This is a genomic window from Paraburkholderia sp. J94 (genome assembly GCF_905220285.1).
Taxonomy (GTDB): Bacteria; Pseudomonadota; Gammaproteobacteria; order Burkholderiales; family Burkholderiaceae; genus Paraburkholderia; species Paraburkholderia tropica_A.
On record NZ_CAJMZH010000006.1, the window covers coordinates 1 to 230686 of the forward strand.

General features: G+C 65.7%; 195 protein-coding genes and 3 tRNA genes (1 of these 198 cut by a window edge). 94 read left to right on the top strand and 104 right to left on the bottom strand.

What is annotated here, in order from left to right:
* The first annotated feature begins 199 nt into the window (after positions 1-199).
* The 5 genes from U4Y88_RS13645 to U4Y88_RS13665 all read left to right on the top strand — a co-directional run bounded on the left by U4Y88_RS13645 (position 200) and on the right by U4Y88_RS13665 (position 5110).
* Entirely contained in the window at positions 200-940 is a 741-nt protein-coding gene (locus U4Y88_RS13645; RefSeq protein WP_065065584.1) for a 3-ketoacyl-ACP reductase, read from the top strand.
* Between the two features lie 155 nt (positions 941-1095).
* Entirely contained in the window at positions 1096-1713 is a 618-nt protein-coding gene (gene phaR, locus U4Y88_RS13650; RefSeq protein WP_224007451.1) for a polyhydroxyalkanoate synthesis repressor PhaR, read from the top strand.
* Positions 1714-2205: 492 nt separating this feature from the next.
* Positions 2206-3543, top strand: a complete 1338-nt coding sequence (rimO, locus tag U4Y88_RS13655; protein WP_310633138.1) for a 30S ribosomal protein S12 methylthiotransferase RimO — start codon at positions 2206-2208, stop codon at positions 3541-3543.
* A gap of 5 nt (positions 3544-3548) precedes the next feature.
* The gene (locus tag U4Y88_RS13660) at positions 3549-4478 is read left to right on the top strand and encodes a sugar kinase (RefSeq protein WP_321784544.1); all 930 of its coding nucleotides are present in this window, start codon (positions 3549-3551) and stop codon (positions 4476-4478) included.
* 41 nt (positions 4479-4519) lie between these two features.
* Complete coding sequence (locus tag U4Y88_RS13665) at positions 4520-5110, top strand: hypothetical protein (protein ID WP_321784546.1); 591 nt, start codon at positions 4520-4522, stop codon at positions 5108-5110.
* Positions 5111-5147: 37 nt separating this feature from the next.
* Here the strand turns inward: U4Y88_RS13665 and U4Y88_RS13670 are convergent, their stop codons facing one another.
* Entirely contained in the window at positions 5148-6191 is a 1044-nt protein-coding gene (locus tag U4Y88_RS13670; protein ID WP_321784548.1) for a DNA-binding protein, read from the bottom strand.
* A 164-nt stretch (positions 6192-6355) separates the two neighbouring features.
* Between U4Y88_RS13670 and U4Y88_RS13675 the strand changes: the two genes are divergently transcribed.
* Both U4Y88_RS13675 and U4Y88_RS13680 read left to right on the top strand, forming a co-directional pair.
* The gene (locus U4Y88_RS13675; RefSeq protein ID WP_321784550.1) at positions 6356-7537 is read left to right on the top strand and encodes a tyrosine-type recombinase/integrase; all 1182 of its coding nucleotides are present in this window, start codon (positions 6356-6358) and stop codon (positions 7535-7537) included.
* Between the two features lie 106 nt (positions 7538-7643).
* Positions 7644-8828 (top strand): cystathionine beta-lyase, encoded by a 1185-nt coding sequence (locus U4Y88_RS13680; protein WP_321784552.1) that lies wholly within the window; start codon positions 7644-7646, stop codon positions 8826-8828.
* A 119-nt stretch (positions 8829-8947) separates the two neighbouring features.
* On the opposite strand, the gene serB is transcribed toward U4Y88_RS13680, so the two are convergent.
* Positions 8948-9787: a phosphoserine phosphatase SerB gene (serB, locus tag U4Y88_RS13685; protein WP_224007472.1), complete on the bottom strand. Its 840-nt coding sequence runs from the start codon at positions 9785-9787 to the stop codon at positions 8948-8950.
* Between the two features lie 393 nt (positions 9788-10180).
* Between serB and ligD the strand changes: the two genes are divergently transcribed.
* Entirely contained in the window at positions 10181-11275 is a 1095-nt protein-coding gene (gene ligD / locus U4Y88_RS13690) for a non-homologous end-joining DNA ligase (protein ID WP_321784554.1), read from the top strand.
* A gap of 161 nt (positions 11276-11436) precedes the next feature.
* Here ligD and U4Y88_RS13695 read toward each other — a convergent pair whose 3' ends face one another.
* Positions 11437-12408, bottom strand: a complete 972-nt coding sequence (locus U4Y88_RS13695; protein WP_321784555.1) for a LysR family transcriptional regulator — start codon at positions 12406-12408, stop codon at positions 11437-11439.
* 184 nt (positions 12409-12592) lie between these two features.
* Between U4Y88_RS13695 and U4Y88_RS13700 the strand changes: the two genes are divergently transcribed.
* Positions 12593-13609 carry a zinc-binding alcohol dehydrogenase family protein gene (locus tag U4Y88_RS13700; protein WP_321784557.1) on the top strand — a complete coding sequence of 339 codons (1017 nt, stop codon included), beginning with the start codon at positions 12593-12595 and terminating at the stop codon, positions 13607-13609.
* Positions 13610-13896: 287 nt separating this feature from the next.
* A complete protein-coding gene (locus U4Y88_RS13705; protein WP_224007498.1) occupies positions 13897-14457 on the top strand; it encodes a DUF6013 family protein in 561 nt (186 codons plus the stop codon).
* Positions 14458-14488: 31 nt separating this feature from the next.
* Here U4Y88_RS13705 and U4Y88_RS13710 read toward each other — a convergent pair whose 3' ends face one another.
* Both U4Y88_RS13710 and U4Y88_RS13715 read right to left on the bottom strand, forming a co-directional pair.
* A complete protein-coding gene (locus tag U4Y88_RS13710) occupies positions 14489-15298 on the bottom strand; it encodes an ABC transporter permease (RefSeq protein ID WP_224007501.1) in 810 nt (269 codons plus the stop codon).
* Positions 15295-16080, bottom strand: a complete 786-nt coding sequence (locus U4Y88_RS13715) for an ATP-binding cassette domain-containing protein (RefSeq protein ID WP_321784559.1) — start codon at positions 16078-16080, stop codon at positions 15295-15297. Before U4Y88_RS13715 ends, U4Y88_RS13710 begins: the two co-directional genes overlap by 4 nt.
* 122 nt (positions 16081-16202) lie before the next feature.
* Between U4Y88_RS13715 and U4Y88_RS13720 the strand changes: the two genes are divergently transcribed.
* Positions 16203-18704: an AsmA family protein gene (locus U4Y88_RS13720; RefSeq protein WP_321784561.1), complete on the top strand. Its 2502-nt coding sequence runs from the start codon at positions 16203-16205 to the stop codon at positions 18702-18704.
* 119 nt (positions 18705-18823) lie between these two features.
* Here the strand turns inward: U4Y88_RS13720 and U4Y88_RS13725 are convergent, their stop codons facing one another.
* On the bottom strand, positions 18824-19324 hold the full coding sequence (locus tag U4Y88_RS13725; RefSeq protein ID WP_224007510.1) for a hypothetical protein: 501 nt from the start codon (positions 19322-19324) through the stop codon (positions 18824-18826).
* Positions 19325-19653: 329 nt separating this feature from the next.
* Between U4Y88_RS13725 and U4Y88_RS13730 the strand changes: the two genes are divergently transcribed.
* From U4Y88_RS13730 to U4Y88_RS13740, 3 genes are all read left to right on the top strand, one after another.
* Positions 19654-21336 carry a sensor histidine kinase gene (locus U4Y88_RS13730; protein ID WP_321784563.1) on the top strand — a complete coding sequence of 561 codons (1683 nt, stop codon included), beginning with the start codon at positions 19654-19656 and terminating at the stop codon, positions 21334-21336.
* A gap of 280 nt (positions 21337-21616) precedes the next feature.
* Complete coding sequence (locus tag U4Y88_RS13735) at positions 21617-22162, top strand: response regulator (RefSeq protein WP_224007516.1); 546 nt, start codon at positions 21617-21619, stop codon at positions 22160-22162.
* Between the two features lie 52 nt (positions 22163-22214).
* Positions 22215-24206 (top strand): response regulator, encoded by a 1992-nt coding sequence (locus tag U4Y88_RS13740; RefSeq protein WP_224007519.1) that lies wholly within the window; start codon positions 22215-22217, stop codon positions 24204-24206.
* A gap of 72 nt (positions 24207-24278) precedes the next feature.
* On the opposite strand, the gene mscL is transcribed toward U4Y88_RS13740, so the two are convergent.
* The 4 genes from mscL to mfd form a co-directional block, all read right to left on the bottom strand.
* A complete protein-coding gene (mscL, locus tag U4Y88_RS13745; protein WP_224007522.1) occupies positions 24279-24728 on the bottom strand; it encodes a large conductance mechanosensitive channel protein MscL in 450 nt (149 codons plus the stop codon).
* A 190-nt stretch (positions 24729-24918) separates the two neighbouring features.
* On the bottom strand, positions 24919-25929 hold the full coding sequence (locus tag U4Y88_RS13750; RefSeq protein ID WP_224007524.1) for a threonine/serine dehydratase: 1011 nt from the start codon (positions 25927-25929) through the stop codon (positions 24919-24921).
* 30 nt (positions 25930-25959) lie between these two features.
* Positions 25960-27195 (bottom strand): acetylornithine deacetylase, encoded by a 1236-nt coding sequence (gene argE, locus U4Y88_RS13755; protein ID WP_310633906.1) that lies wholly within the window; start codon positions 27193-27195, stop codon positions 25960-25962.
* Between the two features lie 206 nt (positions 27196-27401).
* The gene (mfd, locus tag U4Y88_RS13760; protein ID WP_321784565.1) at positions 27402-30872 is read right to left on the bottom strand and encodes a transcription-repair coupling factor; all 3471 of its coding nucleotides are present in this window, start codon (positions 30870-30872) and stop codon (positions 27402-27404) included.
* Positions 30873-31192: 320 nt separating this feature from the next.
* Between mfd and ispD the strand changes: the two genes are divergently transcribed.
* From ispD to U4Y88_RS13775, 3 genes are all read left to right on the top strand, one after another.
* Positions 31193-31924 carry a 2-C-methyl-D-erythritol 4-phosphate cytidylyltransferase gene (gene ispD / locus U4Y88_RS13765; protein WP_321784567.1) on the top strand — a complete coding sequence of 244 codons (732 nt, stop codon included), beginning with the start codon at positions 31193-31195 and terminating at the stop codon, positions 31922-31924.
* A 33-nt stretch (positions 31925-31957) separates the two neighbouring features.
* Positions 31958-32437: a 2-C-methyl-D-erythritol 2,4-cyclodiphosphate synthase gene (gene ispF / locus U4Y88_RS13770; RefSeq protein ID WP_224007536.1), complete on the top strand. Its 480-nt coding sequence runs from the start codon at positions 31958-31960 to the stop codon at positions 32435-32437.
* A gap of 238 nt (positions 32438-32675) precedes the next feature.
* Positions 32676-33815, top strand: a complete 1140-nt coding sequence (locus U4Y88_RS13775; protein ID WP_321784569.1) for an acyltransferase — start codon at positions 32676-32678, stop codon at positions 33813-33815.
* A gap of 42 nt (positions 33816-33857) precedes the next feature.
* Here the strand turns inward: U4Y88_RS13775 and U4Y88_RS13780 are convergent, their stop codons facing one another.
* From U4Y88_RS13780 to ompR, 3 genes are all read right to left on the bottom strand, one after another.
* Positions 33858-34406, bottom strand: a complete 549-nt coding sequence (locus tag U4Y88_RS13780; protein WP_310629818.1) for a peroxiredoxin — start codon at positions 34404-34406, stop codon at positions 33858-33860.
* Between the two features lie 206 nt (positions 34407-34612).
* Positions 34613-35962 carry an ATP-binding protein gene (locus U4Y88_RS13785; RefSeq protein WP_224007559.1) on the bottom strand — a complete coding sequence of 450 codons (1350 nt, stop codon included), beginning with the start codon at positions 35960-35962 and terminating at the stop codon, positions 34613-34615.
* A gap of 55 nt (positions 35963-36017) precedes the next feature.
* On the bottom strand, positions 36018-36752 hold the full coding sequence (ompR, locus tag U4Y88_RS13790) for a two-component system response regulator OmpR (protein WP_027814652.1): 735 nt from the start codon (positions 36750-36752) through the stop codon (positions 36018-36020).
* 263 nt (positions 36753-37015) lie between these two features.
* Here ompR and U4Y88_RS13795 point away from each other — a divergent pair, with 263 nt between their 5' ends.
* The 3 genes from U4Y88_RS13795 (at position 37016) to U4Y88_RS13805 (ending at position 40685) form a co-directional block, all read left to right on the top strand.
* Entirely contained in the window at positions 37016-37300 is a 285-nt protein-coding gene (locus tag U4Y88_RS13795; RefSeq protein WP_224007562.1) for a hypothetical protein, read from the top strand.
* A gap of 351 nt (positions 37301-37651) precedes the next feature.
* Positions 37652-39346, top strand: a complete 1695-nt coding sequence (locus U4Y88_RS13800) for a DUF1800 domain-containing protein (protein WP_321784571.1) — start codon at positions 37652-37654, stop codon at positions 39344-39346.
* A gap of 109 nt (positions 39347-39455) precedes the next feature.
* On the top strand, positions 39456-40685 hold the full coding sequence (locus tag U4Y88_RS13805; RefSeq protein WP_321784573.1) for a DUF1501 domain-containing protein: 1230 nt from the start codon (positions 39456-39458) through the stop codon (positions 40683-40685).
* 42 nt (positions 40686-40727) lie between these two features.
* On the opposite strand, the gene U4Y88_RS13810 is transcribed toward U4Y88_RS13805, so the two are convergent.
* On the bottom strand, positions 40728-41570 hold the full coding sequence (locus U4Y88_RS13810; RefSeq protein ID WP_321784575.1) for a squalene/phytoene synthase family protein: 843 nt from the start codon (positions 41568-41570) through the stop codon (positions 40728-40730).
* A 353-nt stretch (positions 41571-41923) separates the two neighbouring features.
* On the opposite strand from U4Y88_RS13810, the gene U4Y88_RS13815 reads away from it, so the two are divergent.
* Positions 41924-42010: transfer RNA gene (locus U4Y88_RS13815), tRNA-Leu, on the top strand.
* Positions 42011-42142: 132 nt separating this feature from the next.
* Here U4Y88_RS13815 and U4Y88_RS13820 read toward each other — a convergent pair.
* Positions 42143-42589 carry a MarR family winged helix-turn-helix transcriptional regulator gene (locus U4Y88_RS13820; protein WP_224007573.1) on the bottom strand — a complete coding sequence of 149 codons (447 nt, stop codon included), beginning with the start codon at positions 42587-42589 and terminating at the stop codon, positions 42143-42145.
* Positions 42590-42901: 312 nt separating this feature from the next.
* On the bottom strand, positions 42902-44056 hold the full coding sequence (locus U4Y88_RS13825; protein ID WP_224007575.1) for a glycerate kinase: 1155 nt from the start codon (positions 44054-44056) through the stop codon (positions 42902-42904).
* A 686-nt stretch (positions 44057-44742) separates the two neighbouring features.
* On the opposite strand from U4Y88_RS13825, the gene tig reads away from it, so the two are divergent.
* The 8 genes from tig (at position 44743) to U4Y88_RS13865 (ending at position 54069) form a co-directional block, all read left to right on the top strand.
* Positions 44743-46089: a trigger factor gene (gene tig, locus U4Y88_RS13830; RefSeq protein WP_224007578.1), complete on the top strand. Its 1347-nt coding sequence runs from the start codon at positions 44743-44745 to the stop codon at positions 46087-46089.
* Positions 46090-46242: 153 nt separating this feature from the next.
* Positions 46243-46896 (top strand): ATP-dependent Clp endopeptidase proteolytic subunit ClpP, encoded by a 654-nt coding sequence (gene clpP / locus U4Y88_RS13835; protein WP_065065552.1) that lies wholly within the window; start codon positions 46243-46245, stop codon positions 46894-46896.
* Positions 46897-47125: 229 nt separating this feature from the next.
* Complete coding sequence (gene clpX, locus U4Y88_RS13840) at positions 47126-48397, top strand: ATP-dependent Clp protease ATP-binding subunit ClpX (RefSeq protein WP_224007581.1); 1272 nt, start codon at positions 47126-47128, stop codon at positions 48395-48397.
* Between the two features lie 191 nt (positions 48398-48588).
* Positions 48589-51015, top strand: a complete 2427-nt coding sequence (lon, locus tag U4Y88_RS13845; protein ID WP_224007584.1) for an endopeptidase La — start codon at positions 48589-48591, stop codon at positions 51013-51015.
* Positions 51016-51307: 292 nt separating this feature from the next.
* Positions 51308-51703, top strand: coding sequence for an HU family DNA-binding protein (locus U4Y88_RS13850; RefSeq protein ID WP_321784577.1), 396 nt, complete (start codon positions 51308-51310; stop codon positions 51701-51703).
* An 88-nt stretch (positions 51704-51791) separates the two neighbouring features.
* Positions 51792-51867: transfer RNA gene (locus U4Y88_RS13855), tRNA-Val, on the top strand.
* Positions 51868-51946: 79 nt separating this feature from the next.
* A tRNA-Asp gene (locus tag U4Y88_RS13860) sits at positions 51947-52023 on the top strand.
* A 102-nt stretch (positions 52024-52125) separates the two neighbouring features.
* Positions 52126-54069 carry a SurA N-terminal domain-containing protein gene (locus U4Y88_RS13865; RefSeq protein WP_321784579.1) on the top strand — a complete coding sequence of 648 codons (1944 nt, stop codon included), beginning with the start codon at positions 52126-52128 and terminating at the stop codon, positions 54067-54069.
* Between the two features lie 123 nt (positions 54070-54192).
* Here the strand turns inward: U4Y88_RS13865 and U4Y88_RS13870 are convergent, their stop codons facing one another.
* Entirely contained in the window at positions 54193-54540 is a 348-nt protein-coding gene (locus U4Y88_RS13870; RefSeq protein WP_224007590.1) for a hypothetical protein, read from the bottom strand.
* Between the two features lie 114 nt (positions 54541-54654).
* Positions 54655-55326 (bottom strand): arylesterase, encoded by a 672-nt coding sequence (locus U4Y88_RS13875; protein WP_321784581.1) that lies wholly within the window; start codon positions 55324-55326, stop codon positions 54655-54657.
* A gap of 129 nt (positions 55327-55455) precedes the next feature.
* Between U4Y88_RS13875 and U4Y88_RS13880 the strand changes: the two genes are divergently transcribed.
* Positions 55456-56187: an ABC transporter ATP-binding protein gene (locus U4Y88_RS13880; RefSeq protein ID WP_415774440.1), complete on the top strand. Its 732-nt coding sequence runs from the start codon at positions 55456-55458 to the stop codon at positions 56185-56187.
* A gap of 100 nt (positions 56188-56287) precedes the next feature.
* Here U4Y88_RS13880 and pgi read toward each other — a convergent pair whose 3' ends face one another.
* From pgi to U4Y88_RS13895, 3 genes are all read right to left on the bottom strand, one after another.
* Positions 56288-57907, bottom strand: coding sequence for a glucose-6-phosphate isomerase (gene pgi / locus U4Y88_RS13885; protein WP_321784585.1), 1620 nt, complete (start codon positions 57905-57907; stop codon positions 56288-56290).
* 327 nt (positions 57908-58234) lie between these two features.
* Entirely contained in the window at positions 58235-59881 is a 1647-nt protein-coding gene (locus U4Y88_RS13890) for an NAD(P)H-hydrate dehydratase (protein ID WP_321784940.1), read from the bottom strand.
* Between the two features lie 260 nt (positions 59882-60141).
* Positions 60142-61437 (bottom strand): FAD-dependent oxidoreductase, encoded by a 1296-nt coding sequence (locus tag U4Y88_RS13895; protein ID WP_321784587.1) that lies wholly within the window; start codon positions 61435-61437, stop codon positions 60142-60144.
* 551 nt (positions 61438-61988) lie between these two features.
* On the opposite strand from U4Y88_RS13895, the gene purL reads away from it, so the two are divergent.
* Positions 61989-66065, top strand: a complete 4077-nt coding sequence (purL, locus tag U4Y88_RS13900; protein WP_321784589.1) for a phosphoribosylformylglycinamidine synthase — start codon at positions 61989-61991, stop codon at positions 66063-66065.
* 192 nt (positions 66066-66257) lie between these two features.
* The gene (locus U4Y88_RS13905; protein WP_321784590.1) at positions 66258-67379 is read left to right on the top strand and encodes a Fic family protein; all 1122 of its coding nucleotides are present in this window, start codon (positions 66258-66260) and stop codon (positions 67377-67379) included.
* 60 nt (positions 67380-67439) lie between these two features.
* On the opposite strand, the gene U4Y88_RS13910 is transcribed toward U4Y88_RS13905, so the two are convergent.
* The 5 genes from U4Y88_RS13910 to U4Y88_RS13930 form a co-directional block, all read right to left on the bottom strand.
* Positions 67440-68219 carry a peptidylprolyl isomerase gene (locus U4Y88_RS13910; RefSeq protein ID WP_224008168.1) on the bottom strand — a complete coding sequence of 260 codons (780 nt, stop codon included), beginning with the start codon at positions 68217-68219 and terminating at the stop codon, positions 67440-67442.
* A 52-nt stretch (positions 68220-68271) separates the two neighbouring features.
* Complete coding sequence (locus U4Y88_RS13915; protein WP_224008165.1) at positions 68272-68583, bottom strand: BolA family protein; 312 nt, start codon at positions 68581-68583, stop codon at positions 68272-68274.
* A complete protein-coding gene (locus U4Y88_RS13920; protein ID WP_224008162.1) occupies positions 68580-69113 on the bottom strand; it encodes a septation protein A in 534 nt (177 codons plus the stop codon). Before U4Y88_RS13920 ends, U4Y88_RS13915 begins: the two co-directional genes overlap by 4 nt.
* Before the next feature lie 116 nt (positions 69114-69229).
* Entirely contained in the window at positions 69230-69649 is a 420-nt protein-coding gene (msrB, locus tag U4Y88_RS13925; protein WP_027814676.1) for a peptide-methionine (R)-S-oxide reductase MsrB, read from the bottom strand.
* Between the two features lie 64 nt (positions 69650-69713).
* On the bottom strand, positions 69714-71312 hold the full coding sequence (locus U4Y88_RS13930) for a protein adenylyltransferase SelO (RefSeq protein WP_321784593.1): 1599 nt from the start codon (positions 71310-71312) through the stop codon (positions 69714-69716).
* Between the two features lie 210 nt (positions 71313-71522).
* On the opposite strand from U4Y88_RS13930, the gene U4Y88_RS13935 reads away from it, so the two are divergent.
* From U4Y88_RS13935 to U4Y88_RS13950, 4 genes are all read left to right on the top strand, one after another.
* A complete protein-coding gene (locus U4Y88_RS13935; protein ID WP_321784595.1) occupies positions 71523-73247 on the top strand; it encodes a 3-(methylthio)propionyl-CoA ligase in 1725 nt (574 codons plus the stop codon).
* Positions 73248-73504: 257 nt separating this feature from the next.
* Positions 73505-75601: a 3-hydroxyacyl-CoA dehydrogenase NAD-binding domain-containing protein gene (locus U4Y88_RS13940; protein ID WP_321784597.1), complete on the top strand. Its 2097-nt coding sequence runs from the start codon at positions 73505-73507 to the stop codon at positions 75599-75601.
* 46 nt (positions 75602-75647) lie between these two features.
* Complete coding sequence (gene pncA, locus U4Y88_RS13945) at positions 75648-76283, top strand: bifunctional nicotinamidase/pyrazinamidase (RefSeq protein WP_321784942.1); 636 nt, start codon at positions 75648-75650, stop codon at positions 76281-76283.
* A 110-nt stretch (positions 76284-76393) separates the two neighbouring features.
* Positions 76394-77572 (top strand): acetyl-CoA C-acyltransferase, encoded by a 1179-nt coding sequence (locus U4Y88_RS13950; RefSeq protein WP_224008150.1) that lies wholly within the window; start codon positions 76394-76396, stop codon positions 77570-77572.
* 33 nt (positions 77573-77605) lie between these two features.
* Here the strand turns inward: U4Y88_RS13950 and U4Y88_RS13955 are convergent, their stop codons facing one another.
* Complete coding sequence (locus tag U4Y88_RS13955; RefSeq protein WP_321784599.1) at positions 77606-77992, bottom strand: hypothetical protein; 387 nt, start codon at positions 77990-77992, stop codon at positions 77606-77608.
* 183 nt (positions 77993-78175) lie between these two features.
* Here U4Y88_RS13955 and U4Y88_RS13960 point away from each other — a divergent pair, with 183 nt between their 5' ends.
* The 6 genes from U4Y88_RS13960 to U4Y88_RS13985 all read left to right on the top strand — a co-directional run bounded on the left by U4Y88_RS13960 (position 78176) and on the right by U4Y88_RS13985 (position 83873).
* Complete coding sequence (locus U4Y88_RS13960) at positions 78176-79663, top strand: PLP-dependent aminotransferase family protein (RefSeq protein ID WP_321784601.1); 1488 nt, start codon at positions 78176-78178, stop codon at positions 79661-79663.
* A gap of 129 nt (positions 79664-79792) precedes the next feature.
* Positions 79793-80095 carry a Dabb family protein gene (locus U4Y88_RS13965; RefSeq protein WP_224008141.1) on the top strand — a complete coding sequence of 101 codons (303 nt, stop codon included), beginning with the start codon at positions 79793-79795 and terminating at the stop codon, positions 80093-80095.
* 125 nt (positions 80096-80220) lie between these two features.
* Positions 80221-80670 (top strand): PaaI family thioesterase, encoded by a 450-nt coding sequence (locus U4Y88_RS13970; RefSeq protein WP_065065532.1) that lies wholly within the window; start codon positions 80221-80223, stop codon positions 80668-80670.
* Positions 80671-80818: 148 nt separating this feature from the next.
* The gene (locus tag U4Y88_RS13975) at positions 80819-81817 is read left to right on the top strand and encodes an NADP-dependent oxidoreductase (protein ID WP_321784603.1); all 999 of its coding nucleotides are present in this window, start codon (positions 80819-80821) and stop codon (positions 81815-81817) included.
* Positions 81818-81919: 102 nt separating this feature from the next.
* Positions 81920-82816, top strand: coding sequence for an SDR family oxidoreductase (locus U4Y88_RS13980; protein WP_321784605.1), 897 nt, complete (start codon positions 81920-81922; stop codon positions 82814-82816).
* A gap of 85 nt (positions 82817-82901) precedes the next feature.
* Complete coding sequence (locus U4Y88_RS13985; RefSeq protein WP_321784607.1) at positions 82902-83873, top strand: alpha/beta hydrolase; 972 nt, start codon at positions 82902-82904, stop codon at positions 83871-83873.
* A 9-nt stretch (positions 83874-83882) separates the two neighbouring features.
* On the opposite strand, the gene U4Y88_RS13990 is transcribed toward U4Y88_RS13985, so the two are convergent.
* Both U4Y88_RS13990 and U4Y88_RS13995 read right to left on the bottom strand, forming a co-directional pair.
* The gene (locus tag U4Y88_RS13990) at positions 83883-84731 is read right to left on the bottom strand and encodes an NRDE family protein (RefSeq protein WP_321784609.1); all 849 of its coding nucleotides are present in this window, start codon (positions 84729-84731) and stop codon (positions 83883-83885) included.
* 90 nt (positions 84732-84821) lie between these two features.
* Positions 84822-85880, bottom strand: coding sequence for a folate-binding protein (locus U4Y88_RS13995; protein WP_321784611.1), 1059 nt, complete (start codon positions 85878-85880; stop codon positions 84822-84824).
* A gap of 77 nt (positions 85881-85957) precedes the next feature.
* Here U4Y88_RS13995 and mltG point away from each other — a divergent pair, with 77 nt between their 5' ends.
* The 10 genes from mltG (at position 85958) to U4Y88_RS14045 (ending at position 96873) form a co-directional block, all read left to right on the top strand.
* Positions 85958-86968, top strand: coding sequence for an endolytic transglycosylase MltG (gene mltG, locus U4Y88_RS14000; RefSeq protein ID WP_224008124.1), 1011 nt, complete (start codon positions 85958-85960; stop codon positions 86966-86968).
* Complete coding sequence (gene tmk, locus U4Y88_RS14005) at positions 86969-87589, top strand: dTMP kinase (RefSeq protein WP_224008122.1); 621 nt, start codon at positions 86969-86971, stop codon at positions 87587-87589. It abuts the gene before it with no gap.
* A gap of 86 nt (positions 87590-87675) precedes the next feature.
* The gene (locus U4Y88_RS14010) at positions 87676-88722 is read left to right on the top strand and encodes a DNA polymerase III subunit delta' (RefSeq protein WP_224008119.1); all 1047 of its coding nucleotides are present in this window, start codon (positions 87676-87678) and stop codon (positions 88720-88722) included.
* A gap of 91 nt (positions 88723-88813) precedes the next feature.
* Positions 88814-89599, top strand: a complete 786-nt coding sequence (locus tag U4Y88_RS14015; protein ID WP_224008116.1) for a TatD family hydrolase — start codon at positions 88814-88816, stop codon at positions 89597-89599.
* 77 nt (positions 89600-89676) lie between these two features.
* The gene (locus U4Y88_RS14020; RefSeq protein ID WP_224008113.1) at positions 89677-90390 is read left to right on the top strand and encodes an ankyrin repeat domain-containing protein; all 714 of its coding nucleotides are present in this window, start codon (positions 89677-89679) and stop codon (positions 90388-90390) included.
* A 216-nt stretch (positions 90391-90606) separates the two neighbouring features.
* Positions 90607-90963: a Rap1a/Tai family immunity protein gene (locus tag U4Y88_RS14025; RefSeq protein ID WP_224008110.1), complete on the top strand. Its 357-nt coding sequence runs from the start codon at positions 90607-90609 to the stop codon at positions 90961-90963.
* Positions 90964-91399: 436 nt separating this feature from the next.
* Positions 91400-92671 (top strand): mechanosensitive ion channel family protein, encoded by a 1272-nt coding sequence (locus U4Y88_RS14030; protein ID WP_321784613.1) that lies wholly within the window; start codon positions 91400-91402, stop codon positions 92669-92671.
* A 119-nt stretch (positions 92672-92790) separates the two neighbouring features.
* Entirely contained in the window at positions 92791-94233 is a 1443-nt protein-coding gene (gene otsA / locus U4Y88_RS14035; protein ID WP_321784615.1) for an alpha,alpha-trehalose-phosphate synthase (UDP-forming), read from the top strand.
* 97 nt (positions 94234-94330) lie between these two features.
* Positions 94331-95500: an AAA family ATPase gene (locus U4Y88_RS14040; RefSeq protein WP_224008100.1), complete on the top strand. Its 1170-nt coding sequence runs from the start codon at positions 94331-94333 to the stop codon at positions 95498-95500.
* Between the two features lie 305 nt (positions 95501-95805).
* Complete coding sequence (locus tag U4Y88_RS14045; RefSeq protein ID WP_224008096.1) at positions 95806-96873, top strand: glycosyltransferase family 4 protein; 1068 nt, start codon at positions 95806-95808, stop codon at positions 96871-96873.
* An 87-nt stretch (positions 96874-96960) separates the two neighbouring features.
* Here U4Y88_RS14045 and U4Y88_RS14050 read toward each other — a convergent pair whose 3' ends face one another.
* From U4Y88_RS14050 to U4Y88_RS14060, 3 genes are all read right to left on the bottom strand, one after another.
* Complete coding sequence (locus U4Y88_RS14050) at positions 96961-97548, bottom strand: YSC84-related protein (protein ID WP_310634204.1); 588 nt, start codon at positions 97546-97548, stop codon at positions 96961-96963.
* A gap of 171 nt (positions 97549-97719) precedes the next feature.
* Positions 97720-98166: a hypothetical protein gene (locus U4Y88_RS14055; RefSeq protein WP_321784617.1), complete on the bottom strand. Its 447-nt coding sequence runs from the start codon at positions 98164-98166 to the stop codon at positions 97720-97722.
* A gap of 330 nt (positions 98167-98496) precedes the next feature.
* Entirely contained in the window at positions 98497-98829 is a 333-nt protein-coding gene (locus U4Y88_RS14060) for a PsiF family protein (protein ID WP_310634203.1), read from the bottom strand.
* A gap of 258 nt (positions 98830-99087) precedes the next feature.
* Here U4Y88_RS14060 and U4Y88_RS14065 point away from each other — a divergent pair, with 258 nt between their 5' ends.
* A complete protein-coding gene (locus tag U4Y88_RS14065; RefSeq protein WP_224008083.1) occupies positions 99088-99390 on the top strand; it encodes a YciI-like protein in 303 nt (100 codons plus the stop codon).
* Between the two features lie 67 nt (positions 99391-99457).
* On the opposite strand, the gene U4Y88_RS14070 is transcribed toward U4Y88_RS14065, so the two are convergent.
* On the bottom strand, positions 99458-100111 hold the full coding sequence (locus U4Y88_RS14070; RefSeq protein ID WP_321784619.1) for a phosphoribosyltransferase: 654 nt from the start codon (positions 100109-100111) through the stop codon (positions 99458-99460).
* A gap of 358 nt (positions 100112-100469) precedes the next feature.
* Between U4Y88_RS14070 and U4Y88_RS14075 the strand changes: the two genes are divergently transcribed.
* Complete coding sequence (locus U4Y88_RS14075; RefSeq protein ID WP_224008077.1) at positions 100470-100691, top strand: hypothetical protein; 222 nt, start codon at positions 100470-100472, stop codon at positions 100689-100691.
* Positions 100692-100710: 19 nt separating this feature from the next.
* Here U4Y88_RS14075 and U4Y88_RS14080 read toward each other — a convergent pair whose 3' ends face one another.
* Entirely contained in the window at positions 100711-101565 is an 855-nt protein-coding gene (locus U4Y88_RS14080) for a LysR substrate-binding domain-containing protein (RefSeq protein ID WP_224008074.1), read from the bottom strand.
* 169 nt (positions 101566-101734) lie between these two features.
* Between U4Y88_RS14080 and U4Y88_RS14085 the strand changes: the two genes are divergently transcribed.
* The 3 genes from U4Y88_RS14085 to U4Y88_RS14095 all read left to right on the top strand — a co-directional run bounded on the left by U4Y88_RS14085 (position 101735) and on the right by U4Y88_RS14095 (position 104253).
* Positions 101735-102895: a 2-aminoethylphosphonate--pyruvate transaminase gene (locus U4Y88_RS14085; RefSeq protein ID WP_321784621.1), complete on the top strand. Its 1161-nt coding sequence runs from the start codon at positions 101735-101737 to the stop codon at positions 102893-102895.
* Between the two features lie 71 nt (positions 102896-102966).
* Positions 102967-103770 (top strand): phosphonoacetaldehyde hydrolase, encoded by an 804-nt coding sequence (phnX, locus tag U4Y88_RS14090; protein ID WP_321784623.1) that lies wholly within the window; start codon positions 102967-102969, stop codon positions 103768-103770.
* Positions 103771-103935: 165 nt separating this feature from the next.
* On the top strand, positions 103936-104253 hold the full coding sequence (locus U4Y88_RS14095; RefSeq protein WP_027814707.1) for a YnfA family protein: 318 nt from the start codon (positions 103936-103938) through the stop codon (positions 104251-104253).
* 53 nt (positions 104254-104306) lie between these two features.
* On the opposite strand, the gene U4Y88_RS14100 is transcribed toward U4Y88_RS14095, so the two are convergent.
* Positions 104307-104750 carry a thioesterase family protein gene (locus U4Y88_RS14100; protein WP_224008064.1) on the bottom strand — a complete coding sequence of 148 codons (444 nt, stop codon included), beginning with the start codon at positions 104748-104750 and terminating at the stop codon, positions 104307-104309.
* A gap of 474 nt (positions 104751-105224) precedes the next feature.
* Here U4Y88_RS14100 and U4Y88_RS14105 point away from each other — a divergent pair, with 474 nt between their 5' ends.
* Complete coding sequence (locus U4Y88_RS14105; RefSeq protein ID WP_321784625.1) at positions 105225-109709, top strand: ATP-binding protein; 4485 nt, start codon at positions 105225-105227, stop codon at positions 109707-109709.
* Positions 109710-109742: 33 nt separating this feature from the next.
* On the opposite strand, the gene U4Y88_RS14110 is transcribed toward U4Y88_RS14105, so the two are convergent.
* Entirely contained in the window at positions 109743-109910 is a 168-nt protein-coding gene (locus U4Y88_RS14110) for a hypothetical protein (RefSeq protein WP_321784627.1), read from the bottom strand.
* Positions 109911-110121: 211 nt separating this feature from the next.
* Between U4Y88_RS14110 and U4Y88_RS14115 the strand changes: the two genes are divergently transcribed.
* From U4Y88_RS14115 to U4Y88_RS14125, 3 genes are all read left to right on the top strand, one after another.
* Entirely contained in the window at positions 110122-110472 is a 351-nt protein-coding gene (locus U4Y88_RS14115) for a hypothetical protein (protein WP_321784629.1), read from the top strand.
* Positions 110473-110576: 104 nt separating this feature from the next.
* Complete coding sequence (locus U4Y88_RS14120; RefSeq protein WP_224008184.1) at positions 110577-111065, top strand: cupin domain-containing protein; 489 nt, start codon at positions 110577-110579, stop codon at positions 111063-111065.
* A 108-nt stretch (positions 111066-111173) separates the two neighbouring features.
* The gene (locus U4Y88_RS14125; RefSeq protein ID WP_224008050.1) at positions 111174-111581 is read left to right on the top strand and encodes a PRC-barrel domain-containing protein; all 408 of its coding nucleotides are present in this window, start codon (positions 111174-111176) and stop codon (positions 111579-111581) included.
* Positions 111582-111761: 180 nt separating this feature from the next.
* Here the strand turns inward: U4Y88_RS14125 and U4Y88_RS14130 are convergent, their stop codons facing one another.
* The 3 genes from U4Y88_RS14130 to U4Y88_RS14140 form a co-directional block, all read right to left on the bottom strand.
* Positions 111762-112199 (bottom strand): Fur family transcriptional regulator, encoded by a 438-nt coding sequence (locus tag U4Y88_RS14130; protein ID WP_224008047.1) that lies wholly within the window; start codon positions 112197-112199, stop codon positions 111762-111764.
* A gap of 312 nt (positions 112200-112511) precedes the next feature.
* Positions 112512-113153, bottom strand: coding sequence for a DUF6515 family protein (locus tag U4Y88_RS14135; RefSeq protein WP_321784631.1), 642 nt, complete (start codon positions 113151-113153; stop codon positions 112512-112514).
* Positions 113153-114043: a DUF2092 domain-containing protein gene (locus U4Y88_RS14140; protein WP_310630769.1), complete on the bottom strand. Its 891-nt coding sequence runs from the start codon at positions 114041-114043 to the stop codon at positions 113153-113155. Before U4Y88_RS14140 ends, U4Y88_RS14135 begins: the two co-directional genes overlap by 1 nt.
* Positions 114044-114412: 369 nt before the next feature.
* Here U4Y88_RS14140 and U4Y88_RS14145 point away from each other — a divergent pair, with 369 nt between their 5' ends.
* The 3 genes from U4Y88_RS14145 to U4Y88_RS14155 are packed head-to-tail and all read left to right on the top strand — an operon-like array spanning position 114413 to position 117930.
* Positions 114413-115855, top strand: coding sequence for an MFS transporter (locus U4Y88_RS14145; RefSeq protein ID WP_321784633.1), 1443 nt, complete (start codon positions 114413-114415; stop codon positions 115853-115855).
* Positions 115856-115879: 24 nt separating this feature from the next.
* Complete coding sequence (locus U4Y88_RS14150) at positions 115880-117076, top strand: CoA transferase (RefSeq protein ID WP_321784635.1); 1197 nt, start codon at positions 115880-115882, stop codon at positions 117074-117076.
* 2 nt (positions 117077-117078) lie between these two features.
* Positions 117079-117930: a citryl-CoA lyase gene (locus U4Y88_RS14155; RefSeq protein WP_321784637.1), complete on the top strand. Its 852-nt coding sequence runs from the start codon at positions 117079-117081 to the stop codon at positions 117928-117930.
* A 10-nt stretch (positions 117931-117940) separates the two neighbouring features.
* Here U4Y88_RS14155 and U4Y88_RS14160 read toward each other — a convergent pair whose 3' ends face one another.
* The 20 genes from U4Y88_RS14160 to U4Y88_RS14255 form a co-directional block, all read right to left on the bottom strand.
* Positions 117941-118714, bottom strand: coding sequence for an IclR family transcriptional regulator (locus U4Y88_RS14160; protein WP_321784639.1), 774 nt, complete (start codon positions 118712-118714; stop codon positions 117941-117943).
* A gap of 215 nt (positions 118715-118929) precedes the next feature.
* The gene (locus U4Y88_RS14165; RefSeq protein WP_224008026.1) at positions 118930-119937 is read right to left on the bottom strand and encodes a substrate-binding domain-containing protein; all 1008 of its coding nucleotides are present in this window, start codon (positions 119935-119937) and stop codon (positions 118930-118932) included.
* A 156-nt stretch (positions 119938-120093) separates the two neighbouring features.
* Positions 120094-121194 carry an ABC transporter ATP-binding protein gene (locus U4Y88_RS14170; protein WP_321784641.1) on the bottom strand — a complete coding sequence of 367 codons (1101 nt, stop codon included), beginning with the start codon at positions 121192-121194 and terminating at the stop codon, positions 120094-120096.
* A gap of 25 nt (positions 121195-121219) precedes the next feature.
* Positions 121220-122158, bottom strand: a complete 939-nt coding sequence (locus U4Y88_RS14175; RefSeq protein WP_321784643.1) for a carbohydrate ABC transporter permease — start codon at positions 122156-122158, stop codon at positions 121220-121222.
* The gene (locus U4Y88_RS14180) at positions 122155-123090 is read right to left on the bottom strand and encodes a carbohydrate ABC transporter permease (RefSeq protein ID WP_224008019.1); all 936 of its coding nucleotides are present in this window, start codon (positions 123088-123090) and stop codon (positions 122155-122157) included. Before U4Y88_RS14180 ends, U4Y88_RS14175 begins: the two co-directional genes overlap by 4 nt.
* Before the next feature lie 7 nt (positions 123091-123097).
* Entirely contained in the window at positions 123098-124339 is a 1242-nt protein-coding gene (locus U4Y88_RS14185; protein WP_224008016.1) for an ABC transporter substrate-binding protein, read from the bottom strand.
* 219 nt (positions 124340-124558) lie between these two features.
* Positions 124559-125956 carry a GH1 family beta-glucosidase gene (locus tag U4Y88_RS14190; RefSeq protein ID WP_321784645.1) on the bottom strand — a complete coding sequence of 466 codons (1398 nt, stop codon included), beginning with the start codon at positions 125954-125956 and terminating at the stop codon, positions 124559-124561.
* A 305-nt stretch (positions 125957-126261) separates the two neighbouring features.
* The gene (locus U4Y88_RS14195) at positions 126262-127938 is read right to left on the bottom strand and encodes a SulP family inorganic anion transporter (protein ID WP_321784646.1); all 1677 of its coding nucleotides are present in this window, start codon (positions 127936-127938) and stop codon (positions 126262-126264) included.
* Between the two features lie 291 nt (positions 127939-128229).
* Positions 128230-129960 carry a SpoVR family protein gene (locus U4Y88_RS14200; protein ID WP_321784648.1) on the bottom strand — a complete coding sequence of 577 codons (1731 nt, stop codon included), beginning with the start codon at positions 129958-129960 and terminating at the stop codon, positions 128230-128232.
* Positions 129957-131225, bottom strand: coding sequence for a YeaH/YhbH family protein (locus tag U4Y88_RS14205; RefSeq protein ID WP_224008008.1), 1269 nt, complete (start codon positions 131223-131225; stop codon positions 129957-129959). The genes U4Y88_RS14200 and U4Y88_RS14205 overlap by 4 nt, the downstream gene beginning before the upstream one ends.
* A 164-nt stretch (positions 131226-131389) precedes the next feature.
* The gene (locus tag U4Y88_RS14210) at positions 131390-133312 is read right to left on the bottom strand and encodes a PrkA family serine protein kinase (protein ID WP_224008005.1); all 1923 of its coding nucleotides are present in this window, start codon (positions 133310-133312) and stop codon (positions 131390-131392) included.
* Between the two features lie 656 nt (positions 133313-133968).
* Complete coding sequence (locus tag U4Y88_RS14215) at positions 133969-134730, bottom strand: 2-keto-4-pentenoate hydratase (RefSeq protein ID WP_224008003.1); 762 nt, start codon at positions 134728-134730, stop codon at positions 133969-133971.
* 558 nt (positions 134731-135288) lie between these two features.
* On the bottom strand, positions 135289-137043 hold the full coding sequence (locus tag U4Y88_RS14220; RefSeq protein WP_321784650.1) for a methyl-accepting chemotaxis protein: 1755 nt from the start codon (positions 137041-137043) through the stop codon (positions 135289-135291).
* 187 nt (positions 137044-137230) lie between these two features.
* Positions 137231-138202, bottom strand: coding sequence for a ribokinase (gene rbsK, locus U4Y88_RS14225; protein WP_415774441.1), 972 nt, complete (start codon positions 138200-138202; stop codon positions 137231-137233).
* 60 nt (positions 138203-138262) lie between these two features.
* On the bottom strand, positions 138263-139303 hold the full coding sequence (locus U4Y88_RS14230) for a LacI family DNA-binding transcriptional regulator (protein WP_224007998.1): 1041 nt from the start codon (positions 139301-139303) through the stop codon (positions 138263-138265).
* Positions 139304-139597: 294 nt separating this feature from the next.
* The gene (locus U4Y88_RS14235) at positions 139598-140614 is read right to left on the bottom strand and encodes an ABC transporter permease (protein ID WP_224007996.1); all 1017 of its coding nucleotides are present in this window, start codon (positions 140612-140614) and stop codon (positions 139598-139600) included.
* The gene (locus tag U4Y88_RS14240; protein WP_321784652.1) at positions 140611-142341 is read right to left on the bottom strand and encodes a sugar ABC transporter ATP-binding protein; all 1731 of its coding nucleotides are present in this window, start codon (positions 142339-142341) and stop codon (positions 140611-140613) included. Before U4Y88_RS14240 ends, U4Y88_RS14235 begins: the two co-directional genes overlap by 4 nt.
* Positions 142342-142743: 402 nt before the next feature.
* Positions 142744-143700 carry a sugar ABC transporter substrate-binding protein gene (locus U4Y88_RS14245; protein WP_321784654.1) on the bottom strand — a complete coding sequence of 319 codons (957 nt, stop codon included), beginning with the start codon at positions 143698-143700 and terminating at the stop codon, positions 142744-142746.
* Positions 143701-143843: 143 nt separating this feature from the next.
* Complete coding sequence (gene corA, locus U4Y88_RS14250; RefSeq protein ID WP_224007987.1) at positions 143844-144821, bottom strand: magnesium/cobalt transporter CorA; 978 nt, start codon at positions 144819-144821, stop codon at positions 143844-143846.
* 243 nt (positions 144822-145064) lie between these two features.
* Positions 145065-145550, bottom strand: a complete 486-nt coding sequence (locus U4Y88_RS14255) for a hypothetical protein (protein ID WP_321784656.1) — start codon at positions 145548-145550, stop codon at positions 145065-145067.
* 231 nt (positions 145551-145781) lie between these two features.
* On the opposite strand from U4Y88_RS14255, the gene cydX reads away from it, so the two are divergent.
* Together cydX and U4Y88_RS14265 are read left to right on the top strand one after the other, a co-directional pair.
* Complete coding sequence (cydX, locus tag U4Y88_RS37755; protein WP_415774447.1) at positions 145782-145970, top strand: cytochrome bd-I oxidase subunit CydX; 189 nt, start codon at positions 145782-145784, stop codon at positions 145968-145970.
* On the top strand, positions 145967-146557 hold the full coding sequence (locus tag U4Y88_RS14265) for an ATP-binding protein (RefSeq protein WP_321784658.1): 591 nt from the start codon (positions 145967-145969) through the stop codon (positions 146555-146557). The genes cydX and U4Y88_RS14265 overlap by 4 nt, the downstream gene beginning before the upstream one ends.
* A gap of 50 nt (positions 146558-146607) precedes the next feature.
* Here the strand turns inward: U4Y88_RS14265 and U4Y88_RS14270 are convergent, their stop codons facing one another.
* A complete protein-coding gene (locus U4Y88_RS14270; protein WP_321784660.1) occupies positions 146608-147714 on the bottom strand; it encodes a saccharopine dehydrogenase family protein in 1107 nt (368 codons plus the stop codon).
* 242 nt (positions 147715-147956) lie between these two features.
* Positions 147957-148421: an Lrp/AsnC family transcriptional regulator gene (locus tag U4Y88_RS14275; RefSeq protein WP_224007976.1), complete on the bottom strand. Its 465-nt coding sequence runs from the start codon at positions 148419-148421 to the stop codon at positions 147957-147959.
* A gap of 301 nt (positions 148422-148722) precedes the next feature.
* On the opposite strand from U4Y88_RS14275, the gene U4Y88_RS14280 reads away from it, so the two are divergent.
* Together U4Y88_RS14280 and U4Y88_RS14285 are read left to right on the top strand one after the other, a co-directional pair.
* Positions 148723-149271 (top strand): Spy/CpxP family protein refolding chaperone, encoded by a 549-nt coding sequence (locus tag U4Y88_RS14280; protein ID WP_310634267.1) that lies wholly within the window; start codon positions 148723-148725, stop codon positions 149269-149271.
* Between the two features lie 186 nt (positions 149272-149457).
* Complete coding sequence (locus U4Y88_RS14285; protein WP_321784662.1) at positions 149458-149892, top strand: PGDYG domain-containing protein; 435 nt, start codon at positions 149458-149460, stop codon at positions 149890-149892.
* Positions 149893-149999: 107 nt separating this feature from the next.
* Here the strand turns inward: U4Y88_RS14285 and U4Y88_RS14290 are convergent, their stop codons facing one another.
* From U4Y88_RS14290 to U4Y88_RS14325, 8 genes are all read right to left on the bottom strand, one after another.
* Positions 150000-150365, bottom strand: a complete 366-nt coding sequence (locus U4Y88_RS14290) for a DUF3022 domain-containing protein (protein WP_065064718.1) — start codon at positions 150363-150365, stop codon at positions 150000-150002.
* Positions 150366-150420: 55 nt separating this feature from the next.
* Complete coding sequence (locus U4Y88_RS14295) at positions 150421-151227, bottom strand: YhfC family intramembrane metalloprotease (RefSeq protein WP_321784664.1); 807 nt, start codon at positions 151225-151227, stop codon at positions 150421-150423.
* A 158-nt stretch (positions 151228-151385) separates the two neighbouring features.
* Entirely contained in the window at positions 151386-152471 is a 1086-nt protein-coding gene (locus U4Y88_RS14300) for a substrate-binding domain-containing protein (protein ID WP_321784666.1), read from the bottom strand.
* Positions 152468-153433, bottom strand: a complete 966-nt coding sequence (locus tag U4Y88_RS14305; protein WP_224007961.1) for an NAD(P)-dependent oxidoreductase — start codon at positions 153431-153433, stop codon at positions 152468-152470. The genes U4Y88_RS14300 and U4Y88_RS14305 overlap by 4 nt, the downstream gene beginning before the upstream one ends.
* 102 nt (positions 153434-153535) lie before the next feature.
* On the bottom strand, positions 153536-154819 hold the full coding sequence (locus tag U4Y88_RS14310; protein WP_224007958.1) for an MFS transporter: 1284 nt from the start codon (positions 154817-154819) through the stop codon (positions 153536-153538).
* A 127-nt stretch (positions 154820-154946) separates the two neighbouring features.
* A complete protein-coding gene (locus U4Y88_RS14315) occupies positions 154947-155960 on the bottom strand; it encodes a sugar kinase (protein WP_321784668.1) in 1014 nt (337 codons plus the stop codon).
* Positions 155961-156018: 58 nt separating this feature from the next.
* Entirely contained in the window at positions 156019-156810 is a 792-nt protein-coding gene (locus U4Y88_RS14320) for a sugar phosphate isomerase/epimerase (protein ID WP_321784670.1), read from the bottom strand.
* Positions 156811-156987: 177 nt separating this feature from the next.
* Positions 156988-157953 (bottom strand): LysR substrate-binding domain-containing protein, encoded by a 966-nt coding sequence (locus U4Y88_RS14325; RefSeq protein ID WP_321784672.1) that lies wholly within the window; start codon positions 157951-157953, stop codon positions 156988-156990.
* Positions 157954-158066: 113 nt separating this feature from the next.
* Between U4Y88_RS14325 and U4Y88_RS14330 the strand changes: the two genes are divergently transcribed.
* From U4Y88_RS14330 to U4Y88_RS14350, 5 genes are all read left to right on the top strand, one after another.
* Positions 158067-159143, top strand: a complete 1077-nt coding sequence (locus U4Y88_RS14330) for a YeiH family protein (protein WP_321784674.1) — start codon at positions 158067-158069, stop codon at positions 159141-159143.
* Positions 159144-159345: 202 nt separating this feature from the next.
* On the top strand, positions 159346-160080 hold the full coding sequence (locus U4Y88_RS14335) for a glutathione S-transferase (RefSeq protein ID WP_321784675.1): 735 nt from the start codon (positions 159346-159348) through the stop codon (positions 160078-160080).
* A 184-nt stretch (positions 160081-160264) separates the two neighbouring features.
* Positions 160265-162022 (top strand): ClcB-like voltage-gated chloride channel protein, encoded by a 1758-nt coding sequence (locus U4Y88_RS14340; RefSeq protein WP_224007940.1) that lies wholly within the window; start codon positions 160265-160267, stop codon positions 162020-162022.
* Between the two features lie 330 nt (positions 162023-162352).
* Positions 162353-162619 (top strand): hypothetical protein, encoded by a 267-nt coding sequence (locus U4Y88_RS14345; RefSeq protein WP_224007937.1) that lies wholly within the window; start codon positions 162353-162355, stop codon positions 162617-162619.
* A gap of 210 nt (positions 162620-162829) precedes the next feature.
* On the top strand, positions 162830-163060 hold the full coding sequence (locus U4Y88_RS14350) for a DUF2795 domain-containing protein (protein WP_224007934.1): 231 nt from the start codon (positions 162830-162832) through the stop codon (positions 163058-163060).
* Between the two features lie 19 nt (positions 163061-163079).
* Here the strand turns inward: U4Y88_RS14350 and U4Y88_RS14355 are convergent, their stop codons facing one another.
* A complete protein-coding gene (locus U4Y88_RS14355; protein WP_224007931.1) occupies positions 163080-163712 on the bottom strand; it encodes a TetR/AcrR family transcriptional regulator in 633 nt (210 codons plus the stop codon).
* Between the two features lie 378 nt (positions 163713-164090).
* On the opposite strand from U4Y88_RS14355, the gene U4Y88_RS14360 reads away from it, so the two are divergent.
* The 4 genes from U4Y88_RS14360 to U4Y88_RS14375 all read left to right on the top strand — a co-directional run bounded on the left by U4Y88_RS14360 (position 164091) and on the right by U4Y88_RS14375 (position 170663).
* Positions 164091-165221 (top strand): efflux RND transporter periplasmic adaptor subunit, encoded by a 1131-nt coding sequence (locus U4Y88_RS14360; protein WP_405045008.1) that lies wholly within the window; start codon positions 164091-164093, stop codon positions 165219-165221.
* The gene (locus U4Y88_RS14365; protein WP_321784677.1) at positions 165218-168388 is read left to right on the top strand and encodes an efflux RND transporter permease subunit; all 3171 of its coding nucleotides are present in this window, start codon (positions 165218-165220) and stop codon (positions 168386-168388) included. Before U4Y88_RS14360 ends, U4Y88_RS14365 begins: the two co-directional genes overlap by 4 nt.
* A gap of 20 nt (positions 168389-168408) precedes the next feature.
* Entirely contained in the window at positions 168409-169980 is a 1572-nt protein-coding gene (locus U4Y88_RS14370; RefSeq protein WP_321784946.1) for an efflux transporter outer membrane subunit, read from the top strand.
* Between the two features lie 260 nt (positions 169981-170240).
* Entirely contained in the window at positions 170241-170663 is a 423-nt protein-coding gene (locus U4Y88_RS14375; protein WP_415774442.1) for a hypothetical protein, read from the top strand.
* A gap of 313 nt (positions 170664-170976) precedes the next feature.
* Here the strand turns inward: U4Y88_RS14375 and U4Y88_RS14380 are convergent, their stop codons facing one another.
* Entirely contained in the window at positions 170977-173478 is a 2502-nt protein-coding gene (locus U4Y88_RS14380) for a penicillin-binding protein 1A (protein WP_321784681.1), read from the bottom strand.
* Between U4Y88_RS14380 and U4Y88_RS14385 the strand changes: the two genes are divergently transcribed.
* The 5 genes from U4Y88_RS14385 (at position 173477) to U4Y88_RS14405 (ending at position 178694) form a co-directional block, all read left to right on the top strand.
* Positions 173477-173749, top strand: a complete 273-nt coding sequence (locus U4Y88_RS14385; protein WP_321784683.1) for a hypothetical protein — start codon at positions 173477-173479, stop codon at positions 173747-173749. The two genes, U4Y88_RS14380 and U4Y88_RS14385, sit on opposite strands and share 2 nt — an antisense overlap.
* A gap of 384 nt (positions 173750-174133) precedes the next feature.
* Entirely contained in the window at positions 174134-174763 is a 630-nt protein-coding gene (locus U4Y88_RS14390; protein ID WP_321784685.1) for a hypothetical protein, read from the top strand.
* Between the two features lie 347 nt (positions 174764-175110).
* A complete protein-coding gene (locus tag U4Y88_RS14395) occupies positions 175111-175791 on the top strand; it encodes a PspA/IM30 family protein (RefSeq protein ID WP_224007912.1) in 681 nt (226 codons plus the stop codon).
* Positions 175792-175887: 96 nt separating this feature from the next.
* On the top strand, positions 175888-177081 hold the full coding sequence (locus tag U4Y88_RS14400; RefSeq protein WP_321784687.1) for a tetratricopeptide repeat protein: 1194 nt from the start codon (positions 175888-175890) through the stop codon (positions 177079-177081).
* A 122-nt stretch (positions 177082-177203) separates the two neighbouring features.
* On the top strand, positions 177204-178694 hold the full coding sequence (locus U4Y88_RS14405) for an NAD(P)/FAD-dependent oxidoreductase (protein ID WP_321784689.1): 1491 nt from the start codon (positions 177204-177206) through the stop codon (positions 178692-178694).
* 34 nt (positions 178695-178728) lie between these two features.
* On the opposite strand, the gene U4Y88_RS14410 is transcribed toward U4Y88_RS14405, so the two are convergent.
* Positions 178729-179499 carry a class I SAM-dependent methyltransferase gene (locus U4Y88_RS14410; protein WP_310631758.1) on the bottom strand — a complete coding sequence of 257 codons (771 nt, stop codon included), beginning with the start codon at positions 179497-179499 and terminating at the stop codon, positions 178729-178731.
* A gap of 62 nt (positions 179500-179561) precedes the next feature.
* Positions 179562-179699, bottom strand: a complete 138-nt coding sequence (locus tag U4Y88_RS14415) for a hypothetical protein (RefSeq protein ID WP_224007900.1) — start codon at positions 179697-179699, stop codon at positions 179562-179564.
* Positions 179700-179941: 242 nt separating this feature from the next.
* On the opposite strand from U4Y88_RS14415, the gene U4Y88_RS14420 reads away from it, so the two are divergent.
* Positions 179942-181345: a methyl-accepting chemotaxis protein gene (locus U4Y88_RS14420; RefSeq protein WP_310631762.1), complete on the top strand. Its 1404-nt coding sequence runs from the start codon at positions 179942-179944 to the stop codon at positions 181343-181345.
* A gap of 144 nt (positions 181346-181489) precedes the next feature.
* Here the strand turns inward: U4Y88_RS14420 and U4Y88_RS14425 are convergent, their stop codons facing one another.
* The 4 genes from U4Y88_RS14425 to U4Y88_RS14440 form a co-directional block, all read right to left on the bottom strand.
* Complete coding sequence (locus U4Y88_RS14425; RefSeq protein ID WP_321784691.1) at positions 181490-182308, bottom strand: ABC transporter permease subunit; 819 nt, start codon at positions 182306-182308, stop codon at positions 181490-181492.
* A complete protein-coding gene (locus U4Y88_RS14430; RefSeq protein WP_065059397.1) occupies positions 182305-183240 on the bottom strand; it encodes an ABC transporter permease subunit in 936 nt (311 codons plus the stop codon). The genes U4Y88_RS14425 and U4Y88_RS14430 overlap by 4 nt, the downstream gene beginning before the upstream one ends.
* Positions 183237-184406, bottom strand: a complete 1170-nt coding sequence (locus U4Y88_RS14435; RefSeq protein ID WP_224007894.1) for an ABC transporter ATP-binding protein — start codon at positions 184404-184406, stop codon at positions 183237-183239. Before U4Y88_RS14435 ends, U4Y88_RS14430 begins: the two co-directional genes overlap by 4 nt.
* Positions 184407-184518: 112 nt before the next feature.
* Positions 184519-185619: a polyamine ABC transporter substrate-binding protein gene (locus tag U4Y88_RS14440; RefSeq protein WP_224007885.1), complete on the bottom strand. Its 1101-nt coding sequence runs from the start codon at positions 185617-185619 to the stop codon at positions 184519-184521.
* A 660-nt stretch (positions 185620-186279) separates the two neighbouring features.
* Between U4Y88_RS14440 and U4Y88_RS14445 the strand changes: the two genes are divergently transcribed.
* Both U4Y88_RS14445 and U4Y88_RS14450 read left to right on the top strand, forming a co-directional pair.
* Positions 186280-187518 carry a phospholipase A gene (locus U4Y88_RS14445; RefSeq protein ID WP_321784693.1) on the top strand — a complete coding sequence of 413 codons (1239 nt, stop codon included), beginning with the start codon at positions 186280-186282 and terminating at the stop codon, positions 187516-187518.
* 168 nt (positions 187519-187686) lie between these two features.
* The gene (locus U4Y88_RS14450) at positions 187687-187890 is read left to right on the top strand and encodes a DUF1289 domain-containing protein (protein WP_224007879.1); all 204 of its coding nucleotides are present in this window, start codon (positions 187687-187689) and stop codon (positions 187888-187890) included.
* Positions 187891-188040: 150 nt separating this feature from the next.
* On the opposite strand, the gene U4Y88_RS14455 is transcribed toward U4Y88_RS14450, so the two are convergent.
* Both U4Y88_RS14455 and U4Y88_RS14460 read right to left on the bottom strand, forming a co-directional pair.
* Positions 188041-189231: a nitronate monooxygenase family protein gene (locus U4Y88_RS14455; RefSeq protein WP_321784695.1), complete on the bottom strand. Its 1191-nt coding sequence runs from the start codon at positions 189229-189231 to the stop codon at positions 188041-188043.
* Between the two features lie 181 nt (positions 189232-189412).
* The gene (locus tag U4Y88_RS14460) at positions 189413-190846 is read right to left on the bottom strand and encodes an aldehyde dehydrogenase family protein (protein WP_321784697.1); all 1434 of its coding nucleotides are present in this window, start codon (positions 190844-190846) and stop codon (positions 189413-189415) included.
* 400 nt (positions 190847-191246) lie between these two features.
* On the opposite strand from U4Y88_RS14460, the gene U4Y88_RS14470 reads away from it, so the two are divergent.
* A complete protein-coding gene (locus tag U4Y88_RS14470) occupies positions 191247-192197 on the top strand; it encodes a site-specific integrase (protein ID WP_321784699.1) in 951 nt (316 codons plus the stop codon).
* 194 nt (positions 192198-192391) lie between these two features.
* Positions 192392-193378, top strand: a complete 987-nt coding sequence (locus tag U4Y88_RS14475; protein ID WP_321784701.1) for a site-specific integrase — start codon at positions 192392-192394, stop codon at positions 193376-193378.
* 41 nt (positions 193379-193419) lie between these two features.
* Here U4Y88_RS14475 and U4Y88_RS14480 read toward each other — a convergent pair whose 3' ends face one another.
* From U4Y88_RS14480 to U4Y88_RS14520, 9 genes are all read right to left on the bottom strand, one after another.
* Positions 193420-194214 (bottom strand): hypothetical protein, encoded by a 795-nt coding sequence (locus U4Y88_RS14480; RefSeq protein ID WP_321784703.1) that lies wholly within the window; start codon positions 194212-194214, stop codon positions 193420-193422.
* A 351-nt stretch (positions 194215-194565) separates the two neighbouring features.
* The gene (locus U4Y88_RS14485; RefSeq protein WP_321784705.1) at positions 194566-195825 is read right to left on the bottom strand and encodes a hypothetical protein; all 1260 of its coding nucleotides are present in this window, start codon (positions 195823-195825) and stop codon (positions 194566-194568) included.
* 759 nt (positions 195826-196584) lie between these two features.
* The gene (locus tag U4Y88_RS14490; RefSeq protein WP_321784707.1) at positions 196585-197088 is read right to left on the bottom strand and encodes a hypothetical protein; all 504 of its coding nucleotides are present in this window, start codon (positions 197086-197088) and stop codon (positions 196585-196587) included.
* A gap of 314 nt (positions 197089-197402) precedes the next feature.
* Positions 197403-197921, bottom strand: a complete 519-nt coding sequence (locus U4Y88_RS14495) for a hypothetical protein (protein WP_321784709.1) — start codon at positions 197919-197921, stop codon at positions 197403-197405.
* Between the two features lie 43 nt (positions 197922-197964).
* Positions 197965-198348, bottom strand: coding sequence for a hypothetical protein (locus U4Y88_RS14500; RefSeq protein WP_321784711.1), 384 nt, complete (start codon positions 198346-198348; stop codon positions 197965-197967).
* A gap of 74 nt (positions 198349-198422) precedes the next feature.
* Entirely contained in the window at positions 198423-201227 is a 2805-nt protein-coding gene (locus U4Y88_RS14505; RefSeq protein ID WP_415774448.1) for a glycoside hydrolase family protein, read from the bottom strand.
* Positions 201228-201637: 410 nt separating this feature from the next.
* Positions 201638-202162, bottom strand: a complete 525-nt coding sequence (locus U4Y88_RS14510; RefSeq protein ID WP_321784715.1) for a hypothetical protein — start codon at positions 202160-202162, stop codon at positions 201638-201640.
* Positions 202163-202261: 99 nt separating this feature from the next.
* On the bottom strand, positions 202262-202471 hold the full coding sequence (locus tag U4Y88_RS14515; RefSeq protein ID WP_321784717.1) for a hypothetical protein: 210 nt from the start codon (positions 202469-202471) through the stop codon (positions 202262-202264).
* Positions 202472-202547: 76 nt separating this feature from the next.
* Positions 202548-202772, bottom strand: a complete 225-nt coding sequence (locus tag U4Y88_RS14520) for a transcriptional regulator (protein ID WP_321784719.1) — start codon at positions 202770-202772, stop codon at positions 202548-202550.
* Positions 202773-202904: 132 nt separating this feature from the next.
* Between U4Y88_RS14520 and U4Y88_RS14525 the strand changes: the two genes are divergently transcribed.
* Positions 202905-203477: a hypothetical protein gene (locus tag U4Y88_RS14525; protein WP_321784721.1), complete on the top strand. Its 573-nt coding sequence runs from the start codon at positions 202905-202907 to the stop codon at positions 203475-203477.
* On the opposite strand, the gene U4Y88_RS14530 is transcribed toward U4Y88_RS14525, so the two are convergent.
* The 3 genes from U4Y88_RS14530 to U4Y88_RS14540 all read right to left on the bottom strand — a co-directional run bounded on the left by U4Y88_RS14530 (position 203471) and on the right by U4Y88_RS14540 (position 205353).
* The gene (locus U4Y88_RS14530) at positions 203471-204157 is read right to left on the bottom strand and encodes a hypothetical protein (protein ID WP_321784723.1); all 687 of its coding nucleotides are present in this window, start codon (positions 204155-204157) and stop codon (positions 203471-203473) included. The two genes, U4Y88_RS14525 and U4Y88_RS14530, sit on opposite strands and share 7 nt — an antisense overlap.
* A gap of 169 nt (positions 204158-204326) precedes the next feature.
* A complete protein-coding gene (locus U4Y88_RS14535; protein ID WP_321784725.1) occupies positions 204327-204911 on the bottom strand; it encodes a recombinase family protein in 585 nt (194 codons plus the stop codon).
* A 115-nt stretch (positions 204912-205026) separates the two neighbouring features.
* Entirely contained in the window at positions 205027-205353 is a 327-nt protein-coding gene (locus tag U4Y88_RS14540; protein WP_321784727.1) for a hypothetical protein, read from the bottom strand.
* A 431-nt stretch (positions 205354-205784) separates the two neighbouring features.
* On the opposite strand from U4Y88_RS14540, the gene U4Y88_RS14545 reads away from it, so the two are divergent.
* Positions 205785-206057: a hypothetical protein gene (locus U4Y88_RS14545; RefSeq protein WP_321784729.1), complete on the top strand. Its 273-nt coding sequence runs from the start codon at positions 205785-205787 to the stop codon at positions 206055-206057.
* Between the two features lie 85 nt (positions 206058-206142).
* On the opposite strand, the gene U4Y88_RS14550 is transcribed toward U4Y88_RS14545, so the two are convergent.
* From U4Y88_RS14550 to U4Y88_RS14560, 3 genes are all read right to left on the bottom strand, one after another.
* Positions 206143-207093: a toll/interleukin-1 receptor domain-containing protein gene (locus U4Y88_RS14550; RefSeq protein WP_321784731.1), complete on the bottom strand. Its 951-nt coding sequence runs from the start codon at positions 207091-207093 to the stop codon at positions 206143-206145.
* A gap of 445 nt (positions 207094-207538) precedes the next feature.
* On the bottom strand, positions 207539-209131 hold the full coding sequence (locus U4Y88_RS14555; RefSeq protein ID WP_224007864.1) for an ABC-F family ATPase: 1593 nt from the start codon (positions 209129-209131) through the stop codon (positions 207539-207541).
* A 238-nt stretch (positions 209132-209369) separates the two neighbouring features.
* On the bottom strand, positions 209370-210284 hold the full coding sequence (locus U4Y88_RS14560) for an NAD(P)-dependent oxidoreductase (RefSeq protein WP_321784733.1): 915 nt from the start codon (positions 210282-210284) through the stop codon (positions 209370-209372).
* A 235-nt stretch (positions 210285-210519) separates the two neighbouring features.
* Here U4Y88_RS14560 and U4Y88_RS14565 point away from each other — a divergent pair, with 235 nt between their 5' ends.
* Positions 210520-210738: a dodecin gene (locus U4Y88_RS14565; protein WP_224007858.1), complete on the top strand. Its 219-nt coding sequence runs from the start codon at positions 210520-210522 to the stop codon at positions 210736-210738.
* A 151-nt stretch (positions 210739-210889) separates the two neighbouring features.
* On the opposite strand, the gene U4Y88_RS14570 is transcribed toward U4Y88_RS14565, so the two are convergent.
* The 4 genes from U4Y88_RS14570 to U4Y88_RS14585 form a co-directional block, all read right to left on the bottom strand.
* Entirely contained in the window at positions 210890-211975 is a 1086-nt protein-coding gene (locus U4Y88_RS14570) for a BMP family ABC transporter substrate-binding protein (protein WP_321784735.1), read from the bottom strand.
* Between the two features lie 71 nt (positions 211976-212046).
* On the bottom strand, positions 212047-212976 hold the full coding sequence (locus tag U4Y88_RS14575; protein WP_321784737.1) for an ABC transporter permease: 930 nt from the start codon (positions 212974-212976) through the stop codon (positions 212047-212049).
* Between the two features lie 81 nt (positions 212977-213057).
* The gene (locus tag U4Y88_RS14580) at positions 213058-214164 is read right to left on the bottom strand and encodes an ABC transporter permease (protein WP_310634346.1); all 1107 of its coding nucleotides are present in this window, start codon (positions 214162-214164) and stop codon (positions 213058-213060) included.
* Between the two features lie 68 nt (positions 214165-214232).
* A complete protein-coding gene (locus tag U4Y88_RS14585; protein WP_321784738.1) occupies positions 214233-215867 on the bottom strand; it encodes an ABC transporter ATP-binding protein in 1635 nt (544 codons plus the stop codon).
* A 342-nt stretch (positions 215868-216209) separates the two neighbouring features.
* Between U4Y88_RS14585 and U4Y88_RS14590 the strand changes: the two genes are divergently transcribed.
* Positions 216210-217142, top strand: coding sequence for a LysR substrate-binding domain-containing protein (locus U4Y88_RS14590; protein WP_065060128.1), 933 nt, complete (start codon positions 216210-216212; stop codon positions 217140-217142).
* A gap of 64 nt (positions 217143-217206) precedes the next feature.
* On the opposite strand, the gene U4Y88_RS14595 is transcribed toward U4Y88_RS14590, so the two are convergent.
* Positions 217207-218616, bottom strand: a complete 1410-nt coding sequence (locus tag U4Y88_RS14595; protein ID WP_224007843.1) for an 8-oxoguanine deaminase — start codon at positions 218614-218616, stop codon at positions 217207-217209.
* 614 nt (positions 218617-219230) lie between these two features.
* Between U4Y88_RS14595 and uraH the strand changes: the two genes are divergently transcribed.
* Both uraH and U4Y88_RS14605 read left to right on the top strand, forming a co-directional pair.
* A complete protein-coding gene (gene uraH, locus U4Y88_RS14600; protein WP_224007840.1) occupies positions 219231-219584 on the top strand; it encodes a hydroxyisourate hydrolase in 354 nt (117 codons plus the stop codon).
* 225 nt (positions 219585-219809) lie between these two features.
* Positions 219810-221003 carry a urate hydroxylase PuuD gene (locus U4Y88_RS14605; protein WP_224007836.1) on the top strand — a complete coding sequence of 398 codons (1194 nt, stop codon included), beginning with the start codon at positions 219810-219812 and terminating at the stop codon, positions 221001-221003.
* Between the two features lie 78 nt (positions 221004-221081).
* Here the strand turns inward: U4Y88_RS14605 and U4Y88_RS14610 are convergent, their stop codons facing one another.
* From U4Y88_RS14610 to U4Y88_RS14630, 5 genes are all read right to left on the bottom strand, one after another.
* Entirely contained in the window at positions 221082-222638 is a 1557-nt protein-coding gene (locus U4Y88_RS14610; RefSeq protein ID WP_321784740.1) for a TolC family outer membrane protein, read from the bottom strand.
* 56 nt (positions 222639-222694) lie between these two features.
* Positions 222695-224806, bottom strand: a complete 2112-nt coding sequence (locus U4Y88_RS14615) for a peptidase domain-containing ABC transporter (protein WP_321784742.1) — start codon at positions 224804-224806, stop codon at positions 222695-222697.
* Positions 224807-224808: 2 nt separating this feature from the next.
* Positions 224809-226008 carry an HlyD family efflux transporter periplasmic adaptor subunit gene (locus U4Y88_RS14620; protein ID WP_321784744.1) on the bottom strand — a complete coding sequence of 400 codons (1200 nt, stop codon included), beginning with the start codon at positions 226006-226008 and terminating at the stop codon, positions 224809-224811.
* 91 nt (positions 226009-226099) lie between these two features.
* The gene (locus tag U4Y88_RS14625) at positions 226100-227059 is read right to left on the bottom strand and encodes a hypothetical protein (protein WP_321784746.1); all 960 of its coding nucleotides are present in this window, start codon (positions 227057-227059) and stop codon (positions 226100-226102) included.
* Between the two features lie 122 nt (positions 227060-227181).
* Positions 227182-227328 (bottom strand): hypothetical protein, encoded by a 147-nt coding sequence (locus U4Y88_RS14630; RefSeq protein WP_321784748.1) that lies wholly within the window; start codon positions 227326-227328, stop codon positions 227182-227184.
* A gap of 434 nt (positions 227329-227762) precedes the next feature.
* On the opposite strand from U4Y88_RS14630, the gene U4Y88_RS14635 reads away from it, so the two are divergent.
* Positions 227763-230686, top strand: partial view of an ESPR-type extended signal peptide-containing protein gene (locus tag U4Y88_RS14635; RefSeq protein ID WP_321784750.1) — the 5' portion only. Its footprint extends 796 nt past the window's final position; the window shows 2924 of its 3720 coding nt (coding positions 1-2924); it begins with the start codon at positions 227763-227765; the stop codon falls past the right edge of the window.

Here is a 230686-nt window from a genome sequence, read left to right on the forward strand (position 1 = left end):
CGTGGCGCTCGCGCTCGAGCGTCCGTAAGCGCGTGATGTTGCGCGAAGGCGGCCGCTTCGCGGTACGCTTTCGCGCTCGCTTGTATCGAGCGTCAAGCGAAATGAGATAGAAACAGCGATAAACAGCGAGCAACAGCGGGCAGAGGCGAGGCCGGGGCCGTCGATCGGCGCTCTGGATAACGATAATGGAGTGTGGTTTATGTCACAGCGTATTGCGTATGTAACGGGCGGTATGGGCGGCATCGGAACGGGCATCTGCCAGCGCCTCGAAAAGCAGGGCTTCAAGGTGGTGGCCGGGTGCGGCCCGAACTCGCCGCGTCGTGTGAAGTGGCTCGAGGACCAGAAGGCGCTCGGCTTCAACTTCATTGCCTCGGAAGGCAATGTGGGCGACTGGGATTCGACGGCGCAGGCCTTCGACAAGGTCAAGGCCGAAGTCGGCGAGGTCGACGTGCTCGTCAATAACGCGGGCATCACGCGCGACGTCGTGTTCCGCAAGATGACGCGCGAAGACTGGACCGCCGTGATCGACACGAATCTGACGAGTCTCTTCAACGTCACGAAGCAGGTGATCGACGGCATGGTCGAGCGCGGCTTCGGACGCATCATCAATATTTCGTCGGTGAACGGCCAGAAGGGCCAGTTCGGGCAGACCAACTACTCGACGGCCAAGGCCGGGATTCACGGCTTCACGATGGCGCTCGCGCAGGAAGTGGCCACCAAGGGCGTGACGGTCAACACCGTTTCGCCGGGCTACATCGGCACGGACATGGTGAAGTCGATCCGTCCCGACGTGCTGGAAAAGATCGTCGCGACCATTCCGGTGCGCCGCCTCGGCGCGCCCGAAGAAATCGCCTCGATCGTCGCGTGGCTCGCCTCGGAAGAGTCGGGCTTCGCAACCGGTGCTGACTTCTCGCTGAATGGCGGGTTGCACATGGGCTGATCCCGCGCGCCGCGCGCCTGGCAGGGGACGCGCGGCGGCAACAGGGGATCGATGGCGGCGGCGCGCCTGTTTGCACGCCGGGGCAGGCTCGCCGCCGGGCTAGACGACGCGCGATGGCATCGGCCGTCGCGCGTTGGCGCATACAAGGGCGACACATGACGACTACAAAGAAAACCGCCGAACGACTGATCAAAAAATATCCGAACCGTCGGCTGTACGACACGGAGACGAGCACCTACATCACGTTGACGGACGTGAAGCAACTCGTGCTCGAGCAAGAGGAATTCAAGGTCATCGACGCAAAGAGCAACGAGGATCTGACGCGCAGCATCCTGCTGCAGATCATTCTCGAAGAGGAAAGCGGTGGCCTGCCGATGTTCTCGTCGTCGATGCTGTCGCAGATCATCCGTTTCTACGGCCATGCGATGCAGGGCATGATGGGCACCTACCTGGAAAAGAACATCCAGGCGTTCATCGACATCCAGAACAAGCTCGCCGATCAGTCGAAGAACCTTTACGAAGGCAACGCGATGAATCCCGAGGTCTGGTCGCAGTTCATGAACATGCAGGCGCCGATGATGCAGGGCATGATGACCAGCTACATCGAGCAGTCGAAGAACATGTTCGTGCAGATGCAGGAGCAGATGCAGAACCAGGCGAAGAATATGTTCAGCAGCTTTCCGTTCAAGCCCGTGGCGCCCACGGGTGCGCCGTCCCCGGCTGCGCCCGCGCATGGCGCGACCGAAGGCGGCAGCGACGACGAGAAGAAGTAAGCGCATCGAACGTTTCATCGAGCGCCGCATGGGCGTGATGGGCCAGGCTTGCGCGTGACGACGCGCCGCCCGGCGTCACGCAGCGTTCGGATCGCGTCGCCGGGCAGCGAGGGCCGTGTGGCCGCGATCCAACCGCGATTCAGCCGCGATCCGGCGCGGGCGCGGTCGAGGCGAACTCGACACGCGCGTTGCGCCGCCGTTTTTGCTTGCCGGCTTTCCTTTTTCTTTCCTCAGCCCCGTTCTACGTTGGCGCGGCGATGCCACGCCCAGCGCGAATGCGCGGCTGCGCGCTGCCCCCGCAGCGTCATCTGACCCCGCACGTCTTGTCCGGCGCCTTCCCCAGCGCGCCGCTGCCTGTGCCAAACAGGTAAAATGGTGGATTGGCCAGAACATCGCGCGGCGCAACGAACGCCCTGCGCCCCACCTTCGGACGTACACGTGAAAAACCCTGTTGAATCAACGACCTCCCGCAATCCCGCGCCGCGCGTCGGGATGGTATCCCTTGGCTGTCCGAAGGCGCTTGTCGACTCCGAGCAGATCATTACCCAGCTGCGCGCCGAGGGTTACGAGATCTCGGGTTCGTACGACGGCGCCGACCTCGTCGTGGTCAACACCTGCGGCTTCATCGACGAAGCGGTGCAGGAAAGCCTCGACGCCATCGGCGAGGCGCTGAGCGAGAACGGCAAGGTGATCGTCACGGGCTGTCTCGGCAAGAAGGCGAGCGCAAGCGGCTCGAACCTGATCGAGGAAGTGCATCCGAAGGTGCTGGCCGTGACCGGCCCGCACGCCGTCGGCGAAGTGATGCAGGCGGTGCACAGCCATCTGCCGAAGCCGCACGATCCGTTCGTCGACCTCGTGCCGGCCGCGGGCATCAAGCTCACGCCGCGCCACTACGCGTACCTGAAAATCTCGGAAGGCTGCAATCACCGCTGCACGTTCTGCATCATCCCGTCGATGCGCGGCGATCTGGTCTCGCGTCCGGTCGCGGAAGTCATGCTCGAAGCGGAGAACCTCTTCAAGTCGGGCGTGAAGGAACTGCTCGTGATCTCGCAGGATACGAGCGCCTACGGCGTCGACGTGAAGTACCGCACGGGTTTCTGGAACGGCAAGCCGATCAAGACGCGCATGACCGATCTGGTCACGGCGCTCGGCGAACTCGCCGCGCAGTACGGCGCGTGGGTGCGCCTGCATTACGTGTATCCGTATCCGAGCGTGGACGAAGTGATTCCGCTGATGGCCGAAGGTCCGTTCAAGGGCCACGTGCTGCCGTATCTCGACGTGCCGTTCCAGCACGCGCACCCCGAAGTGCTCAAGCGCATGAAGCGTCCCGCGAACGCCGAAAAGGTGATGGAGCGCGTGAAGGCGTGGCGCGAAATGTGCCCGGATCTGACGATCCGCAGCACCTTCATCGCCGGTTTCCCGGGTGAGACGGAAGAACAGTTCGAGACGCTGCTCGACTTCATCCGCGAAGCCGAACTCGATCGCGTGGGCTGCTTCGCCTACTCGCCGGTCGAAGGCGCGACGGCCAACGAACTCGACGGCGCGCTGCCCGACGAAGTTCGCGAAGCCCGCCGCGCGCGCTTCATGGAAGTGGCCGAGGAAGTGTCGGCCAAGCGCATCCAGCGCAAGGTCGGCAAGACGCTCAAGGTGCTGATCGACGAAGTGAATGCCGACGGCGGCATTGGCCGCACGGCGGCGGACGCGCCCGAGATCGACGGCGTGGTGTACGTTGCGCCCGCAACCAAGGCGTCGAAGCGCTACAAGGTCGGCGACTTCGTCTCGGTGAAGATCACCGGCGCCGACGGCCACGACCTCTGGGGCGAGGTCTGATCGGTATGACGCAGGCGACGCCGCAGATCCTCGCTTACGGCGAGGCGATGGTCGAGTTCAACCAGGCGACGCCGGGGCAGCCGCAGTATCTGCAAGGCTTCGGCGGCGACACCTCGAATTTCGCGATCGCGGCGGCGCGCCAGGGCGCGCACACGGGCTTCGTCTCGGCGGTCGGCGACGATCAGTTTGGACGCTTGCTGCTCGATCTGTGGACGCGCGAGGGCGTCGATACGGCGCACGTGCGCGTGAACGCCGACGCGCCCACCGGCGTCTATTTCGTCTCGCACGGCCCGAGCGGCCACGCGTTCGACTATCTGCGCAAGGGTTCGGCGGCGAGCCGCTACGCGCCCGGCGATCTGCCGCGCGAGGCGCTGGCCGCCGCGCGCGTGCTGCATCTGTCGGGCATCAGCGTCGCGATTGGCGATGCCGCGTGCGACGCGGCCTTCGCGGCCATCGAGCACGCGCGCGCGAGTGGCGTGCAGGTGAGCTTCGACACCAATCTGCGGCTGAAGCTGTGGCCGCTCGCGCGCGCCCGCGCCGTGATGACCGAAGTGCTGCGCGCCACCGACATCTGTCTGCCGAGCTGGGACGATGTCGCCGTGCTGACGGGACTCGACGACCGCGACGCCATCGTCGACCGGCTGCTGTCGCTGGGCTCGCGTGTGGTCGCGCTCAAGCTCGGCAAGGACGGCGCGTATGTGGCGACGCCCAATGAGCGCCGTCTGGTGCCGGGCCGCACGGTCGCGGCCGTCGATGCAACCGGCGCGGGCGATTGCTTCGGCGGCGCCTTCATCGCGCGCATCGTGGCCGGCGACGATCCGTTCGCGGCGGCGCGCTATGCCAATGCGGCCGCCGCGCTGTCGACGCTCGGTTATGGCGCGGTCGCGCCGGTTCCGCGCCGCGAGGACGTCGAGCGCGCGCTGGCCGAGGCCTGAATGTGCGTGCTTCGCGTGCTCTTTTAGCACCAGGGAGTGTGATGGAAGTTTCGATTTCGAAAGACCGGAGCGGCGTGCGTCGTTCGTCGAAGACGCTGCGCGCTCGGAGCGTGTTGGCGGCCTGCGTGTTCGCGTTGCCGCTCGCGGCCTGCGCCGTGGGCGACGGCGGCGCGCAGAGTGCGTCCGCGGGTTCGACCGTCATTCAGGTGCATTCGACGCTCAAGCCGAATCCCGAATTCGCGCACTATCCGCAATACACCGGCACGCTCGGCAAGCGGGCGATCGTGATGCGGCTGGGCAAGAAGACCGACCCCGACGATCCGGGCGGCCTGCACGGCGAGTACCAGTTTATCGATACGGGCGAAGTGATCCTGATCGCGGGCGACCGCACGGGCCAGACGCTCGAAGCGGAGGAGTCGGACGACGGCACGCGCATCGTCGGCAACTGGGTCGGCACGTTTGCCGCCGACGGCTCGTTTTCCGGCGACCGCATGGAAGTCGACGATTCGAATCCGCAGCCGTTCGAGCTCAAGCCGGTGACGGCGGGCGCGGCAGCGCCGTCCGTCGCGAGTCCGGCCGCGAAGGGCGGGCAGGCGGTCAATGGTGTCGGGAACGTGGTGACGGGCGAGTGAATCTGGCGCTGAGCGGGCGCGCGTAAGCGCCGGCCGCTCAGTCGTTTGGTTCGCTCGATTCGCTCGCGACGGAGCGTGTGCGTGCCACGCGCGCGACACGCGGCGCGTCCAGCGCGATGCGCGGTTTTCTTCGCGCTTTTGTTGTTGCTTGGGCTTTCGTCGGTTTTCGCGACGACATCGACTGGCCGTGCAACGCGGCCAGTTCGGCCAGTTTGCTTTCCAGCGCCTCGCGCTCGCGCAGCCACTGCGCTTCTTGCGCGAGCAGAGCGTCGACGCGGCGTTGCGCATCACTCAGCGCATTCGCCTGCTGTTCCTCCTGCGCGCGCGCCGCGCCCAATTCGCTCACCAGTTGTTCGTTGCGCCGCTGGGCGCTCGCGGCCAGCGCATCCGCGCGCCGACGCTCGTCGCGCGCCTCGCTGATCTGCTGCATCATGTGCTTCTGCACGCCTTCCATGCGCTGCGTCGCCTTGTCGAGTTCGGACTGAAACGCGGCGTCGCGCGTTTCCTGCGCCGCCCGCATGGCCGCGATGGCCTGTTCGTGCGCCGCGCGTTGTTCTTGCAAACGCGTTTCCGCCATAGTGCGCTCGATATCGCGCTGAGCTTCGAGCGCCGCCGCGCGGGCGCTCGCTTCGTTCGCACGGGCGTTAGCGGCGTCGAGTTGCTCCTTGAGCGCCGCGATGTGCTCGTTGCGCGCAGCGAGTTCGACGTCGCGCAGCCGCAGACTCTCCTGGGCCTCATCACGGTCGCGGACGGCATCCGCCGCGCGCGCCTCGGCCTGCGCGCCAGCCTGTTCCAGTTCCCCGGCGCGCGCGTCGTACACCTTTTCCCCATGCTCGACGGCGATGGCCCAGGCGGCCAGCATCGCGTCCGCGACAGCGGGCGGCAACTGCGAGGCGAGGGCGTCGCCGCGCGTTTGCTCGTCCTTCCATTGCTTGAGTTCGTCGTTGATCGTCGTGCGGCTGCCTTGGCGGATTTCCGCGTAAATCAGATCGACGGTGAGTTCGTGCGGCCGTTTTCCGGCCGCGACGAGGCGAGACGCGGTTTCACGCGTGCGCAAACGGGTATCGCTGATACGGGACATGGTTTTTCCGGCACGAGAGCAGGGGATGGTGCCGAATTTTAGCGTATATCATCGTATAACGTTATACGTATAACGATATCAATCAGAAATTTACGATAACTCCTATAATCGCAAGTATCGATGCTGTACGCTCACGGAATCGCTCGAATCCGCTCTTTCTGTCGATGCCGGAAGAACACCCAGACTACGAATACGCCGACGAAGACCTCGCCGCCGCCGCTTTGCCAGCCTTGCCGCCCGCACTCGATGGCCGCGACGGCCTGAACCGGGCGCGCGGCGGCTTCGCGCAGACGTCGGCGCGTAACGACGTCGAAGCCGTGCGCCTCTGGCTCGCCGAATACGCGGGCTCGCCGCACACGCTGCGCAGCTACCGCAAGGAAGCGGTGCGCCTGATGCTCTGGAGCACGAACACGTTGCGCAAGCCGCTGTCGAGCCTCACGCGCGAAGACTTCGTGCTCTACGAGCAATTCCTCGCCGCGCCCAGCGCCGACTGGGCCGATCCCGCCCGACCGCGAAGAGGGCGCGAGCGCCGTCTGTTCGACGGACCGCTGGCGCCGCGCAGCCGCCGCCAGGCGCTCGGCATCCTCGGCGGGCTGTTCAATTACCTCGTCGCGGCGGGCTATCTCGCGGGCAATCCGCTCGCGCTGCGCCGCTCGCGCATGCCGCAGGCGGCGCGCAGCCGCCGCGTCGAGCGCTATCTCGATCAGGCGCTCTGGCAGCAGGTGCTCGACGGCATCGACGCCTTCCCGCAAGACACGCCGCGCGAGCGCCAGCACTACGAGCGCTGCCGCTGGCTGATCCGCTTCCTGTACCGCACGGCGCTGCGCGCGAGCGAAGCCGCGCAGGCGCGCGCGGGCGATTTCGAGCGGCGGCGCGGACGCTGGTGGCTGCGTGTGGTGGGCAAGGGCGGCGTGGAGGGCGACGTGCCCGCGAGCGACGAGCTGATGGCCGATTTCGCGCGCTACCGCGCGTTTCACGGCTTGCCGGGTACGCCCGCGCCGGGCGAGACGCGGCCCGCTGTACTGGGCGTCGCGGGCAACGACGAGCGGCCGCTCACGTCCACGGCGGTCTATCTGATCGTGAAGACGGTGTTCCGCCGCGTAGCGGAGCGTCTCGAAGCCGACGACCCCGCGGGCGCCGACACGCTGCGGCGCGCTTCGACGCACTGGCTGCGCCACACGGCCGCGACGCATCAGGCCGACGCCGGCACCGACCTGCGCTACATCCAGAAGAATCTGCGTCACGCGTCGATCGAAACCACAGGCCTCTACCTGCACGCCGACGACGATGCGCGCCACGAGCGCACGACCGCCTCAGCCCAACCCCCGAACGACCCTGCCCGATGAGACAGCCGCACGCCGGTGTTAATCTTCGGGATACGTCGCGCGCGCCGCCTGAAACGGCCGCCGCGCGCGTCTGCTTATTTCACGCACCAACCGCATCACTCCCGATATGACGAAATCCGACTCCAGCCGCACGGTCCAGACGCAGATCCTGCATCCGCAAGACGACCTCACGCCCGGCTTCGAATCGTTCGCGGCGCCCGTCACGCGCGCCTCGACCGTGGTCTTCCCGGACCTCGCGTCCGTGCGCGCGCTCGACTGGCGCAACGACGCGCAATGGCGCTACGGCCTGCACGCCACGCCCACGTCCACGATGCTCCAGCATCGGCTGGCCGCAATCGAAGGCGGCGAGCACACGCTGCTCCAGCCGTCCGGTCTGTCGGCGATCTCCAACGTCTATTTCGGCCTCCTGAAGAGTGGCGACGACGTCCTGATTCCCGATAACGTCTATTCGCCGAACCGCGATCACGGCGACTGGCTCGCGCGCGACTTCGGCCTCACGGCGCGCTATTACGATCCGATGATCGGCGCGGGCATCGCCGACCTGATCCAGCCGAACACGAAGCTGATCTGGGTCGAAGCGCCCGGTTCGGTGACGATGGAAGTGCCCGACGTGCAGGCGATCACGGCGGCGGCGCGCGCGCGCAACGTGATCACCGCGATCGACAATACGTGGTCGGCGGGCCTCGCGTTCAAGCCCTTCGATCACGGCATCGACATCTCGGTGCAGGCGCTCACGAAATATCAGTCGGGCGGCAGCGACGTGCTGATGGGCGCGACCATCACGCGCGACCGCGATCTGTATCTGAAGCTGAAGTCGGCGCGCATGCGTCTGGGCATCGGCGTGTCGTCGGACGATTGCTCGCTCGTGCTGCGCGGCCTGCCGAGCATGAAGGCGCGTTTCGAAGCGCACGACCGCAGCGCGTACGCGCTCGCAACGTGGCTCAAGTCGCGCGCCGAAATCGCGGCCATGCTGCATCCGGCGTTCGAGGATTGCCCGGGCCACGCGTTCTTCAAGCGCGATTTCACGGGCGCGGGCGGCCTGTTTTCGGTGGTGTTCGACGAGCGCTACAGTGCGGCGCAGATCGACACGTTCTGCGAATCGCTCGACCTGTTCGCGCTCGGCTGGAGCTGGGGCGGGGCGAACAGTCTCGTGATGCCGTACGACATCGCGTCGATGCGCAGCGCGGCGCAGTGGCCGCATCGCGGCACGCTGGTGCGCTTCTACATCGGTCTCGAAGACGAAGCCGATCTGCGCGCCGATCTCGAACGCGCGCTCGCGACGCTCGCCTGAGTCTGAATCGCGCGTTCAGTTAAAGCGCGCGCCGCAAAAGCAAAACGGCCGCTCGCCGTCCCGTGGGACGCGAGCGGCCGTTTCGTTTGGGACCGCGCCCGGCGAGGCTCAGTGCGACTTCAGTGCAGCTTCAACAAGCCGTCGAGCCCGACGAAGTTGAACGCGACGCTCGCCGCCTCGCGCACCACCGGCTTGGCGCGGAACGCCACCGACAAACCGGCTTCGGCCATCATCTTGAGGTCGTTCGAGCCGTCGCCCATCGCGATCGCGCGGCGCGGCTCGATGCCCAGTTGCGCGCAGGTTTCGACCAGCGTGCGCGCCTTCACATCGGCATTGACGATCTCGCCGGTCACGCGGCCCGTGAGCTTGCCATCGACGATTTCCAGCGTGTTCGCACGCGTGAAGTCGAGACCCAGACGCGCCTTGAGGCGCTCGGTGAAGAACGTGAAGCCGCCCGACACGAGCAGCGTCTTCAGGCCCGCCGCGCGTGCGCCCGCGAGCATGGTTTCCGCGCCCGGCGAGAGTTGCAGGCGTTCTTCGTAGACGCGTTCCAGCGCGCTCGCGTCGAGGCCCTTGAGCAGCGCCACGCGGCGCGTGAGGCTCTCGTTGAAATCCTTGATCTCGCCGCGCATCGACGCTTCGGTGATCGCCGCGACTTCGGCCTTCAGGCCGCAGAAGTCGGCGATTTCGTCGATGCATTCGATCGTGATGAGCGTCGAGTCCATATCCATCGCGACGAGGCCGAAATCGGCCAGCGTGCGGCCCGCTTCGACGAACGCGTAGTCGAGCTGGTGCGTGCCGCAGTAGACGTCGAGATCGGGACGCTGCGCGGGATCGGCGTTGTCGATGCGCAGTGCGCAGGCGTCGATCGGCGTAAGGCGACTGCCGCGCGCGAGCGCGAGCAGCGGCTTGTGGTGTTCGGCTTGCAGCGGGACGGGACTCTGGATGACGAGGTTCATGACGTGAGCGGCGCGGACCCTGCGAGGGCGCCGGATGCCCGAAAACGGCGGAAATCGAAAAAGGGCGCGAAGGCGGCCTGGCGGCTGCCGCGCGCGGCGAATGACGGCGAAAGGCGAATTGTACCGCCTTGGCGGGCGCGGGCGGCGCCGTCGAGTGTCGGCGTGGACGCCTGGCGCGCTATCGAAACTGCCGTTTCGGCCCGCCCCGTGCGCCCCGTGCGGCGGCGCAATGCGGCCTCGCGCACAGCTTTCAGCGACGAAAGCGAGCTTTCGAGGCACAATGACTGCACGTGCGGCGTCCGACGGGGGCGGCCGCCGCGTGCCGTCAACCGTACGTGTCGCGACTCGCGTCGCGCGATGCGTCGCATGCGCCACCGCGCAAGGGGAACCGGTATGCAGGACGCTCTCAAGGCCGAATCGGCTCAATCGTCGCAATCGACACCCACCCGAACGCCGACCGGCGTCCGGGCCCAGGCTCCGGACGCCAGTGCTCTGGCCTCGCATCCCGCGTCCACGCCCCGCGCACCGCGCGCCACCGCGCCGCGCAAGCGCTCCGGGCGAGCTTCCATCACCGGCGAAGTCGCCGGCATCCGCATCACCAGCGCGCGCCGCGTGATCGACGCGCAAACCGGCATCCGCAAGCTCGACCTCGTGCGTTATTACGCGCGCGCCGCGCCGCTGCTGCTGCCGCATCTGCGCGACCGTCCCGTTTCGCTGCTGCGCGCGCCGCAAGGGCTCGCCGGCGAGACGTTGTTCCAGCGTCACAGCGCCCGCGCGCCGATCGACGGCGTCACGCAGCACGAAGGGCTCGATCCGGGCCATCCGGCGATCCTCAGCATCGATACGCTCGACGCGCTCGTTCACGTCGCGCAGATGGACACGATCGAACTGCACACGTGGAACGCGCTCGCGAGCGACGTCGAGCAGACCGACCGCGTGGTGTTCGATCTCGATCCCGATCCGGCGCTCGGCTGGGACCGCATGATCGAGGCAGCCCAGCTCACGCGCGGAATTCTGGCCGATCTCGGGCTCGAAGCGTTCTGCAAGACGAGCGGCGGCAAGGGCCTGCACGTGGTCGTGCCGGTGGTGCCGGGCACGAGCTGGGACGAGTCGAAAGCGTTCGCGCGCGCGGTTGCGCAGCGTCTCGCCTCGGGCTGGCCCACGCAGTTCACAGCGACGTTGAGCACCGAGCATCGCAAGAAAAAGATCTTCGTCGACTACCTGCGCAACGCGCGCGGCGCCAGCACGGCGGTCGCGTGGGGCGTGCGCGCGCGGCCCGGCATGGGCGTGTCGGTGCCGATCAGTTGGGACGAACTGCCCGAGACGACGGGCGGCGCGCAATGGACGCTCGCCAATATCGACGCGCGCATTGCCCGGGTCACGCGGAGCGCGCACGGCAAGAGCGCGGACCCGTGGGCGCGTTACGCCAGCGTGCGCCAGACGGTGACGAGCGAACTCACGCTGCGGCTCGAAGAAGGCGGCGCGTAGCGCGCGTGGTCGTGTCCGGCCGCGTGCTGTCGAACGCGGTTGGGCGCGCGCCGCTCGTTCCAGTCCGATGCCGCTCGGGTTTCGCCGATGGGGTGCTCATGTTGCGCTCAGTTGCGCTCACGTTCCGCTCAGTTCCGCGCAGTTCCGTTCACGCGCCGTTTTCACGGCAACTTCGACCCTGCCTCCGCGCCGCCATCCCAATACGGCGGATCGCCGAAATGCTCGCCGAGAAACTCCACGAACGCGCGGGTTTTCGGCGGCACGAACGCGCGGCTCGGATAGACGGCCCAGATCGCCGTGGTCTCGGCGAGCGGATAGCTGTCGAGCACGCTCACGAGCGCGCCGCTGCGCAGATGCGGCGCGACATCCCACGTCGATTTGAGCGCGATGCCGAAACCGGCGAGCAGGGCGTCGCGGATCGCCTCGCCGTTGTCGGTGACGAGTCGCCCGTCCACGCGCACGGTCAGCGGTCCGGCGGGCGTGACGAAGGCCCAGTCGCGCTGATCCCCGAGTATCACGCACTCGTGCCGCGCCAGATCGGACGGATGATGCGGCGTGCCGCGCTCCGCGAGATAGGCGGGCGACGCACAGATCACGCGCCGGTTCACGGCGAGCCGCCGCGCGACCAGCGTCGAATCCTTGAGCGCGCCGATGCGGATCGCGACATCGATGCCCGCATCGACGAGATCGACGACCTGATCCGTCAGACGCAAATCGACGCTCACACCCGGATAGCGGCGCAAAAACGCGGCGATCACGGGCGAGACATGCTGACGTCCAAACGACGACGGCATCGACACGCGCAGGCGGCCTTGCGGCGCGGCGTGCGCGCGTCCGACGGCGGCGCGCGCGGCTTCGGCGGCGTCGAGCAGCGCGAGCGCGCGCGCCATGAACACCTCGCCGTCCTCGGTCGGGCTCACGCGGCGCGTGGTGCGATGGAGCAGACGCGCGCCGAGCGTGCGTTCGAGATTCGCGAGCCGTGCGCTCGCCACCGCCGCCGACAGCCCGTATTCGCGCCCAGCGGCGGACACGTTCGCGAGCTGCGCCGCGCGCACGAACAGTGCGACGTCGAGCAGATCGAGGCGCTCGCGCGGATCGGCGGCGAGCGGGGAAGCGGACGGCGGTGTGCTCATCGCGGTGCCAATTATCAAAAATAACCGAAGAATGTTTCAGTGATTATGAGGCTTTTCGGCGATGAATGTGCCGCTTAGGATACGACTCAACGGCGCGCGGCTGTCCACGCGTAGTCCAGCGACAGCGCCGCGCCCGAAGCGAAATCCGTCGTTCCCCTCGCCAGCCTTCCCGAAGGAGCCCGAAATGAAAGCCGTTGGCCTCTACCGCTATCTCCCCATCGACGCAGCCGAAGCCTTGCTCGATCTCGATCTGCCCACGCCTGCGCCCACGGGCCGCGACGTGCTCGTGAAGGTCGAAGCGGTGTCCGTGAATCCCGTCGATTACAAGGTGCGCGCGCCGAAGGACAAGGTCGAAACCGAAGCGAAGGTGCTCGGTTACGATGCCGCCGGCACGGTCGCGGCCGTCGGTCCCGAGGTCACGCTGTTCAAGGTCGGCGACCCGGTGTTCTACGCGGGCGACATCACGCGCAGCGGCTCGAACAGCGAGTTCCAGCTCGTCGACGAACGCATCGTCGGCCACAAGCCCGCGTCGCTCGATTTCGCGCACGCGGCGGCGCTGCCGCTGACCGCGATCACCGCGTGGGAGGCCTTGTTCGAGCGCCTGCACGTCTCGCCGCAGGGCGCCGACGCGGGCAAGCGCGTGCTGATCATCGGCGGCGCGGGCGGCGTCGGCTCGATCGGCATTCAACTGGCGAAGCAGCTCGCGAAGCTCACCGTGATCGCGACGGCGTCGCGGCCCGAATCGGCGGAATGGGCGCGCTCGCTCGGCGCGGATCACATCGTCAATCATCACGGCGACATGCCCACGCAGATCCGCGCGCTCGGTTTCCAGAACGTCGACTACGTGCTGATCTTCAACGACACCGACGCGAATTTTCCGGCCGCCGCCGAGATCATTGCGCCGCAGGGCGGCATCGCGACCATCGTCGAAAACGACAAGCCGATTCCCGTCGAACTGCTCAAGGCCAAGAGCGCCGCGCTGCACTGGGAATTCATGTTCACGCGCTCGATGTTCAACACGCCCGACATGATCGAGCAGCACAAGCTGCTGACCGAAGTGGCGCGGCTCGTCGATGCGGGCACGCTGCGCACGACCGTGGGCGAGGTGCTCGGGCCGATCAACGCGGCGAACGTGCGGCGCGCGCACAAGATGCTCGAAGAAGGGCGCGCGATCGGCAAGCTGGTGCTCAGCGGTTTCTGATGACGTGTTTCTGATTACGTGATGCGGTGATAGCCCGATGACGGCGACGCCCCGGCAACCATGCGCGACGCATGGTTGCCGGGGCGCATTGCACTTGCCGTTGCGTGTCGGCGCAATCCGCGCCCTGGCGAGAGGGAGAAAGCAAGCAGGATAAAACCTGGGGCGCGCGATGGCATCGCCGGGCGCACGCTCACGCGCGGCACGCTAGACTGACAGAAGAAGATTCGCCACACGCCGCAGTGGCCGCGTTTTTCGCGGCGACGTCGGCGCCAGCCAGGAGGTGACGCATGTCTTGCAGCAGCTCCAGCCACGCCCGCCGCAGCCGCGCGGCGCTCGTCCGTGCCGCCGTCGCTTTGTCTCTGTCGTGCGCGATCGCGTTGCCGGCGTTCGCCACCACGCCGATCACGGTGACGTCGAAGGCCGCGCCCGATGGCCCGATCCGCTACACGGTGAAGGTCACGTCGAAACTCTTCGGCAATTCGCAGGAAACGCGCACGCTGCGCTCCGGCGACACCGACGACTTCACCTGGCGCACCCAGCCGCCCGGCGGTCCGGTGCCGGCGGCGCAGAGTTGTCCCGACTACAGTTCGCTGCCGCTCGACGCGAATGGCGCGATGGTGCGCCAGACCCAGGTGCGGCTCGCGCCGATCGTGGCCGCCGACGGCACCGCGACCGTGCAGGTGAGCTTCCGCGCCCAGGCGCCGCGCGGCAAACCCGCGAGCGGTCAGACCTGCCCGGAAGTGGTGGCGCACAGCGAGGTGCGGCGTTTCTCGATGCCGACCAACGGCACCGTCAAGACGATCACGCTCAGCGACGGCACGCAGCTGGCGATTTCGGCGCAACGCTGATCGGCGCTGTTCTACGTGGGATGACGCGCGGCTAGCGCGTCTCGCGTGCGATCAGCTTCGCCGAGAGAAAGCAATGCTCGGGCGAGAACAGCCGCCGGTACGCGAGCAGCACCGCGCCCACGGTGCCGAGCGCCGACGAAGCCGCGATCAGGAACATGATCACGATCTGGTAGCGCACCGCCTGCAACGGCGACTGGCCCGCCAGCACCTGGCCCGTCATCATGCCGGGCAGGCTCACCACGCCCACGACCGCCATCTGGTTGAGCGTCGGGATCATGCCCGCGCGCACCGCCTCGCGCGCGCTCGCCTGGGCGGCTTCCCAACGCGTCGCGCCGAGCGCGAGCGCGCTTTCCACGCGGTCGCGCCGCGCCGTGAGTTCCTGCATCATCCGCTCGACACCGAGCGACACGCCCGTGAGCGTGTTGCCGAGAATCATGCCGAGAATCGGAATCGCGTATTGCGGCTCGTACCACGGCCGGATGCGGATCACCGCGAACAGGCCCACGGCGGCCACGAGCCACGCGCTCACCCAGATCGACACGATGCTGTCCGCGCGCTGCCCGCCATAGGTGCGCGCGCCGCGCTGCGAACCGGCGATGCCGGCGATCAGCGTCATCAGCGCCATGAGCGGCAGCACCGCATACCAGCGGTTGAACGCGAACACCCAGCCGAGCACGTAGCCGATCGCGAGCAGTTGCACGACCGTGCGCACGGCGGCCCACGCGAGCTTGCGTTCGAGATCGAGCTTGAGCAGCACCGAGACCGCGCCGTTCACGAACACGAGCAGGGCCGCGATGCCGACATCGACGAGGCTGAGGTCTTGCAGCACGCCTGCATTCATGGCGCGTCTCCCGGAATCAGTTGCGTATTGAGTGTCGTGCTGGACGATGCGCCGTCCGCGTCGAGCACGCCCGCGCGCATCGTGATGTGACGCGTGCCGACGCGCTGCGCCTGCGCCGGATCGTGCGAGACCCACACGGTCGCGCGCGCATCGCGCCGCTGCTCGAACCATTGCGCGACGAGCGCTTCGACCTCGCGCGCCGACTCGGGGTCGAGCGAGGCCGTGGGTTCGTCGAGCAACAGCGCTTCGGGATCGAGTTGCAGCACGCGCACCAGCGCGACGATCTGCGCTTCGCCGCCCGAGAGGTCGGCGGCGGCGCGCGCGAGAAAATCGGCGCCGCGTCCGGTGGCGTCGAGCAGCGCGCGCACGCGCGCGGCGTCGAACGCGGTGTCGCGATAGACCGCGAGCGAATACGGATAACGCAGGTTGTCCTCGACGCTGCCGTCGATCAGCGCGGGCCGCTGCCGCAGATAGGCGATATGACGCCGATACGACGGAATGCGCGCGCGCGTGACCGGCTCGCCGTGCCAGCGCAGCGCGCCGCCGTCGTGCGGTTTGGGCGAATCAAGCGGATCGAGCAGCGCGAGCGCGCGCAGAAACACGCTTTTTCCCGAGCCCGACGGCCCGGTGAGCACGACGCGCTCGCCGTTGTGCAGCGCGAAATCGGTGGGATGCAGCAGGACCTCGCCGCGCTGCGCGTCGCGCCGGGCGATGCCGTGCGCCTCGACGAGCGGCGCGCGCGCGTCAACGCGGGGACGATTCGAATCGTTTTGAGAGTTCATTGAAAGATTGCAAACAAGACGTGCGAGCGTGCGTGAGCTGGCGAACGCATTGCGAGGGAAACCAGGCACGTCTTCTGCTGTCGTATCGCTGGCGAAACAACAACGCATAACCCGGAGTGCGCATGACGTCACCGCAACCCAAGCCCCGCGGCCCCGGCCGCACACTCGCCAAGATCTTCGCATGGCTCGTCGCGATTGTGGTCGTGCTCATCGCCGCGCTCGCCGTCTTTATCTACACCTTCGACTGGAATCGCGCCAAGCCCTACGTCAACGAGAAAGTGACGGAGGCGATCGGGCGTCCGTTCGCGATCGTCGGCGATCTGAAGGTGGGCTGGCGCCGTCCGCCCGGCGAAACGGGCTGGCGCGCGTGGGTGCCCTGGCCGCGTTTTTCGGCGGCGCAGATCGAAGTCGCCAATCCCGACTGGGCGAAGTCGCCGCACTTCGCGACGCTCGACGAAATCGACTTCGAAGTGGCCGTGCTGCCGCTGCTCGCGCACGACATCGTGATTCCGGCCATCAATCTCGTGAATCCGACCGTCGATGTCGAACGGCTCGCCGATGGCCGCAACAACTGGACCTTCAAGCTGCCCGCATCGAGCGGGCCGTCGACGTGGAAACTCAATCTGCATGACATCACCTTCGGCAGCGGCAATATCGCGGTCAGCGACCAGCAGACCAAAACCGAGGTGAAGATGGTCGTGAGCCTGCTCGGCCAGGGCATTCCGATCGGCAAGGTGATGGAGGAGCAGGAAGCGGCGTCGCGGCAGGGTTCGGCGCAGGTGATCGGCAAGGCGGGCGCGAACCGGCTCGCGCAGCAGGCCGAGAAGCAGCAGGCGTCGGAGGCGGCGGCCGCGAGCGAAGCGGCGGCTAGTGCCACAAGCGCCACGAGCGCCACGAGCGCGGCTTCGGCGGCTAGCGCGGTTTCCACGGCATCGGCTGCCGCCGACGCCAGCGCCGCTTCCCAGGGCATCGGCTCGAAGCTCGCCGCGGTCGGCGCGAGCGCCGCGAGCAACGCGAACGCGGCCGCGGGCGGCACGAGCAGCGAGCCGTTGTACGCGATCGGCTGGACCATCAAAGGCTCGTACAACAAGACCGCGCTCTCGGGCGAAGGCAAGCTCGGCGGCGTGCTCGCGCTGCAAAACGCACGTCATCCGTTCCCGGTGCAGGCCGATGTGCGCGTCGGCGACATGCACATCGCGCTGGTCGGCACCGTGACCGATCCGGCGCATCTGGCCGCCGTCGATCTGCGCCTCTGGCTCCAGGGCCAAAGCATGGCGCATCTCTACAACCTGACCGGCGTGACGCTGCCCGAAACGCCGCCGTACGCGACCGAAGGGCGCTTCGTCGGCCAGTTCCGCAAGGGCGCGAGCGTATTCCGCTACGAGAAGTTCACGGGCCGCGTGGGCGGCAGCGACCTCAACGGCACGCTTGTCTATACGCAGCGCGATCCGCGTCCGCTGCTGTCGGGCGAACTCGTTTCGAATCTGCTGCAATTCTCCGATCTCGCGCCGATCATCGGCGCGGACAGCAAGGCGAGCAAGGCCAAGCGCGGCGACACCGTGCAGCAGCCCGCCGACCGCGTGCTTCCGGTCGAGCCCTTCAAGACCGACCGCTGGAACGCCATCGACGCCGACGTCAAATTCACGGGCCGTCACATCATCAAGCAAGGCAGCCTGCCGATTCAGGACCTCTACACGCACGTGACGATGACCAACGGCGTGCTCGACTTCGAGCCGCTGCAATTCGGCGTCGCGGGCGGCACCTTCGCCACGCGTCTGTCGCTCGACGGCAGCGGCGCGCCGCTCAAGGCGCGCGGCACCGTGGAGGCGCGTCATCTGAAGCTCAAGCAGCTGTTCCCGGGCGTCAAGTCGATGCAGCAGGCGCTCGGCGAGATCAACGGCGACGCCTCGCTGTCCGCGACCGGCAATTCGCCCGCGGCGCTCGCCTCGACCTCGAACGGCGAGATCAAGGCGCTCGTCACGCAAGGCACGATCAGCCGTCTGCTGATGGAGGCGGCGGGGCTGAACGTGGCGAACGTGGTCTACGAGAAGTTGTTCGGCAACCGCGACGTCAACATCAATTGCGCGGCCGCCGATTTCGTGGCGACCAACGGCGTGGTGAATCCGCGCGTGTTCGCGCTCGATACCGACGACGCGGTGATCGACATCGACGGCCCGATCGATCTGCGCGACGAATCGATGGATATGAAGGTGCATCCGCACACGAAGGGCTTCCGCATCTTTTCGCTGCGCTCGCCGCTGTACGTGAAGGGCACGTTCAAGAATCCGCACGTGGGCGTGGATGCGGCAGCGCTCGCACTGCGCGGCGGCGCGATGATCGGCCTCGGCTTGATCAACCCGTTCGCGGCGCTGATTCCGCTGATCGCGCCGAGCAACAACAAGCCGCTGCCGTGCGCGCAACTGTTCGCGCAGATCCGCGAGCATCCGGTGGCGCCGCCGCCGGGGCAGAAGATGCGCGCGCCGGCGCCCGCGAAGGGCACGGGCGGTTCGGGCAGCAAGGGCGGGGAGAAGGGCGCGGCTCAGCCCGCTAAGGCGCCTGACTCGCGGTCCGGCTCGCAGGCTGCCTCGCAGCCGGGCATGCAGGCGCTTTACAAGGGAAGCTGACAGGAACGCTGACAAGCAAGCTGACAAGACAGCCGAACACGCAAGCCGAACGCTCGTTCAGGCGAGCGCCCAAGCGAAAACGCCCGGCGGGAGTGCCGGGCGTTTTTTTCGGGTGGAACTCAGCGCAACTGACGCGGCGCCGGATCGCCGGGCGCGTCCTGGCGGCGCGTCGCGCGCCGCGAAGCCGCGCCGGGTTGCGTCCCGCCGAACTCGGGCAGGATGCGGGCGCGCGCACGGCTCGCGAAAATCAGGAACCCGAAACCGTCGGCCTCATACCAGTAGCCGCCGTTCTCCAGTCCCTCGATCGGCTGTTCGAGCGCATGCGCGATGGATTCGATGCAGCGCCTGCGCAATTCGCTCGTGGCGGGATAGGGCGGCTGCGCGCCGCGCACGCAGCAGAGCAGCACGTCGAGCCCCGGCAGCACGTGTGCATAGAGCACCGGCTCGTCCTGGGCGCGCGCACGCGCGATCTTGGTGTCGAGTTGACCGAACGGTTTGAAGTGGTTCAGTACGGCGAGAAACGACTCGTCGCCATCCAACTTGACGCGTTTTCGCTTTTTCGGGAAGGACATAAAAATTCGCCTGAAAAAGGTGGATTGCAAAACACGCAGCGTTCCCATGCGACCACTCCCGGATTGGTGCGCCGCACGTCGATCCTTCGTAGCATGCCGACCTGTCACAGGCAATCGCCATGCCGGACCTCACGTCGCGCTCATGTAGGTATCCCGGCGCTCCTTCGCTTACTTTTGCTCGTCTCCGGTCTCAATAATAGACCTGCATGCGCGCGCGGTGTGGCGATTTCTCGGGAAATCTCGGCCTTTTCTCATCGCGTCGTGCGTGCTGCCACATACGTTGTCATCTCTTAATTTCACGCCGATAATGTTCTGGCTCTGGCGCCCGCGGTTAATCAGAAGGCATCTCGCCCAGACCGCCACCGGACCAGACCGTCATGAAACTCTTCGCCAAGGGGCTTCTGCTGATCGCGATTCCCAGCGCCATCGAACTGGCGCTGCTCGGCGTCGTGTTCGATACGCAAGGCAAGACCGCGCAGGCCGCGCGCAGCGCCGACAACAGCAAGCAGATTCTCTGGCAAGCCACCAGTCTCCTCGATCCGCTGCTGCGCGAAGCCGCGCGCGTGCGCACCGCGATCGTGCTCGAAGATGCCTCGTTCATCGACCGCCGCGCCGTCTGGACCGAATTCTCCGATCGCGTCTCGCTGCTCGCGCACATGGTGAACGACAACCCGCAACAGCACGCGCGCGTCGAGCGCATCCGCGCCCACGCGCGGGCGTGGCGCGCGCGCTGCGCCGAGGTCGCCGACGCCTTGCGCGAAGGCCGCGCCGAGACGATGGTGCGCGCGGCCGGCGACGGCATGCCGCCCGAGATCGACGCGGTGCGCAGCGAGCTGGCCGCCTTTATCGCCGACGAAAGCCGCCTCGACGAAGCGCGCAGCGCATCGCTGCGCGAGACGCGCGAGCGCCAGCAGGATGCGCTGATCGTCGCCGTGGTCGGCTCGATGCTGATCTGGGGCGCGACGGCGTGGGCGTTCGCGCGCAACGTCGGCAAGCGGCTCGCCGCGCTCGGCGCGAACGTGGATCGGCTCAGCGTGGGCGCGCCGCTCGCGCAGCCGCTCGCGGGCGACGACGAAATCGCCGCGCTCGACACGGTGCTCAATCAGACCAGCCGCCGCCTGCGCGCGGCCGATCGCGAGCAGGCCGCGCTCAAGCTGCAATTGCAGGCGCGCGCCGCCGATCTCGCGACGGCCAACGACAATCTGCGCCAGGAGAGTCAGGACACCGAGATGTTCATCTACAGCGTCTCGCACGATCTGCGCTCGCCACTCGTCAACCTGCAGGGTTTTTCGAAGGAATTGCAGGTGTCGTGCGAGGAACTGCGCACGCGCATCGACGCGGCGGGGCTGCCCGAAAGCGAGCACGCGCGCATGGTCGAAGTGCTCGACGGCGACGTGGACGAATCGCTGCAATTCCTGCGCCAGGCGGTCGCGCGCGCGGCGGCGATCATCGACGCGCTGCTGCGCATGTCGCGCGCGGGGCGTCTCGAATACCGCTGGCAGCGCGTGAACGTGGCGCGCATCGTCGAGCGCGCGCTCGCGGGGCTCGCGGCCGGGCTCACGCAGCGCGCCCAGATCGACGTGCTCGACCTGCCGCCCGCGTGGGGCGATCCGGCCGCGCTCGAGGAAATCTTCGGCAACCTGATCGACAACGCTTTGCGCCATCTCGATCCGGCGCGGCCCGGGCAACTGGAAATCGGTGCGCTCGACGCGTTCGCGAGTGTCGACAGTGCAGCCGAAAAACCGCTGGAAAAATCGGCGGAAAACGCAGCAGAAAGCGCAGCGGAAAACGCGCGCGATGCGTCGCGCATGTCCGGCGGACATACGCGGACTTATTATGTGCGCGACAATGGCATCGGCATTCCGGCGGCGTATTTGCCGAAGCTGTTTCGCGCTTTTCAGCGTCTGCATGGTGGCGAATCGGCGGGTCAGGGCACCGGGCTCGCGCTCGCGCGCCGCATCGCCGAACGCCACGGCGGGCGCTTGTGGGTGGAGTCGACGGAAGGCGCGGGCTCGACCTTCTTCGTCGCGCTGCCCGATGCGCCAATGCGGCAGGCATGAACGGTCCGGCACGCAGTCACATCGGAGCCGAAAAAACAGCACGCGAACAGCGCGCAATCAATCGATAACGCATCAGAAAACGGTGGAGAGCGGGATGACACGCGGGGAGCAGGCGGGGGAAGGCGCGCAGGCGCAGGCGGGCGTCCGGCCGGACGTCGCGTCAACGGAGCCGGCGGTATCGGCAAATTCAACGGTCCATCCGGCGATGCATTCGGCTATCCATCCGCCGGCACATCCGCCGACACATCCGGCGGCGGATCCCGCGTCAAAGCCCGCATCGATGGAACCCGCCGCGCACGAACCGCGCCCGTCGCGCGCGCAGCGTGTGGCGCTGCCGGGCGAGCGCGTGAGCATCGTGCTGATCGAAGACGACGACGGCCACGCCACGCTGGTCGAGCGCAACCTGCGCCGCTCGGGGGTGTCGAACGACTTCCTGCGCTTTTGCGACGGCCAGGAAGCGCTCGATTATTTTTTCGGCGCGCCAGGCGGCGAGACGCCGGGCGGCACGTCGCTCGCGACGGCGCGCTATCCGTCACGCGAGGCGCTGGCGAATTTCGTCGTGCTGCTCGATCTGCGCATGCCGCGCGTCGACGGCTTCGAGGTGCTGCGGCGTCTGAAGGCCGATCCGTCCACGGCGACCGTGCCCGTGATCGTCCTCACGACCACCGACGATCCGCGCGAGATCGAGCGCTGCTACGAGCTGGGCTGCAACGTCTATATCACGAAGCCGGTCGAATACGACGCGTTCATCGAAGCGGTGCGCCGGCTCGGGTTTTTTCTGCAAGTCGTGAAGCTGCCGCCGGGGCATCGCTTTTCACGCGCCTGATGAGGGTTGGGGGAATGACAAGCTGGAGCCTGTTCCGAGGACCGCGACGCGCATGAACGAAGAAGCAACGCTGTTGGCAGGCGCGCATGTGCTCGTCGTCGACGACGACGAAGGCATTCTGCGCCTCGCGCGCAAATCGCTGGTGCGTGCGGGCGCGCGCGTCGATACCTGCACGAGCGTCGTCGATGCGCGCGACGTGCTCGCGGCCCGCACGCCCGACGTGCTCGTGCTCGACTATCAGCTCGACGGCGCGGAAACCGGCCTCGACTTTTTCCGCCGTCTGCGCGCCGACGACGTGCGCGTGCCGGCTATCCTCGTCACCGGATTCACCGACGAATCGCGTGTGATCGCGGCCTTGCGCGCGGGCGTCTCCGACGTGGTGCCGAAATCGGGCGACTATCTCGACTATCTGCCCGAAGCCGTCGCGCGCGTGCTCTCGCAAGTGACCCTGCAGCGCGATTCCGATCAGGCGCTGCTGCTGCGCGACCGCGAGGCGCATTATCGTTCGCTATCCGAAGCATTGCCGCACCTCGTGTTCACCTGCGACGCGAGGGGCGATTGCGATTTCCTCTCGAAGCAGTGGTGCGACTACACGGGCCTCGACGCCAATGCCTCGCATGCGCTCGCGTGGCTCGACGCCGTACATCCCGACGATCGCGAGGCCATCAGCGCGTCGTGGCTCAAGGCGATCCGCAGCGACAACAGCGAATTCCGTCACGAATTGCGCATACGCCGCCACGATGGCGCGTATCGCTGGTTCGACACGCGCATCGTGGCGATGCGCGATCCGCGCGGCGGCATCAACAAGTGGTTCGGCAGTTGCACGGACATCCACGCGCAGCGCGAGTACAACGAGGAGCGCGACCAGTTGCTCGCCTCCGAGCAGGCGGCGCGCCAGGCGGCCGAAGAAGCCAATCGCGCGAAAGACCGCTTTCTCGCGATGCTGTCGCACGAACTACGCACGCCGCTCACGCCGGTGCTCGCCGGCACGCGTCTGCTCGAACAGATTCCCGGCTTGCCCGAGGCCGCGCGCACGGGCGTGCTGATGATCCGCCGCAACATCGAACTCGAAGCGCGCCTGATCGACGATCTGCTCGATCTCACGCGCGTCGCGAACGGCAAGCTGAGTCTCGCGCTCGATGTCGTCGATGTGCACGAAGTGATCGATGCCGTGCTCGATCTCTTTCACAGCGAAATCCAGATCAAGCAGCAGGACGTGCACGTGGACTTGCGCGCGCAGCATCATTACGTGAGCGGCGACCGCGCGCGCATGCAGCAGATGCTCTGGAATCTGGTGCGCAATGCGGCGAAGTTCACGTCCGACGGCGGCCATATTTTCGTGCGTACGCGCGACGAGCGCATGCACGTGGTGATCGAAGTGGAGGACACCGGCATCGGTATCGCGCCCGAGCAGATCGGCAAACTCTTTCACGCGTTCGAGCAGGGCAGCCACAACATGACGCGGCAGTTCGGCGGCCTCGGGCTCGGGCTCGCGGTCACGAAGGCGCTGACCGAGGCGCATGGCGGTACCGTCAGCGCGAAGAGTCCCGGCACGCATTGCGGCGCGACCTTCACGATCGTGCTGCCCACGGCGGCGCCGGGCGAGGGCGCGGCGCGGCAGGCGGAGCGCGGCGGCGCGTATCATGCGGGCGCGCTGGACATCCTGCTGATCGAGGATCACGAGGACACGGCCGAGGTCATGTCGCAACTGATCCGCGCGCTCGGTCACGACGTGGCGGTGGCGGTCAGCGTGGCCGGCGCGCTCGCGCTCACGGCCGCGCGGCGCTTCGATCTGGTGGTCAGCGACATCGGTTTGCCGGACGGCTCGGGCATCGACTTCATCCGCGCGTTCCGCAAGGAATCGGCGGCGCCCGCCATCGCGCTCACGGGCTTCGGCACCGACGACGACGTGCGCCGCAGCCTCGACGCGGGCTTCACCGCGCATCTCACCAAGCCGGTCAACTTCGAGCAGCTCGAACGGCTGATCGAGGAGGCCGTCGCGCATCGTGCGACCAGCGCGGATCGGGCGGACAGCGGCGCCTAAAAGCAAAAAACCCGCGTGCCGTGACGGCGACGCGGGTTTTTGCTGCATGCCAGGGCATGCAGCGGCGCGCGTTCAGCGCGGCGTATTCTTCAGCGAATCGCGGATCTCGCGCAGCAGCAGCACGTCTTCCGGCGTGGGCGGCGGCTCGGCCGGCGCGGCGGCGGGGTCCGGCTGGCGCAGCTTGTTGATGAACTTCACCATCAGAAAGATGATGAACGCCAGAATGATGAAGTTGATCAGCACCGTGATGAACGAGCCGTAACCGAACACGGCCACGCCCGCGGTTTGCAGATCCTTGTACGAATCGGGATTGCCCTTGAAGGTCTCGGGAATATGCCCGAGGCGCACGAACATGTTCGAGAAATCGAGGCCGCCCGTGACGACGCCGATCACCGGCATGATGAGGTCTTTCACGACCGAATTAACGATGCTGGAAAACGCACCGCCGATGATCACGCCGACCGCGAGATCCATCACGTTGCCTTTGACGGCGAATTCCTTGAATTCCTGAATCATGCTCATGAGCGGGCTCTCCTCTGGACAGGGCGGCACAGCAGGCCTGGGGACATAACGACACAATGGCGCAATGATAGCGAACGGCCCCGCGATGCGGTAGCAATTTGACAGTTCCTGACGTTCGGCTGCTTGCGGGCGTCACGGGCCATGCGGTAATGCACGCAGCGTGCCCGGCTGCGTTTTTCAGCCGGTGCGTTCAGCGCGCGAGTGCGATCTGCTCGTGAAAGCGCTGCGGATCGGTGTTGGTCCCGCACAGCAGGACGCCCACGCGCTTGCCTTGCAGCGTCTCGCGCAACGGGCCGTAGAGGCCCGCGAGCGCGGTCGCGCAGGCCGGTTCGACGGCCAGCTTCAAGGTGTCGAAGATCTGGCGCATGGTGGCGCGCAACGCGTCGTCGGAGACGGTCACGATACGTTCGAGATGACGTCGGCACAGCGTGTAGCTGTATTCCTCCGTGTGCGGCGACATCAGCGAATCGGCGATCGAATGCATGTGCGTCAGGCGCACCGTGTGATTGGCGGCGAAGCTGCGGCTCATGACGTCGGCGCCTTCGGGCTCCACGCCGTACACGCGCACGCGCGGATTGGCGAGCCGCAGCGCCGTAGCGACGCCCGCCGCGAGTCCGCCGCCGCCGATCGGCACGATCACGGCGTCGAGGTCGGGCGCTTGCGTCGCCCATTCGTAGCCGAGCGTCGCGGTGCCGAGCACGGTGCGAAATCCGTTGAACGGATGCACGAAATAGCGGCCTTCCTCGGCTTCCACGCGGCGCACGATGTCGAACGCTTCGCTGCTGTCGTTCGCGCGCACGATTTCCGCGCCCAGATCGCGGCACTGCTCCACACGCGCCTCGCTCGCGGTGCGAAACAGCACGACCTTCGCGCTGATGCCCAGACGCTTCGCCGCGTAGGCCACGGCGATCGCATGATTGCCGCCCGACACGCAGGTCACGCCCGCGCTGCGTTGCGCGGCGTCGAGCGCGAGCAGATGCGTGAACGCGCCGCGCACCTTGAAGCTGCCGCTCGCTTGCAGCAGTTCGAACTTGAAGTTGACGAAGGTGCCGTCGAGCGCGGGCAGATCGTGACGGTCGAACACCGGCGTGCGCAGCACCCACGGCGTGAGCGCGAAGTGCTGCGAGGCGATGTCGTCGAGCGAGGGAATGGCTTCGCCGTCGATCGTTCGGTCGGTGCGCAGCGGCGTGCCGGTGGACATGGGGGCGTCTCTTGCGTCAGCGACGCGGCTTTACTGGACCTGGGCGTCGACGGAAAGGCCGCGCACGAGCTTGCGCAGGAAACCTTCGCACGCCGAAAGCTGCGCGAGCGAGACGTATTCGTTGGGCTTGTGCGCCTGCTCGATGTCGCCGGGGCCGCACACCACGCTCGGAATGCCCGCGCGCGCGAACAGGCCCGCTTCGGTGCCGTAGGCGACCTTGCGGCGCGACTGGTCGGCGGTGAGCGCGCGCACGAGCTGCGTGACGGCGGCCTGCTCGGTGTCGTCGAGACCGGGCGCTGCGGCGATTTTCATGAATTCGATCGCGCCCGCCGGATTTTCGCGCTGCATTTTCGGCACCAGCGTTTCGCGCGCGTATTGCTCGATGCGCGCGAAGATCGCGTCGGGGTCGAGTGTCGGCAGATTGCGGAACTCGAACGCGAAGCGGCATTCGGCGGGCACCGTGTTGATGGCGTTGCCGCCTTCGATCGTGCTGGTTTGCGCGGTCGTGAAGGGCACGTCGTAGAGTTCGTCGAACGGACCGTTGGCGCGGAACGCGTCGGCCATATCGCGGATATAGCAGATCAGGCGCGCCGCGTACTCGATCGCGTTGAGGCCGCGCGGCGTCAGCGACGAATGCGCCGCATGACCGCGCACGCAGCACTGATACGCGTTGATGCCCTTGTGCGCCACGATCGGCCGCATGCTGGTCGGTTCGCCGACGATGCAGCCTTCGGGCTTCACGCCGCGTTTCACGAGTTCCTCGATCATCAGCGGCGCGCCCACGCAGCCCACTTCCTCGTCGAACGAGAGCGCGAGGTGCAGCGGCCTGGCGAGCTTCGTCTGCTGGATTTCGGGCACGAGCGAAAGCGCCGCGCCGATAAAGCCTTTCATGTCACAGGTGCCGCGCCCGTAGAGCAGGCCGTCGCGAATCTCGGGCTTGAACGGATCGCTGTCCCACTTCTGGCCGTCGACGGGCACCACGTCGGTGTGGCCGGACAGCACGATGCCGCCGTTCGTCGAGCCGTCGTGCGCGGGCAGCGTGGCGAACAAGTTCGCCCATTTGCCGTCGCGGCCGTAGGTGAGCGTCGATTCGATGCCGCGCGCGCGCAGGTCGTCGCGCACGGTTTCGATCAGGCCGAGATTCGGATGGCGGCTGACCGTGTCCATCGACACGAGGCGGGTGACCCAGGGAAGCGAGGCGGGAAGATCGGCGGACGAGGCTGCGGACGACGGGGAAGACTGCGCTGATTCAGCGGCGATGGTCATGGTGGACTCCAGCTTGCTTGTGGATTCCATCTTACCCAAAAAGAATCCCGCAAGCTAAAGAGGCGGGCAGCGCGAGCCGGGCAGCGGACGCCCAGGATTGGCGCGACGCAACATGCGGCCCGGCGCCCGTGCCCGCGCGACGAATGCGCGGGCGCGGAGCCGGCCTCACGCACTCGGCGTGAGGCGTGACGCGTAGGGCGCGGCCCTCAAGCCCGCGCGGGCGCGCCGAGCGCGCGCAAGGTTTCCTTCACCGTGGCGACGCGCACCGCGAGGTCGGGGCTGCGCGTTTCGATGCGCAGCTTGTCCTGGCCCGCGAGCTTCACATGCTTGTGCTTCTGCACCATCTCGATGATGCGCATCGCGTCCACGGGCGGATTCGGCACGAATTGCAGGCCGATCACCGCTTCGCCCGCGTCGATCTTCGTGATGCCGAGCGGCTTGGCGGCGAGACGCAGGCGATGCGTCTCGATCAGCGCGTGCGCCTGCGCCGGCATCTTGCCGAAGCGGTCGATCAACTCCTCCTGAATGCCGTCGATCGAATCGTCGTGCTCGCAGTTCGCGAGGCGCTTGTAGAGCGACAGACGCTCCTGCACGTCGCCGCAATAATCGGCGGGCAGGATCGCGGGCGCGTGCAGATTGATCTCGGTGGTCGCCGCGAGCGGCGCGTTGAGATCGGGCTCGCGGCCGTCCTTGAGCGCCTTCACGGCGTCGTTGAGCATGTCGGTGTACAGCTGGAAACCGATCTCCTGAATCTCGCCCGATTGTTTATCGCCGAGCACTTCGCCCGTGCCGCGAATCTCCAGATCGTGCATGGCCAGATAGAAGCCCGAGCCGAGTTCCTCCATCTGCTGGATCGCTTCGAGGCGGCGCTGCGCCTGCTTCGTGAGGCCTTGCGGATCGTGCACGAGCAGATACGCGTAGGCCTGGTGATGCGAGCGCCCGACGCGGCCGCGCAACTGGTGCAGCTGCGCGAGGCCGAATTTGTCGGAGCGGTGGATCAGGATCGTGTTCGCGGTCGGCACGTCGATGCCGGTCTCGATGATGGTCGTACAGAGCAGCACGTTCGCGCGCTGCCCCACGAAATCGCGCATCACGGTTTCGAGTTCGCGCTCGTGCATCTGGCCGTGCGCCACGGCGATGCGCGCCTCGGGCACCAGCGCTTCGAGCATCGCGCGGCGGTTCTCGATGGTCTCGACCTCGTTGTGCAGGAAGTACACCTGGCCGCCGCGCTTGAGTTCGCGCAGCATCGCCTCGCGAATCACGCTGTCTTCCTCGCGGCGCACGAAGGTCTTGATCGCGAGGCGCTTTTGCGGCGCAGTCGCGATCACCGAGAAGTCGCGTAAGCCTTCCAGCGCCATGCCGAGCGTACGCGGGATCGGCGTGGCGGTGAGCGTGAGCACGTCCACTTCGGCGCGCAGCGCCTTGAGCGCTTCCTTCTGGCGCACGCCGAAACGGTGTTCCTCGTCGATGATGACGAGCCCGAGCCGCTTGAACTGCACGTCCGACGACAGCAGCTTGTGTGTGCCGATCACGATATCGACGCTGCCGTCGTTGATCTGCTGGATCGCGCCGGTCACTTCCTTCGCGCTCTTGAAGCGCGAGAGTTCGGCGATGCGCACGGGCCACTCGGAGAAGCGGTCGGTGAAGGTTTGCGTGTGTTGTTCCGCGAGCAGCGTCGTGGGCGAGAGGATCGCCACCTGCTTGCCGCCCATCACGGCGATGAAGGCCGCGCGCAGCGCGACTTCGGTCTTGCCGAAACCGACGTCGCCGCAGACGAGGCGGTCCATCGGCTTGCCGCTCGTCATGTCGCCGATCACGGCGGCGATGGCGGCGGCCTGGTCGGGCGTTTCCTCGAAGCCGAAGCTTTCGGCGAACTTCACGTAATCCTTCGGTTCGAGCGCGAACGCGTGGCCTTCGCGCGCGGCGCGGCGCGCGTAGAGGTTGAGCAATTCGGCGGCGGTGTCGCGGATCTGCTGCGCGGCCTTGCGGCGCGCCTTTTCCCACTGGCCCGAGCCGAGTGCGTGCAGCGGCGCGCTGTCCGGGTCGGCGCCGCTGTAGCGCGAGATCACGTGCAGTTGCGACACGGGCACATAGAGCTTGCTCGCGTTCGCGTATTCGAGGTGCAGGAACTCGGTGTCGCCTTCGCCGAGGTCCATCGTCACGAGACCGTGATAGCGGCCGATGCCGTGCTGCGCGTGCACGACCGGATCGCCCACTTTCAGCTCGGAGAGGTCGCGCACCATCGAATCGACGTTGCTCGCCTGCTCCTGGCGGCGGCGTCCCGCGCGGCGCGCGAGCGGGCCGTACAGTTCCGTTTCGGTGATGACGGCGAGTTCCTCGCCGGGCAGCGCGAAGCCGGTCGACAGCGGCGCGACGCCGAGCACGAAGCGCTCGTCGCTTTCGAGCCAGTCGGCGTAGCTGTCGGCGGAAGTGGGGCGCAGATGGTTGTCGGCCAGCAGTTGCGCGATGGTTTCGCGGCGGCCCGCCGATTCCACCGCGAACAGCACGCGGTTCTTCGTGGTGTCGAGATAGCTGCGCAGCGTCGCGAGCGGGTCGTCGGCGTGACGGTCGATCGCCAGCGTCGGCAGCGGCACGGCCCAGCCGCCCGCGCTCGCGGCGGGCAGCACGAGGCGGCCGAACGGCTTGGCGAGCGTGAAGAAGTCCTCGTCGCTCAGAAACAGGCGCTGCGGTTCGAGGATCGGCCGCTCGCGATCGTGCGAGAGGAAGTTGTGGCGCTGCTTCGTGTCAGCGGTGAAGCGGCGGATCGAGGCTTCCAGATCGCCGGAAAACACCAGTTGCGCGTTCGACGGCAGATAGTGGAACAGCGTCGCCGTCTCTTCGAAAAAGAGCGGCAGATAGTATTCGATGCCCGCCGAGGGCACGCCGTTGCCGATGTCCTTGTAGATCGTCGCGCGGCTCGGGTCGCCTTCGAACACCTCGCGCCAACGGCTGCGAAACGCGGTGCGCGCGGCCTCGTCGAACGGAAACTCGCGGCCCGGCAGCAGGCGCACCTCCTTCACCGGATAGAGGCTGCGCTGGCTGTCCGGGTCGAACGCGCGGATCGAATCCACCTGATCGTCGAACAGGTCGATGCGGTAAGGCAGCGGCGAGCCCATCGGGAACAGGTCGATCAGCGAGCCGCGCACGCAATATTCGCCGGGCCGCACGACCTGGCTCACGTGCTCGTAGCCCGCCAGCGTCAGTTGCGACTTGAACTTCGCTTCGTCGAGGCGCTCGCCCTGCGTGAACGAGAACGTGTAGGCCGCGAGGAACGAGGCGGGCGGCATGCGGTAGAGCGCCGTCGTGGCCGGCACGAGCAGGATGTCACAACGGCCCTCGCCGAGATCGTGCAGCGTCGCGAGGCGCTCGGAGACGAGATCCTGGTGCGGCGAGAACGTGTCGTAGGGCAGGGTTTCCCAGTCGGGCAGCAGGCGCACGCGCGCGTCGGGCGCGAAGAACGGGATTTCCTGCGCGAGCCGCTGGGCGTCGACGGCGCTCGCGCAGATCACGGCGAGGAGCGGCGCGCCGGCGCGCGAGGCTTCGCGGTAGCGGGCGATCAGCAGCGCGTCGGACGAACCGTGCGTGCCGTCGAACGAGAAGCGCTGCCCCGGCTTGACGACGGCAACCGGTGACGAGGACGTGGACGGTGACTGCGAGGATGCGGCGATATCGGACATAGAGGCAACAGGTTGGCTTCGCGATGCGGGCCGGGCTCAGGAAAAAAGCCGCGGGCGCGCGCGAGGCGGAGAGCATGCGATCCGGGGTTGACAGTTAATCGTAACTTTCGCGTAAGGTTCGCGCACGCGCCGAGGCCCGCTGCGGGCCGCTTGCGGGCGGCTTCGCATCGGGCGCCGGCGCGGCCCGCGCGTCGTCTGCGAAGGGCTGCCGGGCGCCCGCCAGAGCGTCGCGCGCGTGCAGATTGCGGGCGATGGGCGTGCGGGCAAAGGACCTATTATAAAATCCGTCCTTTACTTTGACTCATGCGGCTCGCGACACCGTGACCTCACGCCTTTTTGCCTTGATCCCCTGCGCCGGAACCGGCAGCCGTTCGGGATCGGCCATGCCCAAACAATATCGAACGGTCGCCGGACGCGAACTCCTGCACTATACGCTGGCCGCCTTCGATGCCTGCTCCGAATTCACCCAGACGCTGGTCGTGATTTCCCCCGACGATAGCCACTTCGACGCGCGCCGCTTCAGCGGCCTGCGCTTCGCCGTGCGCCGCAACGGCGGGGCCTCGCGCCAGGCGTCGGTCTTCAACGGCCTCGCCGCGCTCGAAGAGTTCGGCGCCACCGACGACGACTGGGTGCTCGTGCACGACGCCGCGCGCCCCGGCATCACGCCCGCGCTGATCCGCTCGCTCGTCGAGGCGCTCAAGGACGATCCGGTCGGCGGCATCATGGCGCTGCCGGTCGCCGACACGCTCAAGCGGGTCGCGCCCCATCACGTGCCGGGCGGCCCGCGCATCGAGCGCACCGAATCGCGCGACGGACTCTGGCAGGCGCAAACGCCGCAGATGTTCCGCATCGGCATGCTGCGTACCGCCATCGAGCGCGCGCAGCAGGACGGCCACGATCTCACCGACGAAGCCAGCGCGATCGAATGGCTCGGTCATTCGCCGCGTCTCGTGCAGGGCAGCCTGCGCAACTTCAAGGTGACGTACCCCGAAGACTTCGCGCTCGCCGAAGCCATCCTCAGTCACAGCAGCAACCGGCCCGCCGGCTCCTGACCGCGCGCCGCGCCTCACCACACGGAAATACACATGGATATCAGAATCGGACAAGGCTACGACGTGCACGCACTGGTCCCGGGACGCCCGCTCGTGATCGGCGGCGTGACGGTGCCTTACGACCGCGGCCTGCTCGGCCACTCGGACGCCGACGTGCTGCTGCACGCCATCACCGACGCGCTGTTCGGCGCCGCCGCGCTCGGCGACATCGGCCGCCATTTCCCCGACACCGACAAGCAGTTCTACGGTGCGAACAGCCGCGTGCTGCTGCGCGAATGCCTGCGCCGCGTGGAAGAGGCGGGCTTCACGCTCGTCAACGTCGACAGCACGGTGATCGCTCAGGCACCCAAGCTTTCGCCGCATATCGACGCCATGCGCGCGTGCATCGCCGAAGATCTCAAGCTGCCGCTCGACCGCGTCAACGTGAAGGCGAAGACCAACGAGAAGCTCGGCTATCTCGGCCGCAGCGAAGGCATCGAGGCGCAAGCGGCGGTGCTGCTCACGCGCGCGTGATTGCGCGCTTGCGTGCTTGCTTGCATTTTAGCCCTTGAAACAAGAGCTTTTCTGAACGACTCGCGCCGCTGCGCAAGCGCCGTGCCGCGCAAGCGTTCATCTGCGTGAGCAGGCTGCGTGCCTGCCCCGCATCCGAGGCGATGGTTGCACCTGCAATCATCGCCTCGTGCTTTTCTTGCCGATTACTTTTCGTTTTTGTCGCCTTATGCTGAAAGCGTAACCGGAAACGGAAAGGGCAATGACGGGACTCGAAAGACGCGTGAAAGGCCTCGACGGTCTCCGGGCACTGGCCGTGATGCTGGTGTTCCTCTCGCACAAGGCGCATCTCGATGCGATCGACGCGGGCAAGATCGGCGTGTGGCTGTTTTTTCTGATCAGCGGCTATCTGATCATCGGCGAGCTGCATCGCAACCGGCTGCGCGTCGAGGGACAGGGCGCGCGTCGCGACGCCGTGCTCTATGTGTTTTTCGTGAAGCGCGCGCTGCGGATTTTTCCGGTCTATTACTTGCTGCTGATCGCGCTGACCATCGCGCACGCTTTGTTCTATCAGCGCGATGTCGAACTGGGCCTCGCCTGGCACTTCGCATTCCTGTCTAATTTCTGGATCGGCGTGGTGCACGATGGATGGCCCGGCACGGTGTCGCATTTCTGGAGTCTCGCGGTCGAGCAGCAGTTCTATCTGATCGCGCCGTTCGCGCTGCTGTTCACGCGCGCGTCGCGGCATCTGGGCATCTGCATCGGCATGATCGCGGCGGCGGCGCTCGCGCATCTGGCGCTCTACGCGACGGGCGCGATCGAGCCGTTGGTCTATGCGTTCTCGCCGTGGAATTTCGCGCTGCTCGCACTGGGCGGCGCGCTCGCGATCGGCGGCCGGCGCGTGCACATCGACGGTCCGGTGCCGCGCGCCGCGTGGTTCGTGCTGGCGTTCGCGAGCCTCGCGGTGTTCGCGTTCGCGCGCGCCGATTGCGACACCTGCGAAGCGACCCAGCGCGCGCTGCTGCCGGGGCTGCTCGATATCGGGCTGTCGATGTCGCTGGGCGCGGTGTTCCTGTGGATCGTGCGCGCGCAGGACAGCGTGCTTGTGGCCGCGCTCGAAGTGAAGCCGCTCGCGTACCTCGGCACGATCAGCTACGGCTTCTATCTGTTTCACAATCTCGTGCCGTCGCGTCTGGGCGACGCGCCCGCGCTTTACACGCGGCTCGGCCTGCCGCCGTTCGCGCAGGACATGCTGGCGCTCGGCGCGCAGTTCGCGCTATCGGTGCTGCTCGCGCATCTGTCGTGGCGCCTGCTCGAAAAGCGCGTGCTCGAATGGAAAGAGCCGCTGGCCGGGGCGATCCGCGAACGCCTGCCGGCGCGCGCGGCTGCCGGCCCCACCTGATTCAGTGCAGGAGACCACCCAGGGCGAATCCGACGACGCCGCTCAGAGCGTCGCGCCGCCCACCTCGCGACCGCTCGGGCACAGCTCGCCGGTTTGCAGCGCGTCGAGCACGCGCAGCACTTCGGCGGCGCTGCGCCCGACGTTGAGCGTGTTCACGCTCACGTACTGGATCGTGTTGTCGGGATCGACGATAAAGGTCGCGCGCAGCGCCACGCCCGCTTCCTTGTCGCGGATGCCAAGCTGATCGATCAGCTCGCCTTTCACGTCGCCGAACGCATAGTGGTTCAGGCGGTTGAGATCCTTGTTCTCGCGCCGCCACGCGAGCTTCACGTATTCGTTGTCGCAACTGCCGCCGAGCAGCACGGTTTCGCGATCCTCGAATTCCTTCTGAAGTTTCGCGAACGCGACGATCTCCGTCGGGCAGACCACGGTGAAATCCTTCGGGTAGAAGTAGATGACCTTCCACTTGTCCGAGAAGCTTTGCTCGGTGATTTCCTGAAACGCGGATTCGCCGTTTTCTTCAGGGAAATTGAAGCCGGGCTTCGCGGCCGTGACGGTGAAGGCTTCGAGTTTGTCGCCGACGGTTTTCATGTCGCTGCTCCCCTGTGACGTATGCGTGAACGCGCGCACGGTGCGCGCGGCCCATCGACAGATTGTGGCAGGGGAAGGCGGCGCGTGCCGCGAGCGTGCGCCGCAGTTGCGGCGGACATTGATCCACGCGTTGATCCGCGTCCGTGCGGGCGCAAATCAACGTGCAAATCAACGGGCGAAAGCCGTGGAAGGTGAGGCGAGGGCGCTCAGGCGCCCTTGGCCAGCGGAAACTCGATGGTGACTTCGAGGCCCGGGCCGGGCGCGCGGTTGCGCAGACGCAGCGCGCCGCGATAGCGGCTCACGAGACGCTGGACGATGGCCATGCCGAGGCCGGTGCCGTTGGCCTGCGTACGGGCGCTGTCGACGCGATAGAACGGCCGCGTCACGAGCGCCAGTTGATCCTCGGGAATGCCGGGGCCTTCGTCGACCACGGACAGCTCCACGCGCGAGTGCGAGACGCGCGTCTCCAGCATGATGTGAGGAATGCCGTCGGTTTCGCTTGCGCCGTACTTGCGCGCATTCTCGATGAGATTGCCCACCACGCGGCGCATGTCGGTGTCGTCGGCTTCGACGACGGCCGTGGGCGCGAGGCGCGTGATCAGGCGCACGCCGTCCTCGGTCGCCATGCGCGCCGCCATCTCGCTCGCGATCACCGAAAGATCGACGCGCTCGGTCATGCGCTGCACGGGCCGCGCATAGTCGAGGAAGCGGCCGATGATCATGTCCATCTGCTCGATGTCGTCGATCATGGCGTCCTTCGTCGTCTGGTCGGACGGGCTCATCTCCGTCTCCAGCCGTAATCGCGCGAGCGGCGTGCGCAGGTCGTGCGAGATGCCCGCGAGCATCAGCGCGCGGTCGGCCTCCAGCTGTTCGAGGTCGCGCACCATCTGGTTGAACGAGCGGTTGGTTTCCGCCGCCACGCCCATGCCGCTTTCGGGCAAGGTCGAGGGCGACTGGCCGGAGCCGACCATGCGCGCGGACATCGCGAGCCGCGCGAACGGGCGGTTCACGAGACTCGTGATGAACGCCGCGCCGAACAGCGATAGCGCGAGCGCGGAAATGCCCCATCCGACCCACTGCAGTCCGGTGACGTTGTCGAGCTGGTCGCGGTCGAGCGCGACCCAGTAGTCGTCGTCGTCGATCTTGAAGCTGATCCACACGCCGGGGATGTCGTTGACCGACTGGGCGATCACCGTGTCGTCGCCGAGACGGCCGCGGATGTCGTGCTCGATCAGACGATTGAGCGACTCGTCGGGCTGGAGCTTGTATTTGTCCGTGGTCTCGCGCGGGTACACGCGCACGCCCTCGTTGCTCTCCAGATCCTGCAGCAGCGCGCGGCGCAGATCGGGATCGGAGTAGAGGAGCGCGGTACGCGTGAGCTTGACCACGGCGACGAGCGCAAGCGCCACGCGCTGGGCGCGTGGCTCTCGCTCAATCACGCGAAAGCTCTGGAACCATGCCGCAAGACTGACCGCGATGAGTAGCGCGATCAGCAGGAAGGTGCGCCAGAACAGGTCGCCGAACGCAAGCGTCAGCAGACGCCGGTCAATCCGCATGAACCCTTCCCGTCAACTGAAGTCGTGCAGGCAATGAGACGCCATCCATCCGGGATCAGGCGGCGCCGTCAGGAATGAACACGTAGCCGAGGCCCCAGACCGTCTGGATGAAGCGCGGGCTGCCCGGATCGGGCTCGATGAGCTTGCGCAGACGCGAGATCTGCACGTCGAGGCTGCGGTCGAACACTTCGTATTCGCGGCCGCGCGCGAGCTCCATGAGCTTTTCGCGCGAGAGCGGCTGGCGCGGATGGCGCGCGAACACCTTGAGCACCGAGAATTCGCCCGTGGTGAGCGGAATTTCCTGGCCGGCCTTGGTGAGCGTGCGGGTGGCGAGGTTCAGCGCGAATTCGCCGAACTCGAACACCTCGGTGGTTTCCGACGGCGCGCCCGGCAGTTCGGACGGTGCCTGGCGGCGCAGCACGGCGTGAATCCGGGCGACCAGTTCGCGCGGATTGAAGGGCTTCGGCAGATAGTCGTCGGCGCCCATTTCGAGGCCGACGATGCGGTCCACGTCTTCGCCCTTGGCCGTGAGCATGATGATGGGCGTGCGGTCGTTGCTGCCGCGCAGACGGCGGCAGATCGACAGACCGTCTTCGCCCGGCAGCATCAGGTCGAGCACGAGCAGGTCGAAGCGCTCGCGCACCCACAGCTTGTTCATGGCGGGGGCGTTTTCCGCGACGTAGACGTTGAAGCCCTGCTCGCCGAGGTAGCGGCGCAGCAGGTCACGCAGTCGGGGGTCGTCGTCGACCACGAGAATTTTGGACGGGTTCTTGGTTTCCATGCCTGGCATCTTAGCGCGATTGGGTTGCAGTGCGAGATTGCACCGATTATCGGGTTACAGTCAGTTACAAAATTTACCCGTGCTGTGCTACGGCATCAAGCACTGACAGATAGACTTCTTTACGTTGAGCGGCCATTCGGTAGATACTTCATTCGATTTTGAACCAGTGCCCGTGTTGAACTGGGTCCGAACAATGCAATCGAGGTAGCCGTTTGCCGCGTCAAGAAGGGAAAAAAACGATGGGAGGGGTCAGGCCGACAATGCGCCACACCATGATTGCTCTGGCGTTGGCCAGCGGCGTCGTGGCAGCATTGGACGCGGCGCCGGCTCATGCCCAGCCCTTCGGTGACGGTCCCGGCGCGCGCTACGGCGGCAGGCCGCCCGTTCGTCGGGTGCGCAACGACATGCCCCCGCGTCCCGCCTCGGACATCAATCAGCGCAACGCCGTTCCTCCCGACCTCGACCAGCGCCGCCGCGACGGCCACATGACGCCCGACGAGCGGCGTCTGCTGCGCCAGCACATCGAAGACGCCGTGCGCGAACTCTACAAGCGCTGAACGCAGCGACGCGCCATGCGGCGCGAGCCGTTGCGGCGTGCCTGGCGCAGTCTGCTGTTCCATCTCGCTGGTCCTGTCTGCTGTCATTCGCTGTATTCCCGCTGCTTTTGTCCGCTGGTCCATCTAGTCGGTTCCGCGCTGTTGCACGTCGCTGCTGTACGTCGCTGCTGCACGTCGCATTGCATGTTTCTCGCGGGCCTGAAAAATTCCGTTTCAAAATGGTTTGCGCCTGAACGCGCCGCGCGGTCAACAGCACGCCCGCGCCATCCGTTATGCCGGTACATTCACCCGATGCACGCGTGTGCGGTGGCGAGAGCCCGGCCGCCGCGCGCCACTCGAATCCAAGGCGCCATGAAAAGCTTCTTGCCGGTGTTCCCGCCGCGCCGCGCGGCCAGCGATGCGAGCGCGTCCGCGTCACCGCGCGCCGCGTTTTTCACGCTGTCATTAGCGTCGATGTTCGGCGCGTGGTCGCGTCGTGCAGCAGCGCAGTCAAACGCAGAAGCGACGCCCAATCCGGCGCATCGCGCGCATCGCCGCACGTCGGCGGGAACGTCGGCCGCTTCATCGGTTGCTTTATCCGCCACTTCGGCCACTTCGTCGTCCGACGAATCCGCACTGCTCGACGCCGACGACGCGCGGCACCTGCTGATCCGCACGGGCTTCGCGCCGGCCAGCGCCGACCTCGCGCCTTACGTGGGCCTCACGCGCGCGCAAGCCGTCGACCGTGTGCTTGCGAGCGCCCGCACCGAAGCCGTCACGCCGCTGCCCGCCTGGTGCGCCGAGCCATTGCCGACACGCGCCGAACGCCGCGCCTGGACGCCCGATCAGCGCCGCGACGCGCAACGGGCGCGAGGCCAGCACGACGACGAACTGCGCGCGTGGTGGATGCGCGAGATGCTCGTCACGCCGTCGCCGCTCACGGAGCGCATGACGCTGTTCTGGCACAACCATTTCACGTCGGGTCAGGACAAGGTGCCGGAGCCGCAGATGATGGCGCAGCAAAATTCGCTCCTGAGGCGCCACGCGCTCGGCAGTTTCGCGACGCTGCTGCACGAGGTCGCGAAAGATCCGGCAATGCTGCTGTATCTCGACGGCGCGAGCAATCGCAAGGGCAAGCCGAACGAGAATTTCGCGCGCGAGGTCATGGAGCTGTTCACACTCGGCGAAGGGCAGTACACGCAGCAGGACGTGGCCGAAGCGGCGCGCGCTTACACGGGCTGGGGCGTCGATCCCGACACCGGGCGCTTCGTCTCGCGGCCCGCGCAGCACGACGACGGCGTGAAGACCGCGCTCGGCCACAGCGGCACGTTCGACGGCGACGCGATGCTCGACATTCTGTTGGGCGAGCCGCAGACCGCGCAATTCGTCACGGCGAAACTGTGGCGCGAGTTCGTTTCCGACACGCCCGATGCCGCGCAGCTCGACAACGCGGCGGCGCGCTTTCGCGCCAGTCATTACGACATTTCCGCTGCCTTGCGCACGCTGCTGCTCGCACCCGCGTTCTGGGACGAGCGCAATCGCGGCGTGCTGGTCAGCTCGCCGGTGGAGTTTATTGTCGGCACCGTGCGGCGCTTCAATGTGAGCTACGGCGAGACCGCGCCGTTCGCACGCACGTCGGCGGCGCTCGGCGAGAGACTGTTTTATCCGCCTAACGTGAAGGGCTGGCCAGGCGGCGCGGCATGGATCAACAGTACGACGCTGCTCGCGCGCAAGCAGTTCGTCGAGCAGTTGTTTCGCGCGACCGAGTCGGCGCGCCCGCGCATGGCGAATTCGATGACGAAGGCCGCTGCGAGCTTGCCCGCAAGCGCGCCGATCGATGGCAGCGCGAAAGCGCCGCCGCGCGCGCAAGGCGGCATGCGTTTCGATCTCGACGGCTGGCTCGCGCGTTACGGTTTGACGGCGAGCGAGAAGCCCGATCTCTCGCAGCAATTGCAGATGCAGCATGCGGTGTTGCCGCTCGCGCCCGTCGACGCCATCGCGGCGGGCAGCAGTGCGCAGGCGTATCTCCAGGCACTCCTGATGGATCCCGTGTATCAGCTCAAATGAGCGCTCGCATGAGCGGCGCATCGAAACGAAGGCGGACGATGAATAACACGAACGACGCACAGACCGACGCACGTCAGGACGCATCACACAACAACGAGCGAGGCGCGGCATGAAGCGACGCGATTTCCTGGCGGCGGCCGCCGCGGCAACGGCGGCAGGCGCGGCGTCATGGCTGCCGGAGAACGCCCGCGCGCAGACGCCGGGCGCGGCCGCGCAACGGCGCGCGAGCGGCTACGACAATCTGCTGATCCTCGTCGAACTGAAGGGCGGCAACGATGGCTTGAACACCGTCGTGCCGTATGCCGATCCGCTCTATGCGCGTTATCGCGCGACCATCGGCGTGCGGCGCGGCGACGCGATCCAGCTCGACGAACGCACGGCGCTGCATCCGGCGCTCGCGCCGCTTTTGCCGATGTGGCGCGAGCACGAACTCGCGATCGTGCAGGGCGTGAGCTACGCGCAGCCGAATCTCTCGCATTTCCGCTCGATCGAGATCTGGGACACGGCTTCGCGCTCCGATCAATATCTGCGCGAAGGCTGGCTCACGCGCGCATTCGCGACGACGCCCGTGCCGAAGGGTTTCGCCGCCGACGGCCTGGTGCTGGGCAGCGCCGAAATGGGTCCGCTAGCGAACGGCGCGCGCGCCATCGCGCTCGTCAATCCGGCGCAGTTCGCGCGTGCCTCGCGGCTCGTCACGCCGGTCGCGCTCAAGGAGCGCAATCCGGCGCTCGCGCACATTCTCGACGTGGAAAACGACATCGTGCATGCCGCCGATCAGTTGCGGCCGCGGCCCGGCGATTACGCGTTGAAGACGGCGTTCCCGGCAGGGGCGTTCGGCGCATCGGTGAAGACCGCGATGCAGGCGCTCGCGTCCGGCGAGACGGCGCAGGGTGTGCCGGTGCAGGGCGACGGCGTCGCCGTCATTCGCCTCACGCTCAACGGTTTCGATACGCACGAAAATCAGCCCGAGCGCCACGCGGAGTTGTTGCGCCAGTTCGCGGCGGGCATGGTGGCGATGCGCTCGGCGCTGATCGAAATGGGACGCTGGGATCGCACCTTGATCGCCACGTATGCGGAGTTCGGGCGGCGCGTGCGCGAGAACCAGAGTCGTGGCACCGATCACGGCACGGCGTCGGCGCATTTCGTGGCGGGCGGGCGCGTGGCGGGCGGGCTCTATGGCGAAGCGCCCGCGCTCGCGCGGCTGGACGGCAACGGCAATCTGCCGGTGGCCGTCGATTTCCGGCAGATCTACGCGACGGTGCTGAACGACTGGTGGGGACTCGACGCCAGCGCAGTGCTCCAGCAGCGCTTCGAGCCGCTGCCGTTGTTGCGTGCTTGAGCCTTCGTCGATGCTTCGTCGATGCGCCGCGTGGCGTGTACTTCAGCCGCGCCGCGCCGCGCGCCAAGCGACCCAGAGCTTGCGGATCGGCGTGAGCGCGATGTGCTGATGCAGGACCTGAAAATCTTCGCGTTCCACTTCATCGAGTAGCGCGAGTTCCAGCGCGGCGAGCGAGCGCAGCGCGCGCTGCGGTTTGCGCTCGGCGGTGGGAATCGCGTCGAGCGCGGCGTTCAGCGCTTCGCGCGCACGCGCCGTCTGGAACTGCATCAGCTCGGTGAATTCGGCGCTGTAGCGGCGGTTGATCAGGTCGGCGGCGGTGACGTTGTAGCGCTGCAATTCGTCGATCGGCACGTAGATGCGGCCATGGCGTGCGTCGTTACCGATCTCGGGCACGAACTGCGCGAGCGTCAGCGCGTGGCCGAGCGGCGCGGCCCAGTTGGCCGCCGCGTCGCGCTCCTGCGGCGTGCGCGCGCAAGCCTGGGCGACGAGCGTCGCGAAGGTGCCGCCCACGCCGTCGATATAGCGGCGCAGATTCGGCATGTCGAGATAACGGGCCTGCTCGAAGTCCATCTCGAAGCCGGCCAGCAATTGTTGAAGCAGCGGATAGTGGCTCGCGGGATCGTCGAGATGCGCGGCGAGCGCCTTCGTGACCGGATGCGAGGGATTGCCCGCCGCCAGCGCGGCGAGTTCTTTCTGCCACCAGGCGAGTTTCGTGCGGCCCACGGTGGGGTCGCTCGTTTCCTTGGCGGTTTCTTCGAGTTCGCGGCGCAGCGCGAACAGGGCGGCAAGGAGCGGCTGGCGCGCGGCGCTCGCCTGGCGCAGCGCGTAGTACGTGCTCGATCCGGGTGGGGCCGCCTTTTGCAGGCAGTAATCGTCGAAATTCACGGCGTTCGGGGCGTGGGGAGGCGCGGCGCGGTCGCGGCCCGGCTGAAGCGATCAGCGGGGCCAGCGGTGGGGCAAAGAGCCGCGGAGCGGCGATTCTAGCACCGGCCTGTTTTTCGGGCCGCGCACGCATCCGGCACACGGCTCGACATGCGGATCGAGGGCGATGCAAGGGCGCGATCGGCGTCGTCTCTCAAGATGCAGACAAGCGCAATTCAATCGGTTAGAATCTCGCGCTTGCGCGTTCGCGGCGGGTTATCCGGCTGCGCGGCGCGCCCAGGCAGGTCCGTATAGCATACGATGCACGCGATGGTTCCGGTTCGTTCCCACTCGCGGCGGTCTCGCCAGCAGCATTCGCGTGAGTGGCGAAATTGGTAGACGCACCAGGTTTAGGTCCTGACGCCCGCAAGGGTGTGCCGGTTCGAGTCCGGCCTCACGCACCAAAGACAAAGGCCACGTACCTCAACGGTACGTGGCCTTTTTTCTTGCGCGGCGATTCTTGAATCGCGCGCCGCAAAAACCCGCCTCGACGGTCGACGCATCGACCATCTGATTCGTTTATCGCGTAGCCCGGATCAGAGATCTTCCTGGGCCGCCGCGATGACCTTCTCCAGCGCGCGGTTGAGCAGCTCGCGCTCCTTCTCTTCGAGGCAGGCGAACAGGTCCGTGTTCCACTTGCGCGCGATGGGCATGACCTTGCGGTAGAGCGCGCGGCCTTCGGTCGTGAGCGAGACGAGCACGAGGCGTCCGTCTTCCTCGCTGGCGTCGCGCTGCATGAGGCCGCGGCGCATCAGCGCTTCGGCGGCGCGGCTGGCCTGGCTCTTGTCGAGATTCGCGTGGCGCGCCAGCTCCATCACTGAAAACGGGCCGAATGCGCCGACGGCAGCGATGAGGCGCGCTTCGGGCAGGGTGATGCCGAGCTTCGCCTGGTAGCGCTCGCTTGCGCCGCGTTCGGAGAGCTTGTTCAGGACATGGAGCCGATAGGTCAAAAATTGTTCGAGTCCGGCTTTGCTTGCCTTCATGGTCGTCCTGGTCTGGTCGCGTGAGGTATGCGCGATCATGTCGCGTTGATCATGATTGTTGCCTCAACGAGCGCTCGGGTCAACGCGCACGAACCCTCGTAAGCCGATCTTCAACGGGCGTACGAATCTATTAATCGCTTACTGCGAAAACGCGGCGCGTTTGCGGACGAAAACGTCTGACTATTCAAGTGGGTTTGCCGGCCCGTTTGCGTCCGTTTGCGCACGTTTCACGCGCGACGAACCCGCACGCAACGAACCCACAAGCCGGGCACGATTCGTTGCGCGCGAAAGTTCATCTGCGCGTAAGGGCGATCAGGCGCGCGAGGCGCCGTACTTGAGGCGCGTGAGCTGTTCGGCTTCGTTCGCGAGCAGCGCGGCGGCGTCGCGAATCGCCGTTTCGAGCGTGATCGGGCCGGGCGCGGGCGAGAAGCAGCCGCTGAAGTGCTCGGCCAGACGCGGCAGCGCGGCCGGGTCGACGGCGCCCGACAGCAGCGACGCCGGCACGCCCGCAGCCTGGGCGTGGCGACAGGCGATGAAGGGCGCCTTGCCGTGCAGCGTCTGCACGTCCGAGCGGCCTTCGCCGGTGATGAGCCAGTGCGCGCCCGCGAGCGCCTGATCGAGGCCGATGGTGCGCGCGACGACTTCCGCGCCCGGCTCGAAGCTCGCGCCCAGCATGCGCAGCGCGAAACCGAGGCCGCCCGCGGCGCCCGCGCCCGCTTCATCGCGCGCGGTGCGGCCGAGCGCGGCTTCGAGCAGATCGGCGAAACGGCCGAGCGCGGCGTCGATCGGCGCGACTTCGGCGGGCGTCACGCCTTTTTGCGGGCCGAACACGGCGGTCGCGCCGTGCTCGCCGGTGAGCGGATTGTCGACATCGGACATCGCCACGAAGCTGGCTTCGGCGAGGCGCGCATCGAGCCCCGATACATCCACGCGCGCGACGCGCGTGAGCGCTTCGGGCGTGGGCGCGAGCGCGTTGTCGGCCGCATCGAAGAGTTGCAGGCCGAGGCCCGCGAGCAGCCCCGCGCCGCCGTCGTTGGTGCTGCTGCCGCCGAGCGCCACGTAGAAGCGCCGCACGCCTTCGTCGAGCAGCGCGCGGATCGCTTCGCCCATGCCGCGCGTGCTGCGCGCGGCGACCGGCACGCCCATGCCGACCGGATCGGTGATGCCGACGATTTCGGCGGTCTCGACGATCGCGCTGCCGTCGTGCAGCAGGCCGACCGTGGCGTCGCGGCGCGCGAGCGCGGCGCCTTCGACATTGAGGATGCGGCGCTCGCCGCCCACGCTGAGCATGGCGTCGAGCGTGCCTTCGCCGCCGTCGGCCATCGGGCATATGCGGATTTCGGCGTCCGCCCGGGCGCGGCGAATGCCTTCGGCGATGGCGGCGGCGACCCCGTCCGCGCTCAGCGAGCCTTTGAAGGAATCTGGAGCAATCACGACGACGGGTGCGTCAAACGACGGGTTGGACATGGTGTCTCGACTGGAAGAGTTGGGATGGCGGCTGCATCCGGCGGGGCGTCCGGCGCGAGCGTTAGCTTAACAGTGCGGGGCGGGGCGCTGGATACCCGCGCCGCGATAGCGTGGATCGCGCGTGCAACGCGCGGGCGTCGCGGGCGGACGCGCTTGCGTGTGCTCGCGCGAGCTTCGGGGCGCTTACAGGCCGAAAGCCTCGCTGCACGCCGCGCCCGATCGCGTCCCCGCAGGGCGATTCCGGCACGAAAACCCGCAAATTTCACACGGAAAGATGCCGTTTTGGCGTCCCGAACGGCAATTCCATTTGAGTGGGGAAATAGTTTGCTAAAATACTTGGCTCTTTTGACGGAACCGCACGGCAAACCGTCCGTTTCGGCCTTCACCGGCTGATCTGGCCGGGCCGGGTCTCGCGGCTCCAGGAAAGGGCGCCGCCCAGCCGGCAGCGTCCGCGAAGCGCCCGCTCCAACGCATCGATGCGTGATGCGCGGGCGGCGCGGCGGTCTGCGGCGAGAGGCGTCATGGAATGCGCCCGCCGGCCTTGGGCGCGACCGCACGGTCGCGATCGAAGCCGGCAGGCGGCGCCGACGAGGCACTAGCGAGACGCAGGCGATGCGGGCTTTCCCATCGAACTGCGGCAGCAAAGATTACTGATACGCTCGAACAATTTTAGGACGATTGAAGCCATGGCTAACGCTGTTGAAAACCTCGGCAAGCTCGAACGCCGCGTGACGATTTCCCTGCCGAAGGACGCCGTGCAGAAAGAAGTCGATTCGCGCATCCGCCAACTGGCAAAGAACGTGCGCATGCCGGGTTTCCGCCCGGGCAAGGTGCCGCTGAAGATGGTCACGCAGCAGTACTCGGGCCAGGTGGAAGCCGAAGTTCTGAGCGACAAGGTCGGCAAGGAATTCTTCGACATCAGCCGCGCGGAAAACCTGCGCGTCGCGGGCCAGCCGAGCTTCGCCCCGAAGGCGGAGGCCGCTGAAGGCGACTACGCATTCGACGCGACCTTCGAGGTCTACCCGGAAGTCAAGCTCGGCGACGTCGGCACGGCCGAAATCGAGCGCACGACCACGACCATCAGCGACGCTGAAATCGACCGCACGCTCGACATCCTGCGCAAGCAGCGCGTGCACTTCCACGCACGCGGCGAAGCGGGCGAGCATGGTGACGGCGGCGCCGACACCGCAGCCAAGGAAGGCGATCGCGTGACGGTCGACTTCGTCGGCAAGATCGACGACGTCGCATTCCCGGGCGGCACCGCGGAAGGTTTCGCGTTCGTGCTCGGCGAAGGCCGCATGCTGCCGGAATTCGAAAAGGCCGCCATCGGCCTGAAGAAGGGTGAGTCGCGCGAATTCGACCTCGCGTTCCCCGAGGACTATCACGGCAAGGAAGTCGCCGGCAAGACGGCCAAGTTCACGATCACGATGCAGCTGATCGAGTGGGCGCACCTGCCGGAAATCGACGGCGAATTCGCCAAGTCGCTCGGCATCGCCGACGGCGACCTCGTGAAGATGCGCGCCGAAATCAAGGACAACCTCGAGCGTGAAGCGAAGCGCCGCACGCAGTCGATCGTCAAGAACCAGGTGATGGACGCGCTGCTGAAGATCGCCGAACTCGACGTGCCGAACGCGCTGATCGAACAAGACCAGCAGCGTCTCGTCGAAATGGCGCGTGCCGACCTGGCGCAACGTGGCGTGCCGAACGCCAAGGACGCACCGATCCCGGCCGAAATGTTCAAGGAACAAGCCGAGCGCCGCGTCAAGCTGGGCCTCGTTCTGGCCGAGCTGGTCAAGGCCAACGGTCTCGAAGCGAAGCCGGAACAGATCCGCGCTGAAGTCGACGAATTCGCGAAAAGCTACGAAGACCCGAAGGAAGTCGTGCGCTGGTATTATTCGAACCAGCAACGTCTGGCCGAAATGGAAGCGTACGTCGTCGAATCGAACGTCGTCGACTTCGTGATCGGCAAGGCCAAGGTAACGGACAAGCAAGTCAGCTTCGAAGAACTGGCAAGCGCGACGGCGCAGGCTTAAGTCTGCCCGCACGGCGTGCCGGCTGTCGGAGCGACCGACGGCCAGCACGCCGTTTTTGTATCCGCTGAATTTAGCCATGCTGGCCGTGTGGTTGATTTATGCGGGGTCCGTCGCCATACCAGAACAACTCTCTTCCAGACAAGGATGCACCGCATGACTTTTCGCGCTCAATCGCTGGACACGCTGACCTCCCAGGCTTCGCGGGATTTCGATCCGCAGGCGCTCGGGCTCGTGCCGATCGTCGTGGAGACGAGCGGCCGCGGCGAGCGTTCGTACGACATCTACTCGCGTCTGCTGAAGGAGCGCGTGGTGTTCCTGGTCGGTGAAGTGAACGACCAGACGGCCAACCTCGTGGTCGCCCAGCTGCTGTTCCTCGAAAGCGAAAACCCGGACAAGGACATCAGCCTGTACATCAACAGCCCGGGCGGTTCGGTCTCGGCCGGCATGGCGATTTACGACACGATGCAGTTCATCAAGCCGAACGTTTCGACCCTTTGCATGGGCCTCGCGGCCTCGATGGGCGCGTTCCTGCTGGCAGCGGGCGAGAAGGGCAAGCGCTTCGCGCTGCCGAACTCGCGCGTGATGATTCACCAGCCGCTCGGCGGCGCACGCGGCCAGGCGTCGGACATCGAAATCCAGGCGCGCGAAATCCTGTACCTGAAGGAGCGCCTGAACCAGTTGCTCGCGCACCATACGGGTCAGCCGGTCGAGCGCATCGCGCGCGACACCGACCGCGACAACTTCATGTCCGGCGACGACGCGCAAGCCTATGGTCTGGTCGATCAGGTCCTGCACAAGCGTCCCTGATCCGGTACGCGTTCCAGGCGCCTGAATGGTGCAAATCGGGTGCCCGGGCGGCGTGCCACCCCCGTAAAAAAGGGGATAGGCACGACCGCCCGGAGCCTGTGAAATAATCGGCAAACGCGCTTCGCGGCCTGCGGCCCCAACGCCGTCACAGCAAGCGGTTCACGCGTCTCCCGGCAAGCCGGGGGAAACGGCGTATCATGTAACAGAGTGTCCGGAGGCTCATCTATCCATGGCGGACAAAAAAGGTTCTAACAGCGAGAAGCTGTTGTATTGCTCGTTTTGCGGCAAAAGCCAGCACGAGGTCAAGAAACTGATCGCTGGCCCGTCGGTGTTCATCTGCGATGAATGTATCGACCTGTGCAACGAGATCATTCGCGACGAGGCCGCCGGTGCGGGCGTCGACGCGGCGCTGTCGCGCTCGGACCTGCCGAGCCCGCAGGAAATCCGCGACATCCTCGACCAGTACGTGATCGGGCAGGAACGCGCGAAGAAGATCCTTGCGGTGGCGGTGTACAACCACTACAAGCGTCTCAAACATCTCGACAAGAAAGACGAAGTCGAACTCTCCAAGAGCAACATCCTGCTGATCGGCCCCACGGGTTCGGGCAAGACGCTGCTCGCGCAGACGCTCGCGCGCCTTCTGAACGTGCCGTTCGTGATCGCCGACGCCACCACGCTGACCGAAGCCGGTTACGTGGGCGAAGACGTCGAGAACATCATCCAGAAGCTGCTGCAGAACTGCAATTACGAGGTCGACAAGGCTCAGCGCGGCATCGTCTACATCGACGAAATCGACAAGATCAGCCGCAAGTCGGACAACCCGTCGATCACGCGCGACGTGTCGGGCGAGGGCGTGCAGCAGGCGCTGCTCAAGCTCGTCGAAGGCACGATGGCGTCGGTGCCCCCGCAGGGCGGCCGCAAGCACCCGAATCAGGACTTCATCCAGGTCGACACGACCAACATCCTGTTCATCTGCGGCGGCGCGTTCGACGGCCTCGAAAAAGTCATCACGGATCGCACCGAGAAAACCGGCATCGGTTTCGGCGCGAGCGTGAAGAGCAAGCAGGAACGCGACACGGGCGAAGTGCTGCGCGAGACGGAACCGGAAGACCTGATCAAGTTCGGTCTGATTCCCGAACTGATCGGCCGTCTGCCGGTGGTCGCCACGCTCGGCAAGCTCGATGAAGCGGCGCTCATGAAGATCCTCGTCGAGCCGAAAAACGCGCTCGTCAAGCAGTATCACAAGCTCTTCAACATGGAGCGCGTGGAACTGGAGATTCGCCCGGCTGCGCTGCAGGCTGTCGCCCGCAAGGCGATCCGCCGCAAGACCGGGGCGCGGGGCTTGCGATCCATTCTTGAACAGGCATTGCTCGACGTCATGTACGAGCTGCCGACCATGAAGGGCGTGAGCAAGGTGATCATCGACGACAACGTGATCGACGGCGACGGTAAGCCGCTTTTGATCTACGAAGACGCTCCGAAGGTTTCAGGGTCGAACTGATGGTGGTGATCGGCTAAAGAGTTCCTGGAAAAAGCCGTTCATACAATGGGATGAACGGCTTTTTCGTTTCACTTGTGGTCGATGGCGCACTTTTTTGGAGTCACTGAACTTTTCCCACACGCGAGAGGCTTGTAATCGTCTTATCAGGCCTCACTTACCGAACGAATTGATTCCACTCATGGGGAAATGAAATGTCAGGAACCCAACTCCTCCCGCCGGAACGCACCACGCTCCCGCTGCTCCCGCTGCGAGACGTCGTAGTCTTCCCGCATATGGTGATTCCCCTTTTCGTGGGCCGGCCGAAGTCGATCAAGGCCCTCGAAGCGGCGATGGAAGGCGGCAAGCACATCATGCTCGTCGCCCAGAAGACCGCTGCGAAGGATGAGCCGACCGAAAAAGACATGTACGAAGTGGGATGTATCGCGAACATCCTGCAAATGCTCAAGCTGCCCGACGGCACCGTGAAGGTGCTCGTGGAAGGCCTGCAGCGCGCGAAGACGCTCTCGATCGAAGAGCAGGAAACGCAGTTCTCGTGCGAAGTCATGCCGCTCGAGCCCGACCACGCGGACAGCGCCGAAACCGAAGCGCTGCGCCGTGCGATCGTCTCGCAGTTCGATCAGTACGTGAAGCTCAACAAGAAGATCCCGCCGGAGATCCTGACCTCGCTGTCGGGTATCGACGAGGCCGGTCGTCTTGCTGACACGATCGCCGCGCACCTGCCGCTCAAGCTCGACCAGAAGCAGCACATCCTCGAGATGTTCCCGGTCGTGGAGCGTCTTGAGCATCTGCTCGCCCAGCTCGAAGCGGAAATCGACATCCTCCAGGTCGAAAAGCGCATCCGTGGCCGCGTCAAGCGCCAGATGGAAAAGAGCCAGCGCGAGTACTACCTGAACGAGCAGGTCAAGGCCATCCAGAAGGAACTGGGCGAAGGCGAAGAAGGTGCCGATCTCGAAGAACTCGAGAAGCGCATCACCGCCGCGCGCATGCCGAAGGAAGCCAAGAAGAAGGCCGACGCCGAGCTGAAGAAGCTCAAGCTGATGTCGCCGATGTCGGCGGAAGCCACCGTCGTGCGCAACTACATCGACACGCTGATCGGCCTGCCGTGGCGCAAGAAGAGCAAGGTCAACAACGACCTCTCGAACGCCGAGTCGGTGCTCGACGAAGACCACTTCGGTCTCGAGAAAGTGAAGGAACGCATTCTCGAGTATCTCGCGGTCCAACAGCGCGTGGACAAGGTCAAGGCGCCGATCCTGTGCCTCGTCGGGCCTCCGGGCGTCGGCAAGACCTCGCTCGGGCAGTCGATTGCGCGCGCAACGAACCGCAAGTTCGTGCGTATGGCGCTGGGCGGCGTGCGTGACGAAGCCGAAATTCGCGGCCACCGTCGTACGTACATCGGCTCGATGCCCGGCAAGATTCTGCAAAGCCTGACCAAGGTCGGCGTGCGCAATCCGCTTTTCCTGCTCGACGAAGTCGACAAGATGGGCATGGATTTCCGCGGCGATCCGTCGTCGGCGCTGCTCGAAGTGCTGGACCCGGAACAGAACCACACGTTCGCCGACCACTACATCGAAGTCGATTTCGATCTCTCCGATGTGATGTTCGTCGCCACGTCGAACTCGCTGAACATCCCGCCGCCGCTGCTCGACCGGATGGAAGTCATCCGTCTCTCGGGTTACACGGAAGACGAGAAGGTCAGCATCGCCCAGCGTTATCTCCTGCCGAAGCAGAAGAAGAACAACGGGCTGAAGCCGACCGAGATCGAAGTGACCGAAGGCGCGATCCGCGACATCATTCGCTACTACACGCGTGAAGCGGGCGTGCGTTCGCTCGAGCGCGAAGTGTCGAAGATCTGCCGCAAGGTCGTGAAGATGCTGCTGCTGAAGAAGGCCGACAAGGCCGTCACGGTGGACAGCGCCAACCTCGACACTTTCCTTGGCGTGCGCAAGTACGACTTCGGTCTGGCTGCGAAGGAAAACCAGGTCGGTCAGGTCACGGGTCTCGCGTGGACGGAAGTCGGCGGCGATCTGCTGACGATCGAAGCGGCGGTCATGCCCGGCAAGGGCAACGTGATCCGTACGGGTTCGCTCGGCGACGTGATGAAGGAATCGGTCGAAGCGGCACGTTCGGTGGTGCGTTCGCGTTCGCGTCGTCTTGGCATCAAGGACGAAGCGTTCGAGAAGCAGGACATCCACATTCACGTGCCCGAAGGCGCGACGCCGAAGGACGGTCCGTCCGCGGGCGGCGCGATGACGACGGCGCTGGTGTCGGTGCTCACGGGCATTCCGGTGCGTGCTGACGTTGCGATGACGGGCGAGATCACGCTGCGCGGCGAAGTGCTGCCGATCGGCGGGCTGAAGGAGAAGCTGCTCGCGGCGCATCGCGGTGGCATCAAGCTCGTGCTGATCCCGGAAGAGAACGTCAAGGATCTCACCGAGATCCCGGACAACGTGAAGAACGCCATCGAAATCGTGCCGGTCCGCTGGATCGACAAGGTACTCGAACTCGCGCTCGAACGCGTGCCGCAGCCGCTGCCGGAAGACGAGGCCAAGCCCGCCGAAGACGCGAAGTCGCCCGTTGCCGAGTCGAAAGACGCGGCTAGCGAAGTCGTGAAGCATTAAGCGGCTTAACTACGCGACTTAATACGCGTCTTCATCAGCGTCATTTCGTAGCATCTACGTAGCACCCTTCAAAAAACCCGCGGCCTGGTCCGCGGGTTTTTTATTGCGCGCGCCGAAAGGATCGTTGAGCTTGCAACCGCTTGCGCGCGTGGCGCGCGAGCTTGCCGGCGTATCTTCGAATCGGTCTTTGAACAAGCCTGCACGCCAGCCTTTCATCGGCCTTCGAAAGCCGCGTGCAAGCGGGCGGTATCGGGCGGAACCCCGCTTGACACGGGTCTTTCGGCCTCGTTAAATGAGCGGGCTCCGGCGCAGACCGGAGTCGTTATCGAACAAAGTTGATGTCTTCCCGGCGCGGCGCCGGCGTGGTTCATGGCGCGCGCCATCACGATTGCCCAACACATTCTCGGGGGCTGGAATGAATAAAACGGAATTGATCGACCATATCGCGCAGCAAGCCGACATCTCGAAAGCGGCGGCGGGACGCGCGCTCGACGCTGTGATCGGCGGCGTCAAAGGCACGCTGAAGAAGGGTGGGTCGGTCACGCTGGTCGGTTTCGGCACGTTTGCGGTCAGCAAGCGCACGGCACGCACGGGCCGCAATCCGCGCACCGGCGACGCCATCAAGATCAAGGCTGCCAAAGTCCCGAAATTCAGGCCTGGTAAAGCGCTCAAAGATGCGCTAAACTAGCGGGCTCGCTGCTTGATGAAGCAGCGCAGCAAAAGTCGCAGTGCCGCCGCAGTTTTTAGCGGGTTTTCGGCAGTCGGCGTATGAAGCTGGGTGCTTAGCTCAGTTGGTAGAGCGGCGCCCTTACAAGGCGTAGGTCGGGAGTTCGAGCCTCTCAGCACCCACCACAGTTTCATACGAACCGCGCCGCAGCGCAAAAGCGCTCGAAACCACCGCAGGCGACACGGCGCACGCAGCAAACCGCATGGAGCGGTAGTTCAGTTGGTTAGAATACCGGCCTGTCACGCCGGGGGTCGCGGGTTCGAGTCCCGTCCGCTCCGCCAGACATCTCAGCAAGAAGGCGAACTCCGGTTCGCCTTTTTTGTTGGCCGCTGTTGTAATATCGGGCGTTCTGTTTTTTGGCGCTCTCCAACGCTTGGTCACGCATGCTCGACTTTTTCCGCAATCACAAACGGCTGATGATGTTCATGCTGCTCCTGGTGATCCTGCCAGGGCTCGGCTTCGTCGGCATTCAAGGTTTCCGCGGCTTTTTTGACGAAAGCGCGAATGTCGCGAGCGTCAACGGTCACAAGATCACGCGCGTCGAGTACGACAACGCGTCGCGTCAGCAACTCGACCAGGCGCGCCAGGTCATGGGCGCGCAATTCGACGCGAGCGTGTTCGACACGCCGCAGCATCGCAAGGACATTCTCGATGGTCTGATCCAGCAACGCGTGCTGCAGGACGAAGTCCAGCGTCTGCATCTCACCGCTTCCGACGACGCCGTGCGCCGCACGCTGCTCGCCGATCCGATCATCTCGTCGCTGAAGAATCCCGACGGCTCGATCGACCTCGACAAGTACAAGCAACTGCTCGCGATGCAGGGCATGACGCCCGAGCAATACGACGAGCGCGTGCGCTACAGCATGGCGATGCAACAGCTGCCCGCCGCGCTGATCAACAGCGCGTTCACGCCGAAGGCGCTCGCGCAGCAGCTCACCGAGCTGTCTGAGCAGCAGCGCGACGTGCAGGGTCTCGCGTTCCGCGCGAACGACTACATCGCGAAGGTCCAGCCGACCGACGCGCAGTTGCAGGCGTACTACGACGCGCACAAGACCGACTTCGCCACGCCGGCTACGGCGCAGATTCAGTATCTGGTGCTGTCGGCGGCGACGGTCGCGGCTTCGGTTCAGCCGACCGATGCCGACCTCAAGAAGTACTACGACGACAACATCGCTCGCTACAAGAGCCAGGAAGAAGTGCGCGCGAGCCACATCCTGATCACGGTGGCGAAGGATGCGAGCGCAGCTGACCGCGCTGCCGCGAAGCAGAAGGCCGAGCAGATTCTCGCCGAAGTGAAGGCGCATCCCGACCAGTTCGCGCAGCTTGCGCAGAAGGATTCGCAGGATCCGGGTTCGGCGTCGAAGGGTGGCGATCTCGGCTACTTCGGTCCGGGCATGATCGCGGGTGGCCAGGCGTTCGACGACGCGGTCTTCAAGCTCAAGAAGGACGAAATCAGCGATGTGATCCAGTCGGACTTCGGCTATCACATCGTCAAGGTCACGGACATCAAGCCGTCGGTCACGAAGCTGTTCGACGACGTGAAGGCGCAGATCGCCAACGACGTGAAGGCGCAGCAAGCCGCCAAGCTGCTCGCCGACGCGAACGACGGCTTCACCTCGCTGGTGTACGAGAAGTCCAAGAGCCTGCAACCGGCCGCCGACAAGTACAAGCTGACGATCCAGACCGCCACGGTCACGCCGCAGCCGAACGCCACGCTGCCGCCGGACAGCCCGCTGAACAACAAGAAGTTCCTCGACGCCGTGTTCGCGACCGATTCGGTTGAGCAGCACAACAACACGCAGGCAGTCGACGTCGGCAACAGCACGCTGATCTCGGCGCGCGTGACCGACTTCAAGGCAGCCGCGGTGCCCGCATTCGCGTCGATCAAGGATGCCGTGCGTCAGAAGGTGGTCGCGCAGCAGGCTGCCGACATGGCGCGCAAGGACGGCGAAGCGAAGCTCGCCGACCTGCAGAAGTCGAAGTCGACCGATGGTTTCTCGTCGGCGCTGAAGGTGTCGCGCAACGACGCGCAAGGCCTGCCGCCCACCGCACTGTCGGCCGTGTTCAAGGCCGATGCGCAGAAGCTGCCCGCCTACGTGGGCGTCGACCTCGGCGCGCAGGGCTACGCGATCTATCGCGTGAACAGCGTGACGAACGGCGCGGCCGCCGACGGCAACCGTCTCGCCGCCGCGCAGCAACAGCTCGCGCAGGTCGCGGGTCAGTCGCAGACGCAGGCTTACCTCGATGCGCTGCGCGACCGTTCGAAGGTCAAGCTCTACGGCTCGCTCAACGCGTCGAGCCAGCAGAGCGACGGCGACGGCCAGTAAGCTCGCCTCGCGCCTCGTGTTAGACCCCAGGCGCAGACGCACACAAAAAAGCCCCGCGAAGTTCGCGGGGCTTTTTCTTTGCTGCGTACGTGGCGCGAAGCGCCGCGCCGCGTGCGCCGCCCGTCAGAGACAGGCGCTGATGTCGCCCGTGGCGTCGCTGCCCGCGCCGCCGCCGGCACGGAAGCCCACCCAGGTCTTGGCGTTGGCGTTCCACGCCGGGCGCACCGTCGCCGCAGCACCGTTAGGCGGCTGCTGGCCCGGCACGTAGACGTCGATCGCCTGGTCGTTCGCGAGCACGCTCTGCGACACGACCTGCTGCTGCGACTTGTTGGCCCACTTTTGCGCGATGCACTGCGCGACGGCCTGAGGCGGTTGCTGGCTGGTGCCGACCGATTGCGAGCCGCTCGGCATCGGCTGATTGGCGCAGGCGGCAAGGGCTGCCGTTACGACAATAAGAGGTAAATATTTCACGTTTTATCCCTCCAGTCAGGGTCATTCGAAAGTTAGACGAAGCCGCTCGTCTGGCGCAAAGATGTGACCCGGCACGCGACGCGCATGCTCGTGAAAACGCGGGTGCCGCGCTTGTCAGCGCTGCGCGCCGCCGCCGAGTAGCGGCTTGAGCGTCGGCCACACGTTGTCGAGCAGCAAGGGCTGTGCCTGCTGGGTCGGATGCAGCTGGTCGGACTGGAACAGCTCGGGTTTGTCGGCGAGTCCGGCGAGCAGGAACGGCACCAGCGGCACGTTCAGCTCTTTCGACAACTTGCCGTACACGCCGTGGAATTGCTGAGTGTAGTCGGGTCCGTAATTCGGCGGCACGTACATGCCCACGAGCACGGGCCTGGCGTGGCTCTTGCGCACCGCGGCGACAATGGCGCGCAGATTGCTTTCCGTGGTGGCGAGCGGTACGCCGCGCAGCGCGTCGTTGGCGCCGAGCTCGATCACGACGACGGACGGTTTCATGCGCTGCAGCACGAGCGGCAGGCGCGCGAGCCCGCCGCTGGTCGTGTCGCCGCTGATGCTCGCATTCGCGACGCTATAATCGATTCGCTCACTCGCGAGGCGCTGACGCAGCAGCGCGACCCAGCCGGTGTCGCGCGGCAGGCCGTATTCGGCGGACAGGCTGTCGCCGAGCACGGCGATCACGGGTTTGGCCGCGGCGGGCTGCGTGGCGGTTGAAGTTGCGTTTGAAGTTGCGGCATGCGCGTCGCTCACGACGCCGGGCAGCGCGAGCGCGCCCAGCGAAACGCCGAACGACATGCCGAATGCAGCGCCGCACGACACCGCGAGCGCCACGGCGCGGGCGCGGAGCGCGGGAAGCAGGGTGCGGGCGGCGCGCGGTGCGCTGCGCCTTGTTCTGACAGCTAATCTTGGCTTCATCATGTGCGAATGAATAGCGATCCAGTCATCGAAGTACGGGGCCTGTGCAAACGCGTCACCGACGCGACCGGCGAACTCACAATCCTCGACGGCATCGACCTCACGGTGCACGCGGGCGGCAGCGTGGCGATCGTCGGCGCCTCGGGTTCGGGCAAGTCCACCTTGCTCGGCTTGCTGGCCGGGTTGGACAGCGCGAGCGCGGGCTCGGTTCGTCTGCTCGGACATGAGCTTACCGGTATGGCCGAAGATCAGCGCGCGGCGCTGCGCAACGGCTCGGTCGGTTTCGTGTTTCAGTCGTTTCAGCTGATGCCGCATCTCACCGCGCTCGAAAACGTCGCGCTGCCGCTCGAATTGCAGGGCGGCCTGAGCACACGCGAGGCGTTCGCCCGCGCGCGCGCCTTGCTCGAACGCGTGGGGCTCGGTCAGCGCACCTCGCATTATCCGAAGCTGCTGTCGGGCGGCGAGCAGCAGCGCGTGGCGCTGGCGCGCGCGTTCGTCACGCATCCGGCCGTGCTGTTCGCCGACGAACCCACCGGCAGCCTCGACGCCGCCACGGGCCACGCCGTCATCGACCTGATGTTCGAGCTGAACCGCGCGAACGGCGCGACGCTCGTACTCGTCACACACGATATCGATCTGGCAAAGCGCTGCGATTCGATCGTCACGATCGAGGCAGGTCATCGCGTGACCGATGGGGCGCATGCCGCGCACGAGGCGAGCCGCGTCGAAGCGGGGCGATAAAGCGGGGCGGCGATCAAACAAAAAGGCGTGCCGGTTTGCACCGCGCACGCCTTTTTTCATGGCATCGACGAATCAATGCGGATCCTTGCGGATCCGTGCATCAACGCTTGAGCGCGGCACGCGCTTTCGCGATCAGCGCCGCCGTCGACGAGTCGTGCGCCTTCACGTCGCCGGCCGCTGCGGTGAGGTCGGCCTCGACCACCTTGCCGAGAATCTTGCCGAGCTCCACGCCCCACTGGTCGAACGGATTGATGTCCCACACCGAGGCCTGCACCAGCACCTTGTGTTCGTAGAGCGCGATCAGCGCGCCGAGCGAGCGCGCCGTGAGCGCGTCGACGAGCAGCGTCGTGGTCGGACGGTTGCCGGGGAACATGATGTGCGGCACGAGTTCGGGCTTGTCCGGCCCGGCGATCTTGCGCGCCTCTTCCTCGGTGCGGCCGAGCATCAGCGCCTCGCTCTGCGCGAAGCAGTTCGCGAGCAGCTTCGGATGATGATCGGCAAGCGGATGCTCGGGCGTGAGCACGGCGATGAAGTCGATCGGCACGATCGTCGTGCCCTGATGCAGCATCTGGAAGAACGCGTGCTGGCCGTTCGTGCCCGGCTCGCCCCACGTGATGGCCGAGGTCGCGTAATCGACGAACTTGCTGTCCAGACGCGCCTGCTTGCCGTTGCTCTCCATTTCGAGCTGCTGCAGATACGAGGGCAGATAATGCAATGCTTCGGAGTACGGAGCGACGAGATAGCTCTGCGAACCGAAGAAGTTGCGATACCAGATGCCGATCATGCCGAGCAGCACCGGCAGGTTCTTCTCGATCGGCGCGGTGCGGAAGTGCTCGTCCATGTCGTGCGCGCCGGCGAGCAGTTCATCGAACTGCTGCGGCCCGATCGCGATCATGATCGACAGGCCGACCGCCGACCACAGCGAATAGCGGCCGCCGACCCAGTCCCACATCTCGAACACGTTTTCCTTGGCGATGCCGAACTTCACGACTTCGGTCGGGTTCGCCGAGACGCCGACGAAATGCTTCGCGAGCGCGTTTTCCGGGCAGCCGTGCTTCACGAACCAGTCGCGCATCGAGCGCGCGTTGGTCATGGTTTCGAGCGTCGTGAAGGTCTTCGAGACGATGATCGCGAGCGTTTCTTCCGGGTCGATGTGCTCGATCGCGCGCCACAGATCGGCGCCGTCGACGTTCGACACGAAGTGCGAGTCGATCTCGGGCGATTCCAGGTGCTGGAGCGCGTGCACGACCATCTTCGGCCCGAGATCCGAGCCGCCGATGCCGATGTTCACGATATGGCGGATGCGCTTGCCGGTGTAGCCGGTCCAGGCGCCGCTGCGCACGGCGTCGGCGAACTTCGCCATCTTCGCTTTCTCGGCGAGGATCTGCGCGTGGAACGGCGCGTTCGGCTCGGTGGCGCGCAGCGCGGTGTGCAGGGCGGCGCGGCCTTCGGTCGGGTTGACGATCTCGCCCGCGAACATCGCGTCGCGGCGCTGTTCGACTCCGGCCTCGTGCGCGAGCTGCACGAGCAGCTTCAGCGTGACGTCGGTGATGCGGTTTTTCGAGAAGTCGGCGGCGAGCCCGCCGCCCGAATACGTGAAGCGTTCGGCGCGAGTCGGCGCGGGATCGTTGGCGGGCGCGAACCAGTCGCGCAGCTTGTCGTTGCGGATCTGTTCGTAGTGCGTCTGTAGCGCGGACCAGGCGGGGAGCGGATTCGTCATGTTCGTCGAGCGAGGAAAAACGAATGGAAGGCGGCGGGCGGCATCGGCCGGTCGGGCCGACGCGCGCATCACGCGCTGCGGGGAGGCGCGCGGCTTCTGTGGAAGCGGCGCGCGCGGAGGATCAGTATAGCGGGGCTGAGCGAAGCTGCGTGGCGCTACGGCGATCGACCGGCGAGGTTAGCAAACGGCATGCCGCGGGCGTGCCGCGCCGTGGCGGCGCGCGAGCGTTCAGGTGTGCGCGAAATTTGCGGCCATCTTTCGGCGCGTGGGTCGGTGGTGAAGTTGGCGGCCAAGTTGGCGTTCAAATCGCCGTCTGTTCGCCGTCTGTTAAGTCGCCGTCTGGTTGCGCGAATAAAAACGCCGGTTCAGCAAGCGCCGCACCATCGGCGCGAGTTCACCCGCCGTGAGCCCGGCGGGACCGTCGCCTTGCGCGACGAGCGTATCGGCGGCGAGTCCGTGCAGATAGACGCCCGCGAGCGCCGCTTCGAACGGCGGCAGGTGCTGCGCGAGCAATGCGCCGATCAGGCCGCCGAGCACGTCGCCGGTGCCGCCGCTCGCGAGGCCCGCGTTGCCGGTCGGGTTGACGGCCACGCGGCCGTCGGGCGCGGCGATCACCGTGCCGCTGCCCTTGAGCACGGCCACGGCGGCGAAGCGTTGCGCGAGCGCGCGCGCCGACGCGAGACGGTCGCGCTGCACAGTTGCCGTATCGACGCCCAGCAGACGCGCCGCTTCGAGCGGATGCGGCGTGAGCACGCACGGCGCGCCGCCGGCCTGCGCGCGTTCGGTCACGCGCGCCGCGAGCGCTTCGTCGCGCGCGACGAGGTTGAGCGCATCGGCGTCGAGCAGCACGGGCACGTTCAGGCGCAGGATCTGGTCGACGAGTTGACGCGCCGACGCGCTGCCGCCCATGCCGCAGCCCGCCGCGACGGCGTCCATCGCGTCGAGCGCGAGCCTGGCCGCTGCGTGCAGCATCAGTTCGGGATGCGGCGCGTCGTAGGGCGGCGCGTCGCTGCCGAGAAAACCCGCGTGAACCTTGCCCGCGCCCGTGAGCAGCGCCGCGCGCGCGGCGAGGATCGGCGCGCCGCACATGCCGGTGTCGCCGCCGATCACCGCGAGCGTGCCGAAGGTGCCTTTGTGCGTGGCGTTGTCGCGCGCGGGCAGGGCGTCGGCGAACAGCGCGGGCGCGTTCAGGCGCGCAGGGGGCTGCGCTTGCGGCGGGGCGATGGTGGCGTCGAAGTCGACGCCATCGGCCAGAGCGATCGGCGCCACGCTGACCACGCCCGCATAGTCGCGGCCCGCGCCCGTGTAGAGCCCCGGCTTCGCCGCGATGAATGTGACGGTGTGCGTCGCGCGCACGGCCGGGCCGTCGCCGACCACGTTGCCGGTGTCGCTGTCGAGGCCGCTCGGCACGTCGAGCGCGAGCACGTGGCCGCGTTGCCGCGCGCGCGCCGCGAGGCGCACGGCGAGGTCCGCGAAGACGCCGTCGAGCGCGCGTCCGAGGCCGATGCCGAACAGGCCGTCTACGAGCCAGCCATAGGCGTCGAACGATGCGGGCGGCGAATCGGTGATCTTCACGCCCGCGGCGCGCGCGGTGTCGAGCGCCCAGCGCGCGTCGTCGGGTTTCACGTCGACGGGCATGCAGACTTCGACCTCGACGCCCGCGCGTTTGAGCTGCGCCGCGACCACGAGCGCATCGCCGCCGTTGTTGCCCGGACCCGCCGCGATCCAGACGGGCTGCGCGCCAAGCGGCGCGGGCGCGTGGGCGATCTGTTCGAGCAGGAAGTGGGCCGCGGCAGCGCCTGCGCGCGCCATCAGCGTGTGCGGGGGCACGATGGCTTGCGCGGCGGTCTCGCAGGCGCGCAGTTGCGCGACGGTGAGGAGCAGCGCGGCGCGGTCGTGCGGGTTGACGAGGGTGGCGACGGAAGCGGTGGAGGCGGTCGAAACGGTCGAAGCGGCGGGCGTGGCGTCGGTCATGGTGGCGGGCGTCGCCGGAAGGCCCGGCGGCGCGTGCGGTAAAGGCATCGATAACGCAACGATACCCGAGCCGTCAGCCATTGGCGCGCGCGCTCGCCGCCGTCGCGCTGAAGATCATGGCGCCAGACGCGAGAAGGGAAACGCGAAGCGGGAGAAACAGGACGGGGACCAGCGAGGCGCGTCCTGCGGCGGACGCGCCCGAAGCCTCGGCGCAAGGCCGAACCCGACGCGGCACGCCGCGCCGGTCGACAGGCTGAACCTTAGCTGCGGCCGGGCCAGAGCGCCTCGATGGTCTCGGCGGGCAGGTCGGGGCGGCTGTTGGAGATCTGCTGCGCGATCAGGCGCGCGGAGCCGAGCGCGAGCGCCCAGCCTGCCGGGCCGTGGGCCGCGTTCACGTAAAGGCGCGAGTCGCCCACGCTGCCGACCAGCGGCAGGCCGTCGGCCGACAGCAGCTTCATGCCTTCCCACGCGAGCGCGGCGGAAATGCGCGCGGCGCCCGGCGCCCAGTCGCGCGAGGCCTCGCCGAGCAGCGCGAGCGCTTCCTCGGTGAGCGACTCGGGCAGCGGCTCGTCGAGCTGCTTGGCGTGCTGGAGCACCGCGCCGCCCGAAATGCGCAGCCGATGGTTCATGCGCGTGATGGCGATGCGGCGCGCGGCGTCGATCAGCGTCGTGTGCGGCACGCATTCTTCGTGCGCGACCGGCGAATTCAGCGTGTGCATGCGCAGCGGATAAACCGGCAGCTTGATGCCGAGCGGCGCGAGCAGCTTCGCGGTCTGCGCGCCCGCCGCCACGACCACGGCATCGGCGGAAATCACTTCGACTTCGCGCGAGCGCGAGGCGTCGTCGGGGCGCTGCGCGAGTTCGACGGCTGCGCGCTGGCTTTCGATGCGCACGGCGCTCACTTCGCGTCCGGTCTGGAACTGCACGCCGCCGAGCGTATCGAGCACCTGCTTGAGCTGCTTGACGAACAGCGGGCAGTTCGCCACGCGGCCCTGATCGAAGCGCACGGCGCCCGCGAACGGCGGATCGGCGGGAATGGTGTGTTCGGTGGCCACGCACTCGTGCGGCGTGAGCACGTGATGCGGCGTCTCGAAACGGCGCAGCAGTTCGAGCGCGGGCTGCGTGAGCGACCATTCATCGCTGCCGCGCACGAGGTAGAGCAGGCCTTCGCGCTGTTCGTATTCGAGCTGGAAGCGGCCTTCGGCGTCTTCGAGCACGCTTTGCGCCGAGTCGATCAGCGGACGCAGCAGCGCATAGCGCGCCTCGAAGGCTTCGGAGCCGTGCAGCGTGGCGAGGCGTTTGACGAAGGCGCGCGCCTGACCGGTGAAGCCGGTCTTGCAGATCACGCCGCCCGACGACTGCCGGCCGTTGCGCAGGAAGGTGGGGCCGAACCAGACGTCGAGCGGGGTCGGCAGCACGATGCCGCTATGGCCGTAGGTCGCGCCTTGCGCAACGGTGGCGTGGCGCTCGACCACGCAGACGCGATGGCCCGCCGCGCGCAGCTGGTAGGCGGTGGCGACGCCGGCGATTCCGCCGCCAATGACGATGACATCCATGACGATTTGATCTGCTGGCAGGCGGCGTGCCGTCGGGCGAGGGCGCCGTGCCGAAGAGGGTGTGGCATGCGGCGCGCAAGCCGCGCGCCGATCGGTGAAACGCGCAATCATAGCAGCCAAATCGCCCAGCTCGCCATGCGAGTGCGCCGGTTGACGTGCCCGGCGCAAGGTGGCGTGCACGCGCGCGCCCCGGCGGCGCGGGTGGCCGCCGGCTGCGGCCGGGCGTGCCGGGGCGGGGTGTCGGGCAGTGTGCTGAGTGGCGCGGCGGCCCGTCCCGTCACCGCCTCCTGTCATAAAAAAAGCTGCCAGGCCGAATGCCGTGGCGGGATTAATGGCGTCGTCATCGCGAAAACGCGCACGGGCGTGCGCCGCGCGATGTGCGCGGATCGGCGTCGGGGGCGGTCGGAGGGGGTCTTCCGGGTTATAATCACGGCCTCCTTTCATCGCCCGACGTCGGCCCGACGTCGTCGCCTGCGCCCCCTGCGACGCCCCCCCGCGACGCACCCGTGCGAGGCCAGGCGCGACGTAACCTCGACGCAACGCCCCAGTCCATGGCCCACTTCTCGTGTTTCCCCGGTGCTTCGGCCCTCTCCGACTTCCGTCAGACCCGCCTGCTCGAGACGCTTCAGCGTATCGATGCCAACATCGTCGGCGTGCGCGGCCAGTTCCTGCATTTCGTCAACTCGGCCACGCCGCTTTCCGCTGACGACAGCGCGAAGATCGAAGCGCTGATGCACTACGGCGAGCCGTTCGCGGCCCCGCAGGAGCGCGGCAGCACGGTGACGTTCCTCGTCGTGCCGCGCTTCGGCACGGTGTCGCCGTGGGCGAGCAAGGCCACCGACATCGCGCATCACTGCGGCCTCGAACACGTGCGCCGCATCGAGCGCGCCGTCGAGTACACGGTGATCCTCAAGAGCGGCCTGCTCGGCGGCAAGAAAACGCTGTCGGACGAGGCGCACGCGGCGGTGGCTGCGGCGCTGCACGACCGCATGACCGAGAACGTCGCGGCCTCGCGCGACCAGGCGCTGCATCTGTTCGACGAACTGCCGGCCCGCCCGATGCAGACCGTCGACGTGCTCGGCCACGGCCGCAAGGCGCTGGAAACGGCCAACGGCGAACTGGGCCTCGCGCTCGCCGACGACGAAATCGACTACCTCGTCGAGAACTTCACGAAGCTGGGCCGCAATCCGACCGACGTCGAACTGATGATGTTCGCGCAGGCCAATAGCGAGCACTGCCGCCACAAGATCTTCAACGCGAGCTGGACGATCGACGGCCAGGATCAGGATCTGTCGCTGTTCGCGATGATCCGCAACACCGAGAAGATCAGCCCGCAAGGCACGATCGTCGCGTACTCGGACAACTCGTCGATCATGGAAGGCGCGGTCGCTGAGCGCTGGTTCCCGCGCAAGAACGGCGCGGACGGCGCGCCGGGCGAGCAGTACGGCCGCCACACCGAACTCACGCATACGCTGATGAAGGTGGAGACGCACAACCACCCGACCGCGATCTCGCCGTTCGCCGGCGCGGCCACGGGCTCGGGCGGCGAAATCCGCGACGAAGGCGCGACGGGCCGCGGCGCGCGTCCGAAGGCCGGTCTCACGGGCTTCACGGTCTCGAACCTCGATCTGCCGGAAGCGCGCGAAACGTGGGAAAACGCCCGCGACGCCGCCACGCCGCTCACGCACCGCAATCCGGCCGACGCGCACGGCGCCTACGGCCGCCCGGACCGCATCGCCTCGCCGCTGCAGATCATGATCGACGGCCCGCTCGGCGGCGCCGCGTTCAACAACGAATTCGGCCGTCCGAACCTCGGCGGCTACTTCCGCGTCTACGAACAGAACGTCGCGGGCACCGTGCGCGGCTATCACAAGCCGATCATGATCGCGGGCGGCATCGGCAACATCAGCGCGCAGCACACGCACAAGCACGATCTGCCCGAAGGTTCGCTGCTGATCCAGATCGGCGGCCCCGGCATGCGCATCGGCATGGGCGGCGGCGCGGCCAGCTCGATGGCGACCGGCACGAACACCGCCGAACTCGACTTCGACTCGGTCCAGCGCGGCAACCCGGAAATCGAGCGCCGCGCCCAGGAAGTCATCAACTCCTGCTGGCAGCTCGGCGAAGGCAATCCGATCCTGAGCATTCACGACGTGGGCGCGGGCGGTCTGTCGAACGCCTTCCCCGAACTCGTCGACGGCGCCGATAAGGGCGCGCGTTTCGAACTGCGCAAGGTGCAGCTCGAAGAATCGGGCCTCTCGCCGCGCGAAATCTGGTCGAACGAATCGCAGGAACGTTACGTTCTGGCGATCTCGCCCGCCGATCTGCCGAACTTCGAAGCGATCTGCGCGCGCGAGCGCTGCCCGTTCGCCGTCGTGGGCGTGGCAACCGCCGAACGCGAACTGAAGCTGATCGACAGCGACGAGCAGGCGCTCGCCGCGAACGGCGGCCACCAGCCCGTCGACATGCCGATGGACATCCTGCTCGGCAAGCCGCCGCGCATGCACCGCAACGTCGAGCACGCGAGCACGCCGCTCGTGCCGGTCGACGTCACGGGCATTTCGCTCGACGAAGTCGCGAAAAGCGTGCTGCGTCACCCGACGGTCGGCAGCAAGTCGTTCCTGATCACGATCGGCGACCGCTCGGTGGGCGGCACGAACGTGCGCGACCAGATGGTCGGCCCGTGGCAGGTGCCGGTCGCCGACTGCGCGATCACCGCGCTCGACTACGCCGGCTACAAGGGCGAAGCGATGACGATGGGCGAGCGTACGCCGCTCGCCGTGATCGACGCGCCTGCGTCGGGCCGCATGGCCATCGGCGAAGCCGTCACGAACATCGCCAGCGCGCCCATCGCGTCGCTCGACAAGCTCAAGCTGTCGGCGAACTGGATGGCCGCGTGCGGCGCGCCGGGCGAAGACGCCGCGCTCTACGACACGGTCAAGGCGATCGGCATGGAACTGTGCCCGGCGCTCGGCATCGGCATTCCGGTGGGCAAGGATTCGCTCTCGATGCGCACGAAGTGGAACGACGAAGGCGTGGCGAAGGAAGTGGTCGCGCCGGTTTCGCTGATCATTTCGGCGTTCGCGCCGGTCGAGGACGTACGCCGTCACCTCACGCCGCAACTGCGCCGTGTCGACGAAGCGGGCGAGTCGGTCCTGATCGCGATCGATCTGGGCCGCAGTAAGAACCGCATGGGCGGCTCGATCTTCGCGCAGGTCACGCAGCAGGTCGGCGACGCCGCGCCGGACGTCGACAGCGCCGAAGACCTCAAGCAGTTCTTCAACGCGATTCAAAAGCTCAACGCGAACGAACAGGTGCTCGCCTACCACGACCGCTCGGACGGCGGCCTGTGGGCGACGGTCTGCGAAATGGCGTTCGCGGGTCACACGGGTGTGTCGCTGAACGTCGACATGCTCACGCTCGACGGCGAGCACGGCACGGACTTCGGCGACGCCAAGGACTGGGCGAAGCAGACCAGCGGCCGTCGCGACGACCGCACGCTGCGCGCGCTGTTCTCGGAAGAACTCGGCGCCGTGATCCAGGTCCCGGCCGCCCAGCGCGACGCCGTGCTGGCCGTGCTGCGCGAGCACAATCTGTCGGTCTGCTCGCACGTGATCGGCACGCTGAACAACCGCGATTCGATCGAGATTTACCGCGACGCCAAGCGCATCTACGAAGCGCCGCGCGCCGAACTGCAACGCGTGTGGAGCGAAGTGAGCTGGCGCATCGCGCGTCTGCGCGACAACCCCGCCTGCGCCGACGCCGAATACGACGCGCTGCTCGACGCCGCCGATCCAGGCATGCAGCCGCAGCTCACGTTCGATCCGGCCGAAGACGTCGCCGCGCCGTTCATCGGCAAGGGCGCGCGTCCGCGCGTCGCGATCCTGCGCGAGCAGGGCGTGAACTCGCACCTCGAAACCGCCTACGCATTCGACCGCGCCGGTTTCGACGCGCACGACGTCCACATGAGCGACCTGCTTGCAGGCCGCGCCACGCTCGCCGACTTCGCGGGCGCGGTGGCCTGCGGCGGCTTCTCGTACGGCGACGTGCTGGGCGCGGGCGAAGGCTGGGCGAAGACGATCCGCTTCAACGCGCAGCTCTCGGACATGTTCGCAGCGTTCTTCGCGCGTCAGGACACCTTCGCGCTCGGCATCTGCAACGGCTGCCAGATGCTGTCGAGCCTCGCCTCGATGATTCCGGGCGCCGAAGCCTGGCCGAAGTTCACGCGCAACAAGTCGGAGCAGTTCGAAGCGCGCTTCTCGCTCGTCGAAGTGCAAAGCTCGCCGTCGATCTTCTTCAACGGCATGGAAGGCTCGCGCATTCCGGTCGCGGTCGCGCACGGCGAAGGTTTCGCGGACTTCTCGCAGCAGGGCGATATCTCGAAGGTCGCGGTGGCGATGCGCTACGTCGATCATCGCGGCCAGGCCACCGAGGGCTATCCGTTCAACCCGAACGGCTCGCCGCAAGGCATTACCTCGGTCACGACCGCCGACGGCCGCTTCACCGTGCTGATGCCGCACACGGAGCGCGTGCAGCGCACCGTGACGATGAGCTGGCACCCGGAAGGCTGGGGCGAGGCGAGCCCGTGGCTGCGCGCGTTCCAGAACGCACGCAAGTGGGTGGGCTAAGGCGCGCTCGCGAGGCCTGGCCGATGTCTGACTGACACGGCCGGCCGCGCATCCCGGAAACCCCGGTCAGGTCCGCTACGGCGGGCGTGACCGGGGTTTTTGTTTGGGCGTGCGGTGAATAGCGGGCTGATTCGCCGCAGATTGTGCGGTGAATAAATTGTCGATGCGGCGAATACGCGCCATAATCACCGCATGAATAGCGGCGAATACACCTACTTCTGGCAGGCCGGCGACTGGCCCGAGTGGCGCTTCGACATGGCGGCGCTTGCTCAGCCCATGGCCGAGGCGAGCCGCGCGCAAGGGCTGCTGATGGGGCGTCTCGCCGATGTCGGCATGCGTCTGCGCGACCAGGCGAGCCTCGCGGCGCTGACCGAGGACGTGCTGAAAACCAGCGAAATCGAGGGCGAGCGGCTGAGCGTGGTGTCGGTGCGTTCGTCGATCGCGCGGCGTCTGGGCGTGGATATCGGCGCGCTCGCGCCCGTCGATCGCCACGTGGAAGGCGTGGTGGAAATGGTGCTCGACGCCACGGGCAACTGCCGCCTGCCGGTCACGCGCGAGCGCCTGTTCGCCTGGCACGCGGCCTTGTTTCCGACCGGTTACGCGGGTCTCACGCGCATTCAGGTGGGTGCCTGGCGCGACGACGCCACGGGTCCGATGCAGGTCGTGTCCGGGCCGATCGGGCGTCAGCACGTGCATTTCGAGGCGCCGCCCGCGCCGCGCCTCGACGCGGAATTGCAGCGCTTTCTCACATGGCTCAACGCGCCTGCACAGGTGCCGCCGCTGATCAAGGCGGGGCTCGGCCACCTCTGGTTCGTCACCTTGCATCCGTTCGACGACGGCAACGGGCGCGTCGCGCGCGCGATCGGCGACTTGTTGCTCGCCCGCGCCGACGGCAGTTCGCAACGCTTCTACAGCCTGTCGGCGCAAATCCAGCGCGAGCGCAAGGCGTATTACGCGATGCTCGAACGGACGCAGCGGCAATCGATGGACGTGACCGAATGGCTGCGCTGGTTTCTCGACACCTTGCATCGCGCGGTCGATCACGCGCAGATCACGCTCGACTCGGTGCTCGTGAAGGCGCGCTTCTGGCGTCAGTGGGCCGACGCGCCGTTCAACGAACGCCAGGCCAAGGTCGTCAACCGGATGCTCGACGGCTTCGACGGCAAGCTCACCAGCAGCAAGTGGGCGGCGCTGGCGAAATGCTCGTCGGACACGGCGCTGCGCGATATCAACGACCTCGTCATGCGCGGCGTGTTGCGCAAGGGCGAAGGCGGCGGACGCAGCACGAGCTACGAACTGACGCCGCCAGCATGAAAAAACCCCGCGCCTTTGCAGGTCGCGGGGTTCTTCCCACAGCGAAACCGGAGTTCGGTTTTACTGGATCTTCGCTTGCGCGCGCAGTTGCTTCTCGAAGCCGAGCAGCTTTTCCTGCTGGAGCTGTTGCACGATCTGCGGGCGAACCTGCTCGAGCGGCGGCGGCGCGATCGCGCGGATGTCGTCCACGCGGATGATGTGCCAGCCGAATTGCGTGTGCACCGGCGTATCGGTGACCTGGCCTTTCTGCAGCGACGTGGCGGCCGCGGCGAACTCAGGCACGTAGGCCTTCGGGTCCGACCAGTCGAGATCGCCGCCGTTCTTCGCCGAGCCCGGGTCCTTCGAGTATTGCTTCGCGAGGTCTTCGAAGCTCGCGCCGCCCTTGATCTTCGCGATCAGGTCCTTTGCCTGCTGCTCGTTGTCCACGAGGATGTGGTGCAGGTGATATTCCTTGCCGCCCGCGCCTTGCGTGAGCTTGTCGTACATCGCCTTGACTTCGGCATCCGTCGGCTGGTTGTTCTTGAGGAAGTCCTGGATCCACGCGTGCAGGATGACCTGCTGCTGCGCCATCGCCAGTTGCGCCTTCACGTCGGGGCGATTCGGAATACCCAGACGCGCGGCTTCCTGCATCAGCACTTCGCGGTTGACCAGTTCTTCACGCACGGCCTTTTGCAGATCCGGCGTGTCTTGCTGGCCTTGGGCCACGACCTGGGCGACGAGCGCGTCGGCGCGCGACTTCGGAATCGGCGTGCCGTTCACGACGGCGATGTTCTGCGCAAAAGCGGGAGCCGCAGCGAACGCAGCCAGCAACACCCAGAGACGGGTTTTCTTCAAGGTCATCTGTAAGTCCTAACAGGGCGAACCAAAAGGGCGAACCAAAAAAGTGGGGCTTTTAGCGGGGCAGCGCTGCGGCTTCTTCGGGCGTGAGCGCCGTGATCGCGAGTGCATGGATGCCGCGCTGCATGGCCTCGGCCAGCGCATCATACACCATGCGGTGCCTTGCCACGCGGGCTTTCCCGGCGAATGCGGACGCAACGATCGTGACGTGATAATGCCCGCCCGCCGAGGCACCGGCGTGACCGGCGTGCTGCGCGCTGTCGTCGCGCACGACGATCGAATCGACCGGCGCGAGTGCCGCCGTGACGCGCGTTTCGATCAGCGCGAGGCGCTCCGCGGGACTGGCGTTGAGGAATACGTCGCTCATTCTTCTTCCTTCATGTGACGCGACAGCCAAAGGCTCTGGCCGACGATGAACACCACCAGAATGCCGGTCGCGCCGAACAGCTTGAAATCGACCCACGCGTCGGTGGAGAAGTGGAACGCGACGAACAGATTCAGAATGCCGAGCAGCGCGAAGAAGATCGACCAGACGAAGTTCAGTTGCGTCCAGATACGCGTGGGCAGCGTGATCTGCTTGCCCATCATCGCTTCGATGAGGTTCTTGCCGAACGCCACCTGCGAGACCAGCAGCACGATCGAGAATGCCCAGTAGAGCACCGTGGGTTTCCACTTGATGAAGGTTTCGTCGTGCAGCATCAGCGTGGCGCCGCCGAACACGACGACGATGCCCAGACTCAGCCACAGCATCGGGTCGACCTTGCGGTGACGGAACGCCACCCAGGCGATCTGCACGAGCGTCGCGGCGATGGCCACGGCAGTCGCCGTGAAGATGCCCCACACCTTGAAGGCGACGAAGAACAGGATGATCGGGAACAGATCAAACAGAAATTTCATTATCGGCCTGAAGTTGGCTCAATGGTTGGCCCAATGAGCTGCTAAAAGAGGGCGCGACGCCCGCGCGGCCCCAGGGCCGGCGGGCGGTCGCGCCCTCGCGCGAGGCGGCGCCTCGCTTACTTGGGCTCGAATTGTAGCGCAGCCGAATTGATGCAATACCGCAGGCCGGTCGGGGCCGGACCATCTTCGAACACGTGGCCCAGATGCGCGCCGCAGTTCTTGCAGCGGACCTCGATGCGCAGCATGCCGTGCGTGCGGTCCGTGCGTTCCTCGATCACCTCGCCGTCGATCGGACGGAAGTAGCTCGGCCAGCCGCAGCCGGCGTCGAATTTCGTGTCGGATTCGAACAGCGGCGTGCCGCAGCAGACGCAATCGTAGATGCCGCGTTCGTTGTGGTCCCAGTATTTGCCCGTGAAGGCGCGTTCGGTAGCCGCGTGGCGCGTGACCTGGTATTGCGTGGGGTCGAGCTTCGCGCGCCATTCGGCGTCGGACTTGTGGCCGGGGTAGGCGTCGGAGTTATGGTCGTCCTGGCTCATGTCGGGTTCCTGTCGGGTTGCGGTCGAGGGAAAGTGCGGAAGAGTCGCTTAGATGGGGACGCGCTCACGAAGAGCAACTGACTTCGAGCGAGCTGGCCCAGTCGGGCGGCAGCGCCGCATAGCTTTCGTATTCCGGCTGTTCGTCGAACGGGCGCTTGAGCACCGTCGCGAGCCGCTCGACTTCGCTGAAATCCTTCTGCGCCGCGCGCTCGATGGCCGTTTGCGCGAGGTGATTGCGCAGCACGAACTTCGGATTGACGCGATTCATCGCTTCGGCGCGCGCGGCGTCGTCACGGGTTTCGTGCGCAAGGCGCGCGCGGTACGTTTCGGCCCACGCATCGAACGCGGCGCGGTCGAGGAACAGGTCGCGCACGCTCGTGTCGCCGCTCGCGTCGTGTTTCGAAACACGCGACAGATGGCGGAACGTCAGCGTGAAGTCGGCGCGATTCGCATGCATGATTTCGAATAGCTGGTTCGCGAGCTGATCGTCGCCTTCGCGCGCGTGTTCGAGGCCCAGCTTTGCGCGCATGCGCGCTTCGAGCGCGGGCGCGAAATGTCCCTTGAAGCGTTCGAGCACGCCTTGCGCGTCGGCCACACAGCGCTCGCCGCGCGCCTTGTCATCGGCGATGTCGTACTGCGCGCCGAACAGCGGCAGCAGCGCCTGGGCGAGACAGAACAGATTCCAGTAGCCGATCTGCGGCTGATTGCGGTACGCGTAGCGGCCCTGCGAGTCCGAATGATTGCAGATGTGATTCGCGTCGAAGCCGTCGATGAAACCGAACGGGCCGTAGTCGATCGTGAGACCGAGAATCGACATGTTGTCGGTGTTCATCACGCCGTGGCAGAAACCCACGGCCTGCCACTCGACCATCAGCGCCGCCGTCGTGCGCACGGCCTGATCGAGCAGCGCGAGATACGGGTCGTCGGCTTCGCGCAGCTGTGGATAGAAACGGTCGATGACGTGGTCGGCGAGCGTGCGCAGCGCCTCGACGTTGTCCTGCGAATAGAAGTGCTCGAAGTGGCCGAAGCGCACGAAGCTCGGCGAGACGCGCGTGACGACCGCGGCCGTTTCGAGTTCCTCGCGGCGCACAGCCTGATCGGAGCCCGTCACCGTGAGCGCGCGCGTGGTCGGAATGCCGAGATGATGCATGGCCTCCGAGCACAGATATTCGCGGATCGACGAGCGCAGCACCGCGCGGCCGTCGCCCATGCGCGAATAGGGCGTGCGGCCCGCGCCCTTGAGCTGGACGTCGTAGCGCTGGCCCGCGTGCTCGACTTCGCCGAGCATCAGCGCGCGGCCGTCGCCGAGCTGACCCGCCCAGACGCCGAACTGATGCCCCGAATAGACGGCCGCATACGACATGGCCGAGGGCGGGCGTTCGCGTGTGAAATTGCCGCAGAAAAACGCCGCGAACGCCGGATCGTTCACGACGCTTGCGTCGAGCCCGAGCAGCGCCGCCGTTTCCGGCGAGAAGCCGACCACGTAGGGCGCGGGCAGCGGTGCACCGGGCAGGCGCGTGTGGAAGGTCGCGCCGAGCGCGGCGAACGCGTCGCTGCGCGATGCCGTGAGCGCGCGTTCGAAGTCGGCGAGGGCGCCGCTTTGCGGTGCCTGGGCGGCGGATGTGCCGCCTTGCGAGTCTGAAAGGCCTGGTGAAAACGACATATTGAGCGCCTATGGAATAGCCGATATTGTAAGTCCGCGCCCGCCGGCGTGCAGGACCGGCCATCGACGCCGCCGATACAGTGGTTGTCGTCGACATAATCAATCAGCGCCAATCGGCGTGCCGCCCGGGCACGCACGCGCCGGACCCGGCGAGCCCCGCTCCATCCCATAACGAGAATGACCGCATTCGAGTCGAGGAGACCGCCGAGCATGACTGCGCCGCTGCTGGGACACATGATGGACGTGCCGCTACTCGTATCGTCGCTGATCGCGCATGCCGCGCGTCATCACGGCCACACCGAGATCGTGTCGCGCCGCATCGAAGGCGACCTGCACCGCTACACCTACCGCGATTGCGAGGCGCGCGCGAAGCAGCTCGCGCAGGCGCTGATCGTGCTGGGCGTCGAGCCTGGCGAGCGCGTCGGCACGCTGGCCTGGAACGGCTATCGGCACATGGAGGCGTATTTCGGCGTGACCGGTTTCGGCGCCGTGTGCCACACGATCAATCCGCGTCTTTTTCCCGAGCAGATCGCGTGGATCGTCAATCACGCCGACGATCGCTACGTGCTGTTCGACATCACGTTCGCGCCGCTCGTCGACGCGCTCGCGCCGCAATGTCCGAACGTGCGCGGCTGGATCGCGCTGTGCGACGCGTCCCATCTTCCGGCGATGAAAACGCCGGTGCTCGCGTATGAAACGCTGCTCGCAGCGCAAGACGGCGCGTACGCGTGGCCCTTGCTCGACGAGCGCAGCGCGTCGAATCTCTGCTACACCTCGGGCACCACGGGCAATCCGAAGGGCGCGCTCTATACGCATCGTTCGTCGGTGCTGCATGCGTATGCGGCGTCCTTGCCCGATTCGATCGGGCTCTCGGCGCGCGACGCGATCCTGCCCGTCGTGCCGATGTTCCATGTGAACGCCTGGGGCATTCCGCACGCCGCGCCGCTCAACGGCGCGAAGCTCGTGCTGCCCGGCAAGGATCTCGACGGGAAGTCGCTCTACGAATTGATGGAATCCGAAGGCGTGACCTGTTCGGCGGGCGTGCCGACGGTCTGGCTCGGCCTGCTCACTTATATGCGCGACGCGGGCGTGAAGTTTTCGACCTTGCAGCGCACGGTGATCGGCGGCTCGGCGTGTCCGCCCGCGATGCTGCGCACCTACGAAGACACCTACGGCGTGCAGGTGATCCACGCATGGGGCATGACGGAGATGTCGCCGCTCGGCACGCTCGCGAAGCTCAACTGGGAGCAGGCGCAGCGGCCGCTCGATGCGCAACGCGCGCTGCTCGAAAAGCAGGGCCGCGTGCTTTTCGGCGTCGACATGAAGATCGTCGGCGACGATGGGCGCGATCTGCCGTGGGACGGCGTCGCGTTCGGCGATCTGCATGTGCGCGGGCCGTGGGTCATCGAGCGGTATTTTCGGCAGGAGGGCGGCACGCCGCTCGTCGACGGCTGGTTCCCGACCGGCGACGTCGCGACCATCGACGCCGACGGTTTCCTGCATATCACCGACCGCAGCAAGGACGTGATCAAGTCGGGCGGCGAGTGGATCAGTTCGATCGAGCTGGAAAACATCGCGGTTTCGCATCCGGCGATCGCGGAGGCCGCGTGCATCGCCTGCGCGCATCCGCGCTGGACCGAGCGGCCGCTGATCGTCGCGGTGAAAAAGCCCGGCGCTGCGGTCACGCGCGAGGAACTGCTCGCGTATTTCGACGGCAAGGTCGTGAAGTGGTGGCAGCCCGACGATGTCGCTTTCGTCGACGAACTGCCGCACACGGCCACCGGCAAGCTGCAAAAGCTCAAGCTGCGCGAGCAGTTCCGCGACCACGTGCTGCCCACGGCGGCGGCCGCGAGCGAGCTATGTCCGATGGAGCCGCCTGGCGTGAATGTGGATGTGAAGCTGGACGTGAACGCGGGCGCGCCTCGCAGTTCGTAATGAATTGAATTGAGTTGAGTTGAGTTGAATTGAGTTGCTTCGGCGCGGCCAACTGGCCGCATTTTTTTATGCGCTTTCCGCGTGCTTTTGACGGCTTGTTTCCAAACCTGCGCGAGCGTCGGTACAAACCCTGACGCCTTTGTTATCGAAAAAAATGGAACGAACGTTCTTTTTTCGGTATTCTGCCTGCTGACCGGGAATGTCGGACAATGAAGCCGGCGACGCACAACGCGGCCCGCAAGCATGGAGGCAGGCAAATGGTAGTGGACAACGCGGCAGTGAAATACACGACTCGCGACGGCGTCGCCGTCATCACGCTCAACAATCCGCCCGTCAACGGCCTGGGTCACGCGACCCGCACCGGCATCGTCGAGGGCATCGCGCGCGCCAACAGCGACGCGGCCGTGACGGCCATCGTCATCACGGGCGCGGGCAAGGCCTTCTCGGGCGGCGCCGACATCACCGAATTCAACACGCCGAAGGCCACCCAGGAGCCCACGCTCCACACCGTCATCAAGGAAGTGGAAAAGAGCGCGAAGCCCGTGGTCGCCGCGATCCACAGCGTGGCGATGGGCGGCGGCCTCGAACTGGCGCTCGGCGCGCACTACCGCATCGCCGCGCCCGGCGCGCAGATCGCGCTGCCCGAAGTGAAGCTCGGCATTCTGCCCGGCGCAGGCGGCACGCAGCGTCTGCCGCGCGCAATCGGCCTCGAAGCCGCAGTGAACATGATCGTCAGCGGTGCGCCGGTGCCGAGCGAAAAGCTCGCGAAATCGGGCCTGTTCGATGCGATGGCGCAAGGCGATCTGCTCGACGAAGCCATCGCGTTCGCGCGCAAGGCCGCCGACAAGCAAGGCCCGCATCCGCTCGTGCGCAACCGCAAGATCGAGCATCCGAACGCCGAAGGCTTCCTGCAGTTCTCGCGCAACACCGTGGGCGCGATGTCGAAGAACTATCCGGCGCCCGTGAAGTGTATCGATGCCATCGCAGCCGGCGTGAAGCAGGGCTTCGACAAAGGCCTCGCCTACGAGCGCGAATGCTTCGTCGAACTGGTGCAGACGCCGGAATCGCACGCGCTGCGTCACGCGTTCTTCGGCGAGCGCGCCGCGAGCAAGATCCCCGATGTGCCGTCGAGCACGCCCATGCGTGACATCCAGAAGATCGCGGTGATCGGCGCGGGCACGATGGGCGGCGGCATCACGATGAACTTCCTGAACGCGGGCGTGCCGGTCACGCTGCTTGAAACGAAGCAGGAAGCGCTCGATCGCGGCCTCGCCACCATCCGCAAGAACTACGAAGCGCAGGTCAAGAAGGGCAAGCTCACGCAGGAGAAGCTCGACGCGCGCATGGCGCTGATCAGCCCGACGCTCTCCTATGACGACCTCAAGCAGGCCGACCTCATCATCGAGGCGGTGTTCGAGGAACTCGGCGTGAAGGAGCAGGTGTTCAAGCGTCTGGACGAAGTCGCGAAGCCGGGTGCGATTCTCGCCTCGAACACCTCGACGCTCGACGTCGACAAGATCGCGGCCTTCACGAAGCGTCCGCAGGACGTGGTCGGTCTGCACTTCTTCAGCCCCGCCAACGTGATGAAGCTGCTCGAAGTGGTGCGCGGCAAGGACACGGCGAAGGACGTGCTCGCCACCGTCATGCAGGTCGCGAAGAAGATCCGCAAGACGGCCGTGGTCTCGGGCGTGTGCGACGGTTTCATCGGTAACCGCATGATCGAGCAGTACGTGCGCCAGGCGCTCTACATGCTCGAAGAAGGCGCGCTGCCGGCGCAGGTCGACCGCGCGATCGAGAAGTTCGGTTTCGCGATGGGTCCGTTCCGCATGAGCGATCTCGCGGGCAACGACATCGGCTGGGCGATCCGCAAGCGCCGCTACCAGGAACACCCGGACATGAAGTACTCGAAGATCGCCGACCGTCTGTGCGAGACGGGGCGCTTCGGCCAGAAGACCGGCGCGGGCTGGTACGACTACAAGGCGGGTGAGCGCGCTGCGCTGCCCTCGAAGCTCGTCGACGAGATGATCGTCGCGTACTCGAAGGAAGCGGGCGTCGAGCGCCGCAAGATCAGCGACGAGGAAATCGTCGAGCGTCTGGTGTACGCGCTCGCGAACGAAGGCGCGAAGATTCTCGAAGAGGGCATCGCGTCGAAGGCCTCGGACATCGATATGGTCTATCTCACGGGCTACGGCTTCCCGCTGTGGCGCGGCGGCCCGATGCTCTACGCCGACACGGTCGGTCTCTACAACGTGGCGCGCTCGATTCGCCGCTACGCGCAGCAGCCGAACGGCGACGCCTGGCAGATCGCGTCGTCGCTGGCCGAGCGCGCGGAGAACGGCGGCTCGTTCAACTGAGCCACGCTCACGCACGTATCAACGTAAGCAAGAACGGACGAACATGATGAGAAGCGCAGACGACGTGCTCCTGCTGATCGACCTGCAATACGACTTCATGCCGGGCGGGGCGCTGGCCGTCGCGCGCGGCGACGAAGTCGTGCCGGTCGCGAACCGGCTCGCGCAGGGCTTCGCGCACGTGGTGCTCACGCAGGACTGGCACCCGGCGGCGCACGTTTCGTTTGCCGCGAATCACGTGGGGCGCAAGCCTTTCGAGACCGTCGCGCTGCCCTACGGCGAGCAGGTGCTGTGGCCCACGCACTGCGTGCAGGGCACGCAAGGCGCGGCGCTGCATCGCGATCTCGACGTGCCGCATGCGCGCGCGGTCATCCGCAAAGGGCATCACGCGGAGGTCGACAGCTACTCGGCGTTTCTCGAAGCCGATCGCACGACGCCCACCGGACTCGCGGGCTATCTGCGCGAGATGGGCGCGAAGCGCGTGTACTGCTGCGGCCTCGCGACCGACTATTGCGTCGCGTGGTCCGCGCTCGATGCGCGCGCCGCCGGCTTCGAGACCGTGCTGATCGAAGACGCCTCGCGCGCCATCGACCTGAACGGCTCGCTGGCCGCCGCGTGGACGCAGTTGCAGGCGGCAGGTGTGACGCGCGCGCAGTCGGCCGACGTGCTGCGCGGCGCGGTCTGAGGCCACGCCTTCATCCGTTCGAAGCATACCGATTCACCGGATCAAACCATTGGGATGGGATCGGCGCACCGCGCAAAAGCGCAAGCGCCGATCGACAAGGAGACACACAGATGACTGACGCCGTAATCGTTTCGACCGCCCGCACGGGCCTCGCCAAATCGTGGAAGGGCTCGTTCAACATGACCCACGGCGCCACGCTCGGCGGCCACGTCACGCAGGCCGCCGTCGAGCGCGCGAAGATCGACCCCGCGCGCGTCGAGGACGTGATCATGGGCTGCGCAAATCCCGAAGGCGCGACCGGCGCCAACATCGCGCGCCAGATCGCGCTGCGCGCGGGCCTGCCGGTGTCGGTGGCGGGCATGACCGTGAACCGTTTCTGTTCGTCTGGACTCCAGACGATTGCGCTCGCGGCGCAACGCGTGATCGCCGGTGAAGGCGACGTGTTCGTGGCGGGCGGCGTGGAATCCATTTCGTGCGTGCAGAACGAAATGAACCGCCACATGATGGCCGAAGGCTGGCTCAATCAGCACAAGCCGGAAATCTACTGGAGCATGCTGCAAACGGCGGAAAACGTCGCGAAGCGCTACGAGATCTCGAAGGACCGCCAGGACGAGTACGGCGTGCAGTCGCAGCTGCGCGCGGCGGCGGCACAGGCGGCGGGCCTCTTCAACGACGAAATCGTGCCGATGACGGTGCTCGCGGGTATCGCCGACAAGGCCTCGGGCCAGCTCATCACGAAGGAAGTCACGATTTCCTCGGACGAAGGCATTCGCGGCGACACCACGCTCGAAGGCGTCTCGAAGATTCGCACGGCGATGCCGGGCGGCGTGATCACGGCGGGCAACGCGAGCCAGTTCTCGGACGGCGCGAGCGCCTGCGTTGTGATGAACGCGAAGGTCGCGGAGCGCGAAGGTCTGCAGCCGCTCGGCATCTTCCGCGGCTTTGCCGTGGCCGGTTGCGAGCCCGACGAAATGGGTATCGGTCCGGTGTTCGCGGTGCCGAAGCTGCTCAAGCAGGCGGGCCTCAAGGTCGAGGACATCGACCTGTGGGAACTGAACGAAGCGTTCGCGGTGCAGGTGCTCTATTGCCGCGACAAGCTCGGCATTCCCGCCGACCGTCTGAACGTGAACGGCGGCGCGATCGCGGTCGGCCACCCGTATGGTGTGTCGGGCGCGCGTCTCACCGGCCATGCGCTGATCGAAGGCAAGCGCCGCGGCGCGAAGCTCGTCGTCGTTACGATGTGTATCGGCGGCGGTCAGGGCGCGGCGGGGCTGTTCGAAGTCGTGTAACGCGTCCCGCGTGAGCGTGAGGGTGGCGCGCGTTCAGGCGCGGCCTTCACGCGTGGGACGCAGCGCCCAGGCGCTGGCGCGCGCGATCCAGCGGCGCGCCAACGCGATCAGCGGCGAGGTGGCCGCCGGCACGATCAGCACGCCGGCGGGCTCGCGTCCCGCGCCGCTCAAGCCATACCAGCCGCGATCCTCGATCGGGTAACGCTCGCCTTCGTCGATGCGCCGCGCCAGCAGCGGTGCGACGTGACCGGCCGAGACGAGGGCGGCATCGCGATACGTCAGGCACAGCGTGCCTTCGACCGCAACGAGCGACGCGCCGCGACGCAAGGCGATCCAGTGAACCTGATGGGGCGCGAGCCGCAGCAGCGTGCTGCCTGGCGCGCCTGGGGCGACAGACGAGAGGGTGGGCAAGTCGTGCATGATCGAGACCTGAACGTTGAAATGCGGACATGCCCCGACTTTATGGGCGCGCACGCGTGCGCAACAGGCACAACGGGGCGCGATCCGTTGCACTACAGCGGCATGAAACGCCGCGCTGTATCGGTGCAAAGCGGCAAGACGTGTATCTGTCGCGCTTGCCCGCCGCTCTGGCATCATCGACCGATGAACGTCCCCGATCAGCCTCTTTACCGGCAACTCGCCGGCCACTACCGGCGCTCCATCGAAAGCGGCGTGCTGCGTCCCGGCGACCGCATGCCGTCGATGCGCGCCTTCATGCGCCAGCACGACGTGAGTCTCGCCACCGCGACCGAAAGCTATCGCGTGCTCGAACGCGAGTCGCTGATCGAGGCGCGGCCGCGCGAGGGCTATTTCGTGCGCGCGGCGAGCGCGAACACGCTGCCCGCCGCGCGTGAACCCGACTGGCACAACGGTAGCGATGCGGCGCAGCGCGAGCCGCTCGTCGCCCAGTTCGTCGGCATGCATGCGGCCATTTCCGCGCTCGTGGCGCGTTTTCAGCAGGTGCCCGACGCGCTCAATCTCGGTGGCGTGACCGCCGCCGACGCGCTGTTTCCCGGCGAGGAATTGCAGAAGATCGCCGTGCGCATCCTGCGCCGCCGTCCAGATCTGCTCACGTCGCCGGGCCACGAACGCGGCGATCCGCAACTGCGCGCCGTGATCGCGCGCCGTGCGCTCGCGGCAGGCTTCGCCGTCCACGCCGACGACATCGTCATGACGAACGGCGGCACCGAAGCGGTCAATCTCGCTTTGCGCGCGGTGACGCAGCCCGGCGACACGGTCGCCGTCGAATCGCCGTGCTTTTACGGCTTGCTGCAGGTGCTCGAAAGTCTCGGCCTGCGCGCGCTCGAAATTCCCGCGAGCCCGACCACGGGACTGTCGGTCGAAGCGCTCGAATTCGCCTTGCAGCAGCATCCCGAACTGAAGGCCGTCGTGGTCGTGCCGCATCTGCAGAATCCGCTCGGCTGCGTGATGCCGGACGCGCACAAGCAGCGCGTCGTCGAGTTGTGCACGCAGGCGGGCGTGGCCGTGATCGAAGACGATCCGTACCGCGAACTCGTCGAAGGCGAGAGCGCGCCGCGCGCGCTGAAAGCGTGGGATAACGCGGGCACGGTGATTCACTGCACCTCGTTCAACAAGACGCTCGCGCCGGGCATGCGCGTGGGCTGGATGGCGGGCGGACGATGGCACGCGCGCATCGCCATGCTGAAGTTTTCGCAGTCGCGGCTCAACGAGCCGCTTTCGCAGGCCGTGCTCGCCGAATTCCTGCAAAGCCAGGCGCACGAACGCCATTTGCGCCGCCTGCGCGAGCGGCTGCGCACGCAGCGCGAACGCATGGCGCAGGGCATCGGCGCGGCGTTTCCCGAAGGCACGCGCTTCACGCCGCCGCCAGGCGGGCTGGCGTTCTGGATCGAACTGCCGCGGCATGTCTCGTCGATGGCGCTGTTCGACGCCGCGCTCGCCGAACGCATCCGCATCATGCCCGGCACCGTGTTCTCGAACTCGGGGCGTTTCGATCACTGCATCCGCGTGAGTTGTCCGGGGCCGCTGCCCCATAGCGCCGACGACGCGCTGCTGCGTATCGGTGCGATCGCGCATCGGCTGGCCCGCGAAAGCGCGGGGCGCGAAGCGTGAACAGCGACACGAGCGAAGCCCTGAGCGCGCCATACCCGCGCGCCTGCGCGGGTATCATGACGGCTGCCTTGCGCCCGTGCCCCGCACGGCGCGCGAGCCCCGTTCAAGCAACAGTGAAAAGGTGAAACCGTGATTCGTCATATCGTGATGTGGAAGCTCAAGGAATCGGCCGAAGGCGCGACGCGCGCCGAGAATGTCGCGAAGTTCAAGACGCTGCTCGAAGGCTGCCGCGATCTCGTGCCGGGCACGCTGCATCTGGAAGTCGGCGTGGCGGGCGAAGGGCTCGATTCGACCTACGACCTCGCGCTGCTCTCCGATTTTGCCGACAAGGCCGCGCTCGACGCTTACCAGGTTCACCCCGAACACCTCGTCGTGAAGGACTTCGCCAAGCGCGTGGTCGAGTCGCGTCAGGCTGTCGATTACGTCGTTTGAATCTAGCCATGATCGGAACCGCAGATACCACCCAGGGCAGCGCGCCGAGCGGCGGCGAAGCCCCGCAGCCGCCCCAGCAACAAGGCCAGCAACAAGCGCAGCAACAGGATTCCCAGAATGCCGGCATGGTGATCGAAAGCCCGTTCGTCGATCATCTGGGCGCGCAGCTCGTGAGCGCGCGCGACGGCGCGAGCGAAGTGATGCTGCCGCTCGCCGAGCGCCATCTGAACACGTGGGACGTCGCGCATGGCGGCGTGACCATGACGCTCGCCGACATCGCGCTCGCGATGGCCGCGCGTAGCGTGGCCGCCGACGGCGTGGGCGTCGTCACGGTCGAGATGAAAGTGAATTTCATGCAGCCGGGGCGCGGCGAACTGCGCGCCTATGGCCGCGTGCTGCATCGCTCGACCACGATGGCCTATTGCGAAGGCGAGATCCGCGACAGCGAGGGCCATTTCGTTGCCAAGGCGCTCGGCACCTTCAAATACATGCGCAAGCTCGCCGTGGGACGCGACGTCACGCGTCAGCGCCTGCGCAGCGATCCCAACGCGAAGCCCGGTCCGAGCGACGGCTGATCGCCGCTTTCGCCCGCTTTTGCCGAGCTTCGTGCCTGGCTTGCGCGTCCGTCCTGCATGCGAGCATTCACGTATTCATCGCGGGCGCGCATCCGTTTCCATCCCGCGCGGCTCGTGCCGCGCCTCTTCGAAGCCTGACCACGCCAACATGACCCAGACCAATCGCCAGATCCTGCTCGCCTCGCGTCCCGAAGGCGCTGCCAGCGTCGATAATTTCCGTCTCGTCGAAACGCCGCTCGCGCCGCTCGCCCAGGGTCAGGTGCGCGTGCGCAATCACTATCTGTCGCTCGATCCGTACATGCGCGGCCGCATGAACGACAGCAAGTCGTACGCCGCGCCGCAGCCGCTCGATTCGGTGATGATCGGCGGCACGGTGGGCGAGGTGGTCGAGTCGCTCAATCCGAAATTCAAGGTCGGCGACAAGGTGGTCGGCATGGCCGGCTGGCAGGAATTCGCGACCTCGGATGGCAACGACATGCACGTCGTCGATACCACGCATGTGCCGCTTTCCGCGTATCTCGGTCCGGTCGGCATGCCCGGCGTGACCGCGTGGTACGGGCTGAACCGCATCATCGCGCCGAAGGCCGGCCAGACCGTGGTCGTGAGCGCGGCCAGCGGCGCGGTGGGCAGCGTCGTCGGCCAACTGGCGAAGCGCGCGGGCTGCCGCGCGGTCGGTATCGCGGGCGGCGCGGAAAAGTGCCGTTACGTGGTCGAGGAACTGGGCTTCGACGCCTGCGTCGACTACAAGGCCGGCAATCTCTATCAGGATCTCAAGGCCGCGACGCCGGACGGCGTCGACGGCTACTTCGAAAACGTCGGCGGCGCGGTGCTCGACGCCACGCTCGCGCGCATGAACGCGTTCGGCCGCATCGCGCTGTGTGGCATGATCGCGGGCTACGACGGCGAGCCGATGCCGCTCAAGTATCCGCAACTGCTGCTCACGCAGCGCCTGCTGGTGCAGGGCTTCATCGTGAGCGAACACATGGACGTCTGGCCGCAGGCGCTCGGCGAACTGGGCACGCTGGTCGCGAAGCAGCAACTGGCGTATCGCGAGACGATCGCCGACGGCCTGGACAATGCGCCCGCCGCGTTCCTCGGCATGCTCAAGGGCCAGAATTTCGGCAAGCAGCTCGTCAAGCTGATCTGACGCATTTGATGGGCCGCCCGCGCGGCGGCCCGTATTTTTACCGACCATCTACCGGCTTCTGACCGGTATCTTTGTACACCTAACGAACAGGCGGGAGACGCGATGTCCGATCCATTTCAGTTCGAAGGCCGCGTGGCCGTCATCACCGGCGCGGCGAGCGGCTTTGGCCGCGCATTCGCGCAGCAGGCCGCCGCGCTAGGCATGAAGCTCGTGCTCGCCGATGTCGATACTGCCACGCTCGACGCCGCCGTGCAGGCGATGCGCGAGCAGGGCGCGCAGGCGATCGGCGTGCGCACCGACGTGCGCGATCCCGCTCAGGTCGACGCGCTCGCGCAAGCCGCGCTCGACGCCTACGGCAAGGTCCATCTGCTGTTCAACAACGCGGGCGTGGGCACCGGCGGCTACCTCTGGGAAAGCAGCGCGAAGGACTGGGAGTGGGTGTTCGGCGTCAACGTGATGGGCGTAGCGCACGGCGTGCGCAGCTTCGCGCCCATCATGCTCAAGCAGGGCGAGCGCGCGCATATCGTCAATACGGCGTCGGTGGCGGGTCTGCTGTCGCCGCCCGCGATGGGCGTGTACAACGCGTCGAAGCACGCCGTGGTCTCACTCACGGAAACGCTCTATCACGACCTCAAGAATGTGAGCGACGTGGTCAGCTGCTCGCTGCTGTGCCCGGCGTTCGTGCCGACCGGCATCGCCAACGCCGAGCGCAGCCGTCCCGACGATCTGCGCAACGACGAGCCGCCCACGCGCTCGCAACAGGCCGCCGATCTGCAATTGCAGCGCGCCGTGCGTTCGGGCCGCCTCACGCCCGACGATGTCGCGAAGGCGACCTTCGACGCGGTGCGCGACGCGCGCTTTTACATCCTCACGCATCCGGGCATACTCGCTTCGGTGAAGCTGCGTCACGAAGACATCGAAACGCTGCGCAATCCGACCGATCCGCTCTCGCTCAAGCCCGAGGTGAAGGCCGAGGCTAAAACCAGCGCCGCTTCCTGACGGAAATCCTGACGCGAATTCAGCCTGACGGTCCCGGTTGCGCAACGCGTTATCCGCCAACTTATCTTTTGCACGTACCGGGACCATGCCGCTGAACGCGAAGATCGCACTCGTCCTCGAAATGGTGGCCCGCGCGGGCCGCACGCCGTATCACGAACTCACGCCGCAGGACGCGCGCGCGTCCTACGAGAAAAGCGCGTCGGTGCTGGAGATTCCCGCCGCGCCGATGCATTCGGTCGACGACCTGCGCCTTCCGATGCGCGATGGCGAGACGATCCGCGCGCGGCTCTATCAACCGGTCGAACCGAACTGGGCGCAGCCGCTGCCCGCGCTGGTGTATTTCCACGGCGGCGGTTTCACCGTGGGCAGCGTCGATACGCACGACGCGCTGTGCCGCATGTTCGCGCGCGACGCGCAGTGTGCGGTGCTCTCGGTCGATTACCGGCTCGCGCCCGAGCACAAGTTTCCGACCGCTGTTCACGACACTTTCGACGCCTACGCGTGGCTGCACGCGCACGCGGCCGAATACGGCATCGACGCCGCGCGCCTGGCCGTGGGCGGCGACAGCGCGGGCGGCACGCTCGCCGCCGTCTGCGCCGTGCTCGCGCGCGACGCGGGCCTCGCGCCGGTGCTGCAAATGCTGATCTATCCGGGCACGGGCGGCCATCAGGACACGGACTCGCACCGCCGTCTCGCCGACGGATATCTGCTGACCGCGCCCACGATCCAGTGGTTCTTCAATCATTACGTGCGCGATGCGTCCGATCGCGACGACTGGCGATTCGCGCCGCTCGACGGCACGGAAGGTCCTCAAGGCGCGCCGGATTTTCGCGGCCTTGCGCCTGCGTGGATCGCAGTGGCGGAATTCGATCCGCTCGTCGACGAGGGCCAGGCCTATGCGGAAAAACTGCGTGCGGCGGGTAACGTCGTCACGCTCGTGCGCTACGACGGCATGATCCACGAGTTCTTCAAGATGGGCGCCTACGTGGACGACGCGCGGCGCGCGCATGCCGAAGCCGCGCAAGCGTTGCGCGCGGCGTTCGGTGAGGAAGGGTAAAGCGGCGGTCTAGCGCGCCGTATCGATGACGTAGCGCTCGCGGCGCTCGAACGCGCCGGGACGCACGATGCGGTGCGAACCATCGTCGTCGCTGCGTTCGAGCGCTTCGACGTTCAGGCGCGCGCCGTCCACGCGCACGCGCAGCGCCGTGGTGCCGCGTGTGCCGTATTCCGGCGTCTCGATGAAGGCCGCCGACAGCGCGCGTTCGCGTTCGAGCGGAATGCCGGTCGCGGGCAACTCGGCGTCGGGCGCCACGCGAGGGTCGCGCATCATCTCGATCAGGCCTTCGAGCGGTTCATCCGCGCCTTCGCGCGCACGTTGCGTGAATTGTGCGAGTTCCGCGCGTTTGTGCACGAGCTTCGGCCACGGCGTATCGAGCACCGCGTTGGAAATGCCGTGCGTGCCTTCGGGCAGCAAGGCGGGCGCGCGGTCGGCACGATTGCAGTACCAGGCCAGCTCGCCGCGCGTCCAGTCGCCGACGATCAGATTGAAGCCGTTGTAGAGCGCGCCGTCGCGCGCGACTTCGTCGAGATAACCGAGCGCGGTGTCGGGCAATGTCCCGGTCGCCGCCGACGAACCCATCAGCCAGCGAGAAACCAGTGTGCCGCGCGTGGGCGCGTCGGGGCGCATGTCGCGCGGCGCGCGGTAGTTGGTGAGCGCGGCGAAGCGTCCGCCGCGCGTCATGCCGAGCCACGTGCCGCCGCCGACCAGATCGCGGCCCGCGAGCACGCCGGGCGCATCGTCCCACCATTGCAGCGGCGCGGCGGTGCGGCGCAGGAACTCGTCGCGGTTCGCGGCGAGCGTGAAGCGCGCGCCTTCGGTCGCATGCGGGCGCCAGTCGAACACGATCAGGCACATGGCGCGCGGCCTCCGTCATGGAGACCGCACGCGGCGCGCAGCCGCGTTTCAACCGGCGCGCACGCCGTCACTGCGAGCGGCGGCAACGCGTCAGACCTCGGTGGGCAGCGCGTAGGGCAGCGGCAGGAAGCGCAGCGCGGGGCCGTCGGCGGCGCCCAGATGCACGCTGCCCGCTTCGAGCGCCGCGAGCTTGATCTCGGCGAGCAGGTCGACGCCGCCTTCGGGCGCGGCCGCCGCGTTCACGATCATGCCGCAGGGCTGGCCCGGATCGTCGGCATGGAACAGTTCGACGCCCGGACGCGCGGCGTCCAGACCGGCCGCGACGCTCGCGAGCGCGGTACGGCGCTTGATGGTGCCGCGATACTGGCTGCGCGCGACCACTTCCTGGCCCGGATAGCAGCCTTTCTTGAAGTTCACGCCGCCGAGCACGTCGTAGTTGATCATCTGCGGCACGAACTGCTCGCTCACCGCCTGGGTGACGCGCGGCTCGCCCGCGCGGATGTCGAGCCAGTCCCAGAGCGCGGGCGTGGCGCGCGCGATCTGGCCGTCGAGCGCGGCGAGCTTCGCTTCGACCGCGTCTTTCGGGCCGACCAGCAGATAGCGCAGACGGCCGGCCGCGTCGGGCAGGCGGATCAGCGAGCCGGCGGTGTCGTCGACCTTCACGTGCACGCCGTCGGGCAGCGCGTCGAACACGCCCGAGAGCGCGCCGCGCACGTCGCCGGCAAAGCCGACCACGAGCAGCTTGTCGCTGTCGTCGACGAGCTTCGCCTTGGCGCGCAGCACGAACATCGACAGGCGTTTTTGCACGGTGGCCTGCACGTCCTTCGAGATCAGCAGACGGACGGTCTCGCCGGTTTTCCAGACGAGGAACGACGCGAGCAGGCGGCCCTTGGCCGAGCAGTAACCGGCGAGGCGCGCGCCCGCGACGTCCAGATGCTGGATGTCGTTGGTGAGCTGGCTGTGCAGGAAACTGGCGGCGTCGTCGCCGTTGGCGTCGATCACGCCGAACTGCGGCAGGATCGCGTAGGCGCCGCCCTTGAGCGCGGCGTCGAAGTCGGCGGCCGTCGGTGTGGGCAATGCCGCGGGCAAATCAGCCTGCGTGGCGGGCGTGGAGGAAAGCGGAGCAGCGGGAGCGAGCGGGGAGTTCATGGATTCGGGGAACAGTCAATCCTGACTTTAGCGAGGGCAAGCAGTTATTATATGAGGTCCCCCTGAGTCATGTTTCCATGTCCCTCCTGAAGAAATGCCTTGCCGCCGGCGTCGCGTGCGCCGTGCTGGGCGCAGCCGCCGCAGGCGGTGTCTGGTACTGGGCCACCACGCCCGTCGCACTTGCGGTCCAGCAGCTCGACGTCACCATCAAGCCGCACAGCACCGTGCGCAGTGTTACCGCCCAGTTGCGCCACGGCGGCGTGCCGGTCCAGCCCCAGTTGTTCGTGCTGATGACCCGCGCGCTCGGGCTGCAAAGCCATCTCAAGTCCGGCAACTACGAATTCAAGGCGGGCGTCACGCCCTACGAAGTGCTGCAGAAAATGGCGCTCGGCGACGTCAACGAATATGTCGCGACCATCATCGAAGGCTGGACCTTCAAGCGCATGCGCGACGAGCTCGACGCCAATCCGGCGCTGCGCCACGACACGGCGGGCATGAACGACGCCCAGCTTCTGACGGCGATCGGCGCGCCCGAGGCGCCCGAGGGCAGCGGCGAGGGCCTGTTCTTCCCCGACACCTATCTGTTCGACAAGGGTTCAAGCGACCTGGACGTCTACCGCCGCGCCTACAAGCTGATGCAGACGCATCTGAACGAGGCGTGGGCCGCGCGCGCGCCGGGCCTGCCGCTGAAGTCGCCTTACGAGGCGCTCACGCTCGCCTCGCTGGTGGAGAAGGAAACCGGCAAGGCCGGCGACCGTCCGCTGGTGGCCGCCGTGTTCACGAACCGACTGAAAGTGGGCATGCCGCTGCAGACCGATCCGGCGGTGATCTACGGGATGGGCGCGGGCTATCTGGGGCGTCTGCACAAGCGCGATCTGCAGACCGACACTCTTTACAATACCTACCTGCGCCCAGGGCTGCCGCCGACGCCGATCGCGTTGCCCGGCGTCGCGGCATTGCAGGCGGCGCTCAATCCGGCGGCGACCGGCGCGCTGTATTTCGTGGCGCGCGGCGACGGCAGCAGCGTGTTTTCCGACAATCTCGTCGACCACAACAAGGCCGTCGACAAATATATCCGGGGTAACTAAATGGCGCGTGGCCGATTCATTACGTTCGAGGGCATCGACGGCGCGGGCAAGACCACGCATCTGGCCTGGTTCCGCGAGCAGCTCGAGCAGAAGCTCGCTGCCGGGGGGCGCACGGTCGTCATGACGCGCGAACCGGGCGGCACGCCGCTCGGCGAATCGCTGCGCGATCTCCTGCTGCACGAGCAGATGGACCTCGAAACCGAGGCGCTGCTGATGTTCGCGGCGCGCCGCGAGCACCTCGCGCGCGTGATCGAGCCGGCGCTTGCGCGCGGCGACTGGGTGCTGTCCGACCGCTTCACCGATGCGACCTTCGCCTATCAGGGCGGCGGGCGCGGCCTGCCGCGCGACAAGCTGGAAACGCTTGAACGCTGGGTGCAGGGCGGTTTTCAGCCCGATCTGACGATCCTGTTCGACATCGCGCCCGACACCGCCAGCGAGCGGCGCGGCGCGGCGCGCGAACCGGATCGCTTCGAAAGCGAAACCGACGCGTTCTTCACGCGCACGCGCACCGAATACCTGCGCCGCGCGGAAGAGGCGCCGTATCGTTTCGCGATCGTCGATTCCTCGCAGAGCATCGACGAGATTCGCACGAAGCTTGAGCAGATCATCGCAACGCTTTGATTGCAAAGCGTTATTTGACGAAATTATATGAACGGCGAAGTTCGTGCGATGTCTCGCGAACTACGCCTAACTGATTGATTTTAAATATGATCTATCCGTGGCAGAGCGGCGACTGGGAACGCCTTCAGCAGTTGCGCAGCCATTGGCCGCATGCGCTGCTGCTGCACGGCCAGGCCGGCATCGGCAAGCTCCAATTCGCCCAGCATCTGGCGAAGGGACTGCTGTGCGAGTCGGCGCACGCCGACGGCCAACCGTGCGGCGCCTGTCCGGCGTGCCACTGGTTCGAGCAGGGCAATCACCCCGATTACCGCGCGGTGGTGCCCGAAGCGCTCGCGAGCCTCGTCGGCCCCACGGGCGGCGACGACAGCGACGGCAAGCCGGAGAAAGCCGACAAGGGCGACGACGAAGGCAAGAAGGGCCGCGCGCCCAGCAAGGAAATCCGCATCGAGCAGGTGCGCGCGCTGCTCGACTTCACAGGCGTCGGCTCGCATCGCGGCGGGCTGCGTGTGGTCGTGCTGTATCCGGTCGAGGCGCTTAACGTGGCCGCCGCGAACGCGCTGCTGAAGACGCTCGAAGAACCGCCCTCGGGCGTGGTGTTCCTGATGGTGTCGGCGCGTATCGACCGCTTGCTGCCGACCATCATCAGCCGCTGCCGCCAGTGGCCGATGAGCACGCCCGCGCCCGCCGAGGCGCAGGCCTGGCTCGCGCAGCAGGGCGTGGACGATCCGGCCGGGCTGCTGGCCGAAGCAGGCGGCGCGCCGCTTGCGGCGCTGGCGCTCGCGAGCGACGAAAACCGCACGCTGCGCGACTGGACGCTCGCCCAGCTCGCCGCCGGTCCGGCCTGCGATCCGTTCGCCTGCGGCGAAACGCTGCAAAAGCTGCCGGTGCCACTGGTGCTCGGCTGGCTCCAGCGCTGGGTCTACGACCTGCTGGCCGAACGCACGGCGGGCCGTCCGCGCTATTACCCGCAGTCGGCGGCCGCGCTCGGGCGCTGCGCCGCGAAGCTCGACGCCCCGGCGCTCGCGCGCTACATGAAGACCGTGACGCGCCAGCGCGCCATCGAAAACCATCCGCTCAACGCGCGGCTCGTGTTCGAGGAACTGTTTCTCGGCTATCGTGAAATGTTCGCCTGACGCGCTTTTGACGATGCGCCGCGGTGCGCCCAACGCGCCCCGCGCCTTGAGCCTCGCTCAGCCTTAACGAAATTCACCGCAGGACTAGTCCATGTTTGTCGATTCGCATTGCCACATCAACTTCGAGGGCCTCGCCGACCGGCTGCCGCAGGTGCTCGAGAACATGCGCGAGCAGGCCGTCACGCACGCGCTGTGCGTCTCGGTCGATCTGGAGACGCTGCCCTCGGTGCTCGACATCGCGAGCCGCTACGAGAACGTCTACGCGTCGGTGGGCGTGCATCCCGACCACGAGGACGTGCAGGAGCCCTCGGTCGCCGATCTCGTCGAACTGGCGAAACACCCGAAAGTGGTGGCGATCGGCGAAACGGGGCTCGATTACTTCCGTCTCGGCGAACGCACCATCGACGACATGGAATGGCAGCGCGAGCGCTTTCGCGTGCATATCCGCGCGGCGCACGCCACGGGCAAGCCGCTGATCGTGCACACGCGCGCCGCCTCCGAGGACACGCTGCGCATCATGGAAGAGGAGCGCGCGGGCGAGCCGGGCGGCGTGATGCACTGCTTCACGGAGCCCTGGGCGATCGCCGAGCGCGCCATCGCGCAGAACTTCTTCATTTCGCTGTCGGGCATCGTGACCTTCAAGAGCGCGACCGACGTGCAGGAGGTCGCGCGCCGCGTGCCGATCGAGCGCCTTTTGATCGAAACGGACTCGCCTTATCTTGCGCCAGTGCCATTTCGTGGCAAACCCAATGAACCTGCGTACGTCAGCCATGTCGGAAGATTCATTGCCCAGCAACGCGGATTGCCGGACGCCGAACTCGGCGCTGCCACCACGCAGAATTTTTTCCGGCTTTTCAAGATTCCGGCTTCGGCCTGAAACGCGGCCGCCACGGGCAATGCCGCTGAAAAAACGGCGTGTTATCAATCAGATATCGAATAACGTTAAGGCCTGACATGAACTCGAATTCGCAACTGTCCACCGTGAAATCCGCGCAAACCGTCCGGGGCGCCGCCGTGCGTCGCGTCGCCGCCGCGCTTGCTTTCGGCATGGGCGCCGCCGTGCTCGTCAGCGCGCCGGTCCACGCCGCGCCGATCGATTCGCTCGTGAAAGGCGTGAAGTTCGACGACGACAAGGGCGTCGCCAAGGACATCGCCAATGGCATGGACCCGAACGCCACCGACGCTCAGGGCATGCCGCTGCTCGTGCTGGCCGCGCGCGAAAAGTCGGACAAGGTCGCGGCGGTGCTGCTCGACAATCCGGCCATCAAGATCAACGCGCAGGACAAGGCGGGTGAGAACGCGCTCATGCTGGCCTCGCTGAACGGCGACGTCGATCTCGTGAAAATGCTCATCACCAAGGGCGCGGACGTCAACAAGCAGGGCTGGACCCCGCTGCACTATGCGGCCGCGAATGGCAACGACGAGGTCGCGAAGCTGCTGATCGGCTATTCGGCCGATGTGAACGCACCGTCGCCCAACGGCACCACGCCGCTCATGATGGCGGCGCGCGGCGACCACATGACCACCGCCAAGCTGCTGCTCGACCACGGCGCGAATCTGCAGGCCAAGAACCAGATCGGCATGAACGCGCTCGATTTCGCCAAGCAGTACAAGGCGCCGGACGCGATCAAGGACCTCTCGGCGCGCATGGGTCAGACGGCGCAGTAAGCGCGCCACCGCATGGGGGGCCGCCGCCACGCGGCCCCTGTTCTGCCCCCATGCGTGGCTCCCGCGGGTACGGCGCGAACCGGACCTGAGCGGCAGTCATGCAAAACAGTGCACAATAGCGAAATTGCCCCTTGCCGGCGGCAGCGCCCCAGGCGCGCACCGGCGGGCGGCTTGCGGCGCGGGGGCGCCGCACCACACGACGATTCAAGGAGAACCATGCTGCGGGCTCTGTTCTGCGCCGGCGCGCTCGTTTTGCCGCTCTCGGCTTTCGCATTCACCGCAAGCGACCTCAACCGCCTTTGCTCGAAGACCGACGTGGCCTCGCGCAGTGCGTGCGCGGCGTATATCGAAGGTGCCGCCGACGGCATCTTCAACACCATCGACGCGATCGGCGGCACGACCGGTCCGCGCGTCGGCCAATATTTCTGCCTGCCGGCGGATGCGCGTTCCTCGCAACTGACCGATGCCGTGCGCAAGTACATCGCCGACAACCCGAACATCGCGGGCTACAACGCCAGCACGGCGATTTCGCTTGGGCTCGGCAAGGCGTTTCCCTGCAAGACGGGTAACTGAGTGCGCCGCTGAGCGCAGACTCGCACCGTCCTGCCGCTTCATTTCGCATCCTGTGCGCCGTTGAACCAACGGCGCGATCATCAGTCGATTCTCCTGCGCGGCGGCATTTTTGCGCCGCCGCGTCTCGCGTAGCGGCCGCCCACGGCGGCGCGCACATTTGCAAGTTCTGCACGTTCAGCACGTTCAGTACGTTCAGCACGACCTGCAGCATCCGCGCAAACTTTAGCGCGTCTTTACACGCATTCGCGTAGCGTTACGCAGGGCGCGATCCCGGCATCGGCGTCACGTGTTTTCACGCGTTCTTCCGCGTTCCCACGCGCCGCCACTTGCCGCCACTTGCCGTCAGCGCCGCCTTTGCCTCGCCACGCTTCGTCCGCGGGCCCGCCGCCCGTGCCGTTTCCACCAGGTCGCCACGCGCAGGAGGAACTGGCCACCGATGCCCACTCTCGACGACTTCTCCCGCCTGACCGACGCCCCGTTGCAAAACTGGCTCGGCACGCTGCTCGTCAGCGCGTTCGCGCTGGCCTTCGCCTTCGCGGTCCACTGGCTCGGCGCGCGCGTCGTGCGCCGCCTCGCGCGGCCGTATCCGCATGCGAGCGTATTCGTGCGCTACGTGCACCAGCCCGCGCGCGTGGTGCTCGGTGTGATCGCGCTCGAGTTCGTCTGGTGGCAGGCGCCGGACACGCTGCGTTTCATCGGCACCTTGCGCGAGTTGTGCGCCTTCGCGCTGATCGCCGCGATTACCTGGCTGTCGGTGCGCTGCGCGGCGGCCATCGGCGAGGCGATCGTGGCCGCGCATCCGCTCGATATCGCCGACAACCTGCAGGCGCGCCGCATCCACACGCAGGCGCGCGTGCTCGCGCGCACGGTGATGGTCGTGATCATCGTTTTCGGGCTGGGCGCGGCGCTCATGACCTTCCCGAACGTGCGCCAGATCGGCGCGAGTCTGCTGGCCTCGGCGGGCGTCGCCGGACTGGTCGCCGGTATCGCGGCACGCCCCGTGCTGGGGAATCTGATTGCCGGCCTCCAGATCGCGATTTCGCAGCCGATCCGGCTCGACGATGTGGTCGTGATCCAGGGCGAGTGGGGGCGCATCGAGGAAATTACCGGCACGTATGTCTCGGTGCGCATCTGGGACCAGCGGCGGCTGATCGTGCCGCTGCAATGGTTCATCGAGAATCCGTTCACGAACTGGACGCGCAGCAGCTCGCAGATCATCGGCTCGGTGTTTCTGTGGCTCGACTACCGCATGCCGCTCGCGCCGCTGCGCGAGGAACTGGCACGCATCGTCGAGCGCGCGCCCGAATGGGACCGGCGCGTGCAGGTGCTGCAGGTGACCGACGCCAGCGAGCGCGCGATGCAGCTGCGCGTGCTCGTGAGCTCGCAGGATTCGGGGCTGAACTGGGATTTGCGCTGCCGCGTGCGCGAAGGGCTGTTCGATTTCGTCAACGCGCACTATCCGCAGTATTTGCCGCGCACGCGCGCGGAGGTGTCGGCGGAACTGGCGAACCGCGAGGAGGCGCCGACGGGCGAGTTGCCGCCGTCTTCCGCGCGTCGCGCTGAGCCGGGATCGGCTCGATCGGGGCAAGCGGCTCAATCGGCTGAATCGGGCGCGCCCGCGGCGTCGAGCACGGCGGCCAACACCGAAGCCGATCCGGTCGCGGAAAGCGGCGCGCGCGCGGCGGAGGAGGCGGCGCAGTCGCGCTAGGGAAGCAACGAGGACAGAACGCAGCACAAGACGCGCACCAGCAACGCCGCGCGGCCTATAACTGAAGCTGAACAACGAGAAGACATCGCGATGCAGGCGATCCGAGGAGAAATAGCACGATGGCAAGACTGATAGTCGTCTCTAACCGCGTGGCGACGCCCACCGAAACGAAGGGTTCGGCGGGCGGCCTCGCCGTGGGCGTGTTCGGCGCGCTCAAGGACGCGGGCGGCGTGTGGTTCGGCTGGAGCGGCGACGTCGTGAGCGAGACGGTGGCGAACGCGGGCCCGACGCTCGATCAGGAAGGACCGGTGACGTTCGCGACCGTCGGTCTCACGAAAAAGGATTACGACCAGTATTACCGGGGTTTCTCGAACGCCACGCTGTGGCCGGTGTTCCACTACCGCAACGACCTCGCGCGTTACGAGCGCGACGAATACGCGGGCTACCGGCGCGTGAACGCGTGGCTCGCGCACAAGCTCATCAAGCTGATCGAGCCCGACGACATCATCTGGGTCCACGACTACCATCTGATTCCGTTCGCCGAGGCGCTGCGCTCGGAAGGCGTGCGCAACCGCATCGGCTTCTTCCTGCATATTCCGTTTCCGTCGCCGCAGGTCTTGCAGACGATTCCGCCGCACGAGGAACTCGTGAAGTCGCTGTGCTGCTACGACCTGCTCGGTTTTCAGACCCGCAACGACCAGCAGGCATTTCACGACTACATCGCGCGCGAGGCGCGCGGCACGGTGCACGAACGCGACGTGCAGAAAGAGCCGGGCAAGCAGAGTGAGCCGACTGAGGAAGAGGGCGACGTCGAAGCCTACGGCCGCAAGCTGCGCACGGGCGTGTATCGCATCGGCGTGTTTCCCGACGAGATCGCCGAGCAGGCCGCGCGCTACGAAAGCCGCCAGCACGTGCTCGACCTCAAGCAGAGTCTCGAAGGGCGCAAGCTCATCATGAGCGTGGACCGGCTCGATTATTCGAAGGGCCTCGTCGAGCGCTTTCACGCCTTCGAGCAACTGCTCGAACATTCGCCCGAGTGGCGCGGCAAGGTCACGCTCGTGCAGATCGCGCCGCCCACACGCTCGGACGTCGCGAGCTACAAGGTGATCCGCGAGGAACTGGAGCGCGAGGCGGGGCGCATCAACGGCCGCTACTCGGGCCTCGATTACACGCCGATCCGCTATCTGAGCCAGCAGTACGACCGCTGGAAGCTGATGTCGCTGTTCCGCGAGTCGCAGGTGGGCTATGTGACGCCGTTGCACGACGGCATGAATCTCGTCGCGAAGGAATACGTGGCCGCGCAGAATCCCGAGGATCCGGGCGTGCTCGTGCTGTCGATTTTCGCGGGCGCGGCCGCCGAGCTTGCGGGCGCGCTGCTCGTCAATCCGCACGATGCGGCGGGCATGTCGGAGGCGCTCGAGCGTGCGCTCTCGATGCCGCTCGACGAACGCAAGCAGCGCTATCACACCAACATGGAGGCGCTGCGCCGCAACGACCTCGGCGTGTGGCGCGACCGTTTCCTGAGCGATCTCGCACGCGTGCCGTTGCCGCATCAGCGCTGAATGGGGATACGTGTCGATGCGCGTCGAGTATCGATGCGCGTGCGATTGCGTATGATCCTGCGAGGATCTTCACGCCGACGCGCATCGACATCGACTCATGCTCACCACGCTCGCCATCGCCAACTACCGCTCGCTGCGCGAACTCATCGTCCCGCTCGGTCCGCTCAACGTCATCACGGGGCCGAACGGCAGCGGCAAATCGAATCTCTATCGCGCCTTGCGCCTGCTCGCGCTGACCGCGCGGGGCGGCGTGATTCCGTCGCTGGCGCGCGAGGGCGGGCTGCAATCGACGCTCTGGGCCGGGCCGGAGCGCTTCTCGCGCGCGGTGAGTTCGGGCGAGCACGCGGTGCAGGGCACGGTGCGCAAGGACGCCGTGAGTCTCAAGCTCGGTTTCGCGGGCGAGACCTTCGGTTATGCGATCGATCTCGGCTTGCCGCCGCCGGCGTCGACCTCGCAGTTCGCGCTCGATCCGGTGATCAAGCGCGAATGCATCTGGAGCGGGCCGATCCTGCGGCCCTCGGCCTTGCTGGTCGATCGTCAGGGGCCGATGATCCGCATCCGGGGCGAAGGCGGCGACGACTGGACCACGCTCGCCCAGCCCGTGGCGAGCTTCGACAGCATGATGACGGAGTTCGCCGACCCGCGCAGCGCGCCCGAGATGATTGCGGTGCGCGAGCAGATCCGCTCGTGGCGCTTCTACGATCATTTCCGCACCGACGTGCAGGCGGCCGCGCGCCAGGTGCAGATCGGCACGCATTCGCCGGTGCTGTCCGACGACGGCGCGAATCTCGCCGCGGCCCTGCAGACGATCCGCGAGATCGGCGACGGCGCGGCGCTCGATGCGGCGATCGGCGATGCGTTTCCGGGCGCGCGCGCGGAGATCGTCAATCACGAAGGGCGCTTCGAGGTGGCGCTGCGCCAGGAAGGGCTCTTGCGGCCTTTGCGCGGCGCGGAGTTGTCGGACGGCACGCTGCGCTATCTGCTGCTCGCGGCGGCGCTGCTGAGCCCGCGTCCGCCCGCGCTGCTGGTGCTCGACGAGCCCGAGACGAGCCTGCATCCCGATTTGCTGCCGTCGCTCGCGCGGCTGATCGCGCGGGCCTCGGCGCATTCGCAGGTGCTCGTGGTGTCGCATGCGGCGCGGCTCGTCGCCGCGCTGGAGCGCGAGGCGGGCAGCCAGTCGATCGTGCTGGAGCGCCGGCTCGGCGCCACCGCGCTCGCCGACGAGGACGCGCTCGACGTGCCCGCGTGGAAATGGCCGTCGCGCTAGCCGCAGTCGCGCGCGCGGACCATGCGAGAAAGCGAGGATGTATCCGCGTGTAAGTCTGTATAACAATTGAAAGTCTTGCGGTCCGGCCCGAGCGCTTCCCGAATAATGAAGGCTTGCGCGCCGCGCATGGGCGCATCGCACGGGGGATCGTACGGACGAGCGGTTCTGTCCCCGCGTGTGGTGCGCACGCAACCGCGGCGCCCGTGGACCAGGCGTGCGGTCCCATAATCGAACGATGCGCCGTCAACCGAGGTCAAGGTCGAGGTCGACGCCGACGTCGCTGGAGACACTCGCTGGAGAACCCGATGAGAATTGCGCAGATCGCCCCGCTGACCGAATCGGTCCCGCCCAAGCTCTATGGCGGCACGGAACGTGTCGTGTCGTATATCACCGAGGCGCTCGTCGATCTCGGCCACGACGTCACGCTGTTCGCCAGCGGCGACTCGGTCACGGGCGCGAAGCTCGAAGCCGTCTGGCCGCGCGCGCTGCGGCTCGATCCGAGCATCCGCGACCGGATCGCGCCGCACATGCTGCTGATGGAACTGGTGCGCCGCCAGGCCGACCAGTTCGACGTGCTGCACTTCCATATGGACTACTACTCGTTTTCGGTGTTCAAGCGCCAGGAAACGCCGTTCGTCACCACGCTGCACGGCCGTCTCGATCTGCCCGAGCAGCAGCCGGTGTTCGACACCTTCAACACCGCGCCGGTGATCTCGATCTCGAACGCGCAGCGCCAGCCGATTCCGCAGGCCAAGTGGCTGCGCACGGTGTATCACGGGCTGCCCGAGAACCTCTACACGCCGCAGCCGGTCGAGCAGCGCTATCTGGCGTTCCTCGGCCGTATTTCGCCCGAAAAGCGCGTCGATACCGCGATTCGCATCGCCGGGCGCTGCGGCCTGCCGATCCGCATCGCCGCCAAGGTCGACGAGGCCGACCGCGAGTATTTCGAGCGCGATATCAAGCCGCTGCTCGCGCTGCCGCACGTCGAGTTCATCGGCGAAATCAACGACGGCCAGAAGGCCGAATTCCTCTCGGGCGCGCATGCGCTGCTGTTCCCGATCGACTGGCCGGAGCCGTTCGGTCTCGTGATGATCGAGGCGATGGCGTGCGGCACGCCGGTCATCGCGTTCAATCGCGGCGCGGTGCCGGAAGTGGTGGACGACGGCATCTCGGGTTTCATCGTCGAGGACGAAATCGGCGCGGTGGCCGCCGTGAACCGGCTGTCGCGCGTGCCGCGCGCGGGCGTGCGGCAACGCTTCGAGGAGCGCTTCACGTCGCGCCGCATGGCGCAGGAATACGTGGAGGCGTATCAGGCGGTGATTCGCGCGAACAAGCGCTCGCGCTTCAAGGTGATCGACACGTCGGCGACTTGAGGTTGGACCTTGAGGCCGAACTTTGAGGTCAAAAAAAACCGGCGGCCTGTGCCGCCGGTTTTTCATTGGGCTCGTGCCGAACGCGCCTCAGATCTTCAGATGCGAGATCTTCGTGCCGCCGAGCGAGAGGTCGCCGAGCAGGCCCTTGTTGGTCAGCACGAAAACCTGCACGGGCTTGGTGGCCGTGGTGGTGTCGATCGTGCCGTTCGCGCCGACCTTCACGAGCGCGACCGAGGCGTCGCCGCCCGCTGCCCAGCCGTCCGAATTGCGGAATTTGTCGAGCGCGTCCTGCGTCATGAAGAGATAGACGATGGCCTTCGACTGCACGCCGAGCGTGGCGCCCACCGAGGCGCCCGAGGTGCTGAAGTAGCCGACGGTGCTGCCGCCGACGCGCAGCGCGCCGTCGCCGTGCTCGCCGCCGACCACGACGCCCGCCTGAACCACCGAGGGGAACACCAGCACGCCGCGCGCCTTGCCGACCAGCTCGCGCGCGCCCGGCACGGTCTGATACAGACGCGACATCGTCCCGTCGACGCTGGCGTCGATCGACTGGCGGCGCGAGGCGTCGGATTGTTCGGTGGGCGGCTCATTGCCGGTGGTGGTGCAGCCTGCGAGTGCGGCGCACGCGAGTGCGGCCGCAACGGAAGTCTTCAGGATCAAGCGACGTGCATGCATATTCTTCTCCGTTCTGTTTTCCGGAAGCCGTGCCGCCATGGCTGTGCCGATGACGGGATCAGCCTGACGTTTATATCACAGGGTCCCAATGCGGCTTTCTGAGCAGGCACAGGCCTTCCGGCCAGTCGCGGACGGCGCCGCGGAGCGGAGTCAACCGGGCAAGCGGCGTAATCAGCGTTCGGGGAAGGGTTTGGCGGCCGCCGGACGGCGCAGCGCGCGCTTGACGCCGCCGAGCACGATGCCGATCGCGAGCAGGCCGGCCGCGGGCACGACCCAGTAGCCGACGAACGCATGCCAGAGGTAGCGCAGCAGCGTGGCGCGCCGCACGGCGTACTCGCTGAGCGCGTCGGCGTGACGCGCGGCGTTTTCGGCCAGCACGGCGGCGGGGCAGCCTTCCGCGCGCGCCGCCTCAGGCGTGCCGTGGCAGCGCAGCAGCGCGCCGTTCGCGCGTTCGGCGTCGGTGAACGTCCAGGCGGTGAGCGCGCGCTGGAGGTCGGCGCGGTTATAGGCCATCTCGTCCTGGATCTCGCGCACCGCGACGATCATCACCGGCACCAGCCAGAAGACGATCACCACCAGCCAGCGGCGGAACCAGCGATTCTTGTGTCTCCATGCCATCCGCGCCTCCGTTCGATGCTGTGCGCATCATCCAGACTTGAGCGTCCAGGCGGCGGCCCGAGGGCGTGCGTGCTTTTTTCGTGTAACGGAAGGGCTGCCGCTGGAGCCATCATAGGAGAAAAACGCGGCGTCGGCGCAGGGGCGAGGGCGCTTTGTCAGCACGGTGCGGCGCAGCATGGCGCGTGTGCGGTGCACCATGAAAAACGACGCGCCGCAGCATAAGCTACGGCGCGTCGCGGGAACAGAGGGAGGCGCGCAGGTCGCACAATTCGCGCGAATGGCGCGAAGCACAGCGAGTCGTTCAGGACCCCTGTGCGATCGGATGCGCGCTCAACCCTTGGTGGAGAGGCACTGCTTCATGAAGGCCTTGCGATCGTCGCCTTTCTTGTCGCCGGCTTGCGTGTTGCACATCTTCATGCGCTCCTGCTGCGTCATCTTCGCCGGCGGCGTGGCGCCGCCCGTCGAGAGACAGTCCTTCATGAAGGCCTTGCGGTCGTCGCCTTTCTTGTCGCCGGCCTGCGTGTTGCAGGTCTTCATTTTCGTCTGCTGGCTGTTCGGCGCAGCGGGCGCCGCGGATGCCGCGGGCGCAGCGGTTTGTGCGAAAGCCGGCGCGGCGAACACGCCGCCCAGCACGATTGCAGCAATGACGGATTGGATCTTCATCGTTCACTCCCATGGGATTTGGACGTTGTCGTTCGTGGTGCGAGCAGGCCGAATTGTCATTGCCCATCGCCGCGACCATTATGGCAAAGCCAACCTGAAAACGAACTGATGTTGCCTTCGGTTGACGCGCGTGCGGCACAATGCACCGCAGGCGGGTGGCCTGCGCATTCGCCTAACCATTCTTGACGATCGGTCCACCGATCGATTCATCATCGAGCCGGCCGGCGATTCGACGGTCGGCCCCAGCGGAGAGCGACGATGCACTACCTCCTGAAATACGAACTCGTGGACGATTACCTCGACCGGCGCGGCGAATATCGCGACGAACATCTGCGCCTCGCGTGGGCTGCTGCCGAGCGCGGCGAGCTGTTGCTCGCGGGCGCGGTGGCCGAGCCGACGGACACGGCGCTGCTGCTGTTCCAGGGCGATAGCCCGGCCGCCGCCGAGGCGTTCGCGCAAGCCGATCCCTATGTGCGCGCGGGGCTGGTGAAGTCGTGGCGCGTGCGGCCGTGGCAGACCGTGGTGGGCGAGCAGGCGTCGAAGCCGGTGCGCCCGGACTGAGATCGCGGCAGGGACAACTGTGGCGCGCTGTTTTAGTGCGTTAGTGCGTTAGCGCATGAGTGCGGCGTCACGAGGCCGGCTTTGCCGCTCGTTCGAGCAGGTCGCGCACGGTCTCGTCGTCGACCTGATCGAAATCCAGATAGAACTGGCCAACGCTCATGAACGACAGCGGCGTGCGCACGCAGACCAGATCGTCGACGGCGCCCGCGAGCCGGGCGCGCGCGCCCGCCGGGGCCACCGGCAACGCGGCGACGATGCGCGCCGGACCGAGCGTCGCAAGCGCGCGCGCCGCGGCCTTGATCGACGCGCCCGTGGCCATGCCGTCGTCGATCAGCAGCGCGACGCGCCCCGCGACCGGGATCGCCGCGCGCTCGCCGCGATAACGCGCCTCGCGGCGTCCGAGTTCGATGCGCGCGAGCGCTAGCGCGCTCTGCAATTGCGCCGCGCTCACGCCGGCTTCGCGGATCAGCGCGTCGTCGACGTATTGCGCGCCGTTCGACGAGAGCGCGCCCATCGCCAGCTCGGGCTGCCACGGCATGCCGAGCTTGCTCACCGGCAGCACGTCGAGCGGCACGCCCAGCGCCTGCGCGACTTCGAATGCAACCGGCACGCCGCCGCGCGGCAGCGCCAGCGCGATGACGTCGGCGCGCCCGGCGTAGGGCGTGAGTTGCGCGGCGAGCAGGCGGCCCGCCTCGCGGCGATCGGTGAAAGGGCGTTCCATAAGCTGTTCCTGTCGATCGGCGCGGCGGCCGATCCCGTCCAAAATCCAGGCGGAACGATCCGCCCAGTGTGCCACTTGTTGGTCCTGCGCGTCGTTCGCGGTGTCCGTTTTCTCCGCGCGATGCGGACTGGATGCGGACCCGACGCACGCATCGCGGCACGCGCCGCGCGCCGTTGCGAATGACGCTTGTTCAAACGACATTCAATCGACATCGCCGCGCGCATCGCCCGTTGCGCAAAGCGCGTGCGCAGCAAACGTCTCCCGCCGCGCGCTCATTTGCATACGCAGATTTCTCGTTTGGCGCGACGCGATCGCATGGTTACGATGAGCCGTGCCTTTCACCGACGAGGTCCACGCCATGTCCGAATCTGCCTGTTTCTCGCCGCGCGTCGTCGAACCCGTCGAGGCCGATGCGCCCGACGGTCTCGGTCTCGCACTGGAGCTACGGCTCGTGCGCCCGATCGACGGCATCGCGGGCCGCGCGCTGCGCATCCATCTCCGGCACGGCGCGCGCATGGAACAGGCGGAAACCTTGCGCGATCTGCTGCACGAAGTCGGCGCCGATATCGTGGTGTCGTAGCGGGGCGCTTGCAGGGCGCTCAGTCGAGCGGCGTGTCGAACAGCGCATCGAGCAGATTCGACGACGAGTCCGCGAGCCGCGTCAGCGACTCGACCATGCGCACCTGGCAATCGACCAGCGCGATCGCGCGGATGCGCCGCGACTCGCCGAACTCCGCGCCCGCGATCACGCCCGCGCCCAAGCCCTGCGCGATGGCGGTCTGCAGCGCCTCGCGGCCATCCACGTAAAGCACGGGATGCACCTGCAGGCCCTTGCGCACGAGTTCCGCTTCGAGCAGCTGCTGCGTGACCGAATGCGCCTCGCGAAAGATCATCGGTTCGCGAATCAATTCTTCGTAGCTCATGCGGCGCTTTTTCGCCGCCGCGCTATCTGCGGGCACGACCGCCACCAGCGGCTCCTCGCGCAGCACGCGCGTCTCCAACCGGCTATGCACCTGATGCGCCGCCGTGATGGCCGCGTCCACCTCGCTCGCCATGACACGCCGCATGCATTCCGTGGCGTTCGCGATGGCGAGCTTCACGACCACGCCCGGATAACGGCGCCGGAACGCGCCGACGAGCTTGATCGCGAGATCGGGCGCGTCGGCGACCAGCGCCAGTTCGCCCGATTCGAGCGCGCCCGCCGATTCGAGCAGCCGCCGCGCGGCGCGCTCGCCGCCGACCATCTGCCGCGTCACCGCATAGAGCCGCCGCCCGAGATCGGTCAGCTCGACGCCGCGCGGCGCGCGCTCGAACAGCTTCACGCCGAAATCCTGCTCCAGCCGCTTCACGTGGTCGGACACCGCCGGCTGCGTGAGCGAGAGCGCCTGCGCGGCGCGCGAAAAACCGCCGTGCTCGGCGACCGCGTGAAAGGCCCGCAACTGCGCGTACTGCATGGCGATTTCTCCTTCGCGCGCATCATCGAAAATTCATCGAACCGCCTTAAAACGGTCATCGATAATCCATAAGTCCAACTGATAGCGTCATCGATTATATCGATTTTACCGATGGGTTTCATTCGCGTACCGTAGCGGCATCCAAGCTGAAGATTGACGGGAGCGCCCCTTGAATACCCACGCCGATCCGTACCTGCTGACCCCCGGCCCGCTGACCACGGCCGCCTCGACCAAAGCCGCGATGCTGCGCGACTGGGGCTCGTGGGACGCCGATTTCCGCGCGATGACGGCGCGTCTGCGCGCCGCGCTGCTGGCCGTCGCCGGCGACACAAACGGCGACTACGACTGCGTGCCCTTGCAGGGCAGCGGCAGCTACTGCGTGGAAGCGATGCTGGGCAGCTTCGTGCCGCGCAACGGCCACGCGCTCGTGCTCGCCAACGGCGCCTACGGCAAGCGCATCGCCACCACGCTGCGCTATCTGGGCCGCAGCCACACGGTGCACGACACGGGCGATTACCTGCCGCCGCGCGCCGCCGACGTCGATCGTCTGCTCGCCGCGCACGACGACATCACGCACGTCGTGGTCGTCCATTGCGAGACCAGCTCGGGCATCCTCAATCCGATCGAGGAAATCGCCGAAGTCACCGCGCGCCACGGCCGCCGTCTGCTGATCGATTCGATGAGCGCGTTCGGCGCGGTGCCGCTCGACGTGCGCACGCTGCCGTGCGAGGCGTTCGTGTCGTCGGCGAATAAATGCATCGAGGGCGTGCCGGGTTTTGGTTTCGTGATCGCGAAGAAAAGCGCGCTGCAAGCCGCGAAGGGCAACAGCCATTCGCTCGCGCTCGATCTGCACGATCAGTGGGACGTGATGAACCGCACGGGGCAATGGCGCTTTACGCCGCCCACGCACGCGGTGGCGGCGTTTCTCGAAGCGCTGCGCCTGTTCGAAGCCGAAGGCGGTCAGCCGGGGCGGCTCGCGCGCTACACGCGTAATCGCGACGTCATGGTCGACGGCATGCGCGCGCTCGGTTTCGAGCCGCTGCTGACCGAAGCGTGGCGCTCGCCGATCATCGTCACGTTCTTTTCGCCGGCGCACGCGTCGTTCAGTTTCGAGCGCTTCTACGAACTGATGAAGGCGCAGGGTTTCATCATCTATCCGGGCAAGCTGACGAATGTGGAGAGTTTTCGCATCGGCTGCATCGGCGCGCTGGATGAAAGCGTGATGCGCCGTGTGGTCGAAGCGTGCGGCAACGCGCTGCGCACGCTCGGCGTGCCCGATGGCGCACCGGCGCATGCCTCGCTCGATGCCCGCGAGGCGCTCGCGGCCTGAGCGGATCAGGCCTTGTTTCAAGCACTATTTCTTGCTGCGCAGCGATCTGCGCAACTTCAGGACTCACGACTATGCAACACGTCAAGGCAGTGATTTTCGACTGGGCCGGCACGGTGGTCGACTACGGCTCGCGCGCGCCGATGGGCGCGTTCGTCGAGACCTTCGAGGAATTCGGCGTGCCGATTTCGATCGACGAGGCGCGCGGCCCGATGGGTATGGCCAAGCGTCCGCACATCGCGGCGCTGATGGCGCTGCCGCGCGTCGCGCAAGCATGGAAGGATCGATACGGCCACGTGCCGGGCGACGTCGACATCGACGCCGTCTACGATGTTTTCGTGCCGCGTAACGTGGCCGTGGCCGCGCAATACAGCGATGTGATTCCCGGCGTGGCCGCCGTGACGAAGCAGTTGCGCGCCGACGGCGTGCGCATCGGTTCCACCACGGGCTACACGCGCGAGATCATCGACCAGATCGTGCCGGGCGCGGCGAGGCAGGGCTTCGAAGCGGACAGCATCGTCTGCACCGGCGACACGCCCGAGGGCCGTCCGTCGCCGTACATGATCTATCGCACGCTGCCGCAACTGGGCGTGTGGCGCGCGCGCGAGGCGATCAAGGTCGACGACACCGAAGTGGGCATCGAGGAAGGCCTCAACGGCGGCACGTGGGCTGTGGGCGTGGCGGTGAGCGGCAACGCGTTCGGCCTGAGCGAAGACGAAGTGCACGCACTCGCGCCCGACGAGTTCGCGCTGCGCCGTGCGGCGGCGATCGAGCGTCTGCGCGCGGCGGGCGCGCATTACGTGATCGACAGCGTCGCCGACCTGCTGCCCGTGGTCACGGAGATCGAGACGCGGCTCGCGCGCGGCGAGCGGCCTTGAGCGTTTGATCGGTTGAACACGCCCCGTTCGTGCCTCTGGCTTGAGGCGCGAACGGGGCGTTTGCATTTCCGGCTACGAAGAGGGCAGAGAGGGCGAGGAGAGCGAGGAGGGCGAAGAAGCGCCGCCTGCGCTACCATGTGCGCCCTTGCGCCATCCACGCCCGTCATGAAGACGTTCCTGCTTTTCGTCGTTACCGCGCTCGCCGAAATCGTCGGCTGCTATCTGCCGTATCGCTGGCTGCGCGAAGGCGCGAGCGCCTGGTGGCTCGTGCCGGCCGCCGCGTCGCTCGCGTTGTTCGCGTGGCTGCTCACGCTGCATCCGAGCGCGGCGGGGCGCACTTACGCGGCCTACGGCGGCGTCTATGTCTGCGTGGCGATTCTGTGGCTCTGGGGCGTCGAGGCGATCCGGCCGAGCCCGTGGGACTGGGCCGGCATCGCCTTCACGCTAGCGGGCATGGCGCTGATCGCGTTCCAGCCGCGCTGAGCGCGCCGCGCGGGCGCTCGAACCCGCGCCCGAACTCGCGCCCGAACTCGCGCTTAAACGAGCGAGTTGACGCTGGGGAATTTCGCGCGGAACGCGCCCGGCATCGGCACGACTTTCTTCGCCTCGTAGTCGAAGAACACGAAGCCCGATTTGGCCATCGCGATCAGTGCGCCGTCCGTGGGGCGCGTGATGCGGAAGATGATGTCGCCGCCGTACTTGTTGAAATCCATGATGCCGACTTCGAAGCAGAGCTGATCGCGCGCGTAGGCTTCGGCGCGATAGGTCGTCGCGAGGTCGGTGACGATGATGCTCGTGTGCGCGTCCTTCATGTCCTCGATGCCGGCGTCGAACAGGAAGCGCGCGCGCGCCTCCGAAATCATCGAGATCATCGAGTCGTTGGCGAGGTGGTTCGCCGAGTTGATGTCGGTGACGCGAACGGTCAGATGCGTCGAATAGAAGTATTGGTCTTCGGGGAAGTGGAGCTCGATGCGGGCCATGGCGCAATGCGGATAATCGAATAAGAAAGGCGTCGCGGCGGGTTGTCCATGCCGCGTGTCTCATCCACGGCGCCCGCGCGCAAGCCGCGATTGTAGCGGTTCGGCGCGCGCGAGCCTATGCGGGCACGCGGGCGCGGGCCGCCAGGCGGTCTGCATTCGTCCGATCAATCGGTGTGGCGGGGCGCGCGAAACGGCCCGCCGCCATCGTATCGAGCCGCCGTTGACAGCCGTCCGGCGCGCGGCGCACGCTCGCAAACCACACGCGCAACAGCCACTCGCGGCTCGCGCCCGCGCCAATCCGCACCGGGCGCGCAAATTGCTCGTGATTGGCTCCATCATCCAGTGCTCGCGAAGCGCTCCCTGCGCAACGCGGCCCGTTCCTTGCGCCCGCTCGCCAGAACGCCAGTGCGCGAAAACGCCGATTCGCGCGCGCACCAAGCCGCCTGCCGACCCTACGCCAACGCGGGAGTGTCCATGACATCTGAACGGAACGACGATCGACACGCCCAGACTCCGGCCGTCAGCACGGTCGTGAAGGAGGTCGTGCGCCCGGCGCTCCGGCAGAACCTACCGGCAAGCGCGGAAGAAATTCCCCAGGCTGTCGTCGCTCAGGCGCCGGCCGCCGCGGGCGCGTGGGCGACGATGGCCGAACTCGTGCATGCCTACGACTGGTCGGCGACGCCGCTCGGCGCCACGGCGGCCTGGCCGCACAGTCTCCAGAGCGTCGTGCGTCTGATGCTGGCCTCGCGTTACGCGATGTGGCTCGCCTGGGGCCCCGAACTCACGTTTCTCTGCAACGACGCCTACCGCCCGACGCTCGGCGCGAAGCAGCAGTTCATCGGCATGCCTGCGCGCGAAGTCTGGGCCGAAGTCTGGACCGAGGCGGGCTCGCGCATCGAGCACGTGCTCGCGACCGGCGAAGCCACGTGGGACGAAAGCCTGCTGTTGTTTCTCGAACGCAACGGCTTCAAGGAAGAGACGTATCACACGTTTTCGTACGGCCCCGTGCACGACGATAGTGGCGGCGTGCAAGGCATGCTCTGCGTGGTCACGGAGGAGACGCGGCGCGTGCTGTCCGAACGGCGGCTCGCCACCGTGGCGCAGCTTTCGGGCACGGCGCGCAACGCGCAGTCGGTCGCCGAGGCCTGCGGCGAGATCCTCGTCGCGCTCGACGGCAATCGCCGCGATCTGCCTTTCATCGCGCTTTATCTGCTCGACGCGGACGGCCAGGGGGCGCGCCTCGCGGCCAGCAATCACGCGGGACCGACGCCGCTGTCGGCCGCGCTGAGCTTCGATGGCGCGGCGCCCGGCAGTCTCGCGGCGGCGCTCGCCGAGGCGTCGCGCGCGCCGCACGAAGGCGCGGTCGTCGACACCGCGTGGCTCGACGACGTGCTGCCCGCCGAATCGGCGTGGTCCGAACCCGTGAGCCGCGCGGCCATCGTGCCGCTCATGCGCCGCGCGCCGGGCGTGCAAGGTGCGGACGGAGCGCCGGGCGAGCACAGCGCGACGCTCGGTTTTCTGGTGACGGGCGCGAGTCCGCGTCTGCTGTTCGACGACGATTACCGCGCCTTCATCGGCCTCGTCGCGTCGCAGGCGGCCAGCATCGTCGAAGGCGCGCGCGCGGTGGAAACCGAACGCGAACGCCTCGAACAACTGGCCGCGCTGGACCGCGCCAAAACCACGTTCTTCTCGAACGTGAGCCACGAATTGCGCACGCCGCTGATGCTGATGCTCGCGCCGATCGACGATCTCGTGGCCGCGGACCGCGATCCCGCGCGACTCGCCTTGCTGCGCCTCGCGCGCCGCAACGGCCACCGGCTGCTGCGGCTCGTGAACTCGCTGCTCGACTTCGCGCGCATCGAGGCGGGCCGCAGCGACGTCGGTTACGAGGCCACCGATCTTGCGCGCTACACGCAGCACGTGGCGAGCACGTTCCGTTCGGCCATCGAGCGTGGCGGACTCGCGTATCGCGTGCAATGCCAGCTCGATGAGCCGGTCTACGTCGACCGGCAGATGTGGGAAAAGATCGTCCTCAATCTGCTGTCGAATGCGTTCAAATTCACGCTCGCGGGGCAGGTCGGCATCCGTCTCGCGCGCGACGGCGACTGCGCGGCGCTCACGGTCGAGGACAGCGGCACGGGCATTGCGGCGCACGAAATGCCGCGTCTGTTCGAGCGCTTTCATCGCGTGGAAGGCACGCAGGGGCGCACGCAGGAAGGCTCCGGCATCGGCCTCGCGCTGGTCCAGGAGCTCGTCAAGCTGCACGGCGGCACGATCGAGGCGTGGAGCGAGCCGGGGCGCGGCTCGCGCTTCACCGTGCGCGTGCCGTTCGGCCGCGTGCATCTGCCCGCCGAGCGCGTGCGCGAGAGTGCGCCGGGCGCGCTTCAGACGGACACGCCGCGCGCGATCGACATGCTGCGCAATGGCGACGCGCAACTGGCCGCCGCGTTCGCCGCCGAAGCGGCGGGCTGGCTCGGCACGGCGCCGCCGGGCGAGAGCGAGGCGAACGGCGAGGGCGCCAATGGCGCGAATGCCGCTGATGGCGCTTATGGTGTCAGCGGCACGTTCGGCGCGCGTGGCGGCGCCAACGCCGAAGCAGGCGAGGGCCAGCGCCTCGACAGCCCCGCACCCGCCTGGTCGGCGGGCCTGCGCGACCGGCGTTTCGCGCTCACGTTCGGCTCGCGCATCCTGCTCGTCGACGATAACGCCGACATGCGCGCCTATGTCGGCGCCTTGCTCTCGAGCGCGTGGCAGGTCGAACTTGCCGCCGACGGCGTCGAAGCGCTCGATCGCGCGCGCCGCGCGCGGCCCGACCTGATTCTCGCCGACGTGATGATGCCCCGCCTCGACGGCTTCGGCTTGCTCGCAGAAGTGCGGCGCGACCCGGCGCTCAGCGAAGTCCCGGTGATCCTGCTCTCGGCGCGCGCGGGCGAGGAAGCGCGCATCGAAGGACTCGATGCGGGCGCCGACGACTATCTCGTCAAGCCGTTCTCGGCGCGCGAACTGGCCGCGCGCGTGGGCGCGCTGCTCGAACGCACGCAGATCCGCCACGCCAACCAGCAGTTGCTCGAACTCGCGCTCTCCAGCATTCAGGACCAGTTCTTCATGCTCGACGAAGGCGCGCGCATCACGCTCGCCAATCCGCATTTTCTGGAGATGGCCGGCGTGAGCGCGCCGCAGGCGCTCGGGCAGCGCATCGTCGATGTCTGTCCCGAGGCGGCCACGAACGGCTTCGACGCCGCGCTGCGCGCCGCGCACGAGGCGCGCGCGATGCAATTGTTCGAAACCTGGTGCGCGCGGCGCGGCCGCTGGTACGAAGTGCGCATCTATCCGGCCGCGCAGGGCGCCGCCGTGCTGCTGTCCGACATCAGCGGACGCAAGGCCGATCAGGAAGCGATCCGCGTGCGCACCGCGCAATTCGAAACGCTGATGAACGAAGCGCCGCTCGGCGTCTATCTCGTCGATCGCGATTTGCGTATCCGCGAGATCAATCCGGGCGCGCAGGCGTTTTTCGGCGACACGGCCGATCTCACCGGGCAGGACTTCGGCGCGGTGATGCAGCGCGTCTGGCAGCCGCACTACGCGGACGAGATCGTGGCGATCTTTCGCGACACGCTGGCGACCGGCGCGCCGTATCACACGCCCGAACGCAGCGAGCCGCGGCGCGACCGCGAGCGCGTCGAGTGCTACGAATGGGAGGTGCACCGCACGCCGCTCGCGGATGGCGAATTCGGCCTCGTCTGCTACTTCCGCGATATCTCGGCGCAGGTGCGCGTGCGCCAGCAACTCGAGGAAGCCGACCATCAGAAGGACGCGTTTCTCGCCACGCTGTCGCACGAACTGCGCAATCCGCTCGCGCCGATCCGCAGCGCCGCGGCGATCCTCGATTCGAAGTCGCTGACCCCGGAGCAACTGGCGTGGGCCACCGACGTGATCCGCCGTCAGGTCACGCATATGTCGGGACTCCTCGACGAGCTGCTGGATCTCGCGCGCGTGACCTGCGGCAAGCTCGATTTGCGGCGCGACGTCGTGAGTCTCGGCGTCGTGATCAAGACCGCGGTCGAGGCGTCGCGGCCGCTGCTCGAACGCAAGCAGCACACGCTCACGGTGCACGAGCCGATGCCCGACGTGCTGATCGACGCCGACGCGCTGCGGCTCGCGCAGGTGATCTCGAATCTGCTCAACAACGCGGGCAAATACACCGATCCCGGCGGCCATATCGAACTCGCGATACGCGTGAACGGCGCGGCGATCGAGCTGACCGTCACGGACGACGGCATCGGTCTGCCCGCCGACGCCGACGAGCGGCTGTTCGCGATGTTCTCGCAGATCGACGCGCGTTCGCCGCGCGCCGAGGGCGGACTCGGGATCGGCCTCGCGCTGTCGAAAGGGCTCGTGCGCCTGCACGGCGGCACCATTCACGCGCGCTCCGACGGGCCGGGACGCGGCAGCGAATTCCGTATCGCGCTGCCGATCGTGGTGCCGACCTTGCGCTCGCGCGCGGTCGTGGACGAGGCGCATCGGCCGGCGAGGGCGGCGCGGCGCGTGCTCGTCGTCGACGACAACAAGGACGCGGCGGAAAGTCTCGCGCTGCTGCTGTCGCTTTCGGGTCATGAAGTGCGCGTGGCGCACTCCGGCGCGTCGGCGCTCGAACTTGCGCCGACGTACCGCCCCGAGGCCGTGCTGCTCGATCTCGGCATGCCCGGACTGAGCGGCTATGAAGTGGCGCGCGCGCTGCGCCGATTGCCGGACACGCAGGACACGGTGGTGGTCGCGCTGACCGGCTGGGGTCAGGACGAGGACCGCAAGCGCACGCTCGATGCAGGCTTCGACTGGCACATCACGAAGCCCGCCGATCCCGACGAAATCCTGCTGCTGCTCACGCGTTCGCGCGACGAACTGGTGAGCGCGCGCGGCGAGGTGCAACGCGCGCAGCGCGCGGCACGGGCGCCGCGCTAAGGTCGCCGACGACGCGTTTCAGTTCTGCGTGCGTCAGGCCTGAAACGCGCGTTCGGGCGGTGCATCGGAAGGCGGATCGCCTTGCGGCGGAGGCGGCGGCACCTCGCTGTCGGGAACGGGCGGCGGCTTGCGCGGAGGCGTTTCGGGTTCTTCGGTCGGCAGGTGCGCGTGGTAGGTGCGAGCAGGGAAAACCGGGGGCATAGGCAGCTCCGTGTGTTCGTCGTGCGCTGGGCGCAGCGCGAAATATCACGAAGCGCCGCAAGCGTCGTGCCTTGCCGATCCGGGCTCGATTCAATTCGTATAACGAAATGATCGACTGTGGATGGAGTGTGCGCTGGAACGCGAGTTGCGGAATCGCGAATCGACATCATCAACGTGTCAGCGCCAGGAACCGAACCAGGAGGCCGATCCGATGACCCGCCGCGATACGCTTCGCAACACGCTCCCTTACGCCGTGCTCACTGCGGCCTGCATGCTGGGCGGCGGACAGGCGCACGCGCAAGGCAACACGAACGGCGCGGGCATGCCGGCGAGCGGCGTGAACGGCGTGTATCCGGCGCCGATGGAGGGCGTCGAACCGGGCGTCGAGGCCAGCCGCCCGCGCGCGACCCGCACCACGAACGCCGCACACGGCGCGCACGCTCCCGCGAAAGGACACGGGAAAAAGCCGCCAGAACATCCGCGGAAAGACCCGCAAAAAGACCCGCAAAAAGACCCCGCGGACGGCGCGTCCGCCACCCGCGGCGACATCAAGGAACACTGATCATGCAACTGCCACGCGGATTGGCGCGCGTTCGCGCGCTGCATCATCGACACACCGGGCAGCCTGGCGAAGGCAGGGCGCTCGCGCACGAAATCGACGCGTTCATGCTGCCGCCGAACGGCTGGGTGCCGAACAACGGCCGCCTGCCGGTGATCGTCTACCGTCATGCTTTCGATGCCGATGCGCCGAAGCTCGCCGAGCAGATCGAAACGCGTTTCGCGCACCACGCGTGGCCCGTGCAATGGCGCAACGGCGTGTTCGACTTTCACCATTTCCATTCGACGGCGCATGAGGTGCTGGGCGTCTTCGCGGGCGCGGCGGAACTGATCGTCGGCGGGCCGGGCGGCCGGATGCTGCCGCTCGCGGCCGGCGACGTGCTGCTGCTGCCGGCGGGCACCGGCCATTGCCTCGTGTCGCGCACGGATGCGTTTCATGTCGCGGGCGGTTATCCCGCCGGTCAGCAATGGGATATCCGGCGCGAAGCGCTCACGCCCGACGAACTGCGCGCGATGGACGCGCTGCCGTTTCCGGCCAGCGATCCGGTCTACGGCGCGCGCGGGCCGGTGATCGAGCGTTGGCGAAAACCGGCGTAGCGCGCGGCGCCGTAAAGTCCGGCACGCGCCGACAGGCACGCCAGTTGCGCCTGGCTCCTCATTCAGCGGCCCCGAGCGCCGCACGAACTGCGATCAGGAGAGGACATCATGAACCGACGCGCCATCTCGCTTGCCGCCGCCATCGCCAATGCGGCCATTTTCACGGGCGCGCTGGGCGGCGCGCCGCTCGCGCATGCCCAGGGCGCACCGCAGGCGATCGCCGTGCAGCGCATGGCGACGGTTCAGTCCGGCACGGGTTTTCGCGCATCGAAACTGGTCGGCTCGAATGTCTACGACAACAACGGCAGCAAGATCGGCTCGATCGACGACATCGTGCTCGAATCGCCGAACGAAGGCGCGTTCGCGATTTTGTCGGTCGGCGGATTTCTCGGCATGGGCGAACATCTGATCGCCGTGCCGTTCAACGATCTGCAGATCAGCGCCAAGCAGATCGTGCTGCAAACCGACAAGGCCGGGCTGAAGGCGATGCCGGAGTTTCATTACGCGAAGGATTGAGGTTTTTGGGGCGGATTTGGTGTGTTTAAAAAGTGCGCTAATTTATGTTATGTAAAATCACAAATCGGCAGCGGTCGAACGTGTTTCAACCGTCTCCCTCGCCTGATTCCGCCTTATCCAGCCGCCCGATCCCGCGTTGATCCTGCATTCCGGGCGGCCTTCGATTCCAGTTGATTCCCGTTACGGACGGCGGCTCAGCCCGTGCATCGTGCCCGAGCGCCGCACGCTCGTTTCCAGCGACGCTTCGCATTGCGCGCAGCGTCCGAAGATCACGAGGCTTGCGCTCGCGTAGCGAAATCCGCGCGAGCCGGCGATCGTTTCGTGCTGCGATTCCAGTTCGGTATCGTCGATGTCGGTGACTTCGCCGCAGTCGTTGCAGACCAGATGCGAATGCCGCGTGCCGCGATTGAGTTCGTAGACGACGCGCTGCTCGCCGATCCAGGCATTCGTGATCAGCCCGGCTTCGAGCAATTGCGACAGCGCCCGATACACGCTCGCCAGGCTGCATTGCTCCGTCTCCGGCGGCACGCGCCGGAAAACCTGGTCGGCGGTCATGTGCTCGTTCGGAAATTCATGGAACAGCTGAAGCACGGCGACGCGACTCGAGGTCGGACGCATACGGGCTCGTTTCAGATCGGCATAGATCGCTCTCATCGCATCGGCACACTTTTCATACGTGGCCCATAGTCTCGATTGCGGTTGCTTAAGGCTTGCTTAAGCCCCTGCGCGGCAATGCGATTTGCGACGAGGGGGCCGTTACCGGGCTTTACGCCGGGTCTTTCCGATCACCCTTCTGTTCACCAAAAAATCCCTGTTAAATCAATCAATTAAAGAAGAAATTCGCGCCTTTGGTGAGCCGAAAAGAAACAGCCGCGCCAATAACGGCGCGGCTGTTCACAGGGAAACCTCGGGAAAGCACCATGCACGCGCTCAGCGCGGCGGCGACACCACCACGTACTGCACCTGCGTACCGATGTATTGCGGCTGATACCACGTCGCGCCGCATTGCTCGTAGGTGACGCCGCCGATCACGACGGCGGTGCACGACGGCGGCAGCGTCGCGACCATCGTGCCGACCACGGCCGCCGTAACGCCCACCGTGACGGCGACGGCCACCGGATCGACATACCAGCCGCCACCCCAGTACGGCGGCGGAGGCGGAGGTGGTGGAGGCGGCGGTCCGGGCGGATGCGGTCCCGGTCCCGGACCAGGCTGCGGCCCCGGGCCGGGGCCCGGCGGTTGCGGCTGCGGTCCAGGATTGGGACCGGGCGGATGCGGCTGCGGCCCAGGGTTCGGGTTCGGCCCCGGATTGGGATTCGGATTCGGATGCGGTCCCGGTCCCGGATTCGGATTCGGATTCGGATGCGGCCCCGGCTGTCCGCCGGTGTGCTGCACGCCGCCGCCATTGAATCCCGGCCGGCCATGAAACTGCCCGCCACCGCCGAAATTCCCGCCGCCCATCGGATGAATGCTGGTGCGCGCCATGCCGCGGAACGCGAAAGCCGCCGGAGTCGTCAGCGCCATCGACACGGCGAGGCTCGCCGCGATGGCCCGTTGAGTGTGCCTGTTCATCATTCCGCCTCCTGATAAGGCGGGCGGTCCGCGGGCTTCATCTCGATCTGCCGCGCGCCCGGACGCGGCCGGAACACGAAGGTCGACGCCGCGAAAACGGGATTCAGCTTCCAGTGATACGTGACCTCGTGCCGGGGCCGCGACGGCTGCGTGGTATCGGTGATGATCATCTTGCACGGCAGCGGCCGCCGCCCTGCTTCGATCCACAGTTCCCAATCCGCGCCCGGCTGCCGGTACGCATAGTGCGTGCAACTGCGCGTATCGACTTTCTCGGTGCCGAGCGACTGCGCGGAGCTGATCGCGAGATCGTCGGGCTTGTCGGCGCCCCAGTAGAACAGATCGGCGAGCGGCGTCTCGATGTGCCAGTTCACGGCCAGATCGCGCACGAGTTCGTCGAGCGTCGGCGGCGCGTCGCGTCGCGCGTAATACCCCTTCTTCTCGTTGAAGATCGTGAAGCGATGGCCGTCGTAGACCATGCCGCGCACGTTGCCGTTGCCGGAGATGTCGGCGCGCATGCGGTCGGGCCGCTTCACCTTGAGCACCGTATGGCGCAGCAGCGCGGCGTTCTGGCCGTTGTCGAGCACGACGTCGGTGACCGTGTCGGCGTCCACCTCGAAGGTGCGCAGCGTGCGCAGATACGCGCCCATGGCGTCGAGCGCGTCGGTGGCCTGCTCGTCGATGGCGGGTGCGCCGCTGCCGCCGCCTTCGCCGATGCCCAGATCGTTGAGCGGTGATGGGACGTTCGATTGCGCCGGCACGTGTTCGCCGCCGCTGTTCTGATGGGCGCAGCCGGCGAGCGAGAGGCCGCCGGCAAGTGCAATCGAGATCGTGAGCGCGAGCGAAAGCGGCGCCGCTCGCGGGATGACTCCAGGGAAGACTCTTTTGTTCACGTCGTCTCCTGACTGAAAGTTCGCCGGATTCGACCGCCGACGCATGTCGTTGCGCGCGCAGCCTATGCGTCTCGGGTCGGCGAAACGCGGGGCGTCTGCAAAGCAACGTGCACGCTCATTCGTGCCCCCCATCTCGTATTAATCAGCTTACCAGCGGCACGTTTCTGCGTCCCTCAAACGCGCCTCCTTGCCCTGCGCATCGATTTCCGGCTTGCGCTCGCTCAGTAAAAGCCCTGGTCGGTCGCATTCCGGGCACGGGTTATCATCCGGTGCATCTGTTTCAGAACGTCGTTCTATCAGATAGAACGGCAGAGACGCAACGAGCGAGACAGCACCATGTTCTTGTCCCGAGCTCAGGAGGAGCCCGCCATGTCCAGTTTGCCGGTCGGCGCGACGCACGAGTCGCTCCGGGAATCCGTCCCGCCCGCGAGCGCGGCGCAGATCAACGCGCGCATCGACCGCCTGCCCGCTGCGCGCGCGATCTGGACACTCGTCCTGCTGATCGCAACGGGCGGCTGGTTCGAGTTCTACGACCTGTTCTTCACGGCTTACGTCGGGCCGGGCCTCGTCAAAAGCGGCCTTTACTCGACCACGACCGCGTCGTTCTTCGGCTTTTCGGGGCTCGGCGCATTCGTGGCGGCGTCGTTCGCCGGGCTGTTCATCGGCACATTCTGTTTCACCGGGCTCGCCGACCGTTATGGCCGCCGCACGATGTTCACCGCGTCGCTGCTCTGGTACTCGGCGGCCACCTGCGTGATGGCGCTGCAGACGTCCGCGCCCGCGATCAACCTGTGGCGGCTGATCGCGGGGATCGGCGTGGGCATCGAGCTCGTCACCATCGACACTTACGTGAGCGAACTGGTGCCCAAGCACATGCGCGGGCGCGCGTTCGCCTTCGTGCATCTCGTGCAGTACACGGCCGTGCCCGCCGTCGCGCTGCTCGCGTGGTGGCTCGTGCCGCGCGCGCCGCTCGGCTTCGACGGCTGGCGTTGGGTCGTGATGTTCGGCGCGGCCGGCGCGCTGATCGCGTGGGCGATCCGCCGCAGCGTGCCCGAGAGCGCCCGCTGGCTCGCGCAGCGCGGACGCCACGAGGAAGCGGCGCGCGTGCTCGCGAAACTCGAAGCGAAGATCGAGGCGCAGACCGGCCGCCTGCTGCCCGCGCCCGCGCCGTTGACGGAAAGCGCGAGCGCCGCGCCGCAACGCAAGGCCCGTTTCGCCGAGATCTGGCAGCCGCCGTATCGCCGCCGCACGATCACGCTGCTCGTCTTCAATCTGTTCCAGGCGATCGGCTTTTACGGTTTCGCGTCGTGGGTGCCGACGCTGCTCGTCTCCAAAGGCGTGACGATCACGCACAGCCTGCTCTACGCGTTCGTGATCGCGGCGTCGAATCCGTTCGGCCCGCTGATCGGCATGGCGATCGCCGACCGCATCGAGCGCAAGACACTCGTCGTGCTGTCCGCACTCGCCATCGCCGTATTCGGCTCGCTGTTCGCCGTGCAGACTTCGCCCGTCATGCTGATGCTGCTCGGCGTGCTCATCACGCTCGGCGGCACGCTGCTCTCGGTCGGCTATCACGCCTATCAGGTCGAACTGTTTCCCACCCGCATGCGCGCCACGGCGGTCGGCTTCGTCTATTCGATGTCGCGGCTGTCCGCGATGTTCTCGGGCTTCATGATCGCGTTCGCGCTGCGTCATTTCGGTGTACCAGGCGTGTTCGCGCTGATCACGGGTGCGATGGTCGCGGTGATGGCGGCGATCGGCCTGTTCGGTCCGCGCACCAACAACCGCTCGCTCGACGATATTTCCCATTGAACTGAACCAGAGGCTGGACTCACGATGTTGCCTTTAGCAGGAATCCGCGTTCTCGATCTTTCCAACGTGCTGGCCGGGCCGTTCTGCGCGTATCAACTCGCGCTGTTCGGCGCGGACGTCACCAAGGTCGAGCATCCCGAAGGCGGCGATCTCGCGCGCCGTCTCGGCGCCGACAAGGACGCCGCCGCGCGCAACATGGGCGCGTCGTTCGTCGCCGTGAATGCGGGCAAGCGCTCGATCACGCTCAATCTCAAGGACCCGCGCGGCAAGGCGATCCTGCTCGATCTCGTGCGCGACGCCGACGTGCTGGTCGAGAACTTCCGCCCCGGCGTGATGGATCGCCTGGGCCTCGGGTTCGATCAGTTATCCGAAGTGAATCCGCGTCTCGTCTATTGCGCGATTTCGGGTTTCGGCGATTCGGGCGAGCTGTCGCCCCGCCCTGCTTACGACCAGATCATCCAGGGTATGGCCGGCGTGATGAGCGTGACCGGCGACGCGCAAAGCGCGCCGCTGCGCGTGGGCTATCCGGTCTCCGATACGGTCGGCGGCCTGACGGCGGCGTTCGGCATTTGCGCGGCGCTCGTCGATGCGCGCGCGAACGGGCGCGGAAGGCGGCTCGACGTGTCGATGCTCGAAGCGACGCTCGCGAGCATGGGCTGGGTCGTCTCGAACTATCTGAACGCGGGCGTGGAGCCTGTGCCGATGGGCAACGAGAACTTCACCGCCGCGCCCTCGGGCACCTTCGCGACCGGCGACGGCCTGCTCAACATCGCGGCCAACGAAACGCGTCAGTTCGAGAGCCTGTGCGCGGTGATCGGCCGCCCCGAACTCGCCCACGATGCGCGTTTTTCCGCGCGCCATCTGCGCAAGCAATATCGCAATGAATTGAAGGCCGAAATCGAAGCCGCGCTCGCCGCCGACAGCGCCGCGAACTGGGAAGCGCGGCTGCTCGCGCAAGGCGTGCCGGTCGGCCGCGTGTTGTCGGTGCCGCAGATTCTCGCGCATCCGCATCTGGCCGAGCGGCAATTCGTGCGCGAATTCGAACCTGCGAACGGCGAGGCCGCGCAGCGCGTGACGCGCGCGGGCCTGCGTCTCTCGGACGGCGACGCCGCACCCGCCACGCCCGCGCCCGCGCTCGGCGCGCACACGCGCGAAACCCTCGCACAACTCGGCTACGACGCCGCGCACATCGACGCCCTGCGCGCCGAAGGAGTCATCTGAACATGAGCACGACGAACCCCGACCTCGCTGCCCTCTGCGCCGACTACTGGAGCACCTCGATCATCGACATCCATCCGGGCTCGATCGCCGTGCGCGGCTTTCCGATCCAGGAGTTGATCGGCCGCGTGAGCTTTCCGCAGATGATCTGGCTGATGCTGCGCGGCGAACTGCCCAGCGAAGACGAAGCGTCGCTGCTCGAAGCCGCGCTCGTCGCCTCGGTCGATCACGGACCGCATGCACCGTCGATCGCGATCTCGCGCATGGCGACGAGTTGCGGCCTGCCGCTCAACGGCGCGATGGCGTCCGCGATCAACGCGCTCGACGACGTGCATGGCGGCGCGGGTCAGCAGGCGGTGGAACTGTATGCGTCGATCGCGGCGCGCCTCGATGCGGGCGCGCTGCTCGACGATGCAGTTGAAGCCGGCGTCGATGCCTTCGTCGCCGCGCACGGCAAATATCTGCCGGGCTTCGGGCATCGTTTTCATCCAGTCGATCCGCGTGCCGGACGTCTGCTCGAACTCGTCGATGCGCGCGTGGAATCGGGTGCGATCAACGGTCGTAATGCGCTGATCGCGCGCGGCGTGGAAGCGCTGCTGAAGCGCCGCAAGAACAAGCCGGTGCCGATGAATATCGACGGCGTGACCGCCGTGATCTACGCGGAACTGGGTTTCGCGCCGGAGCTTGCGCGCGGCGTGTTCATTCTCTCGCGCGCGGTGGGGATTCTCGCGCATGCGTGGGAGCAGCGCGGACGCAAGGAGCGCAACAAAGGGCCGATGCCGCGCCAGATCGACTACGCGTACACCGGCGCGCCCGAGCGCCATCTGCCTGATGGCGCGCAGCCGCGCGAAGCCTGAGCCTCGACCTTTAGCCGCTGTGTTTCGCGGTCTGCGCGTGCGCCTGACGGGCCGCGCGCAGACCGCGCGAATCGCCGCCTAGCGCATCGGTGGCGCGCGTGGCGCAATCGAACAGCGCGTCGAGATTCGCTTCGACGAACGCGCGGTCGATACGCGAACTCGGGCCCGCGAGCGTGATCACACCGCGCAGCGCGTTCTGCACGCCGAACACCGGCATCGATACGCCCGACGTTTCCCGATCGCGCTCGCCGATCGACATGCAATAGAAGTCGCGGCGAATCTGCTCGAACGCTTCGCCCGGCTCGTGCCCGAACGCGAGCAGCGCGCGGCCGCCCGAACCGGTTTCGAGCGGCAGCACGTCGCCTTCGCGCACGTGATGGCGCACGACGTGCATCGAATCCACGCGATGCAGGCACACGCGCACCGCGTTGTCGCGCACATAGAACGACACGCTCTCCCCGCTTTTTTCCATGAGCTCGCGCATCAGCGGCAGCAGGATGTCGCCCAGATTCAGGCTGCGCTGATAGAGCGCGCCGAGCGCGAACGTGGCCGGTCCGAGCTGATAGCGGCCGTCTTCGAGCCGCAGCAGCAGCCGATGCTGGATCAGCGCGCCGGCAAGCCGCAGCAGCGTGCTCTTGTAGAGCCCCGTGCGAGCGGCGAGTTCGGCGAGCGTGAGCGCCGCGTTCTGCGGGCCGTCTTCGGGACGGAAGGCGAACAGGATGGCGCACGCGCGGTCGATGACGGCGACGCCTTCTTCCTTCTTGAGCGGTGGTTCCGCGGACATGTCGGGCGATGAAAGGCAAGCAGGGAAGCCTGAATTTTACGCGAACTCGTGCGTGCTTCGGCCGCATTCCTGCGATCGCCCGCGCTTGCCGATCACGCGGGGATGGACCGTCCGCACTGGCTCGCGCGCCGTCCATCCGCAGTATCGGACGCTCATCGCCCTCACCCTCGCCCGCGCTGGCCACGCAGCCGTGAAGAACCGCTGACGCGCGCGCCTTACCGCGCGTGCGTCACCGAGGCGCGCATCGTCACGCTCACGTCGAAGCTGCGCTCGATCTCCCACTCCGTGCCATAGCACTGGTTGATCAGCCAGCGCACGGCGTTGCGCGTGAGTTCAGCGGTCGGAATATGCACCGAGGTGAGCGCGGGCGCCATGTAGGCCGCGGAATAGTCATCGTCGTAGCCGATCACGGAGACGTCGCGCGGCACTGAAATACCCGCATGTTGCAGGCGCGCGAGCGCCGACATCGCCATCGTGTCGTTCGCGCAGAACAGGCCCGTGAAGCGGCGCTTCGATTCGAGCAGCTGCCCCGCCGCCGCGTAACCGCCCTCGGGCGAGAAGTCGGACATGATGAGCGGCACGCGTTCGCGCTCGATGCCGTGGCGCGCAAGTTCGGCGAAGAAACCATCCAGACGCGCCTGATTGTCCGATGAACTGGCCGTGCCGCCGATCGCCGCGATCTCGCGATGCCCGTGTTCGATCAGCGTGCGCGCGGCCAGCTCGCCGCCGTGAAAGTGGTCGGCGCAGAACGAGGCTTCGGGGAAATGCTCGAAGGCGCGGTTGAGGAAGGCCATGCGCGGATGCAGCGCGTGCAGCATGCCCAGATCCTCGTCGTGCAGGTCGTGACTGATGACCACCACGCCATCGCAATCGCGCCCGATCAGAAAGCGCACCGCCTCGATCGCCTGCTCGCGCGGCGAAGCCTCGCCGCAGCCCGTCGCCACCACCACGTGACGGCGCACCGCGCGCAGTTCCGTGTCGGTCTCCTTGAGGATCGTGCCGTAGTACGAGCCGAAGAAGGTCGGCACGAAAATGCCGATGATGCCGAGCGACTGCGTCGCCATCGCCCGGCCGATCGACGACGGCCGGAAGTTCAGTTGTTCGATGGCGGCCTGCACGCGCGCCGCCGCGTCGGCCGACACCGGGCCCTTGCCGGAAATCGCCCGCGAGGCGGTGGAGAGTCCCACGCCGGCCAGCGTTGCCACGTCTTTCAGGGTTGCCACTTCTCGTACGTCCCTCGGTTTTATTGTCGTTGCGCGAGCTTGGTGCGACGTCGCGCGCTGTGTCAGCACGGCCAGTTTTTTACCACGTTCTTACTGACTTCCGAACGTGCTTTTTTGGTGCATTGGTCGGAGGAATACCCGACCACGGTCAGCCGCTCAAATCCGCGCGCCGCTCGCTTCGTCGAACAGGGAAACATGCGCCGCGTCGATGCTGAACGGCACCGCCGCGCCGCTCGCGAGCGGCGTCTTGTCCTGATCGATCGAGGCGATCTGCGCGCCATGATAGTCGAGCCACAGCACGCGATGATTGCCCATCGGCTCGACCAGCGTGACGCTGCCCTGGCGGGCGTCCTCGCTGCCCGGCGCACCGATGCGCGAGGCATGCACGTCTTCGGGCCGCACGCCCAGCACGCACGGTTTCGAGAGATCGGGAGCGCCCTTGAACGCGTAGTTCGTCACGTCGACATCGAGCTGCGCGCCGCGGAACCAGAGCTTGCCCTCGTTGGCTTCGAGCTTGCCTTTCAGCAGGTTCATCGGCGGCGTGCCGAGGAAGGTCGCCACGAACAGATTCTCGGGCCGCGCGTAGACTTCGGCAGGCGTGCCGAACTGCTGGATCACGCCGCCCTTCATCACGGCCATGCGCGTGGCGAGCGTCATCGCTTCCACCTGGTCGTGCGTCACGTAGATCATCGTCGCGCCCAGTTGCTGATGCAGCTGCTTGAGCTCGCGGCGCAGTTCGGTGCGCAGCTTGGCGTCGAGATTCGAGAGCGGTTCGTCGAACAGGAACACGTCGGCCTCGCGCACCAGCGCACGGCCGATCGCCACGCGCTGACGCTGGCCGCCCGAGAGCTGCGCGGGCTTGCGCGCGAGCAGCGGCCCGAGTTGCAGCATGTCGGCGGCGCGCTTCACGCGGCGCTCGATTTCCGGCTTCGGCGTGCCATTGATTCGAAGTGCGAACGACATGTTGCGCTCGACGTTCATGGTCGGATAAAGCGCGTAGGACTGGAACACCAGCGCCACGCCGCGATCCTTCGGGTCGGCCCAGGTCATGTCTTCGCCGCCGATCTCGATGCTGCCGTCGCTCACGTCGATGAGCCCGGCGATGCTGTGCAGCAAGGTGGATTTGCCGCAGCCCGACGGCCCCAGCAGCACCACGAATTCGCCGGCGCGCACGTCGAGATCGAGGTCCTCGATCACCGTGTTCGCGCCGAGATCGATGCGCAGATTGCGCACCGATACGTTTGCCAGATTCGTCATTGTGTGTCTCCGCTTTTAGCCCGCTTTAACCCTTCACCGCGCCCGACGCGATGCCGCGCACGAACCAGCGCCCCGACACGAAATAGATCGCGAGCGGCACCAGCGAGGTCAGGATCGTCGCGGCCATATTGACGTTGTAGAGCCGCTCGCCCGTGGTGGTGTTGATGATGTTGTTCAGTTGCACCGTCATCGGCAGGTTCTTCGTGCCTGCGAACACGAGGCCGAGAATGTAGTCGTTCCAGATGCCCGTGACCTGCATGATGATCGCGACCACGATGATGGGCACCGACATCGGCAACATGAGCTGCATGAAGATGCGCCAGAAGCCGCCGCCGTCGATGCGCGCCGCCTTGAACAACTCCTGCGGCAGCGACACGTAGTAGTTGCGGAACAGCAGCGTCATCACCGGCATGCCGAACACGGTGTGGATCAGCACGATGCCGGGCAGCGAGCTGAACAGATGCACGGTGGCGAGCACGCGCACGAGCGGGTACACCATCACCTGCACCGGAATGAACGCGCCCGCGAGCAGCACGGCGAACAGCACGCCCGCGCCGCGTGGCTTCCAGAACGAGAGCGCGTAACCGTTCACGGCGCCCACGGCGATCGAGATGATCGTGCTCGGCACGACGATGCGCACCGAGTTCCAGAAACCCACACGAATGCCCGCGCATTCGAGCCCCGTGCAAGCCGCGGCCCACGCGTCCTGCCACGGCGCGAACGTGAGGTGATGCGGCAGCGCAAGCAGATGGCCCATGCGGATTTCGTCCATCGGCTTCACCGAGGTGACGAGCATCACGTAGAGCGGCAGCAGGAAAAACAGCGCGGCGATGATCAGGAAGCCATACACGCCGAGCCGCGCGGGCGTGAAGCGGCTGCGCTTCGGCTTGCCTTTCGAGGCGCCCGGCACGCGGCGCGCGATGGGCGGAATGGCGCCCGACGGTTCGGTCAGCGGCGCGCTCATGCTCGTTCTCCTTTACGTGCCGCGCGGCTTTTCGCGTACAGAACCGGCGCGAGAATCGCGAGCACGGTGGCGAGCAGCACGATCGAGGCGGCCGAGGCGAGCCCGATATTCGCGCGGTTGAACAGATAATCCATGACGAATTTGCCGGGCACTTCGCTGGCGGTGCCGGGACCGCCTTGCGTCATCGCCACGACGGCGTCGTAGAGCTTCACCACCATCACGAACAGCAGCACGAAGGCGGTCGACATCGAGGTCTTCAGCATCGGCACGACGATGCTCGCGTAGACGCGCCAGCGCGGAATGCCGTCGAGCCGCGCGGCCTTCCAGATCTCCTCGTCGATGCTGCGCAGGCCCGAGAGCATCAGCGCCATCACGAGACCCGAGGCCTGCCACACGGTCGCGATCACGAGCGTGTAGATCACGAATTGCTGCGAGACGATCCAGTCGAAATGCGCGTGCGTGAAGCCCATGTGCCGCAGCACGGCCTGCACGCCGAGTTCCGGGTTCAGGATCCACTGCCAGACGAGACCGGTCGCGACGAACGACATCGCATACGGATAGAGAAAGATCGTGCGCAGCGCGCCTTCGGCGGCCACGCGCTGATCGATGAAGATCGCCAGCAGCAAACCGATCACGAGACACGCCACGACGAAACACACGCCGTAGATCGCGAGGTTTTGCAGCGAGACGATCCAGCGTTCGGTTTCGAACAGCCGCACGTATTGCGTGATGCCCGCGAAGGTGTTCGTCGGCAGCGAGCGCGAATAGCTCACCGACACGCGCGCGGTCCACAGCATCGTGCCGAGATACGCGAACACGACGGTGACCGCCATGGGCAGCAGCGCGATCCATGCGGCGAGTGACAGCCGCCGCCGCATGGGGCGCGCTGCACGCGCCTGCCGTTTAGCCTGATCCAGCTTGAGCGCGTACATAAGCCTCTCAGCTCTTGATCGCCGACGCGAACGCCTTCTGGGCGTCCTCGACCGACTGGTCCTTGTTCCAGAAGTTCGTGATCACGTCCTGGAGCGAGCCCTGCACGTCAGGCGGAATCAGCATTTCGGGATTCGGCAGCTGGCGCGCCTTGTCCTTCATGATCGCCATGCCCTGCTTCGCGCACAGATCGAAATTCGACGTATCGACGTCGAGACGGATCGGAATCGAACCCTTCTTCTCGCTGAACGCGACCTGCGCCGTGGGCGAGGTCATCACGCTGGCGAGCAGTTGCTGCGCCTTCACGGACTGCGGGTTGTCGGTCTTCGGGAACACGAAGGCGTCGCCCGCGATCATGTACGGCGAATTCGCGAAGCCCGGGAAGCAGCCGAAGTCCTTGCCCGCGACCTGTTTCGCGTTCGAGAACTCGCCCTTGGCCCAGTCGCCCATGATCTGCATGCCGGCCTTGCCCGAAATCACCAGCGCCGTGGCGTCGTTCCAGTTGCGGCCCGGCGAGCCCGGATCGACGTAGCCATGCAGACGCTTGAAGGTCGCGAGCACGTTCTTGAACGCGGGCGAATTGACGGCGTTCGCGTCGCGGTCGCGATAGACCTTCATGTACAGGTTGCGGTCCATGTCGGCGAAAATCGCGTCGAACGTGATCTTCTCCTGCCAGGCCTGGCCGCCCAGCGCGAGCGGAATCACGCCGGCTTTCTTGAGCTTGTCGAGATCGGCGAACAGTTCGTCCAGACTCTTCGGCTCGGCGGCGATGCCCGCTTTCGCGAACGCCGGCTTCGAGTAGAAGAACCAGTCCTGCATGTGGATGTCCACGGGCGCCGCGTAGAAGTGCCCGTTCACCTTGATCTGGTTGAGAATCGAGTCGGGCAGGATGCCGTTCCAGTTCTCCTTGGCCGCGACCGCGTCGACATTGTTCAGGAGTCCCTGGTCAATGAGGTCGTGGAACTGCTTCGAGGTGTTGAACTGCGCCGCCGTGGGCGGATCGCCGCCGACGATGCGGTTGATCGCCGTGGCGCGCGCCTGGTCGGCGCCCGCGATCGCGTTGTCGACCCACTGGCCGCCCGCCTGGTCGTAGGCTTGCGCGAACTGCTTGATGGCGGCCGATTCGCCGCCCGAGGTCCACCAGTGAATCACATTGGCCTTGAGCGGTGCGTCGGCGGCATGCGCCGCGACGGCCCCGGCCAATGCCAGCGCGGCGGCGATGCCGCGCAGGACGGGTGCGTTTTGCTTCATTGCGTCTCCTCCGGTTGTTCCGGTTTTCTCTGCTGGTCGATGAAGTCAAACTTGGCGATGATGCGGGTGGCTGCGCGCACGCGATCCTGCTTTGGTGCAACTTTCCCCTGTCGCGCATTCTCACGGCGCGCAGCCGGTACGGCAATTACGGTAACTACCGTTCTTGTTTTCGATTTCGCGTGGAGGAAATCGATAAATCGATGCTGCGTGGACGCGGTATCAGGCGCCGCGCGCGTTGCGTTCCGCGATGAAGCGCGCGATCAGTTCCGCGCTGCGTTTTTTGGTGCGCTGCTGCGTGTCGTAGTCCACATGCACGACGCCGAAGCGCCGCTCATAGCCGAACGCCCATTCGAAGTTGTCGAGCAGCGACCAGACGAAATAGCCGCGCACGTTCACTCCGGCCTTGATCGCCGCGTCCACGGCGGCCAGATGGCGCTTGAGGAAAGCGATGCGCTGCGTGTCGACCACCTCGCCGTCGATCACGTCGTCGTCGGAGGCCATGCCGTTTTCGGTGATGTAGATCGGCGGCAGGTTTTCATACGTGCGATTGAAGCCGATCAGCAGATCGCGCAGGCCGTCGGGATGCACTTCCCAGCCCATCTGCGTGCGCTCGACGTCGGGCAGCGGCACTTCGGTGAAACCGTGCGCGCCATCGCTCTTTACGTTGGTGCGGAAATAGTAGTTGATGCCGAGGAAGTCGAGCGGCGCAGCAATCGTTTCCAGGTCGCCGTCGAGCACGAGCGGCTCGGTGCCCGGCCACAGTTCGAACAGTTCCGCCGGGTATTCGCCCTTGAGCAGCGGGTCGAGAATCCACGCGTTGTGCTGCACTTCGAAGCGGCGCGCGGCCGTGATGTCGGCTTGCGAATCGGAGTTCGGCGTGCCGCGGCCCACGTTCGCGACGATGCCCTTCGCCGACTTCGGATCGTTCGCGCGCAGCACCGGAATCGCCATGCCGTGACCGAGCAGCAGATGGTGCATCGCCTGGGTCGGATAGCGCGGGCTCGCGAGGCCGGGCGCGTGGTGGCCGTTGCCGTAGCCGAGATAGGCCGAGCACCACGGCTCGTTGAGCGTCATCCACGCGTCGACGAGACCGGACAACTCACGGCTCATGAGATCGGCGTAATCGGCGAAACGATAGGCCGTGTCGCGATTGAGCCAGCCGCCGCGGTCTTCGAGATGCTGCGGCAGATCCCAGTGATAGAGCGTCGCGTAGGTCTGGATGCCCTTCTCTTTCAGGCGTTCGAGCAGACGCTTGTAGAATGCGATGCCCTTGGCGTTCGGGCGGCCCGACGCATCCATCACGCGCGGCCAGGCGATCGAGAAGCGATAGGCTTCGAAATTGAGGTCGCCGAGCAGATCGAGGTCGCCTTGCCAGCGATGGTAGTGATCGCAGGCCACGGCGCCCGTGTCGCCCGCGAGCACCTTGCCCGGCGTGGCGCTGAAAGTGTCCCAGATCGACGGCAGACGGCCGTCCTCGGTCGCGGCGCCTTCGATCTGATACGACGCGGTGGCCGCGCCCAGCAGAAAGTCGCGGCGCCAGAGCGCGGAATCGGGCGACGGCGTGAAGGCGTCGTCTTCGAGAATGGCCGAGGCGGATTGTGGCGAATCGTGTGTCACGAAAGCTCCTGCGCGAGGGTCGGAACCGGGCGATGCGGGTGCCGGCGAGTGATTGGGTGGAAGCGCTTCCACAGCGCTTGAGGCGCACGATATCAGCCGCTAATTCCCGCGGTAAATCAGGGTTTTTCTGGACGTTTTTAAGTAGTTCCTGTGTAGGTTATGCGCACCGGATTTTGGATTTTCACTACTTGGCGAGTGTCCGGGGGCATTCGGCGGTGCGTTCAGCGGTGCGTTCAGCGGTGCGTTCGGCGCGGATTATCAGTCCGCGCCGCCCTGCCAGGAAGGATGGAGCGCGATGCGCGGCTTCACGTGTCGGCGTGCACGCCGAGATCGGGATGCACGGCGGCGAGCGCCTCGTGCAAGGTGGTGTAGAGATTCCCGGCGCCGACCACGGGCGTGATGCCGTGGCGGTCCATGTCCGAACGCAGATAGCGGTTGACACGGCCGAAGATCACTTTGACGCCGCTTTCGCGCAGCGCTTCGCATAGTTCGTTGACCGAACGACCTGCCGAGTAGTCGAGATCGGTGATCGCCGAGGCATCGACCACGAACCAGCGCACGGGCTCAGGCGCGCCGTCGACCAGGCGCCTCACTTCATCGACGAAAAGATGGTCGTTGGCATAGAAAAGGTCTGCGCCGAAGCGAAAAACGATCAGCCCGGGCTCGGTTTGCAGGCCCGCGTGCGACGGCACCGGCATCCAGCGGCCCGCCTCGTTCGGCACCAGCACCATCGTGTGCGGACGATAGCTGTGACGCACATGGCGCAGCAGCGAGAGACCGATGGCGATCAAGATGCCGTTCTCCACGCCGATCACCACCACCGCCACGGCCGTCGTTACCGCGAGGCCGAATTCGCCGGGACTTTCCTTGCGAATATCGATCAGTTGTCCGATATGAACGAGCCCGACGGCGATCGTGAAGACGATCGCGGCCAGCACGCAATGCGGCAGATACTGGAGCCATCGGCTCAAAAACAGCAGCACGACCACCACCACGCCGGCGAACACGATCTGCGCGAACTGGCTGCGCGCGCCGGCCTGATCGGCCATCGCGGTTTGCGTGAGGCTGCCGTTCACCACGAATGCGCCGCTCATCGACGCAGCCGCGTTGGCGGCGGCGAGGCCGAGCAGATTCGCGTCTTCGTCCACGCGCTCGCCGTATTTTTCCGCGAACGCGCGGCTCGTGGCGGCGCTCTGCGCGACGATGATGACGAAGCACGAGGCCGCGACCTGCAACAGGTCGATCATCTGAAACCAGCCGACGCCCGGAAACGCGATAGGGGGCAAGCCCCCTTCCACCGGCCCGATCACCGCCACGCCGTGGCCCTGAAAATTGAACAGCGCGCTTGCCACAATGCCGCCGATCACCGCGACGAGCGGCACCGGCCAGCGCGGCCGCACGCGCTTGAACACGAGAATCGCCGCGACCACGAGCGCAGCGATCGCGAGCGTGCCCCAATGAATCAGCGGCAATTGCAGCACGATCTGCTTGATCTGCAGGACCGTGCGCCGCGAAGTGACCGCCACGCCGAGCATGTCGCCGAGCATCGCCACACCCACTTGCACGCCCACGCCCGTGAGAAAACCGACCAGCACGGTGCGCGAGAGAAAGTCCGCGAGAAAGCCGAGTTTGAACACGCGCGCGATCAGCAGCATGAACGCCGTGAGCAGCGCCGTCATGCCCGCGAGCGCGACGTATTCGGCGCTCGACGGCGTGGCCATGGTTGAGAGCTTGCTCGCGAAGAGGGTCGCCGTGGCCGAGTCGGCGGCGACGACGAGATGTCGCGACGCGCCGAACAGCGCGAAGGCGATCAGCGGCAGAAAGCCCGTGTAGAGGCCGGTGACGGCCGGCATGCCCGCGATGCGCGCATAGCCGAGCAGTTGCGGCACGTTCATCGACGCGAGCTGCACGCCCGCGATGGCGTCGCGTAACGCCGAGGCGCGGTTGAGGGGCCGCCCGCCCTTGAAGAATTCAAACGCCATGACGGCGTCCTGGCGGCTGTGTTGGCTTCGTGTTCGATTCGGGCCTGCGCATGCGTGTCTGGTGCTCCTCGCGTTTCGATGCCGCGCTTCGTAGCGTTGCGATGTGACGTTTTTTGGTGTGCCGCTATGTTAGCGCGGCTGCGCCCCTTTACTCACCGCAACCGGCAGCGCCGACATTCTCTGTGGAAAGACTCGCCATTCATCTGCAAAGGAAATCGGCATGAAAAAAGGCCAGCGTGGAAGCTGGCCTTTTCAAACAACGCGATGCGTGAGCGATGCGCGAGCGCCGCGTTACACCTTCACCGGCGGCGGCACATAACGGCAATCATAGCGCTTCCTCACCGTGCCGTTTTCATCGACGCTTTCGAGGTAGACGTCGAATTGCCAGAGCCGCGCCATGTGGCGCAACACTTCGTCGGTATCGCCCGAAAGATGGCGATTGTCGCTCATGAAATGACGCAGCGTGAGACTGCGGTCTCCGCGCGTATTCACCGACCAGACCTGGATATTCGGCTCGCGATGATGCATGTCGTACTGCCGCGAGAGCGCCTGACGCACGTACTGATAGCCGCTCTCGTCGTGAATGGCCGAGACTTCGAGCGCGTCGCGCATGTCGTCGTCGAGCACGGAGAACAGGCGCATTTCGCGTATCAGATGCGGCGACAGATACTGCGCGACGAAGCTCTCGTCCTTGAAGTTGCGCATCGCGTAATGCAGCGCCTTGAGCCACGGGCTGCCGGCCAGTTCCGGGAACCACTTGCGGTCTTCGTCGGTGGGGTTTTCGCAGATGCGGCGAATGTCGCTCATCATCGAAAAACCCAGCGCGTACGGATTGATCCCGCTGTAATACGGCTTGGTGACCGGCGGCTGATACACGACGTTGCTATGCGAGTGCAGGAACTCCATCATGAAGCCGTCTTCGAGCTTGCCCTGCGCATAGAGCGTGTTGAGCAAGGTGTAATGCCAGAACGTGGCCCAGCCTTCGTTCATCACTTGCGTCTGGCGCTGCGGGTAAAAATACTGCCCGACCTTGCGCACGATGCGAATGACTTCGCGCTCCCACGGCTCCAGCAGCGGCGCGTTTTTCTCCGCGAAATACAGCAGGTTTTCCTGCGGCTCGGGCGGATAGCGTTCGTCGGTTTCCTCGACGAGCGGTTGCTGCGTTTTCGGCAGCGTGCGCCAGAGTTCGTTGACCTGCGACTGCAGATACGCCTCGCGTTCGCGCCGCATCGCGGCCTCGCGCTGGAGCGAGACTTTCTGCGGACGCTTGTAGCGGTCCACGCCGTAATTCATCAGCGCGTGGCACGAGTCGAGCAGTTCTTCCACGCGGTCGAGCCCGAAGCGCTCCTCGCATTCGGCAATGTAGTTCTTCGCGTAGACGAGGTAGTCGATGATCGCGTGCGCGTCCGTCCAGAGACGGAACAGATAATTGCCCTTGAAAAACGAGTTGTGCCCGTAGGCCGCGTGCGCGATCACGAGCGCCTGCATCGTCATGGTGTTTTCTTCCATGAGATACGCGATGCAGGGATTCGAGTTGATGACGATCTCGTACGCGAGGCCCATCTGACCCCGGCGATAGCTTTTCTCCGTGGAGAGAAAATGCTTGCCGAACGACCAGTGGCGATAATTGACCGGCATGCCGACCGAGGCATACGCATCCATCATCTGCTCGGCGCTGATCAATTCGAGCTGGATCGGGTACGTATCCAGTTCGTATTGCTCCGCAACATGCGAGATGTGCGTGTCGTATTCCTCGATCAGTTCGAAGGTCCAGTCGGATGGGCACGGCAACGGCCGTCTGTCGGCTACGTTCATATGCAATTCCCTGCTGTCCGGGAGCCGGCGTTCAGGGAGATCCGCTTGAGCAAGCCCGTGCGCGCCTTCGCGCCCGGGATCGGCAACGTGTCCCCCCATTTCCGCGGCGGCCTCGTGATCGCCGTGCTGTCTTGTTCCGTGGCCGCCCGTCTTGCGGCGCTCCGGCTCATAGCCGCGCGCCTCGTTGTGCAGATGGCGTGTCGTCATGAATGCTCCACCTGCTTTTCGAAAAGCTCCCGGAAAACCGGGTAGATATCCGCCGCCGTGTCGACCTTCTTCATCGCCAGTTGCGGCTGGGTGAGCGCCAGTTGCGCATACTCAACCCAGAGGTTTTGCTCCTCCGGCGTCACCTGGATATACGCAAAATAGCGCACCTGAGGCAGGATGTCATCCTGGAGCAGCTTGCGGCACTTCGGCGAGTCGTCGGTCCAGTTGTCGCCGTCCGAAGCCTGCGCGCCGTAGATGTTCCAGTCGCTCGGCGAATAACGGTCCTCGATCACCTTCTTCATCAGCTCCAGCGCGCTCGACACGACCGTGCCGCCGCTTTCCGTCGAATGGAAGAAGGTGTCCTCGTCCACTTCCTCGGCGCGCGTGTGGTGACGGATGAACACCACCTCGATCTTCTCGTAGTTGCGCTTGAGAAAGAGGTACAGCAGGATGAAGAAACGTTTGGAAAGGTCCTTGCGCTGCTCGTCCATCGAGCCGGACACATCCATCAGACAGAACATCACGGCCTGACTCGACGGCTGCGGCTGCTTCACGCGGTTCACGTAGCGCAGGTCGAACGGGTCGATGAACGGGATGCGCCAGATGCGCCCGCGCAGATGATGGATCTCGTCTTCGAGCGTCTTGATCTCGTCGCGTCGATCGGACGGATCGGCCATCAGCGCTTCGAGCTGCTCTTCGAGCGTATGCAGTTCGTTGACGAGCGGCGCGCCCAGCGCGATGCGCCGGCCGAGCGCGCTGCGCAGCGAGCGCACCACGTCGATATTGTTGGGCGTGCCTTCGGCGGCCCAGCCCGCGCGGATGCTTTTCCACGTGGGCACGGCCATCAGATGGGTTTTGACGAGACGCGGCAGTTCGAGATCGTCGAAGAAGTACTGCATGAATTCTTCGCGCGAGAGTTCGAATACGAAGTCGTCCTGACCTTCGCCCTCGTTGCTCGCCTGACTGCCGCCACCGCCGCTGCCGCCTTGCGGACGCGGAATGCGGTCGCCGCGAATGTAATCCTCGTTGCCGGGATGGACCATCTCGCGCCGCCCGCCCGGACCGTGCCGGAACGACGGCTCCGCGATGTCCTTGCGCGGAATGGTGATGCTCTGGTTGCTTTGTATGTCCTTGATGCTGCGGTCACGCACCGCTTCCGAGACGGCGTGACGAATATAGTTTTTCACACGGCGCAAGAAGCGCTCGCGATTGGCAATGCTTTTGTTCTTGCCAGCCAGCCTGCGGTCGATGATTTGATGAAGCACATCCAGTCTCCCGCTCACGTTTCGAATGGGCGAGGTGCGCAGTCTGTGTGCCAGGTGCCGCCTTTACCCGCTTGCGGCTGCGTGGCCTGCGCCCCGCCGGATTTCCATTTTGCGCCGCCGCATGAGCGATGCGGCGGCGCAGCAGGAAGGTGATGCCTGCGTGTTCATGACGACTTGCGCACGCGCAGATACCAGTCGCAGAGCAAGCGCACCTGCTTCGGCGTGTAGCCCTTCGCGACCATGCGGTTGACGAAGTCTTCATGCTTGCGCTGTTCTTCGGCCGATCCTTTTGCATTGAACGAGATGACCGGCAAAAGTTCTTCCGTATTCGAGAACATTTTCTTCTCGATCACCACGCGCAGCTTCTCGTAGCTGATCCACGCCGGGTTTTTACCGGCATTGGCCGCGCGCGCGCGCAGCACGAAGTTCACGATCTCGTTGCGGAAGTCCTTCGGGTTGCTGATGCCCGCGGGCTTTTCGATCTTCTCCAGCTCGGCGTTCAAGGCCGCGCGGTCGAAGCTCTCGCCCGTGTCGTGATCGCGGAACTCCTGGTCCTGAATCCAGAAGTCGGCGTACGTGACATAGCGATCGAAGATGTTCTGCCCGTATTCCGAATACGACTCCAGATACGCGGTCTGAATCTCCTTGCCGATGAATTCCGCGTAACGCGAGGCCAGCACGTCCTTCACGAAGGACAGATACTTCTGCTCGGTTTCCGGCGGGAACTGTTCGCGTTCGATCTGCTGTTCGAGCACGTACATCAGGTGCACCGGATTCGCGGCCACTTCGGTCGAGTCGAAGTTGAACACGCGCGACAGAATCTTGAACGCGAAGCGCGTGGAGACGCCGTTCATGCCTTCGTCCACGCCCGCGAAGTCGCGGTATTCCTGATACGACTTCGCTTTCGGATCGGTGTCCTTGAGATTCTCGCCGTCGTACACCTGCATCTTCGAAAAGAGGCTGGAGTTTTCCGGCTCGGCCAGACGCGTGAGCACCGACATCTGCGCCATCATCTTGAGCGTGCCCGGCGCGCAGACCGCCTCGGCGAGCGACGAATTGCGCAGGAGCTTCTCGTAGATCTTCATCTCTTCCGAGTAGCGCAGGCAGTACGGCACCTTCACCACGAAGATACGATCGAGCAGTGCCTCGTTGTTGCGATTGTTGCGGAACGCCTTCCATTCCGACTCGTTCGAGTGCGCGAGGATGATGCCGTTGAACGGAATCGCGCCGAAGCCTTCGGTGCCCTTGAAGTTGCCTTCCTGGGTGGCCGTGAGCAGCGGGTGCAACACCTTGATCGGCGCCTTGAACATTTCGACGAATTCGAGCAGACCCTGATTCGCGAGGCACAGGCCGCCCGAATAGCTGTAGGCGTCTGCGTCGTCCTGCGCGTATTGCTCGAGCTTGCGGATGTCGACCTTGCCGACCAGCGAGGAGATGTCCTGATTGTTCTCGTCGCCCGGCTCGGTCTTGGCGATGCCGATCTGCCGCAGGATGGAAGGATAGCGGCGCACCACGCGGAACTTGCGGATGTCGCCGTTGTACTCGTGCAGGCGCTTGACCGCCCACGGGCTCAGGATGCTCTTGAGATAACGGCGCGGAATGCCGTATTGCTCTTCGAGAATGGGGCCGTCTTCGTCGTAGTCGAACAGACCGAGCGGCGACTCGTTCACGGGCGAACCCTTGATCGAGTAGAACGGCACGCGCTCCATGAGCTGCTTGAGACGCTCGGCAATGGAGGACTTACCGCCGCCCACCGGACCGAGCAGATAGAGAATCTGCTTCTTTTCTTCGAGTCCTTGCGCCGCATGGCGGAAATACGCGACGACCTGCTCGATCACGTCTTCCATGCCATAGAACTCGCGGAAAGCCGGATAAACCTTGATGACCTTGTTCGCAAAGATGCGCGAGAGGCGCGGGTCGTTGCGAGTGTCGATCTGTTCAGGTTCGCCGATTGCCGTCAGCATGCGTTCGCCAGCCGTGGCGTACGCACTGGGATCTTCCTTGCAGAGCGCGAGATACTCCTCGAGCGAGAACTCTTCCTCTCGCGTTTTTTCGAAGCGGGTCGCGAAGCTGCTGTAGATATCCATGCTACCTCCTCGCCGAGATCTGCGACCGATGTCGTGCGCGGCGCGCTAATCGGAAACGACATCGCTCGAATTCATCCTAAACCCTTTTGAATTTTTTTTCACACATAAATCGCGCCTGATTCAAGGGCTCGTTTTAGTGCTTGGAGCTACGCGGAACTGCGTCTTACAATGATCTTCCCACCCCGCGCAAGAATCACGCCTCAAGCGCTTTTCACCTTCATGTCATCGCGCCGAAGTTCGACGCTCAAACAGCATTACGGCAGCCAAGCCGTTTCTCCTTAAACGCATCGGCGCGTAACGCGTGCACACGCAGCGGCAAACTCGTTGTAACGCGATATGGCGAGCGCGTTGTCCGCATGCGTGTCCACGTTGTTTTCCGAGTACGTCGTGGATAATTTTTTCCCGTTTTACGCGTCGAAAACGACCGCGTCAGTGACCTGCCGCGCATTGCCGCCCGCGCCTGTGTGCGGCGGAAAACGCAGTGGATCGCACGCAAACTGCCCCTATCGGCAGTAGTGGCTTTGCGCGCCGGATTCATGCGCGATCGCGGTGCAGGACGCCCGCTCGCGCGGCAATAAAAAAACCGTCACGCACGACGCGCGACGGCCTTTCATGACAGCGTAATCGAGGACTTCGGGAAAGCCCTTGCCCGATGATCAGACGAACTCGATCTCGACCTCGCCGAGACCGTCGATATGTCCATGCAGCAGACCCGGACCTTCGATGCGGTGCGCCCCTACGTAGGAACCCGTGGTGATAGTCCACTCGGGCTCGATCGTGATGCCCGACGCCGCGCAATGATTGACGAACCACACCAGCAGTTCGCGCGGATCGCCCGCCGGATTGCCGGGCGCCTCGGGCACGAGCGAGGTGCCGTCGAAGGTCAGTTCGAGTTCGGGTGCGACGAAATCGAGCGCGCGCGCGAGCGTCGCATACGGTTGCGCGTGGCCCGTCACGAGCGCGCCGTTGTTCTGGAAGTCGGCGAGCTGCGCGAGCGGCGCGACGTTCGGCCATTCGGCGAAGCGGCTGTCGACGATCTCGATGGTCGGCAGAATGTGCCCGACGTGCGCGAGCACTTCGTCGCGCGAGTAGACGTCGGCGCGCGGCGCGAGCGGCTCGGCGAAACGGAACGCGATCTCCAGTTCGACGAGCACGCGAAAGAAGCCTCGGCGCTCGACGCGTGCGGGCGACGGCAGCACGAGCGAGCCTGGAATCGGCGCGCCGGACGCCGCGCCGCCGGGCGAGCGTGCGCCGATCTTCCAGCCGCCCGTTCCGGTGCCGAGACCGGCGATCACCGCCTGCTGGATGGCGTAGGCCGTGGCGGCGTCGGGCGGCAGGCGCTCGGGCTCCAGCGTCTCGATGAGCTGATGGCGGTGGCGCGCGTTCACGAGGCCTTGCGCGAGATCGTCATGCGTCATGTCTGGGTCCTTTTTTGTACGTTCGCGTACCGGCGCGCGCGGCGCGCATGGCCGTAGCGTTCCGTCGTGTGCGTGGTTGTGATGCGAAGCGGCGCGCACGCCTTGCGTTGCGCCGCTCGATGATGTTGCGCAGCACTGCGGTGCGCCCTCCCTGGCGCCCTTGCCTGACCGCAGTCCTACCCCGTTGCTGCCAGCCGTTCCAGCCGGGCACGCCCGCTGGCGCGCGCGTCGCGCGGCACCGTTCCGATCACGCCGCTCATTGCGTCCCGTCGTGTGTCCCGCGTTGTGCCCCGCTCTGTGCCCCGCTCTGTGCCCAGCTTCATGCCCCGTTAATCGGGCACCGCCGCGCAGTGTACCGCGCGACCCCGTCCGCATGCGTGACACGGCTCACAATGTACCGTAACCACAGCCGCGCGGCGTGCGTGGTGCCGCACTGGCAAAAAAAACGCCGCTGCGAGGCAGCGGCGCGTTGGGCCGGATCGGACCAGGGTCGGGCGGCGGCATGCGCCGCCCGCACGAGCGCGCGATGCGTTATCGATTCGCCGCGCCCGAAACCGGTCAGAAGGTTTCCCAGTCGTCGTTCGAGCCGGCTGCGACGGGCGCAGCGGCCGCAGGCGCGGCAGCCGGACGCGCTGCCGGTGCCGCAGCCGCGGCGCGCGGTGCGGCCTTCGGAGCCGCGGCAGCGGGCTTGGCCGCCGCACGCGCGACCGGCTTCGACACCACCTTCGTGCTCGACGCGCCGAACGCGCCCATCGACGGCGCGGACGCGCCGCTGTCGTCGAGATGGAACACGGCCACGGCCGCGCGCAGACGGCTCGCCTGGTCTTCGAGCGATTGCGCCGCCGCCGCCGCTTCCTCGACGAGCGCCGCGTTCTGCTGCGTCACCTCGTCCATCTGCGTGACCGCGCGCGCGACCTGGTCGATGCCGCTCGACTGCTCCTGCGACGCCGCCGCGATCTCGCCCATGATGTCCGTCACGCGCTGCACCGCGCCGATGATCTCGGTCATCGTGCGGCCCGCTTCGTCGACGAGCGCCGAACCCGCCTGCACACGCTCGACCGAGTTGTCGATCAGCGCCTTGATTTCCTTGGCCGCCGCCGACGAACGCTGCGCCAGGCTGCGCACCTCGCCCGCGACCACCGCGAAGCCGCGGCCTTCCTCGCCCGCGCGGGCCGCCTCGACGGCCGCGTTGAGTGCCAGGATGTTGGTCTGGAACGCGATGCCTTCGATGATCGTGATGATGTCCGAGATCTTCGCCGAGCTCTGGTTGATGTCGCCCATCGTGCCGACGACCTGGCTCACGACCGAGCTGCCCTTGTTGGCGATTTCCGAGGCGTTCGCGGCCAGCGCGCTCGCCTGGCGGGCGTTGTCGGCGTTCTGCTTCACCGTGCCGGTCAGCTGCTCCATGCTCGACGCGGTTTCCTGCAGCGCCGACGCCTGTTCTTCCGTGCGCGACGACAGGTCGATATTGCCCGCCGCGATCTGGCGCGTGGCCGTCGCGATCGATTCCGTGCCGGCGCGCACCGAGCGCACCGTATCCGTCAGGCTGCGCTGCATCTGCGCGACGCCGCCGAGCAGTTCGCCCATTTCGTCACGCGAGCGCACCACGACCGGACGGCGCAGATCGCCCGCCGCGATCGCCGAGAACGCGCCCAGCGCCTCGCCGAGCGGTTCGGCGATCGCGCGGCGCAGCGAGAGGAACGAGAACACCGAGGCGCCGATGCCGACCAGCAGCGCGACGATGGCCGCGATGCGCAGTTCGCTGAACGCCGTCTGGGCTTCGTCGAAGCCTTGCTGGGCTTGCTGGGTCTGGATCTTGTCGAGCGCCGCGTCGGCCTTCGAGAGCTGGTCGTAGGCCGCTTGCAGCGCCTTGGCGCCGTCGAGCACCTTGGCCTGATCGCCCGCGGCCACGGTCGCCGCGAAGCTGTCGGCCATCTGGTGCAGCGCGTCGCGGCGCGCGGCCGCGTCTTGCGCGAGGCGGTCCTCTTCCTGGCCGCGCGGCAGATTCAGGTACTTCTTCCAGAAGTCGTCCGAGATGGCGCGCATGGCGCGCGCGCGTTCGATCGTGGCGGCAGCGTCGGGCGTGCCGATCTGGAACGCCGCGCGGTCGAGCGCGAGACGCTCGCGCGCCGCGTAGATCTCGGCCATGTTGACCGCGTGGCTGCTCGGCATCTGATTGCTAAACGTGTTGCTGTACGCGTCGTTCGAACGCGAGAGGCCGAGCATCCCCACCGCGCTGATAGCGACGATGAGCGCCGCGAGAAAACCCATCGTGATGCCGATGCGTGCCTTGATGCTGATGCCCTTGTTCATGGCTCTCCTTGCTTGCTGCCGTGAGACGGTGGATCCGCCCCGAAATTTGAATAACTGCACTAATTTCGTTTACGGCAAACGTTTGGAGAGCTTGAAATAGTTATATGGTATGAAGATTAGGAAAAACCCGCGGGCCACGAATTTACAAAATCGGGACCACAAGACGCCCGGCAAAAAGGCGCGCCGTTCAACGTGCGAGACCGACTTCCGCAAGCGTGGGAATCGACGGCTGCGCGCCCGCGCGCGTGACCGAAATCGAGGCCGCGCGCAGGGCGAATTCGATCGCCGAGGCAGCATCAGCGCCGGACGCGAGCCGGGCGGCCAGCGCACCGATGAAGGTGTCGCCCGCGGCGGTCGTATCGACGGCCGCGACGCGCGGCGCGGGCCGATGTTCGGGCGCGGCGTCGCCAAGCAGCGCGCAGACGCCCTGCGCGCCGAGTGTCACGAGCACGTTGCGCGCACCTGCGTCGCGCAGCGCCTGAGCGGCGCGCGCGGCGTCGGCGGGTGTCTCGATCGGCAGGCCCGTGAGCGCGGCCGCTTCGAGTTCGTTGGGCACGAGGTAATCGACGAGCGGCAGCCAGTCGGCGGGCAGCGGTCCGATGGCGGGCGCGGGATTGAGGATGGTGAGCTTGCCGAGACGGCGCGCGCTCGCGAGCGCGGCGCGCACCGCGTCGGTGGGCGTTTCGAGCTGGCAGACCACCACGTCGGCGGCCGCGAGCGCGGCTTCGTGACGGGCGAGCGTCGCGGGCGTGACTTGCCCGTTGCTGCCCGCGACGATGACGATGGCGTTCTGGCTCGCCGCATCGACGACGATCAGCGCCACGCCGGTCGGCGCGTCGGGCGAGGTATCGAGCGCGTCGCAGTCGATGCCTTCCGCGAGCAGCCCGGCGCGCAGCAGTTCGCCATTGGCGTCGGCGCCCACGCAGCCCACCATCGCCACGTGCGCGCCCAGACGCGCGGCGGCCACCGCCTGGTTGCCGCCCTTGCCGCCCGCCACCTGGGCAAACGCGCTGCCGGCCAGCGTCTCACCGGCGCGAGGCAGACGCGGCGCGCGCGCCACCAGATCCATGTTGAGGCTGCCGACCACGGCCACGTGTCCCGTCGTCGTGGCTGCGGATGACGCCGCGTGCGCGGCGTCCGTGCGGGTTTTGTTCGTCACGGCGTCCCCTCCAGAGCGATTGCGGCAGCTCCGGCGAGGACGTCGCGACGACGTCCCGCGTCAGGCCGCCAGCGATGCGGAATGCGGCGCGCACCACGGCGCCGTCGATTCGCGCGGCATCAGTTCCGGCGCGATCACGCGGCGCAGCACCGACACGCCGTCGCGCTCGCGCGGCTCGGAGCCGATGCGCTCGATCAGCGTGAGCGCCGCCATTTCGCCGAGCGAACGCGCCGGCTGACCGACCGTCGACAGCGCCGGCCACGTGAAATTGCCCAGCTCGATATCGTCGAAACCGATGATCGAGCAGTCGGTCGGCACCCGCAAACCGCGTTCCGCCGCGGCGCGCAGCGCGCCGATCCCCATCATGTCGTTGCCCGCGAAAATCGCGCTCGGGCGCACCGTATCGAACAGCTGCGCCGCCGCGCGATAGCCGCCCGCGCCCGAAAAATCGGCCTCGACGATCGCACCCGGCGCGATCTCGATGCCGCGTTCGGCCATCGCGCGCAGGAAGCCGTGCATGCGCATCGCGCTGACCGCCGTCGTGATCGGCCCGGTGATGCAGCCGATGTTCGCGTGGCCGAGTTCGATCAGATGGCGCGTCGCGAGCCACGCGCCGCGCTCGTGATCGATCTGCACGAGGTCGGCGTTGAGCCCCTCGATGTTGCGGTCGACCACGACGATCGGCTCGCGCGTGTCGCCGAGCGTCGCCGCGAGCACCGCGTCGTCGCCCGCCGAGGCCACGATCAGCCCGTCGATACGCTTTTCCTGCAGCACGCGCAGATAGTTGCGCTGCTTCACGGGATCGTCGTCGGAATTGCAGAAGAACACGCAGTAGCCCTTTTGCGCGCAGCCGTCCTCCACGCCGCGCGCCAGCTCCGCGAAATACGGATTCGTTCCGTTCGGCACGACGAGCCCGATCGTCGCGGTCGAGCGCGCCTTGAGCGAGCGCGCGACCGCCGACGGCACGTAGTTGAGATCGCGTATCGCGCGCTCAACCTTGGCCCGCACGTCCGCCGACACCGGACGCGAATTGTTCACCACATGCGACACCGTCGTGAAAGACACCCCCGCCACTGCGGCCACATCCTTGATCGTCGCCATCTTTTATGTTGCTCCTGCTTCGTGCTGCCGTTTGCTACTGCTGCCGCCAGGCGGCGGTGATTGCTCTCGTCGCCCGTGCTGGTCCAATGCGCAGGCGCGCCCTCGATACGTTCTTGTCGCCGCAGTCCGTGCCGCCGCGTGGCGCTTCGTTGCGCCCGCAGCGTTCGCTTGCGGCTTCTTTATTGCTTCATCTGTTGCTGCTGGTTCTCTCGTGCTGCTTTTTTCTGCTTGTTCTTCGCTGCTGCTTGCTGCTGCTTGCTGCTGTCTGCTGCTGTTTTCTGCTTGTTATGCCGCTCACGCCTTGCGCTTGCCGCGCCGGCTGCGATAGGTGTCGAGCACGACTGCCACCACGATCACCGCGCCGGTGATGATGCGTTTGGTCGGCTCGTTCGCGCCGATCTGCGCGAGACCCGCCGCCAGCACGGAGATGATCAACACACCGAAGAACGTGCTGATCACCGAACCGCGCCCGCCCATCAAACTCGTGCCGCCGATCACCACGGCCGCGATCACCTGCAATTCGAGGCCGACGCCCGCGTTCGGATCGGCGGCTTCGAGACGCGACACCTGAAACAGCGCCGCCAGCCCGGCCAGCGCGCCCATCAGCGCGAACACGATGACCTTGTAGGGCCGCGGATCGACGCCCGCGAGCCGCACCGCTTCCTCGTTGGTACCGATACCAATCAGATAGCGGCCGAACACCGTGCGCGTGAGCACCAGTTGCGCGATCACCATGACCGCGACGGCGATCAGGAACGCAGGCGAGATGCCGAACGCGATCGGATTCGAGAGGAAATCGAAGGCGTCGCCGATATAGGCCGTGCGCGAATTCGTCATCTGGTACGCGAAGCCGCGCGCGGCTTCCAGCACGCCGAGCGAGACGATGAACGACGGGATGCGCCAGCCCACCGTCACCGCGCCCGTGAGCGTGCCCGTGGCCGCCGCGGCCAGCACGCCGAGCACGGCGGCGGGCAGCGGGCCGAGCCCCCACTTGAGCGAGGCCACGCTCACCACCGAAGCGCCGAGCGCGAGCACCGAACCCACGGACAGATCGATGCCCGCGATGATCAGCACGAAGGTCATGCCCACCGACATCACGACGAGATCGGGAATCTGGTTCGCGATCGTACTGAACGTATCGTAGGTCAGGAAGTGCGAACTCAACAGCGAGAACAGCACGATCATCGCGACCAGCGCGAGCGCCAGCCCGAGGTAGTTCGAGAAGCCGAATCGCGTGCCCGCGGGCTTGCCGCTCGCGGCTTGCGGCGCGGCCTGATTCGTTGCGGGTTCGCGCAACGGTCCGTTCGTCATGAAGCGCTACCTCCTGCGTCTCGTGCTGCGTCTCGTGCTGCATCTCGCGCCACGTCCGCAGCTTGTGTCTCTGCGCTCCCGGCCGCCGGCAGATCGGCCGCGTCCGCCAGCAGTGCGTCCTCGGCGCGATAGCCCGCGAAGGCGGCGCCGAGCAAGGCGTCCTGGCTCCACGCGCCGCGCTCGAAAATCCCCGTCATCTTGCCCGCCGACATCACGCCGATGCGGTCGCAGATCAGCATCAGCTCGCGCAGATCGCTCGACACCACCACGAGCGCGCGTCCTTCGCGCGCGAGCGCGCCCATCAGCGCATAGATGTCGAACTTCGCGCCCACGTCGATGCCGCGCGTCGGCTCGTCGAACAGCAGCACGCGCACGTCGCTGTTGATGCGCCGCGCGAGCCAGCGGCCGATCACGACCTTCTGCTGGTTGCCGCCCGACAGCTCGCCGACCGGCTGACCAGGACCGGCCGTGCGGATGCGCAGCGCATCGATCTGCGTGCGCGCGAGCGCGTTTTCGCGCGCCGCGTCCACGATGCCGTAACGCGCCACCGCGCCCACGTTGCCGAGCGACACATTGGCCGCCACCGGCTGCGGCAGCAAGAGCCCTTCGCCCTTGCGGTCCTCGGTGATCAGCGCGATGCCGTGACGCACCGCGTCCACGGGCGACTCGATCTTCACCGGCTGCGGCGCGCCGCCGTCGGCGCCCGTCAACGCGACCGTGCCGCGCTCTTTCGGATCGGCGCCGTAGATCAGGCGCATCAACTCCGTGCGGCCCGCGCCGATCAGCCCCGACACGCCGAAAATCTCACCGGCGCGCACCTCGAACGAGACGTCGCGCACGGCATTCGCGCGGCTCAGGCCGCTCACCTTGAGCAAGGGCGCGCCGATGCGCCGCTCGCCCAGATCGATCTGCTCGCCCAGCTCGCGGCCCACCATCAGCGCGACGATGCGCTCGGGCGTGAGGTTCGCCATGGCGTCCACGCGCACGAGACGACCGTCGCGCAGCACCGCCACACGCTGCGCGATACGCTCCAGCTCCTCGAGCCGGTGCGAGATATAGACGAGCGCCACGCCGCGCGCCTTGAGCCGCGCGATCTGCTCGAACAGCAATTCGACTTCGCGGCCCGTGAGCATCGCCGTCGGCTCGTCGAGGATCAGCACGCGCAGCGGCGCGCCGCCCTGCGCTTCGTCGACGATCAGGTTGCGCGCGATCTCCACGAGCTGCTGATGGCCGATGCCCAGTTCGCCGACGAGCGTGTCCGGGTCGATCGCCTCCAGCCCGACCTGGGCCATCGCGGCGCGCGCGTCTTCGCGCAGCCGCGCGCGATCGATCCAGCCGGTCCAGCTCAGCGCGCCGAAGCCGCGCGAACGCGGCAGCCGGTTCAGGAACAGGTTCTCCGCGACCGAGAGCGTCGGCAGCAGGTTCAGCTCCTGCATCACCATGCGCACGCCGAGCGCCTCGGCGTCGTTGCGGCTCGCGGGCGCGTAGGCCTGCCCGAGCAGCGTCATTGCGCCGGCGCTCGGCGCGGTGAGGCCGCCCACGATTTTCGAGAGCGTGCTTTTGCCGGCGCCGTTCTCGCCTGTGAGCGCGAGCACTTCGCCGGCGTGCAGCGCGAGGCTCACGTCGGCGAGCACGGGCTGCTCGTAGGTCTTGCCGACGCCCGTGACCGTCAGCACAGCGGCGTCGGCCGTGGCTACCGGTAGTGCGTCGGGGGCAATTGCATCCATCACGATCCTGTAGTCGCGGGCCGCGCCGCCCCAATCCGCGGACGCGCCTCGTGGTTCCACCTGAGCGCCCGGACGGTTGCGACCCGGACGTTCCAGCGGTTGCGACGCCGGGCGGCGGGCCCGGCATCGTCAGGCGACGCCCGCAAACGGGTGCCAAACGCGTGCCCCAGGGAGACAGTTCGCCGCCCGGATGCACACGCGCCCATCACCGACGAAATAACGGCGGCGCGGCGGCTTTCTTGAGCGTTGATTGCACGAAAAGTATGAAGAAAGGCCGCTCGCGCGCCGCGCTGCGCAATCCTTATGCAATCCCTATGCATCCCGTATGCACTGCGCGCCCGCCGACGATTCGGCATGCATACGGTGTGGGCGCGCGATGCACGGCGGCCGACTGCGCGGCGCTTAATTCGTGACGAGCACCACCGGCGTTTCGACCACGCCCGAGAGCTCGGACTGCTTCTTGTGCTCCTTGATCGCCTTGAGCGCGGTATCGATGCCGAACACGGCCTGCTTGGCCGCGTACTGGTCGGCGGTGGCGAGCACGCGGCCGTCCTTGAGCATCGGCTTGATGGCGTCGATGTTGTCGTAGCCGACCACGTAGACCTTGCCCTGCTTCCCTGCGGCGCGCACGGCCGACACCGCGCCGATCGCCATGTTGTCGTTGCCGCAGAGCAGCGCCTTCAGGTTCGGATACTCGTTGAGCATGGCCGAGGCCACCGCATTGCCCTTGTCGATTTCCCACTCGCCCGACTGGGTCGAGACGATCTTCGCGCCGAGCGCGTCCATCGCGTCCTTGAAGCCCGCCGTGCGCTGCTGCGCGTTGGTGGTGGTCGAGACGCCTTCCACGATGCCCACCTGATCGCCCGCCTTGAGCTTCTTCGCGAGATAGTCGCCGACGAGGCGCGCGCCCTTGCGGTTGTCGGGCCCGACGAACGGCACGTTCAGGTCCTTGGACTTGAGCACGTCGGGATCGAGCCGGTTGTCAATGTTGACGACGATGATGCCCGCGTCCACGGCCTTCTTCACGACCGGCACGAGCGCTTTCGAATCGGCGGGCGCGAGCACGATGGCGTCGACCTTCGAGACGATCATCTGCTCGACGATCTGGATTTGCGCGGCCGTGTCGGTCTCGTTCTTGATGCCGTTGGTGATGAGGTCGAACGTGGCGGCGTTGTGCTTCTGGTAGTCCTTCGCGCCGGTTTCCATGGTCAGGAAGAACTCGTTGGCGAGCGACTTCATGACGAGCGCGACCTTGGGCTTGTGGCCCGCCGCCTGCGCATGGGCAGCCAGCGGTGCGGCCGCGACAGTGGCGAGGGCGACGGCGGTGCACAGCACGCGGCGGCGGATGCGGAAGTTCATCGTTTGTGTCTCCGGTTGTCTGGCCCGGTGCGGGCCGTATTTCTGGTTATGCGCAAACGTTTGCAAGCATCCCGACATCACGGGCGGGATGCCCGCGCTTCTCGATGAGACGGACGGGCGGCGTGCGCCGGGCTCTCAGCCCATCAAAGCCAGCCGCCGCGGCGGAACAGGAAGTACAGCAGGATGTCGATGCCGGCCATCACGGCCAGACAGGTTTCGTAGCCGTATTTGTAATGTAGCTCGGGAATGTGTTCGAAGTTCATCCCGTAGATACCCGCAATCATGGTCGGCACCGCGAACAGCGCGGCGAACGAGCCGAGCCGCTTGGTCACCTCGTTCTCGGCGAGCGAGATCATGCCGAGATTCACCTGGATCGCCGTGACGATCATTTCGCGGCGCGCGTCGATCGTGTTGGAGAGGCGCACGAGGTGGTCGTACACGTCGCGATAATACGCCTGCATGCCCGCGCAGATCTGCGGAATGCGCCCGCCGATCAGCTTGCCCACGGCGTCGAGCAGCGGCGTGACGTGATGCTGGAAGATCACGAAGCGGCGCTTGAGCGAATAGAGATCCTCGATGATGGCGCGCGACGCCGCGAGATTGTGCTTCTCGAAGATGCGGTCTTCGAGTTCCTCGATCTCGCCGGCGAGCGATTCGAGCACCGGCAGGTAGCGGTCGACCACGCTGTCCATCAGCGCGTAGAGCACGAAGCCCGATCCTTCGCTGAGCAGCTCGGGCTCGCGCTCGCAGCGCGCGCGCACGTCCGTAAAGCCCTTCTGCGCGCGATGACGCACCGAGAGCACGAAGTTCTTGCCCGCGAACACGTTGACCTGGCCGGTCACCAGTTCGCTGTCGCCGTCGAGCTCGATGGTGTGGAACACCGCAAAGAGCGTCTCGCCGTATTCCTCGATCTTGGGGCGCTGGTTGCCGTTCATCACGTCCTCGATGGCGAGCACGTGCAGCCCGAACTCCTCCTGCATCGCGGCCATCTCGCCCGCGTCGGGGTCCTTGAGCGCGACCCAGACGAAGCATTCCGGTCTTTGCAGATAGTCGCTGATGGCGTCGACTTCGATGTCGGCCAGTTTCTTGCCGCCCTGATACGCGGCGCAATTGATGAGCATGTCGTGTTCTTCCCGGCGGCGTGCGAAAAATGAAAGCTTTGCAGGCCGCCTGTCCTGAAGTGAAAACGTTGAAGCGGATCGCCAAGTTTAAGCGCTGGATCGACCTGGCCGCTGGCCCGCAGGTTCCGCACCCGGCCGCCGAGGGCGTTGTGCGGCACGGCAAACGCGCCCGAAAGCGTCCTGGGCGCGCGCCATCGCACGGCGCGCCACGGCCCGCTCAGTGCTGCCGCTCTGTGCTGCCGCTCAATGCGGCACGCGCCGGATGCCGATCCGGTGATCCTTGTCGAACGTTACGCTGGCGAAGTTCGTATAGCGCCCATCGACGAGAAAACTCAGCTCGACGACCGGATCGAACTGCGTCGTCACGCCGATGCGGTGCGCGCCGGGTTTCAGGTAGAACGTGACGTGCTCGCCGTCCATCAGGTCGGTGACCCGCTCGCCGTCGACATAAACGGGCGCGTCGCGGAATTTGACGATCACGTTGCCGGTGCGCTCGCGGCGCACGTCCACGGCCACGAGGCCCTCGCCGGGCGCGGTATAGCCGGGCTTGACGATGCGCTCGGCCGGGACCGGCTTGAGCGGTGGGGCCGCCGCGCGTTCCTCGGCGCAGCCGACAAGCGCGAGGCTCGCGGCAATGCAGCATACGGCGGCGAACGATGCCAGTCGCCTGTCCTGTCCGCTTCTCTGCCTGCTTCTCTGTCCGTTATCCCGCCACGGCCAGCCGCTCATCAAGCCCGCTCGCATGGACGCTCTCCCCTCGTCTGTTCTGACTGTTATGCGTGAGCGGCGCGTCGGCCGCTTTCGTGATTTCCGTGATGTGCGATGCCCTGTCCGGCCCCATGATATACGGGCGGGGACGCGAGGCGCGCGGCGATGGGGTATGCTGTCGCGAAATTTGCGGGGCCGCCTGCACGACGGCCGGAAAGTCGCGTCGATCAAGCCATCAGGAGGATGCAAGCGATGTGGTATTTCACGTGGATACTCGGCATCGGCGTGGCGCTCGGCTTCGGCATCATCAACGTGATGTGGCTCGACGCGAACGGCAAGTTCTTCGAGCGGCACGCAAACGGAGCGCCTTCTGGCGGAGCGCCCTCTGGCGCAGACGCGGCCGACGCCCGCCCATCGGCAGCACGGGATGACCGTTCGTGACGCGTCTGGTGATTTTTTGCGGTCACGCCGGCACCGGTAAAACCTCGCTCGCCAAACGTTTGATCGGCCCGCTCGCGCGCGCGACGGGCGAACCGTTCTGTCTGCTCGACAAGGACACGCTCTACGGCCGCACGAGCGCCGCGACGCTCACCGCGCTCGGTCAGGACCCGCATGACCGCGACAGTCCGCTGTTTCTCCACCATCTGCGCGATCCCGAATACCAGGGCTTGCTCGACACCGCGCGCGAAAATCTCGCGCTGGGCGTGAGCGTGCTGGTGGTCGCGCCGTTGTCGCGCGAGGCGCGTGAGCGGCGTCTCACCGATCGTGCGTGGCTGGGTGTAGAGGCGGAGGTGAAGGTGGCGGCGGTCTGGGTGCGCTGCGACGAAGCCACCGCGCAGCGCCGCATCGTGGCGCGCGCCCATCCCGATGACGCCTACAAGCTCGCGCACTGGGACGACTACCGGCAGCGCCGTATCGAGCCGGAAGGCGCGGCGCTCGACGCGCTCATTGTGTTCGATACCACTTCGCCCGCCGAGGCGGACTACGACGCGCTCTTGCAGCGCCTCGTGACGGCGGCCGAGGACTGAGCGAACGCAATCGCCACGGCCGCCGCAACCTCAATCAAGCTCAATCGACCTTATACGACGGCCACCGGCGCGCGCGCATCGAGCGTCGCGCCCTCGTACACCTGGCCGAAGCGGTTGGCGAGAAATTCCGGCAGCGAGACCTGCTCCTGACGCACGAAGCCCGCCTGCGGCAGACGCTTTTCGCGGAACAGATCGAGCACCGCGCACATCGACCCAGCCGTGGTGATCTGGATCGCGCTCATCGGCATGCCGCAGACGGTCTTCGCGAAGATCTTGCGCGTGAAGACTTCCTGCACGAGCTGACCGTTGCGCATGCCCGTGACGGTCATGAAGATCAGCACGACGTCCTGCTCGGTCGACGGAATCGCGCGGCGCATGATCGACTTGAGCGTGTCGCGGTCGCCCGACAGGCGCAGATCTTCGAGCAGGAACTGCATCAGCGCGCGATGCCCCGGATAGCGCACCGACTTGTAGTCGAGCGACTCCACGCGGCCCGACAGCGTCTCGCACAGCGTGCCGAGTCCGCCCGAGGTGTTGAACGCCTCGTACTCCACGCCGTCGAGCGAAAAATGTTCGAGGCCTTCGAGCGGCTGCACCCATTGCGTGCGGCTGTCGCGAATCGCTTCGCAAGGCTGGCAATACTCGTTGATGAGACCGTCGACGCTCCACGTGAGGTTGTATTTGAGCGCATTGGTCGGAAACTGCGGCAGCGCGCCCACGCGCATTTTCACTTCGCGGATCTCGCTGAAGCGGCTCGCGAGCGCGTGCGCCGCGATGCCGATGAAGCCCGGCGCGAGACCGCATTGCGGCATGAAGGCGTGATCGGCGCCTTCGGCGAGCGCGCGGATCGCGTGGGTGGCGCGCACGTCCTCGGTCAGATCGAAGTAATGCACGCCCGCGCCTTTGGCCGCCGACGCGACGTTCACGGCGAGGTAATACGGCAGCGCGTTGATCAGCACGTCGTAGCCTTCGAGCGCGCCGCGCAGCGCGGCGGCATCGCCGGAATCGGCGCGCACGGTGGGAATGCCCTGCGCCGTGAGCGCGTCGAGCGCGCGTGCGTCGCGGTCGAGCGCGGCCACTTCGTAGTCGCCGGTTTCGCGCAGCATGTGAGCAATGGTCTGGCCAATCAGGCCGGCGCCTGCAATCGCGACTTTCATCTCGCCTCTCCTTTTGATGTTCTGTGATCGGTGGGCTTGGCGCGCCCGCTCGAAGACAGTCTAGGGCGGTGCAAAATCAGTTGATAGGCGCAAAATGATGCGCTTTGACGTCGACTTTCGTCATTTCGACGATGGTTTTCGTCGAAATGACGAAAAAGCGTAAAACCAGCGTAAAAACGCGCCGCAGCAAAGGGGCCTTGCGCGGCCTTGCCTGGCTTGCGGCAGCGCTCAACTGGCAGCGCTCAGCCCATCACCGTGCCGCGATCGATCTTGCGCGCGAGCACGATCGACGTGGTCGTGCGCTCCACGCCCTGCATGCCGCCGATCTGGTCGAGCAGATCGTTCAGACGATCGGGCGAATCGGCGCGCAGCCAGGCCACGTAGTCGTATTCGCCGCTCACCGCGCAGAGCAACTGCACCTCGGGCATCTTGCCGAGCCGCTTCTGCACGTCGGGCCCGTGACGCGGCGCGATGATCAGGCCGACCCACGCCTGCAGGCTCGCGTCGAGCACGTCCTGACCGAGCCGCACGCCATAGCCCGCGATCACCTGCGTGCGTTCGAGCCGCGCGATGCGCGCGAGCACCGTGGTGCGCGCGACGCCGAGCTGACGCGCGAGATTGGCCACGCTTTCGCGCGCGTTTTCCTGCAGCAGCGCGACGAGGCTGCGGTCGAGGTCGTCGAGTTGATCGAGGCGCGGCGGTCTCATCGAGGAAGCGGCTCTCTGTGTGAAGAAACGTTAAGAAGATCAGGCCATTATCGCGCGCGCAGCCGCCCATGCGAAAACAACATGCGTCACGTCCAGACACGCAACGTGACGTGCGAAGCGGGACGCAAAGCGCGTATTTCAGGGTATTTCGGAGCGTTTCGTTTGTAAGCAGTTGTCGCATCGCAGCCGCTTTAACGCGATAACGTGGTACTAATATCGCCTGCCAACCCGGCCTCGCGCCTCGCGCGCCTGGCTGGATTACGCGCCTACTCGCTACGAAATGAAGATTCAAGGAGCAAGAATGAAGAAAGCTTTCGTCATCCTGGCCGCGACGCTCTCCATGAGCGGTGCGTTCGCGCAAACTGCTGCGTCCACGCCTGTGGCCGCAGCGGCGTCGGGTGCCGACGTGCGCGCCGCGCAACATCAGCAACGCGTGGAAGAGCGCATCGCTTACCTGCACTCGGCGCTGAAGATCACGCCCGAGCAGGAGCCGCAATGGAAGGCGTTCGCCGACACGATGCGCGGCAACGGCGAGACCATGGCCACGCTGTACAAGCAGCGCGCGGACAGCGAAACGTCGCGTAACGCGCTCGACGACATGAAGCAGTACGCGCAGATCAGCCAGGCGCACGCCGACGACATGCAGAAGCTCGTGACGGCCTTCGAGCCGCTCTACACCAGCCTCTCGCCGGAACAGAAGAAGCTCGCCGACACCACCTTCCGTCATCACGGCCCGACGCCGGGCGCGAAGGGTCCGGCACACGGCAAGCACAAGGGCAAGCCGAAGTCGAAGGCGCCGGCAGCGGCAGCCAGCGGCGCGGAAGCCGCGAGCGCGCCGGCGGCCGAATAAGGTTCGCCTGAGGCTTCGCTGAGATCGAGTCGAGGTTCACCCTTCCGGCTCGACCGCGACGAAGCCTTGCGGAACACGCGAAGGCCGGGCATCATGCCCGGCCTTCCTGCATTTCCGGGCGGATTTTTCGCCTATATTTCAGGCTGTCGTTTTCCGCTCTCTCTGCTTTTTGCGCCTGCCGCCACCATGATCGAACTGAACCACCTCGACCTCGCCGCCGATTCCGCCGCGCAACGCGTCGTCAAGGACGAAACCGTCACGGTCGAATTCGCCGCCGCGCCTGGCGAGCTGATGAGCCTCGAAGGCCCGAATCGCTACGCGCAAGGCGACGCGATCATCACCGGCGCGACCGGCGAACGCTGGGTCGTTTCGCGCGACCGCTTCGATCCGAAATATCTGCCCGCCGACGCTGCGCTCGCGCACGGCATGGCCGGCGCGTACCGCAACCGTCCGTCGGTGGTGCTTGCCAAACGGATCGACGAGCCGTTCACCATCGTGCGCTCGGCGGGCGGCGACCGCCTCACCGGCGCGGCCGGCGACTGGGTCATGCAATATGCGCCCGGCGATTACGGCGTCGTGAAGGCTGCGCGTTTCGCGAAGGTCTATCGACTGGCCGACTGAGCGTTGGCGAACCGATCGGCTAGCTGATCGGCTAACTGGGCGCGTCGCCCGACGCGCCCAGCATCGACGCATCGCAAAGCGGCGCCGGAACCCCGGCGCCCGCTCCCTCAAGCAAACTCTTCGTCCAGCGCGAGCGTCACGTCGCGCGGCGTTTCCTCGCCCTTCGCGTGCTGCTCCTCGAGCGAGCCGATGGTCGCTTCCACGTAGGCGCGCAGCACCGCGAAGCTGCGTCCGCGCAAACGCGGCGGCAGCGCCCGGTAACGCGCGAGCGCGGCGGGCGCGATGGCAACCGAGAGCGTCATGCGGCGCGCGGCGGCGCCCATGCGCATCGCCACCCAATGCACGACGAGCAGCGGCGCGCCGTTGTCGGCTGGCTGCTCGCTAAAGCGCGTCTGCTCGGGGAACAGATCGGCGATCACGCGCGCGAGTTCCTCGAAATCGGGACTCGCGCATTCAAACAGATAGTCTTCCATCGCTGGCCAATAAAGTGAAAAAGCGCTGCGGTGCAGGACTCTAGCAGACCGCGGATCAGACCGCGCGCGCGGGACGTCCCGGCGCGCAGCGGCGGAACAGCACGACGGCCACCGCGACCGCCACGAACGCATAGAGCGCATCCACGGCGACGAGCGGCACGAGACGCGCCTGGAACATCGCCGCGGGCACGTCGATCAGCGCGTGCAGCACGATCGCGAGCGGCAGGATCGACTTGCGCCCCGCCTGCACGCCGCGCCACATCAGCACCGACAGACCGATCTGAAACACGAACGCCGACGTGCGTTCGAGCGCGAAAATGCCGGCCTGGAGCGGCGACAGCGTGGCGAGCACCATATGCACGCGCAGCACCGAATCCATCGTCAGATTGCTCAGATGCGAGTCGAGCTCGCCCCGGTTCGCGAGCACCGCGAAGAAGATCCACTGCAGCTGCACGAGCACGCCGACGAACCACGCTTCCGCGCCGCCGTGGCCGATGCCGTAGGCAAGGCCCGTACTGTCGACGGGCGTGTTGGGCAGACGGCCGCCGCGCCGCGCGAGCAGGCGCATCGCGACGTAGCGCCCCACTTCCTCGCAGACGCCGGCCGCGAGCGCGCCGTACAGCACGAAAGCGATCGGACTGGTGAGCAGCTGCGCCGTGGCCGGGTTCTGATGCAGCACGAAGTCGTTGAGGCCGCGTTCGAGCACGGTCGCGAAAAACGCGAACACCGCGACGCCGGTGATGGTGTCGCGCCAGTCGAATCGGAACGGTTTGCGCAGCCGGCGATAGACGGAAATGGGCAAAACGGCGACGAACAGCGTGGCGAGCGACAGGCAGACGAGCGTGACCGGATCTACGTGCATGGGGTTCCTTGTGACATCCGGCGCGCCGGGCGCGCGCCGCAGCCCGAATCATCGCAGATATCGGGCGGCTCGCGCAGCCCCGGCTGCGGCCCCGCGCTGTGTCACGTCACGCCGCGCGCCCCGCTGTCTGCACGGTGCGGCGGTTCAGCCGGGCGGATTCAGCCGAGCGTCGAGGCCCGCACGACGAGTTCGCCGGGGAACGCCGCCGCGCGCGCGGCGGGCGCCGCGCCTTCGATGCGCTCGTGCAGGAATTCGACGGCGCGATAACCGATCTCGCGCGTCGGCTGGCGGATCGTCGTGATGCCGGCGAGTTCGGCCCATTCGGGGTCGTCGATGGCGATCAGCCCGACTTGCTGCGGCCATTGGGCGCCGAAGCGCGCCTTCAGATGCAGCGCGAGGCGCAGCGCGACCGGCGCGTTCGCCGCGAACAGCGCGCAGCGCGCGCCGCGCTTCGCGGCCTCGGCCAGATGCGCGTCGAGCGCTTCGAGTGCGGGCGCGACGGTGTCCTCCTCGCGCAGATCGAGCACATGCGTCGCGTGCCGCAATCCGTCCTGGCGCGCTGCCTGCGTCGCGTGGCGAAACGCCGCTTCGCGCTCGCGCCGCGAACTCACGTGCTCGAACGGCTGCACCACGAACACGAGATCGTCGTAGCCGCGTTCGAGCAGATGCTCGACGCCGAGCCTCACGGCCGCCGCGTTGTCGAGCCCGACCACATCGGCGTCCAGACCGTCGACGGTGCGGTCCACCAGCACGGCCGGAATGCCGCCGCTGCCGACCGGCTTGAGCATCGACTCGCGCACGCCGAGCGCGTTCACGATCACGCCTTCCACGCGATACGTCGTGAGCAGTTGCAGATAGCGCCGCTCCATGTCGACTTCGTTGGCGGCGTGGCAGATCAGCGGCATATAGCCGAGCGCGTGACACGCCGACTCCACGCCTTGCAGCACTTCGACCGAATACGGATTGGCGAGGTCGGCGAGCAGCAGCCCGAGCAGACGGTTGCGGCCGCGCTTGAGGCCGCGCGCCATCTGGTTGGGCCGATAGTCGAGGCGCTCGATGGCCGCTTCGATGCGCGCGCGCAGATCGGGCGACAGCACCGACAACTCGCCGTTCAGATAGCGCGAGATGCTGGTCTTGCCGGTGCCCGCCTCGCGCGCGACATCGCTGATCGTCGCGCGGCGCGGCGCGCCGGCTTGAGCGTCACCCTGAGCGTCCTGATGCGGCTCACCCGCGCCGATGCTCATCGCGCGAGCACCTCGCGATTGACGATGTTGTTGCGCAGCGTGCCCGCCAGTGCACCGACGAGGTTTTCGGCGGCGTTGCGCGCCATCGCATGACGCGTTTCGTGCGTGGCCGAGCCGATATGCGGCAGCGCCACCACATTCGGCATGCGCAGCAGCGGCGAAGCCGGATCGATCGGTTCCTGCTCGAACACGTCGAGGCCCGCGCCGTGGATCGTGCCCGCTTCGAGTGCGGCGATCAGCGCCGCTTCGTCGACGGTCGCGCCGCGCGAGGCGTTGATCAGGATCGCGCTTTTCTTCATCTTGCGGAACTGCTCCGCGCCGATCATGTGGCGCGTGGCGTCGGTGAGCGGCACTTGCAGGCAGACGAAATCCGACTCGGCGAGCAGCGTGTCCAGCTCGACGCGGCGCGCGCCATACTCGCGTTCGGCCGTCTCGTTCGGGCTGCGGTTGGTGTAGAGCACGTTCATGTTGAAACCCAGCGCCGCACGACGCGCGACCGCGCCGCCAATGCGTCCGAGCCCGACGATGCCGAGCGTCTTGCCCTGCACGTCCACGCCGAATTGCGGCGCGCCGATGCTGGCCTTCCAGTGGCCCGCCTTCACCCAGTCGGCCAGTTCGACCACGCGGCGCGCGCTCGCGAGGATCAGCGAGAACACGGTGTCGGCGGTCGATTCGGTCAGCACGTCGGGCGTGTGCGCGAGCACGATGCCGCGTCGCGTGAGATCGGCCACGTCGAACTGGTCGAAGCCCACGGAAATCGTCGAGAGCGCCTTGATGCGCGTGCCGTCGAGCATCGCGGGCGTCACCTTGACGCTCGCGCCGATCGCGCCGTCGGCGTCCTTGAGCGCGGCGGCGAGCGCTTCGGCGTTGTTGCCGTCGACGAATTCGACTTCGGCGTGCTCGCGCAGATACGCGGTGACGTCGTCGGGCAGGGCTTTGTAGGCAACGATTTTTTGCTTCATAAGTGCGCTATCTCTCGAAGGCTTCAATGCGGTCAGGACGGTGTGACGGTGATAACGGCGATGGCCGCCCGTGCGGACATCGTCGCGATGATCACGAAAGCGTTATTTTCCATGCAGCGGCGCGGCATAGCCACCCGCGTCGTCGCGCTGCGGCTTGACGGCGAGCGTGAGGCCCACCGCGACCACCAGCGCCACGCTCATGAACGCATAGGATGCCGCAGGCGAGCCCGTCGCGCCATTCAGATAGCCGACCACGTACGAGCCCACGAACGAGCCGAGCGCGCCCATGCTGTTGATCAGCGCCATCGCGCCGCCCGAGACGTTCTTCGGCAGCAGTTCCGGCACGATCGCGAAGAACGGGCCATACGGCGCGTACATCGCGGCGCCCGCCACGACCAGCAGCGCGTACGAGAACCAGAAGTGCGTCGAGCCGAGCGCATAGGAGAGCGCGAACGCCAGCGCGCCCACCAGCAGGAACGGCCACACGAAGGCGCGGCGATTGTTGAGCTTGTCGGACGCCCACGAAGCGGCGAGCATCGCGATGGTAGCAGCGAGATACGGCAATGCCGAGAGCCAGCCCGTTTCGACCATGCCGAGCGACGAGCCGTTCTTCACGATCGACGGCAGCCACAGCACGAAACCATACACGCCGATGCTCCAGCAGAAATACTGCGCCGAAAGCAGCATGACGGCGGGCGTGCGGAACGCTTCGGCGTAATTCTTGACCGGCTTGATGGCGGCCTGTTCGGCGCGGAAGGCGGCGTCGAGCGCGCGTTTTTCGTCGTTCGAGAGCCACGTCACCTGGGCGGGTTTGTCGCGCACGAGCAGCCACCAGCACACGGCCCAGACCACGGCGGGCACGCCCTCCGCGATGAACATGTGGCGCCAGCCGAACGCATGCACGAGATAGCCCGAGACCACCGACATCCACAGCACCGTGACCGGATTGCCGAGAATCAGAAAGGTGTTCGCGCGCGAGCGTTCGCTGCGGGTGAACCAGTTGCTGATGTAGATGAGCATCGCGGGCATCACCGCGGCCTCGACCACGCCGAGCACGAAGCGGATCGCCATCAGCGAGGGAATGTTGGAGACCACGCCCGTGAGCGCCGCGCAGCCGCCCCACAGCACGAGACTCACGAACACGAGCTTGCGCACGCTGCGGCGTTCGGCGTAGACCGCGCCCGGAATCTGGAAGAAGAAGTAGCCGAGAAAGAACAGCGCGCCGATCAGCGACGAGAGCGCCGGGCTGATGCCCAGATCGCGATTGATGCCGGCCGCCGACGCGAAGCCGTAGTTCGCGCGGTCGAGATACGCGAGGCTGTACGTGATGAATACGATCGGCATGATCGCCCACCAGCGGCGCGGTGCAAGCGAGGTTGAGGTCATCGATGTCTCCTGTTGATCGCATCGGGCGCGAGTGCGCCTCGTGCGGTCCCATGCATGGCTGATGGATGCCGAGCGCGGTTTCGAGCGCGCCCGGTTGCTGCCTGCCCGGGTTCGTTGCCGGACCGTTTTACGCGGCGTGCGCCGGGGTTGCGGGCGCTGCGGGCGTTGAGGTCTGCGTGGCCTGCTCCGCGTCCCGGGCTTCGAGCGCATCGAGCTGTTCACGCGTGGGCAAGCCTTCCGAGTCGCCGATCACCTGCACCGCGAGCGCGCCGATGCGGTTGCCGCGCGCGACCGCCTCGGGCAGCGGGCGGCCTTCGAGCAGCGCGCTCACCACGCCGACCGCGAAGCCGTCGCCGGCCCCAACCGTATCGACGACCTTCTCCACCCGCCGCGCGGGCACGTGCCCGTAGACGCCTTCAGCGGTCTCGAAGTACGCGCCATCCGCACCGAGCTTCACGACCACGCCGCGCGCGCCGCGCTCCAGATAGAAACGCGCGATCAGCGCCGGATCGTCCGAGCCCGTGAGAATGCGGCCTTCGTTGACGCCCGGCAGCACCCAGTCGGCGAGGCGCGCGAGTTCGTTGAGCGTCGCGACCATCTCGGCTTCGGAGCCCCAGAGCGTCGGGCGCAGGTTCGGGTCGAAGCTGATCGTGCGGCCCGCTTCGCGCATCTCGCGCGCGAGCAGGAACGCGAGTTCGCGCGACGTCGAGGAAATCGCCGGCGCCACGCCGCTCAGATGCAGATGGCGCGCGCCGAGCACATAGCCGCGCTTGAAGTCGCCGATCGACAGATGGCTCGCCGCCGAACCGCGACGGAAATATTCGACGGCCGGATCGCTGCCGTCGTCGCATTTCGACTTGAGCTGGAAGCCGGTGGGAAAGCGCTCGTCGATGGCCACGCATTGCGTGTCGATGCCTTCCTGCGTGAGCACCGCGCGCACGAAGCGGCCGAACGAATCGTCGCCGACGCGGCTCATCCAGCCCACCTTGAAGCCGAGGCGCGCGAGGCCGGTCGCCACGTTGAGTTCCGCGCCCGCCGCGCGTTTCGTGAACTGCGCGACGCCGTGCAGCGGGCCGGTTTCAGCGGCGACGAACATCGCCATCGCCTCGCCGTAAGTGATGACATCGAGTGGGTGGTTCATGGAATGCGTTCCTGAATGGGGAGAATGCGGGCCGTTCGGGCGGCTCGTTCGGGCGGCTTCAAGCGGCGCCGAGCCAACTCACGTAGCGCGCGGCGTCGGCGGCGAGGCGCGTCTCGTCGAACGGAAACTCGATGCCGCGCGGCACGTCCGACGGCAGGCGCGCGAGCGCGGCGCGGCACAGCGGATCGTCGGCGGCGGGCGCGCACGGAAAACGCCGCGCGCCCTCGCCCTGCACGGCCTTGCAGTGGATGTACTCGACGTGCGGCGCGAGCGCCACGGCAGCCATCAGCGGCGCTTCGCCGGTCCACTGCCAGTTGCCGATATCGAACGTCATGCCGATCAGCCCGTCGTGGCCGCTCGCGCGCAAGGCGCGGAACAGGCCGGTGAACTGCGCGAGGCGGCCGCCCTGTTCGAGCTGGCCGTTTTCAACGACCACGCGCGGCAGGCGGGTTGCGTTTGTGGCGTCATTCGCGCGCGGTTCCGCGAGGACGGCGGCGAGCTGCGCCGCGTGCGCGTCGCCCGCGAATCCGCCGAGCTGAAGCTTCACGAAACGCGCGCCGAGCGCCTGACCGCACGCGAGCGCCTCGCGCAAGGCGGCTTCGTCGAGCGCGCCGTCGTCGGCGTAGAGCGAATCGGGCGTCGACCACACGGGCCACATCTGCGCCTCCGCAAACGCTGTGCCGAGCGTGCGCAGCGCGTCGAGGCCCGCGTCGGCGTCGTCCATCAACTCGCGCCGCACCTCGAACGCCTGCGCGCCGCCCGCTTTCGCGATCTCCAGCCAGGCCGCGTGTCCGTCACGCCGGATCGCTCCCGCGCCGAATGCGCTCGCCACAATTGCCACTTCCGCCATCGTCGTCTTCCTGTTGCCGGGTGGGCCGGATCGCGGTTTTTGCGTGATCCGGCACCCTTCTGAATTATCTTGGAACCGGTTCCAATCCAGTCCCGAAAAAAGGCGCGTGAAGCGCCTGATCGATGGCGGGATAGTGCGCCGAGGCGCCAGGCGACGCCATTGTGGAAATCCCCTAAGTCACGGCGGGAACCGGCTGGCGGCGCTGCCGTCGTCGGGCGTGTCGAGCAGGCAGAGTTCGAGAAAGCGCTGCGCGACCCGCGACGCCGCGCCCGCGTGCGGCACGAGGATCGAAAATCGCCGCGCCAGCGGTTCGGGGCCGATGCGGATCTGGCGCAGCGCGCCGTCCTCGTGGCGCATCGACATCGCCGAGACGAAACCGATGCCCATGCCCGCGCGCACCGCCTCCTTTACGCCCTCCACGCCCGCGATTTCGAGCGCGACGCGCATCGGCACCGCCGCACGCGCGAACGCGCGCTCGACCAGTTGACGCACGCCCGAGCCGTCCTCGCGCAGCACCAGCGGCCAGTCGCCGAAGGCGTTCAGGGCGCAGCGCGGCGCGCCCTCGTTGGCGCCCTCATTTGCCCCCTCGCCTGCGCTCTCGCCGAGTTGCTGGATCAGCGCATGCCCGCGCGGCGCAATAGCGACGATTTCGTCCTCGTGCCACGGATGCACGGCGGTGTCGGCGGGCAACTGCTCGCCCACCGGCCCTTCCACGAGCGCGATGTCGATCTGGCCGAGCATGGCGACCACGTCCGAGGTGTTGCCGCTCGCGGTTTCGAGCTTGACGTCGGGATAGCGCCGATGGAATGCCGCGACCAGATAAGGCAGCCGGTAGCTCGCGGGCGTGGTGCTCGCGCCGATGCGCAGCGTGCCGCGTTCGAGCCCGCGCAGCGCGTCGCGGAATGTCTGGGCGTCGCGCCAGGTGTCGCGCAGCCGCGCCGCGTAGGCCGCGAGCTGCTCGCCGGTGGGCGTGAGGCGCACGCCGCGGCCGTCGCGCAGATACAGCGGCTCGCCGAATTCCTCCTGCAACAGCCGCAATTGCCCCGACACGGCGGGCTGCGACAGATGCAGCGCGAGCGCCGCGCGGCTGATGTTGCGGTGCTCGGCGACGGCGGCGAACGTTATCAGTTGCTCCGGGGTCATGGCGTCGATCTATAAGGTTGACCTATATTTTACTTCGCAAATGACGATTTTTCATATCCTTATATCTAAATTAGGATTAGCGCATTCGCTCGATACCGACCTGGATAACCATTATGTCCACCCCATCGACCACGCTTGCACACTCACCGTCATCCACACGCGGCCAGCTGAACGGCGTGTTGTTCGTCGCGCTGTTCGCCGCCGCCGTCACACGCGTCGCCTCGCTGCCGGCCATCGCCAATCTGGGCTTGAGCCCGCTGATCGTCGGCATCGTCGCGGGGGCCATCTACGGCAACGCGCTGCGCGACGGCATGCCGGAAAGCTGGGCCGCCGGCATCAACTTCTCGGCGCGCAAGCTGCTGCGTATCGCCGTGGCGTTCTTCGGGCTGCGCGTGAGCCTGCAGGAAATCGCCCAGGTGGGCCTGCCTGGGCTCGTCGAATCGGTTGTGATCGTCGTGAGCACGCTCGCGATCGGCACCTGGGTCGGCATGAAGGTCATGAAGCTCGACCGCGACACCGCCATCCTCACGGCGGCGGGCAGCGCGATCTGCGGCGCGGCCGCCGTGCTCGCCTTCGAGTCGACGCTGCAATCGAAGCCGCACAAGAGCGCGATGGCCGTGGGCAGCGTGGTGCTGTTCGGCACGCTCTCGATGTTCCTCTATCCGCTGCTCTACCGCGCGGGCTGGCTGCATCTCGATACGGTCGGCGCGGGCCTGTTCTTCGGCGGCACGATTCACGAAGTCGCGCAGGTCGTGGGCGCGGCGAGCAACGTGAGCCCCGAAGCCACGCACATCGCCACCATCGTCAAGATGACGCGCGTCATGCTGCTCGTGCCGGTGCTGCTCGTGCTCGGCGTGTGGCTGAGCCGCTCGGCGCGCCAGGCAGCCGGCAAGGCGCAGGATGCGCAGCACGGCGCCCGCAAGCTCGCGGTGCCCTGGTTCGCGCTCGGCTTCCTCGCGCTGGTGATCGTGAACTCGCTGCACGTGCTGCCCGAAGCGGCCACCTCGACGCTGAACACGCTCGACACCTTCGCACTCACCATGGCCATGACGGCGCTCGGCATCGAAACGCGCTTTTCGCAGATCCGCCAGGCCGGTCCGCGTGCGCTGACCACGGGTTTCATCCTCTACGTCTGGCTGACGGTCGGCGGCCTCGCGATCACCTGGGGCGTGGAGCGTCTGTTCGGATGACGCTTGCATAAACCCCGCATGAACCCGGGCCGCGCCGGTCCGCCCGGCCGCGCCCCCAGCCCCTTCGCCATCAGCCCCGCCCATCGCGGGGCTTTTGGCGTTTCTGCGCACGGAGCACGCGCAAACCAGGCGCGCCGGTTGCGGGCCATACTGTCCGATGCCGCCCGCCGCTGGGGCGGCCGTTCGACGAAGGGGACGACCGATGGCATACGAACTGTATTACTGGGACGGCCTGCAGGGCCGGGGCGAATTCGTGCGGCTCGCGCTGGAAGAAGCGCGGGCGCCGTATATCGACGTGGCGCGCGGCTCGAAGGACGATGGCCAGGGCATCGGCGCGATGATGGCCGAGCTGGAAAGCGACGACCCGTATCCGCCCTACGCGCCGCCGTTTCTGAAGGACGGCGAACTGATCGTGCCGCATGTGGCCAACATCCTGTTCTACCTCGGGCCGAAGCTCAAGCTCGCGCCGCGCGACGAAGGCTTGCGGATCGTCGCGAACGGCTTGCAGCTCACGATCGCCGATCTGGTGACCGAGGCGCACGACACCCATCACCCGATCGCGAGCAGCCTCTACTACGAGGACCAGAAGGACGAGGCGAAGGCGCGCTCGAAGGATTTCATCGCGCATCGCATTCCGAAATTCATGGGCTATTTCGAGCGCGTGCTCGCGCAGAATCCCGACGGGCCGCGCCATATGGTCGGCAATGCGCTCAGTTACGTCGATCTCTCGATGTTTCAGATCGTCGAGGGCTTGCGCTACGCGTTTCCGAAGGCCACGAAGCATTTCGCCGATCACTATCCGCACGTGGTCGCGCTGCGCGACGCGGTTGCGGCGCATCCGCCTGTCGCTGCGTATCTGGCCTCCGAGCGGCGTCTGCCGTTCAACGAAACCGGCATCTTCCGGCACTACCCGGAACTCGACCACGCCGTGCGCTGAGCGCGCCCGCGCGGCCGTTTCATTGCCCTGCGCCTGACGCAGCGCATGCCGCGCTGCGCACGATCCCGGCAGCCGCGACGCCCGCGCGGCGCCGCGACGCTATCCTCGCCATATCGACGCTTTCGCACGCACGCCGCCTCGCGCGCGTGCGATCCTGTTCACCTTTTCAACCCGCCCGCCTGCCGTGCTGTCATTCCTGCTGAAACTGCGCACCCGCGCCCGCGACCTCTTTCGTCTCTCCGACGCCCACACGATGCTGATCTGGTCGGTCATCGTCGGCGTGGCCGGCGCCTTTGCGACCGTGCTGTTCCGCGAAGGCATCGCGCATCTCCAGATCCTGTTCACGGGCAGCGAAGGCAGTTTCGTCGAGATGGCGCGCCGTCTGCCGTGGTACACGCGCATCGGACTGCCGACGGCGGGCGGCTTCATCGCGGGCTGCCTGCTGCTCGTGGCGAAGCGCAGCACGGCGGGCGCGCCCGCGGGCGGCAACAACAAGCCGATCCATACCGACTACGTGGAAGCCGTGGCGATCGGCGACGGCGTGATGCCGGTCGGCAAGAGCATCTGGCGCAGCGTCTCGTCGCTGTTCACGATCGCGAGCGGCGGCTCGATCGGCCGCGAAGGCCCGATGGTGCAGCTCGCCGCGCTGGCCGCGTCGCTGATCGGCCGCTGGGTCCACTTCGATCCGCAGCGCCTGCGCCTGCTCGTGGCGTGCGGCGCGGCGGCCGGTATTACCTCCGCGTACAACGCGCCGATCGCGGGCGCGTTTTTCGTCACCGAAATCGTGCTCGGCTCGATCGTGATGGAAAGCTTCGGGCCGATCGTGGTGTCGTCCGTGGTCGCGAACATCACGATGCGCGAGTTCGCGGGTTACAAGCCGCCGTACGAGATGCCGGTGTTTCCGCCCGTGACGGGCATCGAAGTGCTGCTGTTTGTGGCGCTCGGCCTCTTGTGCGGTGCGCTCGCGCCGCGTTTTCTCTCGCTGCTCGACGTGGCCAAAGCGGGCTTTGGCAAGCTCGCGATTCCGCTGCCCGCGAAGCTCGCGCTCGGCGGCCTCGTCTGCGGCGTGATTTCGGTGTGGACGCCCGAGGTCTGGGGCAACGGCTACAGCGTGGTGAACTCGATCCTGCATTCGCCGTGGACCTGGACGGCGCTCGCGGCGGTGCTCGTCTTCAAGCTGATGGCGACGGCGGCGACGGTCGGCTCGGGCGCGGTCGGCGGCGTCTTCACGCCGACGCTGTTCATGGGCGCGGTGGTCGGCTGCCTGTTCGGCCAGGGCATGCAGGCGCTCTGGCCGCACGGCACCTCGGCGCCGTATGCGTATGCGATGGTCGGCATGGGCGCGTTCCTCGCGGGCGCGACCCAGGCGCCGCTGATGGCGATCCTGATGATCTTCGAGATGACGCTGAGCTATCAGGTCGTGCTGCCGCTGATGCTCTCCTGCGTGGTCGCGTACTTCGTCGCGCGCGCGACCGGCAAGAAGTCGATGTACGAAATCACGCTGCACCGCAACCGAGAGGAAGCCGAACGCCTGCGCCTGCGCGCCACGCAGATGCGCGAACTCGTGCGCCCCGCCGATACCGTCGTGCGCGCCGGGGCGACCGTGCAGGACATGACGCGCGTGTTCCTCGAATATCCGGTCAAATACCTCTACGTGACCGACGACGACGGCCGCTTTCTCGGCGCGGTCGCGCTCGCCGACATCACCAATGACCTGCTGCAAAAGCGCGATACCTCGAACAAGCATGCCTGCGACTACCTCAAGGCCTCGTTCGACGTGCTGACGCCCGACATGCCGCTCGCCGTTGCGCTGCAGCATTTCATGTCGTTTCAGGGCGAGCGCCTGCCGGTGATCGAGAGCACGCAGCAGCCGAAGCTCGCGGGCGTGGTCTACAAGACGTCGCTGCTGGACGCCTATCAGCGGCTGAACGCCGAGCGCTGAGGCGCGGCAGAATCCCTCATCGCGAAAAAAGCACACGCGTTCGCGACGCGCGCAGGTGTTTGCTGCCATTATGAGCAAGTCGCTCGCGCGTGCGCGCGTGGCGGCGGTCACAGCCGGTTGCTCCAGCCGGTTCGTCCTTGCACAGGCCGCCTCGCCCGCCATCCGCACGCGCCGCGCTGAGCCGCTTCGCCGCCGGGTTCGCCATGACGCTCGCCGTCACGGATCTCGCCCGCCGGCAGCGGTCGCCGCATCGCTCGGACGCAGGGGCGCACCGACGCGGTACGGCACTTGCTGCGACCCTCGGGCCGCATGAGGAAAGGAGGTCGAGCGATGAAAACCTCGACGCTGATGACCACCGTGCTGCTGTCCGCGTCGTGTTTCGCCGCGCCGGTCCGCACACAGGATGCCCAGATCGACCGCGCCAGCGCGCACGCGATGGCGCCGTCCGCACGCTCTCCAATGGCCGATGTGCCCGTGGCGCCACCCGCGCCCGACGTGCCCGCCTCCACGAGCACGCAGCGCTGGGAATATCTGACCCTGCCTAAGTCGCACCGCCTCGACCACGTGCTCACGCCCGACGTGCATCTCCAGACCTGATCCGAACGCGGCTGTGCCCGCCCGCCGGAGCGGCCGCGCAGCCTGCGGCGGATTCCGGCGTGGATTGTGTATGCTTGTGCGGCGACGCCCGCGGACCGGACCGCCATGCACGCCAAAAACGTCAGGCGCGGTCCGCGAAGCCATCATCCGCTCGCCCGGCGGCCCTCGCCGCTGCCGGGAACTTCAGCCCGTTCAGCAAGGATTCGCCGCATGTCCGCCTCCCGCATCCCCGAAGAACCGATCGATCTCCAGTTCACCGACGTGCTGCGCGAAGTGCGTTGGCCCGCCAACAAGGACGATCTCGTGGACGCCGCGCGCGCGGCGGGCGCAAGCAACGAAGTGCTGGCGATCCTCGACGGGATGCCCGAGCAGGATTACCACGACGTGGCCTCGGTCACACAGCTGATCGGCAGCAATTACGGCCCTGGCCTCGGTATTTGAGGCGCGCCGCGCGCACCCGTCAGGCGTCGCGGCCGAACACCACGCGCGCGAAAAAGCGGCCCAGCACTTCCTCCACCACCGGCGGCGTCACGTGCTGCGGATCGGCCGTGGCCAGGAATTGCACGCCGTCGCACAGGCCCATGAGCCCGAGCGCCATCAGGTCCGGCGCGATCGTGACCGGCGTGCCCACGCGCGCCGAGAACTCCGAGATATAGGCGCCGAGGCGCTCGCGCTTTTCCTTCATGAACGCGTTGAAACGCGCCCGGAATCGCGCGTCGCGCGCCGCGAGCAGCTTGGCTTCGACCCACAGCAGGAACATCTTGTTGTCCTGCGGCAGGCGGCTGTAGAACTTGAGCACGCGCGCTTCCATTTCCTCGCGCGTGGCGGGCGTCTCGAAGATCGAACGCAGCTCGCCTTCCATCGCCTCGTGATCGCGCCGCAGCAAGACCACCAGCAGTTCGGCCTTGCTGCCGAAGTTCGAATAGAACGCGCCGCGCGTATAGCCGGCCGCGACCGCGATGTCTTCCACGCTCGCGCCCACGAAGCCCTTTTTCATGAACATCGCCTGCGCGGCGTCGAGCAGGCGCTCGCGCGTCTGGTCGCGGCTTTCTTCGCGGGTGAGGCGCTTGTGCCCGGTGGTCTGGCGTGCCATGGCGTGTCGATAACGATGCGAGAAACGAGTGGGGAAACCGCTGGAAAAACATCGCCGGAACGATGCGTTCCGAATGAAATTGCGATCGCCGAAGTCTAGCACTGAATCATTCCTCGGATTCAATCGTGTATTCAGATACAGCGTTGTATTAGAATGCAAACCATCATCTGAGACCGGTTGACGCGCAGCGGAGGAGACATCGAGGCGCGCCCCGCGCCCCGCGCGGACCGACTCAGCGGCGGCGCGGCGGCTCCGGTGCATTCGATCCGGCCCGGCGCGCGATCCAGGTGTGTCGAGGTCCATGTGAATCGTTGCGGTCGTGGCGCATCGAGCAGGATGCGCGGGCAATACCCCGTTTTCGTCGAATTTCCTCCCACCTTGCGCCGGGTCGTGCGCCGCCTCGCGGTCGTCGCGGCGTGCTGCGCGCTCGCGGGGCTCGCCGCCTGCGGCAAGCATCAAGCCGCCGCGCCCGAGCCGCGCCCCGTCGTCTCGATGACGGTCCACCCGGACGCGCACGGCGCGAGCGCCAGCTATCCGGGCACCGTGCAGTCGCGCAACACCACGCCGCTGTCGTTCCGCGTCAACGGCAAGATCATCGAACGCACCGTGCGCCTGGGCGACAGCGTGAAGCCCGGCCAGGTGCTCGCGCGTCTCGATCCAGGCGATTACGACAAGAACGCCGCGAGCGCCCAGGCGCAGTACGACGCCGCCGCGCATCGCTACGTGTTCGCGAAGCAGCAGCTCGATCGCGATACCGCACAGTCGCAAGCCAACCTCATCGCGCGCGCACAGTTCGAACAGACCCAGGATGCTTACGCGTCGGCGCTTGCGCAACGCGATCAGGCCAAACAGCAGCTCGCGCTCGCGCAGGATCAGCGCCGTTACACGCAACTGGTCGCCGATCACGCAGGCGTCATCACTGCCGAAAACGCCGACACCGGCCAGAACGTGCAAGCGGGCCAGGCCGTCTATCAACTCGCCTGGACCGGCGATATCGACGTCGTGAGCGATCTGCCGGAAAACGCCATCGCGGACCTGCATACTGGCGATACGGCGCAGGTCACGCTGCCTGCGCTGCCGGGCCGCCGCTACGCCGCGAAGGTGCGCGAGCTCGCCGCCGCCGCCGATCCGCAAAGCCGCACGTGGCGCGTGAAGCTCACGCTCGAACACCCCGACGCCGACGTGCGCCTCGGCATGACCGCGAACATCGCGCTCGCGCCGGCCAGCGCCGCGATGGGCGCGAACGGTGCGCGTCAGGACGCGTACACGGTGCCCGCGACCGCCCTCTTCCACGACGGCAACGCGCCCGCGCTCTGGATCGTGCAAGGCGCGGACAACGTGCTGCAACTGCGCCGCGTGAGCGTCTCGCGCTATGACGCGCGCACCATCACCGTGACGGACGGCCTCAAGGACGGCGAGCGCATCGTCGTGCAAGGCGTGCACACGGTGACCGTCGGCGAGAAAGTGCATCCGGTCGCGCCGCTGCATCCCGAGGATTTCGCGTCATGAGCGAGGTTCCCGAGCAGGAACGCAACCGCGAGCCGGGCGCCGATCATCAGGAAGGCCGCTTCAATCTCTCCGCCTGGGCGCTGCGCCATCAGGCGCTGGTGATCTTCGTGATCGCGCTCGCGACGATTTTCGGCGCGCTGTCGTACACGCGTCTTTCGCAGTCCGAAGATCCGCCCTTCACGTTCCGCGTGATGGTGATCCAGACCTACTGGCCCGGCGCCACCGCGCGCCAGGTCGAGGACGAAGTCACGAACCGCATCGGCCGCAAGCTCCAGGAAACGCCGTATATCGACTTCCTGCGCAGCTACTCGCGACCGGGCGAGTCGCTCGTGTTCTTCACGATGAAGGATTCCGCGCCGGTGAGCGAGGTGCGCGAGACCTGGTATCAGGTGCGCAAGAAAGTCGGCGACATCGCGCCGATGCTGCCGCAAGGCGTGCAAGGCCCGTTCTTCAACGACGAATTCGGCGACGTCTACACCAACATCTACACGCTCGAAGGCGACGGTTTCTCGCCCGCGCAACTGCACGACTACGCCGACAAGCTGCGCGAGGAACTGCTGCGCGTGAAGGACGTGGGCAAGGTCGATTATTTCGGCGATCCGAACCAGCGCATCTACATCGAGATTCAGAACGCGCAGCTCACGCGCCTCGGCATTTCGCCCACGCAGATCGGCCAGGTGATCGGCGCGCAGAACAGCGTCGCGGCAGCGGGCACGCTCACGACCGCCGACGACCGCGTGTTCGTGCGCCCGAGCGGCCAGTTCACCGATCTCAAGGCGCTCGCCGACACGCTCATCAACGTGAACGGCCACAGCTTCCGGCTCGGCGACATCGCCACGATCCGGCGCGGCTACGACGATCCGCCCGCCACGCAGATGCGTTACGACGGCAAGGCCGTGCTCGGCATCGGCATCACGATGCAGCCGGGCGGCGACGTGATTCGTCTCGGCAAGGCGCTCGATGCGCGCGTCGACAAATTGCGCGCCGAACTGCCCGCGGGCCTCAAGCTCACCGAAGTGTCGAGCATGCCCGACGCGGTCTCGCATTCCGTGGACGACTTCGTCGAAGCCGTGGCCGAAGCCGTGGGCATCGTGCTGGTCGTGAGCCTCGTCTCGCTGGGCGTGCGCACGGGCATGGTGGTCGTGATCACGATTCCGATCGTGCTGGCCGTCACCGCGCTCGTGATGTACCTGTTCGACATCGGCTTGCACAAGGTCTCGCTCGGCACGCTGGTGCTCGCGCTCGGCCTGCTCGTCGACGACGCCATCATCTCTGTCGAAATGATGGCCGTGAAGCTCGCGCAGGGCTGGAACCGCACGCGCGCCGCCGCCTTCGCGTACACGAGCACGGCGTTCCCGATGCTCACGGGCACGCTCGTCACCGTCTCGGGCTTTCTGCCGATCGTGCTCGCGAAATCGAGCACGGGCGAATACACACGCTCGATTTTCCAGGTCTCGGCGATCGCGCTGATCGCTTCGTGGTTCGCGGCCGTCGTGCTGATTCCGCTGCTCGGCTACCGGCTGCTGCCCGAGCGCAAGCACGACGCCAATGCGCAACACGGCTCGCAACACAACGAGCATCACGAAGACGACATCTACGACACGCGCTTCTACCATCGCCTGCGCGGCTGGATCGGCTGGTGCATCGAGCGCAATTTCGTCGTGCTCGGCCTCACACTCGTGCTGTTCGTCGTGGCGCTCGCGGGCTTCACGCTGATTCCGCAGCAATTCTTCCCGAGTTCGGACCGGCCCGAACTGCTCGTCGACGTGCGCCTGCCCGAAGGCGCGTCGTTCGATGCCACGCTGCGCCAGACGAAGCGGCTCGAAGAAGCGCTCAAGGGCCGCCCGGAAATCGATCATTCGATCGACTTCGTCGGCACCGGCGCGCCGCGTTTCTATCTGCCGCTCGACCAGCAATTGCAGCAGCCGAATTTCGCGCAGTTCGTCATCACGGCGAAGTCGGTGAAGGATCGCGAGAAGCTCGCCGACTGGCTCGAAACGAAGCTGCGCAACGATTTTCCGGCCGTGCGCACGCGGCTCTCGCGGCTGGAGAACGGCCCGCCCGTGGGCTATCCGGTGCAGTTCCGCGTGAGCGGCGACGACATCGCGACCGTGCGCGGCATCGCCGATCGCGTGGCCGCCGACATGCGCGCCGATCCACGCACCGAGAACGTCAGCTTCGACTGGGACGAACCGGCCGAACGCTCGCTGCACTTCGAGATCGACCAGCAGAAGGCGCGCGCGCTCAACGTGAGTTCGCAGGACGTCGCCAACTTCCTGCAGATGACCTACTCGGGCTACACGGTCACGCAGTATCGCGAGCGCGACAAGCTGATCAGCGTCGATCTGCGTTCGCCGCCCAACGAGCGCGTCGATCCCGCGCACATGCTCGCGCTCGCCATGCCCACGCCGAACGGCGCGGTGCCGCTCGGCGCGCTCGGCCATCTCGTGAACTCGCTCGAATACGGCGTGATCTGGTCGCGCGACCGGCAGCCCACCATCACCGTGCAGTCGGACGTGCGGCGCGGCGCGCAAGGCATCGACGTGACGCATGCGCTGCAGAAGAAGCTCAAGTCGATTCAGGCCACGCTGCCGACGGGCTATCGCATCGAAGTGGGCGGCTCGGTCGAGGAAAGCATGAAGGGCCAGACGTCGATCTACTCGCAGTTGCCGATCCTCGTGATCGCCGTGCTCACGCTGCTGATGATCCAGTTGCAAAGCCTCTCGCGCGTGATGATGGTCGTGCTCACGGCGCCGCTCGGGCTGATCGGCGTGGCCGTCGCGCTGCTGCTGTTCAACGAGCCGTTCGGCTTCGTCGCGATGCTCGGCGTGATCGCCATGTTCGGCATCATCATGCGTAACTCGGTGATTCTCGTGGACCAGATCGAAATGGATATCGGCGCGGGGCATCCGCGTTTCGACGCCATCGTCGGCGCGACCGTGCGGCGCTTCCGCCCGATCATGCTGACGGCGGCCGCCGCCGTGCTCGCACTCATTCCGCTCGTGCGCTCGAACTTCTTCGGGCCGATGGCGACCGCCCTGATGGGCGGCATCACGAGCGCCACCGTGCTTACGCTGTTTTTCCTGCCCGCGCTGTACGCGACCGCGTTCCGCGTGCGCAGCAGCGAAACCGGCGAGCCGCAACACGACGCGGGGAAAGCATCATGACCGTTTCCACGCCGACGAGGATGAATGCTGCCGAACAGGCGCGAGATCTACGCGATGTGCGCCGAACGCGGCATGCCGCATCCGTTGCGCGCCTGCGCGTGAGCGCGGCGGCGCTCGCCGCGCTGTTTGCGAGCGCGTGTTCGTGGGGACCGGACGGCACGCCGCCCGCGATGCCGCAACCCGCGCATTACGGCGCCGAGCCGCAGCCCGCGCAGACGGTCGCCGCGCAAGGCGTCGCGCAGCATTTCGAGGTAGGCGCGCAGCCGGTGCCGCAATGGTGGACGCTCTACGACTCGCCGCAACTCGATGCGCTCGTCGAAGAAGGCCTCGCGAACAGCCCGAATCTCGTTGCCGCCGACCACAGCCTGCAAGCCGCGAAAGAACAGTTGCGCGGTCAGGTCGGCAGTTCGATGCTGCCGACCGTCGATGCGCTCGGCACCGCGCAGCGCCAGCGCTTGCCCGGCATTCCGCAGCTCGGCATCGACAAGCTGCAGTACGACGTGTTCGCGGGGCTCGTCGAGGTGCGCTATTCGTTCGATCTGTTCGGCGCGACGCGCCTGAGCAACGCGGCGCTCGCCTCGCGCGTGAACATGCAGGTGTTCCAGCTCGAGCAGGCGCGCCGCGCGCTGGCGGCCAATATCGTCGCGAGCGCGTTGGGCGCGGCCACGCTGCACGCGCAGATCGACACGACCGAGCAGTTGATCGCGCTCGCCAACGCGCAAGCCGACGAGATGCAGAAGCGCTACGCGCTCGGCGCCGTGGCGCGCACCGATCTGCTGAGCGCGCAACAGAGCGCGGCGTCGCTGGCGACCAACCTGCCGGGCCTGCGTCAGCAATGGACGGCGCAACGCCACGCGCTCGCCGTGCTGCTCGGCCGCACGCCCGACAACGCGCCGCCCGATCTCGATCTCGCGAGCCTGCATCTGCCGCAGCAGGTGCCGGTCGTGGTGCCGTCGGAACTGCTCAAGACGCGACCCGATATCGAAGCCGCAAGCGCGGCGCTGGTCGCCGCATCCGCCGACGTGGGCGCGGCGACGGCGCAGATGTACCCGAGCATCACGCTCTCGGCCGGGCTCGGCCAGGCGGGCTTCAGTTGGCCAATGGTGACGTCCGGCGTGGGCGCGCTGTGGGCGATCGGCGCGTCGCTCACGCAGCCGATCTTTCATGGCGGCGCGCTGGTCGCGCAGCGGCGTGCGGCGCTGCAATCGTACGACGCGGCCAACGCGTCGTATAAGCAGACCGTGCTGGCCGCGTTCCAGGACGTGGCCGACCGCCTCGCGGCGCTCGAACACGACGCGCAGGCACTCGATGCCGCGACCACCTCGGCGCAGGCCGCACAAGGCGTCTACGACGACACCCACGCGCGCTACAAGCTCGGTGCGCTGCCGTATTACGCCGTGCGTCAAAGCGAGCAGCAATGGCGCAACGCGCGTCTCGACGAAATCCGCTATCGCGGCACGCGTCTGTCCGACACGGCCGCGCTGTTTCAGGCGATGGGCACCCCGCCGCTCGCCAATCCCGTCTCATCTTCAAACGCCGCCGCCACTGCGGCATCGCCCGCTTCGTCTTCGGTCACGTCCTCCAGCAACTGACGCGCCACTACCGCGTTCCGCCTGATTCGTCGAAAAGCGCCTGTTTTAGGCGCTTTTCACGTTTTTCTGACAGAAAGATCGCAGGACTTTTTTTGGGATGTCGCTGTTAAACTCCCCAGCAAATCAGGTCATCGCAAAATAATTACTTAGCGATCCTGATGAAAATAAAAACTCACTGGAGAGTTTAAGGGCGTGGTCCGTGCATCGCCGGATCGCATGAACGGTCGCGCCCGTGGACCACAACCTCGAGCATGACGACCATGACTGCCCTATCCCGATACGCGTTTTTCCTGGCCCTGCTCGTCGCCGTTTCTCACGCGGCGCACGCAGGCGTCGATTGCTCCGGCTCGCATGGCGGCTTTCGCTTTCAGACTGAAGATAGCTGGACCGGCTCCGACAAACTCGCGCACTTCGGCGTCTCCGTGCCGTTCGGCGCGATCGGCGGCTGGCTCGCGCGCGATACCGATCATCCGGTGATTTACGGCACTTTGATCGGGACAGTGCCGGGCTTCCTGAAGGAGGCGCTCGACGGCACCTGCCGCACAGACGGTTTCTCGTACAAGGATCTGTTCGCCGATGCGCTCGGCGCGCTGACCGGCGCCTGGCTCACGCACTGGGCCGTCACGTTCTCGCATGCGTCGCACGGCCAAACGTTTGGTCTGCGATATAACAATGTGTTTTGAGGTGCAAACTGCCTCGCGCGGCGCGCTCGCGAACAACGCCTTGCGGATCAGCGACTTAGCGTCGATCTCCAGAGGTTACCCACAGGGCTGCTAACAAAAACTGTGGACAACGGAACGTTTTTCGCGCGCGGGGTTTATCCCCAGATTTTGTTGGCAGCCCTGTGGACAAGCCCTGGGCAACCCACCCAAGCCGTTGTTGCCAAAGACTTTTGTCCGCGCAAAACAAAACACGGCACGTCGTTGCCGACGTGCCGTGTTCCAGGGACTTCCTTGTGCGACTACGGTCCTCAGACCACCACACCTAAACGCTTTATCAAGGCTTGTTCGTCTCAAACAAGTCCATGATCTGCTGCTTCTCGCTCGTGGTCACGCTCGGCGGCGTCATGCCTCCCGGACCCATGCTGCCGGTCGCGCCGCTCGCATCGCTGACCGCGCCTGCCGGCACGCCCGAGTCCATGCCGATGGCCGAAACGAAGCCCGCACCCGGCGTCATATCCGAGTAGTACAGCTCGCTGTCGATGGTCGTGAGACCTTGCGGCATCGGCGGCTCCTCTTGCGGAATGCCGCGCAGCGCCTTGCTCATGTAGTCGACCCAGATCGGCAACGCGAGCTGCGCGCCGAACTCGCGGCTACCGAGACTCTTCGGCTGGTCGTAACCCATCCACGCCACCGCCACCAGCGTGTGCTGATAGCCGGCGAACCAGCCGTCGTGCGCGTCGTTGGTCGTACCGGTCTTGCCTTGCAGGTCGTCGCGATGCAGCACGTTGGTGCCCGCACCCGTACCTGCCGTCGCGACCGAATGCAGCAGGCTGTTCATGATGTACGCGTTGCGCGGCGTGATCGTCTGCGGCGCGTTCTGGCCCGCGACCAGCGGCTGCGCACGCGAGATCGGCTGGCCGTGCGCGTCGTCGACTTCGGCGATCAGATACGGATTGATGCGATAGCCGCCGTTCGCGAACACCGAGTACGCACCCGCCGACTGCAGCGGCGTGACGAGACCCGCGCCGAGCGCCATCGGCAGATACGGCGGCGTCTTGTCCGGGTCGAAGCCGAAGCGCTGCGTCACATAATCCTGCGCGTACTTCGTGCCGATAAACGACAGGATGCGGATCGACACGAGGTTCTTCGACTTCTGCAGCGCGAGGCGCATCGGCATCGGGCCGTCGGGTTGATCGTCGTCCTTCGGTTCCCACGCCTCGCCGCCCGGCGAGCTGGGTGGGAAGTACAGCGGCGCATCGTTGATGATGGTCGCCGGTCCGAGGCCCTTTTCGAGCGACGCCGAATAGATGAACGGCTTGAAGCTCGAACCCGGCTGACGCCAGGCCTGCGTGACGTGGTTGAACTTGTTCTTGTTGAAGTCGAAGCCGCCGATCAGCGCGCGGATCGCGCCGTCCTGCGGCGTGAGCGAGACGAGCGCGCCTTCCACCTGCGGAAGCTGCGCGATCTGCCAGTCGTTCTTCTCGTCGGCGATCAGGCGCACGATCGAGCCCGGCTTGATGCGCAGCGCGTTCGACGCGCGCGGCGACAGCCCCGCCGCCACGAAGCGCAGTCCCTGGCCCGTCACGGTGATCTGCGTGCCGTCGAGCAGTTGCGCGGTCACCGATTTCGGCGTGGCGTCGATCACGACCGCGGAAACGAGGTCGCCGTTGTCGGGGTGATCGGTGAGCGCATCGTCGATGGCCTGGTCGCGGTCGTCGCCGGCCGGCGGCAGTTGCACGAAGCCTTCCGGTCCGCGATAGCCGTGACGGCGCTCGTAATCCATCACGCCCTTGCGCACGGCGGCGTAGGCGGCGTTCTGGTCGGCGCTGTCGATGGTCGTGGTGACCGTGAGGCCGCGCGTGTACGTTTCATCCTTGTACTGCGCGTACATCATCTGGCGCACCATTTCCGCCACGTACTCGGCGTGCACGCTGTATTCAGTGCCGGCGGTGCGCGTGTGCAGCGGCTCCTTGATGGCCTCGTCGTACTGCGCCTGGGTCACGTAACCGAGATCGAGCATGCGCTTCAGGATGTACTCCTGGCGAATCTTCGCGCGCTTCGGATTGACGATCGGGTTATACGCGGACGGCGCCTTCGGCAGACCCGCGAGCATCGCCGCTTCGGCGAGCGTGATGTCCTTGAGATCCTTGCCGAAGTACACGCGCGCGGCCGCCGAGAAACCGTAGGCGCGCTGACCCAGATAGATCTGGTTCATGTACAGCTCGAGGATCTGATCCTTCGTGAGCGCGCGCTCGATCTTGTACGCGAGCAGCATTTCGTAGATCTTGCGCGTGTAGGTCTTCTCGCTCGAGAGGAAGAAGTTGCGCGCGACCTGCATCGTGATCGTACTCGCGCCCTGCGACGCGCCGCCGTGCATCAGGTCGGCCACGCCCGCGCGCAGGATGCCGACGAAGTCGACGCCGCCGTGCTCGTAGAAGCGATAGTCCTCGATCGCGAGGACGGCCTTCTTCTGCACGTCGGGGATATCGTCGAAGCGCACGAGCTGACGGCGCTCCTCGCCGAACTCGCCGATCATCACGTGATCGGCCGTGTAGATGCGCAGCGGCACCTTCGGCTGATAGTTCGTGAGTGCGTCGAGCGAGGGCAACTGCGGGCCCATCACGACGAGCGCGTAGCCGACGATCAGCGCGCCCACCACGGCCAGCGTGGCGAACAGGCCGAAGAAGCCGAGCGCGATCGACGCGCCGATCGAGCGGCGTTTTGGCCGTTCTTCGCGCGAGTCGTCGCGGCGCTGCGGCTCGCGTCCACGATTGAAGGAGGGTTCCCGATCGTCGTTCGGGTACTGCGGTGAAGGCGGTCGTTTAATGATAGGCATGACTGGAATGATTGGCGCGTTCGTGTGCGCCTCGGCTGCGCGGCAAGCGCGCGTAGATCTCGATCATGGCGTCATGGCGCCAATGCGGCATGTGACGGCGCCGCGCCCCGAGCGCGGTGCCGCGACGCGGCCGGCAACGCCCCCGTCCGGCCACGCGGCGCGCAAGTTCGGCGCGCCGTTGCAAGGTGAATCTTTCATCACCCTTTCGCGTGAAGCCCGCGCAGAAAGCCTTGTGCGCTGCATCGACGCGAAATGTAACAGCGCATTCTAAATAATTCGGGCGGGGGCGGTCGCGCTTTTTTTGTAAGAGTTTCCTGGACAAGCGCATTCCGACCTGTTTATTCGCCGTGAATGCCGCGCTGTGACGGCGTTTGCGCCATCTCGCGCGTTCTGTGGAGAAAGTGTCGAGACGCAGCGGAATCGACGCGCGCAATTCGCGTCGTGCGTCCAGATCCGCAATACATTATTGTGCGATGCGCAAGCGGCGTGCGCGCAGCTTGGCGTTGCGCATCGCGCGTCTCGTCTTATGATGGAGAGATTGCTGCACGCCCCTGCGCGAGCGGCCGGCCATTGCGCTGCTGCCTGGCCGACGCCTCCGCGCCGGACCCGAGGTCACTCCAAGCCGACCCGACGCCGAGCCATCGGCGAGCCGATCATGAACAAGCCCAGCGAACGCATCGTGGTCTTCGTCACGCCCGCGCAGAAACGCGCGATCTCCTCCACGGCCGACGAACTCGGCATCAGCATCAGCGAGCTCATGCGCCGCGCGGTGATTGCGTTCAGCGCGACCAGCGACCAGGTGAAGGCGGCCAGCATCGTCGACCGTCTGAACGCGCCGCGCCAGCCCGACGCGCTCGCGCAAGTGCTGCGCAAGGCGGCGAAACCGCTGCGGCCGGGACGTGGCGCGATACGGCCCGCCGCGAGCGGCGAGGCGAAGGCGGCCCACGAAGCCGACGCGCTCGCGCAAGCATCGAGCGATACGCGTGCGGAAGACCTCGACAACAACGCGACACAGCCCGAGGCGCCCTCGCCGCTCGCCACGAACGACGACGTGGGCCATGCGGCGCACGAAGTCGCGCAAGCCGTCGCGCGCCTCGCTGCATCGGCCGCTGAAAGCTCCACGCAAGACACCCACGCCGCACTGCCGCAAGACCTGCATTTCGCCGATACCGAGCCGCTGCAACCGCTCAGCGGCACACCGTTCGCCCGCCGCCCGCACGACGCACGCGACGAAGACGACACGCATCGCCACGGCCCCGCGCCCGAGGGCGGCAAGTTCGCCTGAGCGCGTGCCGGTAGAGGCCACGCACGCGCTCACGCGCAGGCCGATGCACGCGCCGCACGCCCCCTGCGGGCCGTGCCTTTAAGTCCCTTTTAAGAGACCCCGTGGTGTAATATCCGCGAGCGATGCGCACTGGGCCACGCATGAAACGCGGCTCAGCGTAAAGAAAGGTTAATTGCGCCGACGCGATGCTTCCGCGCTATTGCAATCGGCGCTTTCGTCCCGATTTGCGCGCTGCATGCGCGGCTCGCCCAAAGCGGCGTAAGCTGAATGCGAGGTACGCGCAAGTGCCGCAAGCCGCATCGCGGCCCGCCAAACGTAGGGCCGATTTCATTTCACCGGAGAATTACATGTCGCTTTTCGACTCCATCTCTCGCACGGTCAAGGGTCTCTTGAACGACGCCGCCGACTCCGTGCAAGACCCGTCGCGCGACGCGCGCCAGATCGTGCGCGAACTCGACGACAGCATCGCGAAAGCCGAGAACTCGCTCGTCGAGATCCAGGCGCAGGTCGCGATGCAGCAAAGCAAGCGCGACGTGGCCGCCGACAAGGCGAAGAAGTATGAAGACGGCGCGAAGCGCGCGCTGCAATCGGGCGACGAAGCGCTCGCACGCGAAGCGCTCGGCGCGCAATCCACGGCCGAAGCCGAACGCGACGCGCTCGCGGCGGAACTCGCCAAACTCGAACCGTCGGTCGATCAGCTCAAGCAGCAGATCGACGACATGCGTTCGCGCCGCAACGACCTCAACGCGCGCTCGAACATCCTGCAAGCCAAGCAGCAGATCGCTCAGGCCAAGGACGTCGCGGCCACCGCGCTCGGCGGTATCGGCGGCAAGAATCTTGCGCAGGATTTCCAGAAGCTCGAAGACAAGGTGAATCTGTCGAACGCGCGCTCCGACGCCCGCCTCAACTCGGCGGACCAGTCGAGCGGCAAGGCGCTCGACGACAAGCTCGCCGCGCTGAACAAGGGCCCGTCGGTGGACGATCGCCTCGAAGCCCTGAAAAAGCAGCTCAATACGCCGGCGCAGTAACGCGCCGCGCGTGACGGATGCGGCGCGGCGGTCTTCGCGCGCCGCATCCACGTAACACTGTTATGGAGACGGGCGACAAGCCGCCCGGCCTGCAACATGAAAAAGTTTTTTGTCGCTGTTTTCGCTTCGCTTGCGCTTGTGAGCGGCCTGGCGTTCGCCGTGCCGAGCGTCCAGCAGATCGAATCCGCGATGTCGCAAGGCGACTGGCAACGCGCCGACGCGGGTCTCACCGAGGTTCTGCAGGCACATCCCGACAATGCCCGCGCGCACTATCTGTACGCGCAGGTGCTCAACCGCGAAGGCCGCTACGCCGACGCGCTCACGCAGGTCCAGCAGGCTAAACAGCTCGACCCGCAGGTTCGCTTCACGCAACCGCAGCGCTTTGCGCAGGTCGAAGCGAAGATTCGCTCCGACGCTTCGCGCGCGGGCGCCGTCACCACCAACCGCGCGAATAATCCGTTCGCCCAGCAATCGCAGTCCGTCGCGCCCGCCGCCGCCATGGCCGCTGCCGCGCCGGTCAAGCATGGTCCCGGCATCGGCATGTGGATCGGCATCGCGATCGTGGTGATCGGCATTGCGCTCGTGCTGCGCTGGACGCTGCGCCGCGCGAAATCGAACGACGACGCCAAGGCAGGCGACGACCGCCGCGACCAGCTCAAGCGCGCCACCGACCTGCTCAACGGCGTGCGCTCGCTCAAGCTCGACGTGAGGCTCTCGACGGTCGCCGGTCACGAGGTGCTGGAGAAGGATCTCGAAGCGTTCGAGACGCAGCTGCGCGGCGTGGTCGAACGGCTCTCGGGCAGCACGAATCCTGTCGCGCCCTACGAGATCGAAGATCTGGAACGCCAGTTCGAAAGCCTCAAGGCGCGCGCCGAAGGCCGTGCCGATCCGAACGCCCAGGCCGCGGCGCAAGCGCCCGCCTACGGCGGCAGCGGCTCGGCCTATGCGCGTGAAGCCGACGCCGCCTTCGGTCACAATCCGCAATATCCGCCGCAATATCCGCCCCAGCAGCAACCGCAAGTCATCGTGCAGCAAGGCGGCGGCGGAATGGGCGGCATGGGCGGGCTGCTCACGGGCGTGCTGCTCGGCGAAGCGCTCAGCCACGGCCGCGACCGCGTGATCGAGCGCGATGTGATCGTCGACGACGACGGCCGCCGCGTGCCGCGCGACGGCGGCAACGGTGGCGGTCTCGACTTCGGCCAGGGCTCGAACGACTGGGACGACGGCTCGGGCGGCGGCGTCGACATGGGCAGCAACGACAGCGGCGGCTCCGACGACTGGAACAGCTAGGCGCCCAGCCGTCGCGCATTCACCGCCGGTGTTGAATACGGGCTCCCTTGCGGAGCCCGTTTTGCATCGCAGCGGAATTTCATTTTCGGGCGTCCACTCCCGCTTTGAAGAAGCACACGACCATGGCCACACACGCGGGATCTTTCCCCAGCGCACCGCGCATCGTCATCGTCGGCAGCGGCTTTGCCGGTATCGGCATGGCGATCCGTCTGCGGCGCATGGGCATCGAGTCGTTCACGATCTACGAAGCCGCCGCGAGCCTCGGCGGCACCTGGCGCGATAACGCCTATCCGGGCGCCGCCTGCGATGTTCCTTCGCACCTCTACTCATTTTCGTTCGAGCCGAATCCCGACTGGACGCGCACCTACGCGCCGCAACGCGAGATTCTCGACTATCTCGAACGCTGCGCGCGCAAATACGATGTCGAGCGCTTCGTTGTCTATCGCTCGCGCGTGAGCGCCGCGCGCTTCGATGCGTCGCGCGCCGTCTGGCTGATCGACATCGAGCGCGACGGCGTCACCGACACCGTGGAAGCCGATCTGCTGATCGCCGCCAACGGGCCGCTCTCTCGCCCCGCCCTGCCCGCTATCGACGGGCTCGACCGCTTCGAAGGCAAGCTGTTTCATTCGGCGCGCTGGGATCACGACTACGCGCTCGACGGCAAGCGCGTGGCCGTGATCGGCACGGGCGCGAGCGCGATCCAGTTCGTGCCGCGCATCCAGCCGCGCGTCGCGCAGCTCACGGTGTTCCAGCGCACGGCGCCGTGGATCATGCCGCGCCGCGACCGTGCGATCAGCGCGCGCAAACGCTGGATCTATCGCCACGTGCCGCTCGCGCAGCGTCTCGCGCGCGCGGCCATTTATTGCCAGCTCGAATCGCGCGCGCTCGGCTTTATCGTCGATCTGCGCTTGCTGAATGCGCCGATGAAATTCGCGCGCAGCTATCTCGCGCACAAGGTCAAGGACGCGGCGCTGCGCGCGAAGCTCGCGCCCGATTACATGCTCGGCTGCAAGCGCGTGCTGCTGTCGAGCGACTACCTGCCCGCGCTCACGCAGCCGAACGTGGCGCTCGTGACGGAGCCGATCCGCGAGGTGGTCGCCGATGGCGTCGTGACGAAAGATGGCGTGCATCACGCGGTCGATGCGATCGTCTGCGGCACGGGTTTTCAGGTCAACGACGTGGACGCGCCGTTTCGTGTGACCGGCCTCGACGGCGCGGATCTCGGCGAAGCCTGGCGACGCAACGGCCCCGAGGCGTATCTCGGCGCGAGCGTGGCGGGCTTTCCGAACTTCTTCATCGTGATCGGACCGAACACCGCCCTTGGCCACAACTCGATGATCTATATGATCGAGTCGCAGATCCGCTATATCGCCGATTGCATCCGCGCGTTGCAGCGCCGCCGCGCGCGCACGATGAGCGTGCGCGCCGATGTGCAGCGCGCGTTCAACGTGAAGCTGCAGGCGCAGCTCGCGCACACGGTCTGGACCTCGGGCTGCCACAGCTACTATCAGACGCGAAGCGGCAAGGTCACGTCGCTGTGGCCGGGCTTCACGTTCGCGTTTCGTCACCAGACGCGCCGCGTGCGCGAAAGCGACTACGAATTCGGGCGTTGACGATACAAACCGTTCGGATGCCGAACGATAGGTATCACGCGCGCACCGGCTTGCCCGCATAAACGCGCGTTTCGTACGCAAAGTTCACGCTCCCGTCCTGCTGTGTGGCGTCGAACAGCGTGCGCAGCGCCGCGAGCATCGGTCCGTGACGCGCGTCGTCCGCCTTCGGCGCATACGACGACGACATCAGCCGCCCTTGCAGGCCGTCGAAATCGAGGTGCTGTGCGTTCGGAAACACGGTCTTCTGCTCGAAGCCATCGCCGAACCAGTCGGCCATGGCGTCGTCGGACGGATAGCTTTCCGCTACGTTCGCATAATCGGCGCTGAACTCGCGCAGCAGAGCCTCGTAGCCTTCGAGAAACGCCGAGCCCTTGAGCAAACGGCTGTTCCAGAACAGCAGGATCTTGCCGCGCGGCTTCAGAATGCGCGCGAATTCGCGCCGCGCGGCCGCCTTGTCGAACCAGTGGAACGCCTGCGCGGCGATCGCGAGATCGACGCTCGCGTCGTCGAGCGTGCTGGCTTCCGCCGTGCCCGCCACGCTGCGATAGCGCGCATACGGCGCGAGAAACGCGTCGGCGGCGGCGCGCATCGCCGCGTTTGGCTCGACGGACACGACCGGATGGCCAGCGTCGAGAAAGAGTTTCGACGACAAACCCGTGCCCGCGCCGATGTCGGCCACCGTCGCGCCAGGCGCGACGCCGCATTCGACGTGCGCGAACGTCGCCACTTCGCGCGGATAGCCCGGCCGGTACTTCACGTAGTCCGCGACCCGGTCGGTGAAACGCCGGGTGGAATCGTCGGTCATGGTCGCCCTCGTCGTGTGTTATGTGCTCGGGTGTGCCGTGTCTCGCGCGGCGCGCCGTCTCTTCAGGCCCCGCTTAACAGCTTGAGCAGGTCCCAGAGAAAACGGCACACCATCACGATCAGCTCCCAGAACTGAATCAATTGCTGCCAGAACGCGCCGGACACTATGGACGCGCCGTCCCCAAATATCGCTTCGATCATCAATCTTCCCACCGCGGAGCGCGCCCATCGCGATCCGCAAGCCCCGATCATAGCGCCCTGGGGTGTCGGCACGCGAAAGCGACCCCGGACGCCCCCTCAAGTCGGCGCCCGCGCTGCCGTAAACAAGTTGAAATCCCGGCGATCGCGCGCGCATTCTGCATGCAGCGCGCGACGACCGGGCGCGACACGCATCGCCGCAGCGAATACGTAGAGCAAGGAGACCTCCGATGACAGTTTTGCGCATGACCTGGCGCGGCCGCCGCCGCGCCGGCAAATCGGCTTCGATCGTCGGCGATATCGCCGCGCACGCGGGCCGGCTCGGCATCGAAATCTGCGACGTGTCCGGCAACGTCGAGGCCGTGGCCGCCCGCGTCGAGCATCAGGCCGGCGTTTGCCACGCGCTGCGCGAATCGGCCGCGCACACGCTCGCCGGGAACCACCAGATCGCCGCCGCCGCGCGCGCCATGCGCGAGGTCAGCGCGGGCACCGCCGCCACCGTGCAGGCCTCGCAGCAGACCATCGAGGCGTCGCTCGGCGACATTCACGGGCTGGTCGAAGGCGTGACCGTCATCGAGAGCCAGATCGGCGCGCTCAAGGCCGCGCTCGAACACGTCTCGCGGGTCTCCGAGGAAATTTCGCTGATCGCGCGCCAGACCCAACTGCTCGCGCTGAACGCCGCCATCGAGGCCGCGCGCGCGGGCGAGACCGGCAAGAGCTTCGCGGTGGTCGCCGCCGAGGTGAAGAACCTGTCCGCCAAGACCGCGCAGGCCACGGGCCAGATCGAGCAGACGCTCGCGAAACTCACGCAGCAGACCGAGCGCCTGATCGTCGAGGGCGCGACGAATACCGAGCGCGCGCATCGCGTGCGCGAAGGCACGCGCGCGATCGGCGAGGCCGTGCACAGCACCGGCGACGCGATCACCCAGCTCGACGCCCACGCCGGGCAGATCGCCCAGCTGACCGGCGAAATCGAGGCGAAATGCGACGGCCTGGAGTCGCAGGTCAGCGAAATGGCGAACGGCGTCGAGGATTCGAGCCGCAATTTCGCGCAGGCCAAGGATCAGCTCGGCAAGTTGCTGTCAGTCTCGGAAACGCTGATCGAACTCTCGGCCGCGACCGGCGTGGAAACCGAGGACACGCGTTTCATCGACTCCGTGCAGCGCGCGGCGGCGCAGGTCGGCAAGCTGTTCGAAGCGGCCGTCGCGCGCGGCGAGATCAGCGAGGCCGATCTCTTCGACCGCCGCCACGCGCCCGTGCCGAACACGCAGCCGCTGCAGCACATGACGCGTTTCACCGCGTTCACGGACCGCGTGCTGCCGCCGATTCTGGAACCGCTGCTGCAGCTCGACGAACGCGTGGCGTTCTGCGCGGCCATCGATCCGCTCGGCTACATTCCGACGCACAACCGCAAGTTCTCGCATCCGCAAGGCGCCGATCCGGTGTGGAACGCCGCGAACTGCCGCAATCGGCGCATCTTCAACGACCGCACGGGAATCGCGGCGGGCTCGCATACCAAGCCGTTCTTGCTGCAGACGTATCGGCGCGACATGGGCGGCGGCCAGTTCGCGATGATGAAGGACGCGTCGGCGCCGATCTTCGTCAACGGACGGCATTGGGGCGGATTTCGAATGGGGTATCGGCTCTAAACGCGCGGTTCTAAACGCGCGGCTCTAAATTCGCGACTCTAAACGCGCGGTTCTAGATTCGCGCCCGAAAAGAAAAACGGCGCGTGGACCGAAGTCCACGCGCCGTTTTGTCCGATGCAGCGACGCTGCCGAAGCCGCCAGGCCTCAGACCGCCATCGCCGTGCGCCGGCGTTCGGCGCGCTGCATGAAGTAATTGCCGACGATCACGCCCACCGTCACGACCGCGATAAACAGCGTCGCGAGCGCGTTCATTTCGGGATTCAGGCCGAGTCGCACGCGCGAGAACACCACGAGCGGCAGCGTCGTCGAACCGGGGCCCGAGAGGAACGCCGAGAGCACGAGGTCGTCGATCGACAGCGTGAACGACAGCAGCCAGCCCGCCGCGAGCGCCTGCGAAATGAGCGGCAGCGTGATCTGGAAGAACACCTTGAACGGCGTGGCGCCCAGATCGAGCGCGGCCTCTTCCAGCGACGGATTGAGCTCGCGCACGCGCGACTGCACGATGATCGCCACGTAGGAGATGCAGAGCATCACGTGGCCGATCCAGATCGTGAACACGCCGCGGCCCGCGGGCCAGCCGAGCAGCTTGCCCATTTCGACGAACAGCAGCAGCAGCGAGATGCCCTGAATCACTTCGGGGATCACGAGCGGCGCGTTGATCATGCCCGTGTAGAGCGTGAAGCCGCGGAACCGGCCCATGCGCGCAAGCACGAAACCCGCCCATGTGCCGATGATCACCGAGGCGAACGCCGTCATCAGCGCGATGCGCAGCGAGAGCCACGCGGCGTTGATGAGTTCGTCGTCGGTCGCGAGCGCCTGATACCAGCGCGTGGAGAAATGCGTCCACACCGTCACGAGTTGCGACTCGTTGAACGAATAGACGATCAGGCTGACGATCGGAATATAGAGGAACGCGAAGCCGAGGCCGAGCGCGATGAATTGCAGGACGCGATTCGGTTTCATTTGCCGCGGCCCTCCAGTTCCTTCGCCTGGAAGTGCTGGAACAGCGCCATCGGCACGAGCAGCAGCAGGACCATCGCACAGGTGACGGCGGAGGCCATCGGCCAGTCGGCGTTATCGAAGAACTCGTTCCACATGACGCGGCCGATCATCAGCGTGTTCGCGCCGCCGAGCAGTTCCGGAATCACGTACTCGCCGACCGCCGGAATGAACACCAGCAGGCAGCCCGCGATGATGCCGTTCTTCGAGAGCGGCAGCGTGATTTCGAGGAACGCGCGCCACGGCTTCGCGCCGAGGTCGTAAGCGGCTTCGAGCAGCGTGAGGTCCATTTTCACGAGGTGCGCGTAGAGCGGCATCACGAGAAACGGCAGGTACGAATAGACCATGCCGATATAGACCGCCGTGTTCGTGTGATACAGCTCGATGGGCGAATGGATGATGCCGACCGACATCAGGAAATTGTTCAGCAGTCCGTTGTTCTTCAGGATGCCGATCCACGCGTAGACGCGGATCAGGAACGACGTCCAGAACGGCAGCATCACGGCCATCATGAGGATGTTGCGCGTGGCCGGATTCGAGCGCGCGATGTAGTACGCCATCGGATAGCCGATCAGCAGACACAGCAGCGTCGAGATCGCCGCCACGACCACCGAGTTCACGTAGGTCGCGAAGTACAGGCTGTCCTGGAACAGAAACGCGTAGTGCGAGAGGTCGAGCGCGATGTGCCAGACGCCGTCGCTGAACGAGGTGAGTTCCGTGTACGGCGGAATGCCGAGCTGCTGGTCGGCGAAGCTGATCTTCACCACCAGGATGAACGGCACGAGGAAGAACAGCAGCAGCCAGAAGAACGGCCCCGCCACGACGGCGGTGCGGCCCGTCAGGTTGAAGCGCCGCGCCGGCCAGTGCAGGACGTCCTTGAAGGTCGGCGCGCTCATGAGGTCAGCACCACGCCGGCCGAGGCGCTCCAGCGCACGTAGACTTCGTCTTCCCAGGTGGGCGAATCGATCTCGGAGAGCGCGAGGCTCGACATGTTCGCGATCACCGTCTTGCCCGAGTCGAGCTTGACGTGATAAAGCGAGTAGCCGCCCATGTACGCGATGTTCTTCACCACGCCCTTGCCCCAGTTGAACACGCCCTCGGGAGGCTTGCGCGTAAGCGAGATGCGCTCCGGGCGCACCGAGATCGTCACGGGCATGCCGAGCGGACCGGTGATGCCGTGGTTCACGTAGAGATGCACGGGCAGATCCGCCGACTGGACGTAGACGTGATCGGGCTCGTCTTCGACCACGGTGCCGTCGAACAGATTGGTCGAGCCGATGAACTCCGCCGAGAAGCGGCTATTCGGAAACTCGTAGACCTCGTTGGGCGTGCCGAGCTGGACGATCTCGCCTTCGCTCATCACCGCGAGGCGGCCCGCCATCGTCATCGCCTCTTCCTGGTCGTGCGTGACCATGATGCAGGTGACGCCGACCTTGTCGAGAATGTTGACGAGCTCGATCTGCGTGCGCTGGCGAATCTGCTTGTCGAGCGCCGACATCGGCTCGTCGAGCAACAGCAGCTTGGGACGCTTGACGAGCGAGCGCGCGAGCGCGACGCGCTGCTGCTGGCCGCCTGAAAGCTGATGCGGCTTGCGCTTGGCAAAGCGCGTCATCTGCACGAGTTCGAGCACGTTGTCCACGCGATCCTTGAGCTCGCCCTTCTTGACGCCTTCCTGGCGCAGCCCGAAGCCCACATTCGATTCCACCGTCATATGCGGGAAAAGCGCATACGACTGGAACATCATGTTGACCGGACGGCGGTACGGCGGCAGCGTGGCGAGGTCTTCGCCGTCGATCAGGATCTTGCCCGACGTGACGGTTTCCAGACCCGCGAGCATGCGCAGCAAGGTGGACTTGCCGCAGCCCGAGCTGCCGAGCAGCGCGAACAGCTCGCCCTTTTTGACCGACAGGTTGACGCCCTTGACGGCCGTGGTGTCGCCGAACTTCTTGACGACATCGACAACCTGCACGAAGTTGTCCGCGGCGGGATTGGCTCCATTGGCCGCGGCGAAGCCCGAAGGCAGCACACCGGCGGTTGCCGGCGCGCTCGACTGGTCACTCATGATTCTCTCTGCCCTGCCTGGTTCTGCCTGACTACTGGACGGGGTTGACGAACAAAGCCCCCGGCGTCGTGCCGAGGGCTCGGGTAAAACGATCAGCCTGCTGGGCGGCGCGTCAGCGGCCCGACTTGAATTCGGTCCACAGGCGCGTCTGCAGACGCTGGATCTCAGGCGGCAGCGGCTTGAGCAGGAACAGGGTCTTCAGGACCTCGGGCGGCGGATAGACGGCCGGGTCGTTGGCGATGTCCTTGTTCACATACTTGCGCGCTTCCGCATTGGCGCTCGGGTAGAACACGGTGTTCGTGATCGCCGCGTGCACCTGCGGCGTCTCGATGTAGTTGATCCACTCGTAAGCGGCTTCCTTGTGCTGCGCGTCCTTCGGGATGGTCATCACGTCGAACCAGATCGGCGCGCCGCCCTTCGGAATGTAGTACTCGATCTTGTACGGCTTCTTCGCCTCGATCGCGCGATGCTTGGCGATCACGACGTCGCCCGACCAGCCGTAGGCGAAGCAGATGTCGCCGCCGACCATGTCGTTGATATAGCCCGACGAGTTGAACTGCGTGATGTACGGACGGATCTTCTTCATCATCGCCAGCGCGGCGCGATAGTCGTCCGGGTTCGTCGAGAGCGGATCCTTGCCGATGTAGTGCAGCGCGGCGGCGAACATCTGGTCCGGCGCGTCGAGCACGGAGACGCCGCAGGCCTTCAGCTTCGAGATGTTCTCGGGCTTGAAGAGGATGTCCCAGTTGTCGAGCGGCACGTTCTTGCCGAGGATCTGCTGCGCCTTGGTGACGTTATAGGCGAGACCGGTCGTGCCGTACGCCCAGGGCACCGCGAACTTGTTGCCCGGATCCGCGCCGGCGACGAGCTCCATCAGCTGCGGATCGAGATACTTGAGGTTGGGGATCTTCGACTTGTCGATCGGCGAGAAAATGCCGGCGGCGATCTGCTTGCCCGCGTAGTTGCTGGTCGGCACAACGATGTCGTAGCCCGAGTTGCCCGCGAGGAGCTTGGCCTGGAGCGTGTCGTCGCTATCGTAGTTGTCGTACTTGACCTGAATGCCGGTTTGCTTCTGGAAGTTCGGAATCGTGTCCTTGGCGATGTAATCGGACCAGTTGTACACGTTCAGTTGCGTATCTTTCGCCACCGACGACACCCACGGCGCCGCGCACAACGCGATCGCACCCAGATGCGCCCAAACCCGTTTCTTCATCCCGTTCTCCGATTCACTCAGCCACGGCGCGACTCGCGCCCGCCCTTTGCGTTTTTGCCTCGCATGTCACCGCGCCTCGCGCGGCTCCCCAGAATTTACCGAACCTACCATCAAACATGCCAGGCGCCAAAAAAGAACGACCGCCTGTCGCGCAAACGGAACAAGCTTTTGGCCCGCGCCGCCGATGGTAAATCGGGCGCAATTTTAGCCGTTTATGCGCCCCTGTCTACCGAAAAAACCGGACCGTGCGACATTCGCGCGACGCCGGCGGCGGGTCGCGCCGAGCCCAAGCTGCGCCATGGTCGCGCAGGTCCGGCGCGCCGGGCGGGGCTGCGTGGTAAAAACCCTGAGCAGACCGGGCTCGCGGTTCGCGGGCGATTCGTGGGCAATTCGCGGGCGATGCGCGGGCTTCAAGCGCCCTACGCCGTCCCGCGCGCCTTCCGACCACCACCGCCACCGACGATCCGACGCATGAGCCTGGAACCTCCCGCGCTTCGCCCTCGCCGACTTCTGTCGTTCGTTTCGTTGCTTGTATTACCTTCGCTGCCTTCGCGAGCATGCGCGTGCGCGGCCCGGGTCTTGCATGCGTGGGCCGCGACACGCCGCCGCGGCGCGACCCATTGCGCATCGATTCTGACGCCGACGCTTTGGTGGGTATTGATGCGGATCCTCGCGGTAGCCGCCACCTGCCTGGCCGCCGCGCCGGCCGCGCACGCGACCATCGCCATGCTGCAACCGCCGCGCGAAGCCGCCGCCTCCGAGCCGCTCGAACTCACCCTGCTCGTCACCGCCGACGACACCCAGCCCCTCACCGTCACGCTGCCCGCGACGCTGCGCGTGACGCTCACGAATGGCGACGTCGCGCCCGCACCGCTGGATCTCGTGCGCGAGCCCGGCGTGCCCGACCGGCTCACGCTGAAGCCAGGCCAGTTCCGCAAGGTCCGCTTCAGCGCGCCGTGGCCCGACAGCGCGCGCGGCGCGGTGCGCATCGATCCCGTGGGCTTCGACGCTTCGCCCTCGCTCGTCGTGCTCAATCGCGGCCCGAACCAGCAAGCCGTGGCGCAGGCGGCACGCGCGGAAAGCGCCGCGACCTCGCCCGCCCAGGTCGCCGCCATCGAAGCCGCGGGCGCCGACAGCGCCATCGCGCCCGCCGCCGACTCGCTCGCCACCACGGGCCGAAGCACGCTCGCGCGCCTGTCCTACTACGAGCCGATGTACGTCGGCATCGGCAAGAACGGCGACACGACCGCGCGTTTCCAGCTGAGCTTCAAGTACCGGATCATCATGCCGGACGACCTGCGCTCGAAAGGTTTCTTCGACAACCTTTATTTTGCTTACACGCAGAATTCGATCTGGGATCTGAGCGCGACCTCCGCGCCGTTCCGCGACACGAGCTACATGCCGCAACTGTTCTATTACATCCCCGATACGGGCTGGAAAAGCGACTGGTTTGCGCGCATGGGCATCGCGGTGGGCCTCGGTCACGAATCGAACGGCCAGGCGGGCGCGGACTCGCGCGCCATCAACATCGTGTTCGTGCGCCCGACCTGGGAATTCGGCAACGTGGACGACTACCACGTGACGGTTTCGCCGAAGGTGTACTACTACCTCAGCAAATCGGATAACGAGGACATCGCCGATTACCGAGGCTACGTGGACCTGCTGATCAAATACGGCAGCCCGGACGGCTGGCAGCTCGCCACCACGCTCCGCAAGGGCACGAAGCACTGGTACGGCAGCGTCGACGCCCAGCTCACCTATCCGCTCGCGCGCCTGCTCGGCAGCAAATGGGGCGGCTATCTGTGGATCGGCTATTTCAACGGTTACGGCGAGGATCTGCTCGACTACAACCAGCGCCAGCATTGGGTCGCGCGCATCGGTTACAGCATCGCGCGCTGAGCGGGCGCCTTGCGCCCGGCGATTGGGGCCGTCGGGCGAGTAGCGCGACTGTGGCGACCGTGGCAACCGTGGCGATCGGCCTCACCTGGCCGAATCGGTTAACATAGCGGGGTTTCTGGTCCGCACCGGCGCCGCCGCGCGCCGGTCATCCCGCCCCAAGATATTTCCATGGCTTCCAATCTTCACGACCTCCCCGACAGCCCGTGCATCGGCGTGTGCTCGACGCTCTTCGACGAAATCTGCAAAGGCTGCGGCCGCACCGCGATGGAAGTCTCCAACTGGGTGTTCCTCAGCGACGAGGAAAAGCGCGCCATCTGGACGCGCATCGAGCGCGAAGGCACCGCCATGCGCTTCCAGAAGAAGAACGCCTGACGGCACGCGCATCAAAAACGCCGGACGAGCCGGCGTTCAAAACGCGGCGCGCGTAGCGCCGCAACGTCATGCCGACGCGCGCCACCCGCCAAGAGCGGCGCGATATAGGGCGCGCCCAGCGGCAAACCGCTGAGCCACGCTTCCCTAAACTCAACTCCGCGCGAAGGCCGCACGTGGTGCGACAGCCGGTCGCGCCGCCCCGGTCAGCAGCAATTCCAGCAAATCGCGCACGCTGCGGATCGCGTTGCCGAACGGCAGCGACTCGCGGCCACGGAAGAACAGGCCGTTCGCGACGTCGCCGCGCAGAGCCGCCGCGAGACGCGTATCGATGCAGAAGTGGCCGAATTTTTCGATACCGTCACGCAAGCCGCACATCGACAGGCAGTCGAGCCCGGTCGGGCAAGCCAGCTTGATCGAGCCGATTTTCGCGCGGATGCGCGATTCGTTGCGCAGGTAACGATCGAGCCACGGCGTTTTCACGGCGCGCGCGGGCAGGCCCGTCACACTCACGAATTCGACGATGTCCTCGGGCGTGGCGTCGGCCAGCACGCGCTTGAAGTTCGGATGCGCGTCGCCCTCCTCGGTCACCGCGAACGGCGTGCCGACCTGCACGCCGTTCGCGCCCGCCTCCAGCCACTTGCGCACGGCGTCGTGACTGTTGATGCCGCCCGCGACGATCAGCGGCACGTCGCGGCGCGTGATGCCCAGCGAAGCGTAGACCGCGTCGAGATCGGCGAAGATGCGCGCGAACGCAAAGCGCTCGTTGTTCATGTCGGCGATGTCGGTTACGCCGAGATGGCCGCCCGCGTGCGCCGGGTGTTCGAGCACGATGGCGTCGGGCAGGCGCCCCTTCTTCGCCCACTTCTTGAGCACCAGCGCGACGCCGCGCGCGTCCGACAGAATGGGCACGAGCGCGATGTCGACGCCCGCGGTCATATCGGGCAGATCGAGCGGCAGGCCCGCGCCCATGACGATGGCGTCGGCGCCCTGCTCGCAGGCGATGCGCACGTAGTCGGCGTGGGCGCTGACGGCCTTCATGACGTTCACCGCGATCATGCCCTTGCCGCCGGCCAGTTGCCGCGCGGCCGCGATCTCACGGCCGAGCGCGATCAGGTTTGCGCGCGCGAGCGTCTCGTGCGAATGGTCTTCGCGGCACAGCTCGGTGAGGTCGGCGTGATGATGGCGCAGGTCGATGCTCGCGATGGTGCCGATAGCGCCTTCGCGCGCGACGCTGCCCGCGAGCCGGTGCGCCGAAATGCCGACGCCCATGCCGCCTTGCACGACCGGCAGCAGTTGACGCCCGCGGATGACGAGCGGCGAGAACGAATGAGTAGGAAACATGGTGACCCGCTTTGCGTTGTCGATGACAAAACGACAATGGTCGCGCGCCGCCCACAGATCACATTGTGATTAATCAATGAAAAATGCGAGGTTCCGTAAAGAACCCCGCATCACTGACTCAAATCAAAACGTCACGCCGAAACATTTGCAAGGCGCGAAAGTGCCGCTAGCCACCGCTCGATCAGGCTTTCGGCACCTTGAACTGCATCGACTTGTATTCCAGGTACTCCTCCAGACCGTAGACGCCGTTCTCGCGCCCGTGGCCCGACTGCTTGTAGCCGCCGAACGGCGCGGCCATGTTCCACGCGCCGCCGTTGATGTCGATCTGGCCTGTGCGGATACGTCGCGCCACGCGCATCGCGCGCTCGTCGCTGCCCGCCCAGACCGCGCCGCCGAGGCCGTAGAGCGAGTCGTTGGCGATCGCGACGGCATCGTCCTCGTCCTTCGCGGTGAGGATCGTCAGCACCGGGCCGAAGATTTCCTCCTGCGCGATGGCGGCGTCGCGCGGCACGCGGCCGAACACGGTCGGCTTCACGAAGAAGCCCTTCGTCACGCCTTCCGGCAGGCCCGCGCCGCCGGTCACGAGTTCGGCGCCATCGGCGATGCCGCGCTCGATGTAGTGCTGCACGCGCTCCTGCTGCACCTTCGAGGCGAGCGGCCCGAGCTTCGCCGTCTCGTCGCGCGGATCGCCGACCGTGTAGGCTTCGACGGCCTCTTTCGCGAGCGAGCGCGCTTCTTCGTAGCGCGACTCCGGCACGATCATGCGCGTGTGCGCCGAGCAGGTTTGCCCCGAGTTCAGGAAGCACGCGCCGACCGTGCCTTTGACGGCCGCCGCGAAATCGGCGTCGTCGAGCAGGACCGAGGCCGACTTGCCGCCGAGTTCGAGCGCCACGCGCTTGACGGTCGCCGACGCGACTTCCGAGACGCGCTTGCCTGCGCGCGTCGAACCCGTGAACGACACCATATCGACCTGCGGATGGCGCGCGAGCAATTCGCCGACGACCGGGCCGTAACCCGTCACGAGATTGAACACGCCCGCAGGCAAGCCCGCTGCGTGAATCGCCTCGGCGAGCACGAACGCGTTGAGCGGCGCGATTTCGGACGGCTTGAGCACGACCGTGCAGCCCGCCGCGAGCGCGGCGGCAACCTTGAGCGTGATCTGGTTGAGCGGATAGTTCCACGGCGTGATCGCCGCGACCACACCGACGGGCTCGCGCACGACCAGCGAATTGCCGACGCGCTCCTCGTACGGGAATTCGCTCGCGAGCTTCGCGTAGGCGCCCCAGTTGTAGACCGGGCCACCCACCTGGATCGCGCGCGCGAGCTTGAGCGGCATGCCGACTTCGCCGGCGATCAGCTGTGCGAGTTCGTCGGTGCGAGCCTTGAGGTTGTCGGCGATTTTTTGCAGATACGCGCCGCGCTCGGCGGCGGGCGTCGCGGACCAGCCGTCGAAGGCGGTGCGCGCAGCGGCGACGGCGGCTTCGGCATCGGCTTCGACGCCTTCGGGAATGCGGCCCATCACGGCTTCGGTACCCGAGTCGAATACGTCGATCGTGCCGTTGCCGTGCGGCGCGACCCATTGGCCGTTGATGTAGAGCTGGGCGTAGTTGTTCATGCGGTGTGCTCCTGTCTCCGTGATTGTGGGTATCTGCGGTGTTCACTCGCTTGAGCGGCGTGGGCGCAGAGGCCCGCGCAGCGGCAACGTCGCATTCTAGCGTGGTTGACGATTACGTAAAGTGCGGGGCGTACCCGGCACAAACGGCGCACTTTCCCGCGCCCAAAACAAAACGGGCGACGCATCACGCGCCGCCCGTTTTCATCTCATGCCGCCATCAGCAGCCGAGGCTCAATGCAACCCCTGGCTCGCCAGGAAGTCCTCGTAGTTGCCGCTGTAATCGTTGATCGTGCCGTTGGTTTTCACTTCGATGATGCGGTTCGCCAGGCCGTTCACGAATTCACGGTCGTGCGACAGGCCATCCCCTTCATGTTCAAAATCAACCACTTGGAGAGCATGAATGGCAACAATCACACTTCGTGGGACAAAATGGCAGGTAAAAATCAGGCGCAAGGACCAGCCAACGCTATCAGCTACGTTTGCTACTGAGGCAGCAGCGCGGCGATGGGTAGAGGAACATGAACGGGTAGACAGCGGGCCTACCGTGGGAGACCTTTTCAGGAAGTACATCAAGTACCCCCTGCCCGACAAGCGGACAGCCGAGTGGGACAGGCGCACTCTGCAACGCTTCCTGAGACGAGAAAAAAAGCTGTGCATGATTCCCGCAGGCCAACTCAGTAAAACCCACCTCGCAGAGTGGCGAGACCGCCGAATCACCCAGGTTCTCAGTAGCACGGTCAGCCGAGAGTTAGACGCTATCTCTTCGGTCTACCGGCTTGCCCTCGCGGAATGGGATATCGGTTTGGATGCCAATCCGGTAAAGGGCTTTCGCCGCCCTAAGCTCCCCCTTCCCCGCGAAGTGCGACTCATGGCCGGGGATGACGAACGACTCATTGAAAAAGCTATTGAGTTTAATAGGGAGATAGCACCAGCAATTATCCTCGCCATTGAGACAGCGATGCGCCAAGGCGAGATAGCGAAGCTACGCTGGGAACATATCGACGTGGAAGCTCGCACTGCCTTCCTACCTATGACCAAAAACGGCACGCCCCGCAAAGTTCCGCTATCAACCAGAGCAATTGAGGCGCTGACATGGTGCCCACCACCCCACAGGGGCCGGGTATTCAAGCTCACGCAATCGGCCATGCAGCACGCTTTTCGTCAGGTCCGGGAGCAATGCGGTCTCGGCAACCTGCACTTCCACGACTTGCGCCACGAAGCAGCCAGCCGACTCTTCGAGAAGGGACTCAACGTAATGGAGGTTGCAACGATTACGGGACACAAGAATCTGAAGCACCTACAGCGGTATACCCATCTTCGTGCTGAGGACCTAGCGCGCAAGCTCGGGTAAGTTGGCGCGGGCTGTGGCCCGCTTCCTAGCTAGTTCAATGGCGGTGCGAAGCGCTGATCTCATCCGGTCTTGGATATGTTTCCTTAGTGGAACGCAAGAAATCCGAATGTGAGTCTCCACTATAACCCTGGGGCTTCATCAAGCCCCCTCCCGGTTGCTACCTTGCCAGCTCCAATACCCCTCAGGAGCCCGACATGGCAACCATCCGCATCCGCAAGAGTGGCCGCTTTCAGGCAATCGTCAGAATCGTTGGCTTTCCTGCCGACAGCCACACATTCGATAAGTACGGTGACGCGGTGATGTGGGCGGCTTTCCGCGAGCGTGAGCTGGGTAAGTTAATCGAGCGCTTTCCACCCGCCTCTCCCGATATCACGCTGGGTCAAGCGCTTGAGCGGTATAAGCATGAGGTGTCCGCTCTCAAGGGCGGCTGGCTTCAAGAGTTCAAGCGGATAGATTGCTGGCTGCGCCATCCGCTGTCTAAGAGGCGGCTCAAGGACATCACCGGGGCTGACCTCTCCCAGCATCGAAGCATCCGGTTAGCACTCGGGAAAAAGCCCAACACCGTACGCCTTGAGCTCGCTCTTATCTCACATGTCTTTGAAGTTGCTCGGACCGATTGGGGGCTGGAGTTCCTGACCAACCCTCGAAAGGCGATGCGCCGCGCCAAGATGGGAGCTACAAGAGACCGCAGACTTCGAAAAGGGGAGTTTGATGCTCTCATGCAGTGGTGCGACTCGAAGGGCAACCGGAGATTAAAGGTTGCGGTAATTCTCGCGGTCGAGACTTCAATGCGGCGCGGTGAGTTGATGAGCCTGCGCTGGGAGCACACAGACCTATTCGAGCGCTTGGCGCATCTGCCCGAAACCAAAAATGGCTCCCCTAGGACCGTACCGCTGTCAACTGCTGCGGTCGCTGCGCTCGTTTCCTTCGGTCCACATAAAACGGGCTCGGTTTTCGACAGATCAGAGGACTGGATAACCAAAGCGTTCATCGACGCCCGGAACGGGTGCAACATCGACAACTTGCGCTTCCATGATCTTCGTCACGAAGCCGTCTCAAGGCTCTTCGAGAAAGGTTTCAACATGATGGAAGCGGCCACCGTGAGCGGCCATAAGACTCTCCAGATGCTCAAGCGGTACACCCACCTGGACCCCAGGAAGCTGGTGGAACGTCTCGGGTAGTCCAGCGGAGACCCCAGCCAATTGCCGGGGCTGCTGCTGGACTACCAGAAGAGCACTTTGATTGGATTTATGAGTGCGCCGTAAGTGGCAGCCACAAATGTAGACAATACCAACGGGACCGCTGGAATAATATTCTTCACGGTGAGCAGCGGATGAAAAACGGTTCCTGTCACTACACCAACGGAGCTATACAAGACCCCAACGGAGGTCTCAGCAATATCAATTGCAACACCGATTAGGGCATCGGTAAGCTGCGTGTCCTTGTCCCGCATGAGCTTGTGCTTAATCATATACGCCAGATAACTCAGCTCTTTCGCGGGTAAATTGACGATTGCCGAAATTGCATATACTGCGTGACTAACACCGTCCCAAGCGAATAACGTCATGTACCCATCGTTACGGTGATCGTAAATGAAGAAATGGTATCCGTTGGCATACGTTCCAATCATGTAGGCGCGCTCAAGCTCGAAGCTCGCAAACGTGGACATAACCGGCCGCTGTTTCTCCCAGGGTCTATCCTTTGAGCGGTCAAGATAGTCGTGAAGAGTGGTATTTATCCAAATCGTATTTTCCTCATCCACGCCGCTGCTTTGTCGCTGAACAACGTGCTGTGATTCGCATGCTGACCGGTTGCTAGTGACAGCTTCTATCGGGTGTCTTAGAGCGCAATAGCCTTCCCCGATAACGCTAGGCAACGCCTGGGCCTGGTTAGTTCCGAAAGAAGAAAATCCTGCAATGACAAGCACCCGCAAGCACTTTGAGGCCACAACCCTTTCGCAATTCGTAAAAATCCGTTCTTTAATTGCTGTTACAACCCTTCGAATACCGATGTTCATTTTTGTGTGTTTTCCGTTAACCCACTGCGGGCAGCTTGCGGCTACTTCAGAAAGCACTGCATATCCGCGCCTGCGTATATATCGGCAAACAATCTAAATTCTGAAGGTTAAGATTGACGAACTGCTACGCTCTGCACGCGGCAGCCAATGAGCGGTTCTTACGAGCCCCTCTTATGGAGCCCCGGATCAATATACTTAAGATATGGAGTTGAGCTGATAGCGATGTACTGGCATTGGGTAGCATGCACGCACCTGCACATCCACCACCAAAGGGAGCTAGACAGCAGGCTACCCAGTGGACCGACTGAAGATGAGCTGAACATGGGCCACTGGACAACCTTCCAGCTCTCATCACTCCATGCTCACTGCCACAGTATTGCCGGTGTGCTGCGTGAACAGCGCCCGCATTACCTCATCCACTTGGTCTGCCTGGTCTTCCCTCACCAAGACAGCATCGTGGATTGGCAGCCCCACGATGCCCCGCGCTCGCAGCTCCAGCATCACGCCCACGATAACATCGCTCTCTGTGCGCATAGCCTCCATCCCAGAGCGGCAATAGAACCGGTCTGCAATCAGAGCATGATGCCTCTCGATGTCTTGGCAGGCCTTCGACAGCTTGACACCGGCTGGCAACGCCAAGGGGTCTAGGTCCTCCAGCCGGTTGAACCTGCGGCGCGCGTGGGTCATCGCTCCAAACACCTTCTTAATACCGGCACGGTGAAACTCGTAGCCAGGCACAGCGTAAGCATCTCCGCTAAACGGGATGCCAGCCAAGCCATAGTGAATGGACGGCCCCATCTGCTTATAGTCCAGCGTCACTGTCTCGCAACCGTCAATCAGAATGCTCTTCCGCTGTGCCTTGGTCATTCCCTGCCAGAATCCCCCGCTAAGCCTACCGCCATGCGCAAAGGTCCCGTTATTGAAACTGCGGGTCATCTTGCGGTCATCAGTAGATTTACCGGGGAAGTCGTCAGCCAGCTCAATTTCCGCCTGGGCCAGCCACGCGTTGATAGTCTTCACCTCAGCTCGAAGCGCGGCTGTCTGCTCATCATCGGCATAGGGAAACCGGGCACTCTTCCCGCGCTGCTTCTCGGCTTTCAAGATGATGACCTCTTCCGCATCATCACGGCCAAAATCGGCATGGGTTAGGTTCAGCTCAGCGGCAAGCCCAAGAAGTCGCCCGGAGGCCCTGAGGGTGGTCTGGACGTTGCAGCCGTTAAAAGGGTTGACGATGCCCATAGTGACATCCAGCAGGCCCATTTCTGGGCTCGTCAGCAGGTCCATCACATCCGGCAGGGTTCGACCCATGACCGGCGATTGATAGCGGCTTGCGTGGCCAAGAATCCGTTTTGAACGGGACACCGTCACCCAGCCCTTAGGCTGCACCAGATGGCAAAGCAGTGCCTCGCATACAAGGCATTCAACCTGGCGCTCAAAAACTTTCTGGTCATTTGGCTTACGTGCCCTGGCTCTGAGCTTCAGCGAGACTTCATATGCTTCGAGTTGCGCCACGATTGACCGCACGAGCGCCTTAAGCTGCTCACTTCGTGCTACCCGGTAGCTGTTCAGATGGCGGTCTTTCGTTGCAGACTCATCCAATACTTCATTCATAGCTTTGACTCGCGAAAAGAAAAAAGCCCCCGCCAAAGCGAGGGCCTGAGCCGTTCACATCGCCAGCTCCATATTCGTTGCTGGCGCATCGTTCCTTGATATTCATTCGAATCTGACCTAGCCTGCTGGCATCAGCAGGCATCGCATGCCCCCTCGCTCTTAGCCGCCCCCGACTCCTCACCACCGGCCAAAACAAACGTCAACGACCGGCCAACCTAATTGTCGCCCCCCACTCAGGCTTCTCCAGTGTCCCCGTGAGATGCCCCCACGACTTGCCCGTGCGGACACTGCTGATGGCAGTGCTCGATACACCAAACCGCTTAGCGAGCGCCACGCCGGTCTCATGGGAGTTCCAGATTTCCAGCACCTGGTCGCGGGTAAGAATCGACGTTCGAAACCCTCCGCTCCCTGGTTTTCGTCCGCTAGTGCCACCGCCAGATGTTCGGGCTTTCCTGGTTGGCTTCCCCTTTCCAGCCGCTTCTCTCTCAGCCTGAGCGGCTGCACTAGCCACGGCGTTCTTCTGCCGATACTTTTCCAGCAGCGCAGATGGCAGCGAGTTAGCGCCTACAGCTTTGGCTGCGATGGGTTCGTCTCTCACCTCGAAGTCAGCCCATGTCAGTTCCCGTGGCTTTGCCCGAACGGCTGGGCTGATGGGCTTCGCACGAGCATCAGTCCTCTCCCCAGCTTTCCGCGCTGCTGCCTTGGCATCCGCCAATAGGTCAGGCCCCTCCCACGGGGGAATCGGTTGATTAGATTCGCTCATGCCAGCGCCTCCAATGCAGCCTGGAGCTCCGCAGCTTTGGTCGATGCAGAGCGCTTTTCCGTGGTATCCAGACCAGCGAGATAGACGCCAGCACCGCCAAAGGCTTCAGCCAGCCAAGAGCCAAGCAGTCGCGAGACTCTCGGCGGAAGGTCCCGATACACCCGCACCGCTCTCCCGGTCTTGTGGTTGTGTGAGACCCCCACATTGATGTCAGTGAGGCGAATCACGCGGCGCACGAGCTGGAACCGGAAGGCGTCATCTGAAGGGAACCGTGCGGGCCGCTCATGCTGAAGCAGATAGAGCGCCACCACTACCTTCATGATTTCCACAGGCTCAACCGCGCCATCCAGCTTGGTGATTTCGTTGTGAGCTCGGGCCTCATTCCGGTTGTACGGCTCACCTTGGAGCATCCGCGCCTGACAGGCCCGCGAGTGGTCTGCAAGTGCCCTCCAGTTGGCCCTGAGAATTTCCCATACGCGGCTACCTTCATTCTTTCGCATGCGGCTACTTACGCGGGCCATGTAGGGCTTCAGCTCGCCAGCACTAACGCTCTCCATAAGCGGATGGCCTTGGCGGCGCTGAGCGCGTTTGTGGCGGTCACAGAGGTGCGAGAATCCCACTGCATTCAGGACGCAGCCTGAAACAGAACATAGTTTCATAGTCAGTTGAAATAGAAAAAGGAGCCCCCGTAGGGGCAGAGACAAGCAGACACGCGAAAACGAAAAGACGCTGCTTGAGTATGGATGAGAGCCCACCAGAGCCCCGCTATGGGCTCCGATGGTTCCGGCTAAGGGGCATCCCCAAGGCTGGCCTGTCAGGTCACGCCTGGCATAGCAAAACCGTATTGATTGCCGCCAGTTGCGCGCGCCTTCGCGCTCTGCAAAGAGGTATAGCCGCTGAGGGTTGACCCCGCAATCTGGAGCCCCGTGCCAATGAGGCTAGGCTGTTGGATGCTGGCATCGCGAGAGACCGCCTGGGAGTACGCACCGTTGGCCTGGTTGGCAAGCTGGCGTTGAGCTGAGGATGCATTGTTCTGCATCGCTGCAATGTCCTGGCCAGCATTGAAGTTGGCTTCGTTGGTCACGCGATCATTGCTGCCCCCGCCGTTGGTCCCTGAGTCAGCCGCTAGTGCCTGTAGGTGACCCGTTTCGACCATCGCTTGGCGAGCTCGCTCAGACATCTGCTCAGCGGCCTGCTGGGTCTCTTCGGTCTGCTGGTTTCTGATTTGACCTACCTGGTAATCGTAGGCTTGCTGAGCGGCGCTCGATTGGCGGTCTGCGGATTGCTTCTGGCCAACGTACCCGACCACTGCGCTGGCTGCGCTTGCGGTCATGCTCGCCACTGTCAGCGCGGTAAGCGTGGAGATTGATGCTGGTTCACACATTGCTTGCGAATCCAACGTGCCCCGCACGCTCCAGTAGCGTGAGCTCAGTCTGAACATCCGCACGCCCAAACCCAGCCAGCGCAAGGAACTGATCACTGATGCCGCTACGGCTCTCGAAGCCATGGAAGAGTCTTGCGGAATCTGCATCTTCCCAGCCTGGGAACCCCCAGCCCCAGCGAACACCATCAGCCTCCCCGAAGACTACAAGCGGATCAGCAGCGCGGATCAGACGGGCAAGCTCATACGGGCTCGGGACCCATGCAGATGGCTGGTCTTTGTAAATCACGCCACTGCCCTTGCTGGATTTGGAGACCACAGAAAAGAGAGGCGCAAGGGTGCCCTCAAGAGCCACTAGCGCGGCGTTACGTTCATTCATTTGATTGCCTCAGAAAGAAGAAAAGCCGCCCACCATTGCTGGCTGTGCGGCTGTGATGGGCGGGAATTGACGGGCTACTGCGCGGTGCGGTGAGCTTCCAGGAGGCCCTGAGTCCACGCTGAGATACCGTTGACCATGAGGGAGCGGAGGTTGTTACGGCGAACATCTTCACGGCGAGTCCCACCGCTGGCTTGATAAGTCACCTTCAGAGCATCGTTGAAGCCTTGCGCGTCATTCCGCGCGAGCGCTCCAATCGCCTTGTGGAACTGAGACACATCACCCACCTGATACGCAACGTCAGTGAGCGCGGCTTTTTGGTTCTTGTTAATCATTGGCCACAAGCCTGGATGGGCGGCCTCCACTGCCAGCCGTGCCCGCTCTTCATATCGCGGGGTGCTTACCTCCAGGAGCCGCGCCGCTTGCTCAGGGGTAATCTGCGTGGTGCCGTTCTTGATCCCTTCGATGGACGTAGCGGGAATCCCAGCGCGCCTGAAGTCCTCCCCGATGTTGGCCGCATTTGCGTTGAGGTTGTAGCCATAGCCAATGTTGTTTCCAGCCTTCGGGTTCGGGTCAGGGGTAGCCTTCAGTACCAACCCTTCACCCATCGCAATTAGCGAAGCTGACCAATTGGCCGAGCCAAGGAACCTGTCCGCCTGCTCAATTTGAATCTTCGAGCCCTGGCCAGCAATGCGCGAACCTGAGAGGCCAGCAAACGAAGGCGGCGCAGTGGGGAAGTTGAAGACGTTCCCGAGCGAGCCACTGAAGGCATTCGAGCGCACGTTATTGATCTGGTCTCGCGTTGGGCCATTCACCTGGTTCAATGTTGATGCCTTGGCAAGAACTTCAGCGTTGTCGATGAGGTCTTCGGCTGTAGCCGTGCCAGCGTTTAGCTTAATCTTCAGCGCGGACATAGCGGCTCGCTCTTCTGAACTCAACACCTTAGCGTAGGCATTCTGCTGCATGATTTGCGCAAAGGTCACATCATTGAAGCTGTGAACCGGAGCGCCGCTGATGAACGCTGCCAAGGTATAGCGCCCATCACCACGCCAGATGAGGCCAGGGCTCATGTCCTCCCCATACTGCTCCTGCGCCTTCTCTAGGTAGCTCTTGATAGCATCTTGCGCCGCCTCCCCAGCTTGGTTCGTGGGAACCTGGAGGTTGACCTTGTTCACCGGGTCATAGACGAAGTTGGCTTGTGCCTGCTGCTGAATCCATGCCTTAGCCTGGTCCGGCGTGGCGTTTGGGTTGCGGGTGTAGTAGCCGGTAAGCTGACCCTGTGCCCATGTTGCAAGCGGCCCTTCACTCTCCGGCGCACCGCCAAAGAATCTCCCAACTACCCAGGTTCGCTGGAGTAGTCCAGTGGTCAAGCCGGAAACCTCTTTAGCCACCTGAGCCTTCCACTGCGGGTCACTCGTGATTTCCTTCGCTGCCTTGAGGGCTTCTGGTGAGATAGACCGATAGGCATTCTGGTATGCGGTTCCGGCGTCCACACCCACCTGTATATCGCGCCGATACGAATCAAAAAGCGTTGATGCCTTGTCATTGAAATACAAGGAACGAATCTGGTCAGGTAGACCAGCGTAAAGCGCCGCCGCCAAGTTGAACTGACTGGAGGGTTGGCCTTCGCGGGGCGGGACCGCATTCACAGTGCCATCAATCAGCCCCTTCAGCTTCGTATTGGCCAAGTCGCTGCGGCCCGATTGCCCCGAGGACTGCACAATCGCTGAGAGTGCTTGCTGGACTTGTGGAACATGTGAATAGTCTCCGCTTTGGGTACTGCTAGCGGCGGCGAGAAGCGCATTCACGGCTGGCTCCTGAAGGGAATCCAAAGCGGTCTGGGCGGTTCGCTTATCCAGAGCCCACGCGGTTCCAGTGCTGATCGCGCGCATGGCCTGCTGATTCTCCTGAGCTGCATCAGCAAGGCTGGTGAGTCGGCGGTAGTACGCTGAGGCTTCACTAGCGCTGTGGAACTGATTCAGAGGCCCGATGCGGCCAACGATGTCATTGATGTCCGGGTACTTGCCTTGGCTCGCTGCATCCTCATCCGCAGTGGTCCTCTTGAAGAAGTCCGCTTGCTGCCCCTGGTTGACCCGTTGGTTCTGCTCTTCGGTGGCCTTAGCGCGCATGCGGGTTGCCTCAGTCTGAATCTTCGGATTCATCTGCTGCATCGTCAGGCCCGTGTGAGGGTCCTTGAATTGCGAGAAGAGGTCGAAGAGCTCAGGGCGACCACCAGCCTGCTGTGAGAGGTTGCTCACCTTGTCCAGCAGCATATCGGCCATCTCAGGGCGGGTCATCATGCCCATCTGGCCGCGCATCGGCTCAAGCTGGTCCTGAATCCCGGACCACATCTGGTCAAGGGGCTTCGAAGGGTCCAGCACGGAATCCGCTACGGCACTGAGGTTGCCCACAGCGGTCTCCTTGAGGCGCTGAAGCTGGACCTGTGCGAAGTCCTGGCGAACGTGGTCAGCCGTAGCCGCTACGCTCTTCGAGACCTGATCCACGATAGCCGGGTCCGAGATACCGGCTGTTTGCTGCGAGACCTGCTGATGAAGGAATTGCTCTGGGTCGAACCCATCGGTGTTCTTCTGTTGCGCGTACTGGCTAAGGATGTCCGTCTGAATCTGATTGCCAATCTTCGCGCCCACGGCATTGCGATACCCAGCAGCAAACGTATCGCTAAACGCCGGGTCAATCTTCTGGTTGTCAGGTGGTGGCGGGACCTTGATAGGACCAGCCTGCGCATCAGGAAGCCCAGCGTCACTGAGCTGGCCCTGAGCGGTGCCCTGCTTGAATGCCGCATTGGCATCCTGCTGGTTGTGCAGGTTGACGTACTGATCCAGAGCCGGATTGAATGCCTTCAGGCCCGTGATAAGGCCCATCAAGTCAGGGTCCTGGCTAGGAGCCTTGTAGGTGTCTACCGGGCGCTCTTGGGGGTTGAAGGTGGCCTGGCGTTGACCTGACGGGACTTCAGGCCGCGCTGTGATGGACTGAGGGGTGTTCGGTGGAGGCATACGGAGATGTGTGCATGGGTGAAGGGCAATGAATGGGCGCGACCAAGCCTGCCCGAGAGAGCATGGAAGCGGTGGAAAGGCGAAAGGGAATCGGGCTGAGGCAGGAACCCCACGCGCCGTATCTCGCGAGAGTCGGGGTTTAGGCGGTGCCCGTGTGCTGCTATAGCTAGGGTTATGCGGCCCCGTAGAGCGAGAGTGGGCGTTAAGCGAGTGCCCGTTACTTCGAGAGGTGGGGTTTATATGCCGAAATTCCCTAGAGACCCCGCCCAGCATGGCTTTCAAGCCGACCAAAACAAGAAGTGTAGGAAGTCGCTTTGCGGGTGACCGCTGGCTGGCAACTCAGCCTGTTTCTTCAGGTACTTCTTCGCGGTCTCCTGCTCCTGCCCTTCGCCACCCTCAGCCATCGAAGCGAGCTTGTTGACCTTCTTGGCGGTCTCGATGGTGAGACGTTGGCGTGGCGCTGGGGAGGTGCTGAGGTCAACTTCAGGGGCCGGGGGAGTCTCAGCCTGAATCTCCTGTGCCCACGCCCGGATACGTGTAGGGTGGGTTAGGTCCGATGTCCAACGGTTGGACAAAACTGAGAAGTTCTCAGCAAGCCAGATGGCGTCGGCACGAACGCGGCGGTCCATATCGAAGCCATGTTCCTTGCACCACTGATCAAACGTCTGCTTCGCGGTCTTTTCACGCTTACCCACCATCAGCGCCTCACCCACCTCCTTCCAGAGCTGGCGCTGTTCTGCTGCGGTTGCTTTGATACGGCCCCAGGCGCTTTGCTCGCAAGCTACGCGCTGGCCACGGGCCACTACGGCTGAGGTGAGGGGGAAACAAAAAAGCGCCAACCGACTACCGGAAGGCGCTTTTGCGGGTGGCTGCTGGCTGACCTAATCAGCCGCGCTGGGGTGTCATGCTGGGGAGCTAGAGACCATCCAACGGCGCAGCACCAAGGCCTCCCAGGAGCGGGCTTCGGTGTCGCGGAAGGCTTCGAACAGGCGGGGCTTACGGTTGCGCTCAACGTAGTCACGGAGCAGCAGGAATTCACGGGAACCGATACGGACCAAAGCGGAGCCGTTGGAGATTTCGAAGGCGAACAGGCGGGTGCTGATTTGGAACATGTTTAACCTTGTCAGGTGAAGTGGCTAGACGCTGAGTGCGTTGCTCACAGGTCAGACTATACATGCATTGCATGCATCATGGAAGCCTCCCAAACTCCGCATGCTCACCCAGCTTGATAAGCAACAGCTCCCACGCAGCGAGAGGCATCGTGCGCGCCATCTTGTTGTCTGCAGGAGATACCCAACCGTTCCAGGTGAATTTGGAGACATGCACGAGGTCTGCGGCCTCCTGCCTGCTGAGGCCGTGCTTCTTAATGAGCGCTGAGATTTGCTCTGCGGTGGGCTGGCTGATGTTGTTCATGGCGTTCCCATTGGTTCTCGTTGTGGAACCAAAAGTTTACGCGTAGGGGTAAACGGCTGTCATCCGAAAATGCAATTGCGTTGAATACTTACGCTACACTTTCAATCAACAAGCGTGGCGGGAGGACATATCATGTTCGACGCAAACGACGTGCTGGACGAAAACGCGAGAAGCCAGGTGGCCGTGGCAGCAGCATCGTCAATGTCGCTCATGACCATACTCAAGATGGTACTTGCGTGGTGTCTACTTCTCATCGCTATGATCGGTTTCGTCTATCTGGCCTTCAAGGCACGGGAGGGCTCGTATTGGGAGGCGCTGTGGGTGGAATTTTCGAGCGCTGTCGCTATCTTCATGCTCTCGCCCTTGGTTCTCGCGCGTACTGAGGGGAATCTAAAAAAGACTTCTGTAGCTTTAATCACGTGCTCTTTTTTTCTCGCCACCCTCGCCTTTTTTCTTCATGGTGCACTCCAGCTTCTGCTCATAAATCTCGCGGTTGGCTTGATATTGCTCCTGTTGCTTGAAGTGTTCTTCGAGAATATCCTGTTGAAAGGAATCGAGGAACGTTTCAGCGAAGAGCTAAAGGACTTGTGGTTCGAAGCTGGAGTAGCAAGCGTGACGCAGCCGCCCCCAAACAACCGGGCGGGCAGCGGTCCGCAGCCCTCAGCTACTGATACAGGGTCTCCCGGCTATATCCCCGGTCAGTAAGCAGCTGGCTTGAAGTTCTTAATGACCTTATAGCGGATAAACTGATTGGTCGCCTCCAATACCTCTAGTTGCGCGCCCTTGTACCCGATGATGGAAGACTCGGACAAGTCGTATTCCACATCGTTGTTAAAGGCAGGCCGCGCCATATTGTCTGAGAACTCACGATAACCAATGTTGATCTTGCTTCCCACTCGTCCGCTGTAGATGAGCGTCTGCTGGAACGAATCATGGCCATAAAGGGTTAGCTTCTTGTGCTCAAAGGAGGTGTCATCTCCGCACACAGCCACATTGAACACCGTGATGACGCATAAAACGCCGTCACGTTTGCGCGCCATCACGCTTTCCCAAGGGTCAGCGATAAAGGCCTTTTCAACACGCCCCGCCTCATTGCCACCGCCCGGTAAATAATATTCGCCGGAATCGTCATCCCCCTGCTTCACGTAGTAGCCCGGGTGGAGCGTATAGGCCCACCCAGCCGACGTAGTATGTTCTACGTGGATAGCCTCCGCCTCTCTATAGCGGCCTTGCTGAAGAATTGGGTCTCCCACTTGGCTGGTGTTGACGGTGCCCAGAGGTGGCTCACTAATAGCCACGCTCGCGGGATGATAATTGGCCTTCGGAACCGTGCATGCGGAAAGCATGGCGAGACAAGCGACCGCCACAATGACCTGTATTCTCATGGTTTTCTCTCGTTATGTAGCGCTACCCCGGAAGCGGCTTATGGGGCAAGAATAGCATCCATTGATTGCAGTTTGACTGCTCCTAGAAGCCCCGCTCGATGGTTCCCACAAGCAAAACAAAAGGCCGGGAATCGCTCCCCGGCCCTCGTGACAATGCATCCAATTGGCCTTACTCTGTAGCGGCCTTCTCCCGAAGCCGCATGACGGTCTGACGGCTCGTATTGAAGTTCCTGGCTAGAGCCGCTACAGCCTCTCCCTGAGCCAAGCGCTGCACCACTTCAGCTTGCTGCTCGCTGGTCAGTGCTGACGGCCTCCCGAATTGTTTCCCCTCCGTGCGAGCTCGCTGGATGCCAGCATTGGTTCGCTCAATCAGAAGGTCCCGCTCGAATTCAGCCACAGCAGAGAGAACCTGCATTGTCATCTTTCCTGCTGCGCTGGTCAGGTCAACGCCGCCAAGCGCCAGGCAGTGGACCCGCACGCCCAGCCCTGCCAAGGTGTCGATGGTTGCGCGCACATCCATGGCATTACGCCCCAGCCGGTCCAGCTTGGTCACCACTAGCACATCACCGGATTCCATACGGTCCAGCAAGCGGGCGAAGCCAGCGCGCTCAGATGCAGCTACGGAGCCGCTGATTGATTCCTCTACGATGCGCTTGGGGTCAATGGCGAAGCCAGCACGCTCAATCTCCAGCCGCTGATTCTCAGTGGACTGGTCCAGCGTGGAGACACGGCAATAGGCGAAGACACGGGACATAGCGGACACCTGTACGAAAGAGATGTCCGAATCTTAGATCATGTCCGAATAGTTTACAAGCTCACTTTCGTACAGTCATCCAAGCTCATGTACGAAAGGGAACGGTTTAGAACACTCAGTAACCGTCCATGTATGTCACGCGCCCAGGTGCGTGCTTGCCAACCCAATACTTAAGTAGGGCTCGAAGTATCTCGTTCATGAAGCGGTCATCCTCTGCGGCCTCAATCCCTACATAGCTGTTGCCCCGCTGGAATGTTTCGTAGCGCATCTGCATTGTGGGCTGACTCTGCTCAAACCCAACGGGTGACAGGTCTTCAGGCACCGTTGATAGATGGACCTGGCCGCCCGTGTCAACCCATAGAACGTGATGCCCCTGCTCGTCATCAGCACCGGCAAAGACCGCGCGAAGCTCTTCAATGGTTGGGGAGTGGTTCAAATTCACAGGCAGCTCCAGTAGATGGTGGGCTGGGAAGTATCCGCCCGATTTGATGACATGGAAAGCGGCGTTTGGCGCTGATGAGATGCGCGCGTGTGCGTCAGGGTATCGCGCTCCTGCTCGCTGGTGCTACGCGCGTTATCTGATGCGCGTTCTGAAGGTGCCCGTGCGTGGAAACGGGAGGGCCACCGGGGGGAAACTCGCGGCGGGACTTTATCAGATGGGTGCTGAGATTTTCGCCGTCAACTTTTCAGGCTGTTTGAAGGCCTCCAGCACCGCGTATGGGCCCCACTTTGGATAAACATGGCGATTGATGACAATAATCCGTCACCCAAAGCGAATAATACAGAAGGCAATTCGTAATATCATGCAGATGCCGCGCGGCTGACCTGCATGGCCAGTGCGGAACGCCAATACAACTGCTCGAAGAGACCACCGTGAAGAAGATCATCATTGCCACGCTCTGCGCCTGCGCGGGGAGCGTCTACGCCCACAGCGCCAGCTACGGCTACCAACAATCCAGCTCAGGCTATAGCAACTACGGTTCATCCACTGGGGAGCACTACGTGAACAGCTATACGCGCTCCAACGGGACGTATGTGGAAGGCCATTATCAGACAAACCCGAATGGCACCAAGGCTGACAATTGGTCCACCCAGGGGAACCAGAATCCTTACACAGGTCAGTGGGGCACGAAGTCGCCTTATTAAAGGTGCACTAGCAGCGAGCAACCAGCGGAACTCCAACAGAGACACCATCGCCGGGAGTCTCTTGTTGGAGCTGTTGAACAGCCTATTAAGACATTAAGGCACGCCTGAGACTTGGGCTGACGTTATAGATCGACGTGTCCCCGTTGAGTGAGGTTGATGCCTTCAAGTAGCCCTGCCCCTGTAGGCGTTCAATAGCGTGATCCACTAGTGGCAGTGGCCGATTCGTTGCTCGTGCAATTTCACCATTTCTAGTTAATTCTTGATTAACAATGCAAAGCCCAACCTGCTCAATTAGCGGCTTTTCGTCCTCGGCCAGTAGCGTTGAAATGCCATAACTCTTGATTCGTGAATGATAAGGCCCCGGACCCAAATGCTTCACGAGCTCCACATACCCTTGATGCTCTAGAATTTCCAAACTCTCTGAAACCATCGCGCTGTCTAGTCCATACTTTGATGCTTCGGCTACGATAATTTCTGGAGACACGTAATTTCGGCCTTCTGCGAGGTATCGCGTATACAAAATATTCAAGACGAAGCTATCACCTGGGGTTAGCCCACTGATCTTCGGTAACGCTTGATTCGTGATGTATGAAGGAGCTGAGCCAATCGGTGGTTTCGCAGTGTGTCCAAAAACGGCGTCAATGACTCGGCTAAGGCAATGATCAAAATTCGCTACATCCTTTACTGACTCCCAGACTAGCGATTTTAATGACTCGGGAACAGGGCAATTTTCCAGTACGATTGGAATTAATTTTGTACCCTTGTCGATGCGCTTAACCACGGCAGCATTAAGTTCTTCGCGAACCCATGGCTTTGCAATACTGACTGATGACAGGATGATTAATACTGCTGCAGCGTCCTTCAGGCCTTCCTCAAATATTTTATCTACGAGGCTGTCCCCAGGTAGCATTTCCCATTTATCTACCCAAGCGTCTATCCCTTTAGCACGAAGCGCAGTAGCAAACGGCATGACAAACCTGTCTTTATCTTCACTTGCGTGGCTGACAAATACCCTCGGAGCGGCGGCATTGCTCATTTCTATCCTTTTTCTGTTTGTTGATAGACAATACAGCAGTGATTTAAGGCGGGTGCTGCGGCCATTATATTCGACCAATTCCAGTGCATCGTAAAGATATTATGCAGTGTAGCCAATTGCACTGTGATCTGGAGTGAGCTGTCCCCTCCCCGAAGCCATGGTTCGAATGCGTAGCTATGGGTACAACGCCATTGGTTGACCTGTTCGAAAGGAGCAGCGCACCAGAATAGATGCAGGACAGGAAATAGGATAGATGCGAGGCGACGCGTAAGCGGAACAAATGAGGGGCGCGCGGCGGGGATACCGGCTTCAGTGCGGGTGCCCGGTCATTGATCGGGCAAGCCATGCGGAGCGCGCCGCCAAATTGTCCCAACGGGACAACCGTGGGACAATCTGGGACACATGGAGGGGCTTCTGGGACAAATCAGCGGCTAGCAGCCGAGGCTCAATGCAACCCCTGGCTCGCCAGGAAGTCCTCGTAGTTGCCGCTGTAATCATTGATCGTGCCGTTGGTTTTCACTTCGATGATGCGGTTCGCCAGGCCGTTCACGAATTCACGGTCGTGCGACACGAAGATCAGCGTACCTTCGAATTTTTCGAGCGCGATCTGCAGCGACTCGATCGATTCCATGTCCATGTGGTTGGTCGGCTCGTCCATCAGCAGCACGTTGTGGCGGCCCAGCATCAGCTTGCCCCAGATCATGCGGCCCTTCTCGCCACCCGACAGCACCTTGACCGACTTCTTGATGTCGTCGGCGTTGAACAGCAGACGGCCCAGCGTGCCGCGCACCGACTGCTCGTCGTCGCCTTCCTGGCGGTACTGGTCGATCCAGTCCATCAGCGTGACGTCGGCCGGGAATTCTTCGTACGTGTCCTGCGGCATGTAGCCGATGTTCGCGTTTTCGGCCCACTTCACCGAACCGTTATCGACTGCCACGTTGCCCAGCAGCGAGCGCAGCAGCGTGGTCTTGCCCGCGCCGTTTTCGCCGATGATCGCGATGCGCTCGCCCGGCTGCACGCTGATGTTGAACTTGTTGAAGATGCGGCGTTCGTAGGTCTTCGTGATCTCTTCCGCGACCACGACGATGTTGTGCAGCTTCTTCTCGAACTCAAAGCGAATGAACGGGTTCTGACGCGACGAGGGCTTGAATTCCTCGATCTTGATCTTGTCGATCATCTTCAGACGGCTGGTGGCCTGACGCGCCTTCGACTTGTTCGCCGAGAAGCGGCGCACGAAGTCCTGCAGGTCGGCCACGCGTTCCTTCGCCTTCGCGTTCGCGTTGGCCTGACGCTCGCGCGCCTGCGCCGACGCCAGCATGTAGTCGTCGTAGTTGCCCGGATAGACCTTCAGCGTGCCGTAATCCATGTCCGCCATGTGCGTGCAGACCTGGTTCAGGAAGTGTCGATCGTGGGAAATGATGATCATGGTCGAGTTGTACTCGTTCAGAACATCTTCCAGCCAGCGGATCGAATTGATGTCGAGGTTGTTGGTCGGTTCGTCGAGCAGCAGCACGTCCGGCTTCGAGAACAGCGCCTGCGCGAGCAGCACGCGCAGCTTCCAGCCCGGCGCCACGGCGCTCATCGGGCCCTGATGGAATTCCGTGTCGATGCCGATGCCCAGCAGCAGTTCGCCAGCGCGCGCTTCGGCCGTGTAACCGTCGTACTCGGCGAACTTGGTCTCGAGGTCGGCGGCCTTCATGTAGTCGTCGTCGGTCGCTTCGGGGTTCGCGTAGATCGCGTCGCGCTCGGTCATCGCGCCCCACATTTCGGTGTGGCCCATCATGACGACGTCGAGCACGCGCACGTCTTCGTACGCGAACTGGTCCTGGCGCAGCTTGCCCAGACGCACGTTCGGCTCGAGGATGACGTTGCCCGAGCTTTGCTCGAGGTCGGCACCGAGGATCTTCATGAACGTGGACTTGCCGCAACCGTTCGCGCCGATCAGGCCATAGCGGTTGCCTTCGCCGAATTTGACCGAGATGTTCTCGAACAAGGGCTTCGGCCCGAATTGCATGGTGATGTTGGCGGTAGAGAGCACAGCGCGTCCCGAAAGTAGATCGACGAAAAACCTGTAATTTTAGCAGGTTATGCCAGTTCGCGCGCGGCTGCCAGCGGTTCCGCGGCCTGCGCGCGCTGCGGGGAAATTACTGGAAATTCGTGGCAGATTGATGCCGCGGGCCGCCGAACGGGCGCGGTCCGGCGTGAATTCCACCGTCATCCAACCTCGAACGAACCTCGCTCAGCCCCACTTTTCGGCCCCGATTTCAGCCCCGACTTCAGCCCTGACGCGGCGTCTGCAAAATATCGACGAAACCGGAGAAGTCGGCCTGCGCCAGGCCCATCGCTTCCGCCAGACGCAGCAATTGCTGCACCGTGCCCGAGACCGGCATCGGCGTGCCGGTCTGACGCGCGGCGTCGGCGACCGTATCGACGTCCTTCTGAAACGTTTTCAGCGCGCCGATCGGCGCGAGACCGTCCTGCGTCATGCGCGGCACGAAGGTGCGCAGCAGCGTGGAGTCGGCCCAGCCGCCCGCGAGCGCCTCGGGCAGCTTGGTCGCGTCGATGCCGCTGCGTTGCGCGAGGCCCACCGCTTCGGCGATCGCCGCGACCGTGGCGGTCACGATCGCCTGGTTGCAGAGCTTGGTGGTCTGCCCCGCGCCCGGCCCGCCCATGTGCGTGACGCGCGCCGCGTAGGCGGCCAGCACCGGCTCGATCTGCGCCACGTCCTGCGCCGCGCCGCCCGCCATCACCGCGAGCGTGCCGGCCTGCGCGCCGCCCACGCCGCCCGACACCGGCGCGTCGACCCAGCCGACGCCCAGCGCCGCCGCGCGTTCGGCCAGCTCGCGCGTGAGGCCGGGCGGAATGCTCGAATGATCGACGATCAGACGCACGCGGCGCGCGTCGTCGGGCGCGCCCAGCAGACCTTCGGCGCCGAACACGGTCTGCTCGACCGCCGCGCCGTCCGCGACGCACAGCAGCACCACTTCCGTCCGACGCGCGAGTTCGCGCGGCGTGGCGGCCACGTGCGCGCCATCGGCGACGAGCGCCTCGGCCTTCGCGGGCGTGCGATTCCACACGCTCACCGTGTGCCCCGCACGCAGCAGATGGCGGATCATCGGCGCGCCCATCAGCCCGGGACCGCAAAATCCGACTTCGGTTGCGGGCTGCGCGATGTTGTCCTGCTCTTGCATTTTTTTGTCTCCGGCTCGATGTGGCTCGTCGTGTTGCGCAGCGCCTTGCCCGGCTCCGGGCATGCGCCCTGCACGCTGATAAGGGCGAGGCGCCATCATAACCGGCGGCCTGCCCGCATCCGCCCGCAATCCCGCATCGGTTTCCGCGTGCGTTCCGGCTCGTGTTTGCGTGCGATCCGTTACCTATACTCGATTGGCGCATCCCCGAAAAACCGTGCCCATCGGAGACACTGTCATGAGCGACCATGTCTATAAGCAGATCGAACTCACCGGATCGTCCAAGGTATCGAGCGACGAAGCCATCCGCTGCGCGATCACGCGCGCATCGAAGACGCTGCGGCATCTGCACTGGTTCGAAGTCGTGGAGACGCGCGGCCTGATCGAGAACGACCAGATTTCGCACTGGCAAGTGACGATCAAGGTGGGCATGCGCATCGACGACGTCGACAACTAGCCGCGCGGTCGTTCGCGTCGGCACAAGACAAAACGGCAGCGCGAAGCCGCTCGGGCCTCGCGCTGCCGTTTCACGTCCGGCGTGCGGAATGGTCTGAGGAAACGCGCGCTCACGCGACGCGTTTGCCTCGCTCGCGCCTACGCAAACAAGCTCACTTCGGCAGCGAGCCGTCCACGCCCTCGACGTACCAGTTCAGGCGTTGCAGTTCCGGGTCGGTGAGCGTCTTGCCCGCCGCGACCTTGACCGCGCCCGTCTGATCCTTGATCGGGCCGGTGAACACGTCCCACTTGCCGCTGGCGATCGCTTCGCGCTTCGCGGCGACGGCCTTCTGCGCATCGGCGGACAGATCGGCCGTGTTCACGTCGCCGAGATCGACGGCCTTTTGCGGAATGCCCCACCAGACCGGATCGTTCTTCCACTTGCCGTCGAGCACCTGCTGGATCGCGGCGACGTAATACACGCCCCAGTTCGCCTCGACCGAACCCAGATGCGCGTGCGGGCCGAACTTCTTCATGTTCGAATCCCAGCCGAACGCGTGCACGTGTTTTTCCTCGGCGGTGGCGAGCGTCGCGCTCGAATCGGTGTTTTGCAGCAGCACGTCGGCGCCCTGCCCGATCAGCGTTTCGGCGGCCTGCTTTTCCTTGCCCGGATCGAACCAGCTATTGATCCAGATAACCTTGGTGTGGACCTTCGGATTCACCGAGCGCGCGCCCAGCGTGTACGCGTTGATGTTGCGCACGACTTCGGGAATCGGCACCGAAGCGACGAAACCGAGCGTGTTCGTCTTCGTCGCATAACCGGCCGCAACGCCCGCGAGATACGCGCCCTGATACATGCGCACGTCATAGGTGCCGAAGTTCGGCGCCTTCTTGTAGCCGGTCGCGTGCAGGAACACGGTGTCCGGGAAGTCCTTCGCCACTTTCAGTTCGAAGTCCTGATAACCAAAGCTCGAACCGAAGATGATCTTGTTGCCCTTGCTCGCGAGATCGCGGAACACGCGCTCCGAGTCGGCCGATTCCGGCACGTTCTCCACGCGCGTGATCTTGATCTTGCTGCCGAACTTCTGCTCGGCGGCCTTCGAGCCCTGATCGTGCGCGAAGGTCCAGCCGGCATCGCCCGGATTGCCGAGATAGACGAACGCGACGCCCGGCGCATCGGCGGCCTGCGCGGCCGGGGCGAGCGCCGCCGTGCCGCACGTGGCGGCGACGGCAAAAGCGGTCAGGAGGGTTTTTTTCATTGTGTGGATCTCCGGTCTTGGATTGAGAAACTGCGAGCGTTTCCGTTGTTATCGAGTCTTTATCGAACCATTTAAGCCGCGCCGAAGAACGACTTGCCGAGCGAGGCCGGCGCGTTCAGGCGAATCGTGTTCGGATTGCGCGAGATGAGCACCAGCACGACGATGGTCGCCACATACGGCAGCATCGCGAGGAACTGCGTCGGCACCGGCACGCCCACCGCTTGCGCGTAGAACTGCGCGCCCGTGACCGCGCCGAACAGCAGCGCGCCGATCAACAGACGCCCCGGCCGCCACGTCGCGAACACCACCAGCGCGAGCGCGATCCAGCCGCGCCCCGCCGTGATCTGCTCCTGCCACAGATGCAGTTGCACGACCGAGTAATACGCGCCCGCGAGCCCCGCCATCGCGCCGCCGAACGCCGTCGCGCCATAGCGCACGCCGATCACCGGAAAGCCCACCGAGTGCGCGACCTGCGGCGACTCGCCGACCGAGCGCAGCACGAGCCCGGCGCGCGTGCGGTAGAGGAACCAGCCGACCACGGCGAACATCGCGAACGCGAGGTAATCGACGGGCGTGAGATTGAAGAACGCCGGGCCCACCACGGGCAGATGCGAGAGCCCCGGAATCGGCCACGCGGAAATCGTCGCCGAGGTCGCGGCCGAGGTGTAGGGCTTGCCGACATAAGCCGAGAGCCCGACGCCGAAGATCGTCAGCGAGAGTCCCGTGGCGACCTGATTGGCCTGCATCGTGAGCACGAGAAAGCCGAACAGCAGCGACATCGCCACGCCTGCGGCCATGCCCGCCACGAGCCCGAGCCACGGATTGCCGCTGATCGTGGTAACCGCATAGCCGGTGACGGCGCCCATCAGCATCATGCCTTCGACGCCGAGGTTGAGCACGCCCGACTTCTCCGTGACGAGTTCGCCCACGCCCGCGAACATCAGCGGAATGGCGGCGGTGACGGCGCTCGATGCGAGCGAACTGGCTTGCTGGATATCCATGTCGTGTGGCCTGTTTCGGATGCGTTGTGTTTCGTTGTGTTTCGCTGTGTTTCGAATACGCGTTGTCTGACGCTGAGGGCTTCAGCCCGCCGTCGCAACGGTATGGCGGCGGCGGATGCGGTAGTTCACGAACAGATCCGCGCCGAGCAGGCAGAACAGCAGCAGGCCCTGGAACACGCCCGAGAGCGCCTGCGGCAGCTGCAGCGAGGTCTGCACCGCTTCACCGCCGAGATAGAGCAGCGCCATCAGCAGACTGGCGAGCACGATGCCGATGGGATGCAGCCGCCCCACGAACACGACGATGATCGCCGTGAAGCCGTAGCCCGGCGACCACGTCGCCTGCAACTGGCCGATCGGCCCGGCGATCTCACCCATGCCCGCAAGCCCGGCGAGGCCGCCCGAGAGCAGCAGCGAAGTCCAGATGGTTTTTTTCTCGGAGAAACCGGCGTAGCGCGCGGCGAGCGGCGCGAGTCCGCCCACGCTCATCCGGTAGCCCGCAAAGCTGCGGCGCATGAACAGCCAGACGAGCGGAATCGCCGCTAGCGTCAGGAAGATCGACGCGTTCAGTCGCGTGCCGCGCAGCCAGTGAATGCGCCAGTCGCCGCCGAAGGTCGGATAGAGCGCGTCGCCGCTGAACATTTCGGAGAGCGGAAAATTCATGCCGTTCGGATCGCGCCACGGGCCGCTCACGAGCCAGATCAGCAATTGCGTCGCCACGTAGGTGAGCATCAGGCTCGTGAGGATTTCATTCGTGTTGAAGCGGCTCTTGAGCCACGCGGGAATCGCCGCCCAGGCCATGCCGCCGAGCACGCCCGCGAGCATCATCAGGAACAGGATCCACCAGCCGCTCGCCTGATCGAAATAGATCGCCACGCCGCTGGCCGCGATGCCGCCGAGCACCATCTGCCCTTCCGCGCCGATGTTCCAGACGTTGGCGCGATAGCCCGCCGCAAGACCCAGCGCGATCAGGCACAGCGGCGAGGCCTTGAGCAGCAGCTCGCTCCATCCGTTGATGCTCGATAGCGGTTCGATGAAGAACGCGTGCATGGCCTGCACGGGATCGCGCCCGACGAGGCCGAAGATCAGAAAGCCAATCGCGAGCGTGAGGAGCGCCGCAATCAGCGGCACGGCGATGCGCACCGTGCGGGACGGCGTCGTGCGGGCTTCGAGTCGGTAGGGAAAAATCATGGCGGTGTGATCGGAAACGTTGCGTCGTTGTCGTTATGCGTGGCGAGTCGTGTCGTATCTCGTGCCGCTCACGCGTGCGCCGTGGGCGCGGCCGGTTCGGCGGGCGGTTCGTCGCCGTTGCGCGGGCCATCCTGCTGCCCCGTCTGCGGCCCGCCCTGCTCCGCGCGCTCGCCGAACAGCCCCGCCATCCAGCGGCCGATTTCCTCGGCGTTGGTCTCGCCCGTGAGACGTGCGGGCGACAGGCGGCCGCCCGCAAGCACGGCGATGCGGTCGCAGATATCGAACAGTTCTTCGAGTTCTTCGGAGATCACGAGTATCGCCACGCCGCGCGCCGAGAGATCGAGCAATTGCTGCCGGATGAACGCCGCCGCGCCGACGTCGACGCCCCACGTGGGCTGCGCGACCACCAGCACCTTCGGCGTCTGCAGGATCTCGCGCCCGACGATGAACTTCTGCAGATTGCCGCCCGAGAGACTTTGCGCGAGCGCGTCGGGGCCGCCGCAGCGCACGTCGAAGGCGCCGATGCAGCGCTCGGCGAATGCGCGCATCGCGCCGGTCTTGAGCCAGCCCGAGCGCACCATGCCTTCGCGATGCGCCGTGAGCAGCGCGTTTTCCGCGAGCGACATCGCCGGCACCGCGCCGCGTCCGAGCCGTTCTTCGGGCACGAAGGCGAAACCGAGCTTGCGGCGCGCGCCCGCCGACATCCGTCCGGCCGGTTTGCCGCAGATCGTCACCGCGTCGGCGGGCGTGCCGTGACGCGAGGTCTGCGCCTCGCCCGAAAGCGCGGCGAGCAATTCGGCCTGACCGTTGCCGGAGACGCCCGCAATGCCGAGAATCTCGCCCGCGTGCACGCCGAACGACACATCCTTGAGCGAGGTGCCGAACGGATCGTCGCTCGGCATCGACAGTTGCTTCACGTCGAGCAGCACGTCGCCTGGCGTGTGCGCGCGACGCGTGTAATCGGGCAAATCGCGGCCCACCATCAGGCGCGCGAGCGACGCATGCGTTTCCTCGCGCGGATTCACGTTGCCCGTGACCTTGCCGCCGCGCAGCACGGTGGCCGTGTCGCACAGTTCCTGAATTTCGTCGAGCTTGTGGCTGATGTAGAGAATGCTGCAGCCTTCCGACGCAAGCCGCCGCAGCGTGCCGAACAGCTTGCGCACTGCTTGCGGCGTGAGCACCGACGTGGGCTCGTCCATGATCAGCAGACGCGGGTTCTGCAACAGGCAGCGCACGATCTCCACGCGCTGGCGCTCGCCCACCGTGAGGCTGTGCACGTGGCGCTGCGGATCGACGTCGAGCCCGTATTGCGCCGACACCTCGCGAATGCGTTTGGCCAGCGCCTTCAGATCGAACGCTTCGTCGAGCGAGAGCGCGATGTTCTCGCCGACCGTCAACGTTTCGAACAGCGAAAAATGCTGGAACACCATGCCGATGCCGAGCTTGCGCGCCGCCGCCGGACTCGCGATCTCGACGCGCTCGCCTTCCCAGCGGATCTCGCCCGCATCCGGGCGCACCGCGCCGTAGACGATCTTCATCAGCGTGCTCTTGCCCGCGCCGTTTTCGCCGAGCAGCGCGTGGATCTCGCCGGGCGCGACGGTCAGCGTGACGTCGTCGTTGGCGCGCACGGCCGGATATTGCTTCGTGATGCCAAAAAGCGCGAGTCGCGGCGTGCTGGCCTGACGTGAAGATGAATCGCCCATGGAAGTTGTGCCGTAGTTCGTTGTGGTGCGCGTGGGTTGCAGCCGGTGTAAGAAAGCCGGTTGCTTTATCCGATATGAATGCAGCTTCGTGCCATGCCCGCGAAGCGCCGCTGCGCGGGTCACGATACCTGTTAGCCCTGCCAACGTCGAGACATCAAAAATGTCCGCCGTCCAGACCTCACAGGCGTATACCGGTTATTTGGCGCGAGCGCGCCAACATCGGCAGGGCTTTCGCACGAAGTCGGGATTCGCCGCTCTTGACGGCCCTTTTTGTCCATATTAAAAAACATATACCCACTAAGCCTTTCGATCAGCCAAAACATATAATTCGGAGAGTTGTTCATGAGTCAGCAACGCGAGGCGATCGACACGTACCTCTTGCGCGTCTTGCATACCCTCTTGATGGAACGCAGCGTCACGCGCGCCGCCGTCAAGCTCAATCAGTCCCAACCTGCGATCAGTGCGGCGCTGCGGCGTCTGCGCGACATCACGGGCGACCCGCTGCTGGTGCGCGGCAAGTCGGGCATGGTGCCGACCGAATACGGCCTGCGCCTGCTCGAACCGGTGCAGAACGCGCTGCGCGAGATCGAGCGCATCCGCTTCCAGCAGCACAATTTCGATCCGGCCACGTCGATCCGCTGCTATCGCATCGGCTGCCCCGACTACCTGAACGTGCTGTTCGTGCCCACTGTCGTCGAGCGCTTCCGTCAAGCCGCGCCCAACGCCACGCTCGAATTCCATTCGCTCGGTCCGGCGTTCGACTACGAACTCGCGCTCGAGGAAGGCAAGCTCGATATCGTCATCGGCAACTGGCCCGAGCCGCCCGAGCAGCTGCACCTCTCGAATCTGTTCGTCGACCAGATCGTCTGCCTGATGAGCAACACGCATCCGTTCGCCAAGCGCGGCGGACTCACGCTCGATCAGTACCTGAACGCGCCGCACCTCGCGCCCACGCCCTATTCCGTGGGCCAGCGCGGCGCCATCGACGTGCATCTCGCGCGCGAGCGTCTCAAGCGTCATGTGGTCGTCACGCTGCCGTACTTCAATCTCGCGCCCTACGTGCTGATCAAGTCCGATCTCGTGTTCACGACCACGCGCCTGTTCGCCGACCACTACGCGCGCTTCCTGCCGCTCACGGTCGTGCCCGCGCCGCTCGATTTCCCGCCGATGCAGTACTACCAGTTGTGGCACGAGCGTTGTCATTATTCGGACGAAGTACGCTGGTTGCGCGGCCTCGTCGCCGAAGCGACGAAGACGCTGATCGACAAGCCTTAACGGATGTTCATGCGAAGCGGCTTTTACCGCCGCTTCGCGCTTCATCCCACCCTTCTGGAACGCATTAACGCGCCGACTGCACGAGCCGCGCGGCGAGCGCATTGTGGCGCTCGATCACCGGACCCAGTTCGACGGTCTGCAACACGCCTTCCTTCACGACCACACGCCCCCCGATCACGCTCAACGCGACCTGCGACGGCGCGCAAAACACCAGTGCCGCGACCGGATCGTGCAGCGCGCCCGCAAACAACGGCTGACGCAAATCGAAGGCGACGAAATCCGCGGCCATGCCCGGTGCGAGCGCGCCGATATCGTCGCGTCCGAGCACTTTCGCGCCGCCCAGCGTGGCGATTTCGAGCGCCTCGCGCGCAGTCATCGCATCGGGTCCGAAACCGACTCGCGCGAGCAACATCGCCTGGCGCGCCTCGGCCACCATCTGCGCGCCATCGTTCGACGCCGAGCCATCGACGCCCAGCCCGACCGGCACGCCCGCGAGCCGCATCTTCTTGATCGGCGCAATACCCGACGCGAGCCGCATGTTCGAGCACGGACAATGCGCGACGCCCGTACCCGTGCGCCCGAACAGGCCGATGCCGTGATCGTCGAGCTGCACACAGTGCGCATGCCAGACATCGGGGCCTATCCAGCCCAGATCCTCGGCGTATTCGGCGGGCGTCATGCCGAACTTCTCGCGGCTATAGGCGATGTCGTTGACGTTCTCGGCGAGGTGCGTGTGCATCGAGACGCCGTAGTGCCGCGCCAGCGTCGCCGACTCGCGCATCAGATCGCGGCTCACCGAAAACGGCGAGCACGGCGCCACGACCACGCGCAGCATCGCGTAGCGGCCTTCATCGTGATACGTCTCGATGAGGCGCTGCGTGTCGGCGAGAATCGCGTCCTCGCGCTCGACCACCGAATCGGGCGGCAGACCGCCGTCCTTCTGGCCCACGCTCATGCTGCCGCGGCTCGCATGAAAGCGCATGCCGATCTGCTGCGCCGCGCGGATGCTGTCGTCCAGACGGCTGCCGTTCGGATAGATGTACAGATGGTCGCTCGACGTCGTGCAGCCCGAAAGCAGCAGCTCGGCCATGGCCGTGAGCGTCGAGACCTCGATCATCTCGGGCGTGAGGTTCGCCCAGACCTTGTAGAGATTCGTGAGCCAGCCGAACAGTTCGGCGTCCTGCGCGGCGGGCAGCGCGCGCGTGAGGCTCTGGTACATGTGGTGATGCGTGTTGACGAGCCCCGGCGTGACCAGATGGCCGGTGGCGTCGATCACTTCGTCGGCGTCGGGCGGCAGCTCCGCCGTCGGGCCGACCGCGACGATGCGGTTGTCCTCGATATAGAGGCCGCCGCCGCGAATCTCGCGGCGCGCGCCGTCCATCGTCACCAGCATGTCGGCGTTCTTCACGAGCAGGGTTTTGCCCTTGCCGGGTTCGCGCGCCATACCGTTCGTCGTGCGGTTCGTGGGTTCCATCGTGTCTGTTCGCTCCGTTGTCGTGCCGCGTCGGCGATGCCGCGCTGCGGCGTTCGGGCCCTGGCCCTGAGTGTTGACAGACGTCCCTGCCGCACGCGCCGCTCAGCCGGAAACCGGTGCCGACGCATCCCCGCAAGGACGCCGCTGGCCCGGTTACCCGGCGCGCAGCGCCGTCTTCGGGATGCGCGGCCCGCAATGCCACACTCGGGCGGCGCACAGGCTCTACCTTCGGCGGTCAAAAAAATGCTGACAATTCGCGCCACCGAGATACCCGAATTCACGCCCAGCATATAAAGGTCGATTTTTGGCGCGGCTAGGATGTACTCATGGGTGAAAACCCGCATGAAAAATGCGGGTTGGATCGCGCCGGAAGGCCGCCAGGAGGGGCGCGGCGCTTGAGGCTCATGCTGCCGGCATTATCTTTCTTATCGCTCGCGCGCTGGAGGCCCGATCGTTCTTAAAATGCGTTCACGGCGCTCGCATCGATCCGCCGACGGGTATGTAGCCACTGTCACGCCAGCGACGTGGAGCCTCGATCCGCCGCACCGAATTCCGGGATCGGGCTGCCGCCGCAACCTCGCAATGACACCAGCAAAACACAAGGAAAACTGCGAATGGGCAAGCTGACTACCCACGTGCTCGACACCGCGAACGGCCGTCCCGGCGCGGGCATCAAGGTCGAACTTCATGCGCTCGACGGCGAGGCACGTCGCGCGCTGAAGACCGTGACCACCAACCACGACGGCCGCTGCGACGAACCGCTGCTCGAAGGCGCCGCGCTCGCCGCCGGCGAATACGAACTCGTGTTCCATGCGGGCGATTACTTCGCCGCGCTCGGCGTGAAGGTGCCGGAACCGCGCTTCGTCGATCGCGTCGTGCTGCGCTTCGGCATCGCCGATGTCAACGCGCATTACCACGTGCCGCTGCTCGTCTCGCCGTGGGCGTACAGCACGTACCGCGGCAGTTGAGCGCACGGCTTTCCCGCATCGAGCACACAAGAACAGACGGACCGCAAAGACAGCGGCTAGACGAGGTCAACGTCTAGTTCAACTTCGGCGCAGCGGCGCTACATCGCCCCGCTTGCACGACGCCGCCTCTTTGCATGGCGTCCAGCCCCGCAGTCCGCGCGCGGCGGCGCATCGATCCCCGGACGATGCCCTGCGCGCGTCACGAATCAGGAGTGGAGGAGTTTCATGGAAGGCTTTATCACTGACTGGCTGAACCTCGCGCTGCGCTGGTTCCACGTCGTCGCGGCGATCGCCTGGATCGGCGAATCGTTCTACTTCGTCGCGCTCGACAACAGCCTGAAACCGCCGACGGACCCGAACCAGCGCCGTCGCGGCGTGTTCGGCGAACTCTGGCACGTACATGGCGGCGGCTTCTACAACATGCAGAAGTACACGGTCGCGCCGCCCGAAATGCCCGACGATCTGCACTGGTCGAAATGGCCCTCGTACACGACGTGGCTCTCGGGCGCGTCGCTGTTCACGGTGCTGTATCTGATGGCGCCGAACACCTACCTGATCGACAAGAACGTGCTCGACATGGGCCCGGTCGTCGCGATCTTCTCGGCGCTCGGCTTCCTCGCCGCGGGCTGGATCGTCTACGACTCGCTGTGCCGCCTGCTCGGTACGAAAGACCGTCTGCTCGGCGTGTGCGTGGGCCTCTACGTGGTGATCGCCGCGTATCTCGCGTGCCACATCTTCTCGGGCCGCGCCGCGTATCTGATCATGGGCGCGATGCTGGCGACGATCATGTCGGCGAACGTGTTCTTCGTCATCATCCCGGGCCAACGCAAGATGGTCGCCGCGATGCTCAAGGGCGAAGTGCCGAACCCGATCTACGGCAAGCGCGGCAAGCAGCGTTCGGTGCACAACACCTACTTCACGCTGCCGGTGGTGTTCGCGATGCTGTCGAACCATTACGCGATGACCTATGCGCACGCCTACAACTGGGCCGTGCTCGTGGTGATCATGCTGGCCGGTGCGCTGATCCGCCAGTTCTTCGTGATGCGTCACCGTGGCCAGCAGCTCTGGTATCTGCCGCTCGGCGGCATCGCGCTGATGTTCGTCGCACTGGTCTGGACGCTGCCGCGCCCGGTCGTGCCGCAAGCCGAAGCCGCGAATGCGCCGACGATCAAGGTCGGCGACATCCAGCCGATTCTTCAGCAGCGTTGCGCGGGTTGCCACTCGGCCCATCCGACGCTGATGGGCGCGGCGCCGGCCGGTGTGATGCTCGATACGCCCGACGAGATCACGCAAAACGCGCAGCGTCTGTATCAGCAGGCGGTGACGCTCAAGGCCATGCCGCTCGGCAACGTCACGCACATGACCGACGACGAGCGCCAGAAGATCGCGATGTGGTTCCAGGGCGGCGCGAAGCAGTAAGGCGCGTATCGCTTGAGTGAATCGCAAAGGCTCGAAGCAGACGTTGCTTCGAGCCTTTGTTTTTTCGGGCTGCTGCGGTTAGGGGGTGATCGGCAGATACCCGCCGCCTAAGGCCGCTGTCGCGGGCGCGAGGTCGGCGGCATTGATCGAGCGGGGCGCGGGAGCTTGCGCGGCAGGCGCTGGAGCCAGCGGCGCGGGTGTGGCGGCGGCTGCGCGTGGCGCTTGTTGTGGAGGCTGCGCTTCGATGCGCACGACTTCGATAAGCGGCACTTCTGCACGAAGCGGTTCTGGCCGTGAGGGGACGCTCACGCGGCTCGCCTTGCCTCGCGTCTGCTGCATCGGTTGCATCGGCTGCATCGCCGCGCCGCCCGGCTCGTGCGCGAACAACTGCGTGTTGATGCGCCCCACTTCGTCGAGATCGAGAATCGCCGCCTCGGCCAGCAGCTTCAGCAAGGCCAGCACGGTGTCGTAGCGCGCGCGGATCTGATCGCGCTGGCTCGCGTACAGCGTGTCGGTGGCGCGCAGCACGTCGAAGCTCGTGCGGCTGCCCGCGCGAAAGCCGATGCGCGTCGCCTCCAGTGCGTCCTGCGCGCGCTGCGCCGACTGCGCGAGCGCCACGCTGCGCGCCGCGCCCGCGTTCACGCGCAGCCAGCCGTCGCGCGCATTCGCCGCCGCTTCGCGCACGGCCGCTTCGAGTTCGTCGCGCGCCTTGTCTTCGAGCGCCTGCGCTTCGCGCGTGAGCGCCGTGGTTTCGCCGCCCGAGAACACCGGAATCGTCACTTGCAGCATGCCGGTCGTCGTGGTCGTCGGGCGCGAATAGCCACCGCCCGCGCCAGCGGGCGTATGCGTGAACTGCAACGCGACGTTCGGATAGTGCGCCGCCTGCGCCTTCTCCGTATCGAACTTCGCGACCTGCAAGGCCATCTCGCCGATCTGCACCGGGTACGCACGCGTCTGCGCCTGTGTGACCCACGGCTCGACATCGGCGGGCTGCAGCGCGGGCGGCGCGACGCGCGCGGGCAAGGTGGCGAGCGCGTCAACCGGCGCCCCCGTCAGCCGTTCGAGCGCCACGCGCGCGAGTCGCGCCTGGCTTTGCGCATCGAGCCACTGGACCTGCGCCTGCGAGCGGCTCGATTCCGCCTCGCGCAGATCGATGAGCGTGACTTCGCCCGCCGCCTTCGCGCGCAACAGCAGCGCATAGTGCGCGTCGAGCGCCTGCCGATACGCGTTCGCGCGCGCCAGTTCGTCCTCGGCGGCGAGCCCATCGAAATAGGCCTGCGCCGCGCGCAGGATCGCGTCCTGCGCCGCGGCCGCGGCCTCCAGCCGGCCACGCGCGACCACATAATCGGCCTGACGATACGCCGTCCACAGCGACCAGTCGAACACCGGCTGCACGAGCGAAACGGTCCAGCCGCTTTGCCAGTAGTGCATCGTCGGAAAGCTTTCCATCACGATGCCGTTGTACGCGCGGCCCCACCCGCCCTGCACGCGCGGCAACAGCCCGGCGCGCGCTTTCGGCACCGCCTGCATCGCGGCTCGATACGCGTCGCGCGACGCGGCGAGCGTGGCGTCGTGATCGAGCGTGCTCTCGACCACGCCGAGCAGATCCGTCGCGTATGCAGCGGGAGTCGACACCGCGCATACCAACACGCAAACCGCGTGCGCAATTCGCTTCAATCTCCATGCCGCCATCACGCCGACTCCATCGCTGCTTCGGCCTGAGCGCGATCGACGCGCACGAACGCGCCGTCCATCAGCCGGTAGTGCCGGTCGAAACCTTCAGCCATCGCCACGTCGTGCGTAATCACAACGACGGTGCGCTCGATACGCTGCAGCAGCGACGCGATCTGCCGCACCGCGACCGGATCGAGATTCGACGTGGGTTCGTCGAGCAGCAGCAATTCGCGCGGCTGGTAAAGCGCGCGCGCCAGCAGCAGACGCTGACGCTGCCCCGCCGAAATATTCGCCAGCGAATCGCTGACGGTGGTGCGCGTGCGCATCGGCAGACGCATCACATCGTCGAGCAGGCCCACGGCTTCGAGCAGCGCGTGAATGCGCGCTTCGTCGGCGTTGCCTTCGAACAGCGAGATATTGTCGGCGATCGAACCGTGCAGAATGATGTCGCCCTGGCGCATATGCACGGCGTGGCGGCGGATTTCATCGACGGTGAGATTCGGCCACGCGATGCCGTTGAGCAGGATCTCGCCCGCCTGCGGCTGTTCGGCGGCCGCAAGCAGCTTGAACAGCGTGGACTTGCCCGCGCCCGACGGTCCGGTGATCACGATCTTGTCGCCGCGCGCGATCTCGATGCTCGCGTGGCGCAGCACCGGCATGTCCGACACGCCATAGGCGAAGGTCACGTCGCGCACGCTGATGTGCTCGAAACGCCGCGCTTCGACAGTCTTGTGGCGGTCTTCGAGCGGCGTATAGCGCTCGGTTTCGTGCTGCGTGATGTCGTCCACGCGCGCGACCGGCACGCTCAGCATGAAGTACGCAAAACCCGTATTGATGGCGTGCGCGATGCGATCCGAAAACAGCGACTTGTAAATCATGAACGAGTAAAACGCGCCCACCGAGACGCTGCCCGCAAGCATCAGCTTCGCCGCGAACCACGTGACGGCGAGCGTCTCGGCATGCGCGAGCAGCTTGAGCACGGCGTCGCGCGTGGCCGTCAGCCGGCTGCTGCGGAACAACACCGACGCATAGCCGCGGAACTGCTCCATGAAGCGCGCGACGCGCCGCGTCTCGCCCTGCGAGAGCTTGATGAGCGGCGCGGCGCGCACGGTTTCGATGAGCGCATCGTCGCAGCGCGCGGCCTCGTTGAATACGCGCGCGTGCGTCTCCCACATCGACGCGAACATCGACGCGGACACCACGATATAGAGCGCGAAAATCGCCAGCACGATCAACGACAGCTGGGCGTTCTGCACGAACATCAGCAGCAAGGCCAGCAGTCCCACCGTCAAGTCGATATACAGCGTGACGACGGAGCGCGAGGCGAAACCCGTCACTTCGTCCTGCGCCTTGACGCGCGAAAACACGTCGCCAACATTGCGCTTCTCGAAGTACGCGATCGGCAGACGCAGCAGATGCCCGAGCAATCCTTGCGTGGCGTTCACGCTCATCAGCGCGTGCAGCAACTCGACGAGCACGCCCTGCGCGTACTGGCTGATCGCACCCGCGAGGAAGATGCCCGCGAACGTCAGCGCGAGCACGTTGAGCAGGTTGAGATTGTCGGCGGCTACGACGTGATCGAGCACGAACGCGCCGAAATACGGCTGCGCGAGAATCGCGAACTGACTGCCCAGCGCGACGAACAGAATCTTCGCGAGGCGCCCGCGCATCTGCGGATTGAGACTGCGCAACTGCGCGAGCGCGGCCGGCACGCGCGCGCGCTTCGCGATGCGCTGCATCGCGGGCGTGGGCGCGCACTCGATCAGGTAGCCCGACACGTTCGCCAGAAACGTGTCCATAGCGATGCGCCTGCGCCCTACCGCCGGGTCGATCAGCTTCACATAGTTGCGCGAACAGCTTTCGATCACGACGAAATGCGCGCCGCCGAAATGGACGATCGAACCGCGCTTGATATCGCCGACGTCCTTCGGCTCGAACTGGAAGGCCTGCGTTTCGAGGCCGAACTCGGTCGCGACGTCGTAGAGATCCATCAGCGTCAGGCCGTTGGCGGAGATCGCGCGATACCCGGAAAGCTCGCGCACTTCCGTCGCGCGGCCGAGATGCGTCAGCACCATCGCGAGACAGGCGTAACCGCATTCCGCGACTTCATTCTGATAAATGACCTGCATGACTAGCCTCGCGCAATCTTGAACAGCGGTTCGAGCACCCACTCGGCGACCGTGCGCCGCTCGACCACGACGCTCGCGCTCGCCTGCATACCGGGCAGAATCTCGAAGCGCTGCTTGCCGTAGTCGAAGGTGTGCCCGCGCAGCGTGACCCAGGCGACATACTCGTCGCCGGGCGGCGCAGCGGAGGACTTGTCGGCGTTCGCGCCAGGAGGCATCGGCGCCGCAGAGCTGACCGTCGTGCGCGAGATCGCATCGATGCGGGCTTCGTAGGAACCGAATTTCGCGTAGGGAAACGCGTCGAATTTGAGCCGCACCGTCTGTCCTTCGCGCACGAATCCGCGCCGCCGCGACGGAATGCGCAATTCGGCGCGCAACGGCTGCGTGGCGTCGGTCACGATCACCATCGCGATGTCGGAGGTTTGCAGCGTCGCGCCCTGCACCAGCCGCGAGAACGTCACGACGCCCGCCTTGGGCGCGGAAATGGTGGCGTCGCGACGGTTCTGCTCGAAGCGCGCGTCGGCTTCCTGAAGATCGCGCGCGTGACTCGCGTCGAGTTCCTTGAGTTGCGCCGCGAGCGTGGTTTGCGAGTTTTGCAGATCGGCGAGCGCGGCCAGCGTCTGTTGCCGGCGCGACGCGGATTCCGCACGCGCGATACGGCTTTGGTGCAGATCGGCGCGCGCCTGCTCGATACGGTCGGCCACCACGTAATCGGATACCGATTCGAGCCGCGCGAGCTTGCGCTGCGCCTCGCTGACGAGCTGACCGTTTTGCGCGCCTTGTTCGCCGAGCTGCGCGAGTTCCGCGCGGCGGCTCGCCTCGTTCGCGCGCGCGGTCGCGAGTTGTGCATTCAGATCGATTCGGCGCTGCGTATAAAGCGCGTCGGCGGCGCGCCGCTCCTCGTCGCGCACCTGCGCATCGAACGCGGCGCGGCGCGTGCCATCGTTCGCGAGCGACATGTCGCGTTCGAGACGGAACAGCGGCTGTCCAGCCGTGACACGCTCGGGCGGCTCCACGTAGATCGCCGTGACGAGTCCCGTCTCGCCCTGGATCTTGATTTCGGCGGGCGAAACGATTTCGCAGCGCACGTCCTGCTTGAGTTCGACTTCGTACGTGAACGCAAACACCACGCCCGCGACGACGAACGCCGAGGTTGCATACGCTATCCAGCGCCAGCGGATATCCCGGAACTCGGGAAGATGCATCGATTCCATCTTTTTATGAGGTCCCCGTTGCCTGTGTTGCCGGCAATGCGTGTGGTTCGTACAGCTTGTTGTAAACGGCGGTGTGACGGGATCAGCGTGTCGGCGCGAAGTGATAGGCGCACGGATGGCCCGCGAACAGCCAGTCCGGGTAGTTGTCGCGACGGGCGCGTTCAATGGATTCGGCGAGCCGCTGCGGTGCTTCATCTGACGCAAGGTCGATCGGCTCGAATACGTGCACGCCGAAGCGCCCGTTCGAGAGTGTCAGATAGAACGGCAGCAAACAGGCATCCAGCGGCGCCCCGAGCCGAAAGACACCGTTGTGCACGCGCGCGGCACGCCCGGCCATCGTGACGCCGACTGTTTCCATCGGAAACTTCGCCAGTGTGAACGGCGCGGCGTCCGCGAAGATCGCCAGTACGCCGTCGCGACGCAGCGCGCGCACGACGCGCAACCCCAGGCCATTGCGCTGCTCGTTGTCGCTGTCGTAGGTATAGAGCACGGGCACCGAGGGAATCATCGCTCGATCGTCGCCAAAAACGTCGCGCGGCACAGCCGACACGACCGCAATGGACGCGAGCCCCAGCCCCTTTCGGACCTCGTCGATCACATAGATGTTGGCGTACTGCGAGACGTAGTGAAACGGCGAGAGCAGAACCGCTCGGCCCGGCTCGCGCGCCTTGATCTCGCGAATCCGTTGTGCAATTTGCGCACCGGCTGCGCGCAGATCGGGCCAGACATCGCGGTGCAGCGCCCGGCCGGCATAGAGACGCTCGTCGAGCAAGGTCTCGCGTTCGCGCGCGGACATGGTCCGCAAGGCTTGCGCGCGCGTCAGGCCGACGTCGATGCGCCCCGCCTCGTAGCGTGCGACGCCGCTCGCGCGTACGCGGCCGTTGTAGGCGCTGCCGACCAGCCAGCTCAGCAAGGCGACACGTTCGACATTCGCGAACGACAACCGCGCGAAGATCTGGCGGCGCGTCATATCAAGCGCGTTTGCCGGCAAGGCACACAAATGCCTGAGAGACGGCCGGGCAAAGTGAAACGACATGGGCATGAAAAAATTATCGCGTGCGGCCGACTCGCTCCGCACAGCATCCGAATTCCTGCGTCAATCGCGCCAGGACTCAAGAAGGGGGCGAGCCCCCTTCCCGCTTACTTCAGGCGATCAACGCCCGATCAGCGCGGAACCGGCGTGCCGCCCGACGAGCTGCCCGAAGAAACAACCGGAGCCGGTCCGGACGAACGGCGCGGCGCGCAGTAGCTCTTGCAGCAGCCGCCGGCGGCCTTGATGTCGTTGAGTTGTGCACGTTCGATTTTTTTCATGATCAGGTTTCCTTATTAATTGAGTTAAGCCACCCCGTTTTTGGTGGCGCGACCATTGTTATCAGACTTTTTCCCCGCTTCAATTCGCCTTGACACTTTTTCATCTGCGACCACAAGAATTAAAGGTCTACTGATGGCTGATGCAGCAACTCCCCTTTGATCATCGCACTTTCCCTACATCGCCGTTCGGACTTCCCCAAATGCTGCTGCCAAAACACGCCGGATTGCCTGAGCGGTCGTCTCTTTTCGCGTCGTTGTCTTGCGACTGACGAGCGACTCAGTCCCATCTCATTTCAGACAAATCGTATTCCCCGCGCATCATGCCCCACATAAATTCGGCATGGCGTGAAGCCGCGAAAAAGCGTCGCTAACACGTCGAGCCGATGCGGGTAGTCACGTGCATCAGTTATACCCTTCTCAATCGAGATAATTAGATGAACAAAATATATCGCTCTGTCTGGAGTGAAAAAGACCAAACGTGGGTGGCTGCTCCGGAAACCGCCGCGGCGCGGGGCAAGTCGGCGCGCACGCTCGCCGTTGTGGCCACCGGTGCCATCGGCATTTTCGCGACTTTCGCGGGAAGTTCGGCCAGTGCGGCAACGGCCGGTACGGTCGGCAAAGGTTCGCTCGAACTCTGCTCCGGCGCGTCGGGCTACGCGTGGGGCAATACGGGCGGCTCCGAAAATCTCGACTGTTCAACCGACGGCAAAGGCACGACCGACGGTCTCACCTTCTCGCTGAACAACGCCGGCGACGGCAAGGGCGGCTACGGCTTCGGCGCTTCCACGGCGCGCGTGTCGGGGTATAGCAACGGTACGCTCGTGAATTACGGCACCACCGTCGAGATCCACGGGACCGCCGCGACTAGCGGCAACGACGCAGCCGTCAAGGTCTTCGGCAAGACTTCGTTCGACAGCCAGGTCATGATGACGGGCCACAAGATCGTCGGCGTGGCCGATGGCGACGTGACGGCAGATAGCAAGCAGGCGGTGAACGGCTCGCAGTTGTATGCGGCTCAACAGCTGATCGGCGGCCAGATCGCCGATGTCGTGCGTTACGATTCGTCGGCACACGACACCGTCACGTTCGGCGGCTCGGGCGCAGCGGCGCCGGTCAAGCTCACCAACATCGCGGCGGGCAACCTCAGCGACACGAGCACCGACGCCGTCAACGGTTCGCAGCTGCACGCCACGAACCAGAACGTCACGAATCTCGCGGGCGATATCACCAACATCAACGGCAAGCTCGCCGATGCCGTGTTCTACGACTCGTCTGCGCACGACACCGTCACGCTCGGCGGCGCGGACGCAGCGTCGCCGGTCAAGCTCACCAATCTCGCGGATGGCGCGGTCACCGCATCGAGCGCCGACGCGGTGACGGGCGCGCAGCTCTATGCCGTCGACAAGAAAATCGACAGTTCCGCGCTGCACTATCTCAGCGTGAATAGCGATGCCGGCTACGGCAACTACAACAACGATGGCGCAACCGGCGCCTACGCCATCGCAATCGGCTCTGGCGCGACGACGGGCGGTTATGTGGGCGTGGCGCTCGGCACGAACTCAGACGCCACGGGCGACTATGGCGTGGCCATTGGTCTGAATGCCCTGGCGTTCGGCGCCGGCGACATCGCACTCGGCGCCGGCGCCTCAGCCATCGAATGGCGCGACGTGGCGATCGGCATGGGCAGCACGGCATCCGGCGGCTCGGCGGTGTCGGTCGGGTCGAGCAGCAGCGCGACCGCGTATCACTCGGTCGCGGTGGGTCCGGCGGCAGCGGCAATCGGCGCGAATTCCGCCGCGTTCGGTGACGGCGCAACGGCGTCCGGATTTGCGAGCCTCGCGATCGGCGTGAACGCCCTCGCTACGGAGAGCCTGTCGATCGCACTCGGCGCGGACGCGAAGACCGCGTCGCCTGTAGCGACCACCGGCGCCACGATCGGCGACAACGACTACACCTTCGCGGGCGCGAATCCTGTCGGTACGCTGAGCATCGGCGACACGAACGCGGAACGCACGATCATCAACGTCGCGGCGGGTCGCCTGAACGCGGAGTCCACGGACGCAGTCAACGGATCGCAGCTCTATGCGACGATCCAGGAAACCGGCGCCAACACCACGACGATCAACAACCTGACGTACAACATCACGCACGGCAAGGTCGGTCTGGTCCAGCAGGACGACGCGACGAGCGACATCACCGTCGCGAAGGACACGGACGGCGCGAATGTCGATTTCACGGGCACCGAGGGCGCGCGCCAACTCGTGGGTCTCGCGAACGGCATCGCCAGCAGTGCGGCGGTGAACGTGGCGCAGATGGCTTCCGCCGGCTTCCAGTTCGATAGCGCGGGCGTGGTGACCAACCAGGCCGTCACCTATCTCCCGGGCACGATTGATTCGGGCAGCCCGCATATCGAACTGAATCCGGGTGTGGGCGACAGCAAGTATTTCCGCAATACCGAGGATCGCGCTGACGGACTCTTGCCGGTCGGCACGCGCATCAGCAACGTCGCCAACGGCATTCTGCAAACCGACGCGGTCAACGTCGGGCAGGTGGCGGATACTATCGCCGAGCTCACGCCGGGCCTTGGCGGCTTGTCGCTGAAGAGCGCAGCGCTACTTGGTTCGGACGTCAATGGCAGCTCCGGCGTCGATTCGTCGGGCCGCAGCAGCGCCTACCAGACCGCGGCGTACTACTCGCAGGTCGCGGGCTACGCAAACGGCGCGGGCGGCGCGGCTCCCACCGACATCGCACGCGCATTGGGCGCGGGCTCGATCGCCATCGGTTCGAGCGCCTATACGCCTGCGATGAATGCCATCGCGCTCGGCGTGCAGGCCTATGCGAACGCGAAGGACGCAGTCGCGCTCGGCGCAGGCTCGGTGGCCAACCAGGCGAACACGGTCTCGGTGGGCAGCGACGGCACGGGCGCGTACACCGCGTACGACGCAGACGGCAACAGCTATACCGCCCAGAGCCAGGCCAACACGCGCCGCATCGTCAACATGGCAGCCGGTCAGGCCGACAACGACGCGGTCAACGTGGGCCAGATGCGCAGCGTCGTGAGCGCGCTCGGCGGCGGCGCGTCGATCAATTCGGCGGGCGTGTTCGTGGCGCCGTCGTATTCGGTGGGCGGCTCGGTCGTCAACAACGTCGGCGACGCGATCGCGAACCTCGACAACCGCGTGACGCAGAACACCAGCGCGCTCGCGGAACTCTCGGACGCGTCCAATGCCGTCTCCTCGGCGCAGTCCTCGACGCATATGGCCGCTGTGAACCGCACCTTGCTGGCCGCCACCGACACGACCACGGCGGGCACGAGCACGGACAGCAGCGCCCTGCACTACGACACCGACGCGCACGA

What these genes read in the sequence shown, in the direction of transcription:
- U4Y88_RS13645 (WP_065065584.1), top strand. Translation starts at nt 200, where the DNA reads ATGTCACAGCGTATTGCGTATGTAACGGGCGGTATGGGCGGCATCGGA.
- phaR (WP_224007451.1), top strand. Translation starts at nt 1,096, where the DNA reads ATGACGACTACAAAGAAAACCGCCGAACGACTGATCAAAAAATATCCG.
- rimO (WP_310633138.1), top strand. Translation starts at nt 2,206, where the DNA reads ATGGTATCCCTTGGCTGTCCGAAGGCGCTTGTCGACTCCGAGCAGATC.
- U4Y88_RS13660 (WP_321784544.1), top strand. Translation starts at nt 3,549, where the DNA reads ATGACGCAGGCGACGCCGCAGATCCTCGCTTACGGCGAGGCGATGGTC.
- U4Y88_RS13665 (WP_321784546.1), top strand. Translation starts at nt 4,520, where the DNA reads ATGGAAGTTTCGATTTCGAAAGACCGGAGCGGCGTGCGTCGTTCGTCG.
- U4Y88_RS13670 (WP_321784548.1), bottom strand. Translation starts at nt 6,191, where the DNA reads ATGTCCCGTATCAGCGATACCCGTTTGCGCACGCGTGAAACCGCGTCT.
- U4Y88_RS13675 (WP_321784550.1), top strand. Translation starts at nt 6,356, where the DNA reads ATGCCGGAAGAACACCCAGACTACGAATACGCCGACGAAGACCTCGCC.
- U4Y88_RS13680 (WP_321784552.1), top strand. Translation starts at nt 7,644, where the DNA reads ATGACGAAATCCGACTCCAGCCGCACGGTCCAGACGCAGATCCTGCAT.
- serB (WP_224007472.1), bottom strand. Translation starts at nt 9,787, where the DNA reads ATGAACCTCGTCATCCAGAGTCCCGTCCCGCTGCAAGCCGAACACCAC.
- ligD (WP_321784554.1), top strand. Translation starts at nt 10,181, where the DNA reads ATGCAGGACGCTCTCAAGGCCGAATCGGCTCAATCGTCGCAATCGACA.
- U4Y88_RS13695 (WP_321784555.1), bottom strand. Translation starts at nt 12,408, where the DNA reads ATGAGCACACCGCCGTCCGCTTCCCCGCTCGCCGCCGATCCGCGCGAG.
- U4Y88_RS13700 (WP_321784557.1), top strand. Translation starts at nt 12,593, where the DNA reads ATGAAAGCCGTTGGCCTCTACCGCTATCTCCCCATCGACGCAGCCGAA.
- U4Y88_RS13705 (WP_224007498.1), top strand. Translation starts at nt 13,897, where the DNA reads ATGTCTTGCAGCAGCTCCAGCCACGCCCGCCGCAGCCGCGCGGCGCTC.
- U4Y88_RS13710 (WP_224007501.1), bottom strand. Translation starts at nt 15,298, where the DNA reads ATGAATGCAGGCGTGCTGCAAGACCTCAGCCTCGTCGATGTCGGCATC.
- U4Y88_RS13715 (WP_321784559.1), bottom strand. Translation starts at nt 16,080, where the DNA reads ATGAACTCTCAAAACGATTCGAATCGTCCCCGCGTTGACGCGCGCGCG.
- U4Y88_RS13720 (WP_321784561.1), top strand. Translation starts at nt 16,203, where the DNA reads ATGACGTCACCGCAACCCAAGCCCCGCGGCCCCGGCCGCACACTCGCC.
- U4Y88_RS13725 (WP_224007510.1), bottom strand. Translation starts at nt 19,324, where the DNA reads ATGGGAACGCTGCGTGTTTTGCAATCCACCTTTTTCAGGCGAATTTTT.
- U4Y88_RS13730 (WP_321784563.1), top strand. Translation starts at nt 19,654, where the DNA reads ATGAAACTCTTCGCCAAGGGGCTTCTGCTGATCGCGATTCCCAGCGCC.
- U4Y88_RS13735 (WP_224007516.1), top strand. Translation starts at nt 21,617, where the DNA reads ATGGAACCCGCCGCGCACGAACCGCGCCCGTCGCGCGCGCAGCGTGTG.
- U4Y88_RS13740 (WP_224007519.1), top strand. Translation starts at nt 22,215, where the DNA reads ATGAACGAAGAAGCAACGCTGTTGGCAGGCGCGCATGTGCTCGTCGTC.
- mscL (WP_224007522.1), bottom strand. Translation starts at nt 24,728, where the DNA reads ATGAGCATGATTCAGGAATTCAAGGAATTCGCCGTCAAAGGCAACGTG.
- U4Y88_RS13750 (WP_224007524.1), bottom strand. Translation starts at nt 25,929, where the DNA reads ATGTCCACCGGCACGCCGCTGCGCACCGACCGAACGATCGACGGCGAA.
- argE (WP_310633906.1), bottom strand. Translation starts at nt 27,195, where the DNA reads ATGACCATCGCCGCTGAATCAGCGCAGTCTTCCCCGTCGTCCGCAGCC.
- mfd (WP_321784565.1), bottom strand. Translation starts at nt 30,872, where the DNA reads ATGTCCGATATCGCCGCATCCTCGCAGTCACCGTCCACGTCCTCGTCA.
- ispF (WP_224007536.1), top strand. Translation starts at nt 31,958, where the DNA reads ATGGATATCAGAATCGGACAAGGCTACGACGTGCACGCACTGGTCCCG.
- U4Y88_RS13775 (WP_321784569.1), top strand. Translation starts at nt 32,676, where the DNA reads ATGACGGGACTCGAAAGACGCGTGAAAGGCCTCGACGGTCTCCGGGCA.
- U4Y88_RS13780 (WP_310629818.1), bottom strand. Translation starts at nt 34,406, where the DNA reads ATGAAAACCGTCGGCGACAAACTCGAAGCCTTCACCGTCACGGCCGCG.
- U4Y88_RS13785 (WP_224007559.1), bottom strand. Translation starts at nt 35,962, where the DNA reads ATGCGGATTGACCGGCGTCTGCTGACGCTTGCGTTCGGCGACCTGTTC.
- ompR (WP_027814652.1), bottom strand. Translation starts at nt 36,752, where the DNA reads ATGCCAGGCATGGAAACCAAGAACCCGTCCAAAATTCTCGTGGTCGAC.
- U4Y88_RS13795 (WP_224007562.1), top strand. Translation starts at nt 37,016, where the DNA reads ATGATTGCTCTGGCGTTGGCCAGCGGCGTCGTGGCAGCATTGGACGCG.
- U4Y88_RS13800 (WP_321784571.1), top strand. Translation starts at nt 37,652, where the DNA reads ATGAAAAGCTTCTTGCCGGTGTTCCCGCCGCGCCGCGCGGCCAGCGAT.
- U4Y88_RS13805 (WP_321784573.1), top strand. Translation starts at nt 39,456, where the DNA reads ATGAAGCGACGCGATTTCCTGGCGGCGGCCGCCGCGGCAACGGCGGCA.
- U4Y88_RS13820 (WP_224007573.1), bottom strand. Translation starts at nt 42,589, where the DNA reads ATGAAGGCAAGCAAAGCCGGACTCGAACAATTTTTGACCTATCGGCTC.
- U4Y88_RS13825 (WP_224007575.1), bottom strand. Translation starts at nt 44,056, where the DNA reads ATGTCCAACCCGTCGTTTGACGCACCCGTCGTCGTGATTGCTCCAGAT.
- tig (WP_224007578.1), top strand. Translation starts at nt 44,743, where the DNA reads ATGGCTAACGCTGTTGAAAACCTCGGCAAGCTCGAACGCCGCGTGACG.
- clpP (WP_065065552.1), top strand. Translation starts at nt 46,243, where the DNA reads ATGACTTTTCGCGCTCAATCGCTGGACACGCTGACCTCCCAGGCTTCG.
- clpX (WP_224007581.1), top strand. Translation starts at nt 47,126, where the DNA reads ATGGCGGACAAAAAAGGTTCTAACAGCGAGAAGCTGTTGTATTGCTCG.
- lon (WP_224007584.1), top strand. Translation starts at nt 48,589, where the DNA reads ATGTCAGGAACCCAACTCCTCCCGCCGGAACGCACCACGCTCCCGCTG.
- U4Y88_RS13850 (WP_321784577.1), top strand. Translation starts at nt 51,308, where the DNA reads ATGAGCGGGCTCCGGCGCAGACCGGAGTCGTTATCGAACAAAGTTGAT.
- U4Y88_RS13865 (WP_321784579.1), top strand. Translation starts at nt 52,126, where the DNA reads ATGCTCGACTTTTTCCGCAATCACAAACGGCTGATGATGTTCATGCTG.
- U4Y88_RS13875 (WP_321784581.1), bottom strand. Translation starts at nt 55,326, where the DNA reads ATGTCGTTCGGCGTTTCGCTGGGCGCGCTCGCGCTGCCCGGCGTCGTG.
- U4Y88_RS13880 (WP_415774440.1), top strand. Translation starts at nt 55,456, where the DNA reads ATGAATAGCGATCCAGTCATCGAAGTACGGGGCCTGTGCAAACGCGTC.
- pgi (WP_321784585.1), bottom strand. Translation starts at nt 57,907, where the DNA reads ATGACGAATCCGCTCCCCGCCTGGTCCGCGCTACAGACGCACTACGAA.
- U4Y88_RS13890 (WP_321784940.1), bottom strand. Translation starts at nt 59,881, where the DNA reads ATGACCGACGCCACGCCCGCCGCTTCGACCGTTTCGACCGCCTCCACC.
- U4Y88_RS13895 (WP_321784587.1), bottom strand. Translation starts at nt 61,437, where the DNA reads ATGGATGTCATCGTCATTGGCGGCGGAATCGCCGGCGTCGCCACCGCC.
- purL (WP_321784589.1), top strand. Translation starts at nt 61,989, where the DNA reads ATGGCCCACTTCTCGTGTTTCCCCGGTGCTTCGGCCCTCTCCGACTTC.
- U4Y88_RS13905 (WP_321784590.1), top strand. Translation starts at nt 66,258, where the DNA reads ATGAATAGCGGCGAATACACCTACTTCTGGCAGGCCGGCGACTGGCCC.
- U4Y88_RS13910 (WP_224008168.1), bottom strand. Translation starts at nt 68,219, where the DNA reads ATGACCTTGAAGAAAACCCGTCTCTGGGTGTTGCTGGCTGCGTTCGCT.
- U4Y88_RS13915 (WP_224008165.1), bottom strand. Translation starts at nt 68,583, where the DNA reads ATGAGCGACGTATTCCTCAACGCCAGTCCCGCGGAGCGCCTCGCGCTG.
- U4Y88_RS13920 (WP_224008162.1), bottom strand. Translation starts at nt 69,113, where the DNA reads ATGAAATTTCTGTTTGATCTGTTCCCGATCATCCTGTTCTTCGTCGCC.
- msrB (WP_027814676.1), bottom strand. Translation starts at nt 69,649, where the DNA reads ATGAGCCAGGACGACCATAACTCCGACGCCTACCCCGGCCACAAGTCC.
- U4Y88_RS13930 (WP_321784593.1), bottom strand. Translation starts at nt 71,312, where the DNA reads ATGTCGTTTTCACCAGGCCTTTCAGACTCGCAAGGCGGCACATCCGCC.
- U4Y88_RS13935 (WP_321784595.1), top strand. Translation starts at nt 71,523, where the DNA reads ATGACTGCGCCGCTGCTGGGACACATGATGGACGTGCCGCTACTCGTA.
- U4Y88_RS13940 (WP_321784597.1), top strand. Translation starts at nt 73,505, where the DNA reads ATGGTAGTGGACAACGCGGCAGTGAAATACACGACTCGCGACGGCGTC.
- pncA (WP_321784942.1), top strand. Translation starts at nt 75,648, where the DNA reads ATGAGAAGCGCAGACGACGTGCTCCTGCTGATCGACCTGCAATACGAC.
- U4Y88_RS13950 (WP_224008150.1), top strand. Translation starts at nt 76,394, where the DNA reads ATGACTGACGCCGTAATCGTTTCGACCGCCCGCACGGGCCTCGCCAAA.
- U4Y88_RS13955 (WP_321784599.1), bottom strand. Translation starts at nt 77,992, where the DNA reads ATGCACGACTTGCCCACCCTCTCGTCTGTCGCCCCAGGCGCGCCAGGC.
- U4Y88_RS13960 (WP_321784601.1), top strand. Translation starts at nt 78,176, where the DNA reads ATGAACGTCCCCGATCAGCCTCTTTACCGGCAACTCGCCGGCCACTAC.
- U4Y88_RS13970 (WP_065065532.1), top strand. Translation starts at nt 80,221, where the DNA reads ATGGTGATCGAAAGCCCGTTCGTCGATCATCTGGGCGCGCAGCTCGTG.
- U4Y88_RS13975 (WP_321784603.1), top strand. Translation starts at nt 80,819, where the DNA reads ATGACCCAGACCAATCGCCAGATCCTGCTCGCCTCGCGTCCCGAAGGC.
- U4Y88_RS13980 (WP_321784605.1), top strand. Translation starts at nt 81,920, where the DNA reads ATGTCCGATCCATTTCAGTTCGAAGGCCGCGTGGCCGTCATCACCGGC.
- U4Y88_RS13985 (WP_321784607.1), top strand. Translation starts at nt 82,902, where the DNA reads ATGCCGCTGAACGCGAAGATCGCACTCGTCCTCGAAATGGTGGCCCGC.
- U4Y88_RS13990 (WP_321784609.1), bottom strand. Translation starts at nt 84,731, where the DNA reads ATGTGCCTGATCGTGTTCGACTGGCGCCCGCATGCGACCGAAGGCGCG.
- U4Y88_RS13995 (WP_321784611.1), bottom strand. Translation starts at nt 85,880, where the DNA reads ATGAACTCCCCGCTCGCTCCCGCTGCTCCGCTTTCCTCCACGCCCGCC.
- mltG (WP_224008124.1), top strand. Translation starts at nt 85,958, where the DNA reads ATGTCCCTCCTGAAGAAATGCCTTGCCGCCGGCGTCGCGTGCGCCGTG.
- tmk (WP_224008122.1), top strand. Translation starts at nt 86,969, where the DNA reads ATGGCGCGTGGCCGATTCATTACGTTCGAGGGCATCGACGGCGCGGGC.
- U4Y88_RS14010 (WP_224008119.1), top strand. Translation starts at nt 87,676, where the DNA reads ATGATCTATCCGTGGCAGAGCGGCGACTGGGAACGCCTTCAGCAGTTG.
- U4Y88_RS14015 (WP_224008116.1), top strand. Translation starts at nt 88,814, where the DNA reads ATGTTTGTCGATTCGCATTGCCACATCAACTTCGAGGGCCTCGCCGAC.
- U4Y88_RS14020 (WP_224008113.1), top strand. Translation starts at nt 89,677, where the DNA reads ATGAACTCGAATTCGCAACTGTCCACCGTGAAATCCGCGCAAACCGTC.
- U4Y88_RS14025 (WP_224008110.1), top strand. Translation starts at nt 90,607, where the DNA reads ATGCTGCGGGCTCTGTTCTGCGCCGGCGCGCTCGTTTTGCCGCTCTCG.
- U4Y88_RS14030 (WP_321784613.1), top strand. Translation starts at nt 91,400, where the DNA reads ATGCCCACTCTCGACGACTTCTCCCGCCTGACCGACGCCCCGTTGCAA.
- otsA (WP_321784615.1), top strand. Translation starts at nt 92,791, where the DNA reads ATGGCAAGACTGATAGTCGTCTCTAACCGCGTGGCGACGCCCACCGAA.
- U4Y88_RS14040 (WP_224008100.1), top strand. Translation starts at nt 94,331, where the DNA reads ATGCTCACCACGCTCGCCATCGCCAACTACCGCTCGCTGCGCGAACTC.
- U4Y88_RS14045 (WP_224008096.1), top strand. Translation starts at nt 95,806, where the DNA reads ATGAGAATTGCGCAGATCGCCCCGCTGACCGAATCGGTCCCGCCCAAG.
- U4Y88_RS14050 (WP_310634204.1), bottom strand. Translation starts at nt 97,548, where the DNA reads ATGCATGCACGTCGCTTGATCCTGAAGACTTCCGTTGCGGCCGCACTC.
- U4Y88_RS14055 (WP_321784617.1), bottom strand. Translation starts at nt 98,166, where the DNA reads ATGGCATGGAGACACAAGAATCGCTGGTTCCGCCGCTGGCTGGTGGTG.
- U4Y88_RS14060 (WP_310634203.1), bottom strand. Translation starts at nt 98,829, where the DNA reads ATGAAGATCCAATCCGTCATTGCTGCAATCGTGCTGGGCGGCGTGTTC.
- U4Y88_RS14065 (WP_224008083.1), top strand. Translation starts at nt 99,088, where the DNA reads ATGCACTACCTCCTGAAATACGAACTCGTGGACGATTACCTCGACCGG.
- U4Y88_RS14070 (WP_321784619.1), bottom strand. Translation starts at nt 100,111, where the DNA reads ATGGAACGCCCTTTCACCGATCGCCGCGAGGCGGGCCGCCTGCTCGCC.
- U4Y88_RS14075 (WP_224008077.1), top strand. Translation starts at nt 100,470, where the DNA reads ATGTCCGAATCTGCCTGTTTCTCGCCGCGCGTCGTCGAACCCGTCGAG.
- U4Y88_RS14080 (WP_224008074.1), bottom strand. Translation starts at nt 101,565, where the DNA reads ATGCAGTACGCGCAGTTGCGGGCCTTTCACGCGGTCGCCGAGCACGGC.
- phnX (WP_321784623.1), top strand. Translation starts at nt 102,967, where the DNA reads ATGCAACACGTCAAGGCAGTGATTTTCGACTGGGCCGGCACGGTGGTC.
- U4Y88_RS14095 (WP_027814707.1), top strand. Translation starts at nt 103,936, where the DNA reads ATGAAGACGTTCCTGCTTTTCGTCGTTACCGCGCTCGCCGAAATCGTC.
- U4Y88_RS14100 (WP_224008064.1), bottom strand. Translation starts at nt 104,750, where the DNA reads ATGGCCCGCATCGAGCTCCACTTCCCCGAAGACCAATACTTCTATTCG.
- U4Y88_RS14105 (WP_321784625.1), top strand. Translation starts at nt 105,225, where the DNA reads ATGACATCTGAACGGAACGACGATCGACACGCCCAGACTCCGGCCGTC.
- U4Y88_RS14110 (WP_321784627.1), bottom strand. Translation starts at nt 109,910, where the DNA reads ATGCCCCCGGTTTTCCCTGCTCGCACCTACCACGCGCACCTGCCGACC.
- U4Y88_RS14115 (WP_321784629.1), top strand. Translation starts at nt 110,122, where the DNA reads ATGACCCGCCGCGATACGCTTCGCAACACGCTCCCTTACGCCGTGCTC.
- U4Y88_RS14120 (WP_224008184.1), top strand. Translation starts at nt 110,577, where the DNA reads ATGCTGCCGCCGAACGGCTGGGTGCCGAACAACGGCCGCCTGCCGGTG.
- U4Y88_RS14125 (WP_224008050.1), top strand. Translation starts at nt 111,174, where the DNA reads ATGAACCGACGCGCCATCTCGCTTGCCGCCGCCATCGCCAATGCGGCC.
- U4Y88_RS14130 (WP_224008047.1), bottom strand. Translation starts at nt 112,199, where the DNA reads ATGCGTCCGACCTCGAGTCGCGTCGCCGTGCTTCAGCTGTTCCATGAA.
- U4Y88_RS14135 (WP_321784631.1), bottom strand. Translation starts at nt 113,153, where the DNA reads ATGAACAGGCACACTCAACGGGCCATCGCGGCGAGCCTCGCCGTGTCG.
- U4Y88_RS14145 (WP_321784633.1), top strand. Translation starts at nt 114,413, where the DNA reads ATGTCCAGTTTGCCGGTCGGCGCGACGCACGAGTCGCTCCGGGAATCC.
- U4Y88_RS14150 (WP_321784635.1), top strand. Translation starts at nt 115,880, where the DNA reads ATGTTGCCTTTAGCAGGAATCCGCGTTCTCGATCTTTCCAACGTGCTG.
- U4Y88_RS14155 (WP_321784637.1), top strand. Translation starts at nt 117,079, where the DNA reads ATGAGCACGACGAACCCCGACCTCGCTGCCCTCTGCGCCGACTACTGG.
- U4Y88_RS14160 (WP_321784639.1), bottom strand. Translation starts at nt 118,714, where the DNA reads ATGTCCGCGGAACCACCGCTCAAGAAGGAAGAAGGCGTCGCCGTCATC.
- U4Y88_RS14170 (WP_321784641.1), bottom strand. Translation starts at nt 121,194, where the DNA reads ATGACGAATCTGGCAAACGTATCGGTGCGCAATCTGCGCATCGATCTC.
- U4Y88_RS14175 (WP_321784643.1), bottom strand. Translation starts at nt 122,158, where the DNA reads ATGAGCGCGCCGCTGACCGAACCGTCGGGCGCCATTCCGCCCATCGCG.
- U4Y88_RS14180 (WP_224008019.1), bottom strand. Translation starts at nt 123,090, where the DNA reads ATGTACGCGCTCAAGCTGGATCAGGCTAAACGGCAGGCGCGTGCAGCG.
- U4Y88_RS14185 (WP_224008016.1), bottom strand. Translation starts at nt 124,339, where the DNA reads ATGAAGCAAAACGCACCCGTCCTGCGCGGCATCGCCGCCGCGCTGGCA.
- U4Y88_RS14195 (WP_321784646.1), bottom strand. Translation starts at nt 127,938, where the DNA reads ATGGCGTTTGAATTCTTCAAGGGCGGGCGGCCCCTCAACCGCGCCTCG.
- U4Y88_RS14200 (WP_321784648.1), bottom strand. Translation starts at nt 129,960, where the DNA reads ATGACGACACGCCATCTGCACAACGAGGCGCGCGGCTATGAGCCGGAG.
- U4Y88_RS14210 (WP_224008005.1), bottom strand. Translation starts at nt 133,312, where the DNA reads ATGGATATCTACAGCAGCTTCGCGACCCGCTTCGAAAAAACGCGAGAG.
- U4Y88_RS14215 (WP_224008003.1), bottom strand. Translation starts at nt 134,730, where the DNA reads ATGACGCATGACGATCTCGCGCAAGGCCTCGTGAACGCGCGCCACCGC.
- U4Y88_RS14220 (WP_321784650.1), bottom strand. Translation starts at nt 137,043, where the DNA reads ATGAACAAGGGCATCAGCATCAAGGCACGCATCGGCATCACGATGGGT.
- U4Y88_RS14230 (WP_224007998.1), bottom strand. Translation starts at nt 139,303, where the DNA reads ATGGCGACGATCAAGGATGTGGCCGCAGTGGCGGGGGTGTCTTTCACG.
- U4Y88_RS14235 (WP_224007996.1), bottom strand. Translation starts at nt 140,614, where the DNA reads ATGACGAACGGACCGTTGCGCGAACCCGCAACGAATCAGGCCGCGCCG.
- U4Y88_RS14240 (WP_321784652.1), bottom strand. Translation starts at nt 142,341, where the DNA reads ATGGATGCAATTGCCCCCGACGCACTACCGGTAGCCACGGCCGACGCC.
- U4Y88_RS14245 (WP_321784654.1), bottom strand. Translation starts at nt 143,700, where the DNA reads ATGAACTTCCGCATCCGCCGCCGCGTGCTGTGCACCGCCGTCGCCCTC.
- corA (WP_224007987.1), bottom strand. Translation starts at nt 144,821, where the DNA reads ATGCTCATCAATTGCGCCGCGTATCAGGGCGGCAAGAAACTGGCCGAC.
- U4Y88_RS14255 (WP_321784656.1), bottom strand. Translation starts at nt 145,550, where the DNA reads ATGAGCGGCTGGCCGTGGCGGGATAACGGACAGAGAAGCAGGCAGAGA.
- cydX (WP_415774447.1), top strand. Translation starts at nt 145,782, where the DNA reads ATGTGGTATTTCACGTGGATACTCGGCATCGGCGTGGCGCTCGGCTTC.
- U4Y88_RS14270 (WP_321784660.1), bottom strand. Translation starts at nt 147,714, where the DNA reads ATGAAAGTCGCGATTGCAGGCGCCGGCCTGATTGGCCAGACCATTGCT.
- U4Y88_RS14275 (WP_224007976.1), bottom strand. Translation starts at nt 148,421, where the DNA reads ATGAGACCGCCGCGCCTCGATCAACTCGACGACCTCGACCGCAGCCTC.
- U4Y88_RS14280 (WP_310634267.1), top strand. Translation starts at nt 148,723, where the DNA reads ATGAAGAAAGCTTTCGTCATCCTGGCCGCGACGCTCTCCATGAGCGGT.
- U4Y88_RS14285 (WP_321784662.1), top strand. Translation starts at nt 149,458, where the DNA reads ATGATCGAACTGAACCACCTCGACCTCGCCGCCGATTCCGCCGCGCAA.
- U4Y88_RS14290 (WP_065064718.1), bottom strand. Translation starts at nt 150,365, where the DNA reads ATGGAAGACTATCTGTTTGAATGCGCGAGTCCCGATTTCGAGGAACTC.
- U4Y88_RS14295 (WP_321784664.1), bottom strand. Translation starts at nt 151,227, where the DNA reads ATGCACGTAGATCCGGTCACGCTCGTCTGCCTGTCGCTCGCCACGCTG.
- U4Y88_RS14300 (WP_321784666.1), bottom strand. Translation starts at nt 152,471, where the DNA reads ATGAGCATCGGCGCGGGTGAGCCGCATCAGGACGCTCAGGGTGACGCT.
- U4Y88_RS14305 (WP_224007961.1), bottom strand. Translation starts at nt 153,433, where the DNA reads ATGAAGCAAAAAATCGTTGCCTACAAAGCCCTGCCCGACGACGTCACC.
- U4Y88_RS14310 (WP_224007958.1), bottom strand. Translation starts at nt 154,819, where the DNA reads ATGACCTCAACCTCGCTTGCACCGCGCCGCTGGTGGGCGATCATGCCG.
- U4Y88_RS14315 (WP_321784668.1), bottom strand. Translation starts at nt 155,960, where the DNA reads ATGAACCACCCACTCGATGTCATCACTTACGGCGAGGCGATGGCGATG.
- U4Y88_RS14320 (WP_321784670.1), bottom strand. Translation starts at nt 156,810, where the DNA reads ATGGCGGAAGTGGCAATTGTGGCGAGCGCATTCGGCGCGGGAGCGATC.
- U4Y88_RS14325 (WP_321784672.1), bottom strand. Translation starts at nt 157,953, where the DNA reads ATGACCCCGGAGCAACTGATAACGTTCGCCGCCGTCGCCGAGCACCGC.
- U4Y88_RS14330 (WP_321784674.1), top strand. Translation starts at nt 158,067, where the DNA reads ATGTCCACCCCATCGACCACGCTTGCACACTCACCGTCATCCACACGC.
- U4Y88_RS14335 (WP_321784675.1), top strand. Translation starts at nt 159,346, where the DNA reads ATGGCATACGAACTGTATTACTGGGACGGCCTGCAGGGCCGGGGCGAA.
- U4Y88_RS14345 (WP_224007937.1), top strand. Translation starts at nt 162,353, where the DNA reads ATGAAAACCTCGACGCTGATGACCACCGTGCTGCTGTCCGCGTCGTGT.
- U4Y88_RS14350 (WP_224007934.1), top strand. Translation starts at nt 162,830, where the DNA reads ATGTCCGCCTCCCGCATCCCCGAAGAACCGATCGATCTCCAGTTCACC.
- U4Y88_RS14355 (WP_224007931.1), bottom strand. Translation starts at nt 163,712, where the DNA reads ATGGCACGCCAGACCACCGGGCACAAGCGCCTCACCCGCGAAGAAAGC.
- U4Y88_RS14365 (WP_321784677.1), top strand. Translation starts at nt 165,218, where the DNA reads ATGAGCGAGGTTCCCGAGCAGGAACGCAACCGCGAGCCGGGCGCCGAT.
- U4Y88_RS14370 (WP_321784946.1), top strand. Translation starts at nt 168,409, where the DNA reads ATGAATGCTGCCGAACAGGCGCGAGATCTACGCGATGTGCGCCGAACG.
- U4Y88_RS14375 (WP_415774442.1), top strand. Translation starts at nt 170,241, where the DNA reads ATGACTGCCCTATCCCGATACGCGTTTTTCCTGGCCCTGCTCGTCGCC.
- U4Y88_RS14385 (WP_321784683.1), top strand. Translation starts at nt 173,477, where the DNA reads ATGACTGGAATGATTGGCGCGTTCGTGTGCGCCTCGGCTGCGCGGCAA.
- U4Y88_RS14380 (WP_321784681.1), bottom strand. Translation starts at nt 173,478, where the DNA reads ATGCCTATCATTAAACGACCGCCTTCACCGCAGTACCCGAACGACGAT.
- U4Y88_RS14390 (WP_321784685.1), top strand. Translation starts at nt 174,134, where the DNA reads ATGAACAAGCCCAGCGAACGCATCGTGGTCTTCGTCACGCCCGCGCAG.
- U4Y88_RS14395 (WP_224007912.1), top strand. Translation starts at nt 175,111, where the DNA reads ATGTCGCTTTTCGACTCCATCTCTCGCACGGTCAAGGGTCTCTTGAAC.
- U4Y88_RS14400 (WP_321784687.1), top strand. Translation starts at nt 175,888, where the DNA reads ATGAAAAAGTTTTTTGTCGCTGTTTTCGCTTCGCTTGCGCTTGTGAGC.
- U4Y88_RS14405 (WP_321784689.1), top strand. Translation starts at nt 177,204, where the DNA reads ATGGCCACACACGCGGGATCTTTCCCCAGCGCACCGCGCATCGTCATC.
- U4Y88_RS14410 (WP_310631758.1), bottom strand. Translation starts at nt 179,499, where the DNA reads ATGACCGACGATTCCACCCGGCGTTTCACCGACCGGGTCGCGGACTAC.
- U4Y88_RS14415 (WP_224007900.1), bottom strand. Translation starts at nt 179,699, where the DNA reads ATGATCGAAGCGATATTTGGGGACGGCGCGTCCATAGTGTCCGGCGCG.
- U4Y88_RS14420 (WP_310631762.1), top strand. Translation starts at nt 179,942, where the DNA reads ATGACCTGGCGCGGCCGCCGCCGCGCCGGCAAATCGGCTTCGATCGTC.
- U4Y88_RS14425 (WP_321784691.1), bottom strand. Translation starts at nt 182,308, where the DNA reads ATGAAACCGAATCGCGTCCTGCAATTCATCGCGCTCGGCCTCGGCTTC.
- U4Y88_RS14430 (WP_065059397.1), bottom strand. Translation starts at nt 183,240, where the DNA reads ATGAGCGCGCCGACCTTCAAGGACGTCCTGCACTGGCCGGCGCGGCGC.
- U4Y88_RS14435 (WP_224007894.1), bottom strand. Translation starts at nt 184,406, where the DNA reads ATGAGTGACCAGTCGAGCGCGCCGGCAACCGCCGGTGTGCTGCCTTCG.
- U4Y88_RS14440 (WP_224007885.1), bottom strand. Translation starts at nt 185,619, where the DNA reads ATGAAGAAACGGGTTTGGGCGCATCTGGGTGCGATCGCGTTGTGCGCG.
- U4Y88_RS14445 (WP_321784693.1), top strand. Translation starts at nt 186,280, where the DNA reads ATGCGGATCCTCGCGGTAGCCGCCACCTGCCTGGCCGCCGCGCCGGCC.
- U4Y88_RS14450 (WP_224007879.1), top strand. Translation starts at nt 187,687, where the DNA reads ATGGCTTCCAATCTTCACGACCTCCCCGACAGCCCGTGCATCGGCGTG.
- U4Y88_RS14455 (WP_321784695.1), bottom strand. Translation starts at nt 189,231, where the DNA reads ATGTTTCCTACTCATTCGTTCTCGCCGCTCGTCATCCGCGGGCGTCAA.
- U4Y88_RS14460 (WP_321784697.1), bottom strand. Translation starts at nt 190,846, where the DNA reads ATGAACAACTACGCCCAGCTCTACATCAACGGCCAATGGGTCGCGCCG.
- U4Y88_RS14470 (WP_321784699.1), top strand. Translation starts at nt 191,247, where the DNA reads ATGGCAACAATCACACTTCGTGGGACAAAATGGCAGGTAAAAATCAGG.
- U4Y88_RS14475 (WP_321784701.1), top strand. Translation starts at nt 192,392, where the DNA reads ATGGCAACCATCCGCATCCGCAAGAGTGGCCGCTTTCAGGCAATCGTC.
- U4Y88_RS14480 (WP_321784703.1), bottom strand. Translation starts at nt 194,214, where the DNA reads ATGAACATCGGTATTCGAAGGGTTGTAACAGCAATTAAAGAACGGATT.
- U4Y88_RS14485 (WP_321784705.1), bottom strand. Translation starts at nt 195,825, where the DNA reads ATGAATGAAGTATTGGATGAGTCTGCAACGAAAGACCGCCATCTGAAC.
- U4Y88_RS14490 (WP_321784707.1), bottom strand. Translation starts at nt 197,088, where the DNA reads ATGCGAAAGAATGAAGGTAGCCGCGTATGGGAAATTCTCAGGGCCAAC.
- U4Y88_RS14495 (WP_321784709.1), bottom strand. Translation starts at nt 197,921, where the DNA reads ATGACCGCAAGCGCAGCCAGCGCAGTGGTCGGGTACGTTGGCCAGAAG.
- U4Y88_RS14500 (WP_321784711.1), bottom strand. Translation starts at nt 198,348, where the DNA reads ATGAATGAACGTAACGCCGCGCTAGTGGCTCTTGAGGGCACCCTTGCG.
- U4Y88_RS14505 (WP_415774448.1), bottom strand. Translation starts at nt 201,227, where the DNA reads ATGGGCCTTATCACGGGCCTGAAGGCATTCAATCCGGCTCTGGATCAG.
- U4Y88_RS14515 (WP_321784717.1), bottom strand. Translation starts at nt 202,471, where the DNA reads ATGTTCCAAATCAGCACCCGCCTGTTCGCCTTCGAAATCTCCAACGGC.
- U4Y88_RS14520 (WP_321784719.1), bottom strand. Translation starts at nt 202,772, where the DNA reads ATGAACAACATCAGCCAGCCCACCGCAGAGCAAATCTCAGCGCTCATT.
- U4Y88_RS14525 (WP_321784721.1), top strand. Translation starts at nt 202,905, where the DNA reads ATGTTCGACGCAAACGACGTGCTGGACGAAAACGCGAGAAGCCAGGTG.
- U4Y88_RS14530 (WP_321784723.1), bottom strand. Translation starts at nt 204,157, where the DNA reads ATGAGAATACAGGTCATTGTGGCGGTCGCTTGTCTCGCCATGCTTTCC.
- U4Y88_RS14535 (WP_321784725.1), bottom strand. Translation starts at nt 204,911, where the DNA reads ATGTCCCGTGTCTTCGCCTATTGCCGTGTCTCCACGCTGGACCAGTCC.
- U4Y88_RS14550 (WP_321784731.1), bottom strand. Translation starts at nt 207,093, where the DNA reads ATGAGCAATGCCGCCGCTCCGAGGGTATTTGTCAGCCACGCAAGTGAA.
- U4Y88_RS14560 (WP_321784733.1), bottom strand. Translation starts at nt 210,284, where the DNA reads ATGCAAGAGCAGGACAACATCGCGCAGCCCGCAACCGAAGTCGGATTT.
- U4Y88_RS14565 (WP_224007858.1), top strand. Translation starts at nt 210,520, where the DNA reads ATGAGCGACCATGTCTATAAGCAGATCGAACTCACCGGATCGTCCAAG.
- U4Y88_RS14570 (WP_321784735.1), bottom strand. Translation starts at nt 211,975, where the DNA reads ATGAAAAAAACCCTCCTGACCGCTTTTGCCGTCGCCGCCACGTGCGGC.
- U4Y88_RS14575 (WP_321784737.1), bottom strand. Translation starts at nt 212,976, where the DNA reads ATGGATATCCAGCAAGCCAGTTCGCTCGCATCGAGCGCCGTCACCGCC.
- U4Y88_RS14580 (WP_310634346.1), bottom strand. Translation starts at nt 214,164, where the DNA reads ATGATTTTTCCCTACCGACTCGAAGCCCGCACGACGCCGTCCCGCACG.
- U4Y88_RS14585 (WP_321784738.1), bottom strand. Translation starts at nt 215,867, where the DNA reads ATGGGCGATTCATCTTCACGTCAGGCCAGCACGCCGCGACTCGCGCTT.
- U4Y88_RS14590 (WP_065060128.1), top strand. Translation starts at nt 216,210, where the DNA reads ATGAGTCAGCAACGCGAGGCGATCGACACGTACCTCTTGCGCGTCTTG.
- U4Y88_RS14595 (WP_224007843.1), bottom strand. Translation starts at nt 218,616, where the DNA reads ATGGAACCCACGAACCGCACGACGAACGGTATGGCGCGCGAACCCGGC.
- uraH (WP_224007840.1), top strand. Translation starts at nt 219,231, where the DNA reads ATGGGCAAGCTGACTACCCACGTGCTCGACACCGCGAACGGCCGTCCC.
- U4Y88_RS14605 (WP_224007836.1), top strand. Translation starts at nt 219,810, where the DNA reads ATGGAAGGCTTTATCACTGACTGGCTGAACCTCGCGCTGCGCTGGTTC.
- U4Y88_RS14615 (WP_321784742.1), bottom strand. Translation starts at nt 224,806, where the DNA reads ATGCAGGTCATTTATCAGAATGAAGTCGCGGAATGCGGTTACGCCTGT.
- U4Y88_RS14620 (WP_321784744.1), bottom strand. Translation starts at nt 226,008, where the DNA reads ATGCATCTTCCCGAGTTCCGGGATATCCGCTGGCGCTGGATAGCGTAT.
- U4Y88_RS14625 (WP_321784746.1), bottom strand. Translation starts at nt 227,059, where the DNA reads ATGCCCATGTCGTTTCACTTTGCCCGGCCGTCTCTCAGGCATTTGTGT.
- U4Y88_RS14630 (WP_321784748.1), bottom strand. Translation starts at nt 227,328, where the DNA reads ATGAAAAAAATCGAACGTGCACAACTCAACGACATCAAGGCCGCCGGC.